We start from the raw sequence: 165,363 nt of genomic DNA on the forward strand, positions 1-165,363 counted from the left end.
ACCCGTTCCCATTCCGAACACGGCAGTTAAGCTCTTCAGCGCCGATGGTAGTTGGGGGTTTCCCCCTGTGAGAGTAGGACGCCGCCAAGCATATAATATGGAGGATTAGCTCAGCTGGGAGAGCATCTGCCTTACAAGCAGAGGGTCGGCGGTTCGATCCCGTCATCCTCCACCATTATTTTTTACACCTGCCGGTGTAGCTCAACTGGTAGAGCAACTGACTTGTAATCAGTAGGTTGGGGGTTCAAGTCCTCTTGCCGGCACCATTTTTATAGTAAGACAAGCATGAGCCATTAGCTCAGTTGGTAGAGCATCTGACTTTTAATCAGAGGGTCGAAGGTTCGAATCCTTCATGGCTCATCATTTTTTCATGCGGGTGTGGCGGAATTGGCAGACGCACCAGACTTAGGATCTGGCGCCGCAAGGCGTGGGGGTTCAAGTCCCTTCACCCGCATCATTCATGCGGAAGTAGTTCAGTGGTAGAATACAACCTTGCCAAGGTTGGGGTCGCGGGTTCGAATCCCGTCTTCCGCTCCACTTTTCGTATGTGCCGGGGTGGCGGAACTGGCAGACGCACAGGACTTAAAATCCTGCGGTAGGTGACTACCGTACCGGTTCGATTCCGGTCCTCGGCACCATCTTAATATGCGCCCGTAGCTCAATTGGATAGAGCATCTGACTACGAATCAGAAGGTTGTAGGTTCGACTCCCGCCGGGCGCACCATGTTTTTTTGCGGGAAGTAGCTCAGCTTGGTAGAGCACTTGGTTTGGGACCAAGGGGTCGCAGGTTCGAATCCTGTCTTCCCGACCATGTGATTTTTAATGAAATGGGGCCTTAGCTCAGCTGGGAGAGCGCCTGCCTTGCACGCAGGAGGTCAGCGGTTCGATCCCGCTAGGCTCCACCATTTTTTCAAAAAAGAAAACTTATATTATTTTGGCGGTGTAGCTCAGCTGGCTAGAGCGTACGGTTCATACCCGTGAGGTCGGGGGTTCGATCCCCTCCGCCGCTACCAATAAATATAAGGACCTTTAGCTCAGCTGGTTAGAGCAGACGGCTCATAACCGTCCGGTCGTAGGTTCGAGTCCTACAAGGTCCACCATAGAATTTTTTCTTAGCCATGGAGGTATACCCAAGTTCGGCTGAAGGGATCGGTCTTGAAAACCGACAGGGGAGTCAAATCCCGCGGGGGTTCGAATCCCTCTACCTCCTCCATTTGTTTTAAAAGCAACAAGTTGTTTTAAAACAACCTTACATATTAGGAAGTAAAAAAACAGTATTCATGAAAACTTGGTGCAAAATGATTCATTATTACCGTCGCGGGGTGGAGCAGTCCGGTAGCTCGTCGGGCTCATAACCCGAAGGTCGCAGGTTCAAATCCTGTCCCCGCAATCATTAGGTCCCGTGGTGTAGCGGTTAACATGCCTGCCTGTCACGCAGGAGATCGCGGGTTCGATTCCCGTCGGGACCGCCATTTTTTAGGCTCAGTAGCTCAGTCGGTAGAGCAAAGGACTGAAAATCCTTGTGTCGGCGGTTCGATTCCGTCCTGAGCCACCATTACAATTTCATATTACGGCGATTGTGGCGAAGTGGTTAACGCACCTGATTGTGGTTCAGGCATTCGTGGGTTCGATTCCCATCAGTCGCCCCATTTCGCGGGTGTAGTTTAGTGGTAAAACCTCAGCCTTCCAAGCTGATGATGAGGGTTCGATTCCCTTCACCCGCTCCAATATGGGCCTATAGCTCAGCTGGTTAGAGCGCACGCCTGATAAGCGTGAGGTCGATGGTTCGAGTCCATTTAGGCCCACCATATTTTATTGTTCCGCAGTAGCTCAGTGGTAGAGCATTCGGCTGTTAACCGAACGGTCGTAGGTTCGAGTCCTACCTGCGGAGCCATGGGGAAGTACTCAAGAGGCTGAAGAGGCGCCCCTGCTAAGGGTGTAGGTCGCGCGAGCGGCGCGAGGGTTCAAATCCCTCCTTCTCCGCCATTCGGCCCGTTGGTCAAGCGGTTAAGACACCGCCCTTTCACGGCGGTAACACGGGTTCGATTCCCGTACGGGTCATAAAAAGAAGCATACTTATGTATGCTTCTTTTTTTATGACTGTTTTTCTTGAAGAGATGCGACAAGGTTGATGCAGTCTATTTACTTATTATAGATGTATTTAATCAATCCGATGTTTAATAAAGCTAATTCTATCTATTTAACCGATTGCGTAATGTGCATTCCTACCATAATGATCACTCCTATTCCTACTAATACTCTATCAATGTTAAGTTCGCTGAAGGCTGTGCAATAAAATAGCCTATTCCCCCCGTTGAAACAAACATTTCAGCAGCAATTACACCAACCAAGGACTGCCCGATTCCTACACGTAATCCAGATACAATTTGGGGTAAAGAACCTGGAAGAGCGACCGTAAGGAAAGTTTGAAGCTGAGAAGCTCCGAAAGCCTTTGTCACTCTTGTGAGATTGGGGTCAAGATTCTGTACACCGGACATGGTATTGAGAATAATCGTGAATACACCTTCGAGAAAGACGAGTAATACTTTGCTAGGAAATCCGACTCCCACCCATACCATGATTAAAGGCAGTAGGACAATGCGAGGGGTACCTAGCATTGCGGTTAGAAAAGGATCAAAAGCTTTATACCTAAAGGTTTGTACCATCCAGTAATTAGTCCGATGCCCATCCCTACGAAAGCAGCTAGAATGAATCCTACGAAAAAATTCTTAAGTGTGAATGCCAAATTTTCCAAAAGTACACCGCTTACAGCTAGTTGATATCCGACCTGTACCATTTGCAATGAAGAACTTAAAAATATAGGATTGATTACTCTAAATTGATAGAGTAACTCCCAAAAGTTGAGTACACTTAAGAAGCTAATCAAACCTATATAGGGTGGTCAGCTACATCGTAGGAGTCTTTTTTCTATAAGTTTGATGTTTCCCTCTATAAAGGAAGAGACCTTTTATTAGGATGGGCATATAATATGTCTTCCGTCACTGGACGGTATCTTAATTTATAGAATATATAGGAGCCTGTAATCCTTTTACAAAAAAAAGACCGCAAGTAAATTCAGAAGAATTTCTTGCGGTCTTTTTATATTTCACTTTTTACTCGAGATTTGCGTGTCGGCCATACATTTTATTCGTATCCAATCCCTTTTTATCCATTATCCTTAAAATGACGCTATCGAAGAAAAGTAAAAGAGTCTGCTCAAATAGAGAGCCCATCGGTTGGATTGTTTGGTAATGACCTTCCGACTGGTCTTTTGGTGAACCAGGCAGCTTTATTGAGTAATCCGCCAATTTTCCAATGGTCGATTCGGGGGAAATGGTTACGGTCGCAATGGTTCCACCGATATTCGTTGCTTTCTCTGCTATGGAAATCAAACTTTTTGTTTCTCCCGAACCGGTTCCAAGGATTAAAAGGTCATCTTTTTCGAAGGTGGGGGTGACGGTTTCACCTAATACATATGCATCTATCCCCATATGCATCATTCGCATGGCAAAGGATTTACCCATCAGCCCGGATCTTCCTGCACCTGCTACAAAAACTTTCTTTGCTTCAAGAATCCGATTAACCAATTGTTCAGCTTCTTCGTCAGCTATTAAGTCTACTGAACGACTTAGCTCTTGTATGATTTTAGCCATATATTGAGAAGTCTGCATGATACTTATTAGCCTTGTTTAATTAATTCTTGTATTTGGGCAGCTGTCCCTTTAATATCATCTTGTCCAGTGATGCCTCCGCCAACAATGATAAGGTCAGGTTGTACTTTAATGACTTCCGGAAGTGTATCTAATTTTATGCCGCCTGCAATAGCCGTTTTTGCATTCTTTACAACGCGTTTAATGGTTTGAAGGTCCTCAAAAGAGTTTTTTCCAACAGCTTGAAGATCGTAGCCAGTGTGTACACAGATGTAATCGACGCCAAATGCATCCAATTCTTTCGCACGAGTTTCAAGATCTTTCACAGCGATCATATCAACAAGGATTTTTTTGCCTTGTTTTTTAGCTTCTTCTACAGCCCCTTTGATGGACATATCTTCAGCTGCACCAAGAATCGTGATGATATCAGCGCCAGCTTCAGATGCCTTCATCACTTCGTAACCGGCTGCATCCATAATTTTAAGGTCAGCTAATACTTTTAAAGAAGGGAAAGCTGCTTTCATTTCTTTAACAGCCCGAAGCCCTTCATTAATAACTACCGGTGTACCGATTTCTACGATATCTATATATTCTTCCACCTGTTTAACCAATTCAATTCCTTCTTGAATGTTTACTAAGTCCAATGCCAATTGTAATTCCATTTATCCTTCACTCCCACTAGTATGTTTTAGTATGTTGCACAGTAAGTATGTACCTCTCACGTTCATTCAATGCACAGCAAGAAAATCATCTTGACTATACAATGTATCATATACTAAGTATAATATTTTTGTTAGTACGCACTTTTATTATACATAGTGTTAAAAAGTATACCATGGGATGCAGGATTCTAAATATGGAGGTAATTCAGATGACAAGGCTAGAGAATAAAACATTCAATTGTGAGAAGGAATTGACCCTTTCTGTTATTGGGGGAAAATGGAAGATGCTTATTTTATGGCACTTAGGCAAGCAGGGGACCAAGCGTTTTGGTGAATTGAAGGCACTTATGCCGGGCATCACTCAAAGAATGCTGGTTAACCAGCTTCGAGAGCTGGAAGAAGATCTTATTGTTCATCGCGAGGTTTATCCAATCGTACCTCCCAAAGTGGAATACTCTCTGACAGAACAAGGAGAAAGCCTGATGCCGATTCTTGATTCGATGTATAATTGGGGTAAAAATTATATGGAGAATGTCGTTGGAGGCCAAGAAGATAGTAAAGAGAGTATCAAGTAGAAAACGATTTCTTTTAAGCCTTATAAGGATAGCATTAAAAAAGTGCTGACCCCGTACAAAGTTCTGTACAAGGTCTGGCACTTTTTTATTTTTCATCTATATAGCTGTCTTTCTTCTTGTAAGGGATATTGCCCATTTTAGAATCAATCTTCCGGTCATCGAGCATGTCTTCGTATTCTTCTTTGTTCTCGTTGGATACGACTTGACGATTTTTCCCTTCTATATCATTGGCTGCATATCCTTCATAGTCTTCAGGGAATGTCTCGGTATCGTCTTCTGTATCATAAAGTTCGTTATAGCTTGTGCGATTATGCTGATAGTCTGCCGGAGTGTCTGATGTTCCGAATTGGGCGACTTCACCGAAACTGTCCTCTTTGACCGTATTTTCGTCGTCTGTATCTGAATGGCGCCTGTTCTCAAAGTTATCTCCCTTAGAAGGGATTAGGATATCTTCCTCGGCTGGCCTATATTCATCGGTCACGTCGTCATGGACTTTTTGTTCTGGTGTATGCTCGATACAATATAAGGTGGAAGGAACCACTTCAAGCCGTTCATATGGGATATCTTTGTCGCACTCCTTACAAACACCGTATGTTCCTTCTTTTATGGCTTCTAGGGCAAGATCGATTTTTCCGATTTCCTCTTCCGCGTGCTCATTGATGGCTTGATATCTTTCCTTGTCGAAAAGCTCGGTGCCTAAGTCGGCGGGGTGATTATCATAGGAAGAGATTTCGCCGGAAAAGTCGGTTTGTGACTGTTTGGTTACAGTCTCATCATTCTTGATTCTTTGTTGAAGCTGTTCTTTTTCACTTAACAGTTCTTCTTTTAATTTCAGGATTTGTTTTTCAGTCGCCATTGGTTTCCTCTCCTTTTATAAGTACGATTATGGTTTCATCGTTGTTTTTTGTGTAGTTATTAGTAAGTACCCGAATCAGCGGGGTGGGAAACAACGAAAAAACCCCATGCACCATGCACGGGGTTTAAAGCTTTGCGTTTATTGAATGAAATAATGGATGAGTAAACCGATGAACATCAGTAAACCGAAGAACGTATTCGTTTGTGCCGTTGCTTTCATCGCTGGCACCATTGTGATGGCTTCCGTTTTACCTGCAAAGCCTTTGATGGCAGTCAGGGCCTTCGGAATGCTTAGGAAAGAAAGCAGGATCCAAGGTGTTACGTCTCCCAAGAGAATCAGTCCGACAACCCACACATAACAGAATGCAAACATGACGGACATGAAAGTTAGTGCATTTTTCCTTCCCATAACGACAGGCATCGTTTTGCGGCCATGGGCCTTATCGCCGTCATGGTCCCGAAGGTTATTCGATAGATTGATCAATCCGACAAGAACACCGCTTGGTACGGCAATCAGGATGGCCAAGGAAGAAACTGTACCGGTCTGGATGAAGTAGGCGATCAAGATGATCAAGAAGCCCATGAATAGACCGGAAAAAAGTTCCCCGAATGGTGTGTATGATATCGGTAGCGGACCTCCGGTATAAAGGTAGCCGACCAGCATGCAAACAAGACCGACAGCGGCAATCCACCAAGATGAAGCGGCGCAAATATAGATTCCTAGTAAAAGAGAGATTCCATACATGCTAAGGGCCAAGGTCATGATCAGTTTCGGGGTCATGCCATGACGGACGATACCGCCACCGATGCCGACTGATTCTTCGGTATCAAGGCCCCTTTTGAAATCATAGTATTCATTAAATAAGTTCGTTGCAGCTTGAATAAGGATGCTTGCGATCATCATGGCCGCAAATAATAACCAATTTACGCCATCCTCTAACAAGGCAAGGACGGTTCCAAGCAGGACGGGAACAAAAGCTGCGGTAAGTGTATGTGGACGAATTAACTCCCACCAGATTTTCCAGGTTCGTTTAAGGGGAAGCTCGTCGTATTCTGTGTGCATTATTTCTCTCCTCAAAATCATGATCAGTACCTTAAAATTATAACAAAGATTGAATTTGTTCACAAAAGGATATCCTATAAAATGTAGGAAAAGTGTTCGAGCGTGTCAAAGGGATTTGATGAGCCGGGACTTCCAAATTGAAGGAGATGCTACATCATTATCTAAGAATCATATAATAAGGAAAAAAGCAGGCATGATTTGTCGGTTCGAGGGTGGTTTTATTGACATGAGGTTAAACGGAGGTGTATCTTTAAATAGGTTAAAAAGCTTTTAAAATGTACGATTTGGGGGGATATTTTTGGCTATCTCGAAAGAAACTGAACGGTTTCAGGGACTGGCTATGGCCATACAAAAGGCGAAGAACTTGAATGAACAAGTTCTATTCAGTCATATTAAGAAAATAGAGTGCAACAACCCCCTTTCATTTTATCAAGCTGGAAGAGAACGGTATAAGGGTGAACGCTTCTTTTGGCAGGATCCCGCAAAAGATATAACCATTACTGGTTTAGGCAACGTTAAGAAAATCCAGGCGGCACCAAATGCCGACCGTTATAGAGAAGTTGAAATGAGCTGGATCAAGCTGCAGAATACTGCTGTTACAACAGGAGTGACCGATGTGGATGCGACCGGCCCTTTGCTATTTGGGGGCTTTTCTTTTGATTATGAAACCAACAGTTCGTTCCTATGGAATCAATTTGGGGACAATCTGTTCTATATACCTGCCTTCATGCTATCGATAGTGGAGGGGGAGGCCTACTTAACGACAAACCTACTTTGTTCGCCGGATGATTCAGAAAAACTCTTCATAGATATGATAAACGAAAGGGAAGCATTCCTTACCGAAAACTTGGATGATGGCGAAATACCGGCCAATGTCTTTGTTGAGCAGAAGGAAGTCGAACCTGAGGCATGGAAGAAGACCGTTGCGCGGGCCGTTGAGGAAATTAAGACGACGGATCTTGATAAGATCGTTCTGGCAAGGGAATTGCGCCTTGTGTTTGAACGCTCCATCGATTCGAAACAGGTTCTAGAGCAACTGCTTGCCGAGCAGCCGATGAGCTATATTTTCTGTTTAGAGGCAGGCGGTGACTGTTTTGTCGGGGCCACTCCTGAGCGATTAATCAAAAAGCAGGGAAATGAAGTCTTTTCAACTTGTCTTGCCGGATCAATGGGCCGGGGGAAAACCGAAGAAGAGGATACTCGTCTAGGTAATGAACTTCTTTTGGATCAAAAGAATCTACAAGAGCACAAGTACGTCGTTTCGATGATTACCAACGCTTTTGAAGCCGTATGTGATGAGGTCATCATTCCATCAGGACCGAAGTTGATGAAAAACCGTCATATACAGCATTTGTTTACACCGGTGAAAGGTACGTGTAAAGCGGATACGACTATTTTCGAGTGTGTCGAGAATCTCCATCCAACGCCGGCATTGGGTGGGCTTCCAAAAGAGAAAGCTGTCACACGCATTCGGGAAATAGAAGGTCTGGAACGAGGCTTTTATGCGGGACCACTCGGCTGGGTGGATTCGAAGGGGAACGGTGAATTCGCGGTTGGAATCCGTTCCGCACTATTACAGGACAATGAGGCATCGCTTTTTGCAGGATGTGGCGTGGTAGAAGATTCAACACCGGAAAGTGAATTCCAGGAAACGGGGATTAAATTCAACCCGATGTTAAGTGCTTTAGGAGGAAAAATGAATGAATGACCGAGATGCATTGACAGCCTATGCTGCTTCATTTGTCGATGAGCTGGCACAAAATCGAATGAAGCATGTGGTCGTGAGCCCTGGTTCACGTTCTACACCTCTTGCTTTATTGATGGTGGAACATCCTGATATTCAGGTACATATTAATGTCGATGAGCGTTCGGCGTCTTTTTTTGCTCTTGGATTGGCTAAGGCATTAAAAGAACCAGTCGGACTTCTTTGTACGTCCGGAACGGCTGCGGCGAACTTTCATCCTGCCGTCATTGAGGCTTTCTATTCAAGGGTGCCCCTAGTTGTCCTGACAGCTGATCGGCCCCATGAGCTACGAGATGTCGGAGCTCCACAGGCCATCGACCAAATCAATTTATATGGAAAGCAAGTGAAGTGGTTTGTCGAGATGGCGCTTCCGGAGAGCAGTGATGAAATGATCCGGTATGCGAGGACCATCGGAGCGAGAGCGGTAGCGACGGCATCCATGGAACCTTCAGGACCTGTCCACTTGAACTTCCCTTTACGTGAGCCACTCATTCCAGATTTAAAACAAGCCAAGGAATATAGGCAAAGTAAGGAAACGCCGACTGTGATGATCGATAGTGGGATACGCTCACTAACGGCCGCACAATTAGACGGATTGACCTCTACTTTGTCAAAAGCAAAACAAGGCATCATCGTGTGTGGGGAACTTAGGAACCCAGAGATGAAGGATGCCATCATCACATTAGCAGACAAGCTTGGGTTCCCGATACTGGCTGACCCGCTTTCTCAGTTACGGAGCGGCACACATGACAAAGACGCCATCATCGAGGCTTATGATACATTTTTGCGTGATGAAGCTGCCAAGGCTGCATTCCAACCGGATGTCGTGCTTCGATTCGGCTCGATGCCAGTTTCGAAGCCCCTGCTTTTATTCTTGAAAAAACAAAAGCAGGCTTTGACATTGGTCATCGATGGTGGTGCAGGATGGCGTGAACCGGCTGGATTGGCCACGAGCATGATCTATTGTGATGAAGTCGACTTTTGTCATCGCATCGGTGAAAAATTACCTGAAGCAACAGACAGAGACTGGCTTGGTTTGTGGCAATCCATCAATGGAGCGACGAAGAATGCCTTATCTTCCATCCAGGATGAATCGGAGTTGAGTGAAGGAAAGCTCTTTTCCTTACTCCAGGACATGATGCCGGTAGGTTCGACCGTATTTGTCGGGAACAGTATGCCTATCCGGGATTTGGATACGTTCTTTTTAAACAACGAGAAAAGCATCAAGACGATGGCGAACCGTGGGGCAAACGGAATTGATGGTGTCGTTTCCACGGCAATCGGTGTGAGCACGGTTACCGAAAATACGGTGCTGGCCATAGGTGATTTAAGCTTTTTCCATGATATGAACGGATTGCTTGCAGCCAAACTGCAAAAGCAGAACATCACGGTCCTGTTGATCAACAATGATGGCGGAGGGATCTTCTCCTTCCTTCCACAGGCGAAAGAAAAGGAACATTTCGAAACGTTATTCGGAACGCCGCACGGACTTGATTTCTCCCATGCTGCTTTGCTTTATGGAGGGAAATATAACAAGGTGCGGAATTGGGATGAATTAAAACAAGTGTTCACGGATTCCTTTGAAATACCTGGATTGAAAATCATTGAAGTGCCTACAGAGCGGGAATCCAATATGCAAACCCATCGAAATTTGTGGAGTTTTGTTTCCCAGGAAATAAAGCGGGTGCTTGATGGGGAAATTTCATGAAAATTGTCAGTGGAGATGTCACATATGCTGTTGAAATAGCGGGAAATGGTGAACCTATAGTATGTCTACATGGGTTCACCGGGAACCGGGATACATGGGACTTTCTTGTTCCCATGTTGCAGGACCGCTATTCTTTGATCATGGTTGATATCATCGGCCATGGGGAAACGATGGCGCCTGATGATTTCCAGCGGTATGGGATGGAGCAAGTAGCAAAGGATTTGAAGCTTATTCTAGAGAAATTGAAGCTGCGAAAAGCCCATATCCTTGGTTACTCGATGGGTGGCAGATTAGCATTGGCGTTCTCTTGCTTGTATCCAGAGTATGTTCATACATTGATGCTGGAAAGTTCCTCTCCGGGTCTAAGGACAGAAGAGGAGCGAGAACACCGCAGGGGCAACGATGCGAAGCTTGCCAAGCGAATCCTTGAACATGGCATGGAAGCGTTTGTCGAACAGTGGGAAAACATCCCGTTGTTTGAAACCCAAAAAAGGTTGTCCACAGATATACAAACTGCCATTCGACAGCAACGGCTCGCAAATACACCGATCGGTCTGTCGAACAGCTTGCTCGGCATGGGGACAGGAAACCAACCATCCTATTGGGAAAATCTTGAGACCCTGGATTTTCCCGTGTTGCTTGTGACAGGTGAATTGGATGAAAAATTCTGCCATATCGCTGAAATGATGCAAAGTCGATTGAAAAATGTCGAATGGAAAAAAATTAATGACGTCGGGCATGCAATTCATGTGGAAGATGGGCAAAAGTTTGGTAAAATAATAAATGGGTTTTTAAAGCGAAATTAAGGAGGAAATACGATGACAATTCAATGGGAAACTATTCGTGAATATGACGAAATTTTATACGAGAAGTATAATGGCATTGCAAAAGTATCGATTAACCGTCCGCATGTACATAATGCATTCACGCCAAAGACGACTGCAGAAATGATTGATGCTTTTGCTAGAGCACGTGATGATGCAAGCATCGGTGTTATCATTTTGACAGGTGTAGGCGGAAAAGCCTTCTGTTCAGGTGGAGACCAAAAGGTACGCGGGAATGGCGGATATGTTGGGGAAGATAATATCCCACGCCTGAACGTACTTGATTTACAACGCTTGATCCGTGTGATTCCAAAACCGGTCGTAGCGATGGTTGCAGGTTGGGCAATTGGCGGCGGTAATGTATTGAATGTCGTTTGTGACTTAACAATCGCTGCTGACAATGCGGTCTTCGGTCAAACTGGTCCGAACGTGGGAAGCTTCGATGCCGGTTACGGTTCAGGTTACCTAGCTCGTATCGTTGGACATAAGAAAGCGCGTGAAATCTGGTACCTATGCCGTCAATACAATGCACAAGAAGCATTGGATATGGGCTTAGTCAACACAGTTGTGCCTCTAGATCAATTAGAAGCCGAAACAGTTAAATGGTGTGAGGAAATGCTTGAGAAGAGCCCAACAGCGCTTCGTTTCTTAAAAGCAGCGATGAACGCCGATACAGATGGACTTGCTGGACTTCAACAACTTGCTGGAGACGCAACTCTTTTATACTACACAACAGATGAAGCAAAAGAAGGCCGCGACGCGTTCAAAGAAAAACGTGATCCAGACTTCGGACAATTCCCTCGTTTCCCTTAATGAAAAAAGTAAGAGAATGAGTGGTTAGATTAGGGGGCAGCTTGGCGGAATTATTCGTCGAGCTGTTTTCTATATACAAAGGAAAAGGAGAGGGCTCTTGGATGACTGAAGAGAAATTGCCGAATTGGCTGAAAAACCGTGCTCATTTATCACCTGACCGTCCGGCGATCGAGTTTGAAGGGAGCACGTATACGTTTCTTGAATTACATAGGTTGACGGAAAATATGGCGGGGAAATTGGCAGCTAGTGGGATAAAGGCTGGTGAACCATGCGCGGTTTTACTTCGGAATCATATTGATAGCGTCGTCATGATTCATGCACTCTTTTATTTGGGCGCGAAAATCGTGGTGCTCAATAATAAGCTGACGGTCAAGGAATTATCTTGGCAAATCAAGGACAGCGAGTCAATGAGGCTGATTTCGGAAGAAGGGTTTATCGAAAAGCTTTCCGGGATCCAATCGTTGCTTCCGGATGTAGAGGTTCTTTTTAAAGAAGAGTTGCCTGCCCAAGGAACCGCTGATATACGCGATGACTTCTATCTGGAAGATACTGCGACGATCATGTATACATCGGGTACGACGGGCCATCCAAAAGGCGTCATCCAATCGTTCGGCAATCACTGGTGGAGCGCGGTCGGCTCCGTATTGAACCTTGGCTTGAGGGAAGAGGACAGCTGGTATTGTGCCGTTCCGATTTTTCATATAAGCGGGTTATCGATTCTGATGAAAAGTGTAATCTATGGAATGAAAGTCGTGTTGGTCGAGAAATTCGATGAACATGAGGCAAACCGGGCCATCTTGAATAATGGTGTGACGATGATATCGGTTGTGACGGCGATGTTGAATAGAATGCTGCATGACCTTGGTGCTGCGCGTTATCCGGAAACATTTCGTTGCGCACTGCTAGGCGGAGGCCCTGCACCTGTACATATGCTCGAAGCCTGCAGGGAAAAAGGAATACCCGTTTATCAGACCTACGGCATGACGGAAACAGCTTCGCAAATCGTGACACTTGCCCCGGAAAATGCGATGACAAAGGTTGGGTCTGCCGGTAAGGCCTTGTTCCCTTCCCAACTAAGGATAGAGAAGGACGGCAAGATATGCGGACCGGGTGTACCGGGTGAGATTGTCGTATCGGGTCCGAATGTAACGAAAGGCTATCTCAATCGTTTGGATGCGACAGAGCAAGCGATTTCAGAGGGCTGGCTTTACACGGGGGATCTGGGTTACCTTGATGAAGAAGGGTTTTTATACGTGCTTGACCGGCGTTCGGACTTAATCATTTCTGGAGGGGAGAATGTCTATCCAGCCGAGATTGAGAATGTCCTAAGTACGCACCCAGCCGTTTTCGAGGCGGGTGTCACCGGTATCGATCATGAAACATGGGGGCGGGTGCCGCTTGCTTTCGTTGTCAGGCATAAAGGCATGGAAGTTAGCGAAGCTGAGCTGTTGGCCCATTGCCGAGAGGGGCTAGCTGCTTATAAAATTCCCCGCAACGTATTATTTCTTGAAGAACTGCCACGCAATGGTGCAAGTAAGCTCTTGCGCAGGGAACTGAAGAAGCGATGGGGGGACCAGAAATGAAGTTGACATCCATCACTTTAAGGTTCGTGAAGGCCCCTTTAAAGCGGCCATTCACGACCCATCTGGAAACCGTGACGGAACGGGAAGTCATCGTTGTCGAAGCACGAGATCAAGATGGGGGTATTGGATACGGGGAGGCAGTGCCATTTTCGAGTCCATGGTACACCGAGGAAACGGTGAAAACCTGTTTTCATATGTTGGAGGACTTCCTGATTCCTAAGACGTTGGCATTCGATTTGACGCATCCCAATCAGCTTGCGGGCCTTTGGAGCGGTATCAGAAGGAATGCCATGGCAAAGTCGGCCTTGGAACAGGCAATCTGGGATTTGTATGCCAAGCAAGAGGGCATCTATCTCGGAAAGCTATTCGGGGGGGAACGAACCGAAGTGGATGCTGGGGTCGTCGTTGCCTCCGATCACATAGAGGATGCACTCCGGCAAATAGAGGAAGGCTTGGCGGTCGGCTATCGACGCTATAAAATCAAGATCAATCCAGCAAATGATACGGAATACCTGACGCAAATCCGGAGGGCCTATCCAGATATCCCCTTGATGGTGGATGCGAATTCGGCCTACTCGCTTTCGGATGTCCCTCACCTGCAAAAGCTGGATGACTTTCAGCTTATGATGATCGAGCAGCCTCTTGGGCATGATGATATCGTCGAACATGCCATTTTGCAAAAGCAGCTGAGGACACCGATCTGCCTTGATGAAAGCATCAATTCCTACCATGATGCGAAAAGTGCGCTGATGCTAAAGAGCTGCGGAGTGATCACGATCAAAATGGCGAAGGTCGGAGGTTGGTCCCAAGCGGTCAAAATCCATGATCTTTGTGTGGAACAGGATATTCCCCTTTGGTGTGGTGGCATGATTGAGTTCGGCATATCACGTGCCCATAACCTTGCACTGGCCACGTTAAAGGGATTCACGATTCCGGGAGATATTTCTTCCTCGTCACGTTATTGGGAGCATGACATCATCGAACCGGAAGTCATCGTGAAAAATGGCGTCATTAAGGTTCCGGACAAACCGGGAATCGGTTTTGACATCCGTGAGAAGCGGTTGGATGAACTGACAAGCTATAGGGTCGTTTATAAGTAATGAAAACCCCGATGTAATAGGGGGGAGATTATAGTGAGTAGATGAAGCTGTCATGGGGCAGCTTTTTTGCTATGGATAAAGGAGAGAACTGGATCGGTTTCCGATTCGGCGACTCTATTACAATCGTAACTGGTTTTACCTTCCTCCTCATTTATCGATTGAATGATTAGTCCTTAATAAATATTTATATTCAAAAATGGGGCTTTGTCTATTTTTCCTTTTATGGATTATTTTGTATAATGTAAGAAAGCGAAAACATTTTAGAGAAAGGGAGGGGGGAAGAATATGAAAAAGCCGTACCTTATTGCAGAGGTTTTGTTAAGAAGGGGGATGCCGGATTTTGTCATTAAGGAAATCACTGCATTAGCGGAGTGCGAGTTGTTTCTTTTGAAAAGAAAATGGGGAATCTATGACCGGACGAAGGAAGCATGAAAGGAACCGTCTTCATGGTATGAATCGGTCCCTTTTTATATGGGCTATTCCTTGTTAAGGCGGTATCGATTGACAGGGCGGCCAATATTGCCATACTGGACATCAAGTTGAAGGATTTCTTCATCATGTAAGTACTCGAGATAGCGTCGGGCCGTCACCCGCGCAATGCCGATTCCATCGGCGACGTCCTCTGCGGATAGAGAGCCAGGTTGGGTTTTGATGAATTTCGTGACCTGTTCCAGAGTGGACCCGTTCAACCCTTTGGGGACATCTTTTTTCAATGTCTGCTTAGGAGACGATTGGTTTTGGAAGAGAAGGCGATCCAGTTGGGTTTGAGAGATAGAATGATCTGGTTCAACTTCCATGCGAAAGGCATAATATTGCTCAAGTGTATGTTGCAGCCTTTCGAATTTAAAGGGTTTGATTAAATAATCAAAGGCTCCATTCTGAATCATTTTCCGGATGGTTTTCTGATCATTGGCCGCCGAGATGATGATGACGTCGACATCAAGTTGGTCTTTCCTTATTTGATAAAGCGTATCCACGCCATTCAAGTTCGGCATGAAGATGTCCAAAATGACAAGATCCGGTTTTAGCTTCTTGATTTTTTCAAGACCTTCCAGTCCATTATTAGCCGTATCCACCACGGTAAAGGCGGAAAGGCGCTCGATAAATTGTTTATTTACCTCCTGGACCATTGGGTCATCTTCAATTAAAAGTACACATATTTGATTGGTCATTTGATCTCCTCTATATCCTGCATGGGAAAGGAAAGAAAAAAGCTGGTCCCTTCGTTAGGCCGCGTCGTAAAACTCATTTCGCCATGCGCCTTTTTTACAATTTGATTGATTAGATAAAGTCCTATTCCCGATCCCTCGGAACCTTTTGTCGTGAAACCATACTCGAAAATATCCTTATGTATAGGTTCGGGAATGCCCGGTCCATTGTCTTCCAGCACGATTTGACAATGCCGTTCATCTTGATAGATGGACAGATAGACCTGCTTGGATTCTTCGGTCGAATATTTCAGTGCCGCAAAAGAATTCTCTATCAGATTTCCGACAATCAAGACAAAATCATGATAATCCAAGTCAGGTGGAAAGCGGTCCAGCTTCGTATGCTTATCCATGGTAAGCTCGATGCCAAGCTCCCTGCCTATGGAAACCTTACTCAAAAGCAGCCCCACTAAATTATCATCGTGTATGTGCTTCGTTAAGAACCTGGTCAATTCCTCCTGTTCCTCGGTGATCTGAAAAATATACTGTAGAGCATCGTCTAAATTTCCTAGTTGTATCAATCCGGCGATCGTATGTAGCTTGTTCATATGTTCATGATTTTGTACACGCAGAGCTTCCACGAATGCCTTTACGCTTGTCAGTTCCTCGGCAAGCTTCGTCACATCCGTCCGGTCTTGGAAAATGGCCACGGCGCCGACGGTCTTATCGTCTATCTTGATCGGTACCCGGTTGCTCAGGATGTTTTTTTGCTGGACGGAAATTTCCTGATTGACGATGGGAGTTGTCCGTTCCAAAACTTCTGGGAGGCGGGTATCATCCACCACATCCGTGATTTTTTTGCCGATCACGGAACCGCTTATGTTCAGCATCTGTTTGGCCTTTTCATTGAATATCGTAATGATCTGATTAGTGTCAATGGCGATGACCCCTTCATGCATGGCATTGAAGGCGGCCGTCCTTTCAACGAGCATCTGGGAAATCTGGTGGGGCTCAAGCTGGAAGGTTTCCTTTTTAATGCGCCTGGCCAGTAGCCATGAGCCGCATACACCAAACAGAAGCGTCAAAAAGAGAAGAAGCAGGATTTCCGTCTTTAAGTCAGTGATGACTTCCGGGATCGTCGGCAGGATGTTCCCGACAAGGACGACACCTATCTGTTTGTTTTCTTCATTTAGGATGGGAACGAAGGCACGAACGGAAACGCCAAGTTCCCCTACGGCTTTCGAGATATATTCATGTTCTGCAAAAGCGGCACGCTCATCATTGCTTTTCGATAAGGTCCCCAGTTGGCTGTAAACCGGATGGGAGTACCGCATATGTTTTTCATTCAGGACAACGATATAATCGGCCTGATGAATTTTTCTTAAATTTTCAATGATGGGATTCAGTTCGGTCCAGCCTTCCGGTTCCAGGACCATCTTTTGTACTTCGGGAAGTTCTGCAATCGTATGGGCCGTGATCATCGAACGGGCACCGGTTTCCTCTTCCCTGATGGAGACGATATTCCCAAAAATGATAATCCCACCAATGAGGATGGAAAAGGCCACGATTATAAAGGATAGCAGGGTGATCTTTAATTGAATCGGCATATGAAAGGATTTATCCATTTGTTTTCCTCCATTAGATCTCTCCTTAATACTACCAGAATCTTCGGTTATTTTCGCCCAATTTCCTAGGTTGTCATACAACGGTGAAAAAGCTGTGATAGAATGAACGTATAATGTGAAGCGTTCGGTAAGGAGATGTCACTATGCGTGCTTACGGGGGATACCTGGTGTTAATCGGAATAGGGGTATTGGTTGCGGTTTATATCGCCTTTCAATCGTTCTTTACAAGCTTTGGGTTCGATTTGCCCATAGATGAGGAACAGGTTGGAATGGAGGATCAAATCGTGATTAAGTTCAGTCATGTGGTGGCTGAGAATACACCCAAGGGTTTGGCGGCAAGCCGGTTTGCGGCCCTTGTGGACGAATATACCGATCACCGTGTCAAAATTGAGGTGTATCCGAATCAATCGTTGTATAGTGATCGCGAAGAAATAGAGGCATTACAAGAAAATAAGGTGCAGATGATTGCACCGACCACTTCTAAAATTACGAACATATCGGAAAAATGGATGCTTTTGGACCTTCCTTATATCTTTCCCACGGATGCTGCCCTCAAAGAAGCGCTGAATGGGGAAGTGGGAGAAGAACTTCTGAATCATTTAGCTGAGGTAAATATCGAAGGTCTTGCCTTTTGGTCCAATAACTTTAAACAAATGACAAGCAATGAGCCCATCCGCCGTCCTGAAGACTTGTCCGGGAAAAACTTCCGGATCATGCCGAGTCCTGTGCTGGAGAGTCAATTCGAACACTTTGGCGCGTCAACCTCGAAGTTGGAGTTTAATGACACATTCAAAAGTCTGGAAATCAAGAAGACGGATAGCCAGGAAAATACGATCTCCAATATCTATTCCAAGAAGCTATATGACGTGCAGAAATATTTAACCATAAGTGACCATGGCTATTTAGGGTATGTCGTCATGATGAATCAATCCTTTTGGGAAGACCTTCCTCCGGATATCCAACAGCAAATCACGCGGGCGATGGATGATACAACATCTTGGCTTTGGGACAAGGCGAAGGAAATGAACCAAACCCAGCTACAAGCCATTAAAGAGAAATCCACGATTGAAGTCTATACCTTATCCGATAAAGAGAGAAAGCTGTGGATGAAAGAAATGACAAGCATCTATCCTGAATTCGAACCAGTCATCGGAAAAGACTTGATGGAGAAGATGGAAAGAATACGCGAGAAATATATCGAGTGAAAAAAACCGGACTCAAATCCAATCTTTGAGTCCGGTTTCTTATGCTTACAAATCCTCAGCGGGTTTGAAGGTGCGGCATCCAGTTTGATGGCTTGTGTGAGCACGTTCTTCGGAATAGTGCTCGATTTTAATCATATCAGCGGAACAACGATTGCCGTGCTTCCAAAACGTACAGCTGTCAACAGCACATTTTACATCCTGAGCCATATGAATTCCTCCTCCTTTAATGGTACATCTATAGCTTTGAACAAAGGAAGGGCATTTACACTGGATTAAAAATGGAAAAGAGGCGAACCATGTGGGTTCGCCTCCTGATATGTTTAGTGTAATGCCGTTTGTAGGGTCTTGATGTTATTTTCCATGAGGCTGAAGTAATCCTCACCGGCTTTGATGTCCTTATCTGTCAGAACGGAAAGATTGTGGAACTCGAGTGCTTCCGCCCTCATTTCCTTCTGGATGATTTCGGTCAGCTTGGAACTGATATTCTGTTCGAAGATGACGTAATGAAGGTCTTCATCTTTAGCCATGGAGACGATGCTAGCCAGCTGTTTTTGCGACGGTTCATTTGACGAGGTAAGTCCGGTTACCCCGATTTGTTCAAGGCCGTAGCGATCTTCCCAATACCCATAAGCAGAATGGGAAACAATCACTTTATTCGTACGACCGGCTTTGATTGTTTTCGCGAACTGCTTGTCGAGTGCCTTCAATTTATCTGAAAGCTCGTTAAAACGCAATGTGAAGTAGCTTTCCTGTTCCGGCATCTGCTTCGTTAACTCGTCTTTCACGGTTTCGGCCATCTGAATGGAGTAAATGGGGTCAAGCCATAGATGTGGGTTGACGCTGCCATGATCATGGCCATCGTCATCGGTTTCTCCATGATCGTGTTCCTCATCATGTTCATCTACTGAAACGGTTTCACCTACAGCGACCGTAGTTACGCCTTCACCCTTTAAGATCGGTTCAGCTTTTGTGACAAAGCCCTCTAAATTATATCCAATATAGAAAAATAGGTCTGAGTTCGCCATGCCTACAATATCCTTTTGGGAGGGATCGAAGGTATGCTCATCTGTACCCGGAGGATAAACCGTCTCAACGTTCACAAATTCGCCCCCAATGGTTTCCGTGAAATATTCCAGAGGATAAACGGTCGTGTATATATCCAGCACATCTTTATCTTCCTTCTGCTTTCCTTCAGACTTGCCGCAACCTGTAAGGGCCAATGCTGCAATGAGTGAAAGAGAAAGTAATAATTTTCTTTTCATGAAAAAATTCTCCTTTTTGAATAATTCGTATTGATTACGATTTAAAATGTATGGTTTTGAAAACGAAATGATTACGATTTGACTATAGTATAATACATAAAATCGTTCCGAAAAGCAAGGTTTTTTTGACGCGTTCCTTCTTATTACTGTTTTTTCTTTTTTTCTGGAACAAGGTCAATACCACCTGGATGGAACGGATGGCATTTAAGAATCCTGATGATGGCTAGCCAGCTTCCTTTGATCGGACCGAAACGGTTCACGGCCTCTAAACCGTAATGAGAACAGGTAGGGTAAAAACGGCATGTTGGCGGTTTTAATGGAGAAACCACAATCTGATAAAAACGTATGATGCCCATGATCATTTTTTTCAGCAAGCACTTTCATCTCTTTTCAAATAAATTCACTATCGTTTATTATACCATATTTCTTTTGTTTTCTAGAAGGTTAATAAAGGATGTGAGAAAGGATTTTAGGCCTGTTCAGCCAATTGGCATAAATTTAAAAGGGTGAAATATATTGTGTTTCAAGGTAAAATAGAAGAGACATACAATTAAGGAGTGAATAAAATGCCTTCAGTTGAAAGCTTTGAATTAGATCATAATGCTGTTAAAGCCCCCTATGTAAGACATTGCGGTGTCCATAAGGTCGGAACAGATGGTGTTGTTAATAAATTTGATATCCGTTTCTGCCAGCCGAACAAGCAAGCGATGAAGCCGGATACGATCCACACTTTGGAACATTTGCTCGCGTTCAACATTCGTAAGCATTCCGAGCAGTACGATCATTTTGATATCATCGATATTTCGCCAATGGGTTGCCAAACAGGATATTACCTGGTTGTGAGTGGTGAGCCGACCGTGACGGAAATCATCGACGTATTGGAAGAAACGTTCAAGGATGCACTACAAATCACAGAAATTCCAGCTGCTAATGAAAAGCAATGCGGCCAAGCAAAATTGCATGATCTTGAAGGAGCCAAGAAATTGATGAATTTCTGGTTATCACAAGATAAAGCGGACCTTCATAAAGTATTCGGTTAAGCTCTAAAAAAATCCTGTCTTTTCCAAGACAGGATTTTTTTTATTTATCTTGGTCTTTTTCCTCTTCTTCGTGTTTTGGCAGCGGGTCAATTGGATCGACAGTATGCTTGTAGCTATAGCCTTTACCAATCGTCAGGACGGATAGCCCCAGTACAATCAAGATGACTATGATGGATATCACCAAAACCGTAAACATATTGACAGCTCCTTTGGGACAAATTATATATTCATTTTAGCATAAGAATTGAAGCGATAAAGGTTTCAATTTTTGTGGAGAGGGAACTATATAGGTATAACCAACTAACGGAGGTAGATATTATGACTCAGAAAAAATTAGGTAAATTAGTAAACAAAGAAATTGCAAACTTCAATGTCCTTTATACAAAAATCCACAATTTCCACTGGTTCGTAAATGGACCTCACTTCTTTGAACTTCACCAAAAACTAGAAGAATTATACACAGAAATCGGCACAGACATGGACGAGCTAGCTGAACGACTTTTAGCCATCGGAGAAAAACCGGTCGCTACGCTTAAAGAATATTTAGAATTGACGACTCTTGAAGAAGCGACAGGTAAAGAAAATACAGAAGATATGGTACAAAGCGTCATCACCGATTTCGAAAAACTTTCTACGGAATTCCTAGAAATCATCGAAGCCGCTGAAGAGGAAGATCCAGTAACAGCCGATATGCTGACTAGCATGAAGAAAAGCTTGAACAAACATGCTTGGATGCTACGTGCTTATTTAGGAAACTAAGCTTAGAATGAGATGGGTTCTACTTCGGTAGGGCCTTTTTTTGTTTCTAGACTATTTCGTCAAATCACTTCTCGTGTCTTCTGTCTCGGCTTTCATTCGTGGTGCTCTTGCTACACGCCGAGTCGCTGCCACACAAAGCACCACAGCTATATTCACAGCTATGAGTGTGGGACCAACCTCCTCATGCAGAAAGACAGCTGCAAGCAACAGCCCGAAAAATGGTTGAAGGAGCTGCAGCTGCCCAACCGCCGCTATACCACCCTGAGCGAGACCACGGTACCAGAAGATGAAGCCGATGAGCATGCTGAATAAAGATACATAAGCAAGGCTCAATAGTGAAGGTCCACCAATGTCGTCCCACGAATCCGGGGATAGATAGACGGAAAGTGGAAGCATTAGGGGAAGGGATAGAACGAGAGCCCAACAGATCACCTGCCAGTCCCCTAGCTTCCGTGAGAGTCGAGCGCCTTCAGCATAACCGAGACCACATATGATGATCGAGGCCACCATGTAAACGTCGCCGATTGGGGAAGCTTCCCCATCTTGGATGAGGGCATACCCTGCAACCAGGAAGCTACCAGCAGCAGAAAATATCCAGAAGGAGGGACGTGGGCGTTCCCCACCCCGAATCACCCCAAATATAGCCGTCGAGAGCGGAAGTAGACCAATGAAGATGATAGCATGTGCCGATGTGACAGATTGCAGGGCCAAGGCAGTCAGCAGTGGGAAACCAACCACGACCCCAACCGCTACGATTATAAGAGGAACGATATCCGTTCTTTCAGGACGTGACTGCCGGAAGATAAGAAGAAGGGCACCTGCCAATACACCTGCTATCGCCGCGCGGCACAAGGTAAGGAACACTGGATCGAAATCCGCTACAGCTAAACGAGTCGCAGGCAGTGAGCCGCTAAAAATCAGTACGCCAATAAAACCGTTCACCCAACCATTTGATGTTTTCTTCATTACAATCACTCCCAATCATATTTCTCCAACATCCTTTTTTATCTGCGTCTTATTCCTTTTAATGGATTACAATGAATATAAACAGAAAATGGTTCTTAATAAACAGCCAGTTTCTTTAAATAAAAGCATGCCAGTTAGGAGGGATCATCGAAGTGGATATCACATTTTTTTTAAATCGAAACCACGAAACACCCCTTTATCAACAGCTCTATCAGCTTTTCAAGAAAGAGATGCAGGAAGGGCATCTTCAAAACGGGATGAAACTTCCTTCCAAAAGGGTGCTCGCGTCTCAGCTTTCAATCAGCCACACGACAGTCGAGCGTACCTATGATCAGCTTGCGGCTGAAGGGTACATTGTGAGCAAGCCGAGAAGTGGCTGGTATGTGGATTATAGTGAATCCGATTTTGTACATATGGCAAACGACTCTTCCATTAAGCCCAAAGTAAAGGAGAATGAACAATGGATTGATTTTCATTATGGCCATGTGGATTCAACTCACTTTCCTTTTTCTTCTTGGCGAAGAAGTATGGTCAGTAGCTTAGATCAATATGGTCAACAGCTTTATCGGCCAGGGAATATATTGGGGGAACCTGTGTTGAGAGAGCTTATTGCCGAACACTTATATCATTCACGCGGTGTTCATTGTCAACCTGAACAGGTCATTTTAGGGGCGGGTAATCCTATACTGTTGCAGATCTTATGCCAAGTCTTTGGGCGGGATATTTCCATAGGGTATGAGGATCCGGGCTTTCCGAGAGCGAGGAGGATCTTTGAAATCAATTCTATGAAGATTCTCCCTATGCCAGTGGATGAAGAGGGAATCTGTATGCAGGGAATCCGAAATAAAAATCCATCTCTTGTGTATGTAACGCCTTCTCATCAATTTCCACTCGGCACCACCATGACGATCAACAGAAGAAGGCAGCTCCTTAAATGGGCAGCGGATAATCAATCTTATATCATTGAGGACGATTATGAGGGGGAGTATAGATACAGCGGACAGCCGATTCCTTCTTTGCAAGGGATTGACCAGCATAACCGGGTCATTTATATGGGCACTTTCTCTAAATCCCTTCTCCCCTCGTTGCGCATCAGCTATATGGTTCTTCCTGCACCTCTATTAGAAAAAGGTACCGAAATCACTTCCTTGTATAAACAAACGGTATCCTGTCACATTCAGTTTACGCTTGCTGAATTTATCAAAAGGGGTGAATGGCAAAAGCACATCAACAGAATGAGAAAGCTGTATCAAAAAAAGAGAGAGAGGGTATTAGAGACCATCCAAAACGAATTAGGAAGACATGTGAAGATTCGGGGAGGAGACTCAGGACTGCATATCTTGCTTGACGTGGACTCACGGTTTAATGAAGGAGAGCTTATTGAGAGAGCAAAAATGCATGGCGTGAAAATCTATCCCGCTTCACTGTTTTATACAAAGCAGCCTCCGACCACCACTGTCTTAATAGGGTTCGCAGGGGTTTCAGAAGAAGAGATACAAGCGGGCATAAAGAAATTGAAAGGTGCCTGGGGTCTAGAAGAAGATAAGTTGAAGTAGGGAGACTGAGGAAATTAGGAGGGTCTTCGATGGAACGCAATATTCGGTTATTAACAGATACGGATTTAGAGGAAGCAGCAAAACTGTTCACCAGCGTTTTTAGTTTCAATATTTGGAATGAACCTTGGAGTGTGAAGACTTCTTACAAACGCTTGTTGGGCATAAGCAGGACTCCTGGATACATAGGAATCGGTTATTATAATTCCGAGGAACAATTAATTGGATTTTTAGTTGGAAATGAAGGGCAATGGGCTGATAACAAGAGCTACTATATAAACGAGATTTGTGTGTGGTAGCATTCAACAAACAGCTATTGGCACAAACTTGTTAAACTATTTGACGGAAATCTTAGCAGAGAAAAAAGTTGATTCGGCCTATTTATCGACTGAGAGAGGCGAAGGAAAACCGGAGATGTTTTTCACGAAAAATGGTTATACGACAAGTGAGTCTAGAGTGTTAATGACGATGAAGATATGTTGAATCGAAATGATCGAATTTTTTTAAGAGAGAATCTACAATCAAAATGATAGCAAATTATCTAAATAGACATTTTAATCGTTATATAACACTTTTTCAGCTCTATTTGTTTCAATAATGAAGGTTATCAAAAAAAGGGGCTGTCCAAAAAGGGGGGAGCCCGAATTGAAAAAAGTGAAGAGGCATAAACGTTGATGTAACAACATTTATGCCTCTTCACTTTGTCGTCCGTTTCCTTCCTAGTATAGTTCCAGCTTTAGTTGTTCTCTGCTATGTATATCTAAAAAAAGAATCGAAATAACATCAAAAAAGGACCAATATGTTCACATAATGGTCCTTACCGAAGACCTGAGCAATGTACAGGTATAACGTTTTTTTTATAAGAACTCTTGTTTTTGTATGCCTTCCTTCAGAAATAAAAAAGGAAGGCATACAAAAACCTAATATCCAAGCTTAGACAAAGTATTAAATGAACTGATTTTTTTTGTAAAGCTTTTATTCACATTTTCTTTACTCAAATTGCTGACTGTGAAATACCTACAAGAAAATATCTTTCGTTTTTTGTACATTTGCAAACCATTGAGCATGTATATCGTTATGGTGATTGATAATTTGAGAAGCGTTTAAAATGTTAGAGTCGTATGTGCTATGACCATCCTCTGCAAGAATCACTTCATAACCTAGGCTATATGCACGACGACAAGTAGCATCTACACAAACTTCCGATTGAATCCCTGTTATAATAATTCGACTGATTTTTTTGTTTACTAATTGTTGCTGAAGATCCGTTTGTTGGAAGGAATCAGGAAAATCTTTTTCAATGATAACGTCCTCTTTAAAAAGAGGGATTGACGGATGAACTTCCCATCCACGATTTCCTTTCTGATTAAGGGTCCCCGCTTTACCATTGTGTTTCGTGAAAAAAATGGGGATCTGCTCAATACGGGCTTTTGAAATGAGAAATTGAATATTGTTTAATAATTCATCTCCTTTATATATCAGTTTTTCCTTCAAAAATGGTCCTATCTGAAGATCAATTATAAGTAATGCCGTGTTTTTTTCCGTGTTTATAAACATCCCCGCTCATTCTGGATTGTTCCTTTCTAATGCTTTTTTAAAATGAGGTAATATTCTATCTAGTTTCCCCTAAATCAAGAGTTTATCCCTAAGATGATTAGCCTATTAAAACCGGAAAAATTAGAGGAAGTACAAGCCGTTGTATGACAATTTTTAGCGAACTTCGGCAATAAATAAGGGTAACCCTTTTAACAGACAACAAAAAGAAAGGCGTCCCAAGATGCGGGACGCCTAATATGGTATGTAATTAATGTATATTCCTTGGTGAAAAGTGAGTAGGTTTCGTATCATTTAAACTATTTTGTGCGAATTTTCCTTTTAACGTTTCAATAATGTAAAGGCCCATAAGATCGGTTAGTTCTTGGTCATCCATCTCTTGAAGCAATTCGAAAATTTCCTTGCGGTCCAATTGTTCCAGGACAGCAAAGGTTAGCATATCAATGTCTTCTTCATCACCAGTCAATTTATTACGGTACATGTTGTACAATTCTTCAATCAACTTCATAACTTTCACCTCACATTTCTTGAAAATCCGTTATCTCTTTATATGTAGGTTATCAAAAAAACCTCATGATGCATATAAAAATCTGTAGGATGCTTGGGCTTATTATATGTTTTACCCTTTGAAAGATACTTTAATCTATTATTTAACATCTTTCCCATTTGTGCAAACAAATTTTTCCATCGTATGAAGGTGGAATCTGGTGAGAAAATAAGCGTAGGAGTTAGGGAAAGGATGATGACGAATGGAAGAAACCAGGAAAAAGTATTACGTATACATCCCAAACGGGCAAATCACGCAGGACCGGGAAAGTTCTCCTTGGAATTTTGAAATCGAGGCAACGGATAATGAAATCATCCAGCTTCGGGAATTGTTCGATTACAATTATTCAGTAGGGGAAGATAATTTTTATCGTGCCCACGTACCGTATTTACAATATCATTATGACCGTGAAAACGATGAACAGGATGTCACGCTTCAAAAGATTTATGAAATGATCTATATGCTAGGAACAGAAGAAGGCAAGCGGCATATCGAAAGCATGGGTATTCTGCAGGCAAAGCGGACAGATGATGGCCTCGAATATTAGAGGTCATCTTTTTTGCTACATTCTCATTTTTTTATCTTATAATAAGTATAACTCAAATGGAGAGAAATGGGTGAAATAAGGATTGGTTGTGGGAAATATGAAAAGCTTTATAGACGAAAATGGATATATGGTCGAGTTTTCACATGATGAGGCTTTCGGGGATGCCTATCATGTATTTGTCATATGCCGATACAGTGGCAAGTGGGTATTGACGAAACACCGGAAGCGCGGGTTGGAATTTCCAGGTGGCAAGCGGGAGGATGGAGAAACGATTGAAGGGGCAGCTAAGCGTGAAGTGTATGAAGAAACAGGCGGATTGGTGAACGAGTTGATTTTTTTAGGGCAATACAAGGTCCATGATCCCATAAAACCGTTCATCAAATCCATCTATTTCGCCGAGCTAGGTGGTCTGGAAAGCAAAAAGGACTATCTGGAGACGGACGGACCGCTCCTTTTGGCTAAGCTGCCGGACGTCCCAGGGAAGGAGTACAGTTTTATCATGAAAGACGAAATCCTGCCGCTGAGCCTGGAACGGCTTCAAAGCATGATGGAAGGATGACATGAGCAAAGAGACAGTCAGCAGGCTGTTTTTTTTACGACAATAAGTGGTAAAATAGTAATGGATATAAATACCTAGTTATGGAGTGAGTGAATTGAGGAAAAAAGGTACATTACTATTGATTGTCCTGTTCATGTTTAGTCTGGTCTTTCCGTTAACGCATACCTCAGCAAAAGCAAAGGCGAAGGTCTATCCCGTACATATGAATGATAGTGGAACAGGTGAATTTTCCAAAAAGCTAAAAAATGGGTTGAGCGTGGGAATAGAAGAAAGAGATGAATGGAACTATACGCCTTTTATTAAAAAAGGGAAAAAGAAAGTGTGGAGCTTGAAATATTTATCGAGCACATTTGGATATATGCAATATACAGAAACAAAAGAGAAGGATACGTTTCTGTATTATACGGAAATCGCTGGCGGCGGTGCGAGAACGACCATCGTAGGCGTCCATTCTAATGGTAAAGTCTTTTTGAAAAAAGGATATACAAGTGGAGCAGGATTAGACACGAAGTTCCTTTCTGCTAATACGATAGAAGTGGCAATAGAAAGAATGAAGAAAAATTGGGATCCAGGTAAAGAACCGAATGCTGAAAAATATACGGATACTTGGGACGTGAAAAAATATTCATTATCTAAAAATGGGAAAATGAAGCTTGTTAAAAAGTACGTACAAAAAAACAGGAAAACTAATTATTGATTGTAAAACAGCATGGCCCCTTACAAGGCACATGCTGTTTTGCCTATCATGAAAAGGAATAACTACAAAAAAACTGCCGATGTACGATCAGCAGCTAGGTCAGTCCTTGATCAATTTTCGTTCAAGCAGTTCGACAAGCTGGTACATGATTGTTGCGAAGACGGCGATGATCATCAAGGCAAGCATCACGAGGGTGAAATTGAAGACTTGGAATCCATAGATGATTAGGTAGCCGAGCCCTTTTGCCGAAACAAGGAATTCTCCGACGATGACACCCACCCATGAGAGTCCCACGTTCACTTTCAAGGTGGAGATGATGGTTGGAAAGGAAGCAGGTAATATGGCTTCCCGGAACGACTGTAACCGTGTGGCCCCGAATGTTTGAAGGACCTTCAGATAGTTTGGGTCGACTTCGCGAAAAGCGGTATAGACGACGATCGTGGTGATGATGATGGAAATGATCGCACCCATGGAAATGATCGAAGGGAAGCCGGGACCGAATGCGACGATGATGATGGGACCAAGGGCCACTTTTGGCATCGCATTTAAAATCACGAGATAGGGGTCAAGGATATTGGATAGTCTAGGAGACCACCAAAGCACGGATGCGAGCACCGTCCCAAGCAGTGTCCCGATAAGAAAGCCGAGTACGGTTTCGAATAGCGTCACACCCGAATGGGAGAGCAGGGAACCATCAGCCACTTTCGTTAAAAATAAATGCCAGACTTTCGAAGGGGAACTGAAGATGAGCGGATCGATCCATTTCATCCGTGAAAACAACTCCCACCCACTGAAAAAGACGATGAAAATGAGGAGCTGATAAACACGGACCAGCTTTTTTTCTTTTTTCAACGAGGCTTTATATTGGCCATGAAGCTGTTCAATATTCAAGACTTTCAAGCTCCTTCCAAATTGTTTGGAATAACGCGGTGTACTCTGGATGATTACGGGCATGGAAAGGTGTCAGTTCACGCAGTTCCATAGGCACATCGAATGTCTTATGGATTTTACCCGGTTTCGCAGCGAACAAATAGATCCGGTCACTCATCGCAATCGCTTCACCGATATCATGGGTCACAAGGACAGCAGTCTTTCCGAACGATTTCAGTGTTTCCGATACAAGGTCCTCCAGTTTCAGTTTCGTTTGATAATCCAGGGCGGAAAACGGTTCATCAAGAAGCAGGATCTTCGGGTCAACGGCGAGTGTCCGGGCCAGGGCAGCACGTTGCCTCATTCCACCTGAGAGTTCGCGTGGATACGACTTTTCAGATCCGGCCAACCCGACCTCATTCAATAACTTCAACGCTTTGACCCGTTCCAATCCTTCATTTTTCTTCAATAGACGTAATCCCAACGTAACATTTTCATCTATCGTCTTCCATGGAAAGAGGTAATCCTGCTGAAGCATATAGCCAATCGGAAAATCATGATCCGTCCCAAGCGGTTCGTTCTCGAGCAGGATTTTCCCAGAGGTGGGTGGAAACAGTCCGGCGATGATGGAAAGCAGGGTCGTTTTCCCGCAACCGCTCGGGCCAAGAAAAGAGACGAATTCACCTTTTTCAATATCGAGAGAAATGCCCCCAAGTGCGGTTTGAGCCGCCTGATTTGAAAAATACGTGTGGTGAATGTCTTCGATCGTCAAAAATCCCATGAGACATCCTCCTTACTCTGTACCTTATTTGGTGACTTCTTTTGCAAAGTCCGTATTGACAAGCTCATCATGGCTGATGCGTGTAGGCAATTCACCGGCTTCGTCCATGATATCCTGCAAGTTATTCCATTCTTCTTCATCCAGAATCGGATCCGGTGCAAAGGAACCTTGCTCCTTGTAACGGTCGATAACGGTCTCCATCGTGTCAACGTCGATATCTTCGAAGAACGGTTGAATCACTTTGGCGACCTCTGCTGCATCATTTTCCTGCACCCAATCCTGTGCCTTCTTCAAGGCTCGAGTGAATTTCTCTACGGTCTCTTTATCGTCCTTCAGATAACTTTCCTTGGCCATAAAGGTGGTATAGGGAAGATGACCGGACTCTGCACCAAAGGAAGCGACAATATGGCCCTTGCCTTCTTTCTCGAACACACTGGCAGTCGGTTCAAACAATTGGACGAAATCACCTGTACCGGATGCGAAGGCAATGGATAACAAGATACATACAAATCATGGTATGGGAAGATTAGTGAATCTATTTTTATGGTCTATGTCATGATTTCCAGTTTGGCGGAATAAATAGAGGGGGAGAGTTTTGAGTTAAAATAAATAAAAAAACCTTCAATCCTTTTCAGATTGAAGGTTATCGAATATTAATTATAGGCTTTTTCTTTTTTTTTGTGTAAACCAAGTACCTCTGCTGTAGAAGCATGAACTTCTTCAAGAACGTCTGGGTTATCTTTCAAGGAAATGCCGTAAGATGGAATCATTTCTTTAAGTTTCGGTTCCCATTCTTGCTTCTGTTCAGGGAAGCATTTGTCGATGATTTGAAGCATAACATGAACGGCTGTTGAAGCACCTGGTGATGCACCCAATAACGCGGCAATCGAACCATCAGCCCCTGTAATGACTTCCGTACCAAATTGAAGCGTTCCTTTTCCTTTATCCGTATCCTTGATAACTTGAACACGTTGTCCAGCTACGACCAAATCCCAATCTTCAACTTTAGCGTTAGGGATGAACTCACGTAATTCTTCAACGCGTTGTTCTTTCGATAACATAAGTTGCTGAACCAGATATTTAGTCAAAGGCAATTCTTTTGCGCCTGCTGATAACATCGTCAAGACATTATTCGGTTTGACGGAAGTGATTAAATCAAACATGGAACCTGTTTTCAGGAACTTCGGTGAGAAGCCGGCAAACGGTCCGAATAGCAATGATTTTTTATTATCGATGAATCGTGTGTCAAGATGCGGAACAGACATTGGTGGCGCTCCAACTTTAGCTTTTCCGTATACTTTGGCATGATGTTGCTCGATGATTTCTGGATTATTACATACCATGAAGATTCCGCTGACAGGGAATCCACCAATATGCTTTCCTTCAGGGATACCGGATTTTTGCAGTAAGTGCAAGCTTCCGCCCCCGCCGCCGATGAAGACGAATTTAGCATTATGGCGTTCAACATTACCCTTGGCGTTACGAACTTTCAATTCCCAAGAACCGTCGTTAGCCCGTTTAATGTTATCAACAGAATGTTTATATTTAATATCTACATTTTTATTTTCTAAGTGGTCAAATAACATACGCGACAAGGCACCAAAGTTAACATCTGTTCCAGAGTCGATTTTAGTGGCCGCAATGCGGTCATTCGATGGACGGTTTTCCATGATAAGTGGAATCCATTCCTTTAATTTTGAAGGGTCTTCAGAAAATTCCATCCCTTGGAATAGAGGGCTTTCAGATAGCGCTTTAAAACGTTTCTTTAAGAACGCAATATTTTCTTCCCCTTGAACCATGCTCATATGTGGCAATGACGTGATGAAGTCTTGTGGATTATTTATCAGCTTGTTCTTTACAAGATAAGACCAAAACTGAGTTGAAAGTTGAAATTGTTCGTTAATTTTAAGGGCCTTGCTAATATCAATAGAACCATCTGGTTTTTCAGTTGTGTAATTAAGTTCACACAGTGCTGCATGACCTGTCCCCGCATTATTCCACTCGTTAGAGCTTTCTTCCCCCGCGCTTTCAAGCTTTTCGAACACCTTGATTTCCCATTCCGGTACTAGTTCTTTAAGCATTGTCCCCAAAGTCGCGCTCATGATCCCGGCACCAATTAAGATGACGTCTGTTTTGATTTCTCCGTTGCTCATCATTACCATCCTTATACCCTAAAATTTGCAGAAAGGATGTAGGTGGTCCTGCTTAGGCGTCACAATAAGCCAAGGCGTGACCTGGTCACACATCATTCCTGTCTTTATTATAAGCATATCATACTGTATTGCTTTTTTTAATAGATTAAAATAGCCAATAATACTATATCGTTAAAATATAGATGATGTGAAGTAGTGAACGTAAATTATATCGCTGCTTTGGTTATGAGCATAAACCCAATACCAATAGGTAAAACCAATGAAACATGACCTACCATTTATACATTATCTCCATTATATCTTAAAAACACTCTCAGAAAAAGTTTATCCAATTGGATTTTCCACCCGTATTTCTTATAGGAGGAAAGTAATGGAGAACGTAAATAAAGAGATAAATCCGGTCGATATTTATTTTACACCTTTTAATGAAAAGAATGCATAATAAATGTAAAAAAAGAGCATTTTAATTATTTGGTTTGCTACTCGATTATCGATAGAGTTCAATAATTTGTTTGGCAATGTATTCGGAACTGAAATGAACGCCATCTTTAAGCCACCACATGATGACACCCAGGATGGAGGAGGCAAGAATATCCATGGATAACGTTACTTCCTTTGTCCGGTCCCTTACACGTTTTATGGCAATGGAGTCCTTTAAGATCATATGCAATTTTTTCTTGAAACCCGGGTGGGCAAAAAGCACGGCAAAAAGCTTTCGGTGCTTATAAAAGTAATCCAAAAACGTAATGAATTGCTCTTCATTATTCAAATTATCAATTTGCAAGATGGGTGACAATTCCAACGACAAGTCGTCGAAAATATCATAGACCAATTGTTTTAACAAATCATTAATATCGACAAAGTGTAAATAAAAAGTAGCACGATTCAGCTCTGCGCGGTCCGATATCTTTTGTACGGTAAGCTTCGATATATCAGGGTTTTCAATCAAGATATCTGTGACGGCCTTTTTAATCATTCGCTTAGAGCGAAGGGCACGGGGATCCTGCTTTTTTTGTGTCGACAACGTGAACCTCCTTCATCTATTATTTCGAACTTTTTCAATATATTTTACAAATCTGTTGTTTAATTAACACTTCATAACAAATTGTGAATAGGCATCCAAAAAGATGAATGATACTATCTATTTTATTGACAAGGTGTTAAAAAAGCAAATGAAGTGAGGGGTAATATGTCGGAACCAATCAATAAAAAGGTATTATTAACCGTGTTGATTTTAGGGTGTTTTTTATCCACTTTAAATCAAACCCTTTTAAACGTTGCACTAAGTAACTTAATGGAGGTATTTTCTGTATCTGCTACAACCGTGCAGTGGATATCCACTGGGTTTATGTTGGTAAATGGGGTGTTAATCCCGATTACGGCCTATTTAATGAAACGTTTTTCTACACGCCAATTATTTATAAGTTCGATGCTGTTTTTATTAATTGGCTCTATTTTGTGCGCGGTAGCACCGAATTTCGCTATTTTACTGATGGGACGTATGATTCAGGCCATTGGGGCAGGAATTATTATGCCATTGCTAATGAGCGTCGTCATGTTTATTTTCCCTCCAGAAAAAAGGGGAAGCATGATGGGGTTGATGGGACTGGCGATCATATTCGCTCCAGCCATTGCACCGACATTGGCCGGTTTCGTTATTGAATATTATTCATGGCGCTGGTTATTCATCGGGATCATTCCATTTGTCGTGATCGTCATATTATTAGCGGTGAAATATTTAATCAATGTTTCGGAAACAGAAAAAGTGAAGTTGGATGTAGCAAGTGTTATTTTATCAACCATCGGATTTGGTCTTATTCTATATGGCTTCAGTAATGCCGGGAGCCATGGGTGGGATGATAAGGTTGTCATAATGACCATACTTGTAGGGATTGTGACGATAGCGATTTTCTGTATGAGACAAATAAAATCATCTGATCCGTTCCTTAACTTATCGGTTTTTAAGAATAAAGTATTTACGCTAACTTCCATCATTAACATCTTTGTTACGATGATGATGTATGCGGATATGATCCTATTGCCGATCTATTTACAAAATGGTCGAGGATTCACTGCATTTGACGCCGGTTTATTATTATTGCCGGGTGCTATCATCAACGCCTTGATGTCTCCGGTCACGGGGAAATTGTTTGACCGCTTAGGCGCGAAACCGGTATTCATCATCGGGTTGATTTTCATCATTCCGTCCATGTGGGTGGTTACAGATTTAACCGAATCGACGACCTTCGTCTTTTTGATGGTGCGGACCATTTTCCTTCGCATAGGATTGAGCTTTATTACGATGCCATTAAACACGGCTGGTTTGAATGCCTTACCGAAAACACTAGTGACACATGGTACAGCCGTGAATAATACGGTTCGCCAAATTGCAGGGGCAATTGGAACGGCTATTGTCGTTACCGTGTTTACGGCACAAACGACAAAGCATGCGGAAACATTGTTGGGGGATACACCAAATGCTACAGGTGAATCCATCCGCGCACTAGCTTCGATCTTGGGTTCGAGTGATGCCTATTATTTCATGACCATCCTAGCGATTATCGCGTTCGTGTTAACCCTGTTTGTTCCGTCTAAAGCAAAGATTAAACAACCATCATAATTGGTCAGCCAGTACTTTCGGGTACTGGCTTTTTTCTATCCTTATGTATCTCATTCTGCCCCAGTATTCTACGGGTAGTGATTAGAAGACTATTAATACTATCATCGTGACGGCCATAGATTATAGGAATCCATGGCAACGGGGTGATGGCGATGACAGAGGAAGCAAATGGAGGGAAAGGGAAACTGATTGTATGGGACACAACGGAATACCAGCACAGAACAGATGAAGAATACGATTATTTGTTGGAGATCTCCGATTATAAGGTGAAGGTGACTTTGAAGTTCGCTAAGAGTGAGGCGAGGAACGAGGTGGCGAGAAAAGGGCTTAAAGCGTTTTTTAGGGGGATATGGTTTTGAGGCACCGTTTTAATGAGGGTTTTATTTTAACCGAATGAAACAGGGAAAAAGGGGTGTGCAAATGAAACGGGTTTGGTGCCTGTATCGAGTATCCACCATGAAGCAGATGGCTACGGATGATGATATTCCCATTCAAAAAAACGCATGCCAAGAATTCGTGAAAAATAGGCCGGATTGGCGCATCACTCAGGAATTAATAGAAAAAGGGGTTTCGGGCTGGTCGAAGAAAGCGGACGAAAGGGATGCCCTGAATACGATTAAACAAGGGGCCCTGGACAAGGAATTGGATGTTCTTTTGGTGTTCATGTTTGACCGATTAGGGAGGCGGGAGGATGAAACGCCTTTAATCGTCAATTTCCTGAATCAAAATGCCGTAGAGGTCTGGTCCACGCAAGAAGGAAAGCGGAACACGGAAACACATATCGACAAGCTGTTGAACTATATCAGTTTCTGGCAATCCGACGGGGAAAGCCAGAAAACTTCTATGAGGGTACGGGAAGCTAAAAAGCAGCTAAGTGAGCAAGGCTATTTTCAAGGTGGGGCCGCCCCGATTGGTTATAGAATCCTTGAAACAGACCGGGTGCATTGGAAGAACAAAGACAGACACCTGAAAGAGTTGGCGGTGGATGAGGAAGAGTCCGCCATGATAAAGCTGGTTTTCCGTTTATACGTGGACCGACACATGGGGTATCGAAAAATTGTTGATTACTTGAACAACAAAGGCTATCGAAATAGGGACGGGAACATATATGGGGTAAGTACCATTCAGCGCATCTTGGCCAACCCGATCTATATCGGGAACAAACGCTATAAAGGCTTTAATGGGGAAGACGGAAATACACAGCCATATAATGAGAAGTTACGAATTATTCCGGATGAAGTATTCAAGGAAGCGGAGCGGATCAGGAGTGCAAGGAGCAGTAAATTAAACCGGCAAGACAAGGAAGGCATCCCGTTGGCAGGGAAGCTGATGTTTTCGGGGTTGGCCTATTGCCAGTATTGTGGGGCAAAGTTGAGTGGCAACTACTTGTACCGCAAAAGTAAGGGGAAGGAGGATCACTCCGCCAAAGTTATGTATCGCTATAGGTGCCCGCTTAATAAAGGCAGGATGAATGGCGAACATGTAAGCAGTACGTGGGAAGGCAGAAAATACGATGCCATCGTGATGAAAAGGGTGAAGGCGGTTCTGTCTCAACTGGATATAGGCTCCTACTTCGCTCTCTCCTCTCACAAGGCATCACATCTAGCCCAGCTTGAGCGGAACCTAAAGCAGCTGGAGAAGGAACATCAGGTTCTGACGAAGCAATTGGCTAAGCTACATGGTGAAATCATCAAATCATTGGGGGGAGATAGTGCATTTACCCCGGACCAACTGTCGGGTGCCATGGGAAGTGTAGAGAAAAAGATAGCTGAAAGTACGGCACGTATGACAGGATTGAAAGCAAATATCGAAAAGGAAGCCTCATCAAGGCATGTCGATCTAGCTGACCAGTGGGAGGTCGAATTCGAGCAGGCGGACAATGATTTGAAAAAGGCTATGCTTTCCAGGGTTGTGGATAAAGTGGTTTTTGGAAAAAATGAAGTCCAGATTACGTTCAATTTAGCTCTTCGGGAATGTTTACATGAAAATACGGAGGAACTTCCTGATAGCGAGGCGCCTTGAAGTATGCATTTTGTTACTGGATGCGAATGCGGTCGCGATGTTCGCAAAATCAATATTCTGAATGAGCGTCAGATCTTTTTGCGGGTCGATATTGTGTTTTTTCAAGACGAATTCCCCCGCCATTTGCGGCATTCCGCCTTTACGCTGTCCGAGGAAGGTGGAGTCTTTCAACATATCCCATTCAAAATTTTCAATCTTTTCACGTGAAACAAGGAAGGTCCCATCCGTTTGCGTTAGCTGGGCAAAGTTAATGACCGGGTCACTGGACCCTTGCGCCTGGACATAGATGGATGTTTCCGATCCGACGAGTGCAATGTCCGCACCATCAGACAGTAGAGTGGTCATCGTCTTATCGCCGCCAGCAGTCGTTTTTAAATCGATTTTTAGGCCTTCTTCTTCAAAAAAACCTTTTTCAATCGCGACATATTGCGGCGTATAGAAAAGCGAGCGTGTCACTTCGGCCACACGGACCTTCGTCGTTTCTTCTTTCTTTGAACCACATGCCCCAAGGGGAATGACTAGCATGCATACAAGTAAAAATAGGACACCCGCTTTACACCATTTCTTCAATTTACCTTCCTCCTTAATATATAGGAATTTTGCCTATCTTATCGTATGAACGAGTGGGAAAATGGTGAATGCCTAACAGGGGATAAAATCGATTGAATGTTTTACAATAAGGGAAACAGAAAGGGGGAGCGGAACATGGAGAACGGAAGGATGATTTCAAAGCAACGGTTCCCTTCACCACATCCTGGCATTCACCTTTTTTTAGTCACTTACATGTCTCAAGGTTTGAAGGTAAAGGGATTACTGGCTGAGCCGGTGGATGGGGACATTCACGATGCTTTCCTTTATTTACGGGGTGGCATTAAAAACGTCGGCAAGGTAAGGCCTGGACGAATCATCCAGTATGCGGCAGAAGGGTTCATCGTCTTTGCCCCGTTTTATAGGGGCAACCAAGGCGGGGAGGGGGACGAGGATTTTGCCGGAGAAGATCGGTTCGATGCGATAGCGGGCTTTAACCTGTTGGAGCAGCATCCACGGGTGAATAAGGAGCATATTCATATCCTCGGCTTTTCCCGGGGTGGCATCATGGCACTATGGACGGCGATCCATTGTCAGACGGCTGCGTCCCTTGTCACATGGGGTGGAGTGTCGGATATGTTCATGACGTATGTCGAACGAGTCGATATGCGGCGGATGATGAAGAGGGTCATCGGTGGTAGTCCTAAGAAATGCCCGGAGCAATATGAATACAGGACGCCGTTGTTTGCCATCGAGGAATTGAATGTTCCGGTTCTGATCATTCATGGGGAAAGGGATGATAATGTATCGGTGGAACATGCCTATCGACTGGAAAAAAGGTTGAAGGCCCACGATAAGCCTGTCGAAAGTTGGTATTTCCCACAATTCACGCATTTCTTCCCGCCTGCGGTCAATCGAAAAGTGGTCGAAGATTTAACAACTTGGATGAAAAGTAAAACCGAATAATGGTAGAATGAAGTATATTGACCAGAGGAGGAGATATACATGGGCATGCCTATGGAACTCAACACCATGATCGTGACAAAGGGAAACGAAATTCGTGAAGAAGAAAATGTGTTCAGCCTGACGAAAGCCGGGTACCGCTTATATCCAATCGACATCCCGATTGATGTCCGTAAAACGATTCAATCCGATTCAAGTGGAACGGCCGTCATCCGCAAAGTCGAATGGATGAATGAAAAAACCAACATTACATATCAATTGATCTCACTGAATTCAACGAATTGAATACATGAAGCGCATGCGAATCTAGCATGCGCTTTTTTATGTGGTAGAGAACGGACGGAATTCGACCGAACTATCCAGCATTCCGCCATTGGTGGCACATAATTCGACGTTCGTGCGATTAATTCGACATTCGCGTGGATAATTCAACATTCACGGCAGCCGTTGATTCGAGATCTAATTTTTATGAAGAATTGTTTGATATTTATAAAAAATCCAGGACACCGGAGTATAATGGATGAGATATTGCTGTTGAAAGAAGGAATGTAGATGGAGGATATTAATCTTTATACGTTGCTGTTTTTGGTGATAGCGGGTTTCATCGCTGCTTTCATTGATTCTGTTGTGGGCGGGGGCGGTCTTATTTCCATACCTGCTTTATTGTTTACGGGAATTTCACCATCTGCGGCTTTAGCGACGAATAAGTTTTCGAGCTCGATGGGTTCCTTGACGAGTACGATTTCATTTATTCGGGCAGGGAAAGTGAACTTCAAATTTGTCATCAAGTTTTTGCCGCTGACCATAATCGGGTCGATATTGGGGGCCTATGTCGTTCACTTTGTTTCGCCTGACATATTGAAGCCGTTGATTCTGTTGATATTAGTGATTGTCGCGATTTACACAATCGTCAAAAAGGATTGGGGTAAAGAAACCTTGTATAAGGGATTGACCCGGAATAAGCTCATTCTGATGTTAGTGGTCATTTTTGCAATTGGTTTTTACGATGGTTTTCTTGGACCAGGGACGGGTTCTTTTTTATTGTTTGCCTTTTTGATCATAGGATTTGATTTTGTTCAAGCGGCTGGCAATGCCAAGATTTTGAACTTTGGCAGTAATATTGCAGCACTCGTTGTTTTCCTATCGATGGGCACGGTCAATTTTGCTTACGGAATTCCGATGGGGATCGCCATGGTGGCCGGGGCTTTAGTCGGGACGAACTTCGCGATTAAAAAGGGATCTTCCTATGTTAGGCTATTATTCATTTGCGTCACCGTCTTATTGATCGGCAAGAATATCTTAAACTATTTCCATGTGATTTAAATGCAAGTATACATACCAGTGGCCGTGGAATGATCTGCGGCCACTTTTCCCTGTTTACAGAATGGAACTTCTATGTAATAATTGCCTGACGAACGTTCGTTAGGATAATGAGCGTACCAGTGCGGGTAAAATATTGGTTGATGAAGGGTGAAGGTAATGAAAAGTGAAGAAATTAAAAAAGCGGCACTCAAACATTTTGCGGTTAACGGATATGAGGGCACGTCGCTTTCTCAAATAGCTGATGATGTGGGAATTAAAAAACAGTCGATTTATTCTCATTTTAAAGGAAAGGATGATTTATTTTTAGCCGTCCTTACAGATGCCAAGGAGATGGAGCTATCCTTTTATGAGGCGTATTTTAAGCAAAAACAAGATCCGGAAAGGACGCTATATGGATTCTTGGATGAGATGAGAAGGATGTTTCAGGAAAATGAGAATTTAAAGTTCTGGCTCAGGATGGAGTTCTTTCCGCCTACTCATTTGTATAAAGTGGTGCAGCGGGAAGCGGCGGATCTCGAGAATCAACAGGAAGCACTGTTAGAAAAGTTATTCGATTCATGGATAGCAGAAGGGGCGGTTCGTTCGGGAAATGCCCGGACGCTAACATTGGCCTACACAGGTGTGATCGTGGCCATCTTGGTCGAACTTGTATACTCCGATGACCCTAAGCGGTTGGAAGATAAATTTGACGCATTATGGACCGTATTTTGGAGCGGAATTTCCAAGTAAGGTTAAGCAATAGGAGATGGGAACATGGCAATGAGAGAACAACAACAGAAAAGTCTTCTGGAAATAGAATCGACGGGAAAGATCTTCTTACGCTATTTGATTCCTTCCATGATCGGAATGATCTTGATGGCATTGAACTTTGTCGTCGATGGCGTCATGGTCGGTAACAAACTTGGGTCCGTTGCCCTTGCAGGGGTAAATATTGCTGGACCCATTTATACCATTTTTGTCGCCATGTCGATCTGGATTGGTGTCGGCGGTGCAACGCTATACTCCCAAAGCATGGGAGCGAAGGATTATGTGCGTTCCCGCTTCATTTTTACGCATTCCATCGTTCTAATTACAGGCTTCACCATCGTCATTGGTTTGATTGCCTATATGTTTCACAATCAGCTCGTTTTCGCATTAGGGGCAAATGAAGCGACCGCTCCCTTTGCGACGGATTATATGAACGTTTTCTTGATGCTCGGTTTTGTTTTCACCTTAGAAAATGCCTTGAGTATTTTTATCCGGAATAATGGAAATCCGACACTGGCCATGACGGCATTGATCGTGACGGCTGTTTCGAATTTCGTATTGAACTATATCATTTTGTATGTGTTCGATTTAGGGGTGCGTGAAATCGCGTTTGGGACAATCACCGCGTCGGCGCTTGGAATCGTCGTGCTTTCCGCCCATTTCTTCACGAAGAAAAACACCCTTCGTCTGGTCAAGTTCCGGTTTGATAAGCGGCTTTTCCTTTTGACCATGTCAATCGGCTTTCCCAGCTTTTTATCTGAACTCGGTGTATCCGTCTTTACGATTGCGCATAATAATGTGTTTTCCCGGTTGGCGGGAACGGACGGATTGTCCGCCTTTTCCATTGTCAATTATGCCCACAGTGTGATGCTATTGATGTTTCTTGGCATCGGGTCGGCCATCCAACCGCTCGTTAGCTATTACCATGGAGCAAAAGATGAGAAGCGAAAACGCGAGACGGTTCGCATCGCCATTTTAACGGCCATCGGTGCGGGGGTATTCATTACCTTACTCGGACAAGTGACGGCACCGTATATAGTTGCTTTATTCGGAGACTTTTCACAAGAAGTGAAGGAACTCGCAACAATTGGCATTCGGATTTTCTTTGGCGGGTATATTCTGATGGGGGTCAACTTCGTCATGATGACCTATTTCCAATCGGTCGGGCAAGTCAAGATGGCAGCCTGGATCACGATTGGCCGGGAATTTCTCTTCATGCTCATATTCCTGGTAACCCTTCCTTTCCTATTCGGAACCAATGCGGCATGGCTGTCGATTCCTTTATCAGAAGTAGTCATTTTCTGTACCATCCTGCTTTATTTGAAAAGAGAAGGTACGTTCTTTGGTAAAAGAGGTCATGGAATTTAGAGATCACCTATTCGGTGGTCTTTTTTTGTTTTTTAAAATTTCTGAAAAAATATTGACAGAATGATCCGCCCTGTTATATATTATTAATACAATAAATAATTTGTTATATAACAGAGGAGGAAAAGTAAAATGAATATGTATACTAAAGCGTATGAAACCTATTTAATGACTTGCGAAAGATATGGAATCGAGTCGATTAACTTTCACCATTTCATCAAACATTTAACCGAGGATCAGTTAGACGAATACAGTAAATTAGCCATTTAAATTGAAAAGGACGTGTTCTTGTAGATGGATCTAGCCGATGTGGAAGCCTTATAGAAACCCCACCCGTTACGAATAGTAGAGGTGGGGTTTTGTTATGTCTAAAAAGGAAAAAGAGATATGGATTCGACGAGGAAACCTAATGACTCTTTAACGAGCATTAGGTTTTTTTTCCTTGAAGTGACAAAATATTATGTAGAATATGGTAAAATGGATATAGGACTTTATACTCTTATATGATGGTCAAAGAAGATAGAAAACCGACTTGGGGGATGCTATATGAAATTAACTGTATCAAAAAAATTATGGGGTAGTTTTTTATCTTTACTTGTATTTTTATTGGCCATTGGAACTGTATATTTGTTGATTATCGATGATCTTAATAAACAATATACGTTTTTATTGGATAATCGCGTGAAAAAGACTCAACTTGTGGATGACCTGATCATCAATCAGCAAGATTACTCCAACGATATTCGGGGATATATGATCTATGGAGATGCCAAGTATTTAGAAGGCCGGTCCGAGAAGTATGATAGGTTTGAAGGTGCCTATAAAGAGTTAGAAAAGACGATGGAAAAGAAAGAAGATCGGGTTTTACTGGAAGAGGCATATAAAGCAAAACAGAAGTATACAGAACTTTCAGAACAAATAATCAATAATGTCCAGAAAGAGAAAACACAGGAAGCTTTGGTCATTGCGAAAGAGACCAGTGTACTAGAAGAAACAATCATCGAAAAAGCCATACAGTTAAGTGACAACCAGAAGGTTTATATGCAAGAGAAAAGGAAAGAGATTGATGCTTTGGTGAAGGATATGCTGAGCTTCATCACGTTGGTCATCATCGGAGGCTTCATACTTAGTATCGTAATGCCGACTGTCCTGAGTCGCAGCATCACCCGTCCGGTCCGCAAGCTCACTGCGGCTATTGGTGAGGTTGCTGGAGGAAATCTCCAGGTGGAAAGCATACAGGTCCGGAACAAGGACGAGATTGGGGAAATGGCCGGTGCATTCAACAAAATGGTTAATGAACTGAAGTCGATAGTCTCGAGTATGAGGGATTCTTCGAGCCAGTTAGCCGTTCAAGCGGAGCAAATGTCAGCCAGTTCCGAGGAAAGCCTTGCCTCTTCGGAGATGGTTGCTAAAACGGCAGAGGATAATATGCAAGGAACGAATCAGCAAGTGGTCATTATTGAAAATTCGGTGGATTCCATGAATGAAATGGCTGCAGCCGTCGGGAGAGTTACGGAAAGCAATGTCGACATGCTTCAATCTGCTGAAACGGTGAATTCGCTAGTTCGTGAGGGGTCATCCAGCATGAATGCGGTGACAAAGGAAATGAATCATATCAATTCCACCATTCAGGACTCGGCGAAAATCATGGAAATGATGACGAGCCATTCAAGTGATATTCAAAGAGTGACAGCCTTGATTACGGACATTTCCGACCAAACCAATTTACTGGCATTGAATGCCGCGATCGAGGCTGCCCGTGCCGGGGATCATGGAAAGGGTTTTGCGGTCGTGGCAGATGAAGTCCGGAAACTGGCTGAGCAATCGAAATTGTCCGCTTCAGAGATTGCAAACATGGTCAGCATGATTCAAGATGCGACCAAAAAAGGGGTGGAATCCATCAAGATGGGAACCAAGAAAGCCGAAGATGGACTCATTGCATCGGAGAATTCCTTGCAGGTGTTCGACCAGATCAAAGTGGCTGTCGGTGAAGTGGGAAAACGGATAGAGTCGGCATCCAATGCTATCGAAGACATTCAAGCCATGACCGAAGAGGTGGCAGCAGGGGCCACTTCCGTAAAGGAAATTGCGGTGAGCGCTGCTGAACGGGCACATGATACAAGTGCAGCCACAGAAGAGCAGCTAGCGGCGAATGAACAGATTACGACAGGCGCCCAATCACTAGCAATCCTGGCCGAAAACCTACAGAAGGAAGTAAGCCATTTCAAGATTTAAGAACACGATGAAGAACCCGAACGAAGAACACCACTCACACGGTGTTTTAGTCGTTCGGGTTTTTTCTGTTGCAATGCGATTTGTCACATGAAATAGGAGGAAGGGGATGGGGATAACCAAGGGGTGTGCGCGTAGAAAGCTAATATGGGGAAGAGGAGGATATCCAGGGACTATGCATTCTTGCTTTGATGATGAAGAAAAGGACCAAGCGATTTTCGCTTGGTCCTTTTTCCTAACTTTATTATGCAATCGGCCCGCCAAGTTCTTCGATTTCGTTTGGTACGCTACCGAATTTCTTGAAGTTTGCACGGAATTGAGCGGCAAGGTCTTTTGCTGATTTTGTGTATGCAGCAGGGTCTGCCCATGTTTTGATTGGTTGAAGCACTTCATCAGGAACACCAGGAACATGAACCGGAATGTTCAAGCCGAAGATATCGTCTTGAACGGTTTCAATGTTGGCTAATTCACCTTCAAGTGCCGCTTGGATCATGGCACGAGTGTAAGCAAGCTTCATACGGCTTCCAGTTCCATAAGCTCCGCCAGTCCATCCTGTGTTAACCAGGTATACTTTTGCGTCATGCTCGTCGATTTTTTCTCCAAGCATTTCAGCATAGCGTGTAGCAGGAAGTGGTAGGAAAGGTGAACCGAAGCATGTAGAGAATGTTGCTTCAGGAGACGTCACGCCTCTTTCTGTACCTGCCAATTTGCTTGTGTATCCGCTCAAGAAGTGGAACATGGCTTGTTCTTTAGAAAGTTTGCTGATTGGAGGCAGTACGCCAGAAGCATCAGCCGTTAAGAAAATGATTGTATTCGGGTGTCCCGCAATACTTGGATTCACGATGTTATCGATCGCTTGCATTTGGTATGCAGCACGGGTGTTTTCCGTTAATGAGCTGTCATCGTAGTCCGCCACGCGTGTTTCGGGATCTACCACGACATTTTCCAATACGGCGCCGAAACGGATGGCGTCGAAGATCTGTGGTTCTTTTTCACGTGAAAGGTTGATGGTTTTTGCATAGCATCCGCCTTCGATGTTGAATACACCATTAGAAGACCAGCCGTGTTCGTCATCACCAATCAGTTTACGGTTCGTGTCGGCAGATAAAGTCGTTTTACCAGTACCGGACAATCCGAAGAATAAAGCGACATCGCCTTCACGACCTACGTTTGCCGAACAATGCATCGGAAGGATTTCTTCTTCCGGAAGTAGGTAGTTCATGATTGAGAAAATCGATTTCTTCATTTCACCTGCGTATTCAGTTCCACCGATTAGGATAGTACGGCGTTCGAATGATACCATGATGAACGTTTCGGATTGCGTTCCATCAACTGCTGGATCCGCTTTGAAATTAGGTGCGGAAAGGATGGTGAATTCTGCTTCATGCCCTCTTAGTTCTTCCTCATTCGGACGGATGAACAATGTATGAGCAAAAAGGTTGTGCCAAGCATATTCATTAACCACTCGGATAGGAAGGCGTGATGATTCGTCTGCACCAGCAAAACCTTTGAAGACAAAGACTTCTTCTTTTGTCTTTAAGTAATCCACTACTTTACTATATAGTTTATTGAATACTTCCTCGGAAATGGGTTGGTTAACTGGGCCCCAGTCAATTTTGTCCTTTACAGAAGCTTCTTCCACAATATATTTATCTTTAGGTGAACGGCCCGTGTATTTGCCCGTTTCAGCTTTTACTGCGCCGGTTGAAGTTAAAACGCCTTCATTTCTGCTTAATACTTTTTCAACTAATTGAGGAACTGAGAGTTGAGTTTGCACATTATTTCCTGCTAATAATTGGTGTAACTCATTAACGTCAACAGAATTCATATATGAGATACCTTCCTTTGTTTAAGTTTTTATAATACAATTAGTATAACACATTGGATTAAATAGTCTATACTATTTAACTTTTTTTGTGAATGAAAATGGAATAGTCGCATTAATCAATTATCTCACTTCGAGTGTAACCTTATGTATAGTGCGGGCATATACTTGCAGTGAGTCATCCTGGATGGATGTTTTTGAATCTGGTTGAATCGGGAGACGATCTGGATGAAGTAAATCTAGGATGTGAAAAACGATTGCTGCCACAAGTCTTTGTGAAGTCCCGTTTTAGGATTAGTGTACCTTTTCATTTATAATAGGAAGAAAAGAAGTGAACAACCATTTATGTATTTGAAAAAGGGATGAATATGGGGTTCGGATGGTATGTTCATTTTGTCTGATTTATCCATTGTAAGTCAATGGTCTTATCTTCTTAGTTTACACTCTTTAAGAATACTATTTATATTCCGGCTGTGCCAGATAAAAAGTTTTTTTATTTTTCATTGGGGAAAAATGTTCTATTTAGAAAAACATTGACAAATTCAGACTAAATACGATAGTATCTTAAATTGTACGGATTCTCTTATCCCGAGTTGGTGGAGGGACAGGCCCTTTGAAACCCAGCAACCTGCCATATTGAACTTGACTCCAAGGTCAATCGCCGAAAATAAAGCGATGAACCTTCAAGGAATAGTGGTGATGGTGCTAACCTGAGCAAGGTAAAAACCCTTGAACGATAAGAGTGAAAGGATAGATGATAGAATTTTTAAACCTTTCCTCATTTGCCAGGGAAGGTTTTTGTGTTTTTATTCATTAATTCTGTGTCTATGATTGAAACTAATAAGGGAAACGAGTTCCGTAAAAGATCAGGCTCATGCCTACAACATACTAACTTCCAAGGAGGAAATAAGATGTCAAAGAAACGTCTATTTACTTCTGAATCTGTGACAGAAGGCCATCCGGATAAAATTTGTGATCAGATTTCAGATTCCATTTTAGATGCAATCCTAGCTAAGGATGCAAATGCACGCGTTGCGTGTGAAACAAGTGTAACGACAGGTCTTGTACTTGTTGCTGGAGAAATTACAACATCGGCTTACGTGGATATTTCACGCATTGTCCGCGATACGATTGCAGGTATCGGGTACACTCGTGCGAAATATGGTTTCGATGCCGAGACTTGTGCTGTGCTAAGCTCGATCGATGAGCAGTCTGCTGATATTGCAGCGGGTGTTGATAAAGCATTGGAAGCACGTGAAGGTACGATGTCCGATGAGGAAATCGATGCTATCGGTGCAGGGGACCAAGGTCTTATGTTCGGATTCGCGTGCAATGAAACGGAAGAGCTTATGCCACTTCCCATTTCATTGGCTCATAAGCTATCATTCCGTCTTTCTCAAGTTCGTAAAGATGGCACGCTAAGTTATTTACGTCCTGATGGAAAAACGCAAGTAACGGTTGAATATGATGAAAATAACCTACCTGTACGTGTAGACACAATCGTCATCTCCACACAACATGATCCTGAAGTGACACTTGAACAAATTCAAGCCGACTTAAAAGAACATGTGATTAATGCGGTCGTACCGGCTGACTTAATCAATGAAGATACGAAATACTTCATCAACCCGACTGGCCGTTTTGTAATCGGCGGACCTCAAGGGGATGCTGGTCTTACTGGCCGTAAAATCATCGTTGATACGTACGGCGGATACGCTCGTCACGGCGGCGGTGCTTTCTCTGGTAAAGATGCAACAAAAGTGGACCGTTCTGCTGCATATGCCGCTCGTTACGTTGCGAAGAACATCGTAGCTGCTGGCCTGGCTGACAAAGCGGAAGTGCAATTGGCCTACGCAATCGGCGTGGCTAAGCCTGTATCCATCTCAATCGATACATTTGGAACGGGAACAGTAAGTGAAGAGGTGCTAGTGGAATTGGTAGAGGCGAATTTCGACCTACGTCCAGCTGGTATCATCAAGATGCTTGACCTACGTCGCCCAATCTACAAGCAAACAGCTGCATATGGTCACTTCGGCCGTACAGATGTTGATTTGCCTTGGGAGCGTACGGATAAAGCAGAAGCTTTAAAAACACAAGCTAAAGCGTAAATCATATGAGAAAAGGTGCCTTGCTTTAATGCAAGGCACCTTTTTTGATGGGCAAAAATAGGATTAAATATGGCTTCCTAGGGAATAATTCAAGGAATCCTATTTTTAGCTAAGCGTTTTTTGTAATCATACGATTGGTGTTACTTTATTCGGTCAGCCTGTTTATAGAGTTGTCCTTTTTCAGCATATTCCCGGACAATGCGATCCATATCCTGGCGATCTTCCTCATTAATTTCACGAACGACTTTGGCCGGCCTTCCAAAGGCTAAGGTGTTCGGCGGGATAACCTTTCCTTGGGGGACAAGGCTTCCTGCACCGATGAAGGCACCTTCACCGATTTCCGCTCCATCAAGGATGATCGAACCCATGCCGATGAGGGCTCTCTTTCGAATTTTGCAGCTATGTAGAATGACTTGGTGGCCAATGGTCACTTCATCTTCGATTATCAGTGGGTTATTGGGACTTTGATGAAGTACGCTGTTATCTTGCACGCTTACTCTTTTCCCGATGATGGTGGGTGCCACATCGCCGCGAATGACGGTATTGAACCAGATCGTTGATTCATCACCGATTTTGACATCGCCTGTCACGACGGCATTTTCAGCAAGATAGGCGCTTTCGGAAATTTCTGGTTCCATGCCTTTGAATGGATAAATAATCAATTTTCATCATTTCCTTTCCGAAGTGGATAATTTTGCTGTATTATTTTAATATACCGTATCAAAATAGCCTTGGCTACTATTTGATTGAGCACAATTAATTAGGTTTCGTTTTTGTTGAAAACCGAAAATGTGGTTATAATTTACCATATAGATTATTTTTCATTCTGCATGGAACGTTTACAACTAGAGAAAAGTGAAAGGGGGATTTCGAATGTGGAAATGGGAGACGGACGGAGATGCAAAAGGCGTCATCGTCATTATTCATGGGGCAATGGAGCATCATGGCCGTTACAAGTGGTTAACACAAATGTGGCTTTCAGCCGGATACCATGTCGTCATGGGCGACCTACCCGGGCAGGGAATGACGACACGCGCCTTCCGGGGGCATATCGATTCCTTTGACGAATATTTAGAAGAAGTAAAAAGCTGGATTGAAGATGCATACGATTATTCCCTTCCTGTCTTTTTATTAGGACATAGCATGGGTGGGTTGATTGCGATCCGCCTGCTTCAGGAGGAAGAATGGGACATCGCGGGGGTCATTTTATCATCGCCATGCCTCGGTCTGATGACGCATCCTCCCAAATACTTAACCGCCATTTCACACGGCATGAATATCGTGATGCCAAAATTCCGGGTGGATTCTGGGTTAACTCCCCAAATGGCGACGAGGAATTCGGAAATCCGTGAATCGGATACGAACGATACATTGTACATTACCAAGGTTTCCGTTCGCTGGTATCGGGAGCTTGTACAGGCAATGAAGGATGCTTTTGAAGAGATTCCGGAGTTTCAGGACGTGCCTTTACTGATGATGCAGGGCGGAGATGACAAGGTCGTCAACAAAAAGGCGGTCCGGGAGTGGTTCAACTATAACTTGGCCAGCGAAAAGCAATACAAGGAATGGCCGAAACTATATCATGAAATTTTCAATGAACCGGAGCGGGATGACGTATTTCAATATGCACTGAGTTTCGTTGAAAACCGGTTGAAGATATTGGGCTATGTCGTTTAAATAAGAAAAAAGCTGCTGAGAAACTTCAGCAGCTTTTTGTTTTAGAGGAATTTGTCAAAGACATGTTCGAACGGCTTCAATTCTTCCATCGTGTTCTATCTTCGGTCAATGCAGTCAGGCTGGTGACGAATAGACCATATGATTCACTTGTATCCCGTTTGATTTTCTCAGTCAATAAATCTGCCCTGCCAGTAACGAAGTCGATAATTGTTCCATGTTTCTGCACCCACTTATCCATTTTTTCCTCATTATAATGGGTAAAAGTTTAAAAGTTCGAAAAAATTCGGTCGGATTTACAAAAACACCACCGTTTATTGAACGGTGGTGTGAGTTCTACCTTTTTTCTATCGCAATGAGGAACGGAGGTGAATGAACTTGGTTGATGAAGTCGTATTTCAGGACATGGGCTTTTTGTTGAGACAGGTTCTGTACGTAGTGCATCAACGCATCCCGTTCCGCCTCTCCTCCTGGATGGCCGTGATAGATGACGAGGACGATGATGCCCTCCGGCGCCATCATGTCGAACAGTTTTTCAAGAGAAGCGATTGTCGTATCGGCTTGCGTGATGATCGATTTATCGCCTCCAGGGAGATAGCCAAGGTTGTAGATGGCCCCGGTGATCTTTCCAGCATGTTCCACGGTGATATACGTATCGAGCTGTTCATGTCCATCGTGGACGAGGGTGCAACGCTTTTGTAAATGTTCCGTTTCCAATTTATTCGCGGTAGTGTGAATGGCTTGCTCTTGAATGTCAAAACTATAGACATGACCGGTTTCGCCGACCAATTGGGCGAGAAAGACGGTATCATGGCCGTTGCCCATCGTTCCATCAACGGTGATGTCCCCTTGTTGAACGGCTCTCTCAAGAAGTAGCTTCGCAAAATCCAAAACGCGATCCAGCTTCATGGTGATGGGACCTCCTCTGATTGATAATGTTTTCCCTGCCAGCTATTGCGGCGTTTCAGTTCGGCATCGATGGCGTTCAGGACATCCCATTTATTGACGCTCCACATCGGCCCGATCATCAAGTCTATGGGGCCATCGCCGGTAATGCGGTGGACGATCATTTCTGGGGGAATGACTTCCAACTGATCGCATACGAGATTTACATAATCGTCCCGTTCAAGAAATTCAAGCATTCCTTTTTCATATTGCTTGACCATCGGCGTTCCTTTCAAAAGGTGAAGCAGGTGGATCTTGATTCCCTGGACATCAAGTTTAGCGACTTCGCGTGCGGTCTCCATCATCATTGCATAACCTTCGTTAGGCAAGCCATTGATGATGTGGGTACAGACCCGGATCCCGTGTTTACGCAGTTTATCGACGCCTTCCTTGTAGCAAGCATAGTCGTGGGCCCGGTTGATCAAGTTCCCCGTTTCATCATGGACCGTCTGCAGGCCAAGCTCGACCCAAAGATAGGTACGTTGATTCAGTTCGGCTAGATAGTCGACTACATCATCAGGCAGGCAGTCCGGGCGTGTCGCGATGGAAAGCCCGACCACTCCTTCCTGAGTGAGGACGCTTTCGTATTTTTCACGAAGCTCTGCCACGGGTGCGTGCGTGTTCGTGAACGCTTGGAAATAGGCCATATACTTGCCGTCTTTCCATTTGTGGTGCATTTTTTCACTGACTTTCTTAAATTGGACATCAAGCGGTTCGACGCGATCGCCTGCAAAATCCCCCGATCCTGCGGCACTGCAGAAGGTGCAGCCGCCATGTGCGACTGTGCCATCACGGTTCGGACAGTCGAAACCGCCGTCAAGCGCAACTTTGAAAACTTTATGGCCAAAGTGATGGCGTAAATGGTAATTCCAAGTATGATATCGTTTGTTATCCGTTGCATATATAAACGGGTTTGCTTGATCCATATCAGCAACCTCCTACGTGTAATAAAGCGCAACCTATATTATACAACATTCCGGAGAATAGGTCTTTTTCTTAAAAAAGAAGCGTATAATGTATCTTGAAGGTTAATTTTAGATAGTTAAACAGGTGTGTTCGTTTATCTAAATTGAGTCGGGAGCTGATGAATATGACCGTTCAAGTAGAAGAAGTCATAAATCAAATGAAAAAGAAATTAGCAGAAAATAACCAGGTGCTAGAAGTCAATGATGATGGGACTGTGTTCAATGCAACGTGTACCTTCAATTCTCCTGCCTCGGACGAACAAATCCTCGCTTTTGAGGAAAAGACCGGTTTGCTGCTGCCAGATGAATATAAAGCATTTTTGAAGATAACGAATGGGTGCCGCCTGTTCGATCATGTTGAATCCGGGGGCGAAAATGATTTATACAGCCTTGAGGATATCATAAATTACACGTATGAAGAAGATTATGAAGGCTGTTATAAGGTGGCCTGCATTTATCAAGATAATATTGTGATCCATGGAAATGACGTGGCCAAAGGCAAGCAGGATTATATCATGGTAAAAGGTCATATCGATGATTTCGATGAAAGCAAGCCGCTTCATATGGGTTTCGCGGAGTGGCTGGAGCAGTTCATTTCCCATCAAGGGGTAAAGTTCTGGGATAAGTGAAAAAAAATGATAATCCTCCCGTTCTTAGTTCAAACTAATTGTGATGATGTAATGTCATCCAAACGAACGTGAAGGAGAGGGTTTGAAATGGCAACTAGACAATCCGTTGGTCAGTTATTGGAGCAATGCGAAGGGGCTCTCCGATTTGCAGATTATGAATATAACGAAGCATCAAGGCTGGGCCATTACAGTGATGAGGAATTCCAGAAGTCACAGCTTTATATCGAAGAGGCTTTGACAAATTTGGACAAAATGTATGGAAGTGCGGATGCCCAGCAACGGGATATGCTTCAAAGGATGCAACAGCAATTGAATGATATAAAGAATGATATGATTTTATTGCGTCATTAAAGGTGTATGTGGGGGCTATGGAAGCATAGCTCCCTTTTCCAATGTGCACGATTTTGAATGGTGATGCATATATAATGAAAAACCTGGAGATAATGTTGGTGACCGGCTATTGCAATTATCGGTAAAATTGACTAGAATGAAATAAAATCAAATATTCTTATAAAGACTATGAAGAGAAGTAGTAGCAATTAGAACCAGTTTAGAGAGTTGACGGATGGTGCAAGTCAACCTGGATTGATTGTGAACTCGTCTTGGAGTCACAGGTGTGAAGCGATAGTAATGCCTGGCGTCCAATCCACGTTACGGAACTTTTAAGCTGGGCGATTGTTTGTTGTCGCCAATGTGGGTGGTACCGCGGGAAGATATACATAATCCTCTCGTCCCAATTTGGGATGAGGGGTTTTTTATTGTTTTTTTTATACGGAAAATAGGAGGAAGTCTAATGATTTTTGAACATAGAAGCATAGAAACGAAATGGCAGCAATATTGGGAAGCGAACAAAACGTTTAAAACGGGAGAAGATAGCGGCAAACGTAAATTCTACGCGCTGGATATGTTCCCCTATCCATCTGGAGCGGGTCTTCACGTTGGACATCCGGAAGGTTACACGGCGAGTGATATTCTGGCACGGATGAAACGGGCGCAAGGGTACAATGTGCTCCATCCAATCGGCTGGGATGCATTCGGTCTTCCGGCAGAGCAGTACGCAATCGATACGGGGAATGACCCGGCTGAATTCACGGAACACAATATCAACACGTTCCGTCGCCAAATCAAGGCGCTTGGTTTCTCTTATGACTGGGATCGTGAAATCAATACGACGGATCCGGAATATTATAAATGGACACAATGGATTTTCTTGAAATTATACGAAAAAGGCCTTGCCTATATCGATGAAGTCGCTGTGAACTGGTGCCCGGCACTTGGTACGGTTTTAGCGAATGAAGAAGTCATCGATGGGAAAAGTGAACGTGGCGGACATCCGGTCGAACGCCGTCCAATGAAGCAGTGGATGTTGCGCATCACGGCTTATGCCGACCGTCTGATCGACGATTTGGATGATGTGGATTGGCCAGAAAACATCAAGGATATGCAACGTAACTGGATCGGCCGTTCTGAAGGGGCTGAAGTCACATTCACGATCGATGGATTCGATGAATCATTCACGGTGTTCACGACGCGTCCGGATACATTATTCGGTGCAAGCTATGCGGTTCTTGCTCCAGAGCATCCTTTCGTGGATAAGATCACGACATCCGAACAACGTGCTGCCGTTGACGCCTATTTAGACGAAGTGAAACATAAAAGTGACCTGGAAAGAACGGACCTTGCAAAAGATAAATCAGGCGTGTTCACGGGTGCTTATGCAATCAATCCGGTCAATGGCGAAAAGATGCCGATCTGGATTGCCGATTACGTATTGATCAGCTATGGAACGGGTGCAATCATGGCGGTTCCTGCTCATGATGAACGTGATTATGAATTCGCAGTCAAATTCGACTTGCCAATCAAAGAAGTCGTAGCTGGTGGAGATGTGACGAAAGAAGCCTATACGGGCGACGGACTTCATGTGAACTCCGGATTCCTGGATGGAATGAATAAAGAAGAAGGCATCACGGCCATGATTAAATGGTTGGAAGAAAAAGCGATCGGTACGAAAAAAATCACGTACCGCCTTCGCGACTGGTTGTTCAGCCGCCAACGTTACTGGGGTGAGCCAATTCCAATCATCCATTGGGAAGATGGCACCATGTCAGCACTTAAGGAAGAAGAGCTTCCATTACTTCTACCTAAGGCAACGGACATCAAGCCTTCAGGAACGGGTGAATCACCACTTGCGAACATCACGGATTGGGTGAATGTAGTTGACGAAAACGGACGTAAAGGCCGTCGTGAGACGAATACCATGCCACAATGGGCAGGTAGTAGCTGGTACTTCCTTCGTTATATCGATCCGGACAATACGGAAGCTCTTGCCGATCCGGAAAAATTAAAAGAGTGGATGCCGGTCGACATTTATATCGGTGGTGCCGAGCATGCCGTGCTTCACTTATTGTACGCGCGCTTCTGGCATAAATTCTTGTATGACATCGGTGTCGTACCAACGAAAGAACCGTTCCAAAACTTATTCAACCAAGGGATGATCCTTGGCGAGAATAATGAAAAAATGAGTAAATCAAAAGGGAATGTCGTGAACCCTGATGACATCGTGGAAAGCCATGGTGCGGATACGCTTCGCATGTACGAAATGTTCATGGGGCCATTGGATGCATCCATTGCCTGGTCGACAAACGGATTGGACGGTTCACGCCGATTCCTGGATCGCGTCTGGCGCTTACTTGTCAATGAAGACGGTACGATGACGGATAAATTGGTCGAAACGGATGACAGTGGCAAGCTTGAAAAAGTGTATCATCAAACTGTCAAAAAAGTGACCGAGAACTATGAAGAATTGAAATTCAATACGGCGATTTCACAGCTGATGGTATTCATCAACGATGCCTACAAAGCGGAAGCACTTCCGAAAGAATATATCGAAGGCTTCGTGAAATTGCTAGCACCGGCTGCACCACATATCTCAGAAGAACTTTGGTCTAAGCTGGGGCATTCTGAAAGTATCGCTTACGGAACATGGCCTGCGTTCGACGAAGCGAAGCTCGTCGATAACGAAGTGGAGATCGTCATTCAAATCAACGGAAAAGTCAAAGCCAAACTTATGGTGCCGACTGATACGACGAAAGAAAAACTCGAAGAAATCGCGATGGGCGAAGACGCCATCAAGGAACAGATTGATGGTAAAACCATCCGCAAAGTCATTGCCGTACCTGGCAAATTAGTCAACATCGTCGCAAACTAACAATCAAAAGAGCTGCCCCGCATATTGGCCGGGGCAGCTCTTTTTTTGTGTTGCCCTGGAAAGGGACATTCGTCGATTTATAAATATTAGGACCATATTGTGATATGTATTTTTATGGTAAAATGTAATGAAAAACCAAGGAGCAATCATAACTATGGAAAACGTTCATGACGTGGAGTTAAAACATTTTTCGAATGAATATTTTGACGTATTACATTCCTTTGAACTTCCTGAAGAACAAGGGCAGTTCACAGCATTACCAAGCAAGATTTTAGAGGTGAAAGAAGGACAACATCGTATTGTTATTTTATGTAAGGGTGAGCCTGTAGGCTTCTTTTTATTACATTCAGCGGAACGAGTTAAGGCGTACTCGGATAATCCGAAAGCGATGCTCTTAACTGCATTATCTGTTAACCATGCAAAGCAAGGAAAAGGTTATGCTAAACAAGCGATGCTCTTACTAAGTGATTTTGTTAAATCAGAATTTCCTTACTGTGATGAAATCGTTTTAGTTGTTAATCATAAAAATGTTCCTGCTCAGCGACTGTATGCAAAAGTAGGTTTTACTGATACAGGTAAGAGAAAAACCGGTCCGATTGGTGAACAGTTTGTCATGCATTTATCGGTGAAGAATACGTAACTCTTCTAACTTTTGAGAGCTAACCTGTAATAGAGAGAGAATGAATCGGTCAATGATCGAGCGTTTTAATTGAATCGGAAAAAAAGGGATCTTCGCTGAAGATTCTTTTTTTTTTTTTGCTAATGATGGTTGGTTATGTACCTAAGAATAAGGCTTCCCAAAACGCAGATGAAGAAAGTGGAAGAAGCAAGATTCGAGATTCGGACACATATGGGGGATATGGCGGAATCCTAAGTGAATGGGGAAGAAATAGTAGGAAAACCCTGTTCTTATAAAAAGCAGAATAGCTAGATTCAAAGATACGTATTAGTGCAAAATGCCTGTTTATTCCTTGGAGTCTACCATTCTCAAGTTATTGCCAAAAAAATGGTTGATAATATTTAACAGTGTGATAATTTGGTATAGTAAAGCATTTTTAGCAATTTTAGGAGGGTAACTATTGAACGTTAAAAAGGTAAGTCGATTTACGGTATGTGTACTTATATTTTCACTTGTTTTTGGCATGTTGATTCCACAAAGATCCCAGGCTGCGACAGATTCATCAAAAATCATACATGCAGCTTCCATTAAAAGTGGAGAAACGGTTGAAGGCAATTTTGACAAGCCTGAGACCCATTGGCTCCAGATCACCCCAACGAAAGATGATACTAATCAGTTTTCCCATGTTGAGTTCGATGTAGAATCGGACGATTATCTTAATATTTCAGTCTATCCTACTTTAGAAAAAGCAGAGAAAGATGAAACGTATGATAACTACCGGGCAACTAGTGGCCCTGAAGAAAAGGCCGTCATCGACTTCCCGTTCGGTTGGGAAGGAAGCTATTATGTGAAAATAGAGTATTTCGGTGAAGTGGATGAAGAGGGACTATCATTACCGGAAGCGGAGAATAAGACGGCTTACAAAATACATGCACAATCCGTTAAATTGCCTCCTTCCGCAACATCGGACGAACTTGGAATGGATTCATGCCCAGTGGAATTAAGCGCTGTAGGAAAATCCACGGGTAAAAACCTATTGAGTGAAATTCGCAAGTTCAGAGATGGAGTTCTTTCCAAGTCAGAGGAAGGACGCGCCCTATCTTCCTTGTATTATAAGGCTGCACCATTCTTGGTCCTTGATATGGCCGGCAGCAAGAGTAAAAGAGACGATGTATACAACAATCTAGTAATCCTTCAACCTCTTATTGCGGACCTTAATGAAAATGGGGAAAGCAGTACGGCAGTCATTTCAAATAAACAGCAACAAGCCATTAAAGAATTGTTCGATGTGACGGTCGATGCCGTCCCAGCTTCACTGAAAAAAGAAATGAACAGCATTGCGGATAAGATCGGCATCAATAACCTTGCAGGTGAGCGCGTTGTCGATATCGCAAGCAAAGCGGGTTATAAGCTACCGGCTTCCAAAAGCATCACGAGCAAGTATATCGTCAAGATGAAACCGGGTAAAAAACTGACTTCGGTTCAAACCAAGGTACAAAGCTATGGAACGTTCTCGACCTTCAAAAAACAAGATGTCATCCTCGATGATACATATGTGGTGGAGTTAAAGGGAACGGGCAAGATGAGTGCAACAGCCCTTACACAGGTTGAAAACCTCTCGGATGTAGAGTATATCGAGCCGGTTAAAACGTATAAAGCCCTTTCGAATGATATTCAATCATCGTATCAATGGTCCTTGAACAATGAAGGGCGTGAAGTGAGTAAAAAAGGCGCTGACATCCATAATGACGAATTGCAGAAACTTATTAAGAATCGCGATCTGAAAGAGACATTGGTTGCGGTAATCGATACAGGCGTCGATAATACGCTCGCGGATCTAAAAGACAAAGTCAATATGGGACAAGGCAAGAACTTCATCGATCCGAAAGTGGACGCGATCGATGATAATGGACATGGTACACATGTTTCAGGCATCATCGCAGCCCAGTCGAATAATGGATATTCCATGGAGGGAATCAATCCATTGGCCAAAATCCTTCCGGTCAAGGTCCTTGATTCTTCAGGAGCAGGGGACACGGAAAAAATTGCAGCCGGAATCATTTATGCGGCAGACAAGGGAGCAAAGGTCATTAACTTAAGTTTGGGCGGGTCTTATAGCCGGACCATCGAGTACGCCCTGAATTACGCAGCATCCAAAGGTGTCGTGATCGTGGCCGCAAGCGGGAATGAAGCCAGCATGCTTTCTTATCCGGCTTCTTCTAAATATGTAATATCCGTCGGGGCAACCAATGCCTATGATATCGTTTCGGATTATTCCAACTTTGGCCCGACACTTGATTTGGTGGCACCTGGAACAGGGATCCCAAGTCTTATGCCAAACGGAAATGTCACGTTAATGGATGGGACATCGATGGCAACACCACATGTCGCAGCAGTTGCCGCGTTATTACTATCCGGTAATCCAGGATTGAAAATAAATGACGTACGCACCATCCTTCATGAAACATCCGATTACATTGCCTTCAAGGAAGAAGACAATGAAGGAATGGATCAGGATTATACAGATGAAGGAGAGCCGATAGCACCAGCCGTCGACAGGGATTATGTTTCAGGGTTTGGAAGGCTGAATGGCTTTAGTGCACTTAGTAAAGTGGACCTGAAAGCTGCAGTGAACCCGATCCTTGATAATCAAACGAAGCTGACAGGAACGGCAAAAGCAGGTTCAAAAGTGGAAGTGAAAAACGGAAGCAAAACAATCGGAACAGCGGTGACTTCAGCCAAAGGTACGTTCAGTGCTGCAATTCCAGCTCAAAAGGCCGATCAACGCCTAAACGTCGTGATTTCGGATTCTTCTAAAGTCGCTGTCTCTTCAATCAAGCTGTTTGTGAAGAAGGGGGAAACTCCTAAAGCACCTACTGTGAAGGCAGTAAGTGACAAAGATACGTTTGTAACGGGAAAAGCAACGGCGGGAATCGCGATTTCCATCAAGAATAGTGCCAAAAAAGTAATCGGCAAAGGCAACGCAGACAGCAAAGGCAATTACAAAGTAAAAATCAGTAAACAAAAAGCAGGGACAAAACTTTCCATAACAGCTACAGACGCGGCGAAACGGGTAAGTAAAGCAGCGAAAGTGACTGTGTTGGACAAAACGGCACCAAGTGCACCAAAAGTCGACAAAGTAACGGACAAATCAAAAAAAGTAACCGGTAAAGCGGAAGCGGGATCGACGGTTACGGTCAAGTACAAAGATAAGAAGATCGGATCGGCCAAAGCTGATAACAAAGGGAAATATACCGTGAAAATCAGCAAGAAAAAAGCAGGTTCGACCTTGTCCGTCACAGCAAAAGATAAAGCGGGCAATACAGGCAAAGCTACGAAAGTGACTGTGAAGAAATATAAAAAGTAAAATGTTAACTGAAACGGCATGTCCCCTTGTTTGAAATAACTAACAAGGGACATGCCGTTTTTTCTTGAACCTCTAATAGGATGACGACAAAAAAGCCTATCAAAATAGTTTTGATAGGCTTTCATTATGTACACGATAAACTAGAAATTAATAGAAAGAGAATCTTTCAATTCCTGTAACAGTTCAGGGTGCTTCGCAATCGAAACATAGGTTTTTTCCTGATCTTCCTTTGACTTGTTCGATAAGTCCGTCTTCACTAACATGACTTGCCCATCTTCAAAGAAAAATACACTAAATTTGTTGTTTTCGTCCTTGAATAATTCAAAAAAATATGTGGTTTCCTCTAAGGTGGCCATGGAGTAATCTAGTAGTTCCGCTGCGTCATTATTCTTTTTCACTTCAATCTTATCCATTTTGTCAATGAAGGTCCTGATATCTTTTTGTTCTGTCATGACTTTATGATAGTCTTCAGGATCAAGACTGGGATCATTCTGATTTGAAAGTAGTGCGGAAAGCTTTTTATAGCTTTCTTGATTCGGTATGTCTAGCTTGACGGATTTCGTATTCTCTTCGGTTTTTTCATCAGGCTGTTTTTTTTCTTCCGTTTTGTTCTCTGTCGTATTTTCGGTTTGTTCTTTAGTTACGGTTTCCTCATTTTCTGAAGCACAGGCACTTAAGAATAGAGAAAGGCCGATACAAAAGAAAATCATTTTAAAGAATCTCATGGTTTAATCCCCTCCGGCTTATCATTCTACCATATAAAGGGTTATATTACATATTTATCTTATTTGGTGTTTAGGGAAAATAAAGAGGTAAGTGGAGGCGATCGATTTCCACTTACCTTTTTTCGTTCATAATTGGGACAAAGCTTTTTTGGCCGTCTTCACGTCGTTTTGGAGAAGCTGGTTGAAATCATAAGCTGGATAGAGATCTCTTTCATATAGATAGTTGAAAATTCTTGCGTGATTATCGATGGCCCCATTTAATTGCTTTTTAAAGACCTTCCGTAGTGAGGGGGTGGCCGTTTCAGTTATGGCAGTCGCATAATTTCTGATGGAGGATTTGGCTAGCCCGAGTAGATCCCCGGCAGCCATTGCCGATGCATCATCTCTTATTTCATCCCCTTGCATTATTTCTCCCATACGATCGTCCTCTTCCCGATTGGCATCAGGCGTTAACGGATAAAACTGCAACAACTCCATGATGTTTTGCGTAAGCGAATTGATCATGTGTTTGTAGTGTGTTTTTAAAACCGGGTCTTTTATTTCTGGATAGGCTTTTTTTAATTTCATAAGGGCATTGGACTGTGAAGCTACCAATTCATGAAGCTCAAGTGTTTCATGCCAAGCAAGATGTGAATGTGTGGGTGTCATGTTAATACCTCCTGAACATATTGTCTCGATACAGTATTCAAGAGGTGGGCATTTCGGAAGTTATCCCATTATTGAGAATATATCATTGGTATTGCTCCAACCTTGCAAAGAATTTTTTAACAAACTCGTAAAATACCTTTTCTGATGGGGCAAGTTCTCGATTCCTTGGAGAGATGATACCGACTGTCCGTTTGACTGAAGGCGTTTCAATGGGAATTTTGACGGTCATCCTCGGAACGATTTCATAGAAGGTGCTATCAGGCAGGAGGCTGACCCCGATTCCAGCGGACACAAGCCCTTTTATGGAATCCATGTCTTCCCCTTCCGAAGCGATGTTCGGCGTGAAGCCGGCCTGCTTACAAGCCTCGATGGCAAGGGTGTTCAAGACGTAACCTTTGGGGAACAGCACAAAAGGATCATTCCGCAGGTCGCTTAGGCGCAGGCTCTTTCTTTCAGCCAACGGATGGGTGATGGGAAGTAGGGCAGACACGTTTTCGGTGAATAAGATATGGCCGTCGATATCAGGATCTTTCGTAGGGACCGGCCCTAGGAAGGCCAAACCGATTTCACGGTTTTTCACGGCATCCATTAAGTAGGAGTAGGAACCTTGTTTCAAATGAAATGAGATGTTCGGCTGTTCATCTTTAAAAGCGGAAATGACAGTCGGCAACAAATAGGTGGAGAGGCTTGTCGGGAACCCGATTTTAATCATCCCATGCTCCGGATCCAGGAATTCCTCGATTTGATATTTGGCATATTCAATGGACTTTATCGCCGTTTTGGCATGAACCAGGAATATTCGTCCAATCGGTGTTAATTGAATGTTCCGGCCGATTTTTTCGAATAACGTGACGCCGAGTTCTTCTTCCAGTCTAGCAATCTGGCGGCTGATGGCCGATTGGGCAATATGTAGGTGTTCGGCGGCTTCTGAGACGTGTTCCCTCTCCGCAACCTCGACGAAATAACGCAATTGACGTAGTTCCATTTACTCATCTCCTTCCACCTATCTCAAAGTGAGATAGATTTTGGCTTAATTATATATTGTTTATATTGATTTGAAAACCTAGAATAATATGTAAGTGACATAACGGTGTAAGAAATAAGAGGGGGGAAAACGTATGACATACAATCAAATACCAAAAGCACAAGGTCTTTACCGTCCGGAATTTGAACATGATGCATGTGGGATCGGTTTATACGCTCATTTAAAGGGGCTAGCTACACATGATATCGTCAAGCAAGGACTGCAGATGCTGTGCCAATTAGACCACCGCGGTGGACAAGGGAGCGATCCTCTAACAGGGGATGGAGCAGGATTGATGGTGCAAATTCCTGATAAGTATTTCAAGCTGACTTGCCCGGAAATGAATTTGCCGGCAAAAGGACGCTATGGTGTGGGCATGCTCTTTTTTTCCAACGATGATGCTGAACGAAATGAGATTGAAGCGCGTCTGAATTCATTAATCGAACAAGAGGGTCAAACGCTTCTAGGCTGGAGAACGGTTCCTGTGGATGCAGGTAAATTAGGGGACGTCGGCAAAGAAACATGCCCGACGATCCGACAGGTGTTCATCGGGGCAAGTGATGACGTTACAGAAGACTTGGCTTTCGAACGCAAATTATTCATCATCAGGAAACAGGCTGAAAACTGGGCAAGGGAACGTGGAAACCGTTTTTATTTTGCGAGTCTTTCCAGCGCGACGATCGTTTACAAGGGATTGCTGACACCGGAACAAGTCGATGCATTTTATCTTGATTTGCAGCATGAAGATTTTTTGTCCGCTTTCGCTTTAGTGCATTCCCGCTTTAGTACCAACACATTCCCTAGCTGGGAACGGGCCCATCCAAACCGCTACTTGATCCATAATGGGGAGATCAATACGCTTCGGGGCAATGTCAACTGGATGAAAGCGCGTGAACAGCAGTTCGTCTCGGAAGCTTTCGGGGATGATTTACAAAAGGTCCTTCCTATCTTGGATACGGATGGAAGCGACTCATCCATTTTGGATAACGCCCTTGAATTCTTCGTCCTGGCAGGCCGCAAGCCGGCGCATGCAGCGATGATGCTGATTCCTGAACCATGGACGGAAAATCCGCATATGACCAAGGAAAAGAAAGCCTTTTACGAATACCACAGCATGTTGATGGAGCCTTGGGATGGCCCGACGGCGATTTCGTTCACGAATGGGAAACAAATCGGGGCGATCCTAGACCGTAACGGATTAAGACCTGCCCGTTATTATGTGACCAAAGATGACTACATCATTTTCTCCTCTGAAGTCGGGGTAATCGAAGTCGAGCCGGAAAATGTATTATATAAAGAGCGTTTAAGCCCAGGCAGAATGCTTTTACTTGATTTAGAGGAAGGCCGCATCATCTCGGATGAAGAAATCAAATCCGAAATGGCGAACGAACAACCGTATCAAAAGTGGCTGGACGAACAGATTGTGCAGTTGACGGACGAAGAGCCGGTCGATGTGGAACCTCTATCCGATTTGGTTTTCCGTCAGAAAGCGTTCGGCTATACGTATGAAGACGTACAAAAATACTTGTTGCCGGTCATTAAGGAAGGAAAAGATCCACTTGGCTCGATGGGGAACGATATTCCGTTGGCGGTATTGGCCGATAGTCCGCAATCGCTTTTCAATTACTTCAAGCAATCCTTTGCCCAGGTGACCAACCCACCAATCGATTCGCTTCGTGAACAAATCGTTACGTCAACGATGACGTTTCTAGGGGCAGAAGGCGACTTACTGAATCCGAATGAAAAGAATAGCCATCGCATTCAATTGGATACACCGGTATTGACGCCAGGCCATATGAATCAGCTTAAAGAAAATAACTACCCGGAATTCAAAAGTAGGGTCATCGAGACTTTATTTTCTGAAGATTTGGAACTTGAATTAAATCGAATATGCCGGGAAGCGGAACAAGCGATAACGGAAGGCATCAGCCTATTGATTTTATCCGATAAGAACATGAGCGAAGAGCGTGCTGCGATTCCTCCATTATTGGCGGCCAGTGCCCTTCACCAAGAGCTTATTCGTCATGGGAACCGGACGAAGGTCAGCATCATCGTCGAAACCGGAGAGGCACGGGAAGTCCATCACTTTGCCGCTTTGATTGGATATGGGGTGGATGCCATTTATCCGTATCTTGCTTTTGAAACGTATAAGCAGGCAGTCGCAGACGGCAGTTTAACGATCAGTTACGAGAAAACGGTCAGCAAATATGTGAAAGCCGTGACGGAAGGCATCGTCAAGATCATGTCGAAGATGGGAATTTCCACGGTCCAAAGTTACCGTGGTGCCCAAATTTTCGAAGCGGTCGGAATTAGTGCGAATGTGATTGAACGCTATTTCAGTGGTACAGCGTCACAGCTTAGTGGGATTGAATTGGAGACCATTGCAGAAGAAGCATTGATCCGTCACCAACGGGCTGTCGTCGATCTTTCCAACCAGACGCTTGAAGCGGGCAGTGATTTTCAATATCGGGCAAATGGTCAGCATCATGCGTTCAACCCGAAAACGATTCATACGTTGCAATGGGCGTGCCGAAAAGGTGATTACAGCCTATTTAAGCAATATTCCCAGTTGGCGAATGAAGAGCGACTTGGATTTTTGCGGAATTTATTCGCATTCAACCAAAAGAACCAAAGTATCTCCATAGATGAAGTGGAATCCGTTGAATCCATCGTGCGCCGCTTCAAAACAGGGGCCATGTCATTTGGGTCGTTAAGTCAGGAAGCCCATGAAACATTGGCGATTGCGATGAACCGTTTAGGCGGAAAAAGTAATAGTGGAGAAGGCGGGGAACATCCGAATCGGTATGAAATCGATGAAAACGGTGATAGCCGCCGCAGTGGAATCAAGCAGATCGCATCCGGTCGTTTTGGTGTGAAAAGCCATTATCTCGTGAATGCCGATGAGCTTCAAATTAAGATGGCACAAGGAGCGAAACCGGGTGAAGGTGGGCAGTTGCCTGGGAATAAGGTATACCCTTGGGTAGCCGAAGTTCGTGGATCCACGCCAGGCGTCGGTCTGATTTCACCACCGCCACATCATGATATTTATTCAATTGAAGATTTGGCGCAATTGATCCATGACTTGAAAAATGCCAATCGCGAGGCAAGGATCAGCGTCAAGCTGGTATCGAAAGCGGGAGTCGGTACGATTGCCGCAGGTGTTGCCAAAGGAGCTGCCGATGTGATTGTCATCAGCGGATATGATGGGGGAACGGGTGCTTCGCCTAAAACGAGCATCAAGCATACTGGACTGCCGTGGGAGCTTGGTCTTGCCGAAGCCCATCAGACCTTGATGCTGAACGGTCTACGTAGTCGAGTCGTCCTTGAAACGGACGGAAAGCTGATGACTGGCCGTGACGTGGTCATGGCGGCGATCCTTGGTGCCGAAGAGTTCGGTTTCGCAACCGCTCCACTAGTCGTACTTGGTTGTGTGATGATGCGCGCGTGCCACTTGGATACATGTCCAGTAGGTGTAGCTACACAAAACCCTGAGCTACGGAGCAAATTTGCCGGAGATCCGGATCATGTCGTGAATTTCATGCGTTTCATTGCAGAGGAAGTTCGTGAAACGATGGCTGAATTAGGGTTCAAAACGGTTGACGAAATGGTTGGCCGTACGGATGTTCTACAGGTGAGCGAGCGGGCCAAGGCTCATTGGAAAACGAAACACCTGGACTTATCGACCCTTCTTTTCCAACCGGAAGGAATCCGTACGTTCCAGCATCCGCAAAATCATAAAATTGAAGAATCCTTGGATGTCAGGGAAATCCTCCCTGCTGTACAGCCTGCCCTTGAGGACCAAACTCAAGTGGACGCAAGTTTCCCAATCACAAACGTGAATCGCGTGGTTGGAACGATCGTCGGTAGTGAAGTTTCCAAACGATATGGTGAGGAAGGACTGCCGGAAGATACGATCACCCTTCGCTTCACGGGATCAGCCGGTCAAAGCTTCGGTGCCTTCATACCGAAGGGGATGTCGATGTATTTGACAGGTGATGTCAATGACTATATCGGTAAAGGATTATCCGGAGGGAAATTGGTCGTCACATCTCCACCTGGAAATCAGATGGAAGCGGGCGATAATGTGATTGCCGGGAATATTGCCCTATATGGTGCCACAAGCGGGGAAGCATACATCAACGGACGTGCCGGTGAGCGTTTTGCGGTCCGGAATAGCGGTGTACATGTCGTCGTCGAGGGAATTGGCGACCATGGTTGCGAGTATATGACAGGCGGTCGTGTCGTGATTCTGGGGGATGTCGGGAAAAACTTTGCAGCCGGTATGTCAGGCGGTATTGCCTATGTACTTGCAGACGAAGTGGAAGCATTCAAAGCCTTGTGTAACCCAGAAATGATCGAATTCGAAACGCTTGACGACATAAAAGATAGTAATGAAGTAAAAGAATTGATTTCGAACCACCTGCATTATACAGAGAGTGCGAAAGCCTCCTATGTGCTGGAGAACTGGAACGATCTTGTGAAAAGGTTCGTTAAAGTCATTCCGAAGGATTACAAGCGGATGATGAATAGCATCGAGGAACATAAGCAAGCTGGTCTAACGAAAGAAGAAGCCTTCATGAGTGCGTTTCAGGCCAATGCGATCCAAGGTAAAAAATCCACCAAACAAGCTGTCATGCTGTAAGGAAGGGGAGAGTCAAATGGGAAAAGCAACAGGATTTATGGAATATCCGCGTGAAAAGCCAAGTGAACGGAATCCTCTAACAAGGTTACGGGACTGGAGAGAATACTCCACTTCTTTCTCGGACGAAAAACTAAGCAGGCAGGGAGCACGGTGCATGGACTGTGCCACCCCTTTCTGTCATGTGGGCATGGAATTGAACCGGGTCACAACGGGTTGTCCGATTAACAATCTGATTCCGGAGTGGAATGATTTAGTGTACCGTGGCAGATGGAAGGAAGCGTTGGAGCGTTTAATGAAGACGAATAACTTCCCTGAGTTCACGGGCCGTGTCTGCCCGGCTCCTTGCGAAGGGTCGTGTACGGTAGCGATTAACGACCCGGCCGTTGCCATCAAAAGCATCGAACGCTCCATCATTGACAAGGGCTTCGAAAATGGCTGGATCACACCGCGCATTCCACAACAGCGGACCGGGAAGAAAATTGCCATCATCGGTTCCGGTCCTGCCGGATTGGCAAGTGCCGATCAGTTAAACCAAGCAGGCCATTCGGTAACGGTGTATGAGCGTTCTGACCGTGCCGGCGGTTTATTGACATATGGAATCCCGAACATGAAGCTGGAGAAAGATGTCGTCGCACGCCGGATCACTTTATTGAATCAAGAAGGCATCGATTTCGTCCTGAATATGGAAGTCGGGAAGGACATCACAAAAGAGGAACTGCAAAACCAATACGATGCCGTCATCCTCTGCACAGGTGCCCAGAAGCAACGCGAACTGGATATCGAAGGCCGTGAAGCAAAAGGCATTCACCTAGCGATGGATTACTTAACAACGGCGACGAAAAGCTTATTGGACTCCAACTTCGAAGATGGCAAGTTTTTAAATACGAAGGGTAAGGATGTCATCGTCATCGGTGGCGGCGATACAGGCGCCGATTGCGTTGCGACGGCCCTTCGCCAAGGATGTAACAGCGTCGTGCAATTCGGGAAACACCCAATCCTGCCGACCTCCCGTACGTCCGATAACATGTGGCCAGCCTATCCAAACGTATTTTCACTTGAGTATGCGTACGAAGAAGCGGAAGCGAAATTTGGCTCCGATCCACGTCAATACTCGATTCAAACGAAAAAGATCGTGGCTGATGAACAAGGCAACGTAAAGGAACTGCATACGATCCAAATGGAAAAAATTAAAGGGGAAGATGGCATCTATCTCTTTAAAGAAATTCCGGGCACGGAGAAAGTATGGCCGGCCCAATTCGTCTTCATTGCCATCGGATTCGAAGGAACAGAGCAACCACTCCTCACTCAATTCGGAGTGGATACTGTCAATCAAAAGATCGATGCCGCCTATGGTGATTATAGAACGAATGTCGAAGGCGTTTTTGCTGCAGGAGATGCGAGAAGAGGGCAAAGCCTAATTGTCTGGGCCATCAATGAAGGCCGTGAAGTAGCGAGGGAAGTGAACAGCTACTTGATGGGTGCCACGGTATTGGCGTAAGAAGTGCGGTTTCTAGCACTTCTTTTAGACTGTAGCCACACTTGATGAAAAATGTGTTTGTTTATATGTGGTTTGTACAATGTGGACGTTGATTTCCACTTCAGGCACTGGCTTTCCGCGGGCGGTCGGGGAGCCTCCTCGGCTTTGCCTGCGTTGTCTCTCCTAGACGCGCATTTCCCGCAGGAGTCTCGTACCTTCCGTTCCAATCCACTTTGCATTATCATTCTATATATCCGAAGCGTAAAGAAACGATTGAGTATGTTTCGCGGGCAAAAGAGTATGGATTGGATTACTTTAAGGGACTTTTAAATAAACAGGCGATGTTCTTTTGTCGATAAACTGTAAGAAGTGCTGTTTCTAGCACTTCTTTTTTTTTAGGTTTTTTTCTTTAATCTTAATGTACAGGTTTTATAAGGTCATTTAGTCTACTCATCTATAAGGCTGTTAACTATTTTTCGCTTAACTATATAGTAAAATTACAAAATGAACCTAAAATATGGTGATTTTTAAAAAAAGTTGTAACGAAACATGTAACCGAGGTATTAATACTAGGAAAGGCAAGAGAGAGAGGGCGTTATGAAGAAGCTTGAAGAAGAATACGAAGAAATCCAACCAAAAATTTATGCGTTTTTTTATGCCAAGACAGGAAATCAGGCAACTGCTCAAGATCTTTGCCACGACACCTTTTATGAGGCGTGTAAAAACATCGCATCATATAATGGCGATTCCACCTTATCAACTTGGATGTTTTCGATTGCAAATAATCTATTGAAGAAGTATTACCGCAAAAACAAATATCAGCTTGATTTAATGCAAAAACTTTCCATGGTGCCGGAAACGGAAATCCATTCATTAGAAGAGCTAGCAGAAATTAAGGAGGATACGAAAAATCTTTTGCATCATATTTCAAAATTGGAGGATTCAGAGAGGGAGATCGTACTACTGCGTATATACGGGGAGCTGAGTTTTGCAGATATTGGCGCATTAATCGGGAAATCTGAAAATTATGCGCGAGTATCCTTTCACCGCTTGAAATTGAGAATTCAAAAAACAATGGAGGAGACTTTATGAACACAAAATGTTCGGTGACGCAAGATTTACTACCTTTATACGAAGAGGAATTATTGCAACGGGAAACTCAACGGTTTGTTGAGGAGCATTTGCAAAGTTGCCAAGAATGTCGGCAGATAGCAGAACAATCACAGATTCCATTGCCCGCGGAAGTAATACCCGGCGGTGCTTCTAAAAAAATGATGCGGAATATAACCTTGAAATTGACGACAATACAGATTTTCTTTGTAGCCATTGCCTTTATATTGGCAATGAGTACGACCATTATGAATGACAATAGTGGCTTTATTCTGACTTACGCCATTTTAGGTGCGGTCACATTTCTGTTCTACCGCTCAGTCCTCATTGCCGTCCTGCTTGCGGGTGTACCGAATTTCATATGGAATTGCCTGTTATATATGACGGATTGGTTCGGTGAGTTTTATGCTCAAAGTTTTTCGGAAGCTCTTCTGATAGCACTGACTTCCTTAATTGTCCACCTGCTGTTAACTTTTGTAGGAATCATCATCGGCTTTTGCATTCTTAAAGTAAGAGAGGAGCATTAATTATGAAAAAGAAAATGATATACAGCGTGATTGCCATTTCATTAATTGCCGCCATAGTGTTCGCTTATATGCAAATGAGCGGAAATAAAACTGGTAAATACAAAGCAAAGGAGAGTCTGGAAGAGTTTTTAGAACAAACTTATCCCGACATGGACTACGAAATCAAGCGGTCGGTAGGGTATGGATGGACCGATGAAACGTATGAGTTCAATGTAGTGGTAAAGAATTCAAAAGCAGTTGAAACCACCTATCGCTTCTATGTCTCCGGTATCGAACCGTATGAAGTTTATAGTGATACAATCCATGAATCCAAGATAGAGAAAGATGCATCCAAAAGGCTAAATGCGGAGGCAGAACAGTATATTCTAACGCTCCTCCAGGAAAAAATCCCGCAAGTCGATTCTGTGGATACGGATGTGGAAGTATACAACAAAGTTGCCGAGGAATGGACACCACAGATGAAAACGCCAAAGCCGATTCACATTATGCTGGAAATTGAAAAAGGCGATTTAACAAAAGAACAGATGGTGCAGCAGTGCAAGATTATACAGGAGCTATTGAATGACGAATCGATCGATTATTATACTACCGAGGTGGGATATCGAAGTATGGTGAACGGAGAAGAAAATTATGAGTACGTCAGTTTTACTCCAGGCAAGGAATTGACAATAAATGATTTGAATTAAAAACGAATAAGCCTTTCACTTAAATAATTTCTATGGACCGCATCGTTTGTTAGCCGTAACTGCCAAGTTCGGTGTAGATTGATAAGTCAGGTGTGTCTAGAGCTAGTCGTTTTTTAGAAAAGGGGAATGCTGTATGATGACCTATCCTTTACAAGAATCCGATTATCCAGTAATCGAGGCTGCAAGGGAAAAGATCAAAGCGCTGTACGAGGAAGATAAGCACCATGTAGGGGCAGCGTTGAAAACAAAGTCGGGTAAAATTGTAGCTGCGGTACATATGGAAGCATATGTCGGCCGTATCACGGTGTGTGCTGAAGCCGTTGCGATTGGAAAGGCGATATCGGAAGGGGAAAAAGAGTTTGATACGATCGTGGCTGTGAAGCATCCCTATTCCGATGAAATCAATAGAGAGTTAAAGGTGGTCAGTCCTTGTGGGATGTGCCGGGAACTGATCTCGGATTATGCAGAGGATTGTTTTGTGATCATAGAGGTGGATGGGGAAACGGTTAAAACGAAAATCAGCGAGTTGATCCCTCTGAAATATACGAGGGGATCGTGAAACAAGAGGCACATGCAAAAGGCAATCCTTCCTACCGAAGGGTTGCCTTTATCAATTTACTTGATCCGCGAAATGAAGTCATCCAATTTATCCAATGTGGTGATATTCTGGTTGCATTTCATACTATCGTTACAAATATAGTTTCCTTTTTTTATGAATGTGCCTTGAACGGTTCCTTTTGTTTCAGACATGAACATCCCGACTTCCTCAAAGCGGCTGCATATCGCGCAGATCCCTTTTTTATGAGAAGGTTTGAATGTCCCATGCAGTCCAATCAGCTTATTATGCCGGGGGGCGATGATGAATTTCTTTCCTGAGCCAGTATCGTCCCATCCCAAGTAAGAAATCTCTCTTAAATCGATGGTTTCCATTTTGGGGGCCTTTAATTTCTTCGCCTTCGGAAATAACTTCTTGACCGTTTGTTCCGTTACTTCTTTAAAAGGGATGACATAGGGTTTGAGTTCCAAGAGAAAGGCTTCAGCATGGGCAGGGTCCTTGATGGTGTCGATGGGGTCCAGAAGTTGCTTGTGCTTGCCGTCCAGTTCATTGAATAATTTCAGCACTCTTTCTTTTGCAACGGACTTGACTGTATGAACGACATCTTTATCGTTGGCTGTTGCGTGTCCATTTATCAGTATCTGCGTTTGTAACTTGATGAAGTTATATTGTTCACTTTTGATAAAGGGTTTCATTTCCCCACTCCTGTTCATGTTCCTGTTGCTTTCATTTTACAGAATCCGCTTTTTGAATGAAAGGTGGAAAATGTTTAGGAAACAAATTTGGCATAGAAATAGCACTGATCTCTTTCATCAGTGCTGCGAGACAAGCTCTATTTGGAATAAATGATTTTTTTTATGGTTTCCGTTGAGAGAAAGTGTTTCTCCGCTAATTGATGGATAGCGGTCCCGGTTTTAAAGGCATATTTAATCGAGGCATTTCGCTCATCAATCATTTTCCGGGATCCAGAACGTGTTCCCCATTTATGATGCGTTTGATCAGGTTTGGGAATATAGATGGTTTCCCCTTGCACATACTTTTGAATTTCCTGAATCAATGCCTCGGGTAAAACGGCTGTTGCTTTTACATACGTCATTTCTGCCAGCTCCTTATTTTTTGTTGCGAATGAAATAAGGGGCAAAGCCTGTTTATTAGAAATGATAAAAGATGGGCGATGTTCGTTTATTTTATTTCCACCCCATGCAAAGTATCGCCTCCACTATCAGGCTTTGCATGAGATGCTGCAGAAGGTGGCAAAACACGTTTCATTGCCATCATTACACCTCCTTATCGAATTCCCTTTATTATAAAATATCTCAAGCACATTGCAAGGAAATTCCATTTTCATCCTAGCCTTATGCTGATTGTTTGCTGTTGCGCACCGTTCATGAAATAATTGGATGAGAAAACCAATTATCCAGTATGGGGGCTGATTTTATATGAAAGTATTCGTAGTTGGAGCAAATGGGCAGATCGGGAAAAAGGTAGTTGCGTTATTGAAAGAAAGTGAACATAGTGTACGGGCCATGATTCGAAAAGAGGAACAGAAGAAATCATTTGAAGAAATCGGAGTCGAATCAGTGGTCGTCAGCTTGACGGGAACGGTGGAAGAGATTTCAGAAGCGGCGAAAGGGTGCGACGCCATCGTGTTTGCAGCAGGTTCCGGGGGCAGCACAGGGGCGGATCAAACCTTATTGGTGGATCTTGACGGCGCAGTCAAGACAATCGAAGCGGCTGAAAATTTACAGGTGAAGCGGTTTATCATGGTCAGCGCTTTTCAGGCAAACAACCGGGAAAACTGGAGCGAAGCCATTAAACCGTATTATGTGGCCAAGCACTATGCCGATCGAGCCCTGTTGCATAGCGATTTAACGTATACAATCATCCGGCCGGGCGGTCTCGTGAACGAACCGGGAACAGGCCAGGTGACGGCTGCCGAGAAACTGGAAAGGGGCACGATCCCGCGGGAGGATGTGGCCAAGACAATTGTGGCTGCCTTAACCGAGGAACATACCTATAACCGTTCCTTTGATTTGATTGCAGGGGAAACTCCAATTGCTGAAGCGTTGAATTCCATATAAGATAGGAAGAACGAATGAGCAGGGCCATCCCAAATGGATGGCCCTGCTTTTGCGTTTATCAGGCCAGCTCTGGTTAACCAAACAAAAACATTATCGGCTACTGAAATAAGGTTATTTTAGTCTTCAGAGTTCTTTTTCCTTGTATCGAAAGACCCACTATCATGCATGAAACTATTTTTATTTAGATAATAAGAAGCACTAAAATGATTTTTCGGAATAATTACTAAAATAGTTTTTGACAAACGAACGACTGCATTTTATAGTTAGGAGTGTTGTGTTGTGGGTTGTACGAATCATGTACGTTGAATCGCAGGCACTTCTCTTATCTAATGATTAGGAGAAAGAGAACATTGGAGGTTTCATAATGTCACAGAAAGCACCACTTTCTTTTACATTGGTTACAGGTTTAATGCTTTTCGCTTTATTTTTTGGTGCAGGTAATTTGATTTTTCCTGCCATGCTTGGACAATCCTCCGGGACCAACTTATGGTCGGCTAACCTTGGATTCATCCTTACCGGGGTCGGGTTGCCTTTTATCGGAATCCTGGCATTTGGTATTTCAGGTAAAAATGATGTGCAGTCACTGGTAAGCCGGGCGCATCCTATGTTCGGTTTGATTTTCACAATCGTTCTTTATCTATCGCTTGGCCCATTATTCGCTCTTCCGCGAACCGGAAGCGTATCTTATGAAATAGGAATTAAGCCATTCCTTCCAGATGGAGTCGGTTTTTTACCTTTGTTGGTCTTCACCATCATCTACTTTGGCGTTGCTTGTCTCTTATCTATTAATCCCTCAAAAGTTTTGGATATTGTCGGAAAAATATTAACTCCATTATTATTAATTTTCATTGCCATCCTGATCATTGTGGCGATCATAAACCCAATGGGGGACATTCAAGCTCCTATAGCAGACTATTCTGACAATTCATTCTTTAAAGGATTCAAAGAGGGCTATTTAACAATGGATACCCTGGCATCCTTTGCTTTTGGTATCATTGTGATCAATACCATCAAGGATAGGGGCATCACTTCCAAGAAGGAAATTCTGAAGTTCTGTACTAAGGCCGGTTTGATTGCCGCCTTCCTGTTAATGATCGTTTATACGTCATTAACATATGTAGGGGCAACTAGTGTGGAATTGCTTGGCCAGTTAGGGAATGGCGGAGACGTTCTTGCCCAAGTATCGAACCACTTTTTCGGTTCTGGAGGTGCCGTGTTATTAGGCCTGATTGTGATTGCCGCTTGTTTAACGACGAGCATCGGCCTGATTACGGCATGTTCTACTTACTTTAACAAGTTGTGGCCATCTGTATCCTATAAAATCTATGTGGTCATTTTTTCTGCATTCAGTGCAGCGGTGGCCAATGTCGGCCTAAGCAACTTAATCGAGTATACGGTGCCGGTATTGACGGCGCTCTATCCAGTTGCCATCGTCATCATCGCGTTGACATTTTTACATCCCCTTTTCAAAGGGAGATCGGAAGTGTATTTGGGAAGTCTTTTCCTTACCTTGATTTTCGGGATTTATGATGGACTCATTGCTTTCGGGATACCAAAGAACCCGGTTACTGAATTTTTGACTGACTACCTCCCATTATTCAGTGTAGGGGTAGGTTGGGTCATTCCTGCCATCGTTGGCGGATTAGTAGGCTATATCGTAAGCCTGATGAAAGAAAACGAAGTACCTCATTCATGATTGTATGAAAAATGGAATGAATAGTATGAAAGAAGAAGGGAGTCGTCTTTTGACGGCTCCTTTCTGATAGGCTTTGTTAGAAATTATTATTGTTTCTTAAAAAGGGCCACCTATAAGGCATGGTAAGGAATTAATTACCTGTCAGTTCAAAGTCGGTTTTCGTTGTTAGTCCGTTATAATCTGAAACCATCTGAATGAATTTTTCTTTCTCTTCTAGGTATGGTAAGTGATTACTTTTTTCGAAAATATATAGTTTGGAATTTTTTAAACTTGCCTTTATTTCTTCAGAAAAAATAAGTGGACATTGAGCATCATACCTTCCACAATAAACAATAGTCGGGATGGTAACCTCATGCAGTTCATTTAGAATGTCGTAGTTTGGCAAGTCATTAAAGGAATAATAATCTAGCCTTTTTTGTACAACTTTCCCACTGCTCTTTTTCTTGAAATATTCACCCTGTTTTTCTATGTTATATAAAGACATATTAGTCCATTCTTTGTTAGCATCCCTTCGCTCTTCAATGGTAGAGTCAGGAGATTTGAGTACGGCAAAAATCTTTTTCAGTTTTTTGTTTAGTGAACTACGAGGACTATACATACTGCCTTCGTGTTCCATATATTTTTTAGAGGCAGCCGCTCCTCCAACTAATAGTTTTTTTAAAGATTCTGGAAAAATCGTTGCATACATTAAACCAAGCATTCCTCCAGTCGAATGCCCGGCAAAGCACCACTTATCATAATTTAAAGCTTCTCTAACAGCCTCTAAATCCTTAGATGTTTCTTCCATACTTAATTCATCTTCAATAACGGCTTTGCAAGAGTTTCCTGCGTCTTTTAAGTTAATTAGATATACTTTGAAGTGATCTACAAAAGTGTCAGCGAAATAATAACCTAATTCATTAAACTCACTATATAAATGGGTAATGCACACTGGTTCTCCTTCACCCTGGGTAAAAATCTCAAACTTTCCGCGTGTTGTATTTATAAACATTCTCTCCCACATAACAATCACCCCACCTAAAAAACGAAAATATGTACATAAAATTTATATTCAATTTTCGTTATAAGAAATCCTTCCCTGTTACTAGTAATCTAACCTACACCTTTAATTGTATAAGAAAAGGTGTTGCTGTCAGCTCCTTGTAATGAGTAAAGCAACGTTTAGTCAATACTATTCCTCAACCCAATTTAAAAGTGCTTATATAGCTATTAAAAATTGAGAAATAGAGAGTTTGATTATTTTATGCACCTACTTCGACTAACGCACCCGCTAGTTTCATCAAGAAATTGGACAACAGCCTCCGGATGAAAAGCAGATGTTTGTCTTTACTGGAAAAGAACTTTAGAATGGGGAAAAAGGAGTGGAGTGAGATCGTGATGAATACGTTGCCAGAAGAGATAGCGAATATCTTACATACGAATAAGAAAAAACCTGTCCAATTTCAGGAGCTGATTTCCAAAGGTGGATACCTGCCACCCGAGATGGATTTGATGGTCGATGCGATTTCAGCGTTGAGCATGGGGAAAAACATTTTGTTAAAAGGTCCCACAGGGGCAGGGAAGACGAAGTTTGCGGAGACGTTATCCCATTTATTCAACCAGCCGATGTTCAGCGTCAACTGTTCGGTCGATTTGGATGCTGAGAGCTTGTTGGGCTTCAAGACTTTATCCTATAACGAGGGCAAACAGGAGATTGAATTCGTTCCGGGACCCGTGACAAATGCGATGAATCACGGAACTTTTCTCTATATTGATGAAATCAACATGGCGAAGCCTGAAACGTTGCCGTTGATCAATGGGGTGCTTGATTATAGAAGGACGATCACGAATCCATTTACGAATGAAATCGTCACGGCAAAAGAGGACTTCAATGTGATTGCGGCCATCAATGAAGGCTATGTCGGTACAGTGCCGTTGAATGAAGCGCTGAAAAACCGGTTCATCGTGATTGAGGTTCCCTATATTGAAGGAGAGCAGCTTAAGCAATTGATCGAAACCAATACGAAACTGAAGGATGCACGGACCATTGAGCTGTTCGTCAAGCTATCGGGTGATTTGATTCATGCCGTGAATCAAGGGAAAGTGGCTGAGGATGCAGCATCGATACGGGCACTGCTTGATGCGTGTGATCTAAGTGTACTGATCCCACCTAAGCGGGCGATTCTTCGTTCAATCGTGGATAAGCTTGATGAGGAACGGGAACGGGAATTTGTGAAGAACTTGGCCGACACATTATTCTAACTAGGAGAATGCCGCATGAAGTATATTCGATTCAACGATTCAATTATTGATACGGCGCTTTTTTTGCAGCTTCAGGATTTATCGACGGTTTTATCCGGTATTCCTGAACTGGAATTTGAATACAACTATGGATCTTTCCTTGATTCTGTAAACAGTAAAGTCACGGCGAGCCATTTTTGGGAAAACGGCAACCAAGAGGTAAAGGCTGCAGGATTGAAGACGGATGTACTTCTCAGGACGATTGGGACCCTTCATCATTCAAGCGTGAAGGATTTACAGTCCTATCGGGAAGTCATCGAGGAAAGCGGGCTTCCAAAGTTTTCGGCAGAGCTGTTTACCCTATTCGAAGATGTACGACTTGAGGAATTGATCAAAAAAGAGCGCCCGGGAACAAAGAAGTGGTTTTCTATACGCGAGGCGTATCTTACGCAATACTTTGAAACGCAATCGGCTGCGAACGTAACGAGGAGCTTTGCACTTGATGAACTGTTCTGCCTGATTTATTTACTGCTTCATTCCAATCGTCCGGATCCGATTTTTCCACGAGCCAACGAACGCCAGGTGGAGGCATTGGAAAAAATCAAACCGTTGATTTATATGGTGTTTGAAGCAAGGAAAACGAGTGATATCACAAGAATTTGCGAACAAATCGTCTTCCGTTTGAATGAAGAGTATCAAGATAGCATGAATGAGTATTTCATCTTCCCGGTCGCGAATGTGGAACAGTATACGGCCAACACGCTTTTCGATGAACTGACGCGAAACGACGAGTTAGCGAATGATGACACAGAAGATGTGGATGAAGAGAATAGCGAGTTCATCGATGAAAAGTTCTCGACATGGCACCGGGAGAATAAGAATGGCGAAAATCCTTCCACCTTCCTTCAGTTTGAACTGGAGCAGGGGACGAAAACCAGCATGCTAGGCGGCGGTGCACGGGAAGCGGAAGATGCTGACCAGGCGTTGGCCTCGATTCAAGGCTCTTCCGGTGAAAGTAAAGAAAAGGACTACAAGCAACAGGAGACACTCGAGAAAAAGCAAACGAAACCCGGGAAAAGCGGTGATTATCCGTTTGGCGAGGATAATAAAGATGCCGTCATGATAACCAAAGAGGCGAGGGCGTCAACGATCGATGAGGAAAAACGGTATCGAGAGTTCGTGGCTGACATCGAACCTTTCAAGCGGAAGCTTTCCAGCACCATCGAAAAGACGCTTGAAAATAAGAAGAATGCACCAAGAAGAGATTTGGCGTTCGGAAGGTTATCCAAGAAGTTGCTGCCACTCGTGCTGGATGAAAATCCGCGGGTCTTTTATAAAAAGAACCAGGAGTCCAAGGAAATCGATGCCGTGTTCACACTTCTAGTCGATTGCTCGGCCTCGATGCACAATAAAATGGATGAAACGAAGCGTGGCATTGTCCTCTTTCATGAAGTGCTGAAGAAATTGAAAATCCCCCATTCAATCGTCGGATTTTGGGAAGACGCCAATGATGTGAAAGAAGGGTACCAACCGAACTATTTTCATGTGATTCACTCCCATTCCGATTCTCTTTACCAGAATGCCGGCGCGAAGATCATGCAGCTTGAACCTGAGGAAGATAATCGGGACGGTTACAGCATCCGCGTCGCCACTAAGGAATTGGAAAGAAGGCGGGAGAAGAATCGCTTTCTGCTCGTCTTCTCCGATGGAGAACCGGCTGCTGCACAGTACGACCAGAATGGGATCGTCGATACGCATCTTGCCGTATCCGAAGCACGTAAAAAGGGAATCGATGTCATTGGCATGTTCCTAGCGGATGGAAGCATCGAGGAAAGCGAAGAACTGACGATGAAAAACATCTATGGCAAAGAAAGGCTGATGATTCCCACTGTATCTGAATTGCCAGAGCACTTTACCCCGCTGTTGAAGAAACTGTTATTAAAGACCATATGACGCCTGGAATTTTTGAGCACGCTTCTGTCTATTCATCATATTCTAGACTGTAACCTAGATGAGGAGTGACAGAGATGTACTACACAAGACAGAACTTTGGCGGATATGGAAACTTCGGGGGATTCCCGGGAGTTGGAGGATATGGTGTTCCAGGAGGGTTCGGTCAACCAGTTGGGTATCCGATGTTTGGTGGCATGGGTGGTCATCCGGGAATGGGCTTTCCAGGAGGATTTCCGATGCAACACGGTTATGGCGGACAGAATAGCTTTCCCATGCAGATGCCAGGTGGCATGGGCGGACATGGAGGAGCCTTTCATCCATACCCGATGCATGGCGGCATGGGCCAAGGCGGCGGATATCAGCAATATTGAAACAGGAAAAAGAGCTAGTGGAGGTCCTTGTATGACCTCTTCTAGCTCTTTTTGTTTGGACTTTTGATCAATGCTGTTTGTTCGGCAACCTTTTCTCTGGGTGGCCATTCCCTTGACGGCGTTTATTATCCGCTTCTTTTTTTTGCTGTTCCTTGATCTTCTCAACAAATTCCTCAGAACGTTCCATGCATACAACCTCCTCCGTTATATTCTTTTTTACTATAACCAGAACGACTACGATTCATGAGGAAATCGAGCCGGAATTTACCCTGTGTAGCGAGAACATCCAAAACTTAACAAATTATCCTGTATCCTTTTATGAACCTGGAGCGTCATTTATATAGAAGGGAAAGGGGATGAACATGAAAAAGAGAAATAGGACGCTCAGGGTTATACGGTCAATCCTATTATTTGTTGTGGCCATATCCTTGGCTTGGGTCGCTTTCCATACGGTCATGAAGGCCTATGAACAAAAGAAACATCCGGCATGGGGGCAAATGGTGGAAGTGGATGGAAAGGAGATGCATGTGTATACCAAAGGAGAGGGGGAGCATACGATTGTTCTATTAAGCGGTTTAGGAACGGCGGCGCCTGTCTTGGATTACGAACCATTGATTGACGAGATGGCAAAGGATAATAAAATCGTCGTAGTGGAGCCATTTGGCTATGGTTGGAGTGAGCTGACAGATAAGGAGAGGACCGTGGAAAATATCGTGGAGGAAATACGAACGGCCCTGAAAAAATCAAAGATAGAAGGTCCATACATATTGATGCCCCACTCCCTATCCGGAATCTATAGCATGTACTATGCCCATGAATATCCAAACGAGATCAAAGCCATTATCGGAGTGGATTTCACGTTACCAAAGGCATTGGAGTATTTTGAGGAGCCTGCTCCTAGCATGCCTGCCTATATGAAGTATGTTGCACCCACTGGATTGGCACGAATAGCTTCTTACGTGAGCGCGGAAAATGTCCTGCCGATTGCGGATGAGGGTATATATTCAGAAGAAAATCTAGACATGACCAAAACGATTACGGCTTGGAAAGTGTACAACCGAAATATTGTCGATGAAGCAAATGCGATAGAGGAGAATGTGAACAAGACGAAGGAGATGTCCTTCCCTTCAAACATGCCGCTCCTGATCTTTGCTGCCAAAAGAGATAAGGTAACCGAAGATGGTAAAACGAACGAGACGTTTTATCGATCACAATTGGGGGAGAACCCATTAAATGAACTCGTGGTCTTAGAAGGCCATCATTATCTTCATTGGACGCGCTATAAGGAAATGGGTGAACACGTTCGTCATTTCACCGAACAATTAGAAAACCGGTAAAGGGAACTGCTGAAATCTCAGAGATTGGATGGGGAATCACCTTAAAGGAACATGGAGAAGGATTTATGAAAAAGCCACCTATTCTGTATAAGTGGCTTCCTGATCATTATATGGCATAACCCGTTATTTTTCTAAACTCCACAATCCATACGGGTTGTAAAAAGGATGGTCTTCCTCGTACCTGAAGTCTTGACGGCTAGTCAATGTAAAGGTGGGGGCATCCGATTTTATCCGGAAATCCTGGCCATTTGTGAAGGTAGGTCTTTCCCCAAGGTTATAAAAGTTGAAGGTGCTCAGTAACGTCACCGCATCTTTTGGGCTCATCGTGTTTGGCGTGACGACATCGGGAAGGCCGAATGCCTTCATTCCGAACGAACCATAGTGGTCTTCCTCACCAATGATGGTGACAAAGTGGGCATAAACCGGGATGATATCCGGGTTCTTCTGTAAAGTTTGCCAGGCTTCCTTCGTATGAGCCATGCCCGCCGTTTCGATTTTCACAGCCATGCCACCCGCTTTAAGCAAGGCAGACCCAGCATCTATCAGGTTTATGACGGCCTCGAAGTCAGATACTTCGGCAATGATATAGACCGTGAAGGTATGATGATCGATTTCGGTCAACAGACTTTCAGGAAATGCCCCTTTACTGGCATAATCGAAGGCCTCTTTCAAATGAGGTTCATACTCATACACTTCGATAGGAAATGTAATATTCTTTTCTTTGTTATGCAAAACGTGTCCAGCCAACAGGTATCCATCGCTTTGCGTAGCCACCGCCTGAATCAATTCCGTGCGGTTCTTCCACACTCCAGGTATCCCGATAATAATTTCCGTCATGACGCACCTCGACTTTCTTTTTTTTACTATACTACGTCTTCTGCCGGTTTGTCTTATTGTATAATAGTGGAAAAGGGGCGATTCTTTTGAAAAACTATACCTCGATTTGTTTGCTCTTATTCAGTTCCTGCATTTTTTTGGGGTTAGCGTTAAGGAGTGTCTCGGAATACTCCATGCTTATTGGCGTGAGTATAGGGATGGTATTCCTGATTCTGGCCATGATTACTGTAGGGATAAGAAACAGAAGGCAGACCTGATACTTTTTCTAGTGGAAAATTCATAGTGTGTAGGACTTTTTCAAATTAATGCAATTGATGTATAATATAAGCGAGTGACGGTATGTGATATTTTTACTAGAATATAATTTGTAGATTCACTCGTGGATCTATGGAAAAATGGTAATGGAATTTACCATATCAATCGATTTTTGTTTATCCAATGATGAAAGAGAGTGGAATATAATGGGTCGTAAGTGGAATAATATCAAGGAAAAAAAAGCGTCTAAAGATGCGAATACTAGCCGTATTTATGCAAAATTCGGACGTGAAATTTATGTGGTAGCCAAACAAGGTGAACCTGATCCGGAATCGAATCAGGCTTTACGTGTCGTATTGGAACGTGCGAAAACGTACAATGTACCAAGAGCGATCATTGACCGTGCAATCGAGAAGGCAAAAGGTGGTTCTGAAGAGAACTATGATGAACTTCGCTATGAAGGCTTCGGACCTAATGGATCAATGGTGATTGTGGACGCACTGACAAACAACGTTAACCGTACTGCTTCTGATGTACGTGCCGCTTTCGGTAAAAATGGAGGAAACATGGGGGTCAGCGGATCTGTTGCCTATATGTTCGATGCCACGGCCGTTTTCGGGATAGAAGGAAAGAATTCCGAAGAAGTACTAGAATTATTGATGGAAGCGGACGTTGATGTTCGTGATATCATCGATGAAGAAGAATCGGTTATCGTGTATGCGGAACCTGATCAATTCCATGCTGTACAACGAGCATTCAAAGATGCAGGCATCACGGAGTTCACGGTTGCCGAGCTTACCATGCTTGCACAAAATGACCTAACACTTCCTGCTGATGCACAAGAGCAATTCGAAAAAATGATTGATGCATTAGAGGACTTAGAAGACGTTCAACAAGTTTACCACAATGTGGATCTTGGTTGATTATATAGAAAAACGGGCCTGTGAGATATAATCACAGGCCTTAAACTGTAGGCACACTCGATTAAAATCGAGTGTGCCTACAGTTTTTTTGTTTCAAAATGGAAAGACACCTTTTTTTCCACCGGATAAAATTTGATAAGGGTGAAACCAAAGAAAGTACAAAAAGTCCTGAGAGAAGTTATTATGTGAAAGATGAACGGACACACACAGATAGCCTATTCATTCTACACGGCTGCGACCGGAAGGATCTATACGGGGAATAACCGGCCTGATTTACCTACAAAGGAGATGAAAATTCGCTGAAATACGGAATTACATAAAAATTTCAATCAATTGATTAAGTGCCTTTTTAGTATAGGAAATATATGGGTAATAAGTTGTTTTAATATATTAGTATTTTATGCCTCTATATTTGACAGGGGTATTATGTTATTTCACTAGTATTACTTTTTGGTATCGTACTTTCACCGATATCTATTAAAACAAAGAGCTCTGCATATGCTGATGAATTACCAACAGAAGTTGAAAAGGGAAAAATCCTATCAGTTTTAGAGATTATCCAAAATGGGATAGCAGAAGAGGATAATAAAATATTATTAGACTTAGATTATGCTAAAAGTAATGGATTATCTAGCACTGAAATTGATAATCTTAAACTAGCACTAGCAGATATTTCTGTTGAAGAGTTAAATGGGATTACAAATGAGTCAAAGTTTCTTGAAAAAGAAATTCTTAAACAAGATGATATAATACAAATTGAGGAACTTACAGCTGAGGCCAAGGGGCGCCATGCTGCTCCACCAACTGCACTTGAAAAAACGCTTAAAGTTATTTTTGGAACAATTGTTGGTATGACAATAGCAACTACTATTGTTCAAGATATGTACAAGTTGGGTGCCAATAAAGCTTGCCATAAATGGGGAAACAATCGACCTAAGGTTAAAAGTGCCTGTAAAACTCTAGGATACTGGTAAAATGATCGAAACTAAGGGGTGAACTTTTATGTTTAACGTACCTGAATTTTCGAGGGTGAAAAAATTAAAATTAGCTACACATTCATTACTTATATGTGTTCTATTAAGTTTAATCAGTTTAATCATTAATGATGTATTTTCTCTAGTGGTACATGAAAGAATTAATGTAAACCTATTCTTTATCCCTATTATTATGGTTTTTTGGATTTTAATCGCTATAAATAAACCTACTTATCAAAAGTAAAAAGAGAATCTAGCTTACCTAAACGGATACCTATAGATTGGACACTTAGAAAAGAGTGTTTCTTCTATAGGTATTTTTTTAGAGAAGGCCAAGGTACGGGTTAAGGCAGCCTTAAAAATATTAGAGACAGCAAAGGCGCCTATACTGTGAAAATCTATTCTTTCTCAAGCTGCTCAATTTTGGTTGTTGTAGAAAAATATTATATATCTATAGATCATTGTGGTCTTGGGATCGGCGTGTCCCAGGCTTTGTTGAATTCTACATAAAGCGGTTTTGTTCGAGTATCGTATGAAGTACTTTCGGTTTAGCCCCTTTTTACAGAAAAGAGCCTGTTTTAGTGACAAAACAGGCTCTTCACATTTATTTTTTTACTTTGGTTCCATATCGTTTACGGTCTTGTTTCACTTTTTCAAGTTCGGACACCGTAACGAGTTGGTAGCCTTGCTGGTCCAGCTGTTTTATGATTTCGTCAGCCGCTTGGGCGCTGGTTTTGTAAATGTCGTGCATGAGGATGATCTTCCCGTCTTCCGCTTTGTTCATGACTTTGCGGACCACTTTCTTCTTGTTCCGGAGCTTCCAGTCTTCCGGGTCTATTTCCCAGAGTGCGACATCCATATCGCCTATATGTTTGCGGACCTTATCGTTTATTGCACCATATGGCGGACGGATAAGGGATGGCTCGTAACCGCTGGCTTTTAGGACGGCAAGTTGTGTTTTGTTAATTTGACTCTTGATCTTTTTCTTGTTTAGGCGTGTCAGTTGCGGATGATCCCAGGAATGGTTCCCGATTTCATTTCCTTGTGCAATCATTTTTTGCAAGACCTCTGGATAGTGCTCGACACGGCTTCCTAATACGAAGAAGGTCGCATGTGCTTGATGTTTGTTCAAGGACTTCAGGATGGCCGTCGTATTGTCAGGGTGAGGTCCGTCATCGAATGTGAGGGCGATCACCTTTTGGGATGGATCGATCCAATCATTCTTTGGAGGAAGCTTGGCGACAATATGCTTGGGCTGCCTTTCCTTCACGCGATCTTGATTCATGTCCTTGTTTTGATATGTATCTAGCAAGCTATCTTTGAATAACTCTTTTTTGATAGCGATGGATTGTATGGTGGATGAATCTCCGTCTTTTTTCGGTTTCATATAGAAAACCAGCGTGTTTTTCAATACGGAAAATGAATCAAAATTGTCCATTTTCGGATCTGTCATTTTCTTGATCATGTCTTCGGTAAGTGTTTTGTCTTTCTTATCACTTAACTCTTCAAAGGCAATGTCGGATAAGACCGATAAATAATCAGTATCAGAATAAAAAATGTCATCTAAAGAGAGGATTTCTTGAGAGGGAATATCATATGTGAAAATGTTATATTCCGATTGTTTTTTACCTGCAATTTGTTGATATTTATCGAAGGAAATCGTGATGGTCTGTTTGCTGAAATGAAGGATTTCATAAGTGATGTTCAACTCAGAAGAAGCTTCTCCATCGACAGCCTTCCATTTCTTTTGATACTCCTTTATTTCTTTATGAATATAGGATTCTAGCTGCTCATCGATTGACTCTTGATGGAATATCGGCCTGCTTACTGAAAATCCACCTTTTGTATAATCGTTAACATCCGTTTGAATATCCGCATCCGGATAATTTTCATCTATGGAATAAGCGGAAACTGTATGCTTATTTTTCAACAGTTTAATAGCCAATCCGGACAAGCCCAAAACCACAGTTAGACATAAAAGAGAAATAAATACTTTTTTATAATTTGATTTGCTCATGATGCTTTCCCACCTCGTGATAATTCTACTATAATATAACTACAAAAGCCTTAAAAGTTTGTAAAATAATTCATTTTTTATAGGGTGAATTTTCCCTAGTGGTTTTTAACTAAGATATGACCTTCCTTGTGCCTATAGAAGTGGTATTTATTATCAAAAGTAATGGGACCGTTTCATGAAAAGCGGAGGTTGAAGTGTATCGTGGTGGAAGAAATGAACGTCCATGTTGATCTCTGTTTCTAAGCGGAAAAAGATTAGAGAGTTTTGGATTCATCGGCAGGAGAATGAAGCTTCATTTGATCGAGTTCAATCCTTAACTTCTCTGTTTCTATCAGATAGTTTTCGTGTTTGAGTTTTTCGAGTTCTATTTCGTCTTTAAGCATTTTATGCTTAATTTTCGCTTGTTCCTGAAAATGGTTTGTCACGATCGCGATAATAGGAATAGAGAATATCATGACAACGGTTATTGTGCCAACCATAATGTGCCCTCCCCTCAAGTGGAATTTTATGTCTTCTCTATATTATACAACTGTGGTTACATTTAGGAAGCGGTTTTGAAATAATTGGTTATTCCTTCGGAGGGAATAGGCGGAATGGCCAAGGGAAGGGAGCGGTTAAAATAAAAACTACGGAAATATCAGAGCGAAAATCAAAAGGTTTACTGGCCCTTGCCATCATACTGGAATCCGTGTTTTTCTTCGTTTTTTTCACCGGAATTCTTTCTAACCTGCATGTCTATATAGGTGCTGCTACTGGCTTGGTGATTGGGTTTGTCAGTTTATTGATCAGCGCCTATTTACTAGCGAAAAAATCATATGGTGCCATCTCGCTATGCATCCTATTCTTTTCTGTATTGATCACTTTTTTCACGTTCGTTGCTTATTTTTTACCCGAAGCAGGCTATCCACCACCCATTCGTTTGTTCTTTTAATTTTATTGATTCTTTAGCGAGGTGATGACCGTGGAACTTTGGAAAAGTCTCCTTTTAAATGGTGCTGTTAAGCTATTTCAGAGGACAGAATTATTGGATGCATGTATTTCAGATATTTCTCGTGAAGGATTCGAAATCCATGTAATGGATTGTTCAAAGTGGGATTTGGAAAGTTACCATAATGACTTGGCATCGATACTCCACTTTCCGGATTATTACGGAAAGAATTTGGATGCCTTTCATGACTGTTTATCAGATATGGCCCCAGAAGGAAGAGGGATGGTCTTGGTGTTTAAGAATTACGACTTATTCGCAAATAAGGAACCGGAAGTTGCTTATCGATTGTTGGATATCGTTCAAACAAACGCTTGGCGATTTTTACTGGAGGACATTAAATTACTAGCTTTTGTCCAATCGAATGACGCGACAATCAAATTCCCGCGTTTAGGCGGCATGCCTGCTGAATGGAATAATGAAGAATGGCTGAATGTAAATAGAGGCTAGTATTTTGGAGAAGGTTACTGCGGCAGCCTTTTTTATTTGGCCCCAGCACGTCAGTAAACTAAAGAAACGTTCAATGTCCTCATAAATGAAAAGATGATAAATGGTATGATTAAGAAATCATACATAAATAGGAGGAATTAATTCCTTGAAAGTAGTAAAAATCATCTTAGCAGCCATGGTTATTAGTCTAGCCACTTATAGTCTAAAAACTGAAACCGAGTTAATGCCGTATTATATGTTTTTCTTAGGGGCGCTTATACTGGTGACAGGGATAGCCGAACTCCAAAAAGACAAAAAAGGCTTTAAGGGACACCTGAGCATCGGGATTGCTTTCTTTGTTTTCTTGGTTTCCATCCAGAGTTTTTTCATGGGCTAACAGCTAGGCAGCCTATTTTGAAAGAACAATAAATGATAGAAGGGCATGTTTTGATGGTTTCAAAACATGCTTTTTCTATTGATTTGAATCAGAGGGGGAGACGATGGTCAGTTTGAAATGATCTTCACGTACATTCCTTTTTTGGCTTTCCGTTTAGCGCTTTCGTTCATCGTTTTAATAGTTTCTGATAAGGTAGAAGCAGGTTCCATATAGTTCATCCATTATTAAAACCATGGGAACGCCTCACTTATCATGTCATGTCCATCCTGTTCACTTCATCCGTCAAACCCATCTTCAGCATTTCGGCTTTCACACATCTTTTCAATTCATCGTCTTCCTGTATGAGGTAGAAATATTGCAAGTTTCGGATGGTTGCTAATTTGGTTGCCTCATCATTTCTATCAAAAAATTTCTCCAAGTCTTTTAGATTGATCGTTGAATCTCTGTTCATGGAAAATCTCTCCTGATTAGGACGGTCATCGCTTACAACCCCTAATGTATCAAAAGTAGGGAGGGAGGCCACTTTTTTTCTTTGCTCACGTACAGTGACTTCGACATATTCGTATAAATCATCAAGGGGTTTACGGTTGAGTTCTTGTTGGATCCTGTTGCAGACGTAGGCACTTTGCGCTGAAAACTCCGGATCCGCGGTTGCTTCTTTAGTGACCCAATCCGAAAATTCCTGATATTCTTCTTTTTTTGAATAACCTAATAGGTTTTCGATCACCGAGGCATCATTCAAGGTCAGAATTACATCTATGAATTCTGCAAGATTTCTAGCAATGATTTTTACGTGATTTCCGAAATTCATGGGGCTCACACAAACGATGAAGGCCTCGTCTAATTGTTGCACCCTGCCAAAATCGGTGAGGAACCCATAGTGAATCCCATCAGCCCCAATGCTTGCAAATGGGATGACATCATAGGGCGTGACATCGTAGGAATAATCATCATCTTGTAAGAATAGGGATAACTGATCGAATAAGCTGTGTCCCTCCTTTTGTAAATCTTGATCTAATTTAGTCAATGCCTGAAGAGCAGCGGGGAATTCTTTGTATTTTCCTAGAACATTCACGTTCAAAGCCTCCTATAAAAGAAATAGTGTTTCCTACTATATTCACTATCCTTCGTCATCAAGCCTGCTTTTACAGAGGAAAAATTATTAATGATTGGAAGGCATGCCAAACGGGAAGGCTCCTCAAAGAGTCCTCCCCGTTTAAAATGTTTCACAAATGATCGAACCCGTCCTGGATATGTCGTAATCACCCAATGCGTTGATTTCGGACTGAAAGGGTTTCGATGTTAATATCTCCTTAACCATCGTTAGAAGCTGGTCATTTTTCGGAGTCTTTAGAATGACCAAATCGTACCGTTCGGTTATTAATGGAACGAAGTCCACCCCGACGATTTTGGCCGCCTTTTCGATACCAATCCCAACATCCGCCATCCCTGCCGAGACAGTCGAGGCCACACTCAGATGATTGGTTTCTTCGTGTTCATAGCCCTTAAGGCTTTGAGCGGATATCTGATGGAGTCTAAGCTGCTCATCAAGCAGGATACGGGCGCCGGACCCTCTTTCACGATTGATGATCGTCAAGTCCTGATTCAAGTCAGACCATGTGTGGAGATGGAGCGGGTTGCCCTTTTGGACGTAAAAACCTGCTTTCCTTGAAACAAGGTTGATTAACATATAGGGATATCCAACCAAAATTTTCTTTATGTAAGGAAGGTTATATTCTCCTGTATCTCCGTCAAACATATGCATGCTGGCAATATCCGCTTCCCCGTTGTACATCGAGATCAGTCCGTTCAAACTGCCGGTGTAGGACCGTAACGTTTTATAAGGTGAATCCTTTTCGATATATTGACCAAGAATATCTAGGACCATATCCTGTCCGCTTATGACAAGGTTATGCGATTCCTTCGATTGCGCTTTTTGATTTTCGGTAACCGGAGCTGTGGTGGATGGGGACTTATGACCTTGAATGTAGTCGTCCAAGTCTTTTGCATCCATTCTCATCTGCCTGCCGACCCGGAAGACAGGGAGCTCGCCTTTTTTAACCAAATCATAGATCGTTAGTTTGGATACCTTTAATAATTGTGATACTTCTTCGATCGTATAGGATAGCTCTTTCGACATGATGTGCATCCCTCCAACTTTATTGTATCCTAGTGGCTTACATAAATAAATTACAAGAGGGAAAAATTAAGTATTACATTTCATCCTTTTTATTATTATAATTAGTTATAACTAGTTATAACTAATTATAACTAGAAAGAAAGGAAGATCGATTTTGAAGAAATTATATCTTATTATCTCGATTATGTTTGTCATGATAATCGGAGCTGGATGTTCATCGGATGAAAACACAGAAACGAAAAAACAGGAAGCAACGAAGCAAGTCGATTTGACCATTTCGGCAGCTGCAAGTTTGCAGGATGCCTTGAACGACATTAAAGCAAGTTTTGAAAAAGAAACGCCAAATGTGAATGTGAACTTTAATTTTGGAGCGTCAGGAGCACTACAACAACAAATTTCCAAAGGAGCACCTGTCGACCTATTTTTCTCAGCGGCAGAAGATAAATTCGATACGTTAGTCGATGAGGGGCTTATCGATGAAAAACAAGGCACCGACCTAGTCGGCAATGAGCTTGTGTTGGTGGTTTCAAAGGAATCGGATAAAGAGATCAAGACGTTGGAAGATGTTACGAAAGCTACGAAACTATCAATTGGCACTCCTGAATCCGTTCCCGCAGGTCAGTATGCGTTGCAAACGCTGAAAAACAGCGGTCTTTGGGAAGAGGTTGAAGAGAATGTGATCTATGCCAAAGATGTTCGCCAAGTGCTTACATATGTGGAAACGGAGAATGTCGATGCAGGCATGGTGTATAAAACGGATGCGCTGACTTCATCGAAAGTGGATATCGTCGCAACGGCTGGGGAAGATTTACATGACCCGATCATCTATCCAGCAGGTGTGATCAAGGATAGCTCACATCCAAAAGAAGCCCAGTTATTCTATGGCTACCTCCAAACGGAAGAGGCCATGAAGATTTTTGAAGAATACGGATTTACGGATGTAAAATGATGAAGGGACCGCCGGTTAGGCGGTCTTTTTTTGTGTTATCATCCAATTTTAATCCTTATTTAGAAACTTTTTCATGTTCGAATCGTATATAATGGGGTCACAGATTGTGATGGATAGGAGAATTGGATGGCTTATATAAGAAAACATGCTTACTTGAAATTCACCCTGTTCTTTATTGGCATTTTTGCTATGAAGGTATATTGGGATTTTAAAGAGGAGCATGAATTCCATTGGATGGAAAACTTATTTGATTCATTGTTTTACGTTACATTTTATACCTTTATGATGTGGCTATGGGCAGATAATAGTGATAAGAAAGGGACCAAAGAAGACGAAGTAGGGGGAGGTACAAATGAGTGAGGGGATGGATTATCTTATCACCGGGATTTTGGTCATCGCATTCACATGCGGATTTGCCATGCAGCTTCAACAGTTATTACTGCTTAGAAAACATAACGAAACGATACAAAAAAGGGTGTTATATGGATCCTATTTGCGTTGCATCGCGTACGCCGGGTTTTTATCGACCTATATCTTGAATATCCTGATAGGTGCACAGCTTGTCCCGAATGCGTTTTTTACAGAAAATAACACGAGTTTGGGGTGTATACTTTTTCTTCTGGTTTTAGTGTTTGCTACTTTGGTAGTGGGTCCTAATAAACCAAAGCGTTTAAAGAAGGAGAAATTATGAAAAGGAAAAGAAAAATCATTATTGTACTGACCCTGCTTGTAGCCATTGTCATTATGATATCGGTGACTCCTCCGCTAGCAAAAAAGGTGAAGAGCAGTCCCATGCATGTTTTGTATACATATAACGTCACGAAATCCTTTTCGGAACATACGGATAAGACGGTTGAAGTGGCATCCGTGCCGTCAGGAGAAGTGAAGAAGAAAATGAATGGGGTGTATCATACGGATGTAAAAATTGAGGGAGCACCTCTAGATATTGAAAGTGTTGTGGCCGAAAGCTTAAATGAGCCGAGGGAGTACGGAGGGGAAAGTACACTGATTGGTCCAGATAAAGGATTTAAGGTGCGTAAATTTTATCGGACGAAGAATTACGATAAAGGAGAATACACTGTGACACGGACCAATAGAATCACGGGCAAGGAGAAGGAGTACACAGGAATTTATTATGAACCGAGTATTCAGGATCCCGTTATTAATTGGTCACGTGATTATAAGTGACGATCATTTGTCAATAAGAGAAGGCCGGACGATTCCTTTTTAGAGGAATCGTTTATTTAAGCTTCTGTTAAAGATTTGCATGAAGGTGGCTACTGACGCGGAAACTTACCTAGTGTGAGCCCGAATTGACTCCCATTAATCAATTCGGGCTTTTTAAAATATGTAAAATTTCACCTTGAATAAAGGTCATTGATGAATTCAGTGTCTTTATTGTTAAAGAATTCGTCTATTTCTTCTGCAGATGGCTTTCGTTGAACCGCAAAAGGGATTTGCTTCTTTTGAATCATTTCATCTATCTTCTTGATCGTAGGAAGATTTCCTTCCAAAATGCCTTCCCACATATCGATTTTCTTCCCATCTTTAAAGTGAATGATGTACCTACCATTAAAATGACGTTTGTGGGGAATCTTCGTGGTGGTGGTAATGGAATAGTCGATGGCAACGCCTTGTACATCTTTTTCCCAGGAATACTCGGTTTCTTTCAAACTCCAGAACGATGAAAACTGAATCTTTTCGTCACTTACTACGAGGGCATGTGTCACGCCTAAATAAAGAAAGGGCAAAGAAAGAAGGAGGGGCAATCCTGCTAATGTCATCATAAATTGAGCGCCCTTTTTGAATGACTGAAAGGATTTTTCATGGATCCCTTGTTTCATCGTAAAATAGATTCCCCACGTGGTGAGGCCATATACGACTGCACATATGAAATATACCCAATAGGAACTAGCGGGCGTTCCGTAAAACAGGACATCTCCCGTATCATGTATCTGCCTGTTGATCCAATAGAAAAGAAAGAACCACAGTGAAGAAAATAGGATGAACAGTAAGGAAAAGCGCCACCACACTACTTTCTCGGATGTATTTTTTGCCACAATGATTCCCCCAGTCGATCGATTATGTTTACTAAACTATATCACAAAAATGGTAAAAAGAACCATATCAGTTTGTGTGTATGATCAAGAAGTGGGGAGGATAGCACTTGGCTAATTCCTTATATTGGATAATAGAAAGGGTTTTTATCGGTCGGTCAAGAATATATAACATAAGAGTATAGTGCTAGTGTGAATGAATGAAGCGGAGCGAAAGAGGTGAGTGCGGTAATAAATCGCTTAAGAGAAATCGTGTAAGAAGAAGGTGGTTCGTATGAGGAAAGTGGAGGTTGTCTCTCATCAGGAGAAGTGGCCGCACATGTTTCAGGATGAATGCGAAAAGTTACTAAAGATATTTGTGAACGATATTTTGAACATCCATCATATTGGGAGTACAGCCATCCCTACAATTCATGCCAAACCGGTCATCGATATGGTGGTTGAAGTGAAGTGGTTGAATCGAGTGGATGAGTATAATGCGGATATGGATAGGATCGGGTATGAAGCCATGGGTGAGTATGGAATCGCCCATCGACGTTTTTTCGTGAAAGGTGGGGACAAGAGGACTCATCATGTTCATGTCTTTCAACGCGGCAATGAAGAAATTATCCGTCACGTACGATTCAGGGATTATATGATTTCCCATCCAGAAGAAGCGCATAAGTACAGCCAACTCAAGAAAAGGTTAGCGAAGGTGTTCCCGAATGAGATGGCTGAATACATAGAAGGAAAGAACAAGTATATACAAGAGATCGATAAGCGGGCAAAAAAGTGGGCTAATCCACCTGATTGACATATCTACTTAAATAGATATAATGAACCCATGGATCATTTACTCATTTTTAAAGCATTATCTAATGAAAAAAGACAGTTAATCTTACAGTGGTTAAAAAATCCTGAAGAAAACTTTATTCATCAACAACATGATGGACAGTTCAATGATGGCGTGTGCGTCGGGAGTATCCAGGAAAAATCGGGTCTCGCACAATCGGTCATCTCCAGTTACCTTGATATGATGCAAAAGGCAGGGCTCTTGGAATCCAAACGGATTGGTAAGTGGACCTATTATCGCCGTAATGAGCAAGTCATCAAGGAATTAGGGGAGTTCATCAAAAAAGAGTTATAGGTAGAATTTCGCGGAAACTCTGCCTATTTTTTTACCATATCATATCTACATATTTAGATATGTTGAAATGAAATTGTTGGAAGAAGGGATAACACACATGAAAAACACGAATAAACAACTTCAAGACCTTTCTTTATCCGTTTTGGATTTAGTGACGGTTTTACAAGGAAAAGTGCCTGCGGATTCCTTTCACAATGGACTTGATCTGGCTAGAAAAGTAGAGGACTTTGGCTACGAACGATATTGGTTGGCAGAGCACCATAATAGCCCAGGTGTCGCAAGTTCGGCCACTTCGCTATTAATCGGTTATATCGCCGGCGGTACAACCAAAATCAGAGTCGGTTCTGGAGGAATCATGCTACCGAACCATGTACCGCTAGTGGTCGCTGAACAATTCGGGACGCTGGAATCGCTCTACCCGGGCAGAATTGATTTAGGCTTGGGACGAGCACCAGGAACGGATCAAATAACAGCACGGGCCCTACGACGGAATGTCGGTGGCTCCGGGGAAGACTTTCCTTCCAATATAGTCGAGTTGCAAAACTATTTAAGCACGAATAAATCCGGTCCAGTCCGGGCGTTTCCTGGAGAAGGCACGAATGTCCCTCTATGGATACTCGGATCGAGTCTATTCAGTGCAAGACTTGCCGGCATGATGGGCTTGCCATATGCGTTTGCGAGCCACTTTGCTCCATCGTATTTAAAGGACGCGCTAAAGCTCTATAAAGATTCCTTCCAACCATCTGAACAGTTAAAGGAACCCTATGCAATCGCCTGCGTGAATGTAGTGGCAGCCGATACGAATGAGGAAGCCGAACGCTTGGCGACTTCCCTGAAATTGTTCTTTCTAAACGTGATCAGGGGAGGGCAGGAACTGTTGAAACCGCCTGTCGAGAACCTGGATACGTACTGGAGTCCATACGAAAAAGCCGCCGTCAATCAGATGTTGGAGTACACATTCGTTGGTGATTCCACTAAAATCAGCCATGAGCTACAAGTATTTCTTGATGAAACGCAAGTGGACGAGATCATGGTCTGCTCACATATTTACGATCACGAAGCACGTGTTCGTTCGTACGAAATCATGTCGCAAATCGTTAAAACTAAATAACGACCTACCCCCGGGTGCACCTGCATCCGGGGGTTTTTCTGTGTTGATGGAGCTTTGGTAGGGGCGGCGTTTGACCGATAAATAGTGGGATTTGACCGATAAACCACGGATATTGACCGATAAATGCTGCAACTTGACCGAGAAACCATCGAAATGGGCCGATATGAAGAAGGTTTATCGAAAAATAGCAAAAAACTCATCAACAAAAGAGACCTAAACTTTGTTGATGAGTCCGATATCGCCGAAAACCCCTCATAATGCGTAATAATCACTGAAAATGCACCTTTTATTATATTAATATAGTAAAAATAACGAACGTATTAAATTCATGGTCGTTATTAAGAACAAAAATAAAAAGTATAGATGCATAAACATGCATAAAATCAGCCGAGCTGTTTTCTTTGTTTCAGTTATCAGACTAGTACAGCGTTTGGGTAAATACCGAATTAGGTAAATAAGGTACTACTTGTCCATTTCTTGTGTAAATACCAAAGGCGAGCATTAGCCTTCATTTTGGTCGTATTTTATATAATTTACCTAAACATACAAAAATAACCATATTTATCATACTATAAATATGAGTGCAATATCTCGAAGATTTTCGAAAAAAGTCATGTTTATTAAAATGCAGAGTAGTGTGTGTGCTTTAATAGTAGGGCTGAGTTGAGATGTATCCCGCCCTAAGGAGAACTACTTAAAAGGCGTTCAAGCTCTTAAAAACGAAGGATTTATTTAGAAGGTAAATGTAATTTAATTTGGACAAACAACCTTGAACAAGCAATCTCTACATCCAATAAAAAAAGAAGAAGCAACCCATGTTCCATCTGGTTACTTCTTCTTTTATAGAAAATGCGAATACATCTATGTCAGTTGTCAGAATAGTGGCTGACACAGGGACGTGATACAGTTGGATTCGAATACCCTACTATTATTGTGCGGATTTTAATAGTTCTATGACCTTTTTCGCAACGGCCGCGCCTGATGCTGGATTTTGTCCAGTGACAACGCGATTATCAGCTACAGCGAATGCTGCCCAGTCATCGCCCTTCACGTAATTGGCTCCTCTATTGACAAGCTCATCTTCTGTTAAGAATGGAACCGTTTTGTCTAGTCCAAGTGCGATTTCTTCCGTATTTGCAAAGCCTGCAACCTTTTTGTCAGCAATTAAATAGTTACCTTCTGCATTTTTAATATTTAATAAGCCTACAGAACCATGGCATACAGCTGAGACGATCCCGCCATTTTCATGGATTGCACTAGCGATACTTTGTAACTTTTCATCTTCAGGGAAATCCCACATTACCCCGTGCCCACCTGTATAATAAATGGCATCATAATCTTTAGGATTAATCTCATCTGCCGATAAAGTAGTGCCTAGTTTCGTTAAGAATTCATTGTTTGAATAATATTTCCAATCCAATTCAGTCATTTGATCGGCTTCCAAGCTGTGTGGATCAATCGGTGTAAACCCACCTTTAGGACTAACGTAATCGATTTTATAGCCTTCTTTTTCCACCTCGTCCACGAAGTGAACGGCTTCTCCCAACCATAATCCTGTTGCACGTTCCTGATTTGGATATTTAGAAACATTAGTGACTACTACTAAGATATTTTTCATTATACATTCTCCTTTTTGTTTGATAGTATTTACCTTAAAGGTTAAACCATACTTTAAGTCAAGGAGGAAGCATTTTGTATTCCATTCAAGAAGCTAGCCGTTTAGCTCAGGTTCCTTCAAGCACTATTCGATATTATGAAAAGATAAACGTACTTCCTCCTATTAAAAGAAATAAACAAGAACATCGTATATTCGATGATAAAGACATAGAAATCCTTAATTTAATAAGATGTTTCCGAAATCTAGGCATGTCGATTGAAGAGATACGAGCAAGCATGTCAACCATACATTTAGAACAAGAAGATATAGATACTAAAGAAATTTTGTTTCAGCATAAGAAAAAATTAGAGGAGCAAATTGGTATTTTGAATGCTTACATTCGTGAAATCGAGAAAAAAATAGTTAATTAAAAGTGCTCCTTGAAAAAACGACCGAAGGCTTTGTGCCCCGGTCGTTTTTGAATCCTGGGATTAAGATGACATCGTAATTCCGCCATTGATATGAATGCATTGTCCTGTAATGTAGGCACCTTCATTCGATGCGAGTAAAACGTAGGCTCCGGCGTGGTCGGCTGGTTGACCTGGGCGGCCGAGTGGTGCCTCGGTGCCGAATTCAGCTACGGATTTTTCATCGAATGTCGCTGGAATAAGTGGAGTCCAGATTGGGCCTGGCGCTACCATGTTGACACGGATTCCTTTACTTGCCACATTCTGTGCGAGGCTTCGAGTGAATCCGACGATTGCACCTTTTGTCGCAGTGTAATCCATCAATGTCGCGTGTCCTCTATAAGGGTTGATGGATGTCGTGTTGATGACCGAATTGCCTTGTTTCATATGTGGAACCGCATATTTGCTCATGTAAAATACGGAATAGATATTGGTGCGGAACGTTTTGTCCCATTGCTCGCCCGTAATATCTTCGATTTTCTCGGTCGGATATTGTACGGCTGCGTTATTGACCAGGATATCTAGTTTACCGAATTCGTCCAATGTTTTTTGAACTAATTCCTTACAATTCGATTCCACGGAAACATCAGCAGGAAGTAGTAGGCATCGCACGCCTTCCGCTTCAATCAGTTTCTTCGTTTCCTCTGCATCGCTATGTTCGTTCAAATAGTTTACGACCACATGGGCACCTTCTTTTGCATACGCGATGGCGACCGCACGTCCGATCCCGCTATCTCCACCTGTAATCAAGGCGACTTGATCTTTTAATTTACCGCTTCCTACATAGTCCGTTGGTTGAATCGGAAGTGGATTCATCTCTGATTCAATTCCAGGCTGTTTGGACTGTGTTTGTCCCGGTTGTCCGTTTTTTTGCTGTTCATAGATATTCAAAAAAATCTCCTCCTCCAAAATAGTAATCTACTAATACTTTAGCCATCGTGGAGGGCGGTTAAACATATAATTCCCAACGGATTAACAGGAAAACGGTTACAAATATCATCGCTGTTTTTTCCTTCTATATAGGGGACGACAAAAAAAAAGCTTCGATTCCCTGTCTGCCCCTGTTATATGACAAGGGTTTAAAGGGTGATGCGTTATTGAGAACGGGAATACACTCCTTTCTCCCATTTCCAGCTGTTTTTCCAGGTCATTAAAGAAAGTGGAAGAAAGCCGATTGAAGGCTTTTCTCCACTATACTCCCTGAAAAATCATGAAGAGCACGAAAACTACGTTCACGGCTATCAAAATCTTACCAAAGGGATTTTTTATGGCCAAAATAGAAAATACAAGCGCTGCCAAGAAAGATCCAAGAGCGAGTTTTGGTGGGAAATAGGCAAAATCTAATAGACTTACCATAGGAAAATATAAAAGGAACATACTAACCAAAATAAAAATCATCGAAAAAAGCAAGGCCATCGACAGATAAATAAAAGTCCTGATTTTCCTCATGTGTCGTTTCTCACTCGTACTATTCACCATTTTCCCCTCCTGATATAACGTGACTTACACCCTCTTCTTCTCCCACTCTTCGGCCAACATCCCATACACGATATGATCCACATAATGGTCATATAACCATTCGGCTTGTCTGATACAGCCTTCATTTACGTACCCCAATCGTTCGGGAATGCTTCTGCTTTTTTTATTGGCGACCGCCGCCCTGATTTCCACCTTGTTCAGGTGCAACTCGTTGAAAGCATAGTCGGTCAATGCCTTGGCCACTTTGGTCATCACTCCATTCCCTTGAAATTCTTCTCCCAGCCAATATCCGATATAGGCTGTTTTGTTTGCCCAATTGATCTGGTTGTACCCGGCTACACCGGCAATTTCCCCCTGATATAAAATGACCGTTGTCATGCTCGCATTATGAGCAAACCCGTTCAAGCAGTGTTGAATATAGGATATTGTATCCTCAATCTTGGTTGTCCTATCCAACCATGGCAGCCATTCTCGTAAATAATTTCTTGATAGGTCCGTTAGCTGGAGAATTTTCTTGGCATCCTTCATTTCTAGCATCTTCAAAGAAACTTCTTCATCAATCTTATGTATAAACATCTCTTTACCTCCTACTTATTTCCTTATTATTGAACTATTTTACTATAAAATGGAGGCAAGGTTGAAAAAAATTTATGAATGAGGGAACTTTATCCATATTTAGATGCTCTACTTATAAAAGGGGAAATTGGAAAGGAGAGACTAGCATTTGTGATCACATCGATTTCGGAAAATAAGGTATTGGAGAAAATTAAGAAACAAGATATGAGCGCTGTGATAGATTGGTTTACTACTAGACAATCAAAGTTTTATAAACTGGGGTGGTCGTATCTGAAGAACCATCAGGATGTGGAGGATGTTTTTCACAATACAATCATGAAGGTGCATGCCAAGATCGGCCAGTTGAAGGAAGACCGATCGTTTGAATCATGGGTCACTTCGATATTCATCAATGAGTGCCGGGCCATTTATCGGAAAAGGAAGCCTAGTGAAATGGAATTCTCACAAGATATGGGGGCGGCTTCTCACTTTCAGGATGAGTTGGAAATGTTGGATGACCTGGACCGCCTGGATGAAAAGTATCGGGAAATGATCATGTTACGGTACCTTCAAGGCTATTCGCAAAAGGAAATAGCCACCATTTTTAAACTACCGGTCGGGACCGTTAAATCCAGAATATATGAATATATAGAGGACTTTTGATGCTGAGAAAAATAATCGAAGGCGGTGACGGAGATGAAGTGTAAAGACGTACAAGCCGATTTACTGGATTATCTGGAAGGCATTCTAGATGAGATGAGAACAAAAGAGATGGAAGAACACATACAGGAATGCGAAGGCTGCCGAATGGAAATGAACGGGTTGAAACAGGTGATTGCGGGCCTTGAGTCAGGAAACGATAGCATAGTAGTTCCGGAGGATTTCATGACTGGGGTTCGCGCTAGGGTTTCCACCACGCAAAAAGGCAGGCGCACGTTTATACCCAACCATCGACTTCGGGTGATGATGGGGATGGCCGCCGTGTTATTCTTACTGGTATTCATGGGGACGGCGGTAGCGACGAATGGCTTTGGAAGTGTGATGGATTGGTGGAAGGATTCAACCAACAAGCAAACTGAGCAGGTGGAAAGCTATATCGAGCAGGGGCTTGGAGAGAAGTTGAACCTTGTGGCTGAAAGTAATGGGGTGAAGGTGACCATTACGAATGTGGTGGCCGATGACATCCAGACGCTGATTTATTATGAAGTGGAAGATAGAAAGAAGGAGAACAAATATGGCATCAATTTCACTGAAGGGCTGAAAATCGCTAATCAAGATCGAGATTGGGACAAGGAAGATGATTCTACGTTTTCACCCATCAATAGTAGTTCGGCCCTCTATTCGGAAAAGGATTATGTGTATAAAGGCGAACTTGGCGCGTTACCGATGTCCGCTGAGGAAGGAACGATTCAACTGGAGCTTACTAAGCTTGAGAAAATGATAAATCAATCATCAGAAGGAGAAGGTTCTGAAGGGATTCCTGGGGGAAGCAATGAGTTCATTGAAGGGAAATGGCATTTTGACATTCCTGTGAAGAAGCATCCAGCCCTCGTATATGCGATTAAAAAGGAAACGAAGATCGAAGGCAATCCCGTTATATTTGATAAAGTGACGATCGCCCCGACTGCGACAATCTTATCCTATCGCTACCGGAACGATAATGATGAGAAAAACATGGAGTACCTTCAAATGGCCAGTATCGAAAGTGACGGAACATTTGTTTATCCAATAATGGGTAGCGGTGGTGGGGGAGGAAGCGCAGCTGGCTGGAATTCAACGGAGGCAACATTTGAATCCCTATATTTCAATCAACCAAAGGAAATCCGTGTTCATATGGGTCCTGCTTCATTCTTTGTAGAGGATTCAGCCCGTTTCGCGATTGACCCTTCAAAAGAGCTCCCACAAACATTTGAATATTTGGGGAGTGGGATTTCCATCGATTCGATAAAGGTCGGTAAGCCTACTGAAGTCGTGATGACCGAAGAACTCAAACCCAAACGGAAATATGAAACGCTTCATTTTCATTTTTATGATAAAGATGGGCAAGGATCATCAGGTAATAGGAGGGATGGCTATTACAGAGATAAAGAGGGGCATACGTATAAAGCAAGCGAGAACTTTCACCGTTTGAACGAATTGGAGCAACCGAGATTCTTCTCGACCAATCATCAAATCGAGCTATCAACGGATGATGGCAAGGAACCTTTTGTCCCCATCGGAATAGAGATTGAGGGGTATTCCATCACTACCTTTTACGATCAAGTGATTGAGATTCCGTTGGATTGAAGTCGCAAGTAAAAGTCTGATACCTGTCAAATCGTATCAGACTTTTATATTTACGGATTTCCCTTTTATATTATGGCTATGTTTAAGTTATTGGTTGATTTAAAAAAGCACATAAAAACCTTTAATAAAGCCTATTGATTTATTCTTCGACCAAAGCTCTGTTAGTGAAGTAAGAAATAACGAAGCCAACTAATCCAAGTAATATTTGGATGATGCTTAATATCAGAAATTGTCCTGTTGGTAAGTACCATTCTCCCACCAACCTAGTTGATATAATGGTACAGAAGAAAAGCAAAGCACCCATAGTGAAGGTCATTATAAATATTATTTTTTCTTTCTTTATAAAACCCCAAATGGAAGCAAAGGCATTTCCCATTCCAAAAATAATCATTCCAAATAAAGCTAGGCTCGTCCAACTATTAAATGGCAATTTACCTATCCACTCAGGTGGGAATGTATCGAAAACTCCTCTTCCTAAAAGCATTGACACACCCATATAAAAAGCGCCTAAAGACAACAATAAATTGTAAAAATTCAAAATTTTTTTTAGTAACATACTTTTAATCCCCTTTCATTCCCACTTTAAATGAACGGCTTTGTTTCTCCGCTAACAATTTTCGTTATCATTCGCTTGGTGAATACTAATACCATACATTAAATCTCCAAAGTTTCCCAACAAAACTTATCAATGATTATCAAAAAAGAGAACCCGTTACTTTAAGCGAGGTACACTTTATGTATCTACCACAGCTTTAGCTTAAAATTAAACCAGTTGAAGATCGCTTCAAATTTTATAAATAATATAGGCTGTGTTAAAGTTCTTGGTTGATTTTGAAAAACTCATAATCATTTGTTGTTTCCTGTTTATAATTTATGACATAGGGGTAAGTCACTAGCCTAAATACCTTTTCACCCGGTAGAGAAATCGGATTACCAAACGGCATTTGGGTAATTAATTTCCAGTTGGTTGGTATATTCCATTCTCCTTTCACTTCGTCATGAATTAGTGGATTATAATGTTGTAAAGATGCCCCTAATCCTGCTTCTTTTAAAGCTGTCCATATTAAAGCTTGAGGACCAAGATATAATCAAAAGGGTTGTGTACCCACAAGTCCCACCGTAAGTAGAGTATTCACTCACTGAATATGGTAAAACGCTTGAGCCCGTTATGAAGTTTTTTGCATGAATGGGGAGTTAATCATCTTAAACACCTTGAAGAAGTCAAAGATTGACTATAACTTGAGGGTCATCTAAATAAGTACTATAGAAAACCCATGACAATTGGTATGGGTTTTCTACTTTGAATCTTTAATAATGAGATTTCATCTCACCAAGCGTACGCTTCTCGCAATCTAGTTAAAAACATTTAAAAGGAATTTTATAGCCATTTGGTGTATGATTCTTACAATTATAATGTAAGCGGTAGCTCATTTGCAGAGGTAAAAAAGTATAAAAAGGAGATTGAAAAATAGAACGTTAGGAGAATTCATATGCTCATCCTTATTTTGATCATCGCCTTGCTGCTTTATGGCGCTCTCGTCTATTATATCGGGTGGCGGGGATATCGCTGGCTCCGTCCGGAATCATCAAGCCGGCGTTTCAAGATACTTTATAGCCTCGTCCTCGTGCTGGCAGCCAGTTCGCTTATTGTCGGCCGCATGTCTGGGCTCACCTTTATAAATATTGTGGGTGCTTATTGGATGGCATGCTTTTATTTGCTGTTACTGCTCGTTCCCCTTGCGCATATTACGGTTATCCTCTTGCGACTCACTCGGCTACCAAGGCACATAACACATAAATGGGCGGGCATCGTCACGATAGGCTTGGTTGTTTTTTTTCTAATATACGGGACATATAACGCATACAGCCCCGTTGTTCGCAACTATGATATCAAGATGGAAAAAGGCTCCTCGACTCTTGATAGCCTTCATATTGCGATGGCGGCAGATACACACTTTGGTCTGCTGTCAGGTAAAAACCACGCGGAGCGTTTGGTTAAGGAAATGAACGCGCTCCAACCAGATATCATCCTGTTGCCAGGCGATCTCTTCGATGACGATATTCAGCCTTTCCTTGATCAAAAAATCGATCAGACATTATCCAACCTCCATGCCCCGTACGGAGTCTATGCATCGCTTGGGAATCACGATAGGCATGATGGTACGATAAAGGAACTAATCGAAGCTTTGGAACAGGGCGGAATCACTATCCTCTATGATGAGATCGTAGACGTTCAAGGGCAATTCACGCTCGTCGGGCGCAAAGACCGAATCGATCACGACAGGCGACCATTAGACTCACTGATGAATGGTGTGAACCTTACAAGACCTACTATATTACTGGACCATCAACCATATGAACTTGATAAAGCACAGCAGGCAGGCGTTGACTTGATGCTGTCAGGTCATACCCATGGCGGGCAGGTCTTTCCAGGCAACCTCATTACTGATGCCATTTATGAAAATGATCGGGGCTACTTGCAAAAGGGACAGATGCATTCGATTGTAACGTCCGGTTTTGGTTTTTGGGGTCCGCCTATCCGGATTGGTACACGCTCCGAAGTCGTTTCGATTCAAATCCAGTTCGAATAGGATAATTTCAGCAACGGCAAATCTTGTTTTTAGCAAAAGGAACCCAGTAACTGAATTCATGGTTACTGGGTTTTCTATTGTGTGAAATCATCTCGTAAAGTTGCAGGTAATTCGTCCATTTATCGATTATTCTTGTTCATACGAAGTAATTGTTCGCTTAAATATTCAGGCGTTTCCTTGAATCCCCTGGATACCCATTCGATGACCATCCCCAAGATGGCGTTGGCCTGATAACTTGCCGTATAATCCGAATGAAAGTCATCTGGATGGAGGATGTTTTCCTCGATGGAATCCTTTAAATAAACGCGGATGATGTCAAATAACGTATAGTAATACATCAGTGGCGCCTTTCTGTTGAAAACAATGGAATAAAAGGTATCGAACGTCTTTACATGATGAAAGATACGGACCATATGTGGTTCTAAATTCGCAATATGATTGTTTGTTAAATGAAAGGGCTCATAATAGGCTTTCTTCAAATCAATCGTGATTTCTTCAAAGTACATTTCAAACAACTCCGGTACATCCTGAAAATGTAAATAAAATGTCCCCCGGTTCACGTTTGCTTCTCTGCAAAGTTCCGCAATCGAGATCTTTTCCAGTGGTTTTTTTTCAAGTAAGGTCAATAAGGCCGTTTGCAAATTCTTCTTTGTTTTGATCACCCGTAAATCTTTTTTCATTGTATTTCTCCTTTAACGGACACATCATCCTAAATCTGTCTATTTATGAACACATTCTACCATTTTTGTCGATTGTACATATTCATTCTTTTCATTATAATTTTTATTGAACAAGTGTTCAATAAAATGGTGTGTAAGGGGGAGTATTTAATGAAATTACAAGATAAAGTAGCAATCGTCACAGGTGCAGCGTCAGGTATGGGGAAAGCCATTGCGGAAGGTTATGCAACTGAAGGGGCGAAAGTAGTGGTTTCGGATATGAACTTAGAAGGTGCAAAAGCTGTTGCTGAAGCGATCGTGGCTGAAGGTGGAACGGCATTTGCAATCGATACGAACGTAACGAAGGCTGAAGATTTAGAGCGCTTATTCGATGAAACGGTAAAAACATACGGCAAACTGGATATTTTAGTGAATAATGCTGGCATCATGGACGGCATGGAGCCTGTCAACGAAATTTCAGATGACCGTTGGGATATGATCTTTGCCGTAAACACGACAGCTGTCATGAAATCCATGCGCATCGCGACAAAACTATTCCTAGAGCAAGGGCACGGAGTCATCGTGAATAACATTTCTGCGGGCGGCCTACATGGCGGACGAGCAGGTGCAGCTTACACAGCTTCTAAACATGCGGTGGTCGGTTTAACTAAAAACACGGCATTCATGTTCGCTGACAAAAACATTCGTTGCAATGGCATCGCACCAGGTGCTGTCTTGACGAACATCACTTCATCGATGACTAGCGTTTCTGAAGTGGGTGTAGCTCGTCAAGGGTTGGGAATGGCCCTTAACCCGCGTGTCGGCCAAGCAGAAGAAATTGCTAAATTGGCTATCTTCTTAGGATCCGAAGATGCTAGCTTCATCAATGGACAAGTCGTTACAGCTGATGGCGGTTGGACAACTTATTAATCCAAACCTTATATTGAAGATTTTAATTTGATACGGTATACCTAAAAGCACCTCAAAACCTAGCGGTTTTGAGGTGCTTTTTTATTTCATAAATAGTAAATAGGGTTGAATTTCCATGGGTAGCGGGAGACAAAAGTTTGTCCTTCTTACCGGGGAGAGCCTTGCATAAATGGGTACATTCACGAACAGAATAGGAAAAGAAAAGGAAGGTCGGTGCCATGTTTTCATTTATAAAAGGAAAGCCTGATTCGGGAAATGCTGAAAAGAATAACGGTCAAGATCCTTCTAGTGCTAAATTAAAAGACTATTTGGAGATGACATTGAAAGCGAATCTTGAAGTTTTGAAGAAGAAAACGGGGAACAGTTCGGATATCGTGATTCGATCATTATCTGAAAAAAATTTCAAGGTGAAAATTGCCATTGTATATATTAAAGGTTTAATTGACACTCAAACTTTACATGATTTCTTAATAGAGTCCATTCTTAATAATCCTGTGTTACACGAAAAGTCCATTCCTAAAGAGGCTTTACAGTTTATTGGCGAAGAGGTTATTGCTCTTGGAGAGATTAAAGAAGTTGTTGATTGGGATTCTTTATTCACGGACCTGATGTCAGGCAACACCATCATTTTTATAGATGGGGTAAGGGAAGCTCTCAGTGCCAGCACGCAGGGTGGAGAGAGACGTTCCATTCAGGAATCGACTACAAGTATTGCTATTCGTGGTTCAAAAGAGTCCTTTACGGAATCCATTGAGACTAATATAGCAATGGTTCGTAGAATAATTAATACTCCAGATTTGTGGAGTGAGTCCATGAAGATAGGTAAAACAACGAAAACGGATGTATCGTTATTGTACATAAATGGTATTGCAAAAAAGGAAATCATTGAAGAAGTGCGTACCCGATTAAAAAGGATTAACATCGATGGCATTCTTGAATCTGGATATATCGAACAGTTAATTGAAGATGAGACAAAAACGACGTTTCCGACCATCAACCATACAGACCGGCCAGATAAGATTGCAGGTAATCTACTTGAAGGGAAAATTGCCATATTTGTTAATGGGACGCCCTTCGTATTGCTTGTTCCCGCCTTATTTAATGATTTTTTTCAATCTGTTGAAGATTATTATGAACGGTTTGACATTTCTACGGCGATTCGCTTTTTACGTATCGCCATCTTCTTTATTTCTCTTGTAGGACCAGCAGTCTATATCGCTGCTACCACCTCCCATCAGGAGATGCTTCCAACAAAGTTGGTCATAATCATTGCGGCACAACGTGAATCGGTCCCATTTCCGGCATTTCTCGAAGCGCTCATCATGGAAATAACCTTTGAAATTTTAAGAGAAGCAGGCCTACGCATGCCTAAAGCGATAGGTTCGACTATCTCTATCGTAGGGGCGCTTGTCATTGGGCAGGCAGCTGTACAGGCAGGCATAGTCTCACCGGCAATGGTCATTGTCGTTTCAATAACAGCCATTGCCAGCTTCGCAACACCTTCGTATGAAGTGGCTATATCTGCACGTATGATCAGATTTGTATACATGTTAAGTGCCGCGGTATTCGGTTTCTATGGAATCACCCTTGCCTTTATCGTCCTAATTGTTCACTTATGCAGCCTGCGCTCATTCGGTGTCCCTTATATGTCTCCGTTGGCCCCATTCATAAAGGATGAAGTCGGAGATACGATTTTCCGTAGGCCACTTTGGGCTTACAAAAAGAAACCAAGATTAATGAGCGAATCTACTAATACTGGACAAGGTGAAACTCAGAAACCTAAGCCCCCAGGACCTCGCAACATGGTGAATTCTACCGTAAGAAAAGGTGGTCGCAATGAACCATAAATCAATTTTTCTTTATATGATGATGATAATCCCCATTTTCCTATCAGGGTGTTGGAACCAGAAGGAGTTAAACGACCTAGCCATCATTTCTGCTATGGCGATTGATAAGAATGATGATGGAACCTATACCAAGACGATACAAATAATCAATCCAGGTAACGTAGCAGGAGGGCTCCAGGGCGGTGGGGGCGGACAAAGTCCTGCTGTTTCCGTATACAGTGCTAAGGGGCATAGTACGCTGGAGGCTCATTTCAACGCAACATCGAAAGTCTCTCGTAGGCTCTATCATGCTCATGCAAATCTACTAGTCATCAGTGAAGAACTGGCAAAGGAAGAAGGAATTTCAACCATTTTAGATGCTTTTGAAAGGGATCCAGAAATCAGAGCCACATTAAAACTTGTGATTGCCCATGATACAAAAGCGGGGGATTTGCTTAAAACGTTGACGGCCATAGATAAAATTCCTGCAGAGAAAGTGAACGGCACATTAAAAATTACTGAATTAACAAAAGGAGAGCATTTGGAGGTTTCCATTCAGGAATTCATTTCTGTACTTACTGCCGATGGAAGGGAACCGGTCCTCAGCGGCTTTCGAATGAAAGGGAAGGTCAAACAGGGCAAAGATATGACGAATGTTCAAAAGTCGGAGCTCGATACAACACTGGAAGCGCACGGGCTAGCCATTTTTAGAGACGGGAAGTTAATTGATTGGTATCAGGGCGAAACCTCCCGAGGTGTTGTTTGGATACTGGACAGAATTAAAGAAACCGATGTTGAACTGGATTGGAGAGGGAATAAAAATAGCCTTGTCTATAATGTTATCCGTCAAAAAGTTAAAGTCACTGCTGACACGAAGAAGGACCTCCCTGTCATTACGGTACGAATCCGGGCGGAAGGAGATATTCGCGAAGTAAGGACACCCATCAATCTAAATGATCCTTCTATAATTTTGGAATTGGAAAAAGTAGTGAGAAAAGAAATCAAAAAGGAGCTAGAAAAGACAGTTAAGAAGACTCAACTAAATAAAACGGATATTTTCGGATTCGGCGAAGTGGTTCATCGGTCCGACCCAAAGCAATGGGAAGGTATGAAAAGTAAGTGGAATGAAGCTTACTTCCCGAAATTGACCGTAAAGGTTGAGGTAGAAGCTTTTATCAGGCGGAGTGGGTTAAGAAAAAATTCGTATCTTTCAGATATGTAAAGTCTAAAATGGGATGTGGATTTTATTGGAAAAGGCAAAGATCAGTACACATCAGCTGTTCGTGCTTATTGTCTTGTTTGAACTTGGCAGTGCGATATTGGTCCCCCTCGCGGTTGAAGCGAAACAGAATGCTTGGCTGGCTATACTAATTGGACTGTCAGGCGGGTTATGCTTATTTTTGATATATTATGCTCTTTTTTCGTACTATCCAGATATTCCTTTGACCGAATATCTGCAAAAAATACTAGGTAGCTTTGTAGGGAAAATATTGGCTTTCCTTTACATCCTTTACTTTATTTATATTTCGGCTAGAGTCCTGAGGGATTTTGGGGAACTTTTGATCACGGTCTTCTTTCCAGAAAGTCCATTATTTATTATGAATGCACTGATGATCATAGTCGTCGTGTATACAATTAGAAAAGGGATCGAGGTCCTGGCCCGAACTGGAGAATTGATTTTTATTATTATCGCTTTACTCGGCATCAGCGGCTTCATACTAATTAGTATTTCTGGAAGTATGCATATTTCTAACTTGCAACCTGTATTGGAAGAAGGATTAAGGCCAGTCCTAAAAACCGCTTTTACTACTCTATACTTTCCATTCGGTGAAATTATTGTATTCACCATGATTTTTCCCTTTTTGAACAAGCCCGAAAAGGTGATGAAAACAGGATTATACGGACTAGGGTTAAGTGGCATGATTCTGGCACTGATCATGACAATAAATATCAGTGTACTCGGTGTGAGTCTACTTTCACGCACGCAGTTTCCCCTTCTTTCTACTATCCAGACCATAGAGCTAGCTGGGTTTTTAGAAAGATTGGATGTTACTTTTATGCTATCCTCCGTTTTTGCAGGCTTCTTTAAGCTAGGTGTTTTTTTCTATGCATCTGTGGAAGGTACCACTAATTTGTTCCAGATCAAAGAATCTTCTGTATTGGTTTATCCAATGGGGTTCATCGTCTTACTACTATCGATATTAATTGCCAGCAACTTTTCAGAACATGTATATAAAGGACTAGAGGTTGCTCCTTTGTATATCCATCTTCCCTTTCAGTTGGTTATTCCTCTTTTCCTTCTGCTCATTGCTTTTATCAAGAATAGGAAAGGGAAGGATGAAGGAATGAATGTGAACTGATAAATCGGTGGGACCAAAATCTATGGGGAGCGTGTTAAGGCTTGAAAGTATTAGGAATCTCTATTTTGATATTTGTATGCTTGATTTTGTTTTCGTTAGGAATAGATATGCTCATAGGCTTTGATGTGCCCACTTCCATTATAGACACGTTTAATCCTTTTCTTGTCATGGAGGTAGAGGAAGTGGTTCTTTTCTTTCTTTTTATTATCTATATAGTTTGCATTTCTACTCTAGCCATTTATCGAAACCGTAAAAAGAAGCAAGGAACAACAAAAGATTAAATACAAAAAACATAGCGCAAAACTCTTGGCTTTATTGATTAAGGACTTTGGGAGGCGTGATTATAGGGGTTTGCTACCCAACCCCTTTTATCTGAATATTATGTAAAAATATGTATGATTAATAGTATAATAAATGAAAACTTATAGAATGATTGGAGAGATGGGGATGATCTTACATACAAGCATTTCAGGCGAAGGGTTCCCGCTTGTATTGATTCATTCAGGCGGTATGACGGGATTAACGGAGTATGAAGAACAAAGCGATTATTTTTCAGAGAGGAATTTCAAAGTAATTCGTCCTGATTTAAGGGGGCATGGTCAATCGGAGGGTCCGATTGATCATTATTTCAGTCATTGCGCAGACGACATCCATGACACATTGAAGGCATTGCGGATTGAAAAGTGCCATATTGCCGGAGTGTCCCTTGGGGGCATAGCCGCTTTATTATTTGCTAAGAAATATCCCGAGCAAGTGTCATCCTTAACCTTCTCCGGAATTTTCCCCATTGAGCCGGATAATTGGAAGGAGCTTTCGAAACAGGAAGCAGCGCATCACGAACAACTATTTGAAAATGAAGAAGTGGTTTCGATTTTGGATGGAATGCATGGAAACAATGACTGGAAAGCGTTACTCCGCTCTTTTCAAGGAGACGATTTTTATCCGTTCGACGAAACGGGCGATGTTTCTAACCTTGCTGTTCCAGCTTTGTGTATGGTCGGCGAAGCAGAGAAAAACGAAATTTCAGCGGCCGTAACCTATAAGCAATTGAATTCGGATATCCACGTTTCCATCATTCCATTCGCGGGACATTTGGTACATAGAGACCAGCCTGAATTATATTCACGAACGCTACATACTTTTATAGAGTCACTGGATAACAATTCTTCGATAGTAAAGGGGTGAGTGAATGAAGAGTTGGAAGAACCCCATACTATTACTATCAGGAATAGGGGTTTCGTATCTAGGAAACTGGATTTACTTAATTGCCCTTAATGTTTCCATCTTGAACTTGACCGGTTCAGCGGCAGCGGTGGCTGGACTGTATATGATCAGGCCATTAGCGACTTTGATCACGAATACCTGGTCGGGGAGTGTCATTGATCGGGTCAATAAACGCCGGTTGATGATGTCCATTGATGTCGTAAGAGGGATCTTGATATTCTTGATTCCTTTTATCGGGTCATTATGGTCTATCTATGCGGTGCTTTTATTGATCAATATTGTGGGCGCCTTTTTTGGCCCAAGTTCATCGGTCTACATAACGAAGCTCGTTCCTCTTGAACAGCGAAAACGTTTTAACTCCATCATGAGTTTGACCAGTTCAGGTGCGTTCTTATTGGGACCCGCCATTTCAGGAATCCTCATTATGTCGGTAGGGACCGATTTATGTATTGTGATCAATGCCATAACGTTCTTCGTTTGTGCTTTTTTCATCTACCTTCTTCCGGATGTGGACGGAGATTTAGGAAAAGCGGAAAGAGCCCCCGTTTCCTTGAAAACGCTCCTGAGCGATTGGAAAGCGGTCAGGGAATTCACGAAGGGAGCCAAGTTCTTCATAACGGTATACATCTTGTTTCAAGGGGGCGTGCTCATCGGTTATGCCTTGGATTCACAAGAAGTCACCTTCATTAAACAGCATTTGGAATTGACGGATAAAGAGTATGGCTTCATTACAAGTCTCACGGGTGCTGGGGCATTGGGAGGTGCGGCCGTTGCGGCTGCGGTATCCAAGAAACTGCCACTTCGATACTTTGTAGGAGGGGGATTGTTCCTGTCAACAATCGGATACCTGTTATTTTATGCATCCGTGGACTTTATAACGGCGACATCCGCCTTCGTGTTTTTAGGTTTCGTCATGTCCTTTGCGAACGCGGGATACGCCACATTTTTCCAAAATAATGTACCGGTTGCGATTATGGGGAGATTTGGCAGCATGGCAGAAATGGTTCAAGGCATCGTACAAATTGTTTTGACGTTGTTACTCGGGTTAATGGCCGACTGGTTTTCGTTGCAAATGGTTTGTATCGGCTTTTGCCTATTAGGAATTGTACTGGCCGGGGCCCTTTGCCTGACCATATTCATCCCTTCTAAAGCACAATATTTTGAAGAAAAGGAAGAAATAATGACGGGGAATCTATGACTCTAGGATAGGAAAATCTTCTTCAAAATTTTTATGCCCCACCAAAGAAATACTGTCAATAACGCACTTTCACATATACTTAAACCACATACAAATAAGAGTCTTCCAAAATCTTCAAGATCATTGAAGCCATAGAGTGGAAGTTCCCAATTCTTAAAGATATTATGATAGCCGATTATAGCAAGTATTATAGGAAACAAAAACCAATAAAACTGATGGATACGTTTAGGCAAATGTAGTTCCATTTCCGTAACCTCGTTTGAGTCATTTTACATGAAAATCCGGTAGGGACCAAGTAAAAACAGGGAGTCGGTATATGATGAAGATCAGAAAAGCCACAAGTGAGGACATGGAGTCAGTGTATATGATGGGGTACGATGTTTGGGGAGAAAAGATGCCTTCTGACGAATATATAACGATGTGTAACCAATCTAGTAAGTACAAGAAGGGCACATGGTATGTTTTAGAAAATCCAGAAACAAAAGAGGTAATAAGTTCTCTTATCGTATACGAACTACCTTCATCAGAAGGTAGAACCAGTAGAGGAATTGGATCAATTGCCACCCCCTTTACATTAAGGAATAGAGGCTACGCGTCTGCCCTGATCCAACAAGTCATACAGGAGTTAGAGCGAAATGAAAAGTGCACGGATTTTTTCCTGTATAGCGATATCGGAATGGAATTCTATAACAAGTTGAAATTTATTGAGTTGCCACCTGCTAGGCAAAAATATAAGGATAGCATATGTATGTACTACTCAAAAGAAAATGATAGAGATCCTTTTGAAATCCCGGATTACTTTTAAAAAACAATTTAAGGAGGAGGTTATATGAATAATAAGAAAAGGTATATGATAGCTTCGGTGTTCTTGACGATTCTCATTGTCTTCATATGGGCGAATCCCTTTAAAAAGGAGATTTGGGATACGAATGCAAAGCTGCTCGAAGATAAGATCCTGACGATGGAGATACCGGACGAACCTGTGAATTTGACGGAGTTTACTCCATTTGAATGGGATAAAGTCTATTCATTTCCCGCGTATTATACAAAAGAAGATGTGTATGAGACGGTCGGATATAAGTGGGATAGAATTAAGGAAACGGTCAACGAGGGCATGAATCAAATCGTGTTCATGAAAGAGGGGGAAGTCGTTTGTTACATATATGGCTACCCAAGCAATAATAAATTCGGCATTTCCTTTAATCACGGAGAGTATAGTTATGGCGATACCGTATTATATGCAAAGGATAACGAAGTATTTACGGTGGTTAAAAAAGAAGACGTAACCTATTTGAACTTTGAGGGTGAAGAGTGAGTGAACCATCGGGGTCGCTTACATTCCGCCAATTTTTTAATCTTGGCTATGTATGAGATAGTTTGACATTTTCAAGAAATGAGTAACTTTAAAAAAGTTACCCATCCAACTAGTTAAGCTTTATTCTTATATGTATTTGCTAACTTCATAGTGAAAAATTGAGGAATTAAATTCACAAGAGCAACAAATATAAGTAATTGATATGGAGTAAGTGGTTTAAAATAGCCACCCCAATGTTCGTTTCCTGCCATTTCACTGATAAAATAAAACGATATGATTGCAGATACTGTATTACCTGAAATAATAGGGATTGAGTTACTATATAATTTGCCGAAAAAGGCAAGAATCGAAGTTGTTACAATCATTAATAAATAGCCAAGCATGGAACGGTTATTAAAGTCTTGGTACATCGAAAAATAGACAAATGGGAAACAATATAAACAAACTATTAAGAAGCCAACTACTATTTTTCTCACATCTTCACCTCTGGTTATAATTATTGTACAAGCATTTCTTCCTTTCTAAGATATCAAACATTCGAACATCATTTACTGCTTACTCTTCCAATCATCATAAAAATCTTTAAGTGTTGAATGGATGGCATGTAGGGCAATCAAGATTAAGTAGAGCATCATGACCGTAGCAATTTCCCCTGTAAAAAAAGCAATAATGGCGATACCCATTATCCAAAAGTAAAACATCATCTTATTCATGTACAAACCTCTTTCTATCCTTTATAACCAAATTTTAACATAATGCTAGAGGGGATAGATGGGCTTGTAAGGAAATGAACGTTGATTAAACAATTTTATATCGATATAAATATTGATTGATTAGGAGAGCAAAAATTATTTGGGTCTGGCAGTACACAGGTCAAGAGGACAAACAAAAAGGAGCCTTTATTTATGATTAATTACGATGGACGTACTTTTGTATCGACTGATAATACAGCAAACGGAGAGGTTTCTTCAAAAACCATTTTTGACTATCATCAAGAAGGGAATATTCTTTTCGCCACCTATAGCGGAGGGGACATCCTAAAAGGGACCATGATCGGAATTGTACAGGAAAATGGCTGCATCCAGTTTAGGTATAACCATGTAAATGTTCAGCAGGAGATCAGAGGCGGGCAATGCTTTTCCACACCTGAGTTCCTATCTGATGGGAGAATCCGATTGCAGGAAAAGTGGAAGTGGTCAGATCGTGATCAGAGTGAGGGGGAATCGATTGTTGAAGAAGTGACCTGCCCACAGTGATTCCTGTTGGTGAATGAATGCTGCACCATTCTGTATCCTGTCTAATCTAAATTAAATAGCGAATTATCTTTACATAAAATATGGGTAAAAAGAAAGAACTTTCAGAAAATGATTGACATTTTTTGAAAAAGTAAATATATTAAACCTATAAACTTTATTGGAATTAAATGAATTGGCTTACTGGTTAACCGGAGGCCCCTACGTTCACCACATGGTGAAAATGGGGGCCTCTTTTGTTTAAGAAAGGGGGGATTTGCGTTTCAGATATATACATATTGATCCAATGCAAGGAGCTCTAATGGGAAGAATCTTCAAAGGGATGTTCATGTGGTCCCTGAATCATAATTGAATAGTGTGGCTGACTAGACTTCTGGAGGCCTTCGTTTAATTGGAAAATTAATCGAGGGTCTTTTGTGTTTAAGAGCCCCGTAAATAAAGGAGAGTAAAAAATGAAAATGACTCGACAGGCCTTATTTTTAGTATGGATTGGTGCATTACTTGTGATAGTTGGTTGTTCTTCAGGGAAAGCAGTGGAGAAAAACCAGGATGGCTATGAAAAAGTGGAACTGAAGTATCAGGGATATGCTGGATCGGTACTCTATCCAGAACTGGCGGAGGATTTAGGTTATTTAGATCCGATTAAGTTAGATTGGGTGGGAAATGTGAATGGCGGACCTCAGGATATTCAAACGGCCGCGACGGGTCAAACGGATTTCGGTGGCGCCTTTAATGGAGCCATCATCAAATTGAAATCAAGCGGCGCCCCCATTAAATCGGTCATTGGCTATTATGGGAGTGATGAAGACACCTTCGTCGGCTTTTATACATTAGAAGGCAGCCCGATAAAAGATGCACGTGATTTAATCGGTAAAAAAGTCGGGGTAAATACGCTTGGAGCCCATCTTGAATTGGTTCTAAAGGAATATTTAAAGAAAAATGGCCTCACGGATGATGAAATCAAACAGGTTACGTTAGTGGTGGTGCCAACGGGGAATGGTGAACAAACATTACGCCAAAAGCAAATCGATGTCGTGGCTTTAAATGGAGCGGCACGTGACAGGGCACTGGATAATGGAGGCATCAGTAAATTATTTAGTGATTATGATCTATTTGGAACCTTTACGGCAGGAAGTTATGTCTTTACGGATAAGTTCATAAAGGAAAACCCGAATACCGTGAAAAAATTCGTGGAAGCAACTGCAAAAGCGATTGAATGGTCACGTACAACACCTCGTGAAGAAGTGATTGCCCGTTTTGAATCGATCATAGAGAAACGAGGTAGAAAAGAAGATTCGGAAACGGTTCAATATTGGAAAAGTCCGGGTGTTGCCGCAAAAGGTGGCTATATAAAAGAATCCGAATTCCAAGTATGGGCGGATTGGCTAGAAGCCAACGGGGAAATCAAAAAGGGCCAAGTGAAGTTGGATGACTTATATACGAATGAATATAATCCATATACGAAAGAGCTTGAAACTAAATGAATGGGGTGTGGATATGGCGGATAAAATTCGATTTGATCAAGTGACAAAGGTGTTTACTGTACGGGATACCGAAAAGGGAAAAGGCTCGAAGAAGGAGTTCACGGCGGTAAGGGATTTGAACTTCTCCGTGAAAGATGGTGAATTTTTAACGCTGGTCGGTCCAAGTGGGTGCGGGAAATCCACGTTGTTGGATCTGCTCGGTGGTTTAACGAAACCGACTTCAGGCCGTATCCTCCTTGATGGAAAGGAAATTACGGGACCTGGATTGGACCGCGGAATCGTGTTTCAGCAATATGCTTTGTTTCCTTGGAAGACAGCGCGAGGCAATGTCGATTTTGGTCTCGAAGCTAAGGGAGTTCCGAAGAAAGAACGACATGAACGGACGCAATATTACTTATCTTTGGTCGGGTTGGAGGGGTTTGAAGATCGTTTTCCTCATGAATTGTCAGGTGGGATGAAGCAGCGCGTCGCCATCGCTAGGAGTCTAGCTTATAATCCGGATGTGCTACTGATGGATGAGCCGTTTGCCGCATTGGATGCGCAGACGCGAGAAACCTTGCAGAGTGAATTGGTACGGATTTGGGAGAAGACGAAGAAAACGATCATCTTCATCACGCATGGCATCGATGAAGCTGTGTACTTAGGGCAGCGAGTCGCAGTAATGTCCACGAATCCAGGAACGGTCAAGTACATGGTGGATATCCCCTTGGATTCACGTTTGAACGAAGTGGACATTCGATCACATGAAGACTTTGTAAAAGCACGACATCATATATGGAGCCTTCTTCATGAAAAGGTCTATCAAGCGGCTTCCATTTAATTCATAAAAAAAGGAGTGGTTCATAGATGTCCAGTTTAGAAAAAGCTATTGCTGTACCTATTGAAAGAAAGCGACCTATCCATTTATCGTTTACCTGGCTTCAAAAACTTGTGAAGCAGACAGCCGTGATCGTCCTGTTACTAGCCATTTGGGAGATTGCACCGCGAATTGGATTGGTGGATTCCGTATTCTTCCCCCCTTTCTCGGCAGTGGTTGCAGGATGGTGGGGATTGGTGACATCAGGAGAATTATTCGCCCATTTCAAGGCAAGCTTCTTCCGTTCGTTCATTGGGTTTGGGTTGGCTCTATTGATTGCGATTCCTTTAGGTTTGATCATCGGCTGGTTTCCTTTGGCCAAAGATTTTTTGAACCCAGTATTGGAGTTGTTCCGCAATACAGCCGCGTTGGCCTTATTGCCTGTTTTTATCCTATTGCTTGGGATTGGGGAAGTATCGAAAATAGCGATTGTCCTGTTCGCTTGTACGTTTCCGATTCTCTTAAATACCATCAACGCCGTTCAAAATGTCGATCCGTTGCTCATCAAGTCAGCTAAATCAATGGGATTATCCTCTCAGAAACTATTCTATAAGGTTATTTTGCCGGCCTCTATTCCGACTATTTTTACCGGAATACGGATGGCGGGAACGGCATCGATTCTCGTGTTAATTGCAGCTGAAATGGTAGGAGCCAAAGAAGGCTTAGGTTACTTGATCAATTATGCGCAGATGAATTTCCAAATCGCTGAAATGTACGCCGGAATCATAACGATTTCTTTGCTTGGATTGTTATTGAATTATGTTTTAGTGTCTCTGGAAAAACGATTCTCGGCTTGGAAAGTCAATCAATAATCGAAGGTAGAAGGGGTGGTTTGATGACGAATAATAAACGAGAAATGAAGTTAGGTGCCTTCTTCATGATTCCAGGTCATCACGTGGCAGCTTGGCGTCATCCAGAAGCAGAGGTAAGGGATATCATGAACTTTGATTTTATAAAAAAGCTGGCCCAAACTGCAGAGCGCGGAAAATTCGATTTACTGTTCCTTGCCGATCATGTATCACTTAACACGCAGGATGAACAAGTATTAGGGCAAACCGTAAATACACGCTTTGAACCATTTACCTTGTTATCGGCGCTTGCAGCGGTAACGAAAAACATCGGGCTGGTTGGTACCGTATCGACGACGTATAACGAACCTTACCATGTCGCCCGTAAGTTTGCTTCTTTGGACCATCTGAGCAATGGGCGAGCAGGATGGAATGTCGTCACATCAGGCTCTGATTCAGAAGCTCGCAACTTTAATCTCGACGCACATCCCCTTCATGAAAAGCGGTATGAGCGTGCTGAAGAGTTTGTGAATGTCGCTCAAAAGCTTTGGGATAGCTGGGAAGATGAGGCGCTTGTCATGGATAAGGAATCGGCGCAATTTGCAGATGGTTCAAAGATCCATGCCGTCAATCATAAAGGGGAATGGTTCTCCGTTGCAGGACCACTGAATATTTCCCGTCCTGTTCAAGGTCATCCGGTTGTAGTTCAAGCCGGATCTTCCGAAGCCGGAAAAGAACTGGCGGCGCGAACGGCCGAAGTGATTTTCACTGCTTGGCAAACATTAGAGGAAGCACAAGCATTCTATGCGGATGTAAAAGGGCGGATGGCGAAATATGGTCGTGCCCCTGAGGAACTGAAAATCATGCCTGGAGTATTTCCCGTCATCGGGAATACGGAAGAGGAAGCAAATGAGAAGAAACAAGCATTGGTCGATCTGATTCCAGAAGGAGCCGGTGTGTCTCTTTTATCGAAGATGGTCAATGTCGATTTGAGTGGTTACCCATTGGATGGTCCCTTGCCTGAACTTCCTGATTTAGAAGAAGTCAATGGAACAAAAAGCCGCTTTCAGTTATTGAAGGATGTGGCGAACCGTGAAGGGTATACAATCCGTCAGCTATATCAACATATTGCAGGTGCTCGCGGGCATCGTGAAATTAAAGGGACACCAATACAAATTGCTGATCAACTTCAAGAATGGTTTGAAAATGGAGCGGCAGACGGATTTAATGTCATGCCTCCCTATTTACCGGGCGGGTTAGATGATTTTGTCGATCAAGTCATTCCTGAATTGCAAAGGCGGAACATATACAAAACGGAGTATTCAGGCAGCACATTGCGTGAAAATTTGGGATTACACCGTCCGAAAAACACCCTCATTGAAAAAGTGGCGGGCGCTCATATATAAGTGTTGAAAATAAAACAGTAGAAAGAAGGAGATTAGATGAGTACGAATAAAAAAGAAATGAAGTTAGGCGCTTTTTTCATGATTCCTGGACACCACGTGGCCGGTTGGCGCCATCCCGAGGCTGAAACTCATAATATATTGAATTTTGATTTTCTAAAAAGACTGGCCCAAACAGCAGAGCGCGGCAAATTCGATATGCTGTTTGTTGCGGATGGTAATGCGTTGCAACATAACGGTTCTAAAAACGTCCAAAGAGCGGGAATTAGTTTTGAACCGTTCACTCTATTATCAGCACTTTCAGCGGTTACGGAAAAAATCGGGCTAGTCGGTACTGTGTCCACGACGTACAACGAACCCTATCATGTAGCCCGTAAGTTTGCATCGCTCGACCACTTAAGCAATGGTCGTGCAGGGTGGAACGTCGTCACATCCAATACGGATGCCGAAGCACGGAACTTTAATTCCGATCATCATCTTCAACATGAAAAGCGTTATGAGCGGGCTGAGGAATTTGTGGACGTTGTAGAAAAGCTTTGGGATAGCTGGGAAGATGAGGCGTTGATCATGGATAAGGAATCCGCGCAATTTGCCGATGGCTCGAAAATCCATGCCATCAATCATAAGGGTGAATGGTTCTCCGTAGAAGGACCCTTGAATATTTCCCGTCCGGTCCAAGGCCATCCCGTTGTGGTTCAAGCGGGATCATCCGAAGCTGGAAAAGAGCTGGCGGCACGAACGGCGGAAGTGATTTTCACAGCGTGGCAAACAATCGAAGAAGCGCAAAGCTTCTATGCGGATGTGAAAGGAAGGATGGCGAAATATGGCCGTTCCCCTGAGGAACTAAAAATCATGCCGGGTGTCTTCCCAATCATTGGGGCAACAGAAGAAGAAGCAGATGAGAAAAAGCAATTATTTGAAGAACTTATCCCAGAGGAAGCCGGCGTTGCGCTTTTGTCGGCGATGATCAGTGTGGATTTAAGAGGGTATCCCGTTGATGGACCACTGCCAGACCTGCCGGAATTAGAACAAATCAATGGAGGTAAAAGCCGTTTTACATTATTGAAGGATCTGGCTGAACGTGAAAACCTGACCATACGCCAGCTATATCAACGAACAGCCGGCGCCAGAGGCCATCGTGAAATCAAAGGAACACCGGAACAAATCGCAGACCAATTGCAAGAATGGTTCGAAAATGGAGCGGCGGACGGATTCAACATCATGCCTCCTTATTTACCGGGCGGCCTTGAAGACTTCGTCGATCATGTCATCCCTGAATTGCAAAAACGTGGCATATTCCGTACCGAATACACAGAAGATACCTTACGCGGAAACTTAGGACTGAATCGGCCAGCCAACACGTTGGTCAACAAGATTATAGAAACCGTGTAATCAGTAAGGCCGGGCGATTCTGCCCGGTTTTTTGTTTTTCTTTCCATGCACTTCTTTACCATTAAAATTCAACCGATATATCGCCTCAAGATGTACGGAATTCCTTACTGGCGCTTTCAAATTGAGGAATGAAGTTTATGAAATGATTCAGATGTTCTTTCATTTTTTCCTCTGCAGCTTTTGGATCCTTCTGTTCTATGGCTTTGTATATGCCGTGCAGTTCCTTGTTAAGGTCCTCTTTTAATTCAGTGGAACAATCTGTTGACTGAAAGTATGGAATAATCGCTTCTGAAATCGCTTCAATATTAATCATTATGAGTCGGTTTTTTGTGGCTTTTGCTATAGCCCTATGAAATTTAAAGTCATCTCTAAAGTAGTGCGAATCATTAACGGAATCTATTTTTGGAATTAAACTCTTTAACCTAATAAGATCTTCATCTGTACGCATTGCTGCAGCAATTCCACATGCTTTGATCTCTATCATTTTTCTCATTTCGATTACTTCCTCTAACGTAATCCCCTTTAAACTGAGGGAAAGAGTTATGTAATCGCTAAAGTCACTTACGAATGAATCAGGGTCAAACTCCGTAATGAAGTGTCCCCCCTTAGCTCCCGGTTTTGTTATGACTAATTTAGAAGACGACAATATTTTAATGGCATCCCGAACTGTAGGCCTACTCACTTGAAATTCATTGGCAAGTTCTTTTTCCCCAGGCAGTTTATCCCCAGGCTTTAAGTCTTTATTGATTAAGGAATCTTTAATTTGCTCTGCTATTTGTTCGGATAGACTTAATAGTTTCTTTGTATGGATCAACGTCCAATCACCTCGATGGATTTTTTACGGACAAAACAACTAAATTGATTATAGATTAAGCGTTTATAAATGAGTTCAACTGTATTTAGTAAGTTAATTTGTTTACTGTGGAGCTTAATAGAATATTACTATATTTTTACATAAATTGATATAATTTGATAGTAATGTGTTTTTCACCGCAAATCAATAGTATTGTAAATAACCTTTAAATGTAAAAACATTTTACAATTAAAGGTTATTTACAATTGGAATGAAGGTGGTAAGATTATGTTATTAGATTTTATTGAATTTTCTAATAACTAAAGAAGAGGTGGTAAAGTGATCATTACACTTGAACAAACAGAAAGAGAGCAACGGTTACAAGCGGTAAGGGATGTAGTCAGAGAAAAGAATTACAAAGGTATGTTATTTGTAGCTGATTCTTATTTAGGGAAGAAAGGTTCCCTGCGTTACTTATTTGACAATCACTTGATCCATCGATACGGTTTCGGATTAGTGTTGCCAGATGACCAATATCAGATTCTTCCATCCGGGCTCCATTGGTGTACCGATCGTCGTGTTCCAGATACGCTATTCCCTTCCGACCATGAAATCATGGAAGTAGTCCGAAGGTTAAAAGGGCATAACGTTACAACGGGGGTAGTTGGAGTAGTTGGATTGAATAATACAATGAAAATCGAAGACTTCCATTATTTAACTCGAGAATTACCTGATATTGAATGGGTGGACGCTAGTGTGGCATTTGATGAAATTCGTTCTATTAAAAGTAAACCAGAGATAGAAGGAATTAAAGAGGCCAATCGTATTATTGAAGAAAGTTTCGATGCCATTATCGATCATATCAAACTGGGTTTAACTGAAGAGGAAGCCGTTTCGGTCGCTTATTCCACGGCCCATGCTTTAGGTGCAAAAGATACTCTGTATTTAACTCTATCAAGCGAACAAGCAGGAGCAGTAGAACCATATTTCTTAAATCCACGGCCGAAAGTGATCAAGGATAGAGATTACTTGATCATTTCTTTAGAAGTAACTGGGCCTTCAGGACATTGGGTGGAGCATTCCAGAATGTTCTGTTTCGGACAGCGAGATGAAGAAATGGAGAAATTGGCAGGTCTAGTGGCAAAATGTATTCAATATGCCGAAGTGACGATGAAACCGGGAGTTAAAGTGACGGATATTCAAGAACAGGTTGAAAAAATGGCACAAGTAGAAGGATATCATTGTGGTCATTTAACGGGTCATGGAATTGGAATGGATGTAATTGAACGACCATTCGTCGCAAGACAAACGAATACAGCATTCGTTGGAGTAGAAGTGCCAGGTAAAGATGATGAAGAATTACTTTATTTGAAAGAAGGTATGGTCATCAGTTTTCACCCTCAAATTATGCGAACCGATAAACAAAAATCCGCTTACATGTCAGATGTTTTTGTCATTACAGAGGATGGCGCCGAACGATTATCATCACGTAATCACGAAGTTATTTTAATAGGGGGCGAAACTATACGATGAAGTTTAGAATAGGAATCGATGTTGGAGGTACTTTTACTGACTTTTTATTAATTGATGAAAATGGGAATTCCGAAGTGTATAAAACCCTTTCCACACCCCAAGACCCTACAATCGGATTCTTCAATGGCTTGAGTGAAATGGCAGGCAACCATGGACTCTCGTTAAAAGAGTTCATTGGAAATGTCGAGCTGATTGTACACGGTACAACGGTTGGAACAAATGCAGCATTAACCTATTCAGGAGCCAAAACAGCTCTATTCACAACAGAAGGGTTCCAAGATATTCTTCAAATAAGAAGGGGAATCCGTCCTGATGCTTATAACAACAAATATGATTTACCTACACCATTCGTTTCACGAGATCTGAGAGTAGGGATAGAAGGTAGACTTGATTACTCTGGGAGTGAAATTACACCGCTTTCTGAGCAAGATGTATTGAATGCCTTGGAATATGTGAAAAAGCAAGAGGTCGAAGCTATTGCCGTTTGCTTTATGCATTCTTATACAAATGACTCACATGAAAAACAAGTCGGTGACATACTAAAAGAAAAACTTCCCAATGTATATTTAACCTTATCCAGCGAGTTAATCCCACGTGCAAGGCTTTATGACCGCGTCAGTACTACAGTCCTCAATTCTTACATTGGCCCCATCATAGAAAAATACCTAACGAAATTGATCCAGCGTTTATCAGATATAGAATTCCAAGGCACGCTGTTAATTATGCAATCAAATGGTGGAGTGGCAACTCCCGAGGCGACTATCGAAAAAGCCGCCAATACTTTATTATCTGGTCCAGCTTCTGCTCCAATCGCAGGTAGTTATTATTTAAAACCTCTTGGAATTAAGGATGCATTGACTATGGATATGGGTGGAACAAGTTTTGATGTTGCCTTATTAAAGGATGGCTATCCGCTTATCCGAACAGAAGGTGAAATTGCTGATTGGCCAATAAGTCTTTCAACCGTGGATATCCACACAATTGGTGCAGGAGGTGGTTCTATTGCCTGGGTCGATGAAGGTGGATTGCTACATGTAGGTCCTAAAAGCGCGGGAGCCCATCCAGGTCCAGTCTGTTATGGATTCGGGGCCGAGTTCCCGACAGTAACCGATGCCAATTTAGTTCTCGGTTATTTAAACCCGAACTTTTTCTTAGGCGGAAAGATGAAACTCGATGTGGAGAAAGCAAGAACGGCCATCCAAAAACATATCTCTGAACCTCTTGGACTATCTGTACAAGAAGCTGCCCAAGGAATCATAGATATGGTCAACGTGAATATGGCAAGTGGCATACGGGAAATAACAGTGAAAAGAGGATATGATCCTCGGGAATTTCCACTTGTTTGTGCAGGAGGTGCAGGACCATTGCATGCGGTAGCGATTGCTCAAGAATTGGATAACACTCTTGTCATCGTTCCAAAAGAATCATCCATTTTCTGTGCTGCTGGCATGTTGATGTCTGACTTACGTCATGATTATGTCAAAGCCTATCGTTCCCCACTTGGAAAAATCAATATAGAGCAAGTGGAGGCCATTTTCTCAGAGTTAGAGAGCGAAGGATATCAGACGTTGAAAAAAGATAAAGTGAAAGAGGATGAAATGCAATATCAATATAGCGTTGATATGATGTACTACGGTCAATATTACGAAGTAACCGTACCTTTTACAGCCGAGGAGATGGACGGCCTTACGATAGAAGTAATAGAAAATAAGTTCCACACATTGCATGAACAACTATACGGGTACTCCACACCTGAAATGCAAGTGGATGTGATCAATTTCAATTTATCGGCTATCGGTGTAACGAAGAAACCTAACATGCAACAAACGGAATATAAAGGGACGTCATCAGAACATGCAATAAAGGGTTATCGTCCAGTTTCTCATGGTCAAAAGGGAACCTTGGTGGAAACGCCGGTTTATGACGGGGACATATTGGTTCATGGTAATCAAGTGATTGGACCCGCCATCATCGAACAGAAAGTCACGACTATCGTTGTATTAAGTGGGTACAATGTTCTTCTCGACAAAAATGACAACTATATCATGTATCGCAAGGAGATGGATGAGAAATTGTTACAACCATTCATTGAAGAGAAACGGGGTGTCGCAATTGAGTAGGATAGTAGAAAAGAGTGTTGACCCAATCTTGGCTTCCATCATTCAGCGTCGGTTAAATGCTATAACCCATGACATGGCAAAAGTGTTACAGCGAACTTCACGTTCACCGGTATTTAATGAAGCAGGAGATTTCGTTACGGGGCTATTCGATCATCAAGCGAGAATGATTGAACAGAGTGCGAACATACCGATAATCGGGTTTGGGGCCCAACCTGCATTACCCAATATAATAGAATCGTTTAAAGATGACATTTTTCCTGGAGATATCATTCTACACAATGATGTCTTTGAAGGGGGAAATCAAACACATGATGTAGGCGTTTATAAACCGGTATTCCATGAGGACGAATTGGTTGGATGGGTTGTCAGCAAGGGACATTTAACTGATTTAGGAGGCGCGACACCAGGCGGTTATAATCCAAAACATACGGAAGTGTGGCAGGAAGCCATACGGATCCCAGGGTTGAAAATCGTAAAAAAAGGCGAAGTCATCCATGATGTATGGAAAATGCTGTTTTCAAATGTACGTGTCAAAGTTGTTGAAGAAGATGTCAAAGCTATGATTGGCTCTTGCAACATCGGAGAAAGAGAATTTGTGAATCTTATAGCCAAATATGGTAAACAAACATTCCGGAATCATTTAGATTACGTGATTGAAGCTACAAAGAAGCAAGTGAAGGAAAGAGTCAGCAAGTGGAGAAAGGGCACTTATTATGGGGAGAGCTATATGGTCTCCGATGGTTTTGATACCAAGAAGAAATACAAAGTAGCAGTAACCATTACAATCGACGATGGAAAAGTGAAAATGGACTTCACAGGAACTGCCGATCAAGCCCCTGGATTTACAAATATGCCACCGGCTTCAGCAAAGGCTGCGTGTGCCATTGCCTATCTGATGTTGATTAATCCAGGCGATACCATTGCCCAAAATGAAGGATTATTTGCAGGGCTGGAGTGCTTTTTTCCGGAAGGAAGCATCGTAAACCCGAGATTCCCTGCAGCAACCTTATTTGGTAATCAAATGGCGGACGTTTTGCTCGAAGCGATTATGAATGCTCTACAGGAGGCCGTGCCTGAATATGTAACAGCGGGTTGGGCAAAAGCGTGTCCACCTGTATGGACGGGAACAGATCCAAGAAATAATGAACCTTACTTTGATTTTGGGTTTATGGCCAAAGGCGGTCAGGGTGCCTTGAAGGGCAGTGATGGCTTTGATGGAATCGGTTTTTCAGGTGCAGCAGGTTGCATGCTTTCGCAAGATCCGGAAATGTTCGAAATAAAAGACCCATTTTTAATAGAAAGATATGAACTATTGAAAGACTCGGCTGGCTCAGGTCAATACCGTGGAGGGTATGGTACCTACGTCAAGGTGCGCATTGATGGGGACAATAACTCAGTCGGTACAATCGGTGATGGCATGGCATATGAAGGTGCTGAATTACCTAAAGGAATATATGGCGGTTTAGATGGGACATATAATCAATTTTCCTTGAAGTTCCCAGATGGTACAGAACAGCAACTAGGTTCAAAAGATATGTTGTTCGATGTACCAAAAGGGACAGTAATGGAAATGTATTCTGGAGGTGGTGGCGGATATGGTTCCCCATTCCTTCGCGATATAAATAAAGTCCAACAGGAAGCTATCGCTGGATTGCTTTCTATCGAAAAAGCACGAGAAGATTATGGTGTGTTGATCGATTCAATAACCTTCGTAGTAGATGAACAGGCTACTAATAGGTTGCGAGAAGAAAGGTTGAAGGTGAATAAATAGGTAGGCATAGGAACTTCAACTTAGGAGAAAGCCAGTATGTTCCCTTTAATAATAGATATCTGAAAATTTAGAAAAATAAGCGATTGAAGGCTTTTTAAACTGGTATTACACACGGCATGAAATCATTGAAAAATAATCGATAGATTGGGGATACCTATATGACAATTAGTTTTCAAATGACAGACGAGCAAATGAAGTTAAAAGAAACGTGTAGAGAACTAGCGAAAGACTTTGCAACTCGTGCATCGAAGCATGATGAAGAACGGTCAGCTCCAGTGGAAAATTACAAGAAATTACAAGAGGCTGGATTTTTCGGTTTAACGATTCCAAAGAAATTTGGAGGGCTTGGAGAAGGGTTCCTCGGTTACACGATTGCGGTTGAAGAGCTTGCACAAGGCTGTGCGGCAACCATGATGTCATGGAATATGCATGTAGCTGGAACGGCAGCCATTATGGAAAACCCTGAAATTAGTGATGAGAAGAAACAGTATATTGCCGATCTAGTCATCAACGAAGGCGCACTATTGTGCCAATCTGTTTCGGAACCAACCTCTTCTAGTTTAATAGGGCAATCCTATACCCCTTCCTTAAAAGCGAAGAAGGTTGAAGGAGGTTATATCTTAAATGGAAAAAAAGCATTTGCGTCGATGTTTGAAGCAAGTGACTATGTGTATCTATACGCCCATCCGGAAGAAAGCGAGAATCCACAAAGCAGCATCGGTTTCTTTTTATCAACAAAATCGGAAGGGATTTCTGTAATCGACATTTGGGATACTTTGGGTATGCGTGCAACGCGCAGTAACACAGTAGTCTATGAAAATGTTTTTGTTCCGGAGGAAAATGCCATTCATAAAACGGAAGAATTTTTGAATTCGTTTATTATGAAAAACGCAGCCTGGGCTTTCGGGACGTTTGCATCGATGTATTACGCAATCGGGCGCGGGGTCGGGAACTGGGTGAAGGAAACGTTGATGACAAGAAAACCAAAAGGTTTTTCTCAACCCATGGGCTATCACCCGGCCATGAGAGCACGTGCAGGAGAGATATTCGCGGACCTCGAGGCCGCTCGATTCCTAGTCTATCATGCCGCTTGGTTACATGATACAAAAGGGCCGGGTCCTGAAACGACAGCGGCGTGTCTGCGTGCGAAGTACATTGCCGCCCAAACGACTGGCCGTGTAGTTCGTTCAGCTACAATTGCCTGTGGTGCACATGGTCTCATGAAAGGACTGCCATTTGAAAGAATGCTTAGAGATGCGGTGACAGCACCCATTATGCCACCTAACGAAGATGCATGCCTAGATTTAATCGGAACCATGGACTTAGGCTTGAATCCTGAAGAAATCTTGCCGTTTTTGAAGGAGGAAGAAGTATGTCAAACAGTGAAGAATTAAAGAATCAGGTAGCTATCATAACGGGGGCAGCCAGTGGTATCGGTAAGGCCACGGCTGAACGATTTTCAAAAGAAGGAGCGTATTTAGTTTTAAATGATATAAATGCAGCGGTGTTAGAAGAAGTGGTTTCGCAATTATCAAATCCTGATCAGTGTGTGTTAGTCCCTGGTGATATTTCTCTGGAAACCACTGTTCAACAGTTACACGATGCCGCAATAAAACGGTACGGTAGAATTGATATTCTAGTTAACAATGCAGGTATCCATTGGATTCAAGATATAACTGAGACTTCAACAGAGGAATTCGATCAAGTGTTCTCGACGAATGTAAAAAGCATGTTTCTCACCTGTAAAGCGGTCATCCCAACGATGGTACAGCAAAAGAGTGGGGTCATTATCAATTTGAGTTCGATTTCAGCCTTCGTCGGTCAAGAGATGATGGGGAAAAGCACCTATTTATATAACATGACTAAAGCCAGTATTCTTCAACTTACCCGTTCATTAGCTACCCGTTATGGGAAAGAGGGAATTCGAGTGAATTGTGTAGCGCCAGGTGCAACAAAAACGAACCAAATTAATGAAACGCACACAGATGATCTGGAGAACTTTTGGAGTGCAGTTGGGGGAGCCCATCCAATCGGCAGGTATGGCGAGTCGGAAGAAGTTGCGAACTGTATCCTATTTCTAGCATCCAAAGAATCATCATTCGTTACAGGATCTTCGTTCGTTGTAGATGGAGGGTACTTAGCTCAATAAAGGTCTAGAGGGGGATAAGCTAATGAAGCAACAAAATTGGGATGAACTAATCCAGCCAAACCGAGTACATCGGCATTTATATACTAAACCGGAAATTTTCGAACAAGAAATGGTGAATATTTTCGGGCAGACTTGGGTCTATGTAGCACATGAAAGTGAAGTGCCCAATAATAATGACTTTAAGACGGGCTACCTCGGCCAACGTCCTATCATAACTGTAAGGGACAAAGATGGAGTTTTCCGAGTCCTATTCAATAGATGTACCCATCGAGGGGCGACGGTTTGCCGAGCGGAAAAGGGTTCGGCAAAAGTATTCACTTGTCCATATCATGGGTGGAACTTTCGGAATAATGGAGAACTGGCTGGTGTCCCATGGCCCAAGGGATATGGGGAGTCTTTTAATAAAGATGAACTAGGATTAGGGCAAGTACCAAGAGTCGAGAGTTATCGTGGATTCATCTTTGCTACTTTAAATGAAGAGGCTCCTAGTTTGGAGGAACATCTTGGGGCGGCAAAAGAATTAATGGATCAATGGCTCGATCGCTATGATGGGAAAAGGATCATCCTTGGTAATGCACACCGGATGATTTACAAAGGAAATTGGAAATTGACATACGATAATGCGGCAGATGGTTATCATGTCACTTTCTCACACCGCTCCCTGCTTGAAATGGGTGGAAGAATGGGGGAAAACAAAGATATGACTTATTTCTCTGCGAACCCTGATTACGGTCCAATGTACGTACAGTATTTGGGGAATGGTCATACTTTTATCGATCAACGTCCTAACTATAGTGAAACAGGTGAGTACTGGGCACAACAAAGAGCACAGCCAGGACGTGAAGTTAATGAAGGGAATGTCCGTCAAAAATACGGCGATGAGGCAGATGCATTATTAGATCAGGCAATTGGTGCCCAGATGAATCTTAATATCTTTCCAAACCTATTGTTCATAGGCAATCAAGTCCAAGTGATTCAGCCACATGCTGTAGATCGTACAGAGTTGATATGGTATTCCACTGCAGTTGAAGGGTTGCCTGAGGAAATAAATACATTGCGTATGAGAAGCCAGGAAGACTTTCCGGCATTCGGGGAACCTGATGATATGACGAACTTCGAGGAGTGCCAACGGGGACTGTCTATTTCGGAAGTGGAGTGGATCAATACGGAAAGGGGATTTGGCCTTTCCAATCAACAATCCACGAACGAACAAGGTGTGATAACCGGACCGGTCACGGATGAACTGTACATCCGTAATTACTACAAAGAGTGGAAAAGGTTGATGACGAGCAAAGTCCATTCAGGTGCACAGCATTAAGAATAGGAGGGATCAAACATGAAAGTAGATAGTTCCAAGTTCTCGAATTATATGGATAACGATTACTACAACCAGTTAATCGATCATTTAAAAGACTGGGAATTAGACGTAGGTGTTGCAGATGATGGAATAACGAGGGAAATTGAAAAATTCCTGTATCAAGAAGCACGTTTATTGGATGAAGGTAAGCTAGAAGATTGGCTGAACCTCTTTTCTTCTGAATGTTTATATTGGATTCCATCTATACCCGGTGGAGGTAATCCGAAAAAACAAGTATCCATTGCTTTTGATGATCGACGCCGCTTGGAAGACCGGGTCTACCGTCTTCGTACTGGATATGCCTGGTCACAGATCCCGAGTTCAAGAACCATTCGTTTGCAAAGCAATATAGAGGTATGGAAAGAATCCAACCAAAAAGATCTTCGGGCCCGCACTAACTTCTTGGTATCCGAGTTTCGTAATGGTAAACAAAAATCATATGCAGGCTGGAATGGCTATCGATTAGTGCAGGAAAACAATCAATGGAAAATAGCCGTTAAGCAAGTGAATTTGATTGATTGCGATCAAGGCCATGAAAATATGACGTTTATTTTATAAAAAAAGGGGAGATTTGTATATGAATAGCCAAGGAATCGTAAAAAACCGGGGATTTATCGATCGTTTTAACTTATGGAATACGGAACAAAGTGAAGCCGTTGAAAAAATCCATGCCGTGATTAAAGAAAATGGTTTACGTTTGATACGTGTCGCATGGTCGGATCAACATGGTATATCACGGGCTAAAACTTTAACCATTCCAGCATTTTTAGGGGCTATGAAAAACGGGATTGATTTTAATACGGGTCCCCTATTTTTCGATACAGCCAATGCCATTGTATATAACCCCTTTATGAAAGGCGGCGGATTCGATTCAGATGAAATGACCGGCTGCCCAAATTATACACTCGTACCTGATCCCCTTACATTTAAATCTCTTCCATGGGCTGAACATACTGGATGGATATTATGTGATGCCTATTTGAAAAATGGTAACCCTCTCCCCTATGACAGCCGTCAAATCTGTAAAAAGGCATTGAAAGAACTAAACTCCAAAGGCTATGACCTACTTTCCGGATTAGAAGTGGAATTTTCCTTAACCAAAATCGTAGACGATGAAATAGATGCCTCATTACTTGGAGCGCCTGGTAGCCCAGGGCAACCTCCAAAAGTAGTACCGGTTGCGCGCGGCTATCAATATCAACTGGAAGCGCATAATGATGAAATAGATGACATCTTACAAATAATCGCTGAAAATATCCAACAATTGGACTTACCTTTGCTCACTATGGAGGATGAATGGGGGCCAAGTCAATTAGAATTTACGTTTGCACCAATGAAAGGGATTGATACAGCGGATACCATGCTTTTATTTCGGACAGCTGTAAAACAAATCTGTAAACGCCATGGATATTTAGCCACCTTCATGTGCAGGCCGTCGATTCCAGGGTTTTTCTCAAGCGGTTGGCATCTACACCAATCCTTGATTGACATAAATACAGGAGAGAATGCTTTTATACCAAACAATTCAGATGGTCCCATTTCAGAAATTGGACAACAGTTCATTGCCGGTATCCTAGAAAATGCAAGGGCGGCAACTGTTTTTACAACCCCTACAGTAAACGGATATAAGCGCTTCAAACCTAACTCATTAGCCCCTGATCGGGCTGGTTGGGGTTTAGATAATCGTGGGACGATGATTCGTGTAATCGGTGGAATCGAAGATGATAGTCTTCACTTCGAAAACCGTGCTGGAGAACCAGCTGCCAATCCATACTTATACATGGCTTCACAAATCTTATCGGGACTGGATGGAATAGAGAGGAAACTACAACCAGGGCCATTAAGTACAGAAGCCTATAATGATAATCGCCCGTTATTGCCAAAAGATCTACAATCTGCTGTGGATTCACTAAAGGAAAGTGAAGTTTTCCATAATAAAATGGGAACAGACTTTGTGAATTATATTATTAGCATGAAAGAAAGTGAAATAAATCGTTATACGACATATGTCCAAGAAAATAACATAGAAGACTATGCGAATATCGTGACCGAATGGGAACACCTGGAGTATTTTGAGATCTTTTAAAGCGGAGGACGAGGTGAAGATGGTATGGATCTGCAACAGCAAAAAGAAATAGAAGAGTTAAAGTCATATATTCAACAATTACAAAAAAAGATAACTATTTATGAGACGTTAGCCGAAGCCGTTCGACTGGCACATGTCCAGGATAGGAGCATTTACTCCCATGATGCCAATCAGGAAGATTATCTAGCTATAGATCGTGATGATTATGCCAAGTGTATGGAAATTATATCGGAAGTCGATCTATGGAAACCATGGAAACATACCCTCCAAAGAAGAATTACGAATAACTAGGCAAGGAGGGGACTTGTATGTGTGAACTATTAATCGTAAAGTCTCAGAACTCTATTCCAATGGAATGGGTTCTGGGTTATGCGAAATTATTGGACGAATACGGACTAGGTGGATTCAGTTGGGGTGTTGCTTGGAAGGACACTGAAGGGGAGCTACGCTGCTATAAATCCGTGGACGGGATTAGAAAAGATCAACAAGCATCTGAAAGGCTAAAGGGTATAACCTCCAAAGAGATTTTTATACACTTGCGTCGGCCTAGCTTGATGAACAGCATTACTCCTTTCAATATTCAACCGTACCTCACAACCGACCACTCCCTTGCTTTTGGGCATAATGGGAATTTTGAAGAACATGAGTCTTTCCGGTCGTCTTTTCTTCAGTTATTAAAAGGAACTTCAGATAGCGAAATAGCCTTCCAATACTTTTTTCAACACTATAAAAAATACAATCGCCCGGTAGAAGCTTTGGAAGAAACACATCGTGCATTAAAAGGAAAAGCGAATATGGCGCTTTTTAGAAAAAATGAAGCGACAATCATCTATTCTGGAAATGTGGATAACAAGATGTATTCGTTTCAATTAGATGATATAAAGTGTGTATCGACATCTGTGCACAGTCATGATGACTTTGTCTTCCAAAACATTTTCCCATCCGCAAAGGATATACGTCCATTACCGTTATTTACTTCATTACTTTTAGAATGATCTTAGCATGTCTACGTAAATAAAAAGGAGGATTATGTGATGCACGGCATAGATTTAAAAGAAATCATAGATGAAAATGCTGTACATTTGCCTGATCTAGCGTTTGTGAATTGGTGTTCAGAAAGATTTTTTATTAATAAAGGTATATTTAATCGTATTGATTTATGGTTTTTTGAATATGGATTTTATAATATTACAGCGAGGCGGAAGGGGATTATTTATTTCTTGAGATATTTGCATTCAAAAAATCTTTATAATCCCAATAAAATGTATCTACAATTTGGTAAAGGTGGATTAAAAGCTTACTTTGATTCTTTTGCTCATGAATGCTTACATGAACGAAGACAATACGTTCATTAAAGAAAGAAGCTGAATAAAAATATTTTTCTGAATAGACAGGGTGAGCCCATTACTTTTGATAGCGACTTAGTAGTGGGTTCACCCTCTTTTTAGTACATAGAAAATTTTTATTCTCCATGCTCCAGGCCTAGGGGAAAAAGAGTTTTTTAATCATGGATCCTGACGGTTATTTATTAAAGATTTGCGGAACACTTAAAAGAAAGAGAATGAGGATAATGATCTAATTATCAATAATCTGGATAAAAGTTCAAACAATTTCCAAACAAGTGTGTTGACAAATATGCATGCTTTCTTGTAAGATATAAATATCTTGAATTAAAGATAACTTAAATCAAAATATTTTAATACGAGGAGATTTTATATAATGAATGTATTAGTAGTGAAAGCAAACAACCGTCCGGCAACAGAAGGTATCTCAAGCAAAATGTACGAAACGTTCATGGCTTCATTAGAAGGTAAAGATGTAAATGTAACAACTTATGATGTGTTTGAAGAAGATACACCATACTTCGGTCAAGAAATTTTCAACGCATTCGGCAAAGTGCAAACAGGCGGAGAGTTAACGGATATTGAATCACGTCTTTTGGCTGCTAAACAAAAAGCAATGGATGCAATCACTGCAGCTGACGTAGTGGTATTCGCGTTCCCATTATGGAACTTAACGATTCCGGCTAAATTGCAAACATTCATCGATTATGTGTATGCGGCAGGATTCGCATTCAAATATGATGCAAATGGGAACATGGTTCAATTAATGACAGACAAAAAAGCGATCTTCCTAAACGCTCGCGGCGGAATTTACTCAACTCCGGAAGCAGCTCCAATGGAAATGGCAGTGAACTACATGCGCAATGTATTCGGTGGCGTATTCGGCATGAAAATCATTGATGAAGTCATCATCGAAGGTCACAATGCAATGCCTGATAAAGCACAAGAAATCATTTCTGCAGGGTTGGAAGAAGTGAAAGCTTCTGCACAGCGCCTAGCAGAATTAGCTGTAAAAGGGTAATTAAACGGAAACGGCCAACGAAGCTTTTTGCTTTGTTGGTCGTTTTTTTTTACTTTTGTGCTGTACATATTCTTTTATGAAAAAACAGGCTATAAATGGGGACCATCACCATTTATAATTACATGTACTATCCATGAAGGGGTGTTCGATTTTGTTTATAAAACTTACAAAAGACCAACAGCAATTAATGATTTCCGATATCCAGTATTTCTTCTCGCAAGAAAGAGATGAGGAAATCACGGAATTTGCCGCGGAAAGAGTATTGGATTTCGTCAAGGAAACACTTGCTCCTCATTTCTATAACGCGGCCGTCCAAGATGTTAAACATGTCGTGGAACAACAGTTTTCTTCCATGGAAGATGAAATTCTGACGTTGGAACGCCCGATAAAAAGATAAGCGAGGAAGAATGTGAGGCCTTTTTCCATCCAAAGAGCCGTAGCTTGAGTATATGATGAGTCGTCGATCCCAAGAAAGTAAGGGCGAAGGCTTATTTTTTTATATAGATATAACATTTCTTTTTCGCTTTTTAGAAAAAATAATATTGTAAGAAAGAAATTTTTCTAAAAATTAAAATAAAATTAGTTAGAAGATATAAACTGATGCCCGATCCTATTAACCTTATAAACTCAATAAAATCAGCTCTTTCATTGCCTAAAGTAAAACTATTTAGAAGACCATAATTCTATGAATATGCAGAATTATTGGTATTTTCTGATATGTACAGGTTATATTTGAAATGGTAGTATAAAAGTACTGGTGGATACTGAGGTTAAATATGTAATTTAAATATAATTGTGGCAATTATTATTTTAATAGTATGTACAAAGTAGTATGGGGGATGAGTATTGTGAGTATAAAAAGCGTTACAAGTTCTTTGACGGCAGCTGAAATCGTGGAGAAGGCATCAGGGATCTATGAAGAAGCTGTGAGAATAAGAAGAATGATCCATGAAAATCCTGAACTTGGATTTGAAGAGACAAAAACCGCTGAAATGATTGCGGATTATTTGAAAGGGCTTGGAATCGAAGTGACTACAGGAGTAGCGAAGACGGGAGTTGTGGGTCTTCTTCATGGCGATAAAGAGGGGCCAGTACTTGCGTTACGGGCCGACATTGATGCGTTACCGATTCAGGAGAAAACGGGTGTGCCCTATCAATCTCAAAATCCCGGTGTGATGCATGCGTGCGGACATGATATGCATACCGCGATGTTACTGGCTGCCGCCCATGTTTTATCCCAAAATAAGCAACATATTTCCGGTACGATAAAATTCATTTTCCAACCCGCTGAAGAGATGAAGGGCGGGGGAGGCGTAATGGTCGATGAAGGAGTTCTTAGTAATCCTGCAGTTGACCATGCCTTTGCTTTTCATGTTTGGCCTGAGTTAGCTACTGGAACATATGGATTTAGAAATGGAGCCATCATGGCAAGCATGGATTCCTTTGATGTTGTGCTAAAAGGCAAACAAGGCCATGGGGCAGCACCTCATCAAGGGGTGGATGCAATCGTCGGGGCTGCTCATATCGTAACGGCCCTCCAAACGATAGTTAGCAGGGAAACGGATCCGGTTGACTCCGTCGTTCTGACAATCGGAACGATAGAAGCAGGAGATGGCTATAATATCATCCCTGAAAAAGCTAGTTTTAGAGGAACGGTGCGTACTCTTAATGCCGATACCCGTAAGAAAGTGGCTGACAGTATTCAGCGGATCGTTGAAGGTGTGGCTTCGGCTCTTAAACTAGAAGTGGAAATCAATTTTAACTTTTCAGTGGGCTACCCTGTTACCATAAATGATTCAACATTCAATGAACATGCTGCTGCGATTGCCGTGGACTTATTTGGGGAAGAGTCCGTTCAATGGTTGAGTAAACCAAGTATGGCAAGTGAAGACTTCGCTTTCTATTTAGAAAAAGTTCCGGGTACGTTTGTCTTCTTAGGTGTAGCGGAAAACCCGGATGACCCTATGAAGTTACATAGCGACGTGTTTCTGCCAGATGAGAAAGCCATGATTCAGGGGATTTCACTTATCGTGGGCATAGCTTTACATACGACTGAGAAAATTCAATAAATAACATCGCAAACATGGATCGTACGGGCTTTCCTTTTTGAAGTCCGTACCAATCGTAGACAAAAAAGGAGTGATGAATGTGCAAGAAAATTCTCTGCGTAGTTGGAAAATTCATTTTTTTGTTTTGATATTAGTGTGTATAACAGAATTCATCGGTGTAAAAACCTTTAATATCGGTATTGGGGCCATTGCCTTATTTCCCATGTTGTATGCATTGATCATCGGTGCGGTCATTAGTTTACCTACTTTGAAAGTCTTAAAACCGAAGGAAATGAATGTGGCGGCCAATATTTTAGGGATTTCATTCATGCTTTTTGTAGCCAAATTAGGCATGTTAATGGGACCATCCTTGCCACAGATATTTGATGCCGGCCTTGCTTTAGGCTTGCAGGAATTGGGGCATTTCGCAGGGACGATTCTATTAGGTTTACCGATTGCATTGTTACTTGGCATGAAAAGAGAAGCAGTCGGTGCCACTTTTTCGATTGATAGAGAACCAAACTTAGCCATCATCGCTGAAAAATATGGATCGGATTCACCTGAAGGCAGGGGAGCACTGGGCGTATATGTGTGCGGGACTTTGTTTGGAGCATTATACCTTTCCGTGTTAGCGAGCTTTTTGGCTCAAACTGGTTGGTTCCATCCGATTTCACTTGCCATGGGTGCAGGAGTGGGATCAGGTAGTATGATGGCTGCCATGTCTGGAGCGCTAGCGGTAATATTCCCGGAATCCGCAAAGGATATTGCTGTATTTGCCGGTGCGGCTAACTTAATTACAACAATCTTAGGGACATACATATGTGTATTCTTCTCCCTTCCTTTTACAAACTTTTTATACAAAAAATTAGAACCCGTTTTGGGGCGTAAGTCAAAAGTGATTGAAAAATAAGGCAGTGCAGGACTTAAAGGGGAGAGGTTATATGAAAGATAAGATATTGACTTTTATAATCATTGGAATAATAGCCCTGATGGGAAATTGGATTGGATACGATGTTTCACCTATAGATGCACTACCAGGCATGTTGATCATTGTTGCCGTTACGATCGTAGGGTTCTTTTTGGCTAAAGTCATCCCTATAAAACTACCCATCGTCATTTGGGTTTCGATGTTAGCGCTGCTGATTACAACGCCCATTTTTCCCGGAAATGCAGAAATCATCAAGGTAACGGAACATGTGAATTTCATGGCGCTGGCCACTCCCATTTTGGCATATGCGGGCCTATCCTTCGGGAAAGATTTAAAGGAATTCAAACAATTAGGGTGGCGAATCGTTGTCATTTCTCTAGTTGTTTATACAGGAACGTTTGTCCTTTCAACGGTTGTTGCAGAAATTAGTTTTAGATTAACTGGGAAATTCCATTAAGCGTACTTAAAGAAAGATGCCCGTCTCAGTAAATGAAGCGGGCATTTTTTTATGCAAACTGATTCAAGAATGAAAAAGCCACTCCTGGATATTCTATCAATGAAAGGGGTGTAGCCCATGAAAAAGCGCGAAAATCATGAAGAAGAACCGATCGTAGCCGATGGAATCACAACGCAAGAGGAGCTGGATGAAAGCGCCACTCCGGAAGAGGTGGCAAAAGGAGACTGTACAAAAGTCGTCACACTCTCATTGGATGAAAATGATCCAAGCTGAACGGAAAGTCAGCAGGCCCATTGGGTTTGCTGACATTTTTCGAAAATAATAAGAGCCTTCTACAGTTTACGTAGCGAGGCTCTTTAAAATTGTTTGCTTCTTATCCTTCAAATAGATTCATTCAATACGTCCGATGGTATCGTTCAATTTCTTGCGATACTTATCCTTCCAAGTTTGCTCATCCTTCACTAGTTCGTCACAGAAGGCAGCCACGTCCTCACCTGTCAGGTCGATGACTTTTTTGCTTTCCGCTGCACCTTCCTCGAAAAGGTCGAGAATACCGGAATAAATACGATTGGTACCCTCCCAATCGGTGGGGCTGTCGCCAGCAGTCCACATATACTTTTGGATCGCTTTGTAAGCGTTATGGTATTCACTAGGAAGAGCCTTCGCACGCGCCTCCATCGCTTTCCATTCTCTCTTTTCATCAAAACTTCCCATTATTTTTTCAAAAAAACTCATTTTGCGTCTCCCCTTTCAATCGGTAAGTTTTTAAGTTCATTCAGTTTACTTGAAATGAATGCCCATTTTGTCCAGAAAACTTGAAGCTTTTCTTGACCCGCTGCATTGAGGGTGTAAAATTTCCTTGGTGGTCCCATCGTGGATGGCTTTTTCTCGATGTCTACCAGATTGTTCTTCTCAAGCCTCATCGTAATCGTATAAACCGTGCCCTCCACTACATCAACGAAGCCAAGTTTTTGTAGTTGCTGTGTAATGTCGTAGCCATACGTTTCGCCCCGGCTGATGATTTCAAGCACACAACCTTCAAGCACCCCTTTCAGCATTTCTGTCAGATTCTCCAAAAGAATTCACCCCATATGTTTATTGTTGGATTTCATACGCTATTTAGTAATACTTACTACTAGTATATAGTATCACATAGTAGTGATTTGTCAATCGCCTTCCATTTATCTATAGAGTATTTTTGGAGGAATCGTCTTCATCATAAAATGGAAATATTTTTTAAAACGATATTGACAGCTGAAGTGTATTACGGGTATAGTACATACATAAGGTGTATGAACCACTTAATACATACACTTGAGTCCAAGTGTGATTATCAGATCTTTTATTAAATATAGGGGTGGTTTAATGAACGTTTCGTTTAATGCCCGTGAGCCGGTTTATTTGCAAGTGGTGAGGCACTTCAAAGAACAGATGGCCATTGGAGAGTTAGTTGCGGGACAGGAAATCCCTTCGCGTCGGGAATTGGCGGCAACATTGAATATTAATCCGAATACGGCCCAAAAGGCGTATAAAGAAATGGAGGAACAAGGTTTGATTCATACAGAAAGAAATTTCCCAAGTCGAATCACTACGGATGAAGAGATGTTACATGCTGTCCGACAAGAGCTTATTCTTGCTGCGGTCGATTCTTTTGTAGAAGCCATTCGTCCCATTCATGTACCGGTTGATGAGCTACTTCAGATCGTGAAAGATAAATATGCAAAAGAGGGGGAAGAGAAATGATCGAAGTGAAGCAAATCTCTAAGAAGTACGGTCGAAAGAAAATCTTGGATGGTATGTCTTTTACCGCGAATAAAGGGGAGATCACCTGCCTGATCGGGATAAACGGTGTAGGGAAAACCACGACGTTAAAGGCGATTATGGGATTGACGCCGTATCGTGGGGAAATTTTGATTGATCATGAAAAGCTCAATACAAACAGTTATGAAAAGATCACCTTCATTCCGGACGCTCCGATTATGCTTCCGCAAATGACGATCAAGCAGGCGATGGTCTTCATGAACGATTTTTATACTACATGGAATCAGTCAAGAGCCAATGAGTTGCTGGATTTTTTCAAACTGGAGGAAAACACAAGGATTTCGGATTTATCAAAAGGGAACACGGCGAAAGTCAACCTGATGCTGGGTCTGTCGCTTGATGTGGATTACGTACTAATGGATGAACCATTTTCCGGCATCGATATGTTTAGCCGGGAACAAATTGCTGACGTCTTTGCCAGTCATTTGATCGAGGACAGGGGAGTCATCATCACGACCCATGAAATCGGGGATATTGAACATTTAATCGATAAGGTCATCTTACTTGGAAACGGAAATGTAGTGAAAGAGTTCAATACAGAAGATATGCGTGAAGAGGAAGGGAAATCAGTAGTCGATGTAATGAGAGAGGTGTATCAAGGATGATGCGTTATATGAAGCTAGTCAATTTCGAAATCAACCGTTTTAGCAAAATCTATTTTTCATTGTTGTTGATCACGATCCTTTCGCAATTTGCAGGCGTGATCATTAAAGTACAAGGATTCTTAAATAAAACTGATCAAACCATGTTAGAAGAAAAATTGACCGAAGCTACTTATTTAGAAGTGTATGGCGGAGTGAACTTTAACTTGGTTTCAGGGTCGCTCTGGTTTTTAGGACCGATTGCGTTGTGTGCCGTTGCCCTTATATTCTACATCTTTCTCATTTGGTACCGTGATTGGTTCGGGAAAAATACTTTTATTTATCGCCTGTTGATGCTGCCGACTACGAGATTATCTCTCTATTTATCCAAAGCTACAGCGATTTTCTTGATGGTATTAGGACTGATTGCCTTACAATTGATCATCCTGCCGATGGAGAATGCCCTGTTCAATTCCATGATGCCGGAAGTGTTCTTAACCGCAAAAATGAGCGTGATGACCATCCTTGAATCCAACCGAGTATTAGCGCTCATCATTCCTGGCTCGTTCACTCAATTTATCATTTCCTATGGAATCGGGCTGATGATCCTGTTTGTCTTATTTACAGCCATCATGTTGGAAAGAAGTTACCGGATCAAAGGGATTGTGCTAGGCATTATTTATTCCGTACTAGCGGGCGCATTGTTCCTATCGCCTATTTGGCTGAATGGTTCTAACGGTATCTCTCTTTATCCGTCAGAAATCTTCGGTAGTTTAATCGCTTTGGGGATTATCATTACAGCCGTCTCCATCTGGCTTGGCTCTTGGTTGTTAAAGAAACGTGTAACCGTATAAAGTCCCACCAACTAATATAAGGAGAGTGAACAGGGTGAAACGATATATCAGCAGCATCCTCATCGTCGTCGTTAGTCTATTTAGTATCGGAACGTATTATGCTCAAGTAACTTCTTACGCTTCAAACCTTCCAAAACTTACATTTAAAACGATAGAAGGTAATGAAAAGGAATTACAATCGGTTTCCTTGGAAGGATATTATGAAGAGGGCAGCCTAAGTGAACATTTTCGTGTTGAATCCAATAAATTGAAATATGCAAAAGAACAGTCTTATTTTGAAAAATTTTTTGATTTCTATGATCCTAACTATAAACGGTTGGTGAATGAGTATCGTTCCTTCATGAGGGATAAAGAATATATCGAAACGTATTATGAAGATCGAGATAACCTGACGTTCGTAACCATGAATGTGGATTATGAGAATAGAAAATTTAGCTCGTACTTCAATATTGATAGTTTAGAAAAGAAAAACAAAGATGAAAAGTCGTATGAAATAGATGTGCCAGAACAAGAAAAATATGATGATATCACAGTAAGGGATATTCAATTCGCTCAATCCAAATTACAGGTCATCACTCAAAATGATGTGATTACGAAGGATGAAAAAGATACGGTTGAGATACACCACTACACCATTGATTTAGCTGGTCAAAAAATCGTGAGCGATGAAACGCTTTTATCCGAAACGTTTGATTCATCCAATGAAGGACATTTCTCTATGCCGTCAAAAGTCGATAGAGGGATGGCAAGTCATGTGTTCTTACTGGCGTTAGTAAAAGGTAGGTATAGTGAAGAGGAAGGATTCATGGAAAAAAGGGGTGAAAGTTCACTATTCGCTTATCATTACGACACAAAGAAACTGGAAAAAATCAAGATTCCAAATGAAGAGAATATCACCTTTGAATCTGTGGAAAGTGACTTTTTCTATGATGAGGAGACTCTCTACGTGACAGGATGGGAGGAAGGGAGGAATCGTATCCTCACCTTTGATATCGATAAACAGAAAGTAATCAATGACTACAAACCGGGATCTGTTGATTTCACTGAGATAAAGGATGGACGCATCTTTGCCATTACCAAAGGTGAATTGCTGATTGCCAATCCGAAGACTGGAAAGACGCTTTATAAAGGAGAATTGGTGGTCGATTCTGATGATCAAAAGAAAGATAAGAACTATCTCATTCAATTGCATGATGTAATTATCAAATAAAATCCATGCCGCGACTCCCCTTGAAGAAGGGGAGTTTTTCAGGTTTATAAGTCTTCTATTTTTCCGTTATGAATCTCTCAACATTATCTGATAAAAGAACGGTATCCCATGGTATCCAATACCATTGTTCCCCATCGAAAAATAAGGGGAACGTATAGGCGATCGGTTCTTCGGTATAGAATGCGAGTTGATAGCCAGTCGGGTCTCCTTGGCTGGTATTCGGATTAAAGCTGGCGTTCGTCTTTCCTTCGTTAAGTATCAGGGTCATGGCTTGTATCTCATGTTTATCCGATAATGAATGGGTCAGTACAGGATGATTATCTTTATCCTCTTTATATATATCTATTCGATTGATCGATTCTTCATCGATGTCTTCGTATTTGCCCCGAAATGTTTGATTCTCCGTAACTTCATGATAGATTGCATACCCATTGATCTCGTCTTTTGACTGAATAGCAGCAAATTCAGGCTCCCCTTGTATGGCAAAAACCTTCGTACCCTTTTCCCAGAATGCGGCGTCACCTTCTTTCGTCTTGTAATCGACATCGAATATATGATCCGCGACTTTGAACTTCACTTCTCCTATCTTTTCCCCGATAGAAGTGGAATCGGCAAGGAAAGCGGAATGGACCCCTTCATACTGTTTGCCATTGATTTTAACGAAATCGACCCACTCAATGATTGATTCTTGAGCATTACAAGAGACAAGGAATAAACTGCATGTCAACATCCCTATCCATTTTTTCATCATGACACCTCCGTTTGTAGACTGATAAATTGCCGATTTTGACCGATAAATAGGGGCAATTGACCGATATATTCCAATTTTGACCGATAAATGCTCAACATTGACCGATATAATGGCTATATCCAAATCATTTAGTCGGTCGCACGGACCAATGGCCACATCCGGACTTCCAATGTTTTTGCAAAATGCAAGATGGGCTTGTCGCTTTCAACTTGAATGCCTTGATTGGTCAGCATCGTGTTCTGTCTGATATCCGCTTCAGCATGCTGGAGTGGCCAGGGTTTATGCAGGATATCGCAGCGAAGCGGCACTCCTCTATTATTTAGTGTATATAAGCAATAACGCTCTGTAAGCCATTCATCGAAAGAACCTTTTTCGGCAAGATACGGTTCTGAGGTTGGTTTGTATGTACACTCGAATGTTTGATTGCCGTTTCTTCTCTTGCTAATATAATCGATGACATCACCGCTGCGTTGCACATTCATATCGGCAAACTTATATGGCAAGTGGTATACAGTTTGGGCAGTCTTGACCGCAAGCATATTGGAGGCATCCAGACTAAAGAAGTACACCCCTGGTTTTCCATCAACCGTAACATAAGTCCGGACGTTGAGTTCCGGAAATCGATCCGTGCCTGGAACGGGAGGGAGCCCTCTTAAGCGGATGTCAGTCATATGAAACGGAACGACGCCTATCCACCCCATGCCATCAAAAGAATCTATCGGCAGCACGGTAGGTACTAACTTTCGCAAGACGTCGATCTTTATTGGATAATGGGCAAACAATAGATCATTCCATGTCTGTTTCATCGTCCAGGGTAATCGTGGCAATGGCCATGAACGATGGCTATCGTCCCATTGGTTATCAAAGAAGTGTTTAGGTTGGTCTTTCATGTTGTTCTCCTCCTTATTCACGGCTGCTTTAAACCTGTTGCAAGCATCTATTCTTTTCTTTTATGCTAAAATAAACCAGTTACTGGTAGTATATCAAAATGAACCCGTTTTCGATATAAAACAAAGGAGGTGGGCACATGTCAAAAGGTTTCATTCATCATATCGAAATAAATGTATCCGACTTGGAAAGAACCGTGACATTTTGGAGTTGGTTTTTGGAAGAGCTAGGGTATCGTCCTTTCCAGGAATGGGATGGGGGGAGGAGCTGGAGAATCGATGATCTGTATGTGGTGTTTGTCCAAGCAGAGAAGCGTTTTCTCGAAATTCCCTTTCATAGGGGAAGAGTGGGGCTTAATCATCTAGCTTTTCATGCAAGCTCACGCCAGGAAGTGGATGAGATGACACATAAATTAAAACAGCAGGGAATGCGCATTCTTTATCCCGACAGGCATCCGTTCGCTGGTGGGAAGGACCATTATGCTGTATTCTTCGAGGATCCCGATAGATTGAAAGTGGAATTGGTTGCTCCTGTTGAATCCCTTTAGGGATGGGCAAAATGATAGTGGTGATACGAATAAGGATTACCACTATCATTTACAGGGGCTGATGCAGATTCTACCTCAATTGTAATGGCGTTAATCAAGACAAAAGCCCCAATGACTTGAATCCATCCTCCCACCAACAAGATTATTTCACCAATTTCCGTGTGTTCCTGTAAGATGAAGATATTGCCGATTGCGACTAGGAAAGAGCCCAATGATATGAGGCTGTTTCCCGTAATATTGAGAGACCTGAACGGAGAGTCCTCTGAAATATAGCCTCCGAATGCTTCAAAAGCGGCGCCAGTTCCTTGGATGCCACTACCTAAGGTATCAATTTTTAAGCCTTCTTCCTCTTCACCACTCAGTTCAATACTGATCCCAACTGAATTTGCCGTATTCCCTGCAGCTTCAAGCCAGGCGCCAATAATCGAATAAATTTGCGAGAGCTGTTGATATTCTGGATTGAACAGTTTGGTTCTCCCGATGGCTTGCAGCGAATTACCGAACGCCTCGATTCCATTGCCTTTAACAATTAAATCCTTTCCTAAATCAGAACTTGTTAAGGATTGCTGGGTCTGCCCAATCGCCTCAACAACCGATCCTATTCCCAATATCCATGCCCCTATAATAAGGAGGTCTTCTCCGCTTGTATTCATAGTCCAACGCCCCTTACAAGAAGTTACCTTATGGTATTCCGGGAAGTACGTTTATGTACAGGTAAACGATGAGGAATATCATATAATTTGGATATTTATGTTAAACTGGATAGGGAGTTACTTACCTTTTAATAAAAAATAAGAATGTTATTAACCATGTAGGCGGGGGTTCAAATGGGGATATTTTTTATAAAGAGAGGAAATGCGAAAAGAACAAAAGCGAATATGATCCTTCATACGATGATTGCGGTAGCGATGATCATCCTTTTAGTGATGGCAATCATCAACGGAAAAGATTTCTTTTACTTAAAGCTGATTTTCCTATTAGCGGGTATAAGTTCGATTATAGATGGAATGGAAAGCTATTTACAAAAGGAAAAAAGGAAAGTCTATCTGCTTGATTTCGGATATGCGTTGGTTTGGTTCTTATTGGTTTATATGTATACGACCATGTAAGAGGGAAGGGGACATGACGATGAAGGGTGCAATACAGGTCATAATGGCGATGCTGTTCCTTATGATTTTCACGTTTTGTGCGTGGTATGAAGGAAGCGAAATCTTGGACAATCCATGGGAGTGGGAATATTCGACGCCTTTTTCGGAGCTATTACACACTCAAGTTGAAGGCCCGGAGGATATTTCCAATCTGGACCATCTTGTGTACGCGGCCAAGTTCAGGCCGTTGTTCCCGGCACTTATGATGTTGACACTATTATATCTAGTCACGCTAACGGGCCTTACAGTAAGTAAAGGAAGCCAGAAAAAATCGGCTTTCTTCCTAACTGGGCTGGGCGTTTTATTGCTGCTCATGAGCGGTTTGATTTGGAGTTCACCGACGGTTGGGGGCCATTTCTTCAAGGGGATTTCTCTAATCTTGGGTATAGTGTCCATCTTGCTCGGAGCGTTGTACTACTTTAAATGGACACCCACATCCAAAAGAGTGGCTTAGTTATAGGTACTCTATGAATTTGAATATATATATATATATATAGAAGAAACTCGGAATATATGAGCCACAGGAAAGGAACAGCCCGCATTAATAGGGCTGTTCCTTTTTTGTGGCTCATGACTTTATCTTTCCTATATAATAGGAAGAAACTCGACATGGACTAGAGGTTCTTACAATTTTTCAGATACTGATTTGGATTGCATATGCAACGTCAAGAAGTCAGGACCGCCTGCTTTTGAACAAGTTCCGGACATATTGTACCCTCCGAATGGTTGGTACCCAACGATAGCACCTGTACAGCCTCGGTTAAAGTATAAATTCCCCACGAAGAACTCTTCGCGCGCCTGTTCGATATGGTCACGGTTTGTTGAAATGACGGCACCCGTCAAGCCGTATTCTGTGTTATTGGCAATTTCTAGCGCTTCGTCAAAGTCTTTTGCTTTGGAAACGGCGACAATCGGGCCGAAGATTTCTTCTTGCATCAAGCGTGCTCTTGGTGCCACATCTGCGACAACAGTTGGTTGAATGAAGTAACCCGTTGAATCATCCGCTTCTCCACCCGTTAAGATGCGTCCTTCTTCTTTAGCGACGTCAAAGTAGCTTGTCACCTTTTTGAAGGCATTTTCATCAATGACGGTAGCCATGAAGTTGTTATGATCGGTCGGATCTCCGACGGTTAATTCCTTTGTCAATTCAACCACCCGGTCCAACACGGTATCGTAAACATCTTCGACGATGATGGCACGTGAGCATGCGGAACATTTTTGGCCACTGAAGCCGAACGCGGATTTAACGATAGATTGTGCAGCCAATTCAAGGTCTGCCTCTTTGTCGACGACGATTGTATCTTTCCCGCCCATTTCGGCAATGACGCGCTTGATCCAAATTTGGCCTTCATTTACGGCTGCCGCGCGTTGGTTAATGCGCAGACCGACATCGCGTGAACCGGTGAAGCTGATGAAGCGAGTACGTGGGTGATCGACTAAGTAATCGCCAACCTCGCCACCAGGTCCTGGGATGTAGTTCACGACACCAGCTGGAAGGCCGGCTTCTTCAAGAATTTCGATGAATTTATACGCAATGATTGGTGTTGTGGATGCTGGTTTCAGTAAGATGGTGTTCCCGGTAACCACGGCTGCCACGGCCGTACCTGACATGATGGCAAATGGGAAGTTCCATGGTGAAATGATAACGCCGACACCCAGTGGGATATAGCCAAATTTATTGTATTCGCCTGGAAGGCTTTTTACTGGTTTTCCGTCTTTCAATTCGAGCATTTGACGCGCATAATATTCCATGAAGTCAATGGCTTCCGCTGTGTCAGCATCTGCTTCCACCCATGGTTTACCTGCTTCGATTGTCATGATCGCAGACATTTCATGACGACGGCGTCTTGTAATGGCAGCTGCTTTAAATAGAATGTCAGCCCGAACTTCCGGTTTTACTTTGCTCCAAGTCTTGAATGTTTGATCGGCAACTTGCATTGCCTTTTCGGCCAGTTCTTTGTTTGCCTTAGATACTGTGCCCACGACTTCGGTTTTTTTAGCCGGATTGTAAGAAGTGATTTTATCATGAGTAGTGATGCGTTCCCCACCAATAACTAATGGATAATCTTTTCCAAGTTCACTTTGAACCTTTTGGAGGGCCTCGTTGTAAGCTTGTTGGTTTTCCTTTTTTGAAAAGTCAGTTAGTTGTTCAGTTGTGTATGGAATCAATTTAATATCCTCCTTATAATCACGGGTGCCAAATAATTGTGCACTTATGTTATTGTTAATATATATATAATGCAACATTTTTTGGCATATTACAATAACTTTTCCGAAAATTTACAAAAATTCAAAAGGGGTGTTCCAATGAAACAGCAAGATTTACACGAGATTTATAAATATATTACGGACAATATTTCAGCAGGGATACACGCCGTGGATGCTCAGGGGAAAACCGTGATCTATAATGCGAAAATGCGGGAGCTAAAAGGGATTCATTCGCTTGAGGAAGATCAATTCGAGCAAGAAATGATCGCTAAAATTAATGATAGCCATCTTTATCAGGTCCTGAAAACATGCGAGCCGATCAAAAACTACAAAATGAATTTCTGGAATCGTGTCGGTCAGGAAATTGTGACGATTTCCGATATCCTGCCGATTAAGAAAGACGGTGAATTGCTTGGGGCCGTCGAGATATCGAAGGATATTACCGAGAGGGAGTTAATGGCCTATCAACCGTTGCGGCGGTATGGCCAACCCCTCACATTCGATATCATTACGGCTGTTTCCCCACTTATGGCGGGGGTGATCGAACGGGCCAAGATGGCTGCCAAAACGAGGATGCCTGTTTTGCTTTATGGGGAGTCGGGGACGGGAAAGGATATGATCGCAGAAGGGATCCATCATGATTTAAACCCTGAAAATGATCATTTCATTACACTGATTTGCCGGAATGACGAACAAGCATTGATTGACCAGCTGAAGCAGCAAATCGATAAAAATGAACAAGTCACGATTTTTTGCGAGCGTGTGGAATACCTTTCCCTTGAAGGCCAGGAAAGGATCCTGAATCTGTTCAAGGAACATCTGGAGAGTCACGTTTTTATAGCAAGCGTCGGAAAAGACCCAATTGATTTGATCGAGAAAGGGCAGCTTTCCAAGGATTTATATTACTTCTTTGCATCGGTTTGCATAAATGTCCCCGCATTAAGTGATCGAAAAGAAGATATTAAGCCATTTATATCGGACTACTTTAAGCGCTATCGCAACAATACCGGAAGCCGGATCCAAGGGCTTTCAGCTAAAGTGGAACAGATCTTTCTCGATTATGATTGGCCAGGAAATTTAAAAGAGCTAGAAGTATTGCTGGATGATATAACCAGTACGATGACGAATGAAACATCCATTGATTTTGATATGCTGCCGATATATTTCAGGTGGAAGATCCAAAGCGAGGAGCTTTCCGATACGACGGGGAACATGTTTGTAGCGGAAAATGAAAAAGATATTCGTCCATTAAGCGTATTCATGAACGAAGTCGAAGAGTACTATATCCAAAATGCCTTGAAAATGTTCGATGGCAACGTTTCGCAAACGGCAAAAGCACTTGGCCTTCGGAGGCAAAGCCTGCAATACCGCCTCAAAAAATTCAATGAGTAACAGGAAAACCCGAATGATGGTCATTCGGGTTTTCTGTATAAAAAAATGACTCCCGAAAACGACGGGAATCATCCAGTTTGCCTTATCGTGTTTTTTGCTTAACTGCACGTCTTTTTGAAAGTCGGCCCAGTATAAATGCTCCGGTCGCTACGCTGATTCCGATATTTGTTTTCTTGTTGAAGACTTGCTTTGTGACCAATGTCAGGTTTTGAGGTCTTTCGGCCAATCGTCTCATGAAGTATCCATACCAATCGGCGCCAAATGGGACATATGTACAGAAATTATATCCTTCTTTTGCAAGCTCTAGCTGTAATTCTTTACGGAAGCCATAAAGCATTTGGAATTCGAATTTTTCTTTAGGGATATTATTTTGGATGACGAACTTCTTAACATGGTTGATGACACGATGATCATGTGTCGCAATCGATGTAAATTTTCCGTGCAATAAGTGGTATTCAATCAGGTCGATATAGTGTTTATCGATTTCCTCTTTACTTTGATACGCAATCGTTTCAGGTTCTTTGTAGGCTCCTTTTACAATTCGTAAACGGTAATCCTTGAATCGCTCGATATTCTCCATCGATTCGTGGAAGTAAGCCTGAATGACGGTCCCTACGTTACCAAAGTGTTCTTGGACCGTTTCCATCAAATCGAATGAGGGATGTAAGCGTTCATAATTTTCCATATCGAAATTGATGAAAATATTATATTCCTTCGCTTTTTCAGCGATTTCTAATAAATTCTGAAGACAAAAATCATAATCAATATCTAAACCAAGCTGTGATGGTTTGAGGGATATATGTGCATCTGCCTGGTTTTCATGAATGGCTTCGATTACCTTGATGATTTGTTCCTTTGCTGCCGTCGCTTCGCTTTTTTCGAATACAAATTCACCAAGGTTATCTACTGTACAGGAAATACCTTGTTGATTTAAATGTTTGATGGTATGGATCGTTTCTTCAATGTTCGTCCCTGCGACCACACTTTGTGCCCCAAGCTTTAACCCATACCGTTGTGCAGCGCTGTTCAAGGTTTTATTTTCTGACAGATGAATAAAAAAATCACGTAAAATCATGTGATTGCCCCCTAAATTATGAAATTATTTGAAGATTATAATATTTTTTCAAGAAAATCAAATCGTTTTTTTTTCTTTTTCTGTGAAACTTTGAAAATAAGCTTTGGTAATAAAGGGTTTCTAAGGAAAAATAAATATTTTCCATGTATTCAAAATATAAACATTCTTATTTTCTGTCTTTTCAAAAAACTATTTATGAATTATGATGTGTATTAATTTCATGTTTGTAAAATATAGGGGGTAGCGATGGAGAATTATAACGTACAAATTCAAACAATCGACACGCATACGATGGGGGAAGCTACACGAATTGTCATCGATGGATTCCCTGAAATCATGGGGGAAACCATGATGGATAAAAAGAATTATGTGCGAGATCATTTTGATGATTTCCGTAAGTTGCTGATGAATGAGCCGCGTGGACACAAAGATATGTTCGGAGCCATTCTAACAAAACCGACACATCCCAAGGCGGATATAGGCGTCATCTTCATGGACAGCGGATCTTACTTGAACATGTGTGGCCACGGAACGATTGGGACTGTAACCATGTGTCTAACGAAAGCGCTCATACCTAAAAAAGATAGAGTGTTCATTGATACGCCTGCAGGTTTGATAGAGTGCTTGATTACGTATAAAGATAACGTTGTCGAAAGCGTGTCATTCCAAAACGTTTCGTCATTCGTTCTCTACAAGGAAACCCCTGTTCACCTGTCAGATAATCGACACGTAAACGTGGATGTGGCATTTGGGGGAAGTTTTTTTGGAATAGTGAATGCTCAAGATTTAGGAATAGAGATCTCACTGGAAAATAAAAACGAAATGATACATAAGGCTTTGGAAATTCGCGATAAATTGAACAGTCAGTTATCCATCGAACATCCGTTGAAGCCGGAAATCAATACGGTTGATTTAATAGAAATCAGCGAAAAGGTAGGGCCTAACCATTATCGGAATGTTGTCATATTCGGTGATGGGCAAATTGACCGATCACCTTGTGGGACAGGAACTTGTGCGAAAATGGCAACCTTGGGCCTGGAAGCGGGCGAATCAATCATTCAGGAAAGCATTATCGGATCGAAGTTCAAAGGGACGGTAGTGAAGCATACAGAAGTAGCGGGGATTGAAGCCGTGACCCCCGAGATTACAGGATCAGCATGGATTACTGGGGAACACCTTTTTGTATTACAGAACCATGATGTGTATGAAACAGGATTCTCTATTTAATTTTATTACAATAACATAATTGGAGGCGCTTCCATGAAATCGGTATCAAACTATCAGATTATTATCATTGGGTTCATGCTTTTCGCTATGTTTTTAGGTGCTGGGAATGTCATCTTCGCCCCGGTTCTTGGTCAAGAAGCCGGTACGAACACCGTCATTGCGATGGGTGGATTTCTCATCACGGGTGTTGGTTTGGTCATTCTCGCAATCATTGCTTTAACGAAAGGGGGCGGGACCGTCGAAAAATTGGCGAGCCGGGTGCATCCCAAGTTCGCTCTAGTATTTAGTGTCCTTCTGTTTCTAGCGTTAGGGCCCTTATATGTCATTCCCCGAACAACGAGTGTCGTGTATGAAATCGGCATTCGCCAGTTGATTCCTCAATCTACTATGCACGTATTTTTCTTACTGGGTTTCTCTATCATCTTCATTGGACTAACCATCTATTTATCCTGGGAAACTTCCAAATTCGTGGATCGACTCGGTAAAATGATCACACCCGTCTTTGGGGTCCTGCTTGTGATTTTGGTTGGTAAATCCATCTTCACGCCCATGGGTTCTATTCATGCCCCTGTAACAGGTGCTGGGTATGAAACGTCAACCGCTGCCTTTTTAAAAGGCTTTACGCAAGGCTATTTCACGATGGACGTTTTAGCGGCATTTGTATTTGGCGGCATCTTCATCAAATCAGTCGATGCTTTAGGGGTGAAGTCAGCTAAGGAAGTTTCCTCGGTCTTCATTAAAGCGGGGGTCGTCACGTTGATAGGCCTGATTTTATTGCAGGTTTCCATGGCTTGGATCGGTGCGTCCAGTGTCGATGCCATCGGGTATAAACAAAATGGCGGTGAACTGATTGCATTGGCGTCTAAGTCTTTGTTTGGGCAAGTGGGCCTGTACTTAATCGGTGTGGTCATTTTCCTGACAGGCATTACGACCAATGTTGCTTGTCTTGCGGCCGTGGCGGAATATTTTGAACGGATCATTCCATCGATTTCCTACAAAAAATGGTTGATTCTGATTTCTGCCGTGAGCTTGGTCATCACGAACTTTGGCTTGAATACGATTCTTAACATGGCATCCCCGGTCTTAATGTTGCTATATCCGATTGCTATCGCATTAATTGCTTTAGTTTTCTTAGACAAACTATTTGGCGGAGCTCAATCGGTTTATATCGGAACCATCGTGGGCGTAACATTTGTCGCCATTTTGGATGCACTAAAAGATGCGAATCTAGCTACCTCAACCATTAATGACATCTTCTCTTTCATTCCATTTTTCACGAATGGCGCAGGCTGGATCATTACCGGCATCATCGGCTTTATCGTGGGTATGTTCTTTAAAAATAAGTCTCAAAAGAATAGTGACTTAGAGATGGAATACAACTCGACACTATGAAAGTGAGCCTTGTGAAATGAGACCGAAACCTCTACTCTTGCCAATCGATTGGTGGCCAGGGTAGAGGTTTTCCAATTATTCGAAAGTTGTTAAGCCTATGGAATATCATAAAAAAATATAATGAACGTATGAATGGCTACAGAAAAGGATTAGCCAGTAAAGCAGTTTCGTTCATCCTTTTTTCTAAAACTAAAAAAATCAGCCGACTTCCGTCGGAGTCCACCATCACTGAACGGAATATTGCCTTTCCATCGATTTGATCTTATCATACAGTTCTTGATTGATAGGAGTGGGCATTTGATACTTTCTTCCCAGTTCAATAACCGTTCCAGCAAATAATTCGACTTCACTGATTCGTTGCGCCTCTACATCTTGAGCCATGGAGGGTTTGCCATTTGGACTTAATGTCCCTAATACTTTCAGCCAATACCCCAGATCCTTTTCCGTTAAATGGACACCTTCTTTTTCCGACAAAGCAATTACTTCTCTCATGGCTGCAATCATCATGTCTCTGGCTTTTCCTTCTCGCTGAATTTCGCCATAATTACTTTGATAGATAGCAACCGTTTGATTGACCCCTACATTCAGCATGAATTTCCCCCATTGTCTTCTATACATATCCGTATCCACCTCAAAAGGCACATCCATCTGTTCAAAGAATTCTGCCAGCTTTTTTGCTTGTGGTGAAATGACACCAGGTTCCCTTGAACCAAAGCAGAGCATACCCATATGTTCGTAGGTTAGTTCATTGCCGACCTTTACTGCATCCATGCCTTGTGCCACGCAATACAATACTTTATCCATTCCGTACGTTTTACCAATAATGGTTTCACTTGTAATGCCATTCAGTAGGGAAAGAATGATGGTATTTTCCCCGACATGGTTCTTTACCGATTCGATGGCATTTTCCAACCCATTATATTTAACGGAGATGATCAACAAATCGGCCGGACCGCAGTCTTCTTCAGGTGTGACGTAGTGAAAATTGCACGGCTCTCCATTGCTATAAAGCTTATCGTTTTCATATCGCATCATGCGATCGGAATCCGCTATGATCCGTAAATCCTCTGGTTTCATCTTCTTGGATAAATGATGTCCAAACAAAACGCCTAATGCGCCCAGTCCAATAATCGAAACTTTTTTAATCGTCATTTTTCCTCTACCTCCTGTACATGTCCCATTAGCATTCTAACATAATTTATTGAATTTTCTAATAGTTTTACTTACGATAACAGTAGCCTATCGAAGGCAAAGAGAAAGAGAAGAAGGGGATGGAATAATGAGCAAAATTAACATGATCAAATTTGAGAATGAGTACCATGATTTAGTTTCCCTTTTGACAAATAATACGTGGCCCTATCACTCGGATCCACAACCTTCTGGCGAACAAATTGTCGAAGCGTACCATAAGGGGTGGTATCAAGAAGATAAGGAAACTATCTGGATAGAAAAAGACAATGAAAAAATCGGATTGATTATGCTGCATGATATAACCGACACCATCCCTTCCTTCGACATTCGTTTAGACAAAAGTGTTAGAGGAAAAGGGATTGGAACGCTAGCTGTTAACTGGATCGTAGACTATCTTTTTGGTTTGCCAGATCGGAAGATTAGGATAGAAGCCTATACGCGTAGTGACAACCTAGCTATGAGAAAAACATGTAACAAATGCGGATTTGTTAAAGAAGGATATCTACGGGATGCTTGGGAAAATAACGATGGGAGTATATCGGACTCGGTTTGCTATGCATTCATTAGAAGGGATTGGGAGAAGAAAGAAATAACGCCGATACAACTAAATGAATGGCCTTTCTAAATATCTTCATAGTTATGTTGTTGAACGTTTAGTGGAAATAGGAAACATCTTAAAGGACCAAAGGGGGTCCTTTTCTTTTTGGAAAGGATTAATAGAAGGGGAGTCTTACTAAAAGAAATGAAATGAGACCACCCCATATTCACGAAAGAAATGATTTCTTTGGTTCATCTTGGCTTAGGGTCGATTTTTCTCTTGGAAATCCACTCCAGATATAGAAATATTCAATTGATGTTATAAAATGTAACATCACGTGTTGACTTTTCATAACATTCTGACTATAATTGGGTTATTATAACAGAGCACAACATCATAAAATATCTTTCTAGGGTTCCGTTCAATCTATATTGAAGTCTGGACCGAGAGAAAGAGTATAGCAAATCATACTGCTATATACACGGAGGGATAAAAGCCCGGGAGAACTTAGTATAGTTCACCCGGGCTTTTATCTTTTTTTATAGCCATTGATGAAAGGGGTAGATGCTTATCAGCAACGTACAATTTAAGAGAAGTTTGAAGACATCACAAATTGTTGTTATGGGGCTAGCATGGATGACACCGATGATTTATTTTACGGTATATGGTGTGGTATTTGAAACAGCCGATGGCTTAATGACCCCCGCTTATATCGTGGCGTTTCTTGCCATTGTGTTTACTGCGTATAGTTACAGTCGAATGGTTAAAGTGTATCCGACCGGAGGTTCTGCGTACACCTATACGAGTAAAGCGATTCACCCAAAGGCTGGGTTTTTGGTCGGGTGGGCGTTATTGATCGATTACCTATTTTCTCCGATTATCGCCATTTTAACATTTGGGATTTTTATGCACGCTGAGTTTCCAAGCATCCCAATATTCGTTTGGATTATCCTGATGAACATTGTGCTAGCGGTTGTGAATATTATCGGAATTGGATCGGCAGCACGCATTAGTGGCTTTTCAGTGTTGGTCCAGATCGGGTTTATCCTCATCTTCTGTTTATTGACAGCTAAAGACATTGTCCTTAATCAAGGTGCCAGTGCTTTATTCACCTTAGAACCATTGCTGGTTGGTGAGGGTTCAGTTGTATCAGTTTTTTCCGGTGCGTCACTGATTTGTTTCTGCTTCTTAGGTTTTGATGCGGTTACAACAATGGCAGAAGAAACAATTGATTCGAAAAAGACGATTCCACGAGCCATCTTTTATATTATTTTCATCGCAATCACTTTGTACGCGATGATCTCGTTTTTAACAGCTATTGCATTCCCGGCATTCAGCTTTGCAGATCCAGACAATGCGGCGTATAGCTTGATTCAAATGGTCGGCGGCAATTTGTTTAGTACCCTCTTCATCATGGTGCTGATTATTGCGACATTCACACAAGGCTTGTCTTCAATGACCAGTGTAACACGTTTTCTCTATGCATTAGGGGAAGCATCCGTTTTACCGAAAAAGGTATTTACTTCATTACATCCAAAACTACGTACACCCATTCTTAACATTTTGTTTGTATCAACAATCTCCTTATCAGCCATTTTCATCAACCTTGATACGGCGGTATTGTTCGTCAGCTTTGGCGCTTTGACCGGTTTTATCTTTGTTAATTTAAGCGTTATTTCCCACTACTATATCAAGGAGCAGAATCGAGGGTTCAAAGCCACCTTCTTCTATCTGGTTTTCCCAAGCATTGGGGTGTTGTTCATCGGATGGTTATGGACGCTACTCGATCCTCATACTTTATGGATTGGGGGAGCATGGGTTGCCTTTGGATTTGTCTACTTATTTTTGAAAAATAGAATCACGGCACCGAGTTTAAGGAATTTAGATAAAAAGTTGGTTTAAAAATCAGAATATTCAATCTATAGGAGGCGGTTATATGCAACAGACAAGTGTGATCGTATCAAAAATCATTCCAGCAGGGGGCAAATGGTCGGCGTTCATCAAACGCGGCAAAGAAATTACCTTTACCGTGTCAGCGGAACAAGCGAATGTATCGTTGTTGCTATTTAACGCACATGATTTGGCAGAACGCTACAATATGCCGGATTCATTAAAAGCTCAATATACTGCCTTTTTTACGAAGCATAATGTATTAATGAGTGACCAAGGCCGTGTTCTAGCGAGCATTACCGAAGATTCTGTCGGCTGGCATGATACCATCGGCGGTTATTCGACAAAAGCGCAAATTGACTCACAATTCGGCGAAACAACGTATCAAGAATCACGCAATGAACGCTATCGTAATGGAGAAGATAACTTGCTTATCGAATTGTTCCGTAATGGCTTAAGCCGCCAAGATTTAGGACCTGTTGTCAACTTATTTTCAAAAGTATCCTGTGATGATGCAGGCTATATGCATCTAGCACCCGATCATGTAAAAGCTGGAGATACAGTGACATTACGGACGGAGATGGATGTTTTCATGGCTCTGTCGAATACGCCCCATCCATTATCGGAAGCGACCACTTATCCACAAGCGGAAGTAACCGTGGAAGTAAAGGATACGATGCCTGCAACCGGAGATGATCCATGCGTCCTTCACCGCGATGAAAATAAGCGCGCATATGAGAATACGTGGGAATATGTACAACTTACACAAGGAGGCGTTCTCTAATGGCTGTATTTAATAATGTTGAAAGTGAACGACAAGAGGCGAAGGCCATTTATTCGAAAAGGTTGTTAGCGGGCGATGGCTGGTTACATACATTAGAACCGGGCCAAGTATTACGAATCGTGGACTTGGAAGGCAATCAAGCAGCAGATACATTATTTTTCAATGCAGAGGTACCGACAGATCACTATAGCGCGGTTAAAACGATTCAGAAACAAAAAAATATCTATCTATCAACAGGCTCCGTTTTACTGTCCGAGATGGGTACAGAACTAGTTGAAATTGTCGCCGATACGTGTGGGCGTCACGATACACTAGGCGGCTCATGTTCAGCCCAAAGCAATACAGTACGTTATGCCCGCGAAACGTTACCCATGCACAATTGCCGTGACACATATATGTTGCAGTTAGCGAAAAGCGATCAATATCAACACATGCAAAAACGTGATTTATCCCCTAATGTAAACTTCTTCATGAATGTGCCTGTCACACTTGAGGGCGGCCTGAAATTTGATGATGGAGTTTCCGCTCCAGGTAAATATGTGGAGATGCGTGCCATCACACGTACAGTGGTGCTCATTAGCAACTGTCCACAGCTCAACAATCCATGTAATGCGTATAATCCAACACCAATTCAACTACTAATTTGGGAAGGGTGAATAAGATGTTCAAAAAAGTATTGATTGCTAACCGAGGTGCAATTGCTGCACGAATCGTTCGAACATTAAAGAAAATGAATGTACAATCTGTCGTCGTTTATACAACGGCCGATCAGGACAATACGTATGTAGCTGAGGCAGACGAAGCCATTTTCATCGGCGATGGGCCTGCAAAAGAGAGCTATTTAAATGCGGATTTAATTTTAGAAAAGGCACGTGCCGTCGGAGCTGAAGCGATTCATCCAGGCTATGGTTTTTTAAGTGAAAATGCCGCATTTGCCCGTGACTGTATGGCGAGTGGCATTGCTTTTATAGGACCGAAACCTGAACAAATCGAACAATTTGGCTTAAAGCACTCAGCACGTCAACTTGCAAAAGAAGCGCAAGTACCGTTACTGCCCGGTACGCATTTGATTGAGGATTTAGAAGAAGCACTAGCATCCTCTACAAGGATTGGCTATCCAGTGATCTTAAAAAGTACGGCTGGTGGCGGTGGCATTGGCATGAAAGTGTGTGAGGATGAGCAAGCATTGCGTGAGGCGTTTGAAGCAGTGACGCATTTAGCAGAGAAGAACTTCAATAATGGTGGTGTATTTGTTGAAAAATATATTGCAAGTGCACGCCATGTAGAAGTGCAGGTCTTTGGTACAGAGACGGAAATTGTGGCATTGGGCGAACGGGATTGCTCATTGCAGCGCCGCAACCAAAAAGTAGTGGAAGAGACACCCGCACCTCTATTGAATGAAGCGGTTCGTGAAAAGATGTTGGAAGCTTCCATACGTTTAGCGAAACTAGTGGGCTATCGTAGTGCTGGTACGGTGGAATATTTATACGATCCTGTGAGTGATCAGTTTTATTTCTTGGAAGTGAACACGCGTTTACAAGTAGAGCATGGTGTGACGGAAGAAGTCACAGGTGTAGATTTAGTGGAATGGATGATTAAAGAGGCAGCCGGGGAGTTGGCGAATCTTTCCACACTAATATCATCGCCACAAGGTCATAGCATGCAAGTTCGCATTTATGCTGAAGATTGTTTTAACCAGTTTCAGCCAAGTGTCGGGACGATAGATGATATCGTATGGCCAGCGGGTGTCCGCATCGAAACTGGCATCCAAAAAGGCGGTTCCATCTCAACGTATTATGATCCAATGGTTGCCAAAGTGATTGTCCATGCCGATACGCGTGAGGATGCCATTACAAAGTTACAGCAAGCATTATCTGAAATGCGTGTATATGGTGTGACGACAAACCTGCAATATTTAGAGCAAGTATTAATGGAAGAATCGGTGCTGTCAGGGGCCGTTTATACGAAGCTATTGGAATCTTTTTTACCAGAGGAAGCAAGTATTGAAGTGTTAGATGGTGGCATTCAAACGACGGTACAAGATTTTCCGGGGCGAACAGGACATTGGAACGTCGGAGTGCCGCCATGTGGTCCGATGGATAGCTATGCATTCCGCATCGGCAATCAGTTACTTGGCAATGCCTTCGATGCACCAGGCTTAGAGTTGACACTGCGTGGCGGTAGTTATCGCTTCCGTGCACCGATGACTATTTGTTTAACAGGGGCCGATATGCAAGCGACGCTCGATGGGGTGCCAGTTGCACGTTACGAAACGATTCAAGTAGCTGCGCAACAAGTACTGTCACTAGAAGAGGCCGAAGAAGGCATGCGCAGTTACTTGCTCGTGGCAGGGGGACTTGATATGCCGAAGTATCTAGGCAGTGCCTCGACATTTACGCTTGGTGGATTTGGCGGACATAATGGCCGGCCACTACATACAGGTGATGTGTTACGCGTCAATGCGGCAGAACCCGTTGTACCGCGCGCCTTACCAGCTGAAGCTCAGCAACACTATACACATGAGTGGGAAATTGGCGTTATTGCTGGACCTCATTGCACGAAGGAATATTTAGAAGCGGCCTACTTAGAAGAGCTGACGGCAACCAACTTTGAAGTGCATTTTAATAGCTCCCGGACAGGGGTGCGGCTCATTGGTCCCACACCGAAGTGGACACGTAAAGATGGAGGCGAGGCAGGCTTGCATCCATCGAATATTCACGACAATGCCTATGCGATTGGTACCCTGGATTTAACAGGTGATATGCCGATTTTATTAGGCCCGGATGGACCGAGCCTCGGCGGTTTTGTTTGTCCAGTGACGACGGCTTCGGCAGAGTTTTGGAAGATCGGTCAGTTGCACGCGGGTGATACGGTACGCTTTAAATTATTATCAGTAGACGAAGCCAATGCTCTACGTAAAAATCAAGAGCAATTTTTAGAGGAATTAACGGTCACATCGTTTGAAGAGATGAACGATGTAAAATATATGGAACAAGCTGATCCAGAAACGGCGATTCTATTCAGAAGCGAGAAAGGCCGCTTCCCGATGGTTATCCGTGCAGATGGGGATGAAAATTTGCTTGTGGAATATGGCGATATGGTTCTGGATTTACTATTGCGTTTCCAAGCCCATCTGTTAATGGAGGCGATTAAAGAGCGCACTGATATTCCAGTGATTGACCTCACACCAGGTATCCGCTCCCTGCAAGTGCATATTGATTCAACGAAAATGACGCTAATGGAATTATGCCGTATTATAGACGAGCTAAATCAAGCATTACCTGTGTTGGAAGAAGTTGAGGTACCTTCGCGAATCGTCCATTTACCCTTGTCATGGGACGATCCTTCGACACAATTAGCCATCGAGCGTTATCAAAAAAATGTCCGCCCGGATGCACCTTGGTGTCCGAGTAATATCGAATTCATCCGCCGTATGAACGGTCTTGGAGCAATTGATGATGTTCGTCGTATCGTGTTTGATGCCAATTATTTAGTGATGGGGCTTGGCGATGTATATCTTGGGGCACCCGTTGCCACACCACTCGATCCGCGGCACCGTCTCGTAACGACAAAGTACAATCCTGCGCGGACATGGACGCCTGAAAATGCAGTTGGGATTGGTGGCGCATATATGTGCGTATATGGCATGGAAGGACCTGGTGGCTATCAATTCGTTGGCCGTACGGTCCAAATGTGGAATCGCCTTAGAGCAACAAAAAGTTTTACAGAAGGAAAGCCATGGTTATTGCGTTTCTTCGATCAAATTCGCTTCTATCCAGTAGCGGAAGACGAATTAGAAACAAAACGCCAACAATTCTTACGTGGTCAATTCGAGGTCAAGATTGAAGAGACAACATTCAAGCTCCGTGACTACATCAGATTCTTAGAAGAGGTTAAAGTCGAAACGCAAAGCTTTAAACAAACTCAACAGGAAGCGTTTGATACAGAGCGTGAGCGGTGGCGCGACCTTGGATTAGATGAATATGTAGCAGAGCATCATGAAGCGGTGAATGTCGATAGCGATGTGCCCGAAAATAGCGAGGCCATCCGCTGTACATTACCAGGGAGCATATGGAAAGTACTTGTTGAAGCAGGCATGTATGTAAGAAAAGGGGATGTATTGCTAGTGGAGGAAAGTATGAAAATGGAGTTTCCGCAGGTTGCCCCATTTGATGGCATCGTGAAACAAATTTATGTTTCTCCGGGAGACGAAGTACAAGCCAATCAATTAATGGTCGCCCTTGAACCTATAGAAGTGGAGGTAAAAGATGATGAATCCATTATTATCTATCAATAATTTACAACAAGCTTATGCAGATGGTAGCTTGACGCCACGGCAAGTAGTCACCGATATTTTACAGCGTGTGGAAGACTATGCGGCGAGTACGGTATTTATTGTTCCCCCGACATGGGAACGACTAACGCCTTATGTTGAAAAATTGGAACGAGTCAATATGCAGGACTTTCCGTTATATGGAATTCCATTTGTCATTAAGGATAATATTGATTGGGTTGATGTCGACACAACTGCGGCTTGCCCAACCTATGCCTATACACCTACTGAAAGTGCGACTGTTGTCCAACGTTTAATTGATGCTGGTGCGATTCCTATTGGCAAAACCAATTTAGACCAGTTTGCAACGGGGCTGATCGGCACGCGTAGTCCATACGGTGTCGTGAAAAACGCCTTGAACGAAGAATTGATCAGCGGGGGTTCCAGCTCAGGCTCAGCCGTCGCGGTGGCACTAGGATTTGCGAGCTTTGGTCTTGGTACAGATACCGCGGGGTCTGGTCGTGTACCAGCCGCATTAAATGAGTTGTATGGTTTGAAACCAAGTCTAGGTGCTTGGCCTGTGAAAGGTGTTGTACCGGCATGCGAAAGTTTGGATTGTGTGACGGTGTTTGCGACTGAACTGCAAGATGTCTATTCAGTAGATGCCGTTGTGCGTGGGGAAGATGCGGCTGATATCTGGAGCCGTGCCGTATCAATGGCCCCCGCTGCAAATCCATCTGTTGTGTGTTTGCCGAAAAACGACTTAACGTTTTTTGGCCCATATGCGCAGGAATATGAAGCGGCCTGGAATCGCACGGTGCAACGTCTGGAAAAGGGGAATGTGCCGATCCGTTATATAGATGTGACCTACTTACAAGAAGCGGCAGCCATTTTATACGACGGCCCATGGATTGCGGAGCGCTGGTCTGCGATTGGGGACTTTGTAGAGGACCATCCGGATGAAATCTTCGATGTTACGCGCCAATTACTCCGTGAAAGCGAAAATCAAACATATCGTGCCACCGAGCTATTTCAGGCAATGCATCGTCTACAAGCCTTAAAGAAACGTGCGATGCTAGAGTTAGAGAATGCGGTGCTCGTTTTGCCAACAACAGGTGGGACGTGGACGATTCAACAGGCAAAAGAAGAACCGATTTCAACAAACCAACAATTGGGCATGTATACGAATCACTGTAATTTGCTCGATTTGGCAGCGATTGCTGTTCCGGCAGATCATGCAACCACGGATGTTCCTTTTGGCATTACACTATTCAGCCGCTTCGATGAAGAACATTTATTAAAAGGACTGGCCACTACTATCGAGCGTGGCCACACAATTCCCGTTGCCGTATGCGGACTTCATATGCGTGGCTTTGCATTAGAGCATCAAATGCTAGAATGCCAGGCTACCTTTGCCTATCAAACAACAACAGCCTCTACCTATCGATTATATCAACTAGCTACACAGCCAGCTAAACCCGGGTTGGTTCGGAGTGCAGATGGTTTTGCCATAGAAGTCGAAGTATGGGATATGCCAATTGCCCAGCTCGGTGCCTTTATGCAACGGATTCCTGCACCGCTTGGAATGGGAAAAGTCCAGCTAGCAAACGGTCTTGAAGTTCTTGGTTTTATTTGTGAGCCAGATGCAATCGGGCAAGCATTGGATATTTCGTATACGGGTGGGTGGCGTTATTTAGAAACGACATCGATCGAATAAGTCGTAAAATTCTCTAATGATGGGCACAATAACGAATCTGGCCGATGACTTGTAGCTAGAATTTGAATAATGAAGGAATTAGCTATATATTTATCACTGAGTCACATATGCGACATAGGCTATTTTAAGAAGAGCTCGGAGGAGAAGAATATGAAAACGATTAGTACAGAACAAGAATATCGTGAACAAATCAAACAAGATGAATTAACGGTCGGGATTTTCACGACAACATGGTGCCCGGATTGCAAACGTCTGGATATGTTCATCGGTGACATCACAGCAGAACATCAAGACAAGAATTGGTTCACCATCGATAAAGACGAATTCCCGGAAATCGCGGAAGAACAGACTGTCATGGGAATCCCTTCATTATTGGTATTCAAGAATGGTGAAAAAATCGCCCACCTGCACAGTGCGAACGCTAAAACTCCTGATCAAGTGAATGAGTTTTTAAATAACCTATAATAATAAGCACGGAACCTACCCTCGCATGTATCGTCATGTGGGGGTTGTTTTTCGTTTATGTGAATAGGATTAAATAGTTACGCAGTATACAAAATTTCAGACATTCAACAAGCCACCGATCTGGCGATTGGGAGCTAAAGATTCGATTCAAGATATAGTCGATGTAACGAATTAAAATGTCCCCCACTAAAGGGGCATTTTTCTTTTGTTTATAACTCCTCAATTTTTTTGAAGAGATCGGTGTAAAGTTGATCTATGTTCTTTTTATCGTCTAAATAAAAGTACCAAGCATCCTCTTTATTTACATGATCATCATGCAAATAAATGGTCGTATGAGAACCATTCGTTAAAGAATCATGGGCCGTTTCATAAGTAAGGCCCTCCGTTATAAAGGGATCGTGCTTTTTACTAGAATCGAAGAAGACAATCGGAATGTCTGAACTTCTATAAACGTTCACAAATTTATCGTCTGATGCTTCTTCAAAAACGTCGGGTGCTAACAGAACGGCATCAAAGTCAGCTTCGATTCTTGCAATATCTTTACTTAATTTGTCTAATGATAGCGATTTAACAGAAATACTATTATTTTTAAATTCAGGTGTTTCGCCAATTACTGCAATGTTCAAAGGTGCTCCATCGTACTTCACCTCACTATTCGAACAAGCAGCCAATACTGCTACTACGCTTAAAAAAAAGGATGATCTTTTTCATATGCAACCTCCTTATTAATGGAAATCTTTTTTTCTTTCCTCAACTTATTATTCTACAAATATTTTCAAAAACCTTGCTTACATAACATTCCTTTTTGAAGGATAAAGTATATTCCTGAAAATCCTATCATTTCAATTATGTTACATAAATATTAATTATTTTACTATTAGATTAAGAGAACTTAACAATAGATAGAAACTTAGTAGAATGCACAATTATGTCATAAAAATAGTTTTAATTACCTATACCAGAATACTATTTTTAACCGATATTTAAATTAATGTAATAAAAATAATACTTTAGTAGGGAGAATGATATGAAGAAGTTACTTATACCAACGTTCTGTTTCGCAGTATTGAGTACTGTTGCTTTTGAAGAACATATATCTGCAGCTCCACTATCAGCCGAACAAAAAACGATAGAAACGATAAAATATGTGAATGTGAGCTTAGGGTCGCTGAATATGCGAAAAAGCGGTAAGGAAAGCGCAGCCGTAGTGGCGAAGCTAAGTAAAGGCACGAAGGTTACGGTGTATTCGGAATCCAAGGGCTGGGCTAAGGTCAAGGCAAATGGAAAAGAAGGATACGTGAGTACCGCTTACCTTTCAACAAAAAAACCAGGAGCGGTTAAGCAAGCAGTGACCGCAACCGTCAAAACGACGACAAAATACGTGAATGTGAGTTCAGGTACGCTGAATATGCGGAAAAGTGGTAACGCAAGCGCGAAAATAGTCACGATGCTAAGCAAGGGTACCAAAGTAACGGTGTATTCGGAGTCAAAAGGCTGGGCAAAAGTCAAAGCGAACAATAAGGAAGGCTATGTGAATACGGCCTACCTTTCGACAAAGAAGCCGGCAACGGTAACAAAGGCTTCCACCACCGTCAAAACGACGACAAAATACGTGAATGTGAGTTCAGGTACGCTGAATATGCGGAAAAGTGGTTCCGCGAGCGCGAAAATTGTCACGACACTAAGCAAGGGCACGAAGGTAACGGTGTACTCGGAGTCAAAAGGCTGGGCGAAAATCAAAGCGAACAATAAGGAAGGCTATGTGAATACAACCTACCTTTCCACAAAGAAACCCGCCACGGCAACAAAGGCTTCCACCACCGTTAAAACGACGACAAAATACGTGAATGTGAGCTCAGGTACGCTGAATATGCGGAAAAGTGGATCCGCGAGCGCGAAAATTGTC

164 protein-coding genes, 21 tRNA genes, 1 rRNA gene, 3 pseudogenes, 2 riboswitches and 1 other annotated feature are annotated in these 165,363 nt (G+C 42.5%); of the genes and pseudogenes, 133 read left to right on the forward strand and 56 right to left on the reverse strand.

From position 1 onward, the window contains the following. The 22 genes from rrf to ACIQXR_RS15405 all read left to right on the forward strand — a co-directional run. Positions 1–90: ribosomal RNA gene (rrf, locus tag ACIQXR_RS15300) — 5S ribosomal RNA — on the forward strand; the annotation flags it as partial. A 9-nt stretch (positions 91–99) separates the two neighbouring features. Next, positions 100–175 (forward strand) — tRNA-Val (locus ACIQXR_RS15305). 15 nt (positions 176–190) lie between these two features. Continuing rightward, positions 191–266, forward strand: a tRNA-Thr gene (locus tag ACIQXR_RS15310). Between the two features lie 21 nt (positions 267–287). After that, a tRNA-Lys gene (locus tag ACIQXR_RS15315) sits at positions 288–360 on the forward strand. 12 nt (positions 361–372) lie between these two features. Continuing rightward, a tRNA-Leu gene (locus ACIQXR_RS15320) sits at positions 373–454 on the forward strand. Positions 455–462: 8 nt separating this feature from the next. Next, positions 463–537 (forward strand) — tRNA-Gly (locus ACIQXR_RS15325). 12 nt (positions 538–549) lie between these two features. Next, positions 550–638, forward strand: a tRNA-Leu gene (locus tag ACIQXR_RS15330). A gap of 9 nt (positions 639–647) precedes the next feature. Then, positions 648–724, forward strand: a tRNA-Arg gene (locus tag ACIQXR_RS15335). A gap of 10 nt (positions 725–734) precedes the next feature. After that, positions 735–811: transfer RNA gene (locus ACIQXR_RS15340), tRNA-Pro, on the forward strand. Positions 812–829: 18 nt separating this feature from the next. Further along, positions 830–905: transfer RNA gene (locus ACIQXR_RS15345), tRNA-Ala, on the forward strand. 31 nt (positions 906–936) lie between these two features. After that, a tRNA-Met gene (locus ACIQXR_RS15350) sits at positions 937–1,013 on the forward strand. Positions 1,014–1,023: 10 nt separating this feature from the next. Then, a tRNA-Ile gene (locus tag ACIQXR_RS15355) sits at positions 1,024–1,100 on the forward strand. A 20-nt stretch (positions 1,101–1,120) separates the two neighbouring features. Then, positions 1,121–1,213, forward strand: a tRNA-Ser gene (locus tag ACIQXR_RS15360). A gap of 103 nt (positions 1,214–1,316) precedes the next feature. Further along, positions 1,317–1,390: transfer RNA gene (locus ACIQXR_RS15365), tRNA-Met, on the forward strand. A gap of 6 nt (positions 1,391–1,396) precedes the next feature. Next, positions 1,397–1,472, forward strand: a tRNA-Asp gene (locus tag ACIQXR_RS15370). 7 nt (positions 1,473–1,479) lie between these two features. Further along, a tRNA-Phe gene (locus tag ACIQXR_RS15375) sits at positions 1,480–1,555 on the forward strand. 18 nt (positions 1,556–1,573) lie between these two features. After that, positions 1,574–1,649, forward strand: a tRNA-His gene (locus ACIQXR_RS15380). Positions 1,650–1,653: 4 nt separating this feature from the next. Then, positions 1,654–1,727, forward strand: a tRNA-Gly gene (locus tag ACIQXR_RS15385). Positions 1,728–1,731: 4 nt separating this feature from the next. Next, positions 1,732–1,808, forward strand: a tRNA-Ile gene (locus tag ACIQXR_RS15390). A gap of 11 nt (positions 1,809–1,819) precedes the next feature. Further along, positions 1,820–1,894: transfer RNA gene (locus ACIQXR_RS15395), tRNA-Asn, on the forward strand. A gap of 1 nt (position 1,895) precedes the next feature. Further along, positions 1,896–1,986, forward strand: a tRNA-Ser gene (locus tag ACIQXR_RS15400). Between the two features lie 3 nt (positions 1,987–1,989). Beyond that, positions 1,990–2,061, forward strand: a tRNA-Glu gene (locus tag ACIQXR_RS15405). A gap of 191 nt (positions 2,062–2,252) precedes the next feature. Here ACIQXR_RS15405 and ACIQXR_RS15410 read toward each other — a convergent pair. From ACIQXR_RS15410 to hxlA, 3 genes are all read right to left on the reverse strand, one after another. Beyond that, a complete protein-coding gene (locus ACIQXR_RS15410) occupies positions 2,253–2,666 on the reverse strand; it encodes an ABC transporter permease (protein WP_402875241.1) in 414 nt (137 codons plus the stop codon). A 447-nt stretch (positions 2,667–3,113) separates the two neighbouring features. Further along, positions 3,114–3,671: a 6-phospho-3-hexuloisomerase gene (gene hxlB / locus ACIQXR_RS15415; protein ID WP_402875239.1), complete on the reverse strand. Its 558-nt coding sequence runs from the start codon at positions 3,669–3,671 to the stop codon at positions 3,114–3,116. Between the two features lie 8 nt (positions 3,672–3,679). Then, on the reverse strand, positions 3,680–4,312 hold the full coding sequence (hxlA, locus tag ACIQXR_RS15420; RefSeq protein ID WP_402875237.1) for a 3-hexulose-6-phosphate synthase: 633 nt from the start codon (positions 4,310–4,312) through the stop codon (positions 3,680–3,682). 209 nt (positions 4,313–4,521) lie between these two features. Between hxlA and hxlR the strand changes: the two genes are divergently transcribed. Beyond that, entirely contained in the window at positions 4,522–4,887 is a 366-nt protein-coding gene (gene hxlR, locus ACIQXR_RS15425) for a transcriptional activator HxlR (RefSeq protein ID WP_402875234.1), read from the forward strand. Positions 4,888–4,972: 85 nt separating this feature from the next. On the opposite strand, the gene ACIQXR_RS15430 is transcribed toward hxlR, so the two are convergent. Together ACIQXR_RS15430 and ACIQXR_RS15435 are read right to left on the reverse strand one after the other, a co-directional pair. Beyond that, entirely contained in the window at positions 4,973–5,743 is a 771-nt protein-coding gene (locus tag ACIQXR_RS15430; RefSeq protein WP_402875231.1) for a TraR/DksA C4-type zinc finger protein, read from the reverse strand. A gap of 138 nt (positions 5,744–5,881) precedes the next feature. Continuing rightward, complete coding sequence (locus ACIQXR_RS15435) at positions 5,882–6,805, reverse strand: 1,4-dihydroxy-2-naphthoate polyprenyltransferase (RefSeq protein WP_402875228.1); 924 nt, start codon at positions 6,803–6,805, stop codon at positions 5,882–5,884. A 298-nt stretch (positions 6,806–7,103) separates the two neighbouring features. On the opposite strand from ACIQXR_RS15435, the gene ACIQXR_RS15440 reads away from it, so the two are divergent. From ACIQXR_RS15440 to ACIQXR_RS15475, 8 genes are all read left to right on the forward strand, one after another. Beyond that, positions 7,104–8,513, forward strand: a complete 1,410-nt coding sequence (locus ACIQXR_RS15440; RefSeq protein ID WP_402875224.1) for an isochorismate synthase — start codon at positions 7,104–7,106, stop codon at positions 8,511–8,513. After that, a complete protein-coding gene (gene menD / locus ACIQXR_RS15445; RefSeq protein WP_403080329.1) occupies positions 8,506–10,257 on the forward strand; it encodes a 2-succinyl-5-enolpyruvyl-6-hydroxy-3-cyclohexene-1-carboxylic-acid synthase in 1,752 nt (583 codons plus the stop codon). The genes ACIQXR_RS15440 and menD overlap by 8 nt, the downstream gene beginning before the upstream one ends. Next, positions 10,254–11,063 (forward strand): 2-succinyl-6-hydroxy-2,4-cyclohexadiene-1-carboxylate synthase, encoded by an 810-nt coding sequence (gene menH / locus ACIQXR_RS15450; protein WP_402991853.1) that lies wholly within the window; start codon positions 10,254–10,256, stop codon positions 11,061–11,063. The genes menD and menH overlap by 4 nt, the downstream gene beginning before the upstream one ends. Positions 11,064–11,075: 12 nt before the next feature. Then, positions 11,076–11,894 carry a 1,4-dihydroxy-2-naphthoyl-CoA synthase gene (gene menB / locus ACIQXR_RS15455; RefSeq protein ID WP_402991850.1) on the forward strand — a complete coding sequence of 273 codons (819 nt, stop codon included), beginning with the start codon at positions 11,076–11,078 and terminating at the stop codon, positions 11,892–11,894. Between the two features lie 101 nt (positions 11,895–11,995). After that, on the forward strand, positions 11,996–13,477 hold the full coding sequence (locus ACIQXR_RS15460) for an o-succinylbenzoate--CoA ligase (protein WP_403080473.1): 1,482 nt from the start codon (positions 11,996–11,998) through the stop codon (positions 13,475–13,477). Then, complete coding sequence (menC, locus tag ACIQXR_RS15465) at positions 13,474–14,577, forward strand: o-succinylbenzoate synthase (RefSeq protein WP_403080331.1); 1,104 nt, start codon at positions 13,474–13,476, stop codon at positions 14,575–14,577. Before ACIQXR_RS15460 ends, menC begins: the two co-directional genes overlap by 4 nt. A 41-nt stretch (positions 14,578–14,618) precedes the next feature. After that, positions 14,619–14,747, forward strand: coding sequence for a hypothetical protein (locus tag ACIQXR_RS15470; protein WP_402875205.1), 129 nt, complete (start codon positions 14,619–14,621; stop codon positions 14,745–14,747). A gap of 115 nt (positions 14,748–14,862) precedes the next feature. After that, positions 14,863–15,009: a hypothetical protein gene (locus ACIQXR_RS15475; RefSeq protein WP_402875202.1), complete on the forward strand. Its 147-nt coding sequence runs from the start codon at positions 14,863–14,865 to the stop codon at positions 15,007–15,009. Between the two features lie 44 nt (positions 15,010–15,053). On the opposite strand, the gene ACIQXR_RS15480 is transcribed toward ACIQXR_RS15475, so the two are convergent. Then, a complete protein-coding gene (locus tag ACIQXR_RS15480; protein WP_402875198.1) occupies positions 15,054–15,749 on the reverse strand; it encodes a response regulator in 696 nt (231 codons plus the stop codon). Next, entirely contained in the window at positions 15,746–17,350 is a 1,605-nt protein-coding gene (locus tag ACIQXR_RS15485; RefSeq protein ID WP_402875194.1) for an ATP-binding protein, read from the reverse strand. The genes ACIQXR_RS15480 and ACIQXR_RS15485 overlap by 4 nt, the downstream gene beginning before the upstream one ends. A gap of 143 nt (positions 17,351–17,493) precedes the next feature. Between ACIQXR_RS15485 and ACIQXR_RS15490 the strand changes: the two genes are divergently transcribed. Further along, positions 17,494–18,555, forward strand: coding sequence for a DctP family TRAP transporter solute-binding subunit (locus ACIQXR_RS15490; RefSeq protein WP_403080333.1), 1,062 nt, complete (start codon positions 17,494–17,496; stop codon positions 18,553–18,555). A gap of 45 nt (positions 18,556–18,600) precedes the next feature. On the opposite strand, the gene ACIQXR_RS15495 is transcribed toward ACIQXR_RS15490, so the two are convergent. The 3 genes from ACIQXR_RS15495 to yidD form a co-directional block, all read right to left on the reverse strand. Beyond that, positions 18,601–18,762: a DUF1540 domain-containing protein gene (locus ACIQXR_RS15495; protein WP_402875188.1), complete on the reverse strand. Its 162-nt coding sequence runs from the start codon at positions 18,760–18,762 to the stop codon at positions 18,601–18,603. Between the two features lie 113 nt (positions 18,763–18,875). After that, a complete protein-coding gene (locus ACIQXR_RS15500) occupies positions 18,876–19,817 on the reverse strand; it encodes a metal ABC transporter solute-binding protein, Zn/Mn family (protein ID WP_403080335.1) in 942 nt (313 codons plus the stop codon). A gap of 143 nt (positions 19,818–19,960) precedes the next feature. Beyond that, a complete protein-coding gene (gene yidD / locus ACIQXR_RS15505) occupies positions 19,961–20,179 on the reverse strand; it encodes a membrane protein insertion efficiency factor YidD (RefSeq protein ID WP_402875252.1) in 219 nt (72 codons plus the stop codon). A gap of 204 nt (positions 20,180–20,383) precedes the next feature. Here yidD and ACIQXR_RS15510 point away from each other — a divergent pair, with 204 nt between their 5' ends. Continuing rightward, entirely contained in the window at positions 20,384–20,857 is a 474-nt protein-coding gene (locus ACIQXR_RS15510; protein WP_402875184.1) for an S-ribosylhomocysteine lyase, read from the forward strand. 40 nt (positions 20,858–20,897) lie between these two features. Here the strand turns inward: ACIQXR_RS15510 and ytzI are convergent, their stop codons facing one another. Then, positions 20,898–21,053 (reverse strand): YtzI protein, encoded by a 156-nt coding sequence (ytzI, locus tag ACIQXR_RS15515; protein ID WP_403080337.1) that lies wholly within the window; start codon positions 21,051–21,053, stop codon positions 20,898–20,900. A gap of 122 nt (positions 21,054–21,175) precedes the next feature. On the opposite strand from ytzI, the gene ACIQXR_RS15520 reads away from it, so the two are divergent. After that, on the forward strand, positions 21,176–21,616 hold the full coding sequence (locus ACIQXR_RS15520) for a Dps family protein (RefSeq protein WP_402875179.1): 441 nt from the start codon (positions 21,176–21,178) through the stop codon (positions 21,614–21,616). A gap of 51 nt (positions 21,617–21,667) precedes the next feature. Here the strand turns inward: ACIQXR_RS15520 and ACIQXR_RS15525 are convergent, their stop codons facing one another. After that, positions 21,668–22,582, reverse strand: coding sequence for a DMT family transporter (locus tag ACIQXR_RS15525; RefSeq protein ID WP_402875176.1), 915 nt, complete (start codon positions 22,580–22,582; stop codon positions 21,668–21,670). A 152-nt stretch (positions 22,583–22,734) separates the two neighbouring features. Between ACIQXR_RS15525 and pdxR the strand changes: the two genes are divergently transcribed. Together pdxR and ACIQXR_RS15535 are read left to right on the forward strand one after the other, a co-directional pair. After that, positions 22,735–24,138 carry a MocR-like pyridoxine biosynthesis transcription factor PdxR gene (gene pdxR / locus ACIQXR_RS15530; protein ID WP_402875173.1) on the forward strand — a complete coding sequence of 468 codons (1,404 nt, stop codon included), beginning with the start codon at positions 22,735–22,737 and terminating at the stop codon, positions 24,136–24,138. 29 nt (positions 24,139–24,167) lie between these two features. Then, positions 24,168–24,434, forward strand: coding sequence for a GNAT family N-acetyltransferase (locus tag ACIQXR_RS15535; RefSeq protein WP_403080338.1), 267 nt, complete (start codon positions 24,168–24,170; stop codon positions 24,432–24,434). 718 nt (positions 24,435–25,152) lie between these two features. Here the strand turns inward: ACIQXR_RS15535 and ACIQXR_RS15540 are convergent. Beyond that, the gene (locus ACIQXR_RS15540) at positions 25,153–25,692 is read right to left on the reverse strand and encodes an isochorismatase family protein (protein ID WP_403080340.1); all 540 of its coding nucleotides are present in this window, start codon (positions 25,690–25,692) and stop codon (positions 25,153–25,155) included. 247 nt (positions 25,693–25,939) lie between these two features. Further along, positions 25,940–26,197, reverse strand: a complete 258-nt coding sequence (locus ACIQXR_RS15545) for a DUF6154 family protein (protein WP_402875161.1) — start codon at positions 26,195–26,197, stop codon at positions 25,940–25,942. A gap of 241 nt (positions 26,198–26,438) precedes the next feature. On the opposite strand from ACIQXR_RS15545, the gene ACIQXR_RS15550 reads away from it, so the two are divergent. From ACIQXR_RS15550 to ACIQXR_RS15560, 3 genes are all read left to right on the forward strand, one after another. Beyond that, positions 26,439–26,783, forward strand: a complete 345-nt coding sequence (locus tag ACIQXR_RS15550; protein ID WP_402875159.1) for a hydrolase — start codon at positions 26,439–26,441, stop codon at positions 26,781–26,783. A gap of 97 nt (positions 26,784–26,880) precedes the next feature. Further along, positions 26,881–27,342 carry an RNA deprotection pyrophosphohydrolase gene (ytkD, locus tag ACIQXR_RS15555; protein WP_402875156.1) on the forward strand — a complete coding sequence of 154 codons (462 nt, stop codon included), beginning with the start codon at positions 26,881–26,883 and terminating at the stop codon, positions 27,340–27,342. A 94-nt stretch (positions 27,343–27,436) separates the two neighbouring features. Next, positions 27,437–28,039 carry a hypothetical protein gene (locus ACIQXR_RS15560; RefSeq protein WP_402875153.1) on the forward strand — a complete coding sequence of 201 codons (603 nt, stop codon included), beginning with the start codon at positions 27,437–27,439 and terminating at the stop codon, positions 28,037–28,039. Positions 28,040–28,138: 99 nt separating this feature from the next. Here the strand turns inward: ACIQXR_RS15560 and ACIQXR_RS15565 are convergent, their stop codons facing one another. From ACIQXR_RS15565 to ACIQXR_RS15585, 5 genes and pseudogenes are all read right to left on the reverse strand, one after another. Next, entirely contained in the window at positions 28,139–28,930 is a 792-nt protein-coding gene (locus tag ACIQXR_RS15565; RefSeq protein ID WP_403080342.1) for an ABC transporter permease, read from the reverse strand. Then, the gene (locus ACIQXR_RS15570; RefSeq protein WP_402957022.1) at positions 28,920–29,690 is read right to left on the reverse strand and encodes an ABC transporter ATP-binding protein; all 771 of its coding nucleotides are present in this window, start codon (positions 29,688–29,690) and stop codon (positions 28,920–28,922) included. The genes ACIQXR_RS15565 and ACIQXR_RS15570 overlap by 11 nt, the downstream gene beginning before the upstream one ends. A gap of 24 nt (positions 29,691–29,714) precedes the next feature. Next, positions 29,715–30,176: pseudogene (locus ACIQXR_RS15575) on the reverse strand (ABC transporter substrate-binding protein); the annotation flags it as partial. 167 nt (positions 30,177–30,343) lie between these two features. Continuing rightward, positions 30,344–31,843: a malate:quinone oxidoreductase gene (locus ACIQXR_RS15580; RefSeq protein WP_403080344.1), complete on the reverse strand. Its 1,500-nt coding sequence runs from the start codon at positions 31,841–31,843 to the stop codon at positions 30,344–30,346. Between the two features lie 487 nt (positions 31,844–32,330). Next, the gene (locus tag ACIQXR_RS15585; protein ID WP_403080349.1) at positions 32,331–32,867 is read right to left on the reverse strand and encodes a TetR/AcrR family transcriptional regulator; all 537 of its coding nucleotides are present in this window, start codon (positions 32,865–32,867) and stop codon (positions 32,331–32,333) included. A 165-nt stretch (positions 32,868–33,032) separates the two neighbouring features. Between ACIQXR_RS15585 and ACIQXR_RS15590 the strand changes: the two genes are divergently transcribed. From ACIQXR_RS15590 to ACIQXR_RS15600, 3 genes are all read left to right on the forward strand, one after another. After that, positions 33,033–34,463 (forward strand): DHA2 family efflux MFS transporter permease subunit, encoded by a 1,431-nt coding sequence (locus tag ACIQXR_RS15590; protein ID WP_403080351.1) that lies wholly within the window; start codon positions 33,033–33,035, stop codon positions 34,461–34,463. A 152-nt stretch (positions 34,464–34,615) separates the two neighbouring features. Further along, on the forward strand, positions 34,616–34,822 hold the full coding sequence (locus ACIQXR_RS15595) for a hypothetical protein (protein WP_402875142.1): 207 nt from the start codon (positions 34,616–34,618) through the stop codon (positions 34,820–34,822). A 61-nt stretch (positions 34,823–34,883) separates the two neighbouring features. After that, positions 34,884–36,485: a recombinase family protein gene (locus ACIQXR_RS15600; RefSeq protein WP_402875139.1), complete on the forward strand. Its 1,602-nt coding sequence runs from the start codon at positions 34,884–34,886 to the stop codon at positions 36,483–36,485. Positions 36,486–36,503: 18 nt separating this feature from the next. Here ACIQXR_RS15600 and ACIQXR_RS15605 read toward each other — a convergent pair. Continuing rightward, a pseudogene (locus ACIQXR_RS15605) lies at positions 36,504–37,010 on the reverse strand (ABC transporter substrate-binding protein); the annotation flags it as partial. Between the two features lie 180 nt (positions 37,011–37,190). On the opposite strand from ACIQXR_RS15605, the gene ACIQXR_RS15610 reads away from it, so the two are divergent. The 7 genes from ACIQXR_RS15610 to ACIQXR_RS15640 all read left to right on the forward strand — a co-directional run bounded on the left by ACIQXR_RS15610 (position 37,191) and on the right by ACIQXR_RS15640 (position 43,646). Next, a complete protein-coding gene (locus ACIQXR_RS15610; protein ID WP_402957029.1) occupies positions 37,191–37,979 on the forward strand; it encodes an alpha/beta hydrolase family protein in 789 nt (262 codons plus the stop codon). 39 nt (positions 37,980–38,018) lie between these two features. After that, on the forward strand, positions 38,019–38,261 hold the full coding sequence (locus tag ACIQXR_RS15615; protein WP_403080354.1) for a DUF2584 domain-containing protein: 243 nt from the start codon (positions 38,019–38,021) through the stop codon (positions 38,259–38,261). Positions 38,262–38,528: 267 nt separating this feature from the next. Beyond that, positions 38,529–39,299 (forward strand): TSUP family transporter, encoded by a 771-nt coding sequence (locus tag ACIQXR_RS15620; RefSeq protein WP_402875132.1) that lies wholly within the window; start codon positions 38,529–38,531, stop codon positions 39,297–39,299. 156 nt (positions 39,300–39,455) lie between these two features. Next, the gene (locus tag ACIQXR_RS15625; protein ID WP_402875130.1) at positions 39,456–40,028 is read left to right on the forward strand and encodes a TetR/AcrR family transcriptional regulator; all 573 of its coding nucleotides are present in this window, start codon (positions 39,456–39,458) and stop codon (positions 40,026–40,028) included. 24 nt (positions 40,029–40,052) lie between these two features. Further along, positions 40,053–41,414 (forward strand): MATE family efflux transporter, encoded by a 1,362-nt coding sequence (locus ACIQXR_RS15630; protein WP_402875127.1) that lies wholly within the window; start codon positions 40,053–40,055, stop codon positions 41,412–41,414. A 129-nt stretch (positions 41,415–41,543) separates the two neighbouring features. Then, positions 41,544–41,681 (forward strand): hypothetical protein, encoded by a 138-nt coding sequence (locus ACIQXR_RS15635; RefSeq protein WP_402875124.1) that lies wholly within the window; start codon positions 41,544–41,546, stop codon positions 41,679–41,681. 276 nt (positions 41,682–41,957) lie between these two features. Next, on the forward strand, positions 41,958–43,646 hold the full coding sequence (locus ACIQXR_RS15640) for a methyl-accepting chemotaxis protein (protein ID WP_402875121.1): 1,689 nt from the start codon (positions 41,958–41,960) through the stop codon (positions 43,644–43,646). A gap of 241 nt (positions 43,647–43,887) precedes the next feature. On the opposite strand, the gene pckA is transcribed toward ACIQXR_RS15640, so the two are convergent. Beyond that, the gene (gene pckA / locus ACIQXR_RS15645) at positions 43,888–45,471 is read right to left on the reverse strand and encodes a phosphoenolpyruvate carboxykinase (ATP) (RefSeq protein WP_402875118.1); all 1,584 of its coding nucleotides are present in this window, start codon (positions 45,469–45,471) and stop codon (positions 43,888–43,890) included. 577 nt (positions 45,472–46,048) lie between these two features. Continuing rightward, a riboswitch (SAM riboswitch) is annotated at positions 46,049–46,211 on the forward strand. Between the two features lie 168 nt (positions 46,212–46,379). Here pckA and metK point away from each other — a divergent pair. Then, a complete protein-coding gene (metK, locus tag ACIQXR_RS15650; RefSeq protein ID WP_402875116.1) occupies positions 46,380–47,576 on the forward strand; it encodes a methionine adenosyltransferase in 1,197 nt (398 codons plus the stop codon). Positions 47,577–47,716: 140 nt separating this feature from the next. On the opposite strand, the gene ACIQXR_RS15655 is transcribed toward metK, so the two are convergent. Further along, positions 47,717–48,235, reverse strand: a complete 519-nt coding sequence (locus ACIQXR_RS15655; RefSeq protein WP_402875249.1) for a gamma carbonic anhydrase — start codon at positions 48,233–48,235, stop codon at positions 47,717–47,719. Between the two features lie 214 nt (positions 48,236–48,449). Between ACIQXR_RS15655 and ACIQXR_RS15660 the strand changes: the two genes are divergently transcribed. Next, positions 48,450–49,253: an alpha/beta hydrolase gene (locus ACIQXR_RS15660; protein ID WP_402875113.1), complete on the forward strand. Its 804-nt coding sequence runs from the start codon at positions 48,450–48,452 to the stop codon at positions 49,251–49,253. 76 nt (positions 49,254–49,329) lie between these two features. Here ACIQXR_RS15660 and ACIQXR_RS15665 read toward each other — a convergent pair whose 3' ends face one another. The 3 genes from ACIQXR_RS15665 to mnmL all read right to left on the reverse strand — a co-directional run bounded on the left by ACIQXR_RS15665 (position 49,330) and on the right by mnmL (position 51,121). Beyond that, positions 49,330–49,491, reverse strand: a complete 162-nt coding sequence (locus ACIQXR_RS15665; RefSeq protein ID WP_402875110.1) for a hypothetical protein — start codon at positions 49,489–49,491, stop codon at positions 49,330–49,332. A 95-nt stretch (positions 49,492–49,586) separates the two neighbouring features. Beyond that, entirely contained in the window at positions 49,587–50,159 is a 573-nt protein-coding gene (gene mnmM / locus ACIQXR_RS15670; protein WP_402875107.1) for a tRNA 5-(aminomethyl)-2-thiouridylate-methyltransferase MnmM, read from the reverse strand. Then, a complete protein-coding gene (mnmL, locus tag ACIQXR_RS15675) occupies positions 50,156–51,121 on the reverse strand; it encodes a tRNA modification radical SAM protein MnmL/YtqA (RefSeq protein WP_403080356.1) in 966 nt (321 codons plus the stop codon). The genes mnmM and mnmL overlap by 4 nt, the downstream gene beginning before the upstream one ends. 164 nt (positions 51,122–51,285) lie before the next feature. Here mnmL and ACIQXR_RS15680 point away from each other — a divergent pair, with 164 nt between their 5' ends. The 5 genes from ACIQXR_RS15680 to ACIQXR_RS15700 all read left to right on the forward strand — a co-directional run bounded on the left by ACIQXR_RS15680 (position 51,286) and on the right by ACIQXR_RS15700 (position 58,983). After that, positions 51,286–51,789 carry an SMI1/KNR4 family protein gene (locus ACIQXR_RS15680; protein WP_402875102.1) on the forward strand — a complete coding sequence of 168 codons (504 nt, stop codon included), beginning with the start codon at positions 51,286–51,288 and terminating at the stop codon, positions 51,787–51,789. Positions 51,790–51,876: 87 nt separating this feature from the next. Continuing rightward, a complete protein-coding gene (locus ACIQXR_RS15685; RefSeq protein ID WP_402875099.1) occupies positions 51,877–52,140 on the forward strand; it encodes a DUF2524 family protein in 264 nt (87 codons plus the stop codon). A 159-nt stretch (positions 52,141–52,299) separates the two neighbouring features. Next, positions 52,300–52,528: a binding site (T-box leader), on the forward strand. 54 nt (positions 52,529–52,582) lie between these two features. Beyond that, on the forward strand, positions 52,583–54,997 hold the full coding sequence (leuS, locus tag ACIQXR_RS15690; protein WP_402875096.1) for a leucine--tRNA ligase: 2,415 nt from the start codon (positions 52,583–52,585) through the stop codon (positions 54,995–54,997). 154 nt (positions 54,998–55,151) lie between these two features. After that, complete coding sequence (locus tag ACIQXR_RS15695) at positions 55,152–55,637, forward strand: GNAT family N-acetyltransferase (protein WP_402875093.1); 486 nt, start codon at positions 55,152–55,154, stop codon at positions 55,635–55,637. Between the two features lie 439 nt (positions 55,638–56,076). Further along, the gene (locus tag ACIQXR_RS15700; protein ID WP_402875090.1) at positions 56,077–58,983 is read left to right on the forward strand and encodes a S8 family peptidase; all 2,907 of its coding nucleotides are present in this window, start codon (positions 56,077–56,079) and stop codon (positions 58,981–58,983) included. 140 nt (positions 58,984–59,123) lie between these two features. On the opposite strand, the gene ACIQXR_RS15705 is transcribed toward ACIQXR_RS15700, so the two are convergent. From ACIQXR_RS15705 to gltC, 3 genes are all read right to left on the reverse strand, one after another. Beyond that, entirely contained in the window at positions 59,124–59,708 is a 585-nt protein-coding gene (locus tag ACIQXR_RS15705; protein WP_402875087.1) for a hypothetical protein, read from the reverse strand. A 126-nt stretch (positions 59,709–59,834) separates the two neighbouring features. Then, the gene (locus tag ACIQXR_RS15710) at positions 59,835–60,356 is read right to left on the reverse strand and encodes a spore coat protein (protein WP_402875081.1); all 522 of its coding nucleotides are present in this window, start codon (positions 60,354–60,356) and stop codon (positions 59,835–59,837) included. Between the two features lie 82 nt (positions 60,357–60,438). After that, positions 60,439–61,341, reverse strand: a complete 903-nt coding sequence (gene gltC, locus ACIQXR_RS15715) for a glutamate biosynthesis transcriptional regulator GltC (RefSeq protein ID WP_402875078.1) — start codon at positions 61,339–61,341, stop codon at positions 60,439–60,441. Positions 61,342–61,474: 133 nt separating this feature from the next. Here gltC and gltB point away from each other — a divergent pair, with 133 nt between their 5' ends. The 6 genes from gltB to ACIQXR_RS15745 all read left to right on the forward strand — a co-directional run bounded on the left by gltB (position 61,475) and on the right by ACIQXR_RS15745 (position 70,381). Beyond that, positions 61,475–66,022: a glutamate synthase large subunit gene (gene gltB / locus ACIQXR_RS15720; RefSeq protein ID WP_402875075.1), complete on the forward strand. Its 4,548-nt coding sequence runs from the start codon at positions 61,475–61,477 to the stop codon at positions 66,020–66,022. A gap of 16 nt (positions 66,023–66,038) precedes the next feature. Next, positions 66,039–67,520: a glutamate synthase small subunit gene (gene gltD, locus ACIQXR_RS15725; RefSeq protein WP_402875072.1), complete on the forward strand. Its 1,482-nt coding sequence runs from the start codon at positions 66,039–66,041 to the stop codon at positions 67,518–67,520. Between the two features lie 576 nt (positions 67,521–68,096). Further along, complete coding sequence (locus ACIQXR_RS15730) at positions 68,097–68,591, forward strand: RNA polymerase sigma factor (RefSeq protein ID WP_402875070.1); 495 nt, start codon at positions 68,097–68,099, stop codon at positions 68,589–68,591. Further along, the gene (locus ACIQXR_RS15735; RefSeq protein WP_402875067.1) at positions 68,588–69,136 is read left to right on the forward strand and encodes a zf-HC2 domain-containing protein; all 549 of its coding nucleotides are present in this window, start codon (positions 68,588–68,590) and stop codon (positions 69,134–69,136) included. Before ACIQXR_RS15730 ends, ACIQXR_RS15735 begins: the two co-directional genes overlap by 4 nt. Before the next feature lie 2 nt (positions 69,137–69,138). Then, positions 69,139–69,822 carry a YfjL-like protein gene (locus ACIQXR_RS15740; protein WP_402875064.1) on the forward strand — a complete coding sequence of 228 codons (684 nt, stop codon included), beginning with the start codon at positions 69,139–69,141 and terminating at the stop codon, positions 69,820–69,822. Between the two features lie 133 nt (positions 69,823–69,955). Then, positions 69,956–70,381, forward strand: coding sequence for a cytidine deaminase (locus ACIQXR_RS15745; protein WP_402875060.1), 426 nt, complete (start codon positions 69,956–69,958; stop codon positions 70,379–70,381). A gap of 56 nt (positions 70,382–70,437) precedes the next feature. Here ACIQXR_RS15745 and ACIQXR_RS15750 read toward each other — a convergent pair whose 3' ends face one another. Both ACIQXR_RS15750 and ACIQXR_RS15755 read right to left on the reverse strand, forming a co-directional pair. Beyond that, positions 70,438–71,073 (reverse strand): FusB/FusC family EF-G-binding protein, encoded by a 636-nt coding sequence (locus ACIQXR_RS15750; RefSeq protein WP_402875057.1) that lies wholly within the window; start codon positions 71,071–71,073, stop codon positions 70,438–70,440. Between the two features lie 137 nt (positions 71,074–71,210). Next, a complete protein-coding gene (locus ACIQXR_RS15755; RefSeq protein WP_402875054.1) occupies positions 71,211–71,474 on the reverse strand; it encodes a CD3324 family protein in 264 nt (87 codons plus the stop codon). A gap of 343 nt (positions 71,475–71,817) precedes the next feature. Here ACIQXR_RS15755 and ACIQXR_RS15760 point away from each other — a divergent pair, with 343 nt between their 5' ends. Together ACIQXR_RS15760 and brnQ (ACIQXR_RS15765) are read left to right on the forward strand one after the other, a co-directional pair. Further along, a complete protein-coding gene (locus tag ACIQXR_RS15760; RefSeq protein ID WP_402875052.1) occupies positions 71,818–72,459 on the forward strand; it encodes an SDR family oxidoreductase in 642 nt (213 codons plus the stop codon). Positions 72,460–72,823: 364 nt separating this feature from the next. Beyond that, positions 72,824–74,155, forward strand: a complete 1,332-nt coding sequence (brnQ, locus tag ACIQXR_RS15765) for a branched-chain amino acid transport system II carrier protein (RefSeq protein ID WP_402875047.1) — start codon at positions 72,824–72,826, stop codon at positions 74,153–74,155. A 130-nt stretch (positions 74,156–74,285) separates the two neighbouring features. On the opposite strand, the gene ACIQXR_RS15770 is transcribed toward brnQ (ACIQXR_RS15765), so the two are convergent. Continuing rightward, positions 74,286–75,158, reverse strand: a complete 873-nt coding sequence (locus ACIQXR_RS15770) for an alpha/beta fold hydrolase (RefSeq protein ID WP_402875044.1) — start codon at positions 75,156–75,158, stop codon at positions 74,286–74,288. A gap of 374 nt (positions 75,159–75,532) precedes the next feature. Here ACIQXR_RS15770 and ACIQXR_RS15775 point away from each other — a divergent pair, with 374 nt between their 5' ends. From ACIQXR_RS15775 to ACIQXR_RS15785, 3 genes are all read left to right on the forward strand, one after another. Then, on the forward strand, positions 75,533–76,396 hold the full coding sequence (locus ACIQXR_RS15775) for an ATP-binding protein (RefSeq protein ID WP_402875246.1): 864 nt from the start codon (positions 75,533–75,535) through the stop codon (positions 76,394–76,396). Between the two features lie 15 nt (positions 76,397–76,411). Next, positions 76,412–78,328, forward strand: coding sequence for a vWA domain-containing protein (locus ACIQXR_RS15780; RefSeq protein ID WP_402875042.1), 1,917 nt, complete (start codon positions 76,412–76,414; stop codon positions 78,326–78,328). 74 nt (positions 78,329–78,402) lie between these two features. Continuing rightward, positions 78,403–78,699, forward strand: coding sequence for a spore coat protein (locus ACIQXR_RS15785; protein ID WP_402875039.1), 297 nt, complete (start codon positions 78,403–78,405; stop codon positions 78,697–78,699). A gap of 67 nt (positions 78,700–78,766) precedes the next feature. On the opposite strand, the gene ACIQXR_RS15790 is transcribed toward ACIQXR_RS15785, so the two are convergent. Beyond that, entirely contained in the window at positions 78,767–78,886 is a 120-nt protein-coding gene (locus tag ACIQXR_RS15790; RefSeq protein WP_402875037.1) for a DUF4023 domain-containing protein, read from the reverse strand. Positions 78,887–79,061: 175 nt separating this feature from the next. On the opposite strand from ACIQXR_RS15790, the gene ACIQXR_RS15795 reads away from it, so the two are divergent. After that, complete coding sequence (locus ACIQXR_RS15795; RefSeq protein WP_402875035.1) at positions 79,062–80,036, forward strand: alpha/beta fold hydrolase; 975 nt, start codon at positions 79,062–79,064, stop codon at positions 80,034–80,036. A 123-nt stretch (positions 80,037–80,159) separates the two neighbouring features. Here ACIQXR_RS15795 and ACIQXR_RS15800 read toward each other — a convergent pair whose 3' ends face one another. Next, the gene (locus ACIQXR_RS15800) at positions 80,160–80,873 is read right to left on the reverse strand and encodes an endopeptidase (RefSeq protein WP_402875034.1); all 714 of its coding nucleotides are present in this window, start codon (positions 80,871–80,873) and stop codon (positions 80,160–80,162) included. Between the two features lie 461 nt (positions 80,874–81,334). Between ACIQXR_RS15800 and ACIQXR_RS15805 the strand changes: the two genes are divergently transcribed. Next, positions 81,335–82,051: a YebC/PmpR family DNA-binding transcriptional regulator gene (locus tag ACIQXR_RS15805; RefSeq protein ID WP_402875243.1), complete on the forward strand. Its 717-nt coding sequence runs from the start codon at positions 81,335–81,337 to the stop codon at positions 82,049–82,051. Positions 82,052–83,629: 1,578 nt separating this feature from the next. Here the strand turns inward: ACIQXR_RS15805 and ACIQXR_RS15810 are convergent. Both ACIQXR_RS15810 and ACIQXR_RS15815 read right to left on the reverse strand, forming a co-directional pair. Further along, a complete protein-coding gene (locus ACIQXR_RS15810) occupies positions 83,630–85,042 on the reverse strand; it encodes a polysaccharide deacetylase family protein (protein WP_402875031.1) in 1,413 nt (470 codons plus the stop codon). A gap of 254 nt (positions 85,043–85,296) precedes the next feature. Continuing rightward, on the reverse strand, positions 85,297–85,521 hold the full coding sequence (locus ACIQXR_RS15815; protein WP_402875029.1) for a hypothetical protein: 225 nt from the start codon (positions 85,519–85,521) through the stop codon (positions 85,297–85,299). Between the two features lie 278 nt (positions 85,522–85,799). On the opposite strand from ACIQXR_RS15815, the gene ACIQXR_RS15820 reads away from it, so the two are divergent. The 3 genes from ACIQXR_RS15820 (at position 85,800) to ACIQXR_RS15830 (ending at position 86,853) form a co-directional block, all read left to right on the forward strand. Continuing rightward, entirely contained in the window at positions 85,800–85,973 is a 174-nt protein-coding gene (locus tag ACIQXR_RS15820; RefSeq protein ID WP_403080358.1) for a hypothetical protein, read from the forward strand. A gap of 30 nt (positions 85,974–86,003) precedes the next feature. Continuing rightward, complete coding sequence (locus ACIQXR_RS15825; protein WP_402875024.1) at positions 86,004–86,477, forward strand: barstar family protein; 474 nt, start codon at positions 86,004–86,006, stop codon at positions 86,475–86,477. A gap of 145 nt (positions 86,478–86,622) precedes the next feature. Then, entirely contained in the window at positions 86,623–86,853 is a 231-nt protein-coding gene (locus ACIQXR_RS15830; protein WP_402875021.1) for a DUF3953 domain-containing protein, read from the forward strand. Between the two features lie 250 nt (positions 86,854–87,103). Here the strand turns inward: ACIQXR_RS15830 and ACIQXR_RS15835 are convergent, their stop codons facing one another. Continuing rightward, positions 87,104–87,928, reverse strand: coding sequence for a hypothetical protein (locus ACIQXR_RS15835; RefSeq protein ID WP_402875018.1), 825 nt, complete (start codon positions 87,926–87,928; stop codon positions 87,104–87,106). A gap of 141 nt (positions 87,929–88,069) precedes the next feature. Beyond that, entirely contained in the window at positions 88,070–88,993 is a 924-nt protein-coding gene (locus ACIQXR_RS15840; protein WP_403080359.1) for a substrate-binding domain-containing protein, read from the reverse strand. Positions 88,994–89,147: 154 nt separating this feature from the next. On the opposite strand from ACIQXR_RS15840, the gene modA reads away from it, so the two are divergent. The 4 genes from modA (at position 89,148) to ACIQXR_RS15860 (ending at position 91,130) form a co-directional block, all read left to right on the forward strand. Continuing rightward, the gene (modA, locus tag ACIQXR_RS15845) at positions 89,148–89,942 is read left to right on the forward strand and encodes a molybdate ABC transporter substrate-binding protein (protein WP_403080361.1); all 795 of its coding nucleotides are present in this window, start codon (positions 89,148–89,150) and stop codon (positions 89,940–89,942) included. Positions 89,943–90,068: 126 nt separating this feature from the next. Continuing rightward, a complete protein-coding gene (locus tag ACIQXR_RS15850) occupies positions 90,069–90,302 on the forward strand; it encodes a hypothetical protein (protein WP_402875010.1) in 234 nt (77 codons plus the stop codon). After that, positions 90,295–90,633, forward strand: coding sequence for a hypothetical protein (locus ACIQXR_RS15855; protein WP_403080362.1), 339 nt, complete (start codon positions 90,295–90,297; stop codon positions 90,631–90,633). The genes ACIQXR_RS15850 and ACIQXR_RS15855 overlap by 8 nt, the downstream gene beginning before the upstream one ends. After that, positions 90,630–91,130: a hypothetical protein gene (locus ACIQXR_RS15860; RefSeq protein ID WP_402875005.1), complete on the forward strand. Its 501-nt coding sequence runs from the start codon at positions 90,630–90,632 to the stop codon at positions 91,128–91,130. The genes ACIQXR_RS15855 and ACIQXR_RS15860 overlap by 4 nt, the downstream gene beginning before the upstream one ends. 170 nt (positions 91,131–91,300) lie before the next feature. Here the strand turns inward: ACIQXR_RS15860 and ACIQXR_RS15865 are convergent, their stop codons facing one another. After that, positions 91,301–92,002, reverse strand: a complete 702-nt coding sequence (locus tag ACIQXR_RS15865) for a hypothetical protein (protein ID WP_402875002.1) — start codon at positions 92,000–92,002, stop codon at positions 91,301–91,303. Between the two features lie 271 nt (positions 92,003–92,273). Here ACIQXR_RS15865 and ACIQXR_RS15870 point away from each other — a divergent pair, with 271 nt between their 5' ends. The 3 genes from ACIQXR_RS15870 to ACIQXR_RS15880 all read left to right on the forward strand — a co-directional run bounded on the left by ACIQXR_RS15870 (position 92,274) and on the right by ACIQXR_RS15880 (position 94,236). Further along, entirely contained in the window at positions 92,274–92,792 is a 519-nt protein-coding gene (locus tag ACIQXR_RS15870; RefSeq protein WP_402874999.1) for a GrpB family protein, read from the forward strand. Between the two features lie 30 nt (positions 92,793–92,822). Next, a complete protein-coding gene (locus tag ACIQXR_RS15875) occupies positions 92,823–93,125 on the forward strand; it encodes an ArsR/SmtB family transcription factor (protein ID WP_402874996.1) in 303 nt (100 codons plus the stop codon). 97 nt (positions 93,126–93,222) lie between these two features. Next, positions 93,223–94,236 carry an LLM class flavin-dependent oxidoreductase gene (locus tag ACIQXR_RS15880; RefSeq protein WP_403080364.1) on the forward strand — a complete coding sequence of 338 codons (1,014 nt, stop codon included), beginning with the start codon at positions 93,223–93,225 and terminating at the stop codon, positions 94,234–94,236. 928 nt (positions 94,237–95,164) lie between these two features. On the opposite strand, the gene ACIQXR_RS15885 is transcribed toward ACIQXR_RS15880, so the two are convergent. Then, the gene (locus ACIQXR_RS15885; protein WP_403080366.1) at positions 95,165–95,854 is read right to left on the reverse strand and encodes a type 1 glutamine amidotransferase domain-containing protein; all 690 of its coding nucleotides are present in this window, start codon (positions 95,852–95,854) and stop codon (positions 95,165–95,167) included. A 74-nt stretch (positions 95,855–95,928) separates the two neighbouring features. Between ACIQXR_RS15885 and ACIQXR_RS15890 the strand changes: the two genes are divergently transcribed. Beyond that, positions 95,929–96,264 (forward strand): MerR family transcriptional regulator, encoded by a 336-nt coding sequence (locus ACIQXR_RS15890; protein WP_403080368.1) that lies wholly within the window; start codon positions 95,929–95,931, stop codon positions 96,262–96,264. 60 nt (positions 96,265–96,324) lie between these two features. Here the strand turns inward: ACIQXR_RS15890 and ACIQXR_RS15895 are convergent, their stop codons facing one another. Both ACIQXR_RS15895 and ACIQXR_RS15900 read right to left on the reverse strand, forming a co-directional pair. Next, the gene (locus tag ACIQXR_RS15895; RefSeq protein ID WP_402957193.1) at positions 96,325–97,191 is read right to left on the reverse strand and encodes an SDR family oxidoreductase; all 867 of its coding nucleotides are present in this window, start codon (positions 97,189–97,191) and stop codon (positions 96,325–96,327) included. Between the two features lie 612 nt (positions 97,192–97,803). After that, entirely contained in the window at positions 97,804–98,355 is a 552-nt protein-coding gene (locus tag ACIQXR_RS15900; protein WP_403080370.1) for a GNAT family N-acetyltransferase, read from the reverse strand. A gap of 150 nt (positions 98,356–98,505) precedes the next feature. On the opposite strand from ACIQXR_RS15900, the gene ACIQXR_RS15905 reads away from it, so the two are divergent. Together ACIQXR_RS15905 and ACIQXR_RS15910 are read left to right on the forward strand one after the other, a co-directional pair. Next, positions 98,506–98,997 carry an RNA polymerase sigma factor gene (locus ACIQXR_RS15905; protein ID WP_403080371.1) on the forward strand — a complete coding sequence of 164 codons (492 nt, stop codon included), beginning with the start codon at positions 98,506–98,508 and terminating at the stop codon, positions 98,995–98,997. Positions 98,998–99,030: 33 nt separating this feature from the next. Beyond that, positions 99,031–100,620, forward strand: a complete 1,590-nt coding sequence (locus ACIQXR_RS15910; RefSeq protein WP_403080373.1) for a DUF5643 domain-containing protein — start codon at positions 99,031–99,033, stop codon at positions 100,618–100,620. Between the two features lie 139 nt (positions 100,621–100,759). Here the strand turns inward: ACIQXR_RS15910 and ACIQXR_RS15915 are convergent, their stop codons facing one another. Continuing rightward, positions 100,760–101,176, reverse strand: coding sequence for a hypothetical protein (locus tag ACIQXR_RS15915; protein WP_402873951.1), 417 nt, complete (start codon positions 101,174–101,176; stop codon positions 100,760–100,762). Positions 101,177–101,432: 256 nt separating this feature from the next. Further along, positions 101,433–101,693: pseudogene (locus ACIQXR_RS15920) on the reverse strand (hypothetical protein); the annotation flags it as partial. Between the two features lie 417 nt (positions 101,694–102,110). On the opposite strand from ACIQXR_RS15920, the gene ACIQXR_RS15925 reads away from it, so the two are divergent. Then, positions 102,111–103,211: a metallophosphoesterase gene (locus ACIQXR_RS15925; protein WP_402873954.1), complete on the forward strand. Its 1,101-nt coding sequence runs from the start codon at positions 102,111–102,113 to the stop codon at positions 103,209–103,211. Between the two features lie 119 nt (positions 103,212–103,330). Here the strand turns inward: ACIQXR_RS15925 and ACIQXR_RS15930 are convergent, their stop codons facing one another. Continuing rightward, the gene (locus ACIQXR_RS15930) at positions 103,331–103,891 is read right to left on the reverse strand and encodes a TetR/AcrR family transcriptional regulator (protein WP_402873959.1); all 561 of its coding nucleotides are present in this window, start codon (positions 103,889–103,891) and stop codon (positions 103,331–103,333) included. A gap of 150 nt (positions 103,892–104,041) precedes the next feature. Between ACIQXR_RS15930 and ACIQXR_RS15935 the strand changes: the two genes are divergently transcribed. From ACIQXR_RS15935 to ACIQXR_RS15970, 9 genes are all read left to right on the forward strand, one after another. After that, entirely contained in the window at positions 104,042–104,800 is a 759-nt protein-coding gene (locus tag ACIQXR_RS15935; RefSeq protein WP_402873962.1) for an SDR family oxidoreductase, read from the forward strand. Positions 104,801–105,018: 218 nt separating this feature from the next. Then, on the forward strand, positions 105,019–106,647 hold the full coding sequence (locus ACIQXR_RS15940) for a spore germination protein (RefSeq protein WP_402873965.1): 1,629 nt from the start codon (positions 105,019–105,021) through the stop codon (positions 106,645–106,647). Beyond that, a complete protein-coding gene (locus ACIQXR_RS15945; RefSeq protein WP_402873968.1) occupies positions 106,637–107,848 on the forward strand; it encodes a Ger(x)C family spore germination protein in 1,212 nt (403 codons plus the stop codon). The genes ACIQXR_RS15940 and ACIQXR_RS15945 overlap by 11 nt, the downstream gene beginning before the upstream one ends. 25 nt (positions 107,849–107,873) lie before the next feature. Next, positions 107,874–108,986, forward strand: coding sequence for a GerAB/ArcD/ProY family transporter (locus tag ACIQXR_RS15950; protein ID WP_402873970.1), 1,113 nt, complete (start codon positions 107,874–107,876; stop codon positions 108,984–108,986). A 41-nt stretch (positions 108,987–109,027) separates the two neighbouring features. Then, a complete protein-coding gene (locus ACIQXR_RS20555) occupies positions 109,028–109,267 on the forward strand; it encodes a YczF family membrane protein (protein ID WP_402987216.1) in 240 nt (79 codons plus the stop codon). A gap of 166 nt (positions 109,268–109,433) precedes the next feature. After that, positions 109,434–110,171, forward strand: coding sequence for an alpha/beta fold hydrolase (locus tag ACIQXR_RS15955; protein ID WP_403080375.1), 738 nt, complete (start codon positions 109,434–109,436; stop codon positions 110,169–110,171). A 4-nt stretch (positions 110,172–110,175) separates the two neighbouring features. Continuing rightward, a complete protein-coding gene (locus ACIQXR_RS15960; protein ID WP_403080377.1) occupies positions 110,176–111,408 on the forward strand; it encodes an MFS transporter in 1,233 nt (410 codons plus the stop codon). 316 nt (positions 111,409–111,724) lie between these two features. Further along, positions 111,725–112,213, forward strand: a complete 489-nt coding sequence (locus ACIQXR_RS15965; RefSeq protein ID WP_403080378.1) for a GNAT family N-acetyltransferase — start codon at positions 111,725–111,727, stop codon at positions 112,211–112,213. Positions 112,214–112,237: 24 nt separating this feature from the next. Then, complete coding sequence (locus ACIQXR_RS15970) at positions 112,238–112,723, forward strand: hypothetical protein (protein ID WP_402873978.1); 486 nt, start codon at positions 112,238–112,240, stop codon at positions 112,721–112,723. 113 nt (positions 112,724–112,836) lie between these two features. On the opposite strand, the gene ACIQXR_RS15975 is transcribed toward ACIQXR_RS15970, so the two are convergent. Beyond that, complete coding sequence (locus tag ACIQXR_RS15975; protein WP_402873981.1) at positions 112,837–113,199, reverse strand: hypothetical protein; 363 nt, start codon at positions 113,197–113,199, stop codon at positions 112,837–112,839. A 72-nt stretch (positions 113,200–113,271) separates the two neighbouring features. Continuing rightward, the gene (locus ACIQXR_RS15980; protein WP_403080380.1) at positions 113,272–113,436 is read right to left on the reverse strand and encodes a hypothetical protein; all 165 of its coding nucleotides are present in this window, start codon (positions 113,434–113,436) and stop codon (positions 113,272–113,274) included. A gap of 192 nt (positions 113,437–113,628) precedes the next feature. Between ACIQXR_RS15980 and ACIQXR_RS15985 the strand changes: the two genes are divergently transcribed. The 6 genes from ACIQXR_RS15985 to ACIQXR_RS16010 all read left to right on the forward strand — a co-directional run bounded on the left by ACIQXR_RS15985 (position 113,629) and on the right by ACIQXR_RS16010 (position 119,899). Next, the gene (locus ACIQXR_RS15985) at positions 113,629–113,979 is read left to right on the forward strand and encodes an avidin-fold protein (RefSeq protein ID WP_402873986.1); all 351 of its coding nucleotides are present in this window, start codon (positions 113,629–113,631) and stop codon (positions 113,977–113,979) included. Positions 113,980–114,428: 449 nt separating this feature from the next. Further along, positions 114,429–115,460 carry an ABC transporter substrate-binding protein gene (locus ACIQXR_RS15990; RefSeq protein WP_402873989.1) on the forward strand — a complete coding sequence of 344 codons (1,032 nt, stop codon included), beginning with the start codon at positions 114,429–114,431 and terminating at the stop codon, positions 115,458–115,460. A gap of 13 nt (positions 115,461–115,473) precedes the next feature. Then, positions 115,474–116,280, forward strand: a complete 807-nt coding sequence (locus ACIQXR_RS15995) for an ABC transporter ATP-binding protein (protein WP_402874284.1) — start codon at positions 115,474–115,476, stop codon at positions 116,278–116,280. A gap of 26 nt (positions 116,281–116,306) precedes the next feature. Then, positions 116,307–117,128: an ABC transporter permease gene (locus ACIQXR_RS16000; protein WP_402987204.1), complete on the forward strand. Its 822-nt coding sequence runs from the start codon at positions 116,307–116,309 to the stop codon at positions 117,126–117,128. Between the two features lie 23 nt (positions 117,129–117,151). Continuing rightward, positions 117,152–118,510 (forward strand): LLM class flavin-dependent oxidoreductase, encoded by a 1,359-nt coding sequence (locus tag ACIQXR_RS16005; protein ID WP_403080382.1) that lies wholly within the window; start codon positions 117,152–117,154, stop codon positions 118,508–118,510. Between the two features lie 36 nt (positions 118,511–118,546). Next, complete coding sequence (locus tag ACIQXR_RS16010; protein WP_403080384.1) at positions 118,547–119,899, forward strand: LLM class flavin-dependent oxidoreductase; 1,353 nt, start codon at positions 118,547–118,549, stop codon at positions 119,897–119,899. An 85-nt stretch (positions 119,900–119,984) separates the two neighbouring features. Here ACIQXR_RS16010 and ACIQXR_RS16015 read toward each other — a convergent pair whose 3' ends face one another. Beyond that, on the reverse strand, positions 119,985–120,713 hold the full coding sequence (locus ACIQXR_RS16015; protein WP_402957237.1) for a FadR/GntR family transcriptional regulator: 729 nt from the start codon (positions 120,711–120,713) through the stop codon (positions 119,985–119,987). Positions 120,714–121,031: 318 nt separating this feature from the next. On the opposite strand from ACIQXR_RS16015, the gene ACIQXR_RS16020 reads away from it, so the two are divergent. The 17 genes from ACIQXR_RS16020 to ACIQXR_RS16100 all read left to right on the forward strand — a co-directional run bounded on the left by ACIQXR_RS16020 (position 121,032) and on the right by ACIQXR_RS16100 (position 137,778). Beyond that, positions 121,032–122,225: a M24 family metallopeptidase gene (locus ACIQXR_RS16020; RefSeq protein WP_403080386.1), complete on the forward strand. Its 1,194-nt coding sequence runs from the start codon at positions 121,032–121,034 to the stop codon at positions 122,223–122,225. Continuing rightward, positions 122,222–124,345, forward strand: coding sequence for a hydantoinase/oxoprolinase family protein (locus ACIQXR_RS16025; RefSeq protein WP_403080387.1), 2,124 nt, complete (start codon positions 122,222–122,224; stop codon positions 124,343–124,345). The genes ACIQXR_RS16020 and ACIQXR_RS16025 overlap by 4 nt, the downstream gene beginning before the upstream one ends. Beyond that, positions 124,338–126,116: a hydantoinase B/oxoprolinase family protein gene (locus ACIQXR_RS16030; RefSeq protein ID WP_402874009.1), complete on the forward strand. Its 1,779-nt coding sequence runs from the start codon at positions 124,338–124,340 to the stop codon at positions 126,114–126,116. Before ACIQXR_RS16025 ends, ACIQXR_RS16030 begins: the two co-directional genes overlap by 8 nt. Positions 126,117–126,274: 158 nt before the next feature. After that, positions 126,275–127,510: an acyl-CoA dehydrogenase family protein gene (locus ACIQXR_RS16035; protein WP_402874012.1), complete on the forward strand. Its 1,236-nt coding sequence runs from the start codon at positions 126,275–126,277 to the stop codon at positions 127,508–127,510. Then, positions 127,489–128,265 carry an SDR family NAD(P)-dependent oxidoreductase gene (locus tag ACIQXR_RS16040; protein WP_402874014.1) on the forward strand — a complete coding sequence of 259 codons (777 nt, stop codon included), beginning with the start codon at positions 127,489–127,491 and terminating at the stop codon, positions 128,263–128,265. The genes ACIQXR_RS16035 and ACIQXR_RS16040 overlap by 22 nt, the downstream gene beginning before the upstream one ends. Before the next feature lie 22 nt (positions 128,266–128,287). After that, positions 128,288–129,583 carry an aromatic ring-hydroxylating oxygenase subunit alpha gene (locus ACIQXR_RS16045; RefSeq protein WP_402957247.1) on the forward strand — a complete coding sequence of 432 codons (1,296 nt, stop codon included), beginning with the start codon at positions 128,288–128,290 and terminating at the stop codon, positions 129,581–129,583. A gap of 18 nt (positions 129,584–129,601) precedes the next feature. Then, a complete protein-coding gene (locus ACIQXR_RS16050) occupies positions 129,602–130,180 on the forward strand; it encodes an aromatic-ring-hydroxylating dioxygenase subunit beta (RefSeq protein ID WP_402874019.1) in 579 nt (192 codons plus the stop codon). A gap of 19 nt (positions 130,181–130,199) precedes the next feature. Continuing rightward, positions 130,200–131,708 carry a glutamine synthetase family protein gene (locus ACIQXR_RS16055; protein ID WP_403080390.1) on the forward strand — a complete coding sequence of 503 codons (1,509 nt, stop codon included), beginning with the start codon at positions 130,200–130,202 and terminating at the stop codon, positions 131,706–131,708. 24 nt (positions 131,709–131,732) lie between these two features. Then, positions 131,733–131,999 carry a hypothetical protein gene (locus ACIQXR_RS16060; protein WP_402874025.1) on the forward strand — a complete coding sequence of 89 codons (267 nt, stop codon included), beginning with the start codon at positions 131,733–131,735 and terminating at the stop codon, positions 131,997–131,999. A 17-nt stretch (positions 132,000–132,016) separates the two neighbouring features. After that, positions 132,017–132,703: a class II glutamine amidotransferase gene (locus ACIQXR_RS16065; protein WP_403080391.1), complete on the forward strand. Its 687-nt coding sequence runs from the start codon at positions 132,017–132,019 to the stop codon at positions 132,701–132,703. 39 nt (positions 132,704–132,742) lie between these two features. Further along, positions 132,743–133,063: a hypothetical protein gene (locus ACIQXR_RS16070; protein WP_403080393.1), complete on the forward strand. Its 321-nt coding sequence runs from the start codon at positions 132,743–132,745 to the stop codon at positions 133,061–133,063. Between the two features lie 364 nt (positions 133,064–133,427). After that, positions 133,428–134,072, forward strand: coding sequence for an FMN-dependent NADH-azoreductase (locus tag ACIQXR_RS16075; protein ID WP_402957253.1), 645 nt, complete (start codon positions 133,428–133,430; stop codon positions 134,070–134,072). A 151-nt stretch (positions 134,073–134,223) separates the two neighbouring features. Further along, on the forward strand, positions 134,224–134,469 hold the full coding sequence (locus ACIQXR_RS16080) for a DUF2164 domain-containing protein (RefSeq protein WP_402874035.1): 246 nt from the start codon (positions 134,224–134,226) through the stop codon (positions 134,467–134,469). 451 nt (positions 134,470–134,920) lie between these two features. After that, on the forward strand, positions 134,921–136,141 hold the full coding sequence (locus ACIQXR_RS16085; protein ID WP_403080395.1) for a M20 metallopeptidase family protein: 1,221 nt from the start codon (positions 134,921–134,923) through the stop codon (positions 136,139–136,141). Between the two features lie 73 nt (positions 136,142–136,214). Beyond that, positions 136,215–137,030: a DUF3100 domain-containing protein gene (locus ACIQXR_RS16090; RefSeq protein WP_403080397.1), complete on the forward strand. Its 816-nt coding sequence runs from the start codon at positions 136,215–136,217 to the stop codon at positions 137,028–137,030. Between the two features lie 31 nt (positions 137,031–137,061). Further along, positions 137,062–137,505, forward strand: a complete 444-nt coding sequence (locus tag ACIQXR_RS16095) for a hypothetical protein (protein ID WP_402874046.1) — start codon at positions 137,062–137,064, stop codon at positions 137,503–137,505. A gap of 117 nt (positions 137,506–137,622) precedes the next feature. Beyond that, on the forward strand, positions 137,623–137,778 hold the full coding sequence (locus tag ACIQXR_RS16100; RefSeq protein WP_402874050.1) for a hypothetical protein: 156 nt from the start codon (positions 137,623–137,625) through the stop codon (positions 137,776–137,778). A 117-nt stretch (positions 137,779–137,895) separates the two neighbouring features. Here the strand turns inward: ACIQXR_RS16100 and ACIQXR_RS16105 are convergent, their stop codons facing one another. Both ACIQXR_RS16105 and ACIQXR_RS16110 read right to left on the reverse strand, forming a co-directional pair. Then, complete coding sequence (locus ACIQXR_RS16105; protein ID WP_402874053.1) at positions 137,896–138,240, reverse strand: DUF1048 domain-containing protein; 345 nt, start codon at positions 138,238–138,240, stop codon at positions 137,896–137,898. Next, the gene (locus ACIQXR_RS16110) at positions 138,237–138,581 is read right to left on the reverse strand and encodes a PadR family transcriptional regulator (protein WP_402874055.1); all 345 of its coding nucleotides are present in this window, start codon (positions 138,579–138,581) and stop codon (positions 138,237–138,239) included. Before ACIQXR_RS16110 ends, ACIQXR_RS16105 begins: the two co-directional genes overlap by 4 nt. A gap of 289 nt (positions 138,582–138,870) precedes the next feature. Between ACIQXR_RS16110 and ACIQXR_RS16115 the strand changes: the two genes are divergently transcribed. From ACIQXR_RS16115 to ACIQXR_RS16130, 4 genes are read left to right on the forward strand one after another with little or no spacing between them, the layout of a single operon-like run. Then, entirely contained in the window at positions 138,871–139,248 is a 378-nt protein-coding gene (locus ACIQXR_RS16115) for a GntR family transcriptional regulator (protein ID WP_402874058.1), read from the forward strand. After that, a complete protein-coding gene (locus tag ACIQXR_RS16120) occupies positions 139,245–139,931 on the forward strand; it encodes an ABC transporter ATP-binding protein (RefSeq protein WP_402874061.1) in 687 nt (228 codons plus the stop codon). Before ACIQXR_RS16115 ends, ACIQXR_RS16120 begins: the two co-directional genes overlap by 4 nt. An 8-nt stretch (positions 139,932–139,939) precedes the next feature. Further along, positions 139,940–140,761 carry a hypothetical protein gene (locus tag ACIQXR_RS16125; RefSeq protein ID WP_402874064.1) on the forward strand — a complete coding sequence of 274 codons (822 nt, stop codon included), beginning with the start codon at positions 139,940–139,942 and terminating at the stop codon, positions 140,759–140,761. 34 nt (positions 140,762–140,795) lie between these two features. Next, entirely contained in the window at positions 140,796–141,971 is a 1,176-nt protein-coding gene (locus ACIQXR_RS16130) for a hypothetical protein (protein ID WP_402874067.1), read from the forward strand. Positions 141,972–142,026: 55 nt separating this feature from the next. Here ACIQXR_RS16130 and ACIQXR_RS16135 read toward each other — a convergent pair whose 3' ends face one another. Together ACIQXR_RS16135 and ACIQXR_RS16140 are read right to left on the reverse strand one after the other, a co-directional pair. Beyond that, positions 142,027–142,878, reverse strand: a complete 852-nt coding sequence (locus ACIQXR_RS16135) for a hypothetical protein (RefSeq protein WP_403080399.1) — start codon at positions 142,876–142,878, stop codon at positions 142,027–142,029. After that, on the reverse strand, positions 142,851–143,528 hold the full coding sequence (locus tag ACIQXR_RS16140; protein WP_402874286.1) for a YqjF family protein: 678 nt from the start codon (positions 143,526–143,528) through the stop codon (positions 142,851–142,853). The genes ACIQXR_RS16135 and ACIQXR_RS16140 overlap by 28 nt, the downstream gene beginning before the upstream one ends. 221 nt (positions 143,529–143,749) lie before the next feature. Between ACIQXR_RS16140 and ACIQXR_RS16145 the strand changes: the two genes are divergently transcribed. After that, positions 143,750–144,157, forward strand: a complete 408-nt coding sequence (locus tag ACIQXR_RS16145; protein WP_402874072.1) for a VOC family protein — start codon at positions 143,750–143,752, stop codon at positions 144,155–144,157. Here ACIQXR_RS16145 and ACIQXR_RS16150 read toward each other — a convergent pair. Next, entirely contained in the window at positions 144,154–144,810 is a 657-nt protein-coding gene (locus ACIQXR_RS16150) for a DUF6944 family repetitive protein (protein WP_402874075.1), read from the reverse strand. The two genes, ACIQXR_RS16145 and ACIQXR_RS16150, sit on opposite strands and share 4 nt — an antisense overlap. Positions 144,811–144,984: 174 nt before the next feature. On the opposite strand from ACIQXR_RS16150, the gene ACIQXR_RS16155 reads away from it, so the two are divergent. Together ACIQXR_RS16155 and ACIQXR_RS16160 are read left to right on the forward strand one after the other, a co-directional pair. Next, positions 144,985–145,266, forward strand: coding sequence for a hypothetical protein (locus tag ACIQXR_RS16155; RefSeq protein ID WP_402874078.1), 282 nt, complete (start codon positions 144,985–144,987; stop codon positions 145,264–145,266). A 19-nt stretch (positions 145,267–145,285) separates the two neighbouring features. Continuing rightward, the gene (locus ACIQXR_RS16160) at positions 145,286–145,759 is read left to right on the forward strand and encodes a DUF4306 domain-containing protein (RefSeq protein ID WP_402874081.1); all 474 of its coding nucleotides are present in this window, start codon (positions 145,286–145,288) and stop codon (positions 145,757–145,759) included. A 170-nt stretch (positions 145,760–145,929) separates the two neighbouring features. On the opposite strand, the gene pruA is transcribed toward ACIQXR_RS16160, so the two are convergent. Continuing rightward, on the reverse strand, positions 145,930–147,474 hold the full coding sequence (pruA, locus tag ACIQXR_RS16165) for an L-glutamate gamma-semialdehyde dehydrogenase (RefSeq protein ID WP_402874084.1): 1,545 nt from the start codon (positions 147,472–147,474) through the stop codon (positions 145,930–145,932). Positions 147,475–147,612: 138 nt separating this feature from the next. Here pruA and ACIQXR_RS16170 point away from each other — a divergent pair, with 138 nt between their 5' ends. After that, entirely contained in the window at positions 147,613–148,905 is a 1,293-nt protein-coding gene (locus ACIQXR_RS16170) for an AAA-type ATPase lid domain-containing protein (protein ID WP_402874087.1), read from the forward strand. Positions 148,906–148,987: 82 nt separating this feature from the next. Here ACIQXR_RS16170 and ACIQXR_RS16175 read toward each other — a convergent pair whose 3' ends face one another. After that, a complete protein-coding gene (locus tag ACIQXR_RS16175; protein WP_402874090.1) occupies positions 148,988–149,980 on the reverse strand; it encodes a proline dehydrogenase family protein in 993 nt (330 codons plus the stop codon). 246 nt (positions 149,981–150,226) lie between these two features. Between ACIQXR_RS16175 and ACIQXR_RS16180 the strand changes: the two genes are divergently transcribed. Next, complete coding sequence (locus tag ACIQXR_RS16180; RefSeq protein ID WP_403080401.1) at positions 150,227–151,207, forward strand: proline racemase family protein; 981 nt, start codon at positions 150,227–150,229, stop codon at positions 151,205–151,207. A 33-nt stretch (positions 151,208–151,240) separates the two neighbouring features. Continuing rightward, a complete protein-coding gene (brnQ, locus tag ACIQXR_RS16185) occupies positions 151,241–152,599 on the forward strand; it encodes a branched-chain amino acid transport system II carrier protein (protein WP_403080403.1) in 1,359 nt (452 codons plus the stop codon). Between the two features lie 225 nt (positions 152,600–152,824). Here the strand turns inward: brnQ (ACIQXR_RS16185) and ACIQXR_RS16190 are convergent, their stop codons facing one another. Continuing rightward, entirely contained in the window at positions 152,825–153,751 is a 927-nt protein-coding gene (locus ACIQXR_RS16190) for a ketopantoate reductase family protein (RefSeq protein WP_403080404.1), read from the reverse strand. 127 nt (positions 153,752–153,878) lie between these two features. Between ACIQXR_RS16190 and ACIQXR_RS16195 the strand changes: the two genes are divergently transcribed. From ACIQXR_RS16195 to ACIQXR_RS16225, 7 genes are all read left to right on the forward strand, one after another. Beyond that, entirely contained in the window at positions 153,879–154,415 is a 537-nt protein-coding gene (locus ACIQXR_RS16195) for a GNAT family N-acetyltransferase (protein WP_402987155.1), read from the forward strand. Positions 154,416–154,726: 311 nt separating this feature from the next. Next, a riboswitch (guanidine-I (ykkC/yxkD leader) is annotated at positions 154,727–154,834 on the forward strand. A 115-nt stretch (positions 154,835–154,949) separates the two neighbouring features. Continuing rightward, complete coding sequence (locus ACIQXR_RS16200; protein ID WP_402957669.1) at positions 154,950–156,230, forward strand: APC family permease; 1,281 nt, start codon at positions 154,950–154,952, stop codon at positions 156,228–156,230. 34 nt (positions 156,231–156,264) lie between these two features. After that, complete coding sequence (locus ACIQXR_RS16205; protein ID WP_402874102.1) at positions 156,265–157,002, forward strand: urea amidolyase associated protein UAAP1; 738 nt, start codon at positions 156,265–156,267, stop codon at positions 157,000–157,002. Beyond that, positions 157,002–157,658: an urea amidolyase associated protein UAAP2 gene (locus ACIQXR_RS16210; RefSeq protein ID WP_402874105.1), complete on the forward strand. Its 657-nt coding sequence runs from the start codon at positions 157,002–157,004 to the stop codon at positions 157,656–157,658. Before ACIQXR_RS16205 ends, ACIQXR_RS16210 begins: the two co-directional genes overlap by 1 nt. A 5-nt stretch (positions 157,659–157,663) precedes the next feature. Continuing rightward, positions 157,664–161,299, forward strand: a complete 3,636-nt coding sequence (uca, locus tag ACIQXR_RS16215; RefSeq protein WP_403080406.1) for an urea carboxylase — start codon at positions 157,664–157,666, stop codon at positions 161,297–161,299. Further along, positions 161,271–162,992, forward strand: a complete 1,722-nt coding sequence (locus tag ACIQXR_RS16220; protein ID WP_403080407.1) for an allophanate hydrolase — start codon at positions 161,271–161,273, stop codon at positions 162,990–162,992. Before uca ends, ACIQXR_RS16220 begins: the two co-directional genes overlap by 29 nt. Positions 162,993–163,142: 150 nt before the next feature. Continuing rightward, positions 163,143–163,457 (forward strand): thioredoxin family protein, encoded by a 315-nt coding sequence (locus tag ACIQXR_RS16225; protein WP_402874112.1) that lies wholly within the window; start codon positions 163,143–163,145, stop codon positions 163,455–163,457. 209 nt (positions 163,458–163,666) lie between these two features. On the opposite strand, the gene ACIQXR_RS16230 is transcribed toward ACIQXR_RS16225, so the two are convergent. Continuing rightward, entirely contained in the window at positions 163,667–164,083 is a 417-nt protein-coding gene (locus tag ACIQXR_RS16230) for an amino acid oxidase (protein WP_403080409.1), read from the reverse strand. Positions 164,084–164,484: 401 nt separating this feature from the next. Between ACIQXR_RS16230 and ACIQXR_RS16235 the strand changes: the two genes are divergently transcribed. Next, positions 164,485–165,363 (forward strand): SH3 domain-containing protein (locus tag ACIQXR_RS16235; protein WP_403080411.1); only part of this gene is annotated, 879 nt, incomplete at its 3' end.

It is taken from the genome of Peribacillus sp. NPDC097224 (assembly GCF_044761985.1).
Taxonomy (GTDB): Bacteria; Bacillota; Bacilli; order Bacillales; family DSM-1321; genus Peribacillus.

Coding starts and splice junctions, on each gene's coding strand:
- brnQ (WP_402875047.1), top strand. CDS start 72,824: ATGTCACAGAAAGCACCACTTTCTTTTACATTGGTTACAGGTTTAATG.
- ACIQXR_RS15855 (WP_403080362.1), top strand. CDS start 90,295: ATGAGTGAGGGGATGGATTATCTTATCACCGGGATTTTGGTCATCGCA.
- ACIQXR_RS16120 (WP_402874061.1), top strand. CDS start 139,245: ATGATCGAAGTGAAGCAAATCTCTAAGAAGTACGGTCGAAAGAAAATC.
- ACIQXR_RS16050 (WP_402874019.1), top strand. CDS start 129,602: ATGAAAGTAGATAGTTCCAAGTTCTCGAATTATATGGATAACGATTAC.
- ACIQXR_RS15475 (WP_402875202.1), top strand. CDS start 14,863: ATGAAAAAGCCGTACCTTATTGCAGAGGTTTTGTTAAGAAGGGGGATG.
- hxlB (WP_402875239.1), bottom strand. CDS start 3,671: ATGCAGACTTCTCAATATATGGCTAAAATCATACAAGAGCTAAGTCGT.
- ACIQXR_RS15510 (WP_402875184.1), top strand. CDS start 20,384: ATGCCTTCAGTTGAAAGCTTTGAATTAGATCATAATGCTGTTAAAGCC.
- ACIQXR_RS15990 (WP_402873989.1), top strand. CDS start 114,429: ATGAAAATGACTCGACAGGCCTTATTTTTAGTATGGATTGGTGCATTA.
- gltB (WP_402875075.1), top strand. CDS start 61,475: ATGACATACAATCAAATACCAAAAGCACAAGGTCTTTACCGTCCGGAA.
- ACIQXR_RS16065 (WP_403080391.1), top strand. CDS start 132,017: ATGTGTGAACTATTAATCGTAAAGTCTCAGAACTCTATTCCAATGGAA.
- ACIQXR_RS16095 (WP_402874046.1), top strand. CDS start 137,062: ATGAAAGATAAGATATTGACTTTTATAATCATTGGAATAATAGCCCTG.
- ACIQXR_RS16210 (WP_402874105.1), top strand. CDS start 157,002: ATGGCTGTATTTAATAATGTTGAAAGTGAACGACAAGAGGCGAAGGCC.
- ACIQXR_RS16010 (WP_403080384.1), top strand. CDS start 118,547: ATGAGTACGAATAAAAAAGAAATGAAGTTAGGCGCTTTTTTCATGATT.
- ACIQXR_RS15430 (WP_402875231.1), bottom strand. CDS start 5,743: ATGGCGACTGAAAAACAAATCCTGAAATTAAAAGAAGAACTGTTAAGT.
- ACIQXR_RS15795 (WP_402875035.1), top strand. CDS start 79,062: ATGAAAAAGAGAAATAGGACGCTCAGGGTTATACGGTCAATCCTATTA.
- ACIQXR_RS15840 (WP_403080359.1), bottom strand. CDS start 88,993: ATGTCGAAAGAGCTATCCTATACGATCGAAGAAGTATCACAATTATTA.
- ACIQXR_RS15955 (WP_403080375.1), top strand. CDS start 109,434: ATGATCTTACATACAAGCATTTCAGGCGAAGGGTTCCCGCTTGTATTG.
- ACIQXR_RS15590 (WP_403080351.1), top strand. CDS start 33,033: ATGTCGGAACCAATCAATAAAAAGGTATTATTAACCGTGTTGATTTTA.
- ACIQXR_RS15945 (WP_402873968.1), top strand. CDS start 106,637: ATGAACCATAAATCAATTTTTCTTTATATGATGATGATAATCCCCATT.
- yidD (WP_402875252.1), bottom strand. CDS start 20,179: ATGATCATGGGCATCATACGTTTTTATCAGATTGTGGTTTCTCCATTA.
- ACIQXR_RS15900 (WP_403080370.1), bottom strand. CDS start 98,355: ATGTTTATACATAAGATTGATGAAGAAGTTTCTTTGAAGATGCTAGAA.
- ACIQXR_RS15635 (WP_402875124.1), top strand. CDS start 41,544: ATGAATATGTATACTAAAGCGTATGAAACCTATTTAATGACTTGCGAA.
- metK (WP_402875116.1), top strand. CDS start 46,380: ATGTCAAAGAAACGTCTATTTACTTCTGAATCTGTGACAGAAGGCCAT.
- ACIQXR_RS16005 (WP_403080382.1), top strand. CDS start 117,152: ATGACGAATAATAAACGAGAAATGAAGTTAGGTGCCTTCTTCATGATT.
- ACIQXR_RS16160 (WP_402874081.1), top strand. CDS start 145,286: ATGAAGGGTGCAATACAGGTCATAATGGCGATGCTGTTCCTTATGATT.
- ACIQXR_RS15970 (WP_402873978.1), top strand. CDS start 112,238: ATGAATAATAAGAAAAGGTATATGATAGCTTCGGTGTTCTTGACGATT.
- ACIQXR_RS15520 (WP_402875179.1), top strand. CDS start 21,176: ATGACTCAGAAAAAATTAGGTAAATTAGTAAACAAAGAAATTGCAAAC.
- ACIQXR_RS15870 (WP_402874999.1), top strand. CDS start 92,274: ATGAGGAAAGTGGAGGTTGTCTCTCATCAGGAGAAGTGGCCGCACATG.
- menD (WP_403080329.1), top strand. CDS start 8,506: ATGAATGACCGAGATGCATTGACAGCCTATGCTGCTTCATTTGTCGAT.
- ACIQXR_RS15600 (WP_402875139.1), top strand. CDS start 34,884: ATGAAACGGGTTTGGTGCCTGTATCGAGTATCCACCATGAAGCAGATG.
- ACIQXR_RS15495 (WP_402875188.1), bottom strand. CDS start 18,762: ATGGCTCAGGATGTAAAATGTGCTGTTGACAGCTGTACGTTTTGGAAG.
- ACIQXR_RS15755 (WP_402875054.1), bottom strand. CDS start 71,474: ATGACGTATGTAAAAGCAACAGCCGTTTTACCCGAGGCATTGATTCAG.
- ACIQXR_RS16225 (WP_402874112.1), top strand. CDS start 163,143: ATGAAAACGATTAGTACAGAACAAGAATATCGTGAACAAATCAAACAA.
- ACIQXR_RS15810 (WP_402875031.1), bottom strand. CDS start 85,042: ATGAGCAAATCAAATTATAAAAAAGTATTTATTTCTCTTTTATGTCTA.
- ACIQXR_RS16035 (WP_402874012.1), top strand. CDS start 126,275: ATGACAATTAGTTTTCAAATGACAGACGAGCAAATGAAGTTAAAAGAA.
- ACIQXR_RS15595 (WP_402875142.1), top strand. CDS start 34,616: ATGACAGAGGAAGCAAATGGAGGGAAAGGGAAACTGATTGTATGGGAC.
- ACIQXR_RS16200 (WP_402957669.1), top strand. CDS start 154,950: ATGGGGCTAGCATGGATGACACCGATGATTTATTTTACGGTATATGGT.
- gltD (WP_402875072.1), top strand. CDS start 66,039: ATGGGAAAAGCAACAGGATTTATGGAATATCCGCGTGAAAAGCCAAGT.
- ACIQXR_RS15760 (WP_402875052.1), top strand. CDS start 71,818: ATGAAAGTATTCGTAGTTGGAGCAAATGGGCAGATCGGGAAAAAGGTA.
- ACIQXR_RS15660 (WP_402875113.1), top strand. CDS start 48,450: ATGTGGAAATGGGAGACGGACGGAGATGCAAAAGGCGTCATCGTCATT.
- pckA (WP_402875118.1), bottom strand. CDS start 45,471: ATGAATTCTGTTGACGTTAATGAGTTACACCAATTATTAGCAGGAAAT.
- hxlA (WP_402875237.1), bottom strand. CDS start 4,312: ATGGAATTACAATTGGCATTGGACTTAGTAAACATTCAAGAAGGAATT.
- ACIQXR_RS15995 (WP_402874284.1), top strand. CDS start 115,474: ATGGCGGATAAAATTCGATTTGATCAAGTGACAAAGGTGTTTACTGTA.
- ACIQXR_RS15770 (WP_402875044.1), bottom strand. CDS start 75,158: ATGTGGGAGAGAATGTTTATAAATACAACACGCGGAAAGTTTGAGATT.
- ACIQXR_RS15680 (WP_402875102.1), top strand. CDS start 51,286: ATGACCGTTCAAGTAGAAGAAGTCATAAATCAAATGAAAAAGAAATTA.
- ACIQXR_RS16075 (WP_402957253.1), top strand. CDS start 133,428: ATGAATGTATTAGTAGTGAAAGCAAACAACCGTCCGGCAACAGAAGGT.
- ACIQXR_RS15540 (WP_403080340.1), bottom strand. CDS start 25,692: ATGTTTATAAACACGGAAAAAAACACGGCATTACTTATAATTGATCTT.
- ACIQXR_RS15630 (WP_402875127.1), top strand. CDS start 40,053: ATGGCAATGAGAGAACAACAACAGAAAAGTCTTCTGGAAATAGAATCG.
- ACIQXR_RS15490 (WP_403080333.1), top strand. CDS start 17,494: ATGCGTGCTTACGGGGGATACCTGGTGTTAATCGGAATAGGGGTATTG.
- leuS (WP_402875096.1), top strand. CDS start 52,583: ATGATTTTTGAACATAGAAGCATAGAAACGAAATGGCAGCAATATTGG.
- ACIQXR_RS15935 (WP_402873962.1), top strand. CDS start 104,042: ATGAAATTACAAGATAAAGTAGCAATCGTCACAGGTGCAGCGTCAGGT.
- ACIQXR_RS15735 (WP_402875067.1), top strand. CDS start 68,588: ATGAACACAAAATGTTCGGTGACGCAAGATTTACTACCTTTATACGAA.
- ACIQXR_RS16125 (WP_402874064.1), top strand. CDS start 139,940: ATGAAGCTAGTCAATTTCGAAATCAACCGTTTTAGCAAAATCTATTTT.
- ACIQXR_RS15485 (WP_402875194.1), bottom strand. CDS start 17,350: ATGGATAAATCCTTTCATATGCCGATTCAATTAAAGATCACCCTGCTA.
- ACIQXR_RS15930 (WP_402873959.1), bottom strand. CDS start 103,891: ATGAAAAAAGATTTACGGGTGATCAAAACAAAGAAGAATTTGCAAACG.
- ACIQXR_RS16180 (WP_403080401.1), top strand. CDS start 150,227: ATGGAGAATTATAACGTACAAATTCAAACAATCGACACGCATACGATG.
- ACIQXR_RS15625 (WP_402875130.1), top strand. CDS start 39,456: ATGAAAAGTGAAGAAATTAAAAAAGCGGCACTCAAACATTTTGCGGTT.
- ACIQXR_RS15940 (WP_402873965.1), top strand. CDS start 105,019: ATGTTTTCATTTATAAAAGGAAAGCCTGATTCGGGAAATGCTGAAAAG.
- ACIQXR_RS15740 (WP_402875064.1), top strand. CDS start 69,139: ATGAAAAAGAAAATGATATACAGCGTGATTGCCATTTCATTAATTGCC.
- ACIQXR_RS16105 (WP_402874053.1), bottom strand. CDS start 138,240: ATGAGTTTTTTTGAAAAAATAATGGGAAGTTTTGATGAAAAGAGAGAA.
- menB (WP_402991850.1), top strand. CDS start 11,076: ATGACAATTCAATGGGAAACTATTCGTGAATATGACGAAATTTTATAC.
- hxlR (WP_402875234.1), top strand. CDS start 4,522: ATGACAAGGCTAGAGAATAAAACATTCAATTGTGAGAAGGAATTGACC.
- ACIQXR_RS15860 (WP_402875005.1), top strand. CDS start 90,630: ATGAAAAGGAAAAGAAAAATCATTATTGTACTGACCCTGCTTGTAGCC.
- mnmL (WP_403080356.1), bottom strand. CDS start 51,121: ATGGATCAAGCAAACCCGTTTATATATGCAACGGATAACAAACGATAT.
- ACIQXR_RS16205 (WP_402874102.1), top strand. CDS start 156,265: ATGCAACAGACAAGTGTGATCGTATCAAAAATCATTCCAGCAGGGGGC.
- gltC (WP_402875078.1), bottom strand. CDS start 61,341: ATGGAACTACGTCAATTGCGTTATTTCGTCGAGGTTGCGGAGAGGGAA.
- ACIQXR_RS15695 (WP_402875093.1), top strand. CDS start 55,152: ATGGAAAACGTTCATGACGTGGAGTTAAAACATTTTTCGAATGAATAT.
- ACIQXR_RS16220 (WP_403080407.1), top strand. CDS start 161,271: ATGATGAATCCATTATTATCTATCAATAATTTACAACAAGCTTATGCA.
- ytkD (WP_402875156.1), top strand. CDS start 26,881: ATGAAAAGCTTTATAGACGAAAATGGATATATGGTCGAGTTTTCACAT.
- ACIQXR_RS15570 (WP_402957022.1), bottom strand. CDS start 29,690: ATGGGATTTTTGACGATCGAAGACATTCACCACACGTATTTTTCAAAT.
- ACIQXR_RS15525 (WP_402875176.1), bottom strand. CDS start 22,582: ATGAAGAAAACATCAAATGGTTGGGTGAACGGTTTTATTGGCGTACTG.
- ACIQXR_RS15980 (WP_403080380.1), bottom strand. CDS start 113,436: ATGAATAAGATGATGTTTTACTTTTGGATAATGGGTATCGCCATTATT.
- ACIQXR_RS15550 (WP_402875159.1), top strand. CDS start 26,439: ATGGAAGAAACCAGGAAAAAGTATTACGTATACATCCCAAACGGGCAA.
- ACIQXR_RS16070 (WP_403080393.1), top strand. CDS start 132,743: ATGCACGGCATAGATTTAAAAGAAATCATAGATGAAAATGCTGTACAT.
- ACIQXR_RS15925 (WP_402873954.1), top strand. CDS start 102,111: ATGCTCATCCTTATTTTGATCATCGCCTTGCTGCTTTATGGCGCTCTC.
- ACIQXR_RS15815 (WP_402875029.1), bottom strand. CDS start 85,521: ATGGTTGGCACAATAACCGTTGTCATGATATTCTCTATTCCTATTATC.
- ytzI (WP_403080337.1), bottom strand. CDS start 21,053: ATGTTTACGGTTTTGGTGATATCCATCATAGTCATCTTGATTGTACTG.
- ACIQXR_RS15850 (WP_402875010.1), top strand. CDS start 90,069: ATGGCTTATATAAGAAAACATGCTTACTTGAAATTCACCCTGTTCTTT.
- ACIQXR_RS16025 (WP_403080387.1), top strand. CDS start 122,222: ATGAAGTTTAGAATAGGAATCGATGTTGGAGGTACTTTTACTGACTTT.
- ACIQXR_RS15615 (WP_403080354.1), top strand. CDS start 38,019: ATGGGCATGCCTATGGAACTCAACACCATGATCGTGACAAAGGGAAAC.
- menH (WP_402991853.1), top strand. CDS start 10,254: ATGAAAATTGTCAGTGGAGATGTCACATATGCTGTTGAAATAGCGGGA.
- ACIQXR_RS15805 (WP_402875243.1), top strand. CDS start 81,335: ATGGGTCGTAAGTGGAATAATATCAAGGAAAAAAAAGCGTCTAAAGAT.
- ACIQXR_RS15880 (WP_403080364.1), top strand. CDS start 93,223: ATGAAAAACACGAATAAACAACTTCAAGACCTTTCTTTATCCGTTTTG.
- ACIQXR_RS16000 (WP_402987204.1), top strand. CDS start 116,307: ATGTCCAGTTTAGAAAAAGCTATTGCTGTACCTATTGAAAGAAAGCGA.
- ACIQXR_RS15620 (WP_402875132.1), top strand. CDS start 38,529: ATGGAGGATATTAATCTTTATACGTTGCTGTTTTTGGTGATAGCGGGT.
- ACIQXR_RS16195 (WP_402987155.1), top strand. CDS start 153,879: ATGAGCAAAATTAACATGATCAAATTTGAGAATGAGTACCATGATTTA.
- ACIQXR_RS15730 (WP_402875070.1), top strand. CDS start 68,097: ATGAAGAAGCTTGAAGAAGAATACGAAGAAATCCAACCAAAAATTTAT.
- menC (WP_403080331.1), top strand. CDS start 13,474: ATGAAGTTGACATCCATCACTTTAAGGTTCGTGAAGGCCCCTTTAAAG.
- ACIQXR_RS15885 (WP_403080366.1), bottom strand. CDS start 95,854: ATGAAAAATATCTTAGTAGTAGTCACTAATGTTTCTAAATATCCAAAT.
- ACIQXR_RS15750 (WP_402875057.1), bottom strand. CDS start 71,073: ATGAAACCCTTTATCAAAAGTGAACAATATAACTTCATCAAGTTACAA.
- ACIQXR_RS16100 (WP_402874050.1), top strand. CDS start 137,623: ATGAAAAAGCGCGAAAATCATGAAGAAGAACCGATCGTAGCCGATGGA.
- ACIQXR_RS15665 (WP_402875110.1), bottom strand. CDS start 49,491: ATGGATAAGTGGGTGCAGAAACATGGAACAATTATCGACTTCGTTACT.
- ACIQXR_RS16145 (WP_402874072.1), top strand. CDS start 143,750: ATGTCAAAAGGTTTCATTCATCATATCGAAATAAATGTATCCGACTTG.
- ACIQXR_RS16155 (WP_402874078.1), top strand. CDS start 144,985: ATGGGGATATTTTTTATAAAGAGAGGAAATGCGAAAAGAACAAAAGCG.
- ACIQXR_RS15500 (WP_403080335.1), bottom strand. CDS start 19,817: ATGAAAAGAAAATTATTACTTTCTCTTTCACTCATTGCAGCATTGGCC.
- ACIQXR_RS15470 (WP_402875205.1), top strand. CDS start 14,619: ATGAAGCTGTCATGGGGCAGCTTTTTTGCTATGGATAAAGGAGAGAAC.
- ACIQXR_RS15705 (WP_402875087.1), bottom strand. CDS start 59,708: ATGAGATTCTTTAAAATGATTTTCTTTTGTATCGGCCTTTCTCTATTC.
- ACIQXR_RS16175 (WP_402874090.1), bottom strand. CDS start 149,980: ATGATTTTACGTGATTTTTTTATTCATCTGTCAGAAAATAAAACCTTG.
- ACIQXR_RS16190 (WP_403080404.1), bottom strand. CDS start 153,751: ATGACGATTAAAAAAGTTTCGATTATTGGACTGGGCGCATTAGGCGTT.
- ACIQXR_RS15685 (WP_402875099.1), top strand. CDS start 51,877: ATGGCAACTAGACAATCCGTTGGTCAGTTATTGGAGCAATGCGAAGGG.
- ACIQXR_RS15435 (WP_402875228.1), bottom strand. CDS start 6,805: ATGCACACAGAATACGACGAGCTTCCCCTTAAACGAACCTGGAAAATC.
- brnQ (WP_403080403.1), top strand. CDS start 151,241: ATGAAATCGGTATCAAACTATCAGATTATTATCATTGGGTTCATGCTT.
- ACIQXR_RS15960 (WP_403080377.1), top strand. CDS start 110,176: ATGAAGAGTTGGAAGAACCCCATACTATTACTATCAGGAATAGGGGTT.
- ACIQXR_RS15775 (WP_402875246.1), top strand. CDS start 75,533: ATGAATACGTTGCCAGAAGAGATAGCGAATATCTTACATACGAATAAG.
- ACIQXR_RS15640 (WP_402875121.1), top strand. CDS start 41,958: ATGAAATTAACTGTATCAAAAAAATTATGGGGTAGTTTTTTATCTTTA.
- ACIQXR_RS15875 (WP_402874996.1), top strand. CDS start 92,823: ATGGATCATTTACTCATTTTTAAAGCATTATCTAATGAAAAAAGACAG.
- ACIQXR_RS15965 (WP_403080378.1), top strand. CDS start 111,725: ATGATGAAGATCAGAAAAGCCACAAGTGAGGACATGGAGTCAGTGTAT.
- ACIQXR_RS15610 (WP_402957029.1), top strand. CDS start 37,191: ATGGAGAACGGAAGGATGATTTCAAAGCAACGGTTCCCTTCACCACAT.
- ACIQXR_RS15580 (WP_403080344.1), bottom strand. CDS start 31,843: ATGAGCAACGGAGAAATCAAAACAGACGTCATCTTAATTGGTGCCGGG.
- ACIQXR_RS15535 (WP_403080338.1), top strand. CDS start 24,168: ATGGAACGCAATATTCGGTTATTAACAGATACGGATTTAGAGGAAGCA.
- ACIQXR_RS15745 (WP_402875060.1), top strand. CDS start 69,956: ATGATGACCTATCCTTTACAAGAATCCGATTATCCAGTAATCGAGGCT.
- ACIQXR_RS15460 (WP_403080473.1), top strand. CDS start 11,996: ATGACTGAAGAGAAATTGCCGAATTGGCTGAAAAACCGTGCTCATTTA.
- ACIQXR_RS16140 (WP_402874286.1), bottom strand. CDS start 143,528: ATGAAACAGACATGGAATGATCTATTGTTTGCCCATTATCCAATAAAG.
- ACIQXR_RS15790 (WP_402875037.1), bottom strand. CDS start 78,886: ATGGAACGTTCTGAGGAATTTGTTGAGAAGATCAAGGAACAGCAAAAA.
- ACIQXR_RS15710 (WP_402875081.1), bottom strand. CDS start 60,356: ATGACACCCACACATTCACATCTTGCTTGGCATGAAACACTTGAGCTT.
- ACIQXR_RS16115 (WP_402874058.1), top strand. CDS start 138,871: ATGAACGTTTCGTTTAATGCCCGTGAGCCGGTTTATTTGCAAGTGGTG.
- ACIQXR_RS15780 (WP_402875042.1), top strand. CDS start 76,412: ATGAAGTATATTCGATTCAACGATTCAATTATTGATACGGCGCTTTTT.
- ACIQXR_RS16170 (WP_402874087.1), top strand. CDS start 147,613: ATGAAACAGCAAGATTTACACGAGATTTATAAATATATTACGGACAAT.
- ACIQXR_RS15785 (WP_402875039.1), top strand. CDS start 78,403: ATGTACTACACAAGACAGAACTTTGGCGGATATGGAAACTTCGGGGGA.
- ACIQXR_RS15410 (WP_402875241.1), bottom strand. CDS start 2,666: ATGGTACAAACCTTTAGGTATAAAGCTTTTGATCCTTTTCTAACCGCA.
- mnmM (WP_402875107.1), bottom strand. CDS start 50,159: ATGAAGCTGGATCGCGTTTTGGATTTTGCGAAGCTACTTCTTGAGAGA.
- ACIQXR_RS15480 (WP_402875198.1), bottom strand. CDS start 15,749: ATGACCAATCAAATATGTGTACTTTTAATTGAAGATGACCCAATGGTC.
- ACIQXR_RS16150 (WP_402874075.1), bottom strand. CDS start 144,810: ATGAATACAAGCGGAGAAGACCTCCTTATTATAGGGGCATGGATATTG.
- ACIQXR_RS16045 (WP_402957247.1), top strand. CDS start 128,288: ATGAAGCAACAAAATTGGGATGAACTAATCCAGCCAAACCGAGTACAT.
- ACIQXR_RS16040 (WP_402874014.1), top strand. CDS start 127,489: ATGTCAAACAGTGAAGAATTAAAGAATCAGGTAGCTATCATAACGGGG.
- ACIQXR_RS15915 (WP_402873951.1), bottom strand. CDS start 101,176: ATGTTACTAAAAAAAATTTTGAATTTTTACAATTTATTGTTGTCTTTA.
- ACIQXR_RS16090 (WP_403080397.1), top strand. CDS start 136,215: ATGAATGTGCAAGAAAATTCTCTGCGTAGTTGGAAAATTCATTTTTTT.
- uca (WP_403080406.1), top strand. CDS start 157,664: ATGTTCAAAAAAGTATTGATTGCTAACCGAGGTGCAATTGCTGCACGA.
- ACIQXR_RS15800 (WP_402875034.1), bottom strand. CDS start 80,873: ATGACGGAAATTATTATCGGGATACCTGGAGTGTGGAAGAACCGCACG.
- ACIQXR_RS15910 (WP_403080373.1), top strand. CDS start 99,031: ATGAAGTGTAAAGACGTACAAGCCGATTTACTGGATTATCTGGAAGGC.
- ACIQXR_RS15545 (WP_402875161.1), bottom strand. CDS start 26,197: ATGAAGTTGATTGAAGAATTGTACAACATGTACCGTAATAAATTGACT.
- ACIQXR_RS16055 (WP_403080390.1), top strand. CDS start 130,200: ATGAATAGCCAAGGAATCGTAAAAAACCGGGGATTTATCGATCGTTTT.
- ACIQXR_RS15985 (WP_402873986.1), top strand. CDS start 113,629: ATGATTAATTACGATGGACGTACTTTTGTATCGACTGATAATACAGCA.
- ACIQXR_RS16060 (WP_402874025.1), top strand. CDS start 131,733: ATGGATCTGCAACAGCAAAAAGAAATAGAAGAGTTAAAGTCATATATT.